Annotated in this window: 190 protein-coding genes (2 of these 190 only partly in view); 69 read left to right on the top strand and 121 right to left on the bottom strand. The window is 36.1% G+C overall.

What is annotated here, in order from left to right; translation table 11 throughout:
• A protein-coding gene (gene mfd / locus GQR59_RS07440; RefSeq protein ID WP_160061353.1) for a transcription-repair coupling factor crosses the window boundary here: on the top strand, positions 1-1,087 show its end. The gene continues 2,393 nt to the left of window position 1, outside the view; 1,087 of the gene's 3,480 nt are visible here — the last part of the coding sequence; its start codon lies off the left edge, out of view; the stop codon is at positions 1,085-1,087.
• A gap of 19 nt (positions 1,088-1,106) precedes the next feature.
• On the top strand, positions 1,107-1,985 hold the full coding sequence (locus tag GQR59_RS07435; protein WP_160061352.1) for a CsiV family protein: 879 nt from the start codon (positions 1,107-1,109) through the stop codon (positions 1,983-1,985).
• Between the two features lie 119 nt (positions 1,986-2,104).
• On the opposite strand, the gene GQR59_RS07430 is transcribed toward GQR59_RS07435, so the two are convergent.
• From GQR59_RS07430 to rluC, 4 genes are all read right to left on the bottom strand, one after another.
• Entirely contained in the window at positions 2,105-3,082 is a 978-nt protein-coding gene (locus GQR59_RS07430) for a glycosyl transferase family protein (protein ID WP_160061351.1), read from the bottom strand.
• 108 nt (positions 3,083-3,190) lie between these two features.
• Complete coding sequence (locus GQR59_RS07425) at positions 3,191-3,667, bottom strand: HAD family hydrolase (RefSeq protein WP_328600617.1); 477 nt, start codon at positions 3,665-3,667, stop codon at positions 3,191-3,193.
• Positions 3,550-3,825: an HAD hydrolase-like protein gene (locus GQR59_RS18905; RefSeq protein ID WP_328600593.1), complete on the bottom strand. Its 276-nt coding sequence runs from the start codon at positions 3,823-3,825 to the stop codon at positions 3,550-3,552. The genes GQR59_RS07425 and GQR59_RS18905 overlap by 118 nt, the downstream gene beginning before the upstream one ends.
• Before the next feature lies 1 nt (position 3,826).
• Complete coding sequence (gene rluC, locus GQR59_RS07420; RefSeq protein ID WP_160061350.1) at positions 3,827-4,765, bottom strand: 23S rRNA pseudouridine(955/2504/2580) synthase RluC; 939 nt, start codon at positions 4,763-4,765, stop codon at positions 3,827-3,829.
• A gap of 326 nt (positions 4,766-5,091) precedes the next feature.
• On the opposite strand from rluC, the gene rne reads away from it, so the two are divergent.
• Positions 5,092-8,142 carry a ribonuclease E gene (gene rne, locus GQR59_RS07415; RefSeq protein WP_160061349.1) on the top strand — a complete coding sequence of 1,017 codons (3,051 nt, stop codon included), beginning with the start codon at positions 5,092-5,094 and terminating at the stop codon, positions 8,140-8,142.
• 326 nt (positions 8,143-8,468) lie between these two features.
• Positions 8,469-9,419, top strand: coding sequence for a thioredoxin-disulfide reductase (trxB, locus tag GQR59_RS07410; protein ID WP_160061348.1), 951 nt, complete (start codon positions 8,469-8,471; stop codon positions 9,417-9,419).
• Positions 9,420-9,583: 164 nt separating this feature from the next.
• Here the strand turns inward: trxB and folD are convergent, their stop codons facing one another.
• Positions 9,584-10,438: a bifunctional methylenetetrahydrofolate dehydrogenase/methenyltetrahydrofolate cyclohydrolase FolD gene (folD, locus tag GQR59_RS07405; RefSeq protein ID WP_160061347.1), complete on the bottom strand. Its 855-nt coding sequence runs from the start codon at positions 10,436-10,438 to the stop codon at positions 9,584-9,586.
• Between the two features lie 300 nt (positions 10,439-10,738).
• Here folD and GQR59_RS07400 point away from each other — a divergent pair, with 300 nt between their 5' ends.
• The 3 genes from GQR59_RS07400 (at position 10,739) to efpL (ending at position 13,966) form a co-directional block, all read left to right on the top strand.
• Complete coding sequence (locus GQR59_RS07400) at positions 10,739-12,934, top strand: FUSC family membrane protein (RefSeq protein WP_160061346.1); 2,196 nt, start codon at positions 10,739-10,741, stop codon at positions 12,932-12,934.
• 115 nt (positions 12,935-13,049) lie between these two features.
• Entirely contained in the window at positions 13,050-13,376 is a 327-nt protein-coding gene (locus GQR59_RS07395; protein ID WP_160061345.1) for a TusE/DsrC/DsvC family sulfur relay protein, read from the top strand.
• 23 nt (positions 13,377-13,399) lie between these two features.
• Positions 13,400-13,966: an elongation factor P-like protein EfpL gene (efpL, locus tag GQR59_RS07390; RefSeq protein ID WP_160061344.1), complete on the top strand. Its 567-nt coding sequence runs from the start codon at positions 13,400-13,402 to the stop codon at positions 13,964-13,966.
• 748 nt (positions 13,967-14,714) lie between these two features.
• Here the strand turns inward: efpL and GQR59_RS07385 are convergent.
• Positions 14,715-15,170: an NfeD family protein gene (locus tag GQR59_RS07385; protein WP_160061343.1), complete on the bottom strand. Its 456-nt coding sequence runs from the start codon at positions 15,168-15,170 to the stop codon at positions 14,715-14,717.
• A gap of 9 nt (positions 15,171-15,179) precedes the next feature.
• Positions 15,180-16,115, bottom strand: a complete 936-nt coding sequence (locus GQR59_RS07380) for an SPFH domain-containing protein (protein WP_160061342.1) — start codon at positions 16,113-16,115, stop codon at positions 15,180-15,182.
• Between the two features lie 424 nt (positions 16,116-16,539).
• Between GQR59_RS07380 and GQR59_RS07375 the strand changes: the two genes are divergently transcribed.
• The 4 genes from GQR59_RS07375 to ptsG all read left to right on the top strand — a co-directional run bounded on the left by GQR59_RS07375 (position 16,540) and on the right by ptsG (position 22,158).
• The gene (locus GQR59_RS07375; RefSeq protein ID WP_160061341.1) at positions 16,540-16,887 is read left to right on the top strand and encodes a putative quinol monooxygenase; all 348 of its coding nucleotides are present in this window, start codon (positions 16,540-16,542) and stop codon (positions 16,885-16,887) included.
• A 91-nt stretch (positions 16,888-16,978) separates the two neighbouring features.
• On the top strand, positions 16,979-18,676 hold the full coding sequence (locus GQR59_RS07370) for a S1 family serine peptidase (RefSeq protein WP_160062494.1): 1,698 nt from the start codon (positions 16,979-16,981) through the stop codon (positions 18,674-18,676).
• A 141-nt stretch (positions 18,677-18,817) separates the two neighbouring features.
• On the top strand, positions 18,818-20,206 hold the full coding sequence (gene dbpA / locus GQR59_RS07365; protein ID WP_160061340.1) for an ATP-dependent RNA helicase DbpA: 1,389 nt from the start codon (positions 18,818-18,820) through the stop codon (positions 20,204-20,206).
• 545 nt (positions 20,207-20,751) lie between these two features.
• Positions 20,752-22,158, top strand: coding sequence for a PTS glucose transporter subunit IIBC (ptsG, locus tag GQR59_RS07360; RefSeq protein WP_160061339.1), 1,407 nt, complete (start codon positions 20,752-20,754; stop codon positions 22,156-22,158).
• Positions 22,159-22,277: 119 nt separating this feature from the next.
• Here the strand turns inward: ptsG and ggt are convergent, their stop codons facing one another.
• The 3 genes from ggt to GQR59_RS07345 form a co-directional block, all read right to left on the bottom strand.
• Complete coding sequence (gene ggt, locus GQR59_RS07355; RefSeq protein WP_160061338.1) at positions 22,278-24,152, bottom strand: gamma-glutamyltransferase; 1,875 nt, start codon at positions 24,150-24,152, stop codon at positions 22,278-22,280.
• 548 nt (positions 24,153-24,700) lie between these two features.
• A complete protein-coding gene (locus tag GQR59_RS07350) occupies positions 24,701-25,297 on the bottom strand; it encodes a DJ-1/PfpI family protein (protein ID WP_160061337.1) in 597 nt (198 codons plus the stop codon).
• Positions 25,298-25,387: 90 nt separating this feature from the next.
• Positions 25,388-25,810: a GNAT family N-acetyltransferase gene (locus GQR59_RS07345; RefSeq protein WP_160061336.1), complete on the bottom strand. Its 423-nt coding sequence runs from the start codon at positions 25,808-25,810 to the stop codon at positions 25,388-25,390.
• A gap of 886 nt (positions 25,811-26,696) precedes the next feature.
• Here GQR59_RS07345 and GQR59_RS07340 point away from each other — a divergent pair.
• Together GQR59_RS07340 and GQR59_RS07335 are read left to right on the top strand one after the other, a co-directional pair.
• Complete coding sequence (locus GQR59_RS07340; RefSeq protein ID WP_160061335.1) at positions 26,697-29,975, top strand: glycoside hydrolase family 3 protein; 3,279 nt, start codon at positions 26,697-26,699, stop codon at positions 29,973-29,975.
• Positions 29,976-30,496: 521 nt separating this feature from the next.
• Positions 30,497-31,018 carry an aggregation factor core gene (locus GQR59_RS07335; RefSeq protein ID WP_160061334.1) on the top strand — a complete coding sequence of 174 codons (522 nt, stop codon included), beginning with the start codon at positions 30,497-30,499 and terminating at the stop codon, positions 31,016-31,018.
• Positions 31,019-31,245: 227 nt separating this feature from the next.
• Here GQR59_RS07335 and GQR59_RS07330 read toward each other — a convergent pair whose 3' ends face one another.
• From GQR59_RS07330 to GQR59_RS07320, 3 genes are read right to left on the bottom strand one after another with little or no spacing between them, the layout of a single operon-like run.
• Entirely contained in the window at positions 31,246-32,511 is a 1,266-nt protein-coding gene (locus GQR59_RS07330; RefSeq protein ID WP_236546682.1) for an ABC transporter substrate-binding protein, read from the bottom strand.
• A 38-nt stretch (positions 32,512-32,549) separates the two neighbouring features.
• Entirely contained in the window at positions 32,550-33,980 is a 1,431-nt protein-coding gene (locus GQR59_RS07325; RefSeq protein WP_160061332.1) for an ATP-binding protein, read from the bottom strand.
• A gap of 58 nt (positions 33,981-34,038) precedes the next feature.
• Complete coding sequence (locus tag GQR59_RS07320) at positions 34,039-34,764, bottom strand: response regulator (RefSeq protein WP_160061331.1); 726 nt, start codon at positions 34,762-34,764, stop codon at positions 34,039-34,041.
• A 596-nt stretch (positions 34,765-35,360) separates the two neighbouring features.
• Here GQR59_RS07320 and GQR59_RS07315 point away from each other — a divergent pair.
• The 10 genes from GQR59_RS07315 to GQR59_RS07270 all read left to right on the top strand — a co-directional run bounded on the left by GQR59_RS07315 (position 35,361) and on the right by GQR59_RS07270 (position 47,763).
• Positions 35,361-36,773 (top strand): diaminobutyrate--2-oxoglutarate transaminase family protein, encoded by a 1,413-nt coding sequence (locus tag GQR59_RS07315; RefSeq protein WP_160061330.1) that lies wholly within the window; start codon positions 35,361-35,363, stop codon positions 36,771-36,773.
• Positions 36,773-38,251 carry a pyridoxal phosphate-dependent decarboxylase family protein gene (locus tag GQR59_RS07310; RefSeq protein ID WP_160061329.1) on the top strand — a complete coding sequence of 493 codons (1,479 nt, stop codon included), beginning with the start codon at positions 36,773-36,775 and terminating at the stop codon, positions 38,249-38,251. Before GQR59_RS07315 ends, GQR59_RS07310 begins: the two co-directional genes overlap by 1 nt.
• Positions 38,252-38,359: 108 nt before the next feature.
• Positions 38,360-39,580, top strand: coding sequence for a carboxynorspermidine synthase (locus tag GQR59_RS07305; RefSeq protein ID WP_160061328.1), 1,221 nt, complete (start codon positions 38,360-38,362; stop codon positions 39,578-39,580).
• Between the two features lie 206 nt (positions 39,581-39,786).
• A complete protein-coding gene (gene nspC, locus GQR59_RS07300; protein WP_160061327.1) occupies positions 39,787-40,914 on the top strand; it encodes a carboxynorspermidine decarboxylase in 1,128 nt (375 codons plus the stop codon).
• Positions 40,915-41,570: 656 nt separating this feature from the next.
• A complete protein-coding gene (locus tag GQR59_RS07295) occupies positions 41,571-42,944 on the top strand; it encodes a Shedu anti-phage system protein SduA domain-containing protein (RefSeq protein WP_160061326.1) in 1,374 nt (457 codons plus the stop codon).
• A gap of 110 nt (positions 42,945-43,054) precedes the next feature.
• Positions 43,055-43,477, top strand: coding sequence for a hypothetical protein (locus tag GQR59_RS07290; RefSeq protein WP_160061325.1), 423 nt, complete (start codon positions 43,055-43,057; stop codon positions 43,475-43,477).
• A gap of 455 nt (positions 43,478-43,932) precedes the next feature.
• A complete protein-coding gene (locus GQR59_RS07285; RefSeq protein WP_160061324.1) occupies positions 43,933-44,622 on the top strand; it encodes a DUF4145 domain-containing protein in 690 nt (229 codons plus the stop codon).
• A gap of 262 nt (positions 44,623-44,884) precedes the next feature.
• The gene (locus GQR59_RS07280) at positions 44,885-45,790 is read left to right on the top strand and encodes a bacteriophage abortive infection AbiH family protein (protein WP_160061323.1); all 906 of its coding nucleotides are present in this window, start codon (positions 44,885-44,887) and stop codon (positions 45,788-45,790) included.
• 413 nt (positions 45,791-46,203) lie between these two features.
• Positions 46,204-46,662, top strand: a complete 459-nt coding sequence (locus GQR59_RS07275) for a GNAT family N-acetyltransferase (protein ID WP_025564785.1) — start codon at positions 46,204-46,206, stop codon at positions 46,660-46,662.
• Positions 46,663-47,124: 462 nt separating this feature from the next.
• Entirely contained in the window at positions 47,125-47,763 is a 639-nt protein-coding gene (locus tag GQR59_RS07270) for a LysE family translocator (RefSeq protein ID WP_160061322.1), read from the top strand.
• A 222-nt stretch (positions 47,764-47,985) separates the two neighbouring features.
• Here the strand turns inward: GQR59_RS07270 and GQR59_RS07265 are convergent, their stop codons facing one another.
• The 3 genes from GQR59_RS07265 to GQR59_RS07255 all read right to left on the bottom strand — a co-directional run bounded on the left by GQR59_RS07265 (position 47,986) and on the right by GQR59_RS07255 (position 49,443).
• Positions 47,986-48,165, bottom strand: coding sequence for a hypothetical protein (locus tag GQR59_RS07265; protein ID WP_160061321.1), 180 nt, complete (start codon positions 48,163-48,165; stop codon positions 47,986-47,988).
• Positions 48,166-48,771: 606 nt separating this feature from the next.
• Positions 48,772-49,164, bottom strand: coding sequence for an ArsR/SmtB family transcription factor (locus GQR59_RS07260; RefSeq protein WP_160061320.1), 393 nt, complete (start codon positions 49,162-49,164; stop codon positions 48,772-48,774).
• Positions 49,165-49,176: 12 nt separating this feature from the next.
• Positions 49,177-49,443, bottom strand: a complete 267-nt coding sequence (locus GQR59_RS07255) for a hypothetical protein (protein WP_160061319.1) — start codon at positions 49,441-49,443, stop codon at positions 49,177-49,179.
• A gap of 139 nt (positions 49,444-49,582) precedes the next feature.
• On the opposite strand from GQR59_RS07255, the gene GQR59_RS07250 reads away from it, so the two are divergent.
• Both GQR59_RS07250 and GQR59_RS07245 read left to right on the top strand, forming a co-directional pair.
• Positions 49,583-50,578 carry a permease gene (locus tag GQR59_RS07250; RefSeq protein WP_236546681.1) on the top strand — a complete coding sequence of 332 codons (996 nt, stop codon included), beginning with the start codon at positions 49,583-49,585 and terminating at the stop codon, positions 50,576-50,578.
• A gap of 73 nt (positions 50,579-50,651) precedes the next feature.
• Positions 50,652-51,353 (top strand): type 1 glutamine amidotransferase, encoded by a 702-nt coding sequence (locus GQR59_RS07245; RefSeq protein ID WP_160061318.1) that lies wholly within the window; start codon positions 50,652-50,654, stop codon positions 51,351-51,353.
• Positions 51,354-51,438: 85 nt separating this feature from the next.
• On the opposite strand, the gene nlpI is transcribed toward GQR59_RS07245, so the two are convergent.
• The 15 genes from nlpI to GQR59_RS07170 all read right to left on the bottom strand — a co-directional run bounded on the left by nlpI (position 51,439) and on the right by GQR59_RS07170 (position 68,134).
• Complete coding sequence (gene nlpI, locus GQR59_RS07240; RefSeq protein ID WP_160061317.1) at positions 51,439-52,395, bottom strand: lipoprotein NlpI; 957 nt, start codon at positions 52,393-52,395, stop codon at positions 51,439-51,441.
• Between the two features lie 194 nt (positions 52,396-52,589).
• Positions 52,590-53,537: a protein translocase subunit SecF gene (secF, locus tag GQR59_RS07235; protein WP_160061316.1), complete on the bottom strand. Its 948-nt coding sequence runs from the start codon at positions 53,535-53,537 to the stop codon at positions 52,590-52,592.
• 12 nt (positions 53,538-53,549) lie between these two features.
• Entirely contained in the window at positions 53,550-55,412 is a 1,863-nt protein-coding gene (secD, locus tag GQR59_RS07230; protein ID WP_160061315.1) for a protein translocase subunit SecD, read from the bottom strand.
• Positions 55,413-55,525: 113 nt separating this feature from the next.
• Entirely contained in the window at positions 55,526-55,864 is a 339-nt protein-coding gene (gene yajC / locus GQR59_RS07225; protein WP_160061314.1) for a preprotein translocase subunit YajC, read from the bottom strand.
• Between the two features lie 72 nt (positions 55,865-55,936).
• Complete coding sequence (gene tgt, locus GQR59_RS07220; protein WP_160061313.1) at positions 55,937-57,061, bottom strand: tRNA guanosine(34) transglycosylase Tgt; 1,125 nt, start codon at positions 57,059-57,061, stop codon at positions 55,937-55,939.
• A 202-nt stretch (positions 57,062-57,263) separates the two neighbouring features.
• A complete protein-coding gene (queA, locus tag GQR59_RS07215) occupies positions 57,264-58,310 on the bottom strand; it encodes a tRNA preQ1(34) S-adenosylmethionine ribosyltransferase-isomerase QueA (RefSeq protein ID WP_160061312.1) in 1,047 nt (348 codons plus the stop codon).
• 135 nt (positions 58,311-58,445) lie between these two features.
• On the bottom strand, positions 58,446-59,150 hold the full coding sequence (gene phoU, locus GQR59_RS07210) for a phosphate signaling complex protein PhoU (protein ID WP_160061311.1): 705 nt from the start codon (positions 59,148-59,150) through the stop codon (positions 58,446-58,448).
• Positions 59,151-59,163: 13 nt separating this feature from the next.
• Positions 59,164-59,976: a phosphate ABC transporter ATP-binding protein PstB gene (gene pstB / locus GQR59_RS07205; RefSeq protein ID WP_160061310.1), complete on the bottom strand. Its 813-nt coding sequence runs from the start codon at positions 59,974-59,976 to the stop codon at positions 59,164-59,166.
• A 92-nt stretch (positions 59,977-60,068) separates the two neighbouring features.
• Positions 60,069-61,727, bottom strand: coding sequence for a phosphate ABC transporter permease PstA (gene pstA, locus GQR59_RS07200; protein ID WP_160061309.1), 1,659 nt, complete (start codon positions 61,725-61,727; stop codon positions 60,069-60,071).
• Between the two features lie 16 nt (positions 61,728-61,743).
• Positions 61,744-63,969: an ABC transporter permease subunit gene (locus GQR59_RS07195; protein ID WP_160061308.1), complete on the bottom strand. Its 2,226-nt coding sequence runs from the start codon at positions 63,967-63,969 to the stop codon at positions 61,744-61,746.
• Positions 63,970-64,586: 617 nt separating this feature from the next.
• Positions 64,587-64,943, bottom strand: coding sequence for a 50S ribosomal protein L20 (gene rplT / locus GQR59_RS07190; protein ID WP_025564056.1), 357 nt, complete (start codon positions 64,941-64,943; stop codon positions 64,587-64,589).
• A gap of 16 nt (positions 64,944-64,959) precedes the next feature.
• Entirely contained in the window at positions 64,960-65,157 is a 198-nt protein-coding gene (gene rpmI / locus GQR59_RS07185; RefSeq protein ID WP_025564055.1) for a 50S ribosomal protein L35, read from the bottom strand.
• A gap of 95 nt (positions 65,158-65,252) precedes the next feature.
• A complete protein-coding gene (gene infC / locus GQR59_RS07180; protein WP_160061307.1) occupies positions 65,253-65,810 on the bottom strand; it encodes a translation initiation factor IF-3 in 558 nt (185 codons plus the stop codon).
• Between the two features lie 5 nt (positions 65,811-65,815).
• A complete protein-coding gene (gene thrS / locus GQR59_RS07175) occupies positions 65,816-67,723 on the bottom strand; it encodes a threonine--tRNA ligase (RefSeq protein ID WP_160061306.1) in 1,908 nt (635 codons plus the stop codon).
• Between the two features lie 138 nt (positions 67,724-67,861).
• Complete coding sequence (locus GQR59_RS07170) at positions 67,862-68,134, bottom strand: YebG family protein (RefSeq protein ID WP_025564049.1); 273 nt, start codon at positions 68,132-68,134, stop codon at positions 67,862-67,864.
• Between the two features lie 132 nt (positions 68,135-68,266).
• On the opposite strand from GQR59_RS07170, the gene GQR59_RS07165 reads away from it, so the two are divergent.
• Genes GQR59_RS07165 through rsmF form a run of 4 tightly spaced genes read left to right on the top strand, consistent with a single transcriptional unit; the run spans position 68,267 to position 73,643 of the window.
• Positions 68,267-68,860 carry a paraquat-inducible protein A gene (locus GQR59_RS07165; RefSeq protein ID WP_160061305.1) on the top strand — a complete coding sequence of 198 codons (594 nt, stop codon included), beginning with the start codon at positions 68,267-68,269 and terminating at the stop codon, positions 68,858-68,860.
• Entirely contained in the window at positions 68,853-69,485 is a 633-nt protein-coding gene (locus GQR59_RS07160) for a paraquat-inducible protein A (RefSeq protein WP_160061304.1), read from the top strand. The genes GQR59_RS07165 and GQR59_RS07160 overlap by 8 nt, the downstream gene beginning before the upstream one ends.
• Positions 69,475-72,144, top strand: coding sequence for a PqiB family protein (locus GQR59_RS07155; protein ID WP_160061303.1), 2,670 nt, complete (start codon positions 69,475-69,477; stop codon positions 72,142-72,144). Before GQR59_RS07160 ends, GQR59_RS07155 begins: the two co-directional genes overlap by 11 nt.
• Before the next feature lie 56 nt (positions 72,145-72,200).
• Positions 72,201-73,643, top strand: a complete 1,443-nt coding sequence (rsmF, locus tag GQR59_RS07150; protein WP_160061302.1) for a 16S rRNA (cytosine(1407)-C(5))-methyltransferase RsmF — start codon at positions 72,201-72,203, stop codon at positions 73,641-73,643.
• Between the two features lie 54 nt (positions 73,644-73,697).
• On the opposite strand, the gene GQR59_RS07145 is transcribed toward rsmF, so the two are convergent.
• The 5 genes from GQR59_RS07145 to GQR59_RS07125 form a co-directional block, all read right to left on the bottom strand.
• Entirely contained in the window at positions 73,698-75,098 is a 1,401-nt protein-coding gene (locus tag GQR59_RS07145; RefSeq protein WP_025564039.1) for an undecaprenyl-phosphate glucose phosphotransferase, read from the bottom strand.
• Positions 75,099-75,164: 66 nt separating this feature from the next.
• Complete coding sequence (wecC, locus tag GQR59_RS07140; RefSeq protein WP_025564037.1) at positions 75,165-76,415, bottom strand: UDP-N-acetyl-D-mannosamine dehydrogenase; 1,251 nt, start codon at positions 76,413-76,415, stop codon at positions 75,165-75,167.
• Positions 76,416-76,417: 2 nt separating this feature from the next.
• Positions 76,418-77,539, bottom strand: coding sequence for a non-hydrolyzing UDP-N-acetylglucosamine 2-epimerase (wecB, locus tag GQR59_RS07135; protein WP_160061301.1), 1,122 nt, complete (start codon positions 77,537-77,539; stop codon positions 76,418-76,420).
• 285 nt (positions 77,540-77,824) lie between these two features.
• Entirely contained in the window at positions 77,825-78,049 is a 225-nt protein-coding gene (locus GQR59_RS07130) for a DUF2835 domain-containing protein (protein WP_160061300.1), read from the bottom strand.
• The gene (locus GQR59_RS07125) at positions 78,046-78,819 is read right to left on the bottom strand and encodes a methyltransferase domain-containing protein (RefSeq protein WP_160061299.1); all 774 of its coding nucleotides are present in this window, start codon (positions 78,817-78,819) and stop codon (positions 78,046-78,048) included. Before GQR59_RS07125 ends, GQR59_RS07130 begins: the two co-directional genes overlap by 4 nt.
• 394 nt (positions 78,820-79,213) lie before the next feature.
• On the opposite strand from GQR59_RS07125, the gene GQR59_RS07120 reads away from it, so the two are divergent.
• Complete coding sequence (locus GQR59_RS07120; protein WP_160061298.1) at positions 79,214-79,987, top strand: YdcF family protein; 774 nt, start codon at positions 79,214-79,216, stop codon at positions 79,985-79,987.
• 481 nt (positions 79,988-80,468) lie between these two features.
• On the opposite strand, the gene GQR59_RS07115 is transcribed toward GQR59_RS07120, so the two are convergent.
• The 17 genes from GQR59_RS07115 to GQR59_RS07035 form a co-directional block, all read right to left on the bottom strand.
• Positions 80,469-80,651: a DUF1737 domain-containing protein gene (locus GQR59_RS07115; RefSeq protein ID WP_201288033.1), complete on the bottom strand. Its 183-nt coding sequence runs from the start codon at positions 80,649-80,651 to the stop codon at positions 80,469-80,471.
• A gap of 221 nt (positions 80,652-80,872) precedes the next feature.
• Entirely contained in the window at positions 80,873-82,327 is a 1,455-nt protein-coding gene (gene thiI, locus GQR59_RS07110; RefSeq protein ID WP_160061297.1) for a tRNA uracil 4-sulfurtransferase ThiI, read from the bottom strand.
• A gap of 81 nt (positions 82,328-82,408) precedes the next feature.
• On the bottom strand, positions 82,409-82,948 hold the full coding sequence (locus GQR59_RS07105; RefSeq protein ID WP_160061296.1) for a YaeQ family protein: 540 nt from the start codon (positions 82,946-82,948) through the stop codon (positions 82,409-82,411).
• Positions 82,949-83,038: 90 nt separating this feature from the next.
• Complete coding sequence (locus GQR59_RS07100) at positions 83,039-83,635, bottom strand: hypothetical protein (RefSeq protein WP_160061295.1); 597 nt, start codon at positions 83,633-83,635, stop codon at positions 83,039-83,041.
• A gap of 257 nt (positions 83,636-83,892) precedes the next feature.
• Entirely contained in the window at positions 83,893-84,996 is a 1,104-nt protein-coding gene (gene leuB, locus GQR59_RS07095; protein WP_160061294.1) for a 3-isopropylmalate dehydrogenase, read from the bottom strand.
• 286 nt (positions 84,997-85,282) lie between these two features.
• The gene (gene oppF, locus GQR59_RS07090) at positions 85,283-86,269 is read right to left on the bottom strand and encodes a murein tripeptide/oligopeptide ABC transporter ATP binding protein OppF (protein ID WP_025563557.1); all 987 of its coding nucleotides are present in this window, start codon (positions 86,267-86,269) and stop codon (positions 85,283-85,285) included.
• Positions 86,269-87,234, bottom strand: a complete 966-nt coding sequence (locus GQR59_RS07085; protein WP_025563558.1) for an ABC transporter ATP-binding protein — start codon at positions 87,232-87,234, stop codon at positions 86,269-86,271. Before GQR59_RS07085 ends, oppF begins: the two co-directional genes overlap by 1 nt.
• Before the next feature lie 17 nt (positions 87,235-87,251).
• Positions 87,252-88,154 carry an oligopeptide ABC transporter permease OppC gene (gene oppC, locus GQR59_RS07080; RefSeq protein ID WP_160061293.1) on the bottom strand — a complete coding sequence of 301 codons (903 nt, stop codon included), beginning with the start codon at positions 88,152-88,154 and terminating at the stop codon, positions 87,252-87,254.
• Between the two features lie 11 nt (positions 88,155-88,165).
• Positions 88,166-89,086: an oligopeptide ABC transporter permease OppB gene (gene oppB, locus GQR59_RS07075; protein WP_160061292.1), complete on the bottom strand. Its 921-nt coding sequence runs from the start codon at positions 89,084-89,086 to the stop codon at positions 88,166-88,168.
• 107 nt (positions 89,087-89,193) lie between these two features.
• Entirely contained in the window at positions 89,194-90,825 is a 1,632-nt protein-coding gene (locus GQR59_RS07070; RefSeq protein WP_160061291.1) for an ABC transporter substrate-binding protein, read from the bottom strand.
• A 773-nt stretch (positions 90,826-91,598) separates the two neighbouring features.
• Positions 91,599-92,354, bottom strand: coding sequence for a Nif3-like dinuclear metal center hexameric protein (locus tag GQR59_RS07065; protein ID WP_160061290.1), 756 nt, complete (start codon positions 92,352-92,354; stop codon positions 91,599-91,601).
• 103 nt (positions 92,355-92,457) lie between these two features.
• On the bottom strand, positions 92,458-94,203 hold the full coding sequence (locus GQR59_RS07060) for a NosD domain-containing protein (protein WP_160061289.1): 1,746 nt from the start codon (positions 94,201-94,203) through the stop codon (positions 92,458-92,460).
• A gap of 513 nt (positions 94,204-94,716) precedes the next feature.
• On the bottom strand, positions 94,717-96,006 hold the full coding sequence (gene phoR, locus GQR59_RS07055) for a phosphate regulon sensor histidine kinase PhoR (protein WP_160061288.1): 1,290 nt from the start codon (positions 96,004-96,006) through the stop codon (positions 94,717-94,719).
• A gap of 80 nt (positions 96,007-96,086) precedes the next feature.
• The gene (gene phoB / locus GQR59_RS07050) at positions 96,087-96,770 is read right to left on the bottom strand and encodes a phosphate regulon transcriptional regulator PhoB (protein ID WP_160061287.1); all 684 of its coding nucleotides are present in this window, start codon (positions 96,768-96,770) and stop codon (positions 96,087-96,089) included.
• Between the two features lie 229 nt (positions 96,771-96,999).
• Positions 97,000-99,042, bottom strand: a complete 2,043-nt coding sequence (locus GQR59_RS07045) for an EAL domain-containing protein (RefSeq protein ID WP_160061286.1) — start codon at positions 99,040-99,042, stop codon at positions 97,000-97,002.
• The gene (locus GQR59_RS07040) at positions 99,042-99,587 is read right to left on the bottom strand and encodes a YfiR family protein (RefSeq protein ID WP_160061285.1); all 546 of its coding nucleotides are present in this window, start codon (positions 99,585-99,587) and stop codon (positions 99,042-99,044) included. The genes GQR59_RS07045 and GQR59_RS07040 overlap by 1 nt, the downstream gene beginning before the upstream one ends.
• A gap of 7 nt (positions 99,588-99,594) precedes the next feature.
• Positions 99,595-101,526, bottom strand: coding sequence for a TonB-dependent receptor plug domain-containing protein (locus GQR59_RS07035; RefSeq protein ID WP_236546680.1), 1,932 nt, complete (start codon positions 101,524-101,526; stop codon positions 99,595-99,597).
• A 338-nt stretch (positions 101,527-101,864) separates the two neighbouring features.
• Between GQR59_RS07035 and rdgC the strand changes: the two genes are divergently transcribed.
• The 4 genes from rdgC (at position 101,865) to GQR59_RS07015 (ending at position 105,758) form a co-directional block, all read left to right on the top strand.
• The gene (gene rdgC / locus GQR59_RS07030) at positions 101,865-102,773 is read left to right on the top strand and encodes a recombination-associated protein RdgC (RefSeq protein ID WP_160061284.1); all 909 of its coding nucleotides are present in this window, start codon (positions 101,865-101,867) and stop codon (positions 102,771-102,773) included.
• Positions 102,774-103,241: 468 nt separating this feature from the next.
• Positions 103,242-104,432, top strand: a complete 1,191-nt coding sequence (gene purT / locus GQR59_RS07025; protein WP_201288032.1) for a formate-dependent phosphoribosylglycinamide formyltransferase — start codon at positions 103,242-103,244, stop codon at positions 104,430-104,432.
• A gap of 299 nt (positions 104,433-104,731) precedes the next feature.
• On the top strand, positions 104,732-105,148 hold the full coding sequence (locus tag GQR59_RS07020) for a SulA-like leucine-rich domain-containing protein (RefSeq protein WP_160061283.1): 417 nt from the start codon (positions 104,732-104,734) through the stop codon (positions 105,146-105,148).
• Positions 105,149-105,554: 406 nt separating this feature from the next.
• A complete protein-coding gene (locus tag GQR59_RS07015) occupies positions 105,555-105,758 on the top strand; it encodes a YaeP family protein (RefSeq protein WP_160062484.1) in 204 nt (67 codons plus the stop codon).
• Between the two features lie 713 nt (positions 105,759-106,471).
• Here GQR59_RS07015 and serS read toward each other — a convergent pair.
• The 6 genes from serS to fadR are packed head-to-tail and all read right to left on the bottom strand — an operon-like array spanning position 106,472 to position 113,437.
• Positions 106,472-107,758 (bottom strand): serine--tRNA ligase, encoded by a 1,287-nt coding sequence (gene serS, locus GQR59_RS07010; RefSeq protein ID WP_160061282.1) that lies wholly within the window; start codon positions 107,756-107,758, stop codon positions 106,472-106,474.
• An 8-nt stretch (positions 107,759-107,766) separates the two neighbouring features.
• A complete protein-coding gene (crcB, locus tag GQR59_RS07005; protein ID WP_025563699.1) occupies positions 107,767-108,153 on the bottom strand; it encodes a fluoride efflux transporter CrcB in 387 nt (128 codons plus the stop codon).
• Positions 108,154-108,210: 57 nt separating this feature from the next.
• Positions 108,211-109,539 carry a replication-associated recombination protein A gene (locus GQR59_RS07000; RefSeq protein ID WP_160061281.1) on the bottom strand — a complete coding sequence of 443 codons (1,329 nt, stop codon included), beginning with the start codon at positions 109,537-109,539 and terminating at the stop codon, positions 108,211-108,213.
• Positions 109,539-110,153 carry an outer membrane lipoprotein chaperone LolA gene (lolA, locus tag GQR59_RS06995; RefSeq protein ID WP_160061280.1) on the bottom strand — a complete coding sequence of 205 codons (615 nt, stop codon included), beginning with the start codon at positions 110,151-110,153 and terminating at the stop codon, positions 109,539-109,541. The genes GQR59_RS07000 and lolA overlap by 1 nt, the downstream gene beginning before the upstream one ends.
• 3 nt (positions 110,154-110,156) lie before the next feature.
• A complete protein-coding gene (locus tag GQR59_RS06990) occupies positions 110,157-112,673 on the bottom strand; it encodes a DNA translocase FtsK (protein WP_160061279.1) in 2,517 nt (838 codons plus the stop codon).
• 59 nt (positions 112,674-112,732) lie between these two features.
• On the bottom strand, positions 112,733-113,437 hold the full coding sequence (gene fadR / locus GQR59_RS06985) for a fatty acid metabolism transcriptional regulator FadR (protein WP_236546679.1): 705 nt from the start codon (positions 113,435-113,437) through the stop codon (positions 112,733-112,735).
• A gap of 228 nt (positions 113,438-113,665) precedes the next feature.
• Here fadR and dsbB point away from each other — a divergent pair, with 228 nt between their 5' ends.
• Positions 113,666-114,184: a disulfide bond formation protein DsbB gene (gene dsbB / locus GQR59_RS06980; protein WP_160061278.1), complete on the top strand. Its 519-nt coding sequence runs from the start codon at positions 113,666-113,668 to the stop codon at positions 114,182-114,184.
• A gap of 76 nt (positions 114,185-114,260) precedes the next feature.
• On the opposite strand, the gene GQR59_RS06975 is transcribed toward dsbB, so the two are convergent.
• From GQR59_RS06975 to zipA, 3 genes are all read right to left on the bottom strand, one after another.
• Positions 114,261-114,521, bottom strand: coding sequence for a DUF5062 family protein (locus GQR59_RS06975; RefSeq protein WP_160061277.1), 261 nt, complete (start codon positions 114,519-114,521; stop codon positions 114,261-114,263).
• 152 nt (positions 114,522-114,673) lie between these two features.
• On the bottom strand, positions 114,674-116,689 hold the full coding sequence (ligA, locus tag GQR59_RS06970; RefSeq protein WP_160061276.1) for an NAD-dependent DNA ligase LigA: 2,016 nt from the start codon (positions 116,687-116,689) through the stop codon (positions 114,674-114,676).
• An 89-nt stretch (positions 116,690-116,778) separates the two neighbouring features.
• Entirely contained in the window at positions 116,779-117,711 is a 933-nt protein-coding gene (zipA, locus tag GQR59_RS06965) for a cell division protein ZipA (RefSeq protein ID WP_160061275.1), read from the bottom strand.
• A gap of 209 nt (positions 117,712-117,920) precedes the next feature.
• Here zipA and cysZ point away from each other — a divergent pair, with 209 nt between their 5' ends.
• Positions 117,921-118,700, top strand: coding sequence for a sulfate transporter CysZ (gene cysZ / locus GQR59_RS06960; RefSeq protein ID WP_160061274.1), 780 nt, complete (start codon positions 117,921-117,923; stop codon positions 118,698-118,700).
• Positions 118,701-119,335: 635 nt separating this feature from the next.
• Here cysZ and sodB read toward each other — a convergent pair.
• Complete coding sequence (gene sodB, locus GQR59_RS06955) at positions 119,336-119,920, bottom strand: superoxide dismutase [Fe] (RefSeq protein ID WP_160061273.1); 585 nt, start codon at positions 119,918-119,920, stop codon at positions 119,336-119,338.
• A gap of 208 nt (positions 119,921-120,128) precedes the next feature.
• Here sodB and grxD point away from each other — a divergent pair, with 208 nt between their 5' ends.
• A complete protein-coding gene (gene grxD / locus GQR59_RS06950; RefSeq protein WP_025563677.1) occupies positions 120,129-120,461 on the top strand; it encodes a Grx4 family monothiol glutaredoxin in 333 nt (110 codons plus the stop codon).
• An 81-nt stretch (positions 120,462-120,542) separates the two neighbouring features.
• Here grxD and GQR59_RS06945 read toward each other — a convergent pair whose 3' ends face one another.
• Together GQR59_RS06945 and rnt are read right to left on the bottom strand one after the other, a co-directional pair.
• Positions 120,543-120,947, bottom strand: a complete 405-nt coding sequence (locus tag GQR59_RS06945) for a fibronectin type III domain-containing protein (protein ID WP_160061272.1) — start codon at positions 120,945-120,947, stop codon at positions 120,543-120,545.
• A 260-nt stretch (positions 120,948-121,207) separates the two neighbouring features.
• Complete coding sequence (rnt, locus tag GQR59_RS06940; protein WP_160061271.1) at positions 121,208-121,816, bottom strand: ribonuclease T; 609 nt, start codon at positions 121,814-121,816, stop codon at positions 121,208-121,210.
• Between the two features lie 125 nt (positions 121,817-121,941).
• Between rnt and GQR59_RS06935 the strand changes: the two genes are divergently transcribed.
• Positions 121,942-122,811, top strand: coding sequence for a flagellar protein MotY (locus GQR59_RS06935; protein ID WP_160061270.1), 870 nt, complete (start codon positions 121,942-121,944; stop codon positions 122,809-122,811).
• A 387-nt stretch (positions 122,812-123,198) separates the two neighbouring features.
• On the opposite strand, the gene GQR59_RS06930 is transcribed toward GQR59_RS06935, so the two are convergent.
• From GQR59_RS06930 to GQR59_RS06910, 5 genes are all read right to left on the bottom strand, one after another.
• Positions 123,199-123,966, bottom strand: a complete 768-nt coding sequence (locus GQR59_RS06930; protein WP_160061269.1) for a spermidine synthase — start codon at positions 123,964-123,966, stop codon at positions 123,199-123,201.
• 3 nt (positions 123,967-123,969) lie between these two features.
• Entirely contained in the window at positions 123,970-124,215 is a 246-nt protein-coding gene (locus GQR59_RS06925; RefSeq protein ID WP_160061268.1) for a Rho-binding antiterminator, read from the bottom strand.
• Positions 124,216-124,269: 54 nt separating this feature from the next.
• The gene (locus GQR59_RS06920; protein ID WP_160061267.1) at positions 124,270-124,671 is read right to left on the bottom strand and encodes a phosphate-starvation-inducible protein PsiE; all 402 of its coding nucleotides are present in this window, start codon (positions 124,669-124,671) and stop codon (positions 124,270-124,272) included.
• A 276-nt stretch (positions 124,672-124,947) separates the two neighbouring features.
• Positions 124,948-125,574, bottom strand: a complete 627-nt coding sequence (locus GQR59_RS06915) for a MarC family protein (RefSeq protein ID WP_160061266.1) — start codon at positions 125,572-125,574, stop codon at positions 124,948-124,950.
• A gap of 135 nt (positions 125,575-125,709) precedes the next feature.
• Positions 125,710-126,138: a MarR family winged helix-turn-helix transcriptional regulator gene (locus GQR59_RS06910; RefSeq protein ID WP_160061265.1), complete on the bottom strand. Its 429-nt coding sequence runs from the start codon at positions 126,136-126,138 to the stop codon at positions 125,710-125,712.
• Positions 126,139-126,279: 141 nt separating this feature from the next.
• Here GQR59_RS06910 and GQR59_RS06905 point away from each other — a divergent pair, with 141 nt between their 5' ends.
• Positions 126,280-127,044, top strand: a complete 765-nt coding sequence (locus GQR59_RS06905) for a siderophore-interacting protein (RefSeq protein WP_160061264.1) — start codon at positions 126,280-126,282, stop codon at positions 127,042-127,044.
• A 341-nt stretch (positions 127,045-127,385) separates the two neighbouring features.
• Positions 127,386-128,390 (top strand): LLM class flavin-dependent oxidoreductase, encoded by a 1,005-nt coding sequence (locus GQR59_RS06900; protein WP_160061263.1) that lies wholly within the window; start codon positions 127,386-127,388, stop codon positions 128,388-128,390.
• A 131-nt stretch (positions 128,391-128,521) separates the two neighbouring features.
• On the opposite strand, the gene GQR59_RS06895 is transcribed toward GQR59_RS06900, so the two are convergent.
• The 3 genes from GQR59_RS06895 to GQR59_RS06885 form a co-directional block, all read right to left on the bottom strand.
• The gene (locus tag GQR59_RS06895; RefSeq protein ID WP_160061262.1) at positions 128,522-129,151 is read right to left on the bottom strand and encodes a LysE family translocator; all 630 of its coding nucleotides are present in this window, start codon (positions 129,149-129,151) and stop codon (positions 128,522-128,524) included.
• A 54-nt stretch (positions 129,152-129,205) separates the two neighbouring features.
• Entirely contained in the window at positions 129,206-129,868 is a 663-nt protein-coding gene (locus GQR59_RS06890) for a YoaK family protein (protein ID WP_160061261.1), read from the bottom strand.
• Between the two features lie 162 nt (positions 129,869-130,030).
• Positions 130,031-130,504, bottom strand: a complete 474-nt coding sequence (locus GQR59_RS06885) for a Dps family protein (protein ID WP_160061260.1) — start codon at positions 130,502-130,504, stop codon at positions 130,031-130,033.
• A 428-nt stretch (positions 130,505-130,932) separates the two neighbouring features.
• On the opposite strand from GQR59_RS06885, the gene GQR59_RS06880 reads away from it, so the two are divergent.
• Positions 130,933-131,571: a hypothetical protein gene (locus GQR59_RS06880; RefSeq protein ID WP_160061259.1), complete on the top strand. Its 639-nt coding sequence runs from the start codon at positions 130,933-130,935 to the stop codon at positions 131,569-131,571.
• Positions 131,572-131,648: 77 nt separating this feature from the next.
• On the opposite strand, the gene GQR59_RS06875 is transcribed toward GQR59_RS06880, so the two are convergent.
• The 9 genes from GQR59_RS06875 to GQR59_RS06835 form a co-directional block, all read right to left on the bottom strand.
• Positions 131,649-133,298, bottom strand: coding sequence for a putative bifunctional diguanylate cyclase/phosphodiesterase (locus tag GQR59_RS06875; RefSeq protein WP_160061258.1), 1,650 nt, complete (start codon positions 133,296-133,298; stop codon positions 131,649-131,651).
• A gap of 236 nt (positions 133,299-133,534) precedes the next feature.
• Complete coding sequence (locus tag GQR59_RS06870; RefSeq protein WP_201288031.1) at positions 133,535-134,815, bottom strand: TRAP transporter large permease; 1,281 nt, start codon at positions 134,813-134,815, stop codon at positions 133,535-133,537.
• Entirely contained in the window at positions 134,812-135,324 is a 513-nt protein-coding gene (locus tag GQR59_RS06865; RefSeq protein WP_160061257.1) for a TRAP transporter small permease, read from the bottom strand. The genes GQR59_RS06870 and GQR59_RS06865 overlap by 4 nt, the downstream gene beginning before the upstream one ends.
• A gap of 89 nt (positions 135,325-135,413) precedes the next feature.
• Positions 135,414-136,445: a TRAP transporter substrate-binding protein gene (locus tag GQR59_RS06860; RefSeq protein ID WP_160061256.1), complete on the bottom strand. Its 1,032-nt coding sequence runs from the start codon at positions 136,443-136,445 to the stop codon at positions 135,414-135,416.
• Between the two features lie 81 nt (positions 136,446-136,526).
• Complete coding sequence (eutB, locus tag GQR59_RS06855; protein WP_160061255.1) at positions 136,527-138,722, bottom strand: ethanolamine ammonia-lyase subunit EutB; 2,196 nt, start codon at positions 138,720-138,722, stop codon at positions 136,527-136,529.
• Between the two features lie 17 nt (positions 138,723-138,739).
• Complete coding sequence (locus GQR59_RS06850) at positions 138,740-140,179, bottom strand: ethanolamine ammonia-lyase reactivating factor EutA (protein WP_160061254.1); 1,440 nt, start codon at positions 140,177-140,179, stop codon at positions 138,740-138,742.
• Between the two features lie 752 nt (positions 140,180-140,931).
• Positions 140,932-142,191: an Nramp family divalent metal transporter gene (locus GQR59_RS06845; RefSeq protein WP_160061253.1), complete on the bottom strand. Its 1,260-nt coding sequence runs from the start codon at positions 142,189-142,191 to the stop codon at positions 140,932-140,934.
• A 104-nt stretch (positions 142,192-142,295) separates the two neighbouring features.
• A complete protein-coding gene (locus tag GQR59_RS06840; protein WP_160061252.1) occupies positions 142,296-142,538 on the bottom strand; it encodes a hypothetical protein in 243 nt (80 codons plus the stop codon).
• A 621-nt stretch (positions 142,539-143,159) separates the two neighbouring features.
• The gene (locus GQR59_RS06835; protein ID WP_160061251.1) at positions 143,160-144,083 is read right to left on the bottom strand and encodes a DUF6515 family protein; all 924 of its coding nucleotides are present in this window, start codon (positions 144,081-144,083) and stop codon (positions 143,160-143,162) included.
• 546 nt (positions 144,084-144,629) lie between these two features.
• Here GQR59_RS06835 and GQR59_RS06830 point away from each other — a divergent pair.
• From GQR59_RS06830 to GQR59_RS06805, 6 genes are all read left to right on the top strand, one after another.
• Complete coding sequence (locus tag GQR59_RS06830) at positions 144,630-145,457, top strand: transporter substrate-binding domain-containing protein (protein WP_160061250.1); 828 nt, start codon at positions 144,630-144,632, stop codon at positions 145,455-145,457.
• A gap of 394 nt (positions 145,458-145,851) precedes the next feature.
• Complete coding sequence (locus GQR59_RS06825) at positions 145,852-146,523, top strand: amino acid ABC transporter permease (RefSeq protein WP_160061249.1); 672 nt, start codon at positions 145,852-145,854, stop codon at positions 146,521-146,523.
• The gene (locus tag GQR59_RS06820; protein WP_236546678.1) at positions 146,523-147,173 is read left to right on the top strand and encodes an amino acid ABC transporter permease; all 651 of its coding nucleotides are present in this window, start codon (positions 146,523-146,525) and stop codon (positions 147,171-147,173) included. Before GQR59_RS06825 ends, GQR59_RS06820 begins: the two co-directional genes overlap by 1 nt.
• Positions 147,170-147,892: an amino acid ABC transporter ATP-binding protein gene (locus tag GQR59_RS06815; protein WP_160061248.1), complete on the top strand. Its 723-nt coding sequence runs from the start codon at positions 147,170-147,172 to the stop codon at positions 147,890-147,892. The genes GQR59_RS06820 and GQR59_RS06815 overlap by 4 nt, the downstream gene beginning before the upstream one ends.
• A 493-nt stretch (positions 147,893-148,385) precedes the next feature.
• Entirely contained in the window at positions 148,386-149,387 is a 1,002-nt protein-coding gene (locus GQR59_RS06810) for an XdhC family protein (protein ID WP_160061247.1), read from the top strand.
• Between the two features lie 62 nt (positions 149,388-149,449).
• A complete protein-coding gene (locus tag GQR59_RS06805) occupies positions 149,450-150,166 on the top strand; it encodes a nucleotidyltransferase family protein (protein WP_160061246.1) in 717 nt (238 codons plus the stop codon).
• A gap of 345 nt (positions 150,167-150,511) precedes the next feature.
• Here the strand turns inward: GQR59_RS06805 and GQR59_RS06800 are convergent, their stop codons facing one another.
• Genes GQR59_RS06800 through GQR59_RS06790 form a run of 3 tightly spaced genes read right to left on the bottom strand, consistent with a single transcriptional unit; the run spans position 150,512 to position 154,605 of the window.
• Positions 150,512-152,815: a xanthine dehydrogenase family protein molybdopterin-binding subunit gene (locus GQR59_RS06800; protein ID WP_160061245.1), complete on the bottom strand. Its 2,304-nt coding sequence runs from the start codon at positions 152,813-152,815 to the stop codon at positions 150,512-150,514.
• Positions 152,812-153,285 (bottom strand): (2Fe-2S)-binding protein, encoded by a 474-nt coding sequence (locus GQR59_RS06795; protein WP_160061244.1) that lies wholly within the window; start codon positions 153,283-153,285, stop codon positions 152,812-152,814. The genes GQR59_RS06800 and GQR59_RS06795 overlap by 4 nt, the downstream gene beginning before the upstream one ends.
• Positions 153,286-153,303: 18 nt before the next feature.
• Positions 153,304-154,605 carry a cytochrome c gene (locus tag GQR59_RS06790; RefSeq protein WP_160061243.1) on the bottom strand — a complete coding sequence of 434 codons (1,302 nt, stop codon included), beginning with the start codon at positions 154,603-154,605 and terminating at the stop codon, positions 153,304-153,306.
• Positions 154,606-155,202: 597 nt separating this feature from the next.
• On the opposite strand from GQR59_RS06790, the gene GQR59_RS06785 reads away from it, so the two are divergent.
• Positions 155,203-156,153 (top strand): AEC family transporter, encoded by a 951-nt coding sequence (locus GQR59_RS06785; RefSeq protein ID WP_160061242.1) that lies wholly within the window; start codon positions 155,203-155,205, stop codon positions 156,151-156,153.
• A 306-nt stretch (positions 156,154-156,459) separates the two neighbouring features.
• Here the strand turns inward: GQR59_RS06785 and GQR59_RS06780 are convergent, their stop codons facing one another.
• The 7 genes from GQR59_RS06780 to GQR59_RS06750 all read right to left on the bottom strand — a co-directional run bounded on the left by GQR59_RS06780 (position 156,460) and on the right by GQR59_RS06750 (position 163,774).
• Positions 156,460-157,491: an ABC transporter substrate-binding protein gene (locus GQR59_RS06780; protein WP_160061241.1), complete on the bottom strand. Its 1,032-nt coding sequence runs from the start codon at positions 157,489-157,491 to the stop codon at positions 156,460-156,462.
• A complete protein-coding gene (potC, locus tag GQR59_RS06775; protein WP_160061240.1) occupies positions 157,491-158,264 on the bottom strand; it encodes a spermidine/putrescine ABC transporter permease PotC in 774 nt (257 codons plus the stop codon). The genes GQR59_RS06780 and potC overlap by 1 nt, the downstream gene beginning before the upstream one ends.
• On the bottom strand, positions 158,248-159,120 hold the full coding sequence (gene potB / locus GQR59_RS06770; RefSeq protein WP_160061239.1) for a spermidine/putrescine ABC transporter permease PotB: 873 nt from the start codon (positions 159,118-159,120) through the stop codon (positions 158,248-158,250). Before potB ends, potC begins: the two co-directional genes overlap by 17 nt.
• Positions 159,104-160,210 carry a spermidine/putrescine ABC transporter ATP-binding protein PotA gene (potA, locus tag GQR59_RS06765; RefSeq protein WP_160061238.1) on the bottom strand — a complete coding sequence of 369 codons (1,107 nt, stop codon included), beginning with the start codon at positions 160,208-160,210 and terminating at the stop codon, positions 159,104-159,106. The genes potB and potA overlap by 17 nt, the downstream gene beginning before the upstream one ends.
• Before the next feature lie 449 nt (positions 160,211-160,659).
• Entirely contained in the window at positions 160,660-162,693 is a 2,034-nt protein-coding gene (locus GQR59_RS06760; RefSeq protein ID WP_160061237.1) for an FUSC family protein, read from the bottom strand.
• Between the two features lie 10 nt (positions 162,694-162,703).
• Positions 162,704-163,564: an efflux RND transporter periplasmic adaptor subunit gene (locus GQR59_RS06755; RefSeq protein WP_160061236.1), complete on the bottom strand. Its 861-nt coding sequence runs from the start codon at positions 163,562-163,564 to the stop codon at positions 162,704-162,706.
• Between the two features lie 6 nt (positions 163,565-163,570).
• Positions 163,571-163,774, bottom strand: a complete 204-nt coding sequence (locus GQR59_RS06750) for a DUF1656 domain-containing protein (protein ID WP_160061235.1) — start codon at positions 163,772-163,774, stop codon at positions 163,571-163,573.
• 455 nt (positions 163,775-164,229) lie between these two features.
• On the opposite strand from GQR59_RS06750, the gene GQR59_RS06745 reads away from it, so the two are divergent.
• From GQR59_RS06745 to GQR59_RS06735, 3 genes are all read left to right on the top strand, one after another.
• Positions 164,230-165,006 (top strand): haloacid dehalogenase type II, encoded by a 777-nt coding sequence (locus tag GQR59_RS06745; protein ID WP_160061234.1) that lies wholly within the window; start codon positions 164,230-164,232, stop codon positions 165,004-165,006.
• Between the two features lie 734 nt (positions 165,007-165,740).
• Positions 165,741-166,322: an acyl-CoA thioesterase gene (locus tag GQR59_RS06740; RefSeq protein WP_201288030.1), complete on the top strand. Its 582-nt coding sequence runs from the start codon at positions 165,741-165,743 to the stop codon at positions 166,320-166,322.
• Between the two features lie 778 nt (positions 166,323-167,100).
• Positions 167,101-168,396 carry an MFS transporter gene (locus tag GQR59_RS06735; RefSeq protein ID WP_160061233.1) on the top strand — a complete coding sequence of 432 codons (1,296 nt, stop codon included), beginning with the start codon at positions 167,101-167,103 and terminating at the stop codon, positions 168,394-168,396.
• Between the two features lie 134 nt (positions 168,397-168,530).
• Here GQR59_RS06735 and GQR59_RS06730 read toward each other — a convergent pair whose 3' ends face one another.
• Together GQR59_RS06730 and GQR59_RS06725 are read right to left on the bottom strand one after the other, a co-directional pair.
• Positions 168,531-168,941 (bottom strand): hypothetical protein, encoded by a 411-nt coding sequence (locus tag GQR59_RS06730; protein WP_160061232.1) that lies wholly within the window; start codon positions 168,939-168,941, stop codon positions 168,531-168,533.
• 221 nt (positions 168,942-169,162) lie between these two features.
• Entirely contained in the window at positions 169,163-169,402 is a 240-nt protein-coding gene (locus GQR59_RS06725) for a DUF1272 domain-containing protein (RefSeq protein ID WP_160061231.1), read from the bottom strand.
• 406 nt (positions 169,403-169,808) lie between these two features.
• Between GQR59_RS06725 and GQR59_RS06720 the strand changes: the two genes are divergently transcribed.
• The 4 genes from GQR59_RS06720 (at position 169,809) to GQR59_RS06705 (ending at position 175,769) form a co-directional block, all read left to right on the top strand.
• Positions 169,809-170,399: a TrmH family RNA methyltransferase gene (locus tag GQR59_RS06720; protein WP_160061230.1), complete on the top strand. Its 591-nt coding sequence runs from the start codon at positions 169,809-169,811 to the stop codon at positions 170,397-170,399.
• Between the two features lie 663 nt (positions 170,400-171,062).
• Positions 171,063-172,616 (top strand): alanine/glycine:cation symporter family protein, encoded by a 1,554-nt coding sequence (locus GQR59_RS06715; protein ID WP_160061229.1) that lies wholly within the window; start codon positions 171,063-171,065, stop codon positions 172,614-172,616.
• A 289-nt stretch (positions 172,617-172,905) separates the two neighbouring features.
• Positions 172,906-173,472: a hypothetical protein gene (locus GQR59_RS06710; RefSeq protein ID WP_160061228.1), complete on the top strand. Its 567-nt coding sequence runs from the start codon at positions 172,906-172,908 to the stop codon at positions 173,470-173,472.
• 323 nt (positions 173,473-173,795) lie between these two features.
• Positions 173,796-175,769, top strand: a complete 1,974-nt coding sequence (locus GQR59_RS06705; RefSeq protein WP_160061227.1) for a cation:proton antiporter domain-containing protein — start codon at positions 173,796-173,798, stop codon at positions 175,767-175,769.
• A gap of 100 nt (positions 175,770-175,869) precedes the next feature.
• Here GQR59_RS06705 and GQR59_RS06700 read toward each other — a convergent pair whose 3' ends face one another.
• Positions 175,870-177,042, bottom strand: coding sequence for an MFS transporter (locus tag GQR59_RS06700; protein WP_160061226.1), 1,173 nt, complete (start codon positions 177,040-177,042; stop codon positions 175,870-175,872).
• Positions 177,043-177,336: 294 nt separating this feature from the next.
• On the opposite strand from GQR59_RS06700, the gene GQR59_RS06695 reads away from it, so the two are divergent.
• From GQR59_RS06695 to GQR59_RS06680, 4 genes are all read left to right on the top strand, one after another.
• The gene (locus GQR59_RS06695) at positions 177,337-178,248 is read left to right on the top strand and encodes a LysR family transcriptional regulator (RefSeq protein ID WP_160061225.1); all 912 of its coding nucleotides are present in this window, start codon (positions 177,337-177,339) and stop codon (positions 178,246-178,248) included.
• 203 nt (positions 178,249-178,451) lie between these two features.
• Entirely contained in the window at positions 178,452-179,372 is a 921-nt protein-coding gene (locus GQR59_RS06690) for a LysR family transcriptional regulator (protein WP_201288029.1), read from the top strand.
• A 132-nt stretch (positions 179,373-179,504) separates the two neighbouring features.
• Positions 179,505-180,605 (top strand): adenosine deaminase family protein, encoded by a 1,101-nt coding sequence (locus GQR59_RS06685; protein WP_160062474.1) that lies wholly within the window; start codon positions 179,505-179,507, stop codon positions 180,603-180,605.
• Between the two features lie 27 nt (positions 180,606-180,632).
• Positions 180,633-181,964: an NCS2 family permease gene (locus GQR59_RS06680; protein ID WP_160061224.1), complete on the top strand. Its 1,332-nt coding sequence runs from the start codon at positions 180,633-180,635 to the stop codon at positions 181,962-181,964.
• A gap of 348 nt (positions 181,965-182,312) precedes the next feature.
• Here the strand turns inward: GQR59_RS06680 and GQR59_RS06675 are convergent, their stop codons facing one another.
• The gene (locus GQR59_RS06675) at positions 182,313-183,584 is read right to left on the bottom strand and encodes an alpha/beta hydrolase (RefSeq protein WP_160061223.1); all 1,272 of its coding nucleotides are present in this window, start codon (positions 183,582-183,584) and stop codon (positions 182,313-182,315) included.
• A 725-nt stretch (positions 183,585-184,309) separates the two neighbouring features.
• Positions 184,310-185,827 carry an acetaldehyde dehydrogenase ExaC gene (exaC, locus tag GQR59_RS06670; RefSeq protein WP_160061222.1) on the bottom strand — a complete coding sequence of 506 codons (1,518 nt, stop codon included), beginning with the start codon at positions 185,825-185,827 and terminating at the stop codon, positions 184,310-184,312.
• Between the two features lie 124 nt (positions 185,828-185,951).
• On the opposite strand from exaC, the gene GQR59_RS06665 reads away from it, so the two are divergent.
• On the top strand, positions 185,952-186,875 hold the full coding sequence (locus tag GQR59_RS06665) for an AraC family transcriptional regulator (RefSeq protein ID WP_160061221.1): 924 nt from the start codon (positions 185,952-185,954) through the stop codon (positions 186,873-186,875).
• A gap of 62 nt (positions 186,876-186,937) precedes the next feature.
• On the opposite strand, the gene GQR59_RS06660 is transcribed toward GQR59_RS06665, so the two are convergent.
• Positions 186,938-187,567, bottom strand: coding sequence for a LysE family translocator (locus GQR59_RS06660; protein ID WP_160061220.1), 630 nt, complete (start codon positions 187,565-187,567; stop codon positions 186,938-186,940).
• Between the two features lie 407 nt (positions 187,568-187,974).
• On the opposite strand from GQR59_RS06660, the gene GQR59_RS06655 reads away from it, so the two are divergent.
• Positions 187,975-188,853 (top strand): AEC family transporter, encoded by an 879-nt coding sequence (locus GQR59_RS06655; protein ID WP_160061219.1) that lies wholly within the window; start codon positions 187,975-187,977, stop codon positions 188,851-188,853.
• A 305-nt stretch (positions 188,854-189,158) separates the two neighbouring features.
• Here the strand turns inward: GQR59_RS06655 and GQR59_RS06650 are convergent, their stop codons facing one another.
• The 3 genes from GQR59_RS06650 to GQR59_RS06640 all read right to left on the bottom strand — a co-directional run bounded on the left by GQR59_RS06650 (position 189,159) and on the right by GQR59_RS06640 (position 192,319).
• A complete protein-coding gene (locus GQR59_RS06650; protein ID WP_160061218.1) occupies positions 189,159-189,731 on the bottom strand; it encodes a TRAP transporter small permease in 573 nt (190 codons plus the stop codon).
• Entirely contained in the window at positions 189,731-191,020 is a 1,290-nt protein-coding gene (locus GQR59_RS06645) for a TRAP transporter large permease (RefSeq protein WP_160061217.1), read from the bottom strand. Before GQR59_RS06645 ends, GQR59_RS06650 begins: the two co-directional genes overlap by 1 nt.
• A gap of 315 nt (positions 191,021-191,335) precedes the next feature.
• Complete coding sequence (locus GQR59_RS06640; RefSeq protein WP_160061216.1) at positions 191,336-192,319, bottom strand: TRAP transporter substrate-binding protein; 984 nt, start codon at positions 192,317-192,319, stop codon at positions 191,336-191,338.
• Between the two features lie 1,776 nt (positions 192,320-194,095).
• Here GQR59_RS06640 and ylqF point away from each other — a divergent pair.
• Positions 194,096-195,037: a ribosome biogenesis GTPase YlqF gene (gene ylqF, locus GQR59_RS06635; protein ID WP_025564144.1), complete on the top strand. Its 942-nt coding sequence runs from the start codon at positions 194,096-194,098 to the stop codon at positions 195,035-195,037.
• 110 nt (positions 195,038-195,147) lie between these two features.
• Here the strand turns inward: ylqF and GQR59_RS06630 are convergent, their stop codons facing one another.
• Both GQR59_RS06630 and GQR59_RS06625 read right to left on the bottom strand, forming a co-directional pair.
• Positions 195,148-195,960 carry a DODA-type extradiol aromatic ring-opening family dioxygenase gene (locus tag GQR59_RS06630; protein ID WP_160061215.1) on the bottom strand — a complete coding sequence of 271 codons (813 nt, stop codon included), beginning with the start codon at positions 195,958-195,960 and terminating at the stop codon, positions 195,148-195,150.
• Between the two features lie 136 nt (positions 195,961-196,096).
• On the bottom strand, positions 196,097-196,546 hold the full coding sequence (locus tag GQR59_RS06625) for a DoxX family protein (RefSeq protein ID WP_160061214.1): 450 nt from the start codon (positions 196,544-196,546) through the stop codon (positions 196,097-196,099).
• 205 nt (positions 196,547-196,751) lie between these two features.
• On the opposite strand from GQR59_RS06625, the gene GQR59_RS06620 reads away from it, so the two are divergent.
• A complete protein-coding gene (locus GQR59_RS06620) occupies positions 196,752-197,660 on the top strand; it encodes a LysR family transcriptional regulator (protein WP_160062472.1) in 909 nt (302 codons plus the stop codon).
• 501 nt (positions 197,661-198,161) lie between these two features.
• On the opposite strand, the gene GQR59_RS06615 is transcribed toward GQR59_RS06620, so the two are convergent.
• The 4 genes from GQR59_RS06615 to GQR59_RS06600 form a co-directional block, all read right to left on the bottom strand.
• Entirely contained in the window at positions 198,162-199,250 is a 1,089-nt protein-coding gene (locus GQR59_RS06615) for a rhomboid family intramembrane serine protease (RefSeq protein WP_236546676.1), read from the bottom strand.
• A 20-nt stretch (positions 199,251-199,270) separates the two neighbouring features.
• Positions 199,271-199,897 (bottom strand): hypothetical protein, encoded by a 627-nt coding sequence (locus GQR59_RS06610; protein WP_236546675.1) that lies wholly within the window; start codon positions 199,895-199,897, stop codon positions 199,271-199,273.
• A gap of 755 nt (positions 199,898-200,652) precedes the next feature.
• Positions 200,653-201,861: an acetate kinase gene (locus tag GQR59_RS06605; RefSeq protein ID WP_160061212.1), complete on the bottom strand. Its 1,209-nt coding sequence runs from the start codon at positions 201,859-201,861 to the stop codon at positions 200,653-200,655.
• A 936-nt stretch (positions 201,862-202,797) separates the two neighbouring features.
• Positions 202,798-203,700, bottom strand: a complete 903-nt coding sequence (locus tag GQR59_RS06600; RefSeq protein WP_160061211.1) for a LysR family transcriptional regulator — start codon at positions 203,698-203,700, stop codon at positions 202,798-202,800.
• Positions 203,701-203,883: 183 nt separating this feature from the next.
• Between GQR59_RS06600 and GQR59_RS06595 the strand changes: the two genes are divergently transcribed.
• A complete protein-coding gene (locus tag GQR59_RS06595) occupies positions 203,884-205,602 on the top strand; it encodes an L-lactate permease (protein WP_160061210.1) in 1,719 nt (572 codons plus the stop codon).
• 250 nt (positions 205,603-205,852) lie between these two features.
• On the top strand, positions 205,853-208,696 hold the full coding sequence (locus tag GQR59_RS06590; protein WP_160061209.1) for an FAD-binding and (Fe-S)-binding domain-containing protein: 2,844 nt from the start codon (positions 205,853-205,855) through the stop codon (positions 208,694-208,696).
• Between the two features lie 728 nt (positions 208,697-209,424).
• Here GQR59_RS06590 and GQR59_RS06585 read toward each other — a convergent pair.
• The 3 genes from GQR59_RS06585 to GQR59_RS06575 form a co-directional block, all read right to left on the bottom strand.
• On the bottom strand, positions 209,425-210,588 hold the full coding sequence (locus GQR59_RS06585; RefSeq protein WP_160061208.1) for an alpha/beta hydrolase: 1,164 nt from the start codon (positions 210,586-210,588) through the stop codon (positions 209,425-209,427).
• A gap of 369 nt (positions 210,589-210,957) precedes the next feature.
• Complete coding sequence (locus GQR59_RS06580; protein WP_160061207.1) at positions 210,958-211,542, bottom strand: uracil-DNA glycosylase family protein; 585 nt, start codon at positions 211,540-211,542, stop codon at positions 210,958-210,960.
• Positions 211,543-211,803: 261 nt separating this feature from the next.
• A complete protein-coding gene (locus GQR59_RS06575) occupies positions 211,804-212,409 on the bottom strand; it encodes an AAA family ATPase (RefSeq protein ID WP_160061206.1) in 606 nt (201 codons plus the stop codon).
• A gap of 684 nt (positions 212,410-213,093) precedes the next feature.
• On the opposite strand from GQR59_RS06575, the gene GQR59_RS06570 reads away from it, so the two are divergent.
• Complete coding sequence (locus tag GQR59_RS06570; protein WP_160061205.1) at positions 213,094-214,599, top strand: amidase; 1,506 nt, start codon at positions 213,094-213,096, stop codon at positions 214,597-214,599.
• A gap of 455 nt (positions 214,600-215,054) precedes the next feature.
• Here the strand turns inward: GQR59_RS06570 and GQR59_RS06565 are convergent, their stop codons facing one another.
• Complete coding sequence (locus GQR59_RS06565) at positions 215,055-215,456, bottom strand: GFA family protein (protein WP_025562939.1); 402 nt, start codon at positions 215,454-215,456, stop codon at positions 215,055-215,057.
• A 279-nt stretch (positions 215,457-215,735) separates the two neighbouring features.
• On the opposite strand from GQR59_RS06565, the gene GQR59_RS06560 reads away from it, so the two are divergent.
• The gene (locus tag GQR59_RS06560) at positions 215,736-216,764 is read left to right on the top strand and encodes an IS110 family transposase (RefSeq protein WP_160061204.1); all 1,029 of its coding nucleotides are present in this window, start codon (positions 215,736-215,738) and stop codon (positions 216,762-216,764) included.
• A 477-nt stretch (positions 216,765-217,241) separates the two neighbouring features.
• On the opposite strand, the gene GQR59_RS06555 is transcribed toward GQR59_RS06560, so the two are convergent.
• From GQR59_RS06555 to GQR59_RS06525, 7 genes are all read right to left on the bottom strand, one after another.
• A complete protein-coding gene (locus GQR59_RS06555) occupies positions 217,242-218,615 on the bottom strand; it encodes an L-serine ammonia-lyase (protein ID WP_160061203.1) in 1,374 nt (457 codons plus the stop codon).
• A 431-nt stretch (positions 218,616-219,046) separates the two neighbouring features.
• The gene (locus GQR59_RS06550) at positions 219,047-220,009 is read right to left on the bottom strand and encodes a LysR substrate-binding domain-containing protein (RefSeq protein WP_025563432.1); all 963 of its coding nucleotides are present in this window, start codon (positions 220,007-220,009) and stop codon (positions 219,047-219,049) included.
• A 425-nt stretch (positions 220,010-220,434) separates the two neighbouring features.
• On the bottom strand, positions 220,435-220,911 hold the full coding sequence (locus GQR59_RS06545) for a hypothetical protein (protein WP_025563433.1): 477 nt from the start codon (positions 220,909-220,911) through the stop codon (positions 220,435-220,437).
• A gap of 14 nt (positions 220,912-220,925) precedes the next feature.
• Positions 220,926-221,759, bottom strand: a complete 834-nt coding sequence (locus GQR59_RS06540; RefSeq protein ID WP_025563434.1) for a DUF3100 domain-containing protein — start codon at positions 221,757-221,759, stop codon at positions 220,926-220,928.
• Between the two features lie 557 nt (positions 221,760-222,316).
• Positions 222,317-223,468, bottom strand: a complete 1,152-nt coding sequence (locus GQR59_RS06535) for a M20 aminoacylase family protein (RefSeq protein WP_025563435.1) — start codon at positions 223,466-223,468, stop codon at positions 222,317-222,319.
• A gap of 2 nt (positions 223,469-223,470) precedes the next feature.
• Positions 223,471-224,982: an aldehyde dehydrogenase family protein gene (locus GQR59_RS06530; protein ID WP_025563436.1), complete on the bottom strand. Its 1,512-nt coding sequence runs from the start codon at positions 224,980-224,982 to the stop codon at positions 223,471-223,473.
• A 15-nt stretch (positions 224,983-224,997) separates the two neighbouring features.
• On the bottom strand, positions 224,998-225,867 hold the full coding sequence (locus GQR59_RS06525; RefSeq protein ID WP_025563437.1) for an NAD(P)-dependent oxidoreductase: 870 nt from the start codon (positions 225,865-225,867) through the stop codon (positions 224,998-225,000).
• 135 nt (positions 225,868-226,002) lie between these two features.
• On the opposite strand from GQR59_RS06525, the gene GQR59_RS06520 reads away from it, so the two are divergent.
• Entirely contained in the window at positions 226,003-226,911 is a 909-nt protein-coding gene (locus tag GQR59_RS06520) for a LysR family transcriptional regulator (RefSeq protein ID WP_025563438.1), read from the top strand.
• Between the two features lie 691 nt (positions 226,912-227,602).
• Here the strand turns inward: GQR59_RS06520 and GQR59_RS06515 are convergent.
• The 3 genes from GQR59_RS06515 to GQR59_RS06505 are packed head-to-tail and all read right to left on the bottom strand — an operon-like array spanning position 227,603 to position 230,489.
• The gene (locus tag GQR59_RS06515; protein ID WP_160061202.1) at positions 227,603-229,063 is read right to left on the bottom strand and encodes a sodium:solute symporter family protein; all 1,461 of its coding nucleotides are present in this window, start codon (positions 229,061-229,063) and stop codon (positions 227,603-227,605) included.
• Positions 229,063-229,272 carry a hypothetical protein gene (locus GQR59_RS06510; protein ID WP_201288027.1) on the bottom strand — a complete coding sequence of 70 codons (210 nt, stop codon included), beginning with the start codon at positions 229,270-229,272 and terminating at the stop codon, positions 229,063-229,065. Before GQR59_RS06510 ends, GQR59_RS06515 begins: the two co-directional genes overlap by 1 nt.
• A 38-nt stretch (positions 229,273-229,310) precedes the next feature.
• Positions 229,311-230,489 (bottom strand): amidohydrolase, encoded by a 1,179-nt coding sequence (locus GQR59_RS06505; RefSeq protein WP_160061201.1) that lies wholly within the window; start codon positions 230,487-230,489, stop codon positions 229,311-229,313.
• 154 nt (positions 230,490-230,643) lie between these two features.
• Here GQR59_RS06505 and GQR59_RS06500 point away from each other — a divergent pair, with 154 nt between their 5' ends.
• Positions 230,644-230,686, top strand: the start of a protein-coding gene (locus tag GQR59_RS06500) for a LysR family transcriptional regulator (RefSeq protein ID WP_160061200.1). It continues 848 nt past the right edge of the window; 43 of the gene's 891 nt are visible here — the first part of the coding sequence; it begins with the start codon at positions 230,644-230,646; its stop codon lies beyond the right edge, outside the window.

Genomic DNA, 230,686 nt, shown 5'->3' with positions numbered 1-230,686 from the left:
AACATTTGTTGAGCAAAGAACCGATCAAACTATTAGTGATGCTATCACGCGTGAAATTATGCGTGGTGGCCAAGTTTACTTTTTACATAATAATGTCGAAACCATTGCCAAAGCAGCTGCTGACTTACAAGTTTTATTACCGCAAGCTCGTATTTCAGTCGCTCATGGTCAAATGAATGAACAGCAACTCGAACGAGTCATGTCTGACTTCTACCATCAGCGTCAAAACGTTTTAGTATGTACCACCATTATTGAAACAGGTATTGATATTCCGACGGCTAATACCATTATTATTAATAGAGCAGATCACTTAGGTCTTGCTCAATTACATCAATTACGTGGTCGAGTTGGTCGTTCACATCATCAAGCTTATGCGTACTTATTAACCCCAACACCCAAATTAATGACCAAAGATGCTAAAAAACGATTACAAGCAATCGGCTCATTAAACACATTAGGAGCAGGATTCACTCTAGCAACGCACGATTTAGAAATTCGTGGTGCAGGTGAATTACTGGGTGATGAGCAATCAGGTCAAATAACCAGTATCGGCTTTAACCTTTACATGGACATGTTAAATCAAGCAGTTGATGCATTGCGTAATGGCCAAGAACCAAGTTTAGAGCACCTGTTAGCCACACAAGCAGAGGTTGAGTTACGCATACCGGCACTGATACCAGATGATTACATTCCAGATGTTAATATGCGCCTTTCTTTATATAAACGTATTGCGAATAGTAAAAATAATAATGAATTAAATGAGATTCAAGTTGAACTAATTGATAGATTTGGCTTATTGCCTGACGCGACTAAAAACTTAGTGGCGGTAACTGCTATTAAACAACGTTGTTCAAAATTGGGGATTGCACGAATTGAAGCACATGCACTAGGCGGTGCTGTTACCTTTACTGAACATTCAAAAGTAGATCCGATGTTTCTTGTTTCACTACTGCAAACTCAATCAAATACCTTTAAACTAGACGGCCCAAGTAAATTGAAATTCACTATGGCTCTGGAAAATAGCGCAGAACGCCTAAATTGGTTGAAACAATTACTTGATAGCTTTAAATTACACCTTATTAAATAAATCCAAGAAAGGATAAACTTTGAATTTACGTTATATTTTACCACTACTTATCGCAACAACATGCTCATTCAACGTACAAGCTGGAGACCGTTGGTTCGACGTTGAAATAATCGTGTTTAAACGCAATGTTGATGTTCAAAATAGCAGTGAACAATTAGATCAGAATAATGTGTATTTAAAACAACGTGATCGCCTTGAAGTCATAAAAGCAGCTCCAGCAACAAATTGTTTAGCAGGTGAGCCATGCTTACATAAGCAAAACCCTGTTCAAATAACTGATAACGAAATGGTAAAAGAAGGTAATAGGCTCATACTATTGAAAGGATTAAGACTTAAAGAACAACTTAGAAGACTTAATAACCATCAACTATTCACACCATTATTGCATACAGCGTGGCGTATGCCGATTCAAAATAAGCAAGATGCATTACCAATCCATCTATTTGCTGGTAAAAACTACGCATTAGACATGCCTCAATCAGCCAGACTTGAAAAGGCCACGGCAACAACATCAAATGATCTTGTCACTGATCCTGAAAAACTAGATGTATTAGCTTCTCTTCAAAAGAACCAGACACTTCAAGATCTATATGAAATAGATGGTAACTTTTTAATTTATGTACAACGTTACTTACAAATAGATGCACAGCTCATTGTTAGAACACAAACAGAAAAACCAGTTTCATCTTCTGTATCTGTGCTTGCAACGGAGACGCCAGAGGTCGATACAGAAGCAACAGTACAAGTAGTCGCTCAAGAATCTGTACCCAAACGAACGGTAAGAACTGAAAAAGTAATAACAGAAACTTTATTTGATCAAACTAGACGTCTAAAAAGTGGAGAAATTCATTATTTAGACCACCCTTTATTCGGTATTATTATTCAGATACGTAGATAATTTACTAAATATTGAGTCGTATTAAAGATTATAAAGTCACTCTAATAAGCCTAATATAATAAATAAAAAAGGAAGCTAATTAGCTTCCTTTTTATTTAAACTCTCAGTATTGAAAATACTTAAATAGTTCGACTTTCCCATAACTGCTTCGCTTTTTGTAATGCTTCATCTTGCGAGCTAGCGGGTTGCATTTGTTTTAAGACCATTGCAACGGTAGTGATAACAGCTGCATCTCCGTAAGCATCTTCAATCTCTTTATTCCAAACTTTTAACAAATATTCAGCAGAAACTTCTGTATGGGCACCTGAGAAATCTTCTAAATACGTTGGCCAATCTTGCTCAACATACTGAGCTTTCCCATTTACTTGCGTTACACCACAAGCCAAAGTAGAAACACGAGGATTAACTTCACTTTCCCCACCTTCCCCTTTGAAAGCAATAATACTGTGTTCATTATTTAATAATGCTGCTTGTGCATGAATCTTTTCATAACTTTTATGAAACACACCATGAATACTATAAGGTGCGTTACTTGGATTGATGCTTCTAGCAACCGTATTAAGTGGAGTACGTAAACCGACTTGCTCGCGTAATGCCAATAATTCAATTAACTCAGGACAATAAGCAGATAAAGGCACATACACCAATGAATCATTTTCTAATGCAATCTTGGCTTTTTCAGGAGTGTCAGCAATAACAATATTAAGTAAAGGACATGCTGACTCAACTTGATATTTTACTAAATCAACTGTCATGTGACCGTGTAAAAATATTTTGACGCCATTGGCAGCAAGCAACTTAGCCGCTAATAGTAACCAAGGCGGCTGTCTTTTTTTGCCCGCAAAACATGGCCAATCAAGATCTGGCGTTAATGTATGCCAATCATTTGAAACTTTAGTACGAAGTGCTGATATATATCCAGCTGCTTCTTCCGGTGTTTCACAGCGAACTCGTTGCAACATCAACAATACTGCTAGCTGCAGTAAACTTGCATCACCATTTAAATAATCAGTTAAAGCTTGTTTTGATTCATCCATGGTTAAAGGACGGCGACCTTTTTCACCACGACCCGTTAATTTAATATATTCACTAAACATTATCATTCCTTTTAATCGATGAATACTTCACAAAGACTAAGTTTAAAATTATTGCCATCTTGACTTACTAACTGTTCATTAAATTAACAGTTTTACTCAATATAACCATTAAATATAGTCAGGTAGTTGTGTCACTAAACAATCAACAACTGCAATTGGTTTAGACAACAATAAAACATTGCGGCCATGTACTCCGTAGCTAACCCCAAGACTATCAACACCAGCATTCACAGCCATATCTAAATCATAACTTGAATCACCCACCATTAAAGCATCTGATGACTTTATATTTAATGCTTTTAATAAGGACTGAATCATTAATGAATCGGGTTTGGAGTTAGATTCATCGGCGCATATTGTCATAGAAAACAAATGTTCAGTATTTGTTTTCTTCATCATACGGTTTAATCCGTTACGTCCTTTACCAGTAGCCACAGCAAGTGTATACCCTTGCTCTTTTAAGTTAATTAATAACTCTGCAATACCATCATAAAAAGGCGTCTCGATATCATGCATCCGATGATACTGATCGCGATAAGCCTCAACGAGTGCTTCTTGATCTTCCAATAACAATGTAGGAAACAACTGTTGCATAAACTTAAACCAATAATATTTTTAACTGCCAGCCCATCTGGTATTGTCTGCTTTTGTTGTTTTGCAGCTTGTTGCATACACAGAACAATTTTATCAATGGAATCCATTAAAGTTCCATCCCAGTCAAAAATAATTAATTGATATTTCATATTAGCTTCGTTGTAATTTTCCTAACAATTCCTCTAAACGAGGACAAAGTGGTGCACTAACCGTCATTCTTTTCTCAAGCACTGGGTGAAAGAAAGTAATGTGAGCGGCATGTAAAAAGAGTCGATTCAACCCTAATGCTTTCATTTTACTATCAAAGGTTTTATCGCCATAACGTTCATCACAAGCGATATTGTGTCCTTTACAAGCCGCATGAACACGAATTTGATGTGTTCGACCAGTTACTGGGCTTGCTTCAACCAATGTTGCACCCTCATAACGTTGAACGATTTTAAAGTGCGTTTCTGATGCTTTTCCCAGTGGGCTCACTTTAACCACTGAATCTTGAGGAATTTTTAATAGCGGCTCACGGACTAAGCGGTCTTTTATATTCCACTGCCCTTTTACTAAAGCAAAATATTGCTTTTTCATGGTTTTCTGGCGAAGCTGTTCATGTAGTGCACGTAAAACACTGCGTTTTTTAGCAATTAATAAACATCCCGACGTTGCTTTATCAAGACGATGTACCAGTTCTAAGAATCGGGCGTCAGGGCGTAATGCGCGTAACCCTTCTATGGCGCCAAAATCGACTCCACTTCCTCCATGAACGGCAAGACCAGAGGGTTTATTAAGAATGATTAAACCATCATCTTCATAAACGATTTCTGACTCTAAATTCTTAATGCTATTTAGTTTAGGTGATGGTAACGCATTTTCAGGGTCAACTTTAACAGGTGGAATCCGGACACTATCGCCAACCTGTAATTTGTAATCTGGTTTAATACGTTTTTTATTTACTCGAACTTCTCCCTTACGCACTATTCTATAGATCATGCTTTTAGGCACGCCCTTAAGATGTAAGCGAAGAAAGTTATCGATGCGTTGTTGTGCATTTTCTTGAGCGATGTCAATAATGCGTACTGAGTGATTTATCTGTTCCATTCGTTAAGTTTATCACGCCTGATCGCATAATATATAAAAACTTTGTTGCTTGTAAGTAGATATAAATGCGACAATAACAAAGTTAATGCCTCGTGATTTTATGACTATAAAATCGCTGGTAGGCATAACTATTATGAAAGCAAATCAAATGATTAGAATGTAACGCTGCAAGACTAAATTAATTTTAATTTAGTCTATTTGTATCCGCTTTTAACGCACCTCAGAATACTTCCAGTCGAGAGATTGTATAACCAGACATGAGGTCAGCATGCAAAAAACAGTTAGTACATATAAAAATAACGAAAAAATTAAACAAGAGTTCACAAATGAAAAGAATGTTAATCAACGCAACTCAAGCAGAAGAGTTACGTGTAGCCCTAGTCGATGGGCAAAAGCTGTATGATCTTGATATCGAAAGTCCTGGTCACGAACAAAAGAAAGCAAATATTTATAAAGGTAAAATTACACGTGTTGAAGCAAGCTTAGAAGCTGCATTTGTAGATTACGGCGCTGAACGCCATGGTTTTTTACCGCTTAAAGAAATTGCCCGCAACTATTTTCCAGAAGGATACTCATTTAAAGGCCGCCCTAACATCAAAGATGTTATTAAAGAAGGCCAAGAAGTTATAATTCAAATTGAAAAAGAAGAACGTGGTAATAAAGGTGCAGCTTTAACCACTTTTATTAGTTTAGCTGGTAGCTATTTAGTGTTAATGCCAAACAATCCTCGTGCTGGCGGTATATCTCGTCGCATCGAAGGTGATGAGCGTACTGAATTAAAAGCAGCATTGTCAGATCTTACATTACCACATGGTATGGGATTGATTGTACGAACAGCAGGTGTTGGTAAATCAGCTGAAGAATTAGAATGGGATTTAAACGTCTTAATTACTCATTGGCAAGCCATTGACCAAGCATCAAAAACAAAAGCAGCTCCGTTTTTAATTCACCGAGAAAGTAATGTTATTGTACGTTCAATCCGTGATTATTTACGTCGTGATATTGGTGAAATTGTTATCGATAATGCAAAGACTTTTGAAACAGCTAAAAGTCATATCGAAATGATTCGTCCAGACTATGTAAATCGCCTTAAATTATATCAAGGTGAAATTCCATTATTTACACATTACCAAGTGGAAAGCCAAATTGAATCAGCTTTCCAACGTGAAGTACGTTTACCATCAGGTGGCTCAATCGTTATTGACCCGACTGAAGCATTAACCTCTATCGATATCAACTCAGCACGTGCAACACGTGGTGGAGATATTGAAGAAACCGCATTCAACACAAACTTAGAAGCAGCAGAAGAAATTGCTCGTCAACTGCGTTTGCGTGACTTAGGTGGTTTAGTGGTTATCGATTTCATCGATATGACACCTGCACGCCATCAACGTGAAGTTGAAAACAGAATGCGTGAATCAGTACGTCAAGATAGAGCGCGTATCCAATTAGGCCGCATTTCTCGTTTTGGTTTGATGGAAATGTCTCGTCAACGTATACGCCCTTCTCTAGGTGAATCAGCTTCTCGTGTATGTCCTCGCTGTCATGGCCAAGGTACTATTCGTGATAATGACTCATTATCTTTAGCGATTCTTCGTTTAATTGAAGAAGAAGGCTTAAAAGAAAATACAGTTCAAATCCAAGCTCGTGTTCCGGTTGCCGTTGCTGCTTACTTACTTAATGAAAAACGTAAAGCAGTGGCTAAAATTGAAAACCGTCATGGATGTGAAGTTTACATCGTGCCTGATGCAAACTTATTAACGCCTCATTTCGAAGTTAAACGCACTCGTAAAGATGGTAAAGAAGACATCAATTATGATGCGTTAGAAAAACAACATACTGTATACATTCCTAACATTGCTCAAAAAGAACATGAAGAACTAGAAGAGCCGTTACTAAGTGGTTTTAGTGCTCCAACTAAAGAGGCACCAACTGTAAAAGTTGAAGCTAAAAAAACAACAGAAACAAAAGCAGCTGTTAATTCAGATTCTTTAGTGACTAAAGTTATTAATGCAATAGTTAAATTCTTCAGTGACGACTCAAAAGTTGAAACTAAAAAAGAAGTTCAACCTAAACCAGAACCAAAAGCTGAACCGAGCCACACTCCGCGTAATACACGTAACGCCAAAGGTAATCCGAACCGTAATCGTAATAACCGCAATGATAAATCAGCAGATAATTCGGCTGAACGTCGCAGTAATCGTAAGCCTTCGGATCGCAAGCCTACACAACAAACTAAAAAGTATGAGAATGAAGCAAAACCTGCTCAAGATAATACTGAGAAAACCAATACTCAAGAAGTTGTTGTAGCGCGTCGTAAACGTCGTAATATGCGTAAAAAAGTACGTGTTCAACAGCCTGAGAACGCAGTAGAAAGCGCAGTTGAAAATAAAAACACAGAAGTGACTGATGCTAACGTTGATGCAGCAACTCAACCTAAAGCAAATGTTGAAACTAAAAAGCCAAAAGCTAAAGTAAGAAAATCACCTGAAGCGGCCAAAAAAGTTGAAGCTAATCAAGCATCAGTCGTTACAGATGCGGTTGAAACTGAGTCAACAGATAACGTCCCATCAACTAATGATGAAGGCTATACTCCTGTTGAAATCCCACAACGTCGTTCACGTTATTTACGTAACAATGGACAACGTAACAAACGTGATCAACAAAACGATCCGCAAGCTGAAGCTGTTACGAGCCGTTACCCAGAAACAGATGCAAACATAGAAGCTGAAACATCAACAGTAAAAGCAACCGTTCCTGTTGCTAAAACAGTTGATGAAATAGCGAACAACAAAACACCACAACAAGAAGTTGAACAGCTGCAGAAAATAGTTGAACAATCTCCGGTGACATCTGCACAAAAAATACTGCCAGTTGAAAATGCTAAAACCACAGCAAAAGTAGAAAAAAATACTGCTCAAGTTGAAACTGAAACTCCTGCTCCTACTGTTGAAGAAGTTAAAGTTGAAGCACCTGTAGCTACTGAAGTAGTTACTGAAGCAATTGTTGAAGAATCTAAGGTTGAAGAGCCAGTAGTAACTGAAACTATTGTTGAAGAGCCTAAAATTGAAACACCTGTGGCAACTCAAGCAATTGTTGAAGCACCTAAAGTTGAAGTAACTGAAACAGCCATTGAAGAGCCTATCGCTCCATTAGCAACGACAGCTTCACCAAGTAAAAGTGGTACTGTCAGTATTGCTAAAGGTCAATCAACATCAGCAATGGTTAAAACAATCTCAGAACCTTTAGACTTATCTAAAGAAATTAAGATTGTTGCTGCAACAGAACGACAAACAATTGTTAAAGCAACACAACAAGCTGGTAGTTCATTTGCAAGCAATAAATCAAGCAGTGAAACAGTAAAAACGTCACTATAACTTGGTAGGTAATACCTATTGATAAGAACGGATATTTCTATGAAGTATCCGTTTTTTTTTACTGAAGTTTGTATACTAAAAGTTTAGTATTAACATAATTTATTAATTATTAAGGTCAGTGTTATACCAATAGAATTAAATAAGTGATCAGAGATTGCGCAGGAAAAATTAACACTAATAAGGCGTGAGTTGTAGGAGATAGTTGTTCTCACTTCAAAACTCACAACGCAGTTAGGGGTGATTTTAACCAGTAAGAATGATCACCTTATTAATTCTTTTGGTATTATAGACTAACTGATCTGTTTTTCATTATTCAAGGTAACGATATGAGCGAAACCATACATAACAAATTATTAATTTTAGGTTCAGGCCCTGCAGGTTATACAGCTGCTGTTTATGCAGCTCGTGCTAACCTTAAACCAGTATTAATTACAGGTATGCAACAAGGTGGACAATTAACAACAACAACTGAAGTTGAAAACTGGCCTGGTGGTGCAGCTGATATGACGGGTCCTGGTTTAATGGAAAGCATGAAAGAACATGCTTTACGTTTTGATACTGAGATTATCTTTGACCATATCAATGAGGTTGAATTGACCAAGCCTCCTTTTACACTTAAAGGCGATACTGGCACTTATACTTGTGATGCATTGATCATTGCAACAGGTGCTTCTGCACGTTACTTAGGTCTAGATTCAGAAGAGGCATTCAAAGGTCGTGGTGTTTCTGCATGTGCAACTTGTGATGGTTTTTTCTACCGTAATCAAAAAGTTGCTGTTGTTGGAGGAGGTAATACTGCTGTCGAAGAAGCGTTATACCTTTCTAACATTGCATCTGAGGTACATTTAATACATCGCCGTACTACATTCCGTTCAGAGAAAATTTTATTAGACCGTTTAAATGAAAAAGTTAAAAACGGTAATATCGTGTTACATACAGACCGTACTTTAGATGAAGTATTAGGTGATGATATGGGCGTAACCGGCTTACGTTTAAAAGACACGTTATCTGATAAGACTGAAGAATTAGAAGTAATGGGCGTGTTCATTGCCATTGGTCACAAACCAAATACTGATATGTTTGTTGATCAATTAGAAATGAACCATGGTTACTTGAAAGTGCAAACTGGTAGTGAAGGTAACGCAACACAAACAACAATTAAAGGCGTATTTGCTGCTGGTGACGTATCTGACCATATTTATCGTCAAGCGATTACTTCTGCTGGAACGGGTTGTATGGCAGCACTAGATGCTGAAAGATATTTAGATAACTTATAAGCTTTTCTGCTAGAAAATTTCAGTTCTCTAGCAATACCTTTTGATAGCAGATTTTAATTATTAAGTTACTATCAATAAAGCCTTGAGGTTAAAAACAAAAAAGACTGCATTTGCAGTCTTTTTTATTATGAGGCTATTAATTATATCGTTTTATAACAAATGCTTTATGAATGGTATTCATTACAAGCGAATAATGTATTTTCAATTAATGTTGCTACCGTCATTGGGCCAACACCACCTGGTACAGGAGAAATCCAAGCTGCTTTTTCTTTTGCCGCTTCAAACTCTACATCTCCAGTGATTTTACCATTGTCTAAACGGTTAATACCCACATCTAATACAATGGCGCCCTCTCTAATCCAGTCACCAGGAATAAAGTTAGCTTTACCACGCGCAACCACTAATATCTCAGCTTGGCGTACATGATACTCAAGGTCTTTAGTAAAGCGATGACAAGTTGTTGTTGTACAACCAGCTAATAGAAGCTCTAACGTCATTGGACGACCCACAATATTCGATGCGCCAACTACAACTGCATGCTTACCATGTAAATCAATATCAATTGATTCAAGCATAGTGATCATGCCGCGTGGTGTGCAAGATCTTAATAAAGGGATACGTTGTGCTAAACGACCTACATTGTAAGGGTGAAATCCATCAACGTCTTTATCTGGTTTAATGCGTTCAACCACTGATGTTTCATCTAAACCTTCAGGTAATGGGAATTGCACTAAAATACCATCGATGCTTGGATCTTCATTCAATTGATCAATAAGTGCTAATAAATCTTGTTGAGTTGTTGTTGCTGGTAAATCAAATGCTTTAGAAGTGAAACCTACTTTCTCACAGGTACGGCGTTTACTTTGTACATAAATTTGTGAAGCAGGATCCCCTCCTACTAACACTACAGCCAGACCAGGTACACGTAACCCTTTGTCTTTACGGGCTTGTACTCCAATAGCTACTTTATCAGTAACCTTAGCAGCAATCGCTTTTCCATCAATGATTTGTGCAGACATCAAACATTACTCTTTTTAGTTAAAAAATTCGACGCCATTGTCGCAAAACTCACTTAAAATGTCACATCAAAGATGCAAAAATGAGTAACTTAAACTGCAAAATTAAGGTTAAAATCAACTCTTTGATCCACAGCCCTTTTTTATGGTGGCATTCTGCTTTATAAAGCAGCTATGATTGATGGTAAGGTGAAGGATTAAAACTAATATTAATCATTAATGCTTAGCAAAACTCTTTTAATCAGCAATAATGGCCAAGCACCTAAATCAATAACTATTAACCACGCTACTGAGAAACAGTACATGCAATACTCTTTTACTTTAATGCTTAGACGGTTAATTTCTGACTCTAATGCACATTCAGGATTTCGTGTTGTTATTGCAATGACATGTACCTTTATACCTGTTTTATTTGACCTCCAATTAGGTTTGTTTGAGCAATCTAACTTAGCTATTTCTCTGTCACTTTGTTTGGGCGTAATGGCCAGTGCTATCGTTGAAGTTGATGAAAATACCAAAGAGAGAAAGAAATTCATTGCGACCGTTATCGCTTGCTTCTTTGTTGCTGCATCGAGCGTTGAACTGTTATTACCCTACCCACTCTTCTTTGCTATCGGTTTAGGGACCTCTACTTTTGCTTTTATGATGCTAGCCAGTTTAGGGACGCATTATACTAAAATTGGTTTTGGCGCGATTTTAATTGCGATCTACACCATGATTGGCCACCAAGATAATGTTGTGTGGTTCGAACAGCCTCTTTTATTAGCCATCGGCGCACTCTGGTATGGTTTATTTGCTATTTATTGGTCGCATTTAAGTCCTAACAGAACCTTGCGTGAACAACTCTCACAGCTATTTTATGCGATAAGCCGCTATCAACTACAAAAGTCAGATTTATTTGATGCGCAAAAAGGAAATTCTAAACAAGCGATCATTGATACAAGGCAGAAACTAGCGGTCTTAAATATCAGTATTATGGCACGTTTAGAGTCATCTAAAAGCATGATCAAAGGTCAATACAAAGCAAATAGACGACAACGCGAATTAAGTCTATTGAATCAATATTACTTAGTCGCAGAACAAATTCATGAACGTATTAGCGCAAGTCAATATTTGTACAGCCAGTTAGAAAATACTTTTGGGCGAAGTCAGATATTAGAAGGCTTTCACCAATTACTATTACAATTGAGCATGGATTGTCACCAAGTAGGTGCAAACATCAGTGAAAAAAAAATATATCAGCATTCACGCCGTTTAAAATGGACTATACAAGCGCTGTCTGATCAACTTTTTTTATTAAAACAAAAACTGCAATTATTCAATAATAATCAAGAAGCAATGCAAGCTTTACAAGCAATCTACGATAACCTTAATGGTATAGACTGCCTACTAAACTCATTATCTAACATAAACAAAGACAATACCGTTATTGTTGTTGATAGTGAAAACAAACAACCTCTTAGCTTTTGGAAAACAATACGTAAAGCCTATAAACAAAAGACACCGGTATTTAAACATGCGGTACGTATTAGCCTCTCTTTAGTGATCGCTTATCTGATTCAAGTACAATTTCAACTTAATAATGGTTTTTGGATACTATCCACGGTGTTATTTGTTTGCCAGCCTAGTTTCAGTGAAACACGTAAACGTCTTACTTTAAGAAGTTTTGGTACGTTATTGGGGATATTGCTCAGCTTCCCGATATTTATAATGATTGAAAACGAATTATTACAATCTATTTTAATGGTCGTTTCAGCATTCTTATTCATTAACTACGTACGAACAAATTATGGTTTAGCCGTTATATTTATTACTTTATTTGTAATGATATTAACTAATCTACTAGCCCCTTCCGGTATTGATGTTTTATACGCACGCATTTATGAAACGTTAATTGGTTGTGTATTAAGCTTTTTAGCGATTAGCTTTATTTACCCTGATTGGCAATTCAAACGCTTCCCTGCTTTAGTAAATAATCATTTGCTCAATAGCAGTCGTTACTTTAAACAAATAGCACAGCAATATCAGTTTGGACGAAGCGAAAGTATTGTATTCCGTCAGACTCGATTTGCATCCTTTAAATCAGATGCAGCATTAACTTCAGCTTGGCAAAGCATGCTCTTTGAACCCAATTCAAAGCAACATCTTAAACAAGAGGTCTATGGCTTAGTTAATCGCTGTGATGCATTAAACTGCTATATTGCTGCACTGTCTTCACATCGCCATAAAATAGAGCCTCAACAAGATTTAGAGTTATTAAAACAACTTTTTGTAGCCACTTCAGAACAAATTTTGTATACCTATCGTCCTGAATTAAAACAAGCTGCAATTGAAAAAATTGAAATTGAATCATTTCAATTATATAAAGAGACGATGTCAGATGAATCCAAATTAATCGTTGAACAATTACGATTAATTGCTTTCACAGCATTAGATATACAGGTACTTTTACAACAAATCGAAAATAGAGCACAGGGTGAAGTCGCCTCTCTGGCATAATTACTCAAACAAATTTAAACAAAGTAAAAGATTACTCTTTTTAGGATAGGCAATTTATTACTTTTAATATAGAATTTTGCTCCAATAAAGCGCTCACACGGTAAAGGAATTAGACTTGATATTTAATGGTCAAGAAATTGCTACAGATGCACAAGGCTACTTACTCGACTCAACACAGTGGGATATAGCATTAGCAGCTGAAATAGCACAATTAGAAACGATAGCAATGACAGATCAACATTGGCAAGTTATCTATTTTGTTCGTGATTTTTATGAACAATTTAATACTTCTCCAGCGATTCGCGCTCTAGTCAAAGCGATGCAAAATAAATATGGCAAAGATCAAATAAGTAGTCGTTATTTATACAAATTATTTCCAGATGGCCCAGCGAAACAAGCCACTAAAATTGCTGGTTTACCTAAACCAGCTCGATGTATATAAGCACAATATAAAGGAAAGTTAATATGCCTAAGGCAAGTGATATCAAAAAAAATACTGCAGTTGAATTTAACAACAGCGTTTACATTATTAAAGACATTGAGCGTTCAGTTCCTCAAGGTCGAGCAGGCGGCAGTTTATATCGTATGCGTATGTACGATGTTGTTTCTGGTGCAAAAACTGATGAAACATTCAAAGACAGTGACATGCTCACATTAGCGGACTTAATTCGCCGTAATGTTATGTTTTCATACCTTGATGGTGATGAGTTGGTCTTTATGGATAGCGAAGATTACACGCCATACAACTTAAATAAAGAAAGCATCGCTGATGAAGTTTTATTTATTGATGAAAATACACAAGGTTTACAAGTTGTTATTGTTGATGGTGCGCCAGTAGGGGTTGAACTACCAGCAAGTGTTGATTTAGTCATTGTAGAAACAGACCCTTCTATTAAAGGTGGTTCTGCTACTGCTCGTACAAAACCAGCTATTTTATCAACTGGCTTAACAGTACAAGTACCAGAGCATATCTCAACGGGTGACAAAATCCGTGTTAACACGACTGAAAAGAAATTTATGGGTCGTGCATAAGCGTTATACCAATTATAAAAGCCGATAATTTTATCGGCTTTTTATTACCATTTACTTATCCTTCATTTTCCTGCTTTAATACCAATGGAATTAAATAAGTGATCAGAGATTGCGCAGGAAAAATTAACACTAATAAGGCGGGAGTTGTAGGAGATAGTTGTTCTCACTTCAAAACTCACAACGCAGTTAGGGGGGATTTTAACCAGCAAGAATGATCACCTTATTAATTCTTTTGGTATAACTGCCCTTTTAAAACTAGCTGTTTAAATTCAAAATAATAAAATTTAGATAATAAAAGGCGTTCTAATGCCAATTACATTAAATAACTGATCTAAATTTTACACAGGAAAAATAACTATTTTAAGACGTAAGTTGTGGCCTTTCGAAGATTAACTTTGTTAATCGTCTGTCGGAGAATTAACTAAAGATGTTAATGCTTTAGTGGTTGTTGCCTTTACGAGATTTATAACGATAAAATAAGTCATTTTAACAAGCTAAATAGATCAGTTAATTAGCATGATTACTATAATAAACTCTCTACATTAAATAATTAAATGATGGTAATTAATTGTAAATTACAGGTTTAAGACGTTGTCATATTTCGTAATAAATCTAGAGACGGCTAATAGACTGGTTTTTATGAGACTGTAATAAAAAATAGAGAGGGAATAAAATTAAAGGTAAAAAAGTGGTACAACGCAAACCTGTTGTTTACGTCATAACACCAATATATTTCTACATTTACAGCTTAAAGCGCTTGTTCCACGGTTAATAAACCGACTTGCATTTCCGTTATCTTTACTTCGGTTCCTGCAGTTAATGATTGGTTCGCTTTAACTTGCCAATTAATGCCCGAATAGCGATGGGTGATGGTTTTTCCAACTGCTAAATCTTCAGGTAATGTAAATGTCTCACCAATCATGCCATTTTTTACTTGGTGTATTTCACCTTTGTTTTGCAATCGTTTCATAGGCTGCCAGCTTATCAAAGCCACAATTGTTGAAATAACGGCTGTTGCTAATAACGCATTAAGCATGCTCGTAGGCAAAACGCCTAACGCCATCAAAATACCAGTAATAATAGTACCTAGCCCAACAAAAAATAAAACAAATGTTGAAAAACCCAAGACTAATACTTCAATGGCTAAAAGAATAAGACCCAGTACCACTAAAGCCTGCGGTAAATGTAAAAGAATATATTCCATAATCAGCCTTTATTTTTTATTTAAGCTAGTAATGATAGTCATTGCTTGTGCAACCATAGACGCTGCATCGTTACCGCTATCAGGTAATAATACTACTGATGATTCTTTAGCAATGGCAGCTTTAGCTTGAATCGCTTTAGTCGCTAGATCTAACTGAATAGCTTTTTGGCCTGAGTCAGTATTAGCAGCTTCACCAACTCGATTTAACGCTTCTGCTTGAGCCGTTGCAACAGCAATAATGGCTTCAGCTTCACCTTGAGCTTGCAGTACTTGCTCTTCTTTTTCAGCTTCCGCTTTTAATACTACTGAACGCTTTTGACCTTCAGCAACATTGATAGCGGCTTGGCGATCACCTTCAGACTCTAAAATTTGAGCACGTTTAACACGCTCCGCTTTCATTTGCGTTTCCATCGCTTCCATAACGGTTGTCGGTGGCACAATATCTTTAATTTCATAACGTAAAACTTGAATCCCCCAAGGACCGGCGGCTTCATTGATTGATGCAACAATATTGGTATTTAGTACATCACGTTCTTCAAATGTTTTGTCTAATTCCATTTTACCTAACTCAGAACGCATCGTTGTTTGTGATAACTGCGTAACGGCAAAAACATAATCATCAATACCGTAAGTTGCTTTATGTGGGTCTAGTACTCTGAAAAATAATACGCCATCAACACTTAACGAAATATTGTCTTTAGTGATCGCACTTTGGCTTGGTACATCAACGGCTTGTTCTTTAAGAGAACGATTTGCGCCTATGTGGTCGATAAAAGGAACAAGAAAATTCAAACCAGCTTCTCGAGTCGATTGGTATTTACCAAATCGTTCAATTAAAAATGCACGATTTTGTGGCACAAAAATAATTGATTTTTTTAAGATGATAACGACCAACACTAGAATAAAAACTTGTATATTGAAAATGTACTGAAATAAGATATCCATATTAATTCCTTTATTAAAATTATATAATTAAGTGATAGTAACGTGTTGCTTCATTAAATAAAACAAATCATTAACCTCTATCGTTTACCTATAAGTTTGAGTTTAAATATTGTGATTGGTGCACTGTACAATCTTTTGCGTTGTCAATTTCACATCAAAAAATACGATGTATTTAAGGGCTAAATTGAAAATAAAAATAATCAAGTATCCCGATTAAGTACATTTTTATAACGATAAATGTCGACTGCTAATTATATACGGAGATTGTTGACATAAAGGTCACATGAGCACTTATTGTTTAGTATCTTTTATTGAGAATATTAAGTGTTAGCAGTCCTTATGGTGAGACGACTAAGTTAAAAGTTAACACCGTTACATTAAATAGATATCAAAAATTTCAATCCCATTTTATTAGGAAAATAACATGTCACAAAAAATTTATTGCATCGCTATGTTTAGAGCAAAGCCAGGCCAAGAAGATGCATTATTTAAAATACTACAATCACTTGAACCAAACTCACAACGCGAAGATGGTTGTATTCAATACTTAGCAACCCGTCATATACAAAGTGACTTTGCGGCAGGAGAAAGTTTTCCTTTAGTATTTAATGAAATTTGGGCAAATAAAGTAGCTTTTGAAGCACACTGTCAACGTAAAGAGATTGTTGATTTCTTTGAACAACAATGCGTGGCAGAGAATGGCTTAGTTGAAGCACATAATGTGTGTGTGTATAGCGATCAACCAACTAATTATGATGCCCCAAACTTATAAGTTATAGATTGAAGATTAATCATCATCTTTAAATATAAAAAATTAAAGGCACCAATAACATAGTAAACAGATTTTATTTAATAGGGATATTATGAATAACACTACATTTTTCAAACAACTTACATTTTCATGTTTATTGATGACCTCAATGAACTCATTTGCAGAAGATTCATTGCCACCATCTGCACGTATTGTCGGTGGCGATGAAGTTACTAGTAAATCAACGTACCCATGGATAGTGAGTATCAAAACGGCAAACACAGAAAGTCATTTCTGTGGTGGTTCTTTAATCGATGAACAATGGGTGTTAACAGCGGCACATTGTATGGAAGGTTTATCGGCAGATAATATTATTGCGACAGTAGGTGAATACGACTTATTTTCTTCTACTGAAACACCATCGACCAATATTGATAAAATAATTATTCATCCTAATTTTAATACAGTTACTTTTGATAACGATATTGCACTTATCAAATTATCAACTCCTGTAACTAATACTACCATAATGGCACTATCCAGCTTAGAAACGACAGAATTTACTTCAGTTAATACAATAACATCAACAGCGATAGGCTGGGGATCGACGGTAGGTTTTTCATCTGGCGAAGATGTAAACCCAATTTACCCAGATATTTTAAATGAAGTTTCACTTCCCCTTCTATCTACTACAACATGTGGAGCAGCTATTCCTAATTTCACTGATAACATGGTATGCGCAGGAGATATTAGTAATGGTGGTATTGACTCATGTCAGGGGGATAGTGGAGGCCCATTAGTTGTTGAATCGATAGAACAAAATGAAACCCAACAAATTGGGATTGTCAGTTTCGGATTTGGTTGCGCAGCGCCTAATAATCCGGGGGCTTATACTAAAGTGTCAAATTATTCAGAGTGGATTGATTTACAAATCAATGCGGTTACAAGTGTCAATAATACTGACTATTTTGTCGCAGATATTGGTGAAGTCAGAGTGTTTACTATCACGATTCAAAATAATTCTGAATCTCTTATCTCTCCGACTTTTTCTTTATCAAACGAAGCTGAATTTACGTTACAAACCATTGAGTGCGCGGGGTTAGCTGCAGACAGCACTTGTGATGTGAGTTTTGAATATAAACCGGATGCCTATCAAACAGATAAAACAACCCTCCTTGTAGAAACCAATGATGACACAGTAGCAGATTCAACGATTGAAATTGAAGCTAAAGGCATGCAAATCGTTAATCCTAATGATATTACTTTTACCGAAAATACCGATGTAACTTGGTATCAATCAAATACATTACCATGGTTACTTTCGGAAGATGCAAGCTACCTTCAATCACCGTCTATTTCTGATAATGGTGCCACACAAATAAACGCAATCGTATCTGGGGATTGGTCGTTGAAGTTTGATTGGGCGATTAGTTCCGAAGAAAATTATGACTTTTTGACACTGTTTATTAACGGTATTGCGATACAGAGTATTTCTGGCATACAAGATTTCACATCAGAAGACTACCAAATTGCTGGAACAAACACCGTTATTACTTGGCAATATACTAAAGATTCAAGTTTGGATGGAGGTTCAGATGTCGCCTTTTTGCATAATGCACGGATGATTGGGATCGATCAATCATCAACAGATACCGCTACTGATTTACCTTCTTTAGAACCTGTTGTAGTAGAAAGTAGTAATAATAGCAGCAGTGGAGGTAGTTTACATTGGTGGAGTTTATTTTTATTAATGATAATCACGACCTTTAAACAGTCATTATTCCGGTCTTCAATTGTTAGTAGTAAATAACGTAAGTTTTCTATTTTTAGGTGCAGATAAAACAGGTTTATCTGCAATTTAACGTTATACTATTAACAATTTTTTTGTGACCTACCATGCAAACTGTTATGGTAGCGTCCATTATCACCACCCTATCAGGAAGTTATTATCGTGAGCGACACCTCTTTTGCAACCTTACCTTTATCGAAAAGTCTTTTAACTAATTTAGAGTCTTTAAACTATCAAAAGATGACTGAAATACAGGCACAATCTTTACCATTAATTTTAAATGGAGAAGACGTCATTGCACAGGGTAAAACTGGCTCAGGCAAAACAGCTGCATTTACGCTTGGTATTTTACATCGCTTAAACGTTAAGCAATTTAGAATCCAATCATTAGTTGTTTGTCCTACTCGCGAATTAGCAGACCAAGTCGCCACAGATATCAGAAAGCTAGCACGCTCTATTCATAATATTAAAGTAATGACCTTATGCGGCGGCACACCGCTTAGTCCGCAAGCCGCGTCTTTAGAGCATGGAGCCCATATTATTGTTGGTACTCCGGGGCGCCTTCAAGACCATCTTAATAGAGGATCTTTAAATCTTGAACACTTAAGTGTGTTGGTTCTTGATGAAGCAGATCGCATGTTAGAAATGGGTTTCCAAGACGCTATTGACAGCATCATTGAGCACAGCCCAAAACAACGTCAAACATTGTTATTCAGTGCAACCTATCCCGAGCAAATTGAAAAAGTAGCAAAGCGTATTATGAATGCGCCTAAACAAGTTACCGTAAAAGCAACACACGATAATAATGTAATCGAACAAACATTTTATTCTGTTCAAAATAACCAAGATCGTATGATCGCGTTGCGTTTATTATTAAACCGTCATCAACCAGAATCGAGCGTGGTATTTTGTAACACCAAACGTGAAGTGCAAGAAGTTGCGGAAGAACTTGCAAACCGTGGTTACAGTGCGATTGCCCTTCATGGTGATTTAGAACAGAAAGACCGCGATCAAGCATTAATTCGCTTTTCCAATAAAAGCGCGCGTATTTTAGTTGCAACCGATGTTGCTGCTCGAGGCTTAGATATCGACAACCTAAGTGCTGTATTCAACTTCCATGTTGCCCATGATCAAGAAGTACATGTTCATCGTATCGGCCGTACAGGTCGCGCAGGTAGTAAAGGATTGGCGTTTACTTTCTACAGCAATAAAGATGACCATAGAATTAAATTATTAGAAGATATTCTTGACCGAAATATCAACCCAAGTCCATTACCTGATAATTCATTATTAGATACACCACCAGCAGCATCTGAAATGATCACAATACGTATCGAAGGCGGCAAAAAACAAAAAATTCGTCCTGGTGATATTGTTGGTGCATTAACCGGACAAGATGGTATTACAGGTCAACAAGTGGGTAAAATTGCAGTATCTGAATACTGGTCTTACGTTGCAGTACAACGAGAGCATCTTAAAATTGCCTTTAAAAAACTAAGTGAAGGAAAGCTAAAAGGTAGAAGCTTCCGAGTAATGGTTGTAAGAGGCTAACCATTATATCAATTACCAGTTTAATTTGATCAAATTAAACTGGTAATATTTCTTCTCTACGCAATCCCCTCTGTAACCAAAAACCTATAGATGAAAATCAAAAAACACCTTCTTTCAATACAAAAAACGAATAAATGAGATTGATTTAAAAGCACATAACAAAAACCACATTTGAGCCATAATCTCTTCTTATACAATGGCCTATCGCTTTAAAACAATCAAAAACATCTTCAGTAATTTCACCTTTTTATTACCCAAATTTTAATTTCGAACAAAGCGCCAGTCACACATTAATTAGAACTCAAAGAATCGACTTATATACAGTGTCACGTCACTGAACCTGAAAAAGAAACCTCCCTTAGATCATATTGAAATACGCTTCCAACAATAATTTGTAATATTTTGTAAAAATGCATCTTCAATTGTAAGTAAATGTAACTTCTTTTTTTATGTGAGCATTTTATCATTTTTTAAATAGCACTATCGCTACACTCCCGTCATCGAATCAATCGAGCTAACATTAAAAAACCACAACGGAGTGATTTATGAATATATTTGGGAATTTACAAAAAGTTGGGAAGTCATTAATGCTTCCTGTATCCGTATTACCTATTGCTGGGATATTACTCGGTGTCGGTGCAGCTAAATTTAGTATTTTACCTGATGTAGTTTCACAACTAATGGAACAAGCAGGAGGTGCTGTATTTGGTAATATGGCACTCTTGTTTGCAATTGGTGTTGCACTTGGTTTTACTAAGAACGATGGTGTATCAGCACTTGCTGCCGCTGTTGGTTATTACATCATGATGCAAACAATCGAAACATTAGCCCCTGGTGCAAATACTGGTGTATTAGGCGGTATTATTGCAGGTGGTATTGCTGCTGCCATGTTTAACCGTTTCTACAATATTTCATTACCTGATTACTTAGGTTTCTTTGCAGGTAAGCGTGCAGTACCAATCATGACAGGTTTTGCTGCAATTATCGCAGGCGCAATATTATCGGTTATTTGGCCTCCAATTGGTGCTGGTATTTCAGCATTCTCAGAATGGGCTGCTCACCAAAATCCAACCGTTGCATTTGGTATATACGGTGTGGTGGAACGTGCATTAATTCCATTCGGTTTACACCATATTTGGAATGTACCATTCTTCTTTGAAGCGGGTGATTGTGTTAATGCTAACGGTAAAGAACTACACGGTATCTTAACTTGTTACTTATCTGCTGATGATGCAAGTCGTGCAGCTGGTAATGGTTTTGGTCAACTAGCTGGCGGTTACATGTTCAAAATGTTTGGTTTACCTGCTGCTGCAATTGCAATTGCACACTCAGCTAAACCAGAAAACAGAGCAAAAGTAATGGGTATCATGGCGTCTGCTGCGTTAACTTCATTCTTAACTGGTATTACCGAACCAATTGAATTCTCATTCATGTTTGTTGCACCTGTTTTATATGCAATTCACGCATTATTAGCAGGTTCTGCATTTGTTGTAACTAATATGTTGGGTATGGTTCACGGTACGTCATTCTCACATGGTTTGATTGACTTCTTAGTACTATCAGCTAACGCTCAAAAAATAGTTTACTTTATTGTTATCGGTTTAATTTACGCAGTCGTTTATTACACATTATTCCGCGTAGTGATTAAAGCACTAAACCTTAAAACGCCAGGTCGTGAAGATGAAGAGCAAGTTGAGTCTGTTGTATTAAATAACGAAGAGATGTCTTCTGCATTAGTGGCTGCATTCGGTGGTAAAGAAAATATTGATAACTTAGACGCTTGTATTACTCGTTTACGTATCAGTGTTAATGATATTGCACTTGTTGACCAACCAGGACTTAAAAAATTAGGTGCAGCAGGTGTTGTTGTGTCAGGTAATGGCGTCCAAGCAATTTTTGGTACTAAATCAGACAACCTAAAAACAGATATGGAAGCTTTTTTAGCGAAGTAAACACGTTTAATTAAAAGCTATTTATTATCTGAAATAACTAAATAAAAAAGGTAATCATTAATTCATGTAACGCATTGAATGAAATGATTACCTTTTATCGGTTTTACACTAACAAATTATTACTCGCCTTTTGCAACACCTTCACGTCGTGGATCAGCACCTCCAACAAATACATCATTATCACTAACAATAGTGGCAATACCACTCACTCTAGAAGTGACATCAACGGTATGGTTCATTGCTTCCAGTTCACTTACAATCGTTGCTTCATCAGTAAGTCGTTCTTCTTCAATAAACGTTGAACCGTTCGTTGAACCGAAATTCACTAATGATGTTGCTTGTTGTGCATCAAGCCCCCAATCTAATACACCTACTAATGTTTTCGCTACGTAAGTGATAATAGTTGATCCACCGGGAGAACCTGTTGCCATAAAGAACTGACCATCCGCATCTAATACGATAGTTGGCGCCATAGAGCTTCGCGGTCTCTTTCCACCTTCGACTCGGTTGGCAATAAGTGTTCCATCTGCACTTTGATATTCCGTAGAAAAATCGGTAAGTTGATTATTCAATAAATACCCATCAACCATTTGATGTGAACCAAACCCAGTTTCAATCGAGCTCGTCATAGACACAACATTACCTTCTTTATCAACAATCGACATGTGCGTTGTTGAAGGTAAATTTGGAGATTGATCTGGAGACCAGTTTTCAGCACCAGCAGGTTTCCCTGCTTCAGCAGGGCCCATGCTACTTTGCGCGTCGATTAAGCTAAATCGCTCAGTTAAATAAGTTGGGTCAATCATGCTTTCCCAAGAACCACCAGGTAGAGCAACAAAGTCGGTATCGGCGATATAAAGGCCTCGATCAGCATAAGCAAGTCTAGCGGCTTCTGAGAACCAATGAATACCGTTCGCCGTAGGTTGTCCACCATTAAGGTCAATATCCGTTGGTAACCATTGGCTCATATCATGATTCTCTAAAATACCTAAAATTTGTGCAACTGTTATCCCTCCTGACGATGGAGGAGGTGTTCCGCATACCGTATAGCCTCTATAAACACTACAAACAGGTTCATTTTTAACGGCTTCATAGTTTGCAATATCGTCTGTTGTTAAAATGCCAGGAATAGGATTCTGAGACAGTTTAGTCACAATATTTGTAGCATAAGTTCCGGTATAAAATAGCTCAACGTCATTAGCTACATCTTTAAATGTATCGGCTAATGGTTGATTCTTAAGAAGGTAGCCCGCCGGTAAAGGAATGGTATATTCACCGCTTTCATCTGTTAAACAGAAATAACTATTCGCATCAGGGTCAACATAAAAATCAGAGGTATTATCTGAATCTTTACAGAAAACAGCATCACCTTCTATCGAAGCTTCTAACCTTTCTGAGACTTCAAAACCCTCTTCTGCAAGTGATATAGCGGGTGTAAATAAATCACTCCAGACTTTAGTGCCGTACTCATCATGTGCTTTCTTTAACATTTTTAAGGTACCTGGAACGCCCGTTGACTTTCCACCGAGCACTCTTTGAAAGAAACCGTTGTAACCTGATGGCGCAACACCATCAACATAAAACATATCACCCGTTGCTGCTGAGGGTGCCGTTTCTCGACCATCAAAATGAACAATATTCTTAGTGTCAGCATCATAATAAAGCATGAATCCTCCACCACCGATCCCCGATGACTGAGGTTCTACCAATGTTAAGACCATTTGCGCGGCAATCGCAGCATCAATAGCATTTCCCCCGTCTTTAAGTACATCGTAAGCAGCGTCTGTTGCTAAGGGATTATTAGTGACAGCCATATAATCATTAGCAATAACCGCCGATCTTTCTTCAAAACCAGAGGCACACTCAGGATTAGCTTGATCGATTTCACAGTTTACTGAGGCTTCAACACTCGTCTCGTCAGAGTCATTACACGAAGCTAACATCATTACCGCTGAAGTTGCTAAAAATATCCTTGATAGTTTTCTTTTCATCATGTTCTTCCTGTTACAGATAAATTAAATACCGTTATGGTTACGTTAAACGGACATAAAGACTCAATCAAATTTTTAGAAAATAAGATCAAATGACAACTTATATCATTAAATTATAATTTACAAATCATTTTAAAAATAAGCATATAACCTATCTTATTGTTATAGATAGAAAAAATAATTTAAAAAATTTAAGAATGGGTAAATAAGAAAGGCAAGAGAGGTTAATCCGATATAAAACGTAGAGGTGAAAGCGTTAGCTAAAAGGCTCGAGCAATTGTACTTAATACCGACTACATTAAATAAGTGATCTAAATTTTGCGCAGGAAAAATGACTTAGTTTAAGGCGTAAATTGCTCCTTTCGAAGATTAACTTCGTTAATCGTCTATCGGTGAATTAACCAAAGGATGTTAATTCTTTAATGGTTATTCCCTTTACGAAATTTACAACGAAGAAATAAGTTATTTTAACAAGTAAACTAGATCAGTTAATTAGTGTGATTGGTATAAGTAAATAAAACTTAAATGCAACGTTAAGCTAAGCCACAATACTAAAGATATTTAGAAACAACTGATAGGCAATGCTTAACGGTTTCGTCTTTTTCGCCGACTGGTGCAACGTAATGTATTGCAGATTCAGCGGCGCTTTTATCTGCTAACTTACTAATCACCCATGTAGCCAAATATTGCGAGGCTAAACATCCACCAGCAGTCGCTATATTTCCTTTTGCAAAAAAAGATTGATTTAACACATCAACTCCAGACTCAATCACCCAAGGTTTTGTGGTTAAATCAGTACATGCAGGGACATCATTTAACAAACCTAAGACTGATAGTAAAAGTGTTCCTGAACATTGACCACCGATTAGTTGTTTGTCAGGGTTTAAAGATAAGCGATTTAAAATGCTAAGGTCTTGAGAAATATCACGTGTTTGTAGACCACTACCAAACAAAACAGCATCGGCACTGTTAGCGAACTCAAGTGGCTGTTGAGCAAGAATGGTAACGCCATTCATCGAAGTAACAGATTCTGATGGGCAGGTTATTTGCACATTCCAACCGAACTCTTTCATACGATTCATTATGCTTGCTGCAATAAATGAATCTAATTCATTGAAACCTTCGAAGGTTAAAATAGCAATATTCATAGATAACTCCATTTATCTTAGTATGAGGAAAATCTTACAAAGAGTAACAAAGAGGATAGATTAAATCCCCTTCTAATGACTTTTAATCGGCTAAATATCTGTTATTGAAAAATGATGGCTTCCAATATCAAAACGCTCTCTTAAGTAAAACCGATGCGCTGAAAAACGTTGAACACCTGAATCTAGATGTAATTGTTGGCAACCAATATTTTTAGCATATTGTTTAAACCAACTAATCAGAACTGAACCCGCACCCGTTGAGCGGTATGCTTCATTAGTCACAAGATCATCGATATAAATATGCTTACCCCACGCTAATTTTTCACCGACAATAAAACCGGCAACACACAATATTTCTTCACCTTGTTTTACATAAGCGAGTTGATAGCCAGCTGCTTGTTGTTTTTCAATTTGCGCTTTTAAACCTAGAAGATCATATTGAGGTCGAAGTTGCAAAAGAACTTCCGCTACTTTTCCTAGCTCTGAATTAGATTGTAATAAATGTACTTGCATGGCGCCCCTTATCGTTCACAACATCATAGAATAATGCTCATAGGCAATATTTTATTGGATCTTTTAAATTGATTTTTACCATCAGCTCAATGTTATAAACGATACGTTCATAAACATCAGCATAATGAATGTTGTTATACCAACCACACTAATTAACTGATCTATTTTACTGGTGACATCAACTTACTTCTTCGTTATAAATTTCGCAAATAGAGCAGACTAGATTCATAAAATAAGTGCAATTACTCCCTTATATTCAAAATAGGTTTATTGTTAATTCAAAAGAAAAGTAAATTATAGATAGTCTTATGCAATTATTTTTCTCTTTAATTTGAATTCACATTCTTATTAACAATGAAAAATCGATAAAAAGTAGATTGACCTTAAAAATCAACTTTCATTTTTGCTTAAGTGTTTTTTGCTTTGTAACTGAATAATTAGTTTTGTTACAAAGCAAAAAACGAATTAAAGCTCAATTCATCTTTATTTATACAATACAAATGAAGCCTTTAAAATTAAGCCTATAGATTAATTAATAAATACTAACTACCACTAAAGAACGACCATAAATTCACATTAAAAATCTCTTTAAAGACTTAATTAAACCTTTAATTCATGGCTACCCACGTTACAAACTCGTTACTTTTTGTTACACAAAGTCAGTAACATAAGAGACCTTGATCGCTTTTTATTCAAATGTTTTTTTTATAATGCAGGCCGAAGTAAAAATGCTTTATTTAAACTTTTTAAAATAACAATTAAGTATGTTTTTTATTTTTAAAGTTTCATTTTTCTTCTTATTAAAATGACTCTATTTATCTATCTCACCACATACAACAATAAATAGAGGTATTTTCTTTTATCTTAAATATTACAAGGAAAAAGTATGCATTATAAAAGATCAATATTATCGTGTTTTGTCTCCATGGCGCTTATCACAGGTTGTAACAATGCCGAACAAGAAACAGGAAACATTAACATTGTTGAATCTAAAGTACCTTACTTCCAAGACTGGCCACAAATTAATAGTGTTGTTGCAGTTGACCCTATCATTGAAGCAGCCATTGTAACTATTCTTGATCAAATGACATTAGAAGAAAAAGTAGGTCAAATGATACAACCAGATCTTCGAGAAGTGACTGTCGAAGAAGCAAAGCAATATAAATTAGGTTCTTTATTAAATGGTGGTGGTTCTTGGCCGAATGATGACAAATATGCGACGGCAGCAGACTGGGCTTCCAAAGCCGATGAATATTACGATGCTTTAGAAGAAGCCTATGCTGAACGCCCTTTCAGAATTCCTTTTATGTGGGCAACCGATGCAGTCCATGGCCATAACAATGTTTATCGAGCAACGGTTTTTCCGCATAATATCGGTTTAGGCGCAGCAAATAACCCTGATTTAATTTATAAAATTGGTGTCGCTACAGCACAAGAAATTGTTGCAACAGGCTTAGATTGGACCTTTGCACCAACGGTTGCTGCGCCACGCGATTATCGTTGGGGCCGAGTTTATGAAGGCTATTCAGAAGACCCTGAAATTATTTATCAATTTGCAGGACAAATGGTAGAAGGTCTACAAGGTGGCACTGAAGGACTTAAGGGTCAAACTAATGTTATCTCAAATGTTAAACATTGGGTTGGTGACGGTGGTACTTACGATGGTGAAGACCGCGGCGAAAACCATTATAGCGAAGAATATTTACGTAATATCCATGCGACAGGCTATTTTGCAGGTCTTGATGCGGGTGCACAAGTGGTAATGAGTTCATTTAATTCATGGCACAACGAAGCCAACTACGACCAAACAGAAACAGGCGAATACAATTATAAATTGCATGGTAGTAAATATTTACTTAACGATATTTTAAAAGAAAAAATGGGATTTGATGGCATCATAGTAACCGACTGGAATGGTCAGCAAGAGATTACAGGTTGCACTGCATCTAATTGCCCAGAAGCTGTTAATGCTGGTAATGATGTTTTTATGGTGACATCACGAAGTGATTGGCAATCTTTTTATAGCAATGTTATTGACCAAGTGAATGACGGCACAATTGCTATTGAACGTATTAATGATGCAGTGACTCGTATTTTGCGTGTAAAAATGCGAGCGAATCTTTGGGATAAACCCAAACCATCAGAGCGAGAGCTAGCCGGAGATGCTGATATTCTAGGATCTGATGCTCATAGAGCACTAGCAAGGCAAGCCGTAAGTGAATCACTAGTATTACTTAAAAATAAAGGAAGCATTCTGCCATTAAGTAAAGATGCTTCTTATATTGTCACAGGTAGTGCGGCCAATGATATTCAAAAACAAACAGGTGGGTGGAGTTTAACCTGGCAAGGCACAGAAAATACTATCGAAGATGATTTCCCAGGTGCGACGACACTACTAATGGCATTGCAAAATGTAGTCGGTACAGAAAATATTTTCACTAATGCAACCGAAGCACCAGAAGATGCCATTGCCATTGTGGTCATTGGTGAAGACCCTTACGCAGAAATGTTTGGCGATATTAAATCCTCACAAACCTTAGAATTTTCATCATTAGATTCGACTTATGCAGCAGATCTTGTCGCCATTCAAGAGATGAAAGAAGCAGGCCATCAAGTTGTTACTATTTTCTACTCAGGTCGCCCACTGTATGTTAATGAAGAGATCAATACATCAGATGCCTTTATTGCAGCTTGGTTACCAGGCACTGAAGCTGGCGGTATCACTGATGTGTTATTTGCAGAAGATGGAATGGATTTTTCTGGTCGACTCTCTTATTCGTGGCCAATGAAAGTATGCTCAACCACTATTAATCGTCATGCCCCTAATATTGATAATTATACAACACCTATTGATGGCAGCACTGGCGAATTGATTGAGCAAGATATCGAAGGAGAGAATAAACCACTATTCCCTTACGGGTATGGTTTAGGTTATTCCTCAAGTGAGACTCAATCGGTAACGACAGATCTTGATAATATTGAGCTTGATGTTCGAGACTACGGCTGTGGACAGTCAGAACCTGATACTGATACAGCAACCGTTAATTTAGAACTTTATGGTCGTGAATCTTCAGGTGAATTTACGATTCGAGTTAGTGGTGAAGCGAATGGATGGGCAGGTGTTGATGTATCTAATGGTTCAGAAACAACGATTGGTTCTATCACAACAACACCCATTAACTACTTACACCAACAAGATGCAGTTAATGTAAGCTTTAGTGGTGAGTCAGCTGCACAGGTTTATTTACAAACCAGTGATACCAACGGCATCGATAAATACAGTTATGTAAATGCCGATGCTACCGTCCAATTTGATATTGATATGAAATCAACAGCACCTGAAAGCTTAACACTATCAATGCATTGTGAATGGCCATGCCTTGGTGAAGTCGCAATTAATAAAGTCTTACCAGCGGTAACAGAAGCGAATGATAGCGCTTGGACAACAATCAAAGTGCCTTTAAGCTGTTTTGTTGAAGAGGGAATGGACTTTTCAATTGTTAATACAGCTTTCTTACTGTATTCAACAGAAGCTGTTGAGTTCAATTTAGGAGAAATACGCTTTGTACCAAACAGCGTTGATGCGGCGGAAGATGCAGTTTCCTGTAGTACGTTACAAGAAGATGCCATTGTAGCACTTGATGTAGACTCAGTTAATGTACGTGATACTTGGACAAGTTTAAGTACTTATCAAACCACCACAGATGATTGGTCAAGTATTGAGAATCACTTAACCTATAGTGAAGAAAGTATTGACGGTGAAACTATATTGTCAGTGGCCTATGATTCATCTAGTCCTGAAAGCTATAAAGGCATTATGAATATCATTGGAGAGCCTCAAAACCTAACAAATTATATCGATGGTACGTTAACATTTGATTTATATATTGATAGCTATGGTGTTCCTGCTAATGATGGAGAAACCGCCACCGAAGGTTTAGCCTTTAAAATAGAATCTGAAGCAGGCACTGGCAATGATTATTTGTTGCCTAAAGCGGACTATCCGACTGAAGTTTGGCATACTATTACAGTAAACATCGCTGATTTAAATACAGGAGAATTAGATATTACGACGGTAAATAAACCATTAGCATTGTTAGCTTCATGGGGATCTTCACAGGCTGGATTTTCATTTAAAGTCAAAAATATTACCTTAGAAAAGTAGCCCCTATAAATAATACAGCCATATCAGGGCTAATTATTAAATGACCGATAGTCACATCAGTAATAATTAAAAAAAGCGACATAGTCACCTATAGCTATGTCGCCTTTATAAATATCAACCTATCATAAGCACCACAACTATCTTTCTGATTATAAAAGTATGAATCCCTTATCCTACATAATGATCTATTCAGCGTTTATAAACGTAATTAATAGATATATAACCGTTATATCGATTACATTAAATATGCTATCTAAATTTCGCACTGGAAAAACAATTCAATTCAAGGCGTAAGTTGAGGTCTTGCAAAGATTAACGTGGTAAATCTTCGGTCGAGGAATTAAGCAAAAGAGGTTAATGCTTTAATGGTTGCCCCCTTTACGAAAGAAATTGATAACAAAGCACTAAGTTATGTACTTATGATCTAAATCCAAGAAGTAAAATAGATCAGTTAATTAGCATGATTGGTATTATGTGTGTAATACATGTAACTGAAGGAAAAAGTCACTTAAAGGAATAAAATGATGTTTAAAATTAAATTAGTAATACTTTTTATCTCTATGCTATCAGCAACTGTCTATGCCGATATTCAAGTCAGCTTTAAAGACGGCGCACCTAAAGATAAGTTTGTAATAGAAAATACCAGTACATGTGCTGTAAAAGATATATCCATGACAATCGATTTATTGCAAAGCACAGGACGTTTAATTTTTGATACATCGGAATCGGGAAAAGGTGTTGAAGTATTTCAACTTTTTGAAGTAACCAGAGGACAAATAGCACTTAAAACAGACACACAAGTGAATGATGGCGCGACACAATTATCATTGGATATCACAACAATAGCAGCTAATGATTTTGCCAGTTTCACTATTGATGTTGACGATACATTAACCACAAGTGAATTGGGTAATATACGTGTCACAGGCAATGAAATAGCAAATGCTTCTGTCTTAATCAAGATCAATGGAGATGAAATAGTAAAAGCAGCATTCGACCTAGATGGAAAAGCACTAGTAATCATGCCTATATGCAGTGCTTGATCATTATTTAAAACGACATAATTTTAAAAATAAACGGCTATAAAAGTATAAGAGTACTAAACAGAATTAAGGGCAAACTACACCGCTATTAATACCAATCTCATTAACCAATCGTTAGTTATAATGATTGTGCATTAATTTAATAATAAAAATACACAATCAATATATCTTAGCCATTTCCTTATCAAGGTACTTTCTTATCTAGGTATTTCCTTATCAAAGTGTTTTTATTTTGAAGTTAAGGCTTTAACCATCACGCCTAACTGTTTTACGGCCTCTTCTGCACTTAATGAATCACTATTAAAATAATCACTGATCAATTGAATAATTTGTGCTTTTTGATGACTACTTGTAGCCATGTTTTGTGTAAAAGAAGGGACTTTGATATCTTCTTTAAAATCAGTAGAAGATAATTGTGAGCATTCATCAAAGGCTGATAAATCAAGGTCCGTACGCGCAGGAATAGACCCTTTTAATTGACTAAAATCTTGTTGAAACTCCGGTGAAATAAGTGTCTCTACGAATATACTTTGACTATGCTGATCGATTGATGAATGTGCTTTCTTAAATAATACGAAGCTATCGATATTGTAACTGAAAACCCCTTTTGTACCTGGTACTGGAACACACTGATAATCTTGCATCGCTTTTTTACCAATAGCAGTCCAACTCCCTTTGACCCAATCTCCCATAAACAACATCGCTGCTTTATTATTAATAAAAGCCTTTGAAGACCAAGTCCAATCTTGCCCTTGTTGCTCAGGAGTTGCATAACGATGAAGTTGTTTGAATAGCTTAAAAGTATTAACCATTTCAATAGAAGAGATCACATCATGATTAAATGCTACAAAAGCTTGTTTATACTTTTCTGCTCCAAGCTCTGATATCGCAACCGACTCAAACAATAATGCATCTTGCCAAGGTGTCCCACCAAACACCACCGGCTTTACTCCTTTAGAAGCTAAGAAATTCGCAACAGAAAAAAACTGCTTCCACGTGGTCGGCGCCGCTAAGCCATATTGATTAAATATTTTAGTGTTCAACCATAACCAATTAACTCTATGTATATTGATGGGTACCGCCATATATTGTTTTTCAACAGTAATATCGTCAATCACCACTTTCGGTAAAAAATGTTCCCAAGCACTAGTGTCGGTCAATTCATTGATACCAATTAACATACTTAGGTTGTTCCATTCAGCGATATCTGGCCCTTTAATTTGAGCCGCTTCTGGTGGATTTCCTGATAAGGCTCGCATTTGTAAAACGTGTATCGCTCCACCGCCGCCACTGCCTACAATGGCAAAGTCTTCAAATTCAATATCATTCACTTTTAAGTGTTTAACGAGGACTTGTTTGGATTCTAATTCACCTTGCTCTGTCCACCAATGCAGCACTTCAAAAGGTGACGCGATAGCATTGCTACAAAAAACTAACCATAAACAAGAGACAGAAAAAGTTAACCTTGATAGAGTGTTCTTTTTTAGAGACACGAAAAATTTACTTACAAGCTTGCAAAATAGACTATTTCTCATCGGTATGCCCTTGGTAGAATCACGCACACTTCTAAGCCACCTTTTGGATGATTAAATAGATGAATATCGCCACCATGTGCCTGAATGATGTTACGCGCAATACCCAACCCTAAACCGTGTCCTTCTTGATCATCATGTAACCTAACATAAGGTGTAAAGATCGATGATAGAGCAGACTCTGCAATCCCTGGACCTTGATCTTTAATAACAATCACTAGTGATTGTGCTGAATCTTTAACATAGATATCCACTTTCTCACCATACTTAACCGCATTATCAATTAGGTTCGATAAACTACGTTTAAGTGCATGCGGTTTTCCTCTGAAATTATTATGCGTATTAATATGCAACGTCACAACATCTTGCTGAGTACCGACTATTTGTAACAATAATTTTTGAATATCAATATCAGCAATGTTCTCATGAATATCCGTATCTTTCACTGTTTGTAATGCCGCTTTAACTAACATCTCTAAATCTTCTAAATCGACATTGAATGCAGCGGTTTGCTTTTCATCATCTAACAGTTCAGAACGAAGTCGAAGGCGAGTGATCGGTGTTTTTAAATCGTGAGAAACTGAACGAAACAGTACTTCTCTATCTTTAATATAACTTTGTAGCTTTTGTTGCATGTGGTTAAAAGCACGCGTGGCGGCCACAATTTCCGTTGCTCCTTTCTCTTGTAAAGGGGGCTTAGTGAAATCGATACTAAACTCCCCTACCGCGGATGCTAAATTCTTTAATGGTTTGGTTTGCCAATGAAATGCGATATAAATCAATACCAATAAAATCAATGTAGTAAAAATGATAGATACAAACTGTTGTGTCGAAATAACAGGTAAGTCATCGAGTAAATAGGGTGGCGGTAATACGGCTGCCAAGTACAACCATTCATCTTGGGCGAGTTCCATTTGTAATACTAAAATAGGTGAACTCACAGAGGGGATAATTAAGTTATAAGCTCCCCATGATGGCGGTAAATCTTTAAGCAAAATATTGTTGTTAATAACATGCAAATCATCAGGGCTTGAAAACTCTAATAAGAGTGTTCTATGATCACCTAGTTTTTTATAGACGATACTTTTTATATCAGTCAGTACTTGTTGTTTTAATTCACTATCGTTAATCGGATTAATATCAACCATTTGTTTATTAAGCGATACAAAAAATCGTGAACCGCCTAAATCTCGTAGCTGCTCTAACACAAGATGTCGATAAGTATTAGGTAGTTTTTGAAAAAATGAAATCGTACTCACCGCACTATTTGCTAAATTTTCAGCATTAGTTAATACGACATTTTTCTCACTATCTGCAATCTGCGTTACCCAAAAAATGCTGGTGATACTCTGTGCTAATACAACGGACACAATAGTCAGTAATAGCATTCGCGAGATTAATGAACCAAACAGCTTTCTAATATATGCCATATTTTACAATACCTACTTTATAATCATCGGTCACCTAATTAACAAGTAACTCATTATTTTATTGAGTAAGATGCTGTACTTCAGCAATGAATATATACCCAGCACCACGCACCGTTTTAATAATTTGAGGTAATTTCGCGTTATCCCCTAAGCTCTGACGTAAACGACTTAAGTGAACATCTATTCCACGCTCGTTAGCAAAAGCATCCCGACCATGTAACGCTTGGCATATTTCATCTCTGGAAATAGCTTGATAAGGACTATTTAAAAATAGCATTAATAATTGATAGTCGGCGCCCGTCAAGGTTAACGTCTCTCCCATCTCGCTCACTAATTTATGTTGAAGTGTATCTAACTTCCATTGCGCAAACTTAATATAACGAGGATTAGTCGATTTAGATTCATCTTTAATGAAACTACTTCTGCGTAATAAAGCTTTAATACGAGCCAGTAATTCACGTGGGCTAAAAGGTTTAGCAATGTAATCGTCTGCACCAATCTCAAGGCCTAATACTCGGTCTACTTCATCTGAGTTTGCAGTTAACATAATAATAGGCACATTAGAGGTTTGGCGAATGCGTTGGCATAAGGTAAAGCCATCGTCACCAGGCATCATCACATCTAAAATAATCAAATCTGGTTGGTTGTCTTTTAATTTGAGAGTCATCTCAATACCGTCTTCGGCAGAAATAATAGAAAAGCCTGCTTTAGCTAAATATTCAGATAATAATTCACGTATCGATTTATCATCATCAACCACTAATATTTGCTTTGTATTGTCCACATTTACTCGCTTATTACTTGAAAGTTAACCATTTAAAAATATTTGCTTTAGTCTGCTTATTTTAAAGCAAATAAGTTATAGCGAACATTATTGATTGTAATTTTGTGCTCAAGTATCGAGTCAGCACTCAAAACCATCATAAAATAGTGTCATTAAAACAATAAGCACTCAGATTAATATTCAAACAATTAAATCAATAACAACTTACCTATCATATAGTTAACTATTCCTGTTGGTTTAATTTAAATAAAGCTGCTTTTTAAGCTTGCACTCACTATAAACGATGATAAAATGCGCGCGTTTTCCAATTCAACCTATTTTATTATAACGACTTATTATTACGGAGGCTTATTACAATGCAACACACTTACATTGATTCATCTAAACCTCTAAAGCGTTATTTTACTCCCCAAGATCAGTATTTAATACAGTGTCGAGAACGTGCGGTAGAACCTTGAATTAACCAATTCATCTAGCCCTAGTTCACTAACGATTACTTGTAATTACAATTATTGCTAACCCTTATTTATCGATTCTATTTATATTTTATAAATAGGATGATGTACTTTATTTATTCCAATTTAGCGGAGCGTAAAATGCCAAACGTCCTAAATTTAGCACCAGAATGTCACGCAGAAAACTATTCAGAAGTACCTGTTATTACTTCACCTTATGACTTAACACCTGATGAAGTGTTACTCAGTCAAGAGCATTATGAATCTGAAGTGCGTTCGTACCCTCGTCGCTTACCGATTGCTATCAAAAGTGGTCGTGGTGCTATCATTGAAGATACAAAAGGACAAGTTTACCTTGATTGTCTAGCTTGTGCTGGCGCTTTACCGTTGGGTTATAACCACAGTGAGATTAACCAAGTGTTAATTAACCAAATTAATACTGGTGTCCCTTACCAAACATTAGATCTAACAACGCCAAGTAAAGACGCATTCATCAAAGCAGTGATGCAGTTTTTACCAGCTAACTTTGCAAAAACAGCTCGAATCCAATTTTGTGGCCCATCGGGCGCAGATGCAGTTGAAGCATCAATTAAATTAGCTAAGTTATACACTAAACGTAATACCATGATGTCTTTCCACGGTGCTTATCACGGTATGACCAATGGTGCGTTAGCGCTTACTGGTAACCTTGGCTCTAAAAGCCGTCGCACAGGCTTGATGTCTGATGTGCACTTTATGCCATTCCCATACGATTTCCGTTGTAAATTTGGTTTAGGTGGCGAAGAAGGCGCTAAGCAAAGCATTCGTTATATTGAATCTGTGTTATGTGATGACGAGTCAGGCATTACTAAACCTGCTGCTATTATTGTTGAACCAATCCAAGGTGAAGGCGGTGTGATTCCAGCACCGAAAAAATGGCTACAAGAGTTACGTCGTATCACCACTGAACACGGTATTTTGTTGATTTTTGATGAAGTACAATGTGGTATTGCACGTAGTGGCGATCACTTTGCTTTTGAAGAATCAGGCATTGAACCAGATATTCTTATCTTGTCTAAAGCAATTGGTGGCGGTATGCCGATGTCAGTTATTTTATACAATGAAAAATTTGATTGCTGGAATGCAGGTGAGCACACGGGTACGTTCCGTGGTAACCAATTAGCAATGGCAAGTGGCGCAAAAACATTAGAAATTATTCAACGTGATAACTTAGCGCAAAATGCAGCTGAACGCGGTGAACAGTTACGAGAAGCATTACGTCAAATTCAAACTAATTTCCCACAAATTGGTGATGTTCGTGGTCGCGGTTTAATGAACGGAATTGAAATTGTAAAACCAGGTGAGTTTAATGCACTAGGTCAAGCAGAAGCCGATCCTCAATTAGCGATTAGAATTCAACGTGCTGCTTTAGAGTTAGGTTTGATTATTGAGAAAGGTGGACGTCAAGGTGCCGTATTGCGTTTCTTACCCCCTTTAATCATCAGTGAAGTACAAATTAATTTTGTTGCTGAAACAATGGCGAAAGCAATTGCTATTGCGGTGGATGCAAAATAATGACTCAAGGTAATAACTGGTCGCATTACTTTGCTCAGCTTGGTGAAAACCAAGCTTTTGAGCAAGCGACAGAACAAACACAACAAGCCATTAACAGTTTATTTAAAAATGCGGACAAGCCCTACTCTGGGCTTGAACCTGCTTTATTAAAACAACAAATTAATGCGGTGGATTTTTCTCAGCCCGCTTCTTTACAAGACGTCATTGAAAGCACTAATGAGCTTATCGCTAAAAATTCATTGTTAGTACAACATCCGCATACCATTGCGCATTTACATACACCGCCACTCATTGCATCGATTGTTGCGGAGCATTTTATTGCTGCGTTAAACCAGTCAATGGACTCATGGGACCAAGCTCCAGCTGCGACCTACATAGAGCAGCAAATGGTCGACTGGTTATGTAAAACCTATCAACTAGGTGAACGCTCTGACGGAGTGTTTACAAGCGGTGGTACGCAAAGTAATTTAATGGGTTTATTGTTAGCGCGTGATTGGTTTGCGGCGAATCGTTCTCAACATGATGTGCAACAAGATGGTTTACCTGAGTATGCACAAAAAATGCGTATCATTTGTTCTGATAAAAGCCATTTTACCGTACAAAAATCAGCCTCTTTAATGGGGTTAGGTGAACGCAGTGTTGTCTTAGTTAAAACTAATGTTCAAGGGCAAATTGATGTCCAAGAACTACAGTTAACTATCGATGCCTTAAAAGCACAGGATTTATTACCTTTTGCCGTTGTTGCAATGGCAGGTACCACTGATCACGGTGCGATTGATGATTTAGCTGCTGTCGTTAATATTGCTAAAGCAGCAGGTTGTTGGTCTCATGTTGATGGTGCTTACGGCGCCGCATTACAGTTAAGCCAACAACATAAATCACGCCTTAAAGGGATTGAATTAGCAGACTCCGTCAGTGTTGACTTCCATAAGCTTTTCTACCAAACAATCAGCTGTGGCGCCCTACTGATCAAAAATAAAGCTAACTTTAATACATTACTACATCATGCCGATTACTTGAATCGTGAAGGTGATGAATTACCTAACTTAGTCGATAAAAGTATTGCAACAACCAAACGATTTGATGCACTAAAAATGTTTATGACACTCAAAGCAGTCGGTGAAAAGCAATTAGGTGAGTTTTACGATTACCTGTTATTACTCACGCAAGAAGTGGCGAGCAAGTTTGAGCAGAACAAACACTTTGAATTATGCTGCACCCCCTTGTTATCAACAGTATTATTCCGTTTATCACCATTATTACAAGGTGATTTAAGCGAAACTGAGTTTAATCAGTTACATCAACAATTACGCTTAACGATGTTAACCAGTGGTGAAGCCGTTATTGCAGAAACAAAAGTGGATGGTCAATTAGTACTAAAATTTACCTTATTAAACCCTTGTTTACGCATCAGTGATTTTGATTCACTCATCGCTAAAATTGAAGAGTCAGCACTAAGATTAATTAAAAGTCGTTAAACTATTAATTAAATTAACGACTAATGAGATTACTAACACTGACTTAAGGTTACTAAGTAGTAGTTAGCTAAAAAATACGAATTTAGAATTAAAGAATAGGAATTGATAATGTCTGTACTACAAATTGGCGCCGGCGGCGTAGGATGGGTGATCGCACATAAATGCGCTCAAAATAATGATGTGTTTGGTGATATTACTATTGCTTCTCGCACTGTTTCTAAATGTGAAAAAATCATTACGTCAATTAAAGGTCGTAACAACCTTAAAGACAGTAGCAAAACGATTACCGCACAAACAATCAATGCCGACGATATCGACGCGCTAGTCGCACTCATTAAACAAGTACAACCTGACTTGGTGATTAATGCAGGCCCTCCATGGGTGAACGTTGCCATTATGGAAGCTTGCGTGCAAACGAAAACAGCTTACCTAGATACATCAGTTGCTACTGACCTTTGTAGTCCAGGACAACAAGTACCTGAAGCATACGATCCACAATGGGCTTTTGCAGACCGCTTTAAAGAAGCCGGTATCACGGGTATTTTAGGCGCAGGTTTTGATCCAGGTGTCGTCAGCGTATTTGCTACTTATGCTCATAAACATCTATTCGATGAGATCGATAGTATCGATGTAATGGATGTGAATGCCGGCGATCACGGTCAAAAGTTTGCCACTAATTTTGACCCTGAAACCAATATGTTAGAAATTCAAGGTGACTCTTTCTATTATGAAAACGGTGAATGGAATCAAGTTCCTTGTCATAGCCGTATGATGGAGTTTGATTTCCCTGTCGTCGGTAAGCAAAAAGTATATTCGATGGCACATGATGAAGTACGTTCAATGGCTGAGTTTATTCCTGCTAAACGTATTGAGTTTTGGATGGGCTTTTCAGACAGTTACTTAAACTTCTTCAACGTAATGCGTACTATCGGCTTGTTAGATACCAAACCTGTAACAACCTGCGATGGTATTACCGTTGAACCGCTTAAAGTATTGAAAGCTATTTTGCCAGACCCAACTTCTTTAGCACCTGGCTACACGGGCAAAACGTGTATCGGTACTTGGTTACGCGGTAAAAAAGACGGTGTCGCTAAAAGTATCTTTATCTACAACATTTGTGACCATAAAGAGTCATACAATGAAGTAGAGCATCAAGCAATTTCGTACACAACCGGTGTACCTGCGATCACTGCTGCATTACTTTACTTTCAAGGTAAATGGAGTGACAAAGGCTTATACAACGTTGAACAACTAAACCCAGACCACTTCTTAGCATTAATGCCTAAAATAGGACTTAGTTGGGAAGTCATGGAACTTGATGTTGAATAGTTTTTAGCAATAACATCATTTTGAGGCGAAGCTAATGGCTTCGCCTTTTTTGTTTATAGTCTTTATGTCTTAGCGTTTATAACGCAAAATCTATACATAAGGTCCTATATCTCAGAACCTATTTATAGAAACCTATACATATAAAACTATATATAAAACATATAGATATAAAATCTATATATAAAAATTAGAACCGAGTAACTAACATGTCATTACAAAAAGAAAATCTTAATACGCCCTACTTTATGATCAACGAAAAAGCTTTGATTAATAATCTAGAAAAAGCGAAACAGTTGAAAGAGATTTCAGGCGCTAAATTAGTGCTCGCTTTAAAGTGTTTTTCAACTTGGGGAACATTCAATACCATCAAACCTTATTTAGACGGTACAACAAGCTCAGGGCCTTATGAAGTACGATTAGGGCATGAAAAGTTTGGTGGTGAAACGCATGCCTACAGCGTGGGTTATTCCAATGCAGATATTGAAGCAGTTAAGCCCCTTTCAGATAAAATCATCTTTAACTCTCTTTCACAGCTTGAAGCACATTACGATAACTGTAAAGACAGTGCTTCATTAGGTTTACGCATCAACCCTGAGATGAGCGTTGCAGGGCAAGACTTAGCCAATCCAGCTCGTGCTTATTCTCGTTTAGGTGTTAAACAAGATCTTTTAAGCTTAGAAGTTCTTAATAAAGTCGATGGTTTTATGTTTCACATGAACTGTGAAAACAAAGATGTCGATGCGTTTATTCGAGTACTGGACCATATATCAACGACCTTCACTGAATACCTTGATCAATTAACTTGGCTTAGTTTAGGCGGTGGTATCTTTTTTACTTATCCAAACTACCCTATTGAAAAGCTAGGGTTAGCCTTAAAAGCGTTCGCTGAAAAACATAACCTGCAAGTTTATTTAGAACCCGGTGAAGCAATCATTACACGCACTGCAGATTTAGTGGTTAGCGTAATTGATATCGTTGAAAATGATAAACAAACGGCAATCGTTGATAGTGCCACTGAAGCCCATCGTTTAGATACGCTTATCTATGATGAACCAGCCTCTATTAAAGAAGCCACTGAAGGCGCTGAACATAACTATGTGATTGGTTCATGTTCATGTTTAGCGGGGGATCAGTTCTGTGAAACACAATTTGAAAAGCCGTTACAAATAGGTCAAAAGCTACACCTTTTAGACAGTGCTGGTTATACCATGGTGAAACTGAATTGGTTTAATGGTTTGAAAATGCCGAGTATTTATTTTGAAAGAGTAAATGGTGATATTGAGGTATTAAATGAGTTTGGGTATGAGGATTTTAAAAACACATTAGGGAGATAATGAGATAGAAATTCAGCGCAGGAATGGTGCTGCTTTTTAGTTCCTGTACTCCAGCGTTTCTAGTCCCCATGGTCTGAGTGGGGATCTCCTAGTTCCCATGCTCCGCGTGGGAATTCATATTTCTACGATATTATTTACTGATTTGATTGCCCTTTAACTCGTCTTCGCTCGTTGTGGCATTTAGATTATTAATTGCAGTATTTTCGCCCTGTCGGCGACTCTACTTTCTTTTATCAGAAAAGAAAGTAGGCAAAGAAACTGACACCGAATCGCTTTCTAATCCAATCAATAAATACCTTTCTTAACGCACCAGTTCATACGGCACTTCCCTGTGCCGGATGAACTTACAGCAAACGTCCTGTTTGCTGTTGCAGAAAGGTATTCATTGCTTGGGAAAGCTCAACGGTGGAGAGTTATAGCCGCGTTGAGTAATATTTTATTATCTACAGAAAACTCAATTCCGTGTTTCTGCGGTAAATACAGAATTTTTCCGCCTTTCCACATGAGAAAGGTTTTATGTTTTTATTTAAATTATTGATTTAATGTTTTATTGCACTAAAGTAACCTCTAATTTATCAAATTAAACTATTCCGTATTTCCACCGTAAATACGGAATAATTCGGCTTAGTTACACTGTTAGATGCCAAAGGGAAGTTATGAGCATTGAAATCGATAAACTCCGGGATTTTATTTTCGAGTATATTTCAAAATATAGAGAAACATACGATAATTTCACTTCTTTACCTCCTAAAGGCGCTGGTTATCCCAGGCATTCAATTTCCCCATTTTTGAATTCAGAAGCATTTGAAGTGATCCTTGCAGAAGATGGTGTTGTGATTAATGAGGTTGCGAATGAGCCTGAACATCAATGGTATATTGCAGGTGGACCAGCTTTTAAAGTTGATCTGGAACCCACAAAAACGCCAAAGGAAGTTACAAAGTTTATCGACGATAATGGTTTGACAGGAAAACCTATTGGTATATACAGAATTGTACCCAAAGAACATATACCTTCTTCAGTTTGGAAAGGTAAAATTAAAAATGTTTCTTATCAAAAAACTGCAGTAAACGATGATTTAAATGTTTCTTTACACTTAAAACAAGTAAAAACAAATTTAAAAAACCTTATCTGTCATATGACTTTTGGTGCGTATGGTATCGTTTTAGATCCACATTTACCTGATACAACGACTGCCTTTGGCGAGCCTTACATAATTGAAAAAATGGGTTTCTTTCCTGCAGATTTAAACAATCGATGTTTTTTCAATTATATCGAGATTTATGGTCAGTCATCCTTTGAAGCTTGGGACAAAAGAATAATAAATTTACGCGTAAAAAATGACTTAAGGCGTGATTTCGCTAAGACTCTATCTAACCCCGATGGTGATAAAGGTGGCTCAATAAGTATGGGGGCAACAAACCAATGGGTAGAAAACTATACAAATCGTTTGGGGAAATTAAAACAAGCGATTGACGACTTTAAAAATGTATTATTATTTCAATCTCATGAAACTGAAGATGTATTCCATAAGTTAATTGAAAAGCATCCGATTCTTTTAGATGTGTATGGCAGTTGTGAAAGTAAACCACAGTTACATTACCCCGCAGATGAGTTATCACCAATCGGAAAAACTTATGTAGAACCTGACTTTATTGTTATATATGCAGACCAATCTTATAAATTAGTTGAATTAGAAAGAGCTTCTAAAAAGGTAGCGACAAAACAAGGACAGCCTAGAGCAGAAGTTGGTCAAGCTGCTTTTCAAACAGCTGAGTGGGTTCATTATATTAGAGAACATTATAATCAAATAAAAACACGCTACCCCGGTATACATACTAAGTGCCAAACAAGTCTGATCATGAGTCGTTCGACTCAATCCAGTTTCAATAATGTCGCAGATATTAATCGGTATAAAGAGATGATAATTCAACAGTATACTATCGATGAATTTTTAACATATGATGACTTATTTGATAGAGCATGCACTGCATATACGGTGCTGACAGGTTTGTCGCCTCATGGCATCTAACAAGTTGCTTAAACGGACAAAAAACAGTTGGCTTTTTGCTCGTTCCTCGCTAATTTTAGCCAACAATTTTTTGCGCGCTTAGCAAAGCGTTATATCAAAATAGGAAATTCATGAAACACTTTATTCAGTACCATAAAAGTTGGGAAGAGGGAAACCCACTTTCTAATCCTCAGCCATATGTATTTACGAAGCTTAATAGCATGAAAGAGTCAATCGTAGTTGATGCTTGGGAAAATGGTGGAAGAGTCTGGTTAATTCACCGTACCGATCCAAATTCAAGCGATTACTATATCGCATATACTTTCGAAGTTGCTGACGTTGATGTTTCTGATAAACACCTAGAAATGTTTGGTGAGGAAGGATCTATTAAAGTGTTTAACCCTCCAATCGTGTTATCAAAAACTAAGCAAAAATGGTTTTCAGACTTTTTGAAAAAAAATGGTAATTTTGCTTTTGGCTTTAAGTCATTACAAAGTGAATTTGAGAAAGAGTTTGATGATTTTCTAGCAAAATCGCCTGCCGTAACGGTCTGATATAATCGGGTAGCCGGAGGTATCTAACCTCCAGCCCCCACACCACCCTGCATGCGGCTCCGCACAGGGCGGTTCATCTTATGATGAGTAGTAAATATGAATCCACAAATCCTTTAATGATATCAAACCTTGTCTGGCTAAAAATGCATTACTGATCGCTATATTGATCCCTTTATTTTTCGAACTAACTTCAATGAATGTCTGTCCAAAGCTTTTGTGATATGCCTATCACCTGCAGGATATGTCTCTCATCTGCAGTGTTTCCACCGTAAATATTGCAACGTCCCACGCTTTTAGATGATTAGAAATTCACAAGTGAACTATATCTCTTTGTTTTATAGATGAATCAACGTAAAGTAATAATAATATTTTTAATCATTAACTCTTGTCGCTTTTTCAACGTTAAAATGACATTTTGTGAGTTAATAAAGCTGTTATGCATCAAAGGAACTATCGTGCAAAAATTATCATTAAGCTCAGTTAAAAGGTGGCATTGGTATGGAAATCAATATTATTTGCCGTTTTCAATCAAAACACATTGTCCTGAATGCTCAGAACAAGTAATTTTTAAATTGGAAAACCCTGTTAATGACATGCAATTTCGTAAGGCTTTCAATTTTTCTTCGCCTTGTCCTTCTTGTGACCATGATGCAAATTTTTACTGTATGGGGCCTAAATCAAAAGCCGATGAGGTTACAGATTTAGATAACCTTTATATGTACCCAGAAATGAGCTCAATACGTGCAAAAAAAGACTATACAAAATATATTCCTGAGCAATTACAAATTGCATATGAGTCTTCACTAGTTTCCTATAATTCAAAAAACTATATAGCTACAGCCGTAGGCTGTAGGAGAACACTAGAGGGGATATTTTATTATTTACTTCCTGAAGGCGAACGAAAAAAGAATTTAGCAAGTGCAATTGAAGCCGCTAAAGGCTCTGTAGATTGGGTCGAGCCCCTAAACAATTTGGCACACCTTATCAGAAAAGGTGGAAATTTAGGTGCACATTTTGATGAGAGTAAAGAGCCAAATGAAGAAGTAGCAAAAGCCATGATAGATCTATTGGAATACCTTTTCGAATATATTTATGAATTACCTACCAATATTAAAGATCTTGAATCACATATCGCAGGTGTTTAATTTTAATATACCGAGTTGTTGCTGCATAATCGGGAGCCGGAGGTATCTTGTAGAAAAGTATTGGACATCCAATAGTTCATCGCAACAAAATCAAAGCCTTAGGATTAAAAATAGATGGGTATCCAGCACTTTTGCATTGTAAGTAAAGTTAACAAGGCATTTAAAACGGAACTAAAACAGCGTTAGAGGGCAATATATTGAGTGATTCCCCACATACCTAAATTTTTTTGATTTACTTTGTTTAATATATAGAGAGCTTAGATTGACAACTTTAGTTATCGTCGGTAATGGATTTGATATACAAAACAGTTTACCTACAAGTTATTGGTATTTTCACAAGCAATATAATGATCAACTCGATGATTACTTTGTACATTTTTCAGACTTTTTTGATGATCAAGAATGGTCAAATTTCGAAGAAAATTTAGGACTATTTGAGGAGGATAACTTCAGAGAGAGTTCTGCATGTGAACCAAGCATGGATGACATGATAGAGTCATCTAAATACGTGAACGGCTATAATGACGAAATATCCCAAAAAACAGATGAGTTAGTAGACGATATACAAAGTGCATTTAGAACTTGGATTAGAGGAATAGATGTAAAGCAAGCTATTAAGTTTATGGACTTCCCTACAGGGTTTAAATTTATAAACTTTAATTATACATCTACTCTTCAAGATGTGTATTCAGTACCAGATGAAGATGTCCTGCATATTCATGGTAAAGCTAGATTTAACGTGATATTTGGACATGGTATAGGGAATGGTAATAAATCCTCATCTATGGAATCAAATACTAATCAGCCTTGGTTTGAGGAGTCATATCAAACCCTCGCATCTGTAACCGATAGATTTCATAAGCCTGTTAATGAAATACTCGAAAAGCATAGGGAACACCTTGAGAAATATGGTGATGTTAAAAAGATTATTGTGCTTGGTCACTCTATTAATGAGATCGATGTTCCATATTTCAAGTGTATTTTAAATGCATATCCAGATGCATTGTGGAGGAATTGGAACCATAGAGGAGAAGAAAATAATGGTGTTTCAGATACACATTATAAATTACTGAGTATTGGTGTTCCTAACAATAAATTATGCTCACTTTCATCTAAAAAGCTAGGTAGAGCATATCCCATTATCCGAGATTTTCCTCCTGCCCTCTAATCGGGTAGCCGGTGGTATCTAACCTCCAGCCACCACCCTGCATGCGGCTCCGCACAGGGTGGTTAATCTTATGATGAATAGTGAATATTAATCCACAAATCCTTTAATGACATCAAACCTTGTCTGGCTAAAAACGCATTACTGATCGCTATATTGATCCCTTTATTTTTCGAACTAACTTCAATGAATGGCTGTCCAAAATTTTTGTGATATGTCTCTCACCTGCAGTATTTCCACCGTAAATATTGCAACGTCCCACGCTTTTAGATGATTAAAAATTCACAAGCAAACTATATCTCTTTGTTTTATCGATAAACCAACGTAAAGTAATAATAATATTTTAATCATTAACTCTTGTCGTTTTTCCACCGTTAAAATGACATTTTGTGAGTTAATAAAGCTGTTAGGTGAATATGCGTTTAAATCAACCTTCTGATGCAAATTTTATTGAAATCATGTCTTGGTTTTCGACCGAGGAAGAATTAAGTATTTGGTCTGGACCTGGTTTTAGATATCCATTTGATTTAAGTTCTTTTAAGAGTGACTTAAAACTTGATTCACTAAAGTCATTCTCTCTGGTTTCGGTTGAAGGAAATTTATTGGCATTTGGGCAATATTATCTAAGACTTGATAAGTGTCATCTTGGTCGATTAATTGTTAACCCTAATTTTCGCGGGCAAGGTATCGCTTCCCACTTAATACAAAAGTTGGGTGTTCTGGGTAAAACAGAGTTAAAAACTGATTCATGCTCACTATTTGTATTAGGGCACAATAAAAGTGCAATTCAAGCTTATACAAAACTTGGCTTTTTTATGGCTGATTATCCGGAAGAAATTCCACTGGAAAACTGTTTCTATATGGTACAAGTATAAATTCACCTAATCGGATAGCCGGAGGTATCTAACCTCCAGCCCCCACACCAACCTGCATGCGGCTCCGCACAGGAAGGTTCATCTTATGATTAATAGTGAATATTAATCCACAAATCCTTTAATGATATCAAACCTTGTCTGGCTAAAAACGCATTACTGATCGCTATATTGATCCCTTTGGTTTTCGAACTAACTTCAATGAATGGCAGTCCAAAACTTTTGTGATATCTCTCTCACCTGCAGTATTTCCACCGTAAATATTGCAACATCCCACGTTTTTAGATGATTAGAAATTCACAAGTGAACTATATCTCTTTGTTTTATAGATAAATGAACGTAAAGTAATAATAATATTTTAATCATTAACTCTTGTCGTTTTTTCACCGTTAAAATGACATTTTGTGAGTTAATAAAGCTGTTAGCCGTCTTTATAGGTTCATCATTTTAAAATAGGAGATGTATATGGATATAAATAATATTTTAACTTTTATAGCAGTAGCCACATTACTTGTTGTTTCACCTGGACCTAACGGGTTCCTTATAGCAAAAACTGTTCCTGTTTCAGGTAGGAAAGCAGGTTTTGCTAATATATGGGGATTCGTAGCAGCATTTTATGTGCATGGCACTCTATCAATTTTTGGTATTTCTGTGCTATTAGTTCAATCTGCTCAAGCATTTTTTATCTTTAAAATGTTAGGTGCGGCTTACTTAATTTGGATTGGTATTAAAGCGATTATTGGTGCTTTCAAGCAAACTGAAAGCTCTACTGAAAATACTCATCAAAGCTTCAGCAAAAACACTTCAATGCGCATAGCCTTTTTTGAAGGTTTTCTAACCAATGTATTAAACCCCAAAGTATCAATGTTTTATTTAGCTGCATTTCCACAATTTATGCCTGCAAGTGAAGCAGCGCTCAGTGCATATACTCTAGTTACTACTCATGCAATTGTTAATTTTTTATGGTTTTCAATGATGATTATAATGCTTTCAAAAGTTAAAGGCATTACAAGTGGAGCAAAGTTTAAAGTGTGGTTAAACTCAATTACAGGAGTCGTTTTTATTGCTTTTGGTTCAAAACTAGCTTTCATGAAAAACGGTTAATCGGGTAGCCGGAGGTATCTAACCTCCAGCCCCCACACCACCCTTCCGGACACCAAAGTGCTGGACACTCATCGATTTAACATCCTAAAGCTTTGATTTTATTGCGATGAACTAGTGGGTGTCCGATACTTTTTATAAAAATGACCTCTTGGCATGCGAAAAAGATAGAGCTGAAAATATCAGTCGTCAAATTTTATGGGTCTAGTACTTTTATTTACTTTGTTACAACTGACAGACAGCTGCCCCTAGTTCAGGTTTAATCACTTTTTTACTAGAGAGTTCTTTACCTGTTTCTAAGCTTAAAGTCATAACTTCCCAATTTTGTTTTTTATCTACACCTACTAATACTTTTAAATTTCCATCACAGACGTCAGGCATAATGTCCATACGAGTCCAATACACATCGGTATCCCAAGCTCTATCAATTTGATAACAACTTGCTATTTTTGATGAGCTTAATTTAGTTCTACCTGATTAAGTGTTGGACAGCCACTTTATAAGCCCACCCTTATCAATTAGTTAACAATACAACGCGAAACTCAACGTGGCTGCGACAACTCTCCCGTTGAGTTTTTTCTGAATCAATTACTGACTTCAGCAAGCTTAAGGCATGGAGCGAATTATGCGACAGCATAGTGCAATGAGCGGGTTAAGCTCTGCGTACCCTTTGCCGTTGCTAGCTCATTTCGAGACATGGATGTCGAGTATGAACGGTGCGTTTAGAAGCTAGTTATTACTTTATTTTAAAAAGAGTAGATTAAAAAACGAATTGGAAGCGAGTTATGCGTCAGCATAGTTTTACGAGCGGATTAAGCTCTGCGTATCCTTTTCAGTCTTTTTGCTTACTTTATTCTTCTGGTAAGAAAAAGTATGTCGCTGACAGGGCGAAACCAATGCGAACAAAAATCTAAATGCTCCGACGAGCGCAGACGAGCTAATATAGCTATAACTTTTAATTAAAAAATAATTTGATACCAGTCTTTTTTTAAAAATGGTTGGACAGCTACGTTATAAATTTATCAGCTTTATCCAATCGTCGCTATTTGGCCCAACAACACATTCACCCTCCACTCGCATTCCTAAACGTAACTTGCAGCGCCCTGCAACACTTTCAAACTGACTTGCAGGCAATTGACGAACAGAATCAACTAATAGCAACCAGTGTTTTTCTGTTTGCTTTGCTAAGGTGTAATAAACCCATTTCCCGTTCTTTTCTTGATCAAGCAATCCTGCTTTAAATAGCATTTTTAAGTTTCGAGATACGTTGTATTGCGTTTCCCCTATTACATCCATTGCTTCTGCCACGGTGACTTTTTGATCAACGTGAATTAGCAGCCAACATAACCTTAAGCGATGCGGTTCAGCGAGGGCTTTTAATGCATCTAAATATTGTAATTCCATTTGTTACTCTTTTTATTTTCTTATACTTACAAATATTATCACTATTCCAATCAATAACACGATACTTGAATGAATCGCATGCATGATCACCACTTCTCTGCTTGCTCCTGTCAATAATGCATACCAAAAAAAAGGGCAAAAGAAGCCGAGCAAAGCAATGTTTCGCCCTGCCTTTGTTTGCTCTGATAGCCCTTCATTGTTTAACAAATCTGAAATAACTTTCCATATATGAGTGTAAGCACAGAGCTGACTCAACTTGCCGATTATCATTTTTAACATTATATCCCCTCCACTTGAAGATTTTCAGTATACATAAAAAACAACACAAAATCACACTTGCGCATTTATGCATATGTAATTATGATAGCTCCGTTCCACTAATGAAGCATTTGCTAATAAACAACATAAAGGTAATGTTATGAACATAGATAAACTAACACTCGCATTGAATGAATTTTTTCATGTAGGTGGCGCTTTAGTCATTGTTATTGCTGTGGTCTCAGTATTAACAGGTTTTATGCGTGAATATATTCCTCAAGATAAACTTCAAAAGAAATTAACAAAACATGAAAAATGGGGGCCGCTGTTAGGATCTCTATTTGGCATGTTGACGCCATTTTGTAGCGCGTCAGTGGTGCCTGTCACAATGGGGATGGCAACCATGGGCGTATCACTTGGCACCGTTTTAAGCTTTTTGATTTCAGCTCCGTTGTGTAACTTTGTTGTACTCGCAATGATTTACGCAACCTTCGGATTTAAAGTCACTATCGTTTATTTGGCGCTAACCTTTACCTCAGCAGTATTGGGTGGATGGTTAATCACCAAAACACCATGGAGAAATGAAATCAAACGCGCAGATGACATTGAGGGTAACAATGCACCAACTTGCTCCGCAACTCCTGTCACCTCTTCATGTTCAGCACCGGAAACAGAAATAAAGCCAGTAGCAACTACAAGTAGCTGTTCAACTATATCGTCTTGTTCGGCAACGCCATCTGCTGAATCAAGTAAAGCTGAGAATGCATTACGCTTTGCGCTGATTTTGTTTAAGAAAATTATTCCTTACGTATTACTCGGTGCGATTATTAGTGGTTTATCCGCAGCTTATTTACCAGCAGATATGGTTGAAAAGTATGTAGGAGACGACAGTATCCTCGCTATTTTTATTGCTGCAGTGATTGGCGTTCCACTTTATTTACGAATTGAAATGGCGATTCCACTATTGAGTGTTTTGATTGCGAAAGGGATGGGATTAGGCCCAGCGATGGCATTAATTGTCGGTGGTACGGGGGCAAGTTTACCTGAGATTGCACTGGTTTCTTCAGTGCTAAAACCAAAGGCAGTCATCGCATTTGTGGGTATTATTTTAACGACCGCAGTGATTGCAGGTTTGTTATTCCAGTACGTTGTCTAAATCCTTCTATAGGGTCTGAGCTAATTGAGTCAGCCCATCGTCATTTAAAAAGTATAAAGAAGAGATAGTAAATATGAACATTGGAATTTTATTGTGTGGTGACGTTCCTGCAAAGCTTATCAAAGAGTTCGGTAGTTACAGCGACTGTTTAAAAATGCATTATCGCTTAGATAGCTATGGTTCAGTTAAAACTTGGAATGTTTATCAAAATAATGCATTTCCTAAGTTTATTAATGAATGTGATGTTTATATTATTGGAGGAAGCCCATCTGGCGTGAATGATAATTTAAATTGGGTGAAAGATTTAACCGCTTTTATTCAATCTGCTTTTCGCGCTAAAAGGAAACTGTTTGGTATTTGCTTTGGTCATCAAGTGATTAATTATGCGCTTGGCGGAAAGGTAGAGGAAACAAAGAGAGGCTGGGGATTAGGGGCTTATGATGTGTTATTAAAGCAGAGCATAGATGAGTTAACATCGGGCCAAAAAATGAAGTTAATTGCTATTCATCGAGATCAAGTCATTAGCACCGGAGCAGGCTTCGAAGTGTTAGCGGGAAGCGAATTTTGTCCTCATTATATGACAAAATATCAAGATCGAGTATTAACAGTACAAGGCCATCCAGAATTTACGTCGGCTTTTTTTAATGCCCTACTTTCGCAACGTATAGATATATTTCAACAAGATGAAATTGAAGCCGCGACAATAACAGAAGCAATTAAGATAGATAGTTTAGCCTTTAACCGCTTTGTTACTGACTTCTTATTTGCCAAATAATCACTATCATTTTAGGCATAAAATAGGACAATAAAACTAAAATTAAAACTAAAAAAGCTCACCGTAGTGAGCTTTTTAATTCAGCTTAGCTGCTTGGATTATTGGCTTGCTGAGCTTGTTGTAGTTTTAAAGCCTGTTGTTGTAACTTATTTTGAATATTATTTAGGTCAATCAACGCATATTTATATTCAATAAAGTCTTTCACATTCGTTGCTGCACTCAGTTTTAAGTAATAAATGCCTTTAGTTAAGTTATCATTATTCATATACCAATGTGCTAAATAATAATAGGCTTCACATAAACGCTGAGCGAGTTCTTCATTGGTTTCAACACCGTTGCCAATATTGTCGAAAAAATCCCTTTCAGATATTTCGCCATTTATTACACCAACAATAGCCCAAGCAAAACGGTTATCTTCTTCTGTTGCTTGAGCTGTTTTTAATTGCTGCTCTGCCGCTTTTAAATCAACATGAGCGTTAATAATATAACGCCATAAAGAACGATATGGGTCAGTTTTATCTAATTCATAAAAATGATCGATATCTGCTTGTGCCACGTCATAACGATTGACTAACGATAATCCAATAGCGCGATGTAAATAACTGTAATCCATTTGGTCTGACAGTTCTATTGCAGAATCAAAGGCATCAAAAGCTTCATCGTAAGCTTCACCCATTAATAAATAAACACCTAATGAGTTATAAGATGCCGCTAGTGTTGGGTCCAGGCTAATTGATTGAGTAAAGTCGTAACGACTATTAGCATTAAGCCCCATCCGGTCGTAAATCAGACCTCGTTCATATAACAATATTGCACGTTGTTTATCATCAACTTTAGTTTTATCTGCAATCAGTTGATTGATACGCAATAATTTAACTTCATCTTGGTAGGAAACTTGAATTGGCGTCGCCAGTGGGAAAACTGAACTTCCATAGCCAGTGGCACTTAGTGTGTAGCTTTCATTTTTATTTTGATTATTTGAACACGCAGTAAGAGTGACAAAAGAGAGGACTATAAGTAACTTATTATATGATAATCGCATGATTTAACCCTTCTAAACAAGAGCTTCAAGAGTGTACTATATCTACGATAATGTAAAGTTTTAGCAATTCGTTTAACTAATTAATCGGCGGTTGGGGTAAAAAAAGAACTTAAATTGACTTTGCAGACAACAATCAAAAAAAAAGCACTGCAATGCAGTGCTTTTTAATTTTAGTTGGTGCTGACTCTCGATATTTACATCAATGGGTCTTGATCTGCACCCTCTTTTTCGATGACTTCAGGGATCATATGATCACGTTGAACACCTAAGCGAATCGCTAATGCACTTGCAACATAGATAGATGAATAAGTACCAACGAAGATACCAATCAACAATGCGGTAGCAAAACCGTGAATCAACTCACCACCAACAACAAACAATGAAACTAATACAAAAATAGTCGTTCCCGACGTAATAATTGTTCTGCTTAAGGTTTGTGTTAACGATTTATCTACAATCTCTTCAGGCGTTAAAGCCGGCATTGAACGAAAGTTTTCACGAATACGGTCAAATACAACAATGGTATCGTTTAACGAGTAACCGACTACAGCAAGTAGTGCAGCTAAAACCGTTAAATCGAATTCGATTTGAAATAACGAAAACACACCTAGCGTAATGATAATATCGTGTGCCAAAGCTAACACAGAGCCCGTAGCTAAACGCCATTCAAAACGCATGCTCACATAAAGCATGATACAAATCAGCGCAATGATAATAGCAATACCACCATTTTCCGCTAATTCAGCACCTACATTAGGACCAACAAACTCAATTCGGCGCATATCAACATTGCCAAAATCAGCGGCTGTTAAAGCATCTAGTATTTGATTACCAATGACTTGTCCTTTAACGCCTTCACGAGGTGCTAAACGTACCATCACTTCATGGCTTGTACCAAAATGCTGTACTACTGCATCAGAGAAGTTAGCTGCAGTTAATGTTTCACGTACTTCTGTTAGGTTTGCAGGTTGTTCAAATCCAACTTCGATTAACGTACCACCGGTGAAATCTAACCCCCAGTTTAGCCAATTAATACTCAAAGACCCTAAAGAGATAACCAATAACAACATTGATAACCAGGTTGCAGGTTTTGAATATTTCATGAAGCTAATAGTATGCTTCGACTTAATTAATTCCAACATAGTTAACCCTGCTTAGATTGAAAGTTTTTTAATGTCATTACGTCCACCCCACAGTGCATTAACAATCGCACGTGTGCCGAAGATAGAAGTAAACATTGAAGTTAAAATACCAAGTGCAAGCGTTACTGCAAAACCCTTAATTGGGCCAGTACCTACTGCGAACAAGATAACCGCGGTAATAAAGGTAGTAATATTCGCATCAGCAATCGTTGATAATGCATTTGAGTAACCTTCATTAATTGAACGCTGAATTGATTTACCAGCATTTAACTCTTCTCGGATACGTTCAAATATCAATACGTTGGCATCAACAGCCATACCAATCGTTAATACAATCCCAGCAATACCCGGTAACGTTAAAGTTGCTCCAGGAATTAATGACATTAAACCAACAATCATTACGATGTTGAATAGTAATGCGGTATTCGCCACTACACCAAACTTACGGTAATAAACAAACATAAACAGAACAACCGCTAATAAACCATAAACCATGGCTTTAATACCGTTGTCGATGTTTTGTTGACCTAAGCTTGGGCCAATAGTGCGTTCTTCTACAATTTGAATCGGTGCTGTTAGTGCACCTGCACGTAATAATAGCGCTAAGTTATGTGCTTCAGCAGTGTTATCTAAACCAGTGATACGGAAGCTACGTCCTAACTGTGCTTGAATCGTTGCAACGTTAGCAACCTCAATACGTTTCTCAGTTTCAGACTTACCGTTTGCTTTCTTTTTACCCGTTGGTAAATATTCAATAAACAATGTTGCCATTGGTTTACCGATATTATTTTTAGTGAAGCGCGACATTTTACTGCCACCTTGCGAGTCTAAAGAAATATTTACCTGTGCACGACCATATTCATCAGCACTCGATTGTGCATCAACAATATGATTACCCGTTAAGATGATTTTTTTCTTAACAACAACTGGCTGACCATCACGCTCTTTATAAAGTGCAGAAGAAGCGGGAACACGACCTGCTAATGCATCAGACACATCCGTATCAGAGTCAACAGCATGGAATTCTAACGTTGCCGTTGCGCCAAGGATCTCTTTAGCACGAGCAGTATCTTGAATACCCGGTAGTTCAACGACGATACGGTCAGTGCCTTGACGCTGTACTAACGGTTCAGCAACACCAAGTTCATTAACACGATTACGTAAGATGCTTAAGTTTTGTTGTAATGCATCTTCTTTTGCAGTCTTTAACTTTTCAGCAGTCATGCTGATAGTTAAGTAGAAAGTGCCACTTGTTTCTTTTTCGTCAAATGTAAAACCAGGATTAATCGGTTTCAAATAATCAACAGCACTGTCTAGAATTTCTTGCGACGTAAAACGTAGTATTACACCCGTTTCTGTAGACGCTTTTTCGATACCACGGTAACGAATTTTCTGTTCTCTTAAATCAGCACGTAAGTCTTGAACCATTTGTTCTTGTTCTTTGCTTATTGCTTCGTCCATATCCACTTCCATTAAGAAGTGAACACCACCACGAAGGTCAAGACCTAGCTTTAATGGGCTACCGCCAATTGCTTCTAACCAAGCTGGGGTTGCGGCTGCTAAGTTTAATGCCGTAACAAAACCATCGCCTATTTGTGCGCTGATTGTTTCACGTGCAATTAATTGTTCTTCACTTGAAGACAGTCTTACTAAAATTTGACCGTTTTCTAGCACGGTTGATTTTGGTGAGATATTCGCTTGCTTAAGGATGTCTTGTACTTTATCTAAAGTAGATAATTCAACAGTAGCACCACGAGTAGCAGAAACTTGCACAGCAGGATCTTCACCATACAGATTTGGAGCGGCATAAACTAAAGTAAATAAAACTATGAACCCTAGTAATAGATACTTCCAAAGAGGATATTTATTTAACACGATAATGTCCTTTATTTGACGCTAAAGGTAATAAAAATACCTTCATTACTTAATTAGACGTTTATTAAGCGATGAAGGTATATCAAAAAGGCAGGAGACCCTGCCTTTTTTATTTAGATTGACTTAAGCGTACCTTTTGGAAGTACTGCTGTAATAAAGTCTTTTTTGATTAGAATAATGTTATTTTCGTTTAACTCTACTTGAACATATTCGCTATCAGCACTAATTTTAGCAACACGACCAATCAAACCGCCTGTTGTTAATACTTCATCATTTTTACCAATGTTATCCATTAGGTTTTTATGTTCTTTTGTACGACGCGCCTGAGGGCGGTAAATCATAAAGTAGAAAATAGCTGCAAAAACAACTAACATAAAAATCATTTGCATGCCGCCGCCGTCAGCTGGAGCGCCTTCTGCTGCTGCGTGTGCTTGAGAGATAAATAAACTCATGTTATATCCTTTATTGTATAAAAATTAAACTATCTATAAATTATCTAATAGTATGGTAATAGTATTGTGTTATCAATTATTTAGAACTGGTTTTTCTTTTCCAATTCGTTTGTAAAACAAATCAACAAACTCGTCTAATGTACCTGCTGAAATCGCATCACGCAAACCTTTCATCAAACGTTGGTAATAACGTAAGTTATGGATCGTGTTTAAGCGAGCTCCAAGGATTTCTCCACATTTGTCAAGGTGATATAAGTATGCACGTGTATAATTTTTACAAGTGTAACAATCACATTCTGCATCTAACGGGCTGGTATCTTCACGATGTCTTGCATTACGAATTTTAACAACGCCATCGGTCGTAAATAAGTGTCCATTTCGCGCATTACGCGTTGGCATAACACAGTCAAACATATCAACACCACGACGAACGCCTTCCACCAAATCTTCTGGTTTACCAACACCCATTAAGTAACGCGGTTTGTCTGCTGGAATTTTAGTGGTTACATGATCTAATATGCGATGCATATCTTCTTTAGGCTCACCAACAGCAAGACCACCAATCGCATAACCATCAAAGCCGATTTTCTCTAACCCTGCTAATGACACATCACGAAGATGTTCATAACAACCACCTTGAATAATACCAAATAAAGCATTTGGGTTTTCTTGTTCGTTAAATCGATTACGGCTACGTTCAGCCCAGCGTAAAGAAAGCTTCATCGAAATATCTGCTTCTTCTTCTGTCGCTGGGTAAGGCGTACATTCATCAAAAATCATCACGATATCAGATCCGAGATCGTATTGAATTTCCATTGAAATTTCCGGCGATAAAAATACTTCGTCACCATTAACAGGGCTTCTGAAATACACGCCCTCTTCTTTGATCTTACGCATTTTACCTAAACTGAAAACTTGGAAACCACCAGAATCAGTTAAAATTGGACCTTTCCAGTTCATAAAGTCATGTAAATCGCCATGTTGTTTAATAACCTTTTGTCCTGGGCGTAACCAAAGATGGAAGGTATTGCCTAATAAAATTTCAGCACCGGTTGCATCAACTTCTTCAGGTGTCATGCCTTTTACCGTGCCGTAAGTGCCTACTGGCATAAACGCAGGCGTTTCAACCGTTCCACGGTCAAAGGTTAAACGGCCACGACGAGCGCGACCATCAGTTGTAATTAATTCGTATTTCATGGTTTTCCTTATCAGAGAAACAGTCTGATTTCTTTATTGAACAATTATTAAAGCTAATTGAGTGATGCTGATTGATCTTTATCAACTCTTTACGCTTTATATTCTACTTTTACTTAAATTAACTATTTAAATTATTAATTTTAAACAGCTTTTAAATTTATTTTTAGACTTAATACTTTTCAAGTATTACTTATATCGCAGTCTAATTAGTTTTTTTAGTTAAAAACATCGCGTCGCCATAACTAAAGAAACGGTATTTTTTCTCGATTGCAGTTTGGTAAGCATGGTCAATATTTGCTTTGCCTGAGAAAGCACTTACCAGCATCAATAATGTTGATTCTGATAAATGGAAATTAGTGATCATTGCATCAACCAGTTGGAACTCATACCCAGGGTAAATAAAGATACTGGTTTCCGAAAAGAAAGGGGCTAATTCAAGTCCTTTCGCTAAGCTAACGCTAGCCGCACTTTCAATAGATCTTACCGAAGTAGTGCCTACTGCAATAACACGTCCGCCTGCCGCTTTGGTTGCTGTGATTTTATCAACCACTTCTTGAGAGACTTCTGCGTATTCACTATGCATTTGATGATCGAGTATATTATCTACTTTAACAGGCTGAAAAGTGCCCGCTCCAACATGCAAAGTAACAAAAGCAAAATCGGTTCCTTTAGCCGTTAATTTATCTAAGATAATTTGATCAAAATGTAAACCAGCCGTTGGTGCAGCGACTGCGCCAGGGTTTTTATTATAAACCGTTTGGTAACGCTCTTTATCGGCATCTTCGTCAGGTCTATCAATATATGGTGGTAAAGGCATGTGGCCAATACGTTCTAAAATTTGTAAAACGGTTTCTTCGCTATCGACTTTAATTTCAAATAACGGACCTTGACGTTGAACCATTTCCGCTTTTACATCATTTTCAAGCAGTAGTTTACAACCTGGTTTAGGCGATTTAGAGCTACGAACATGTGCAAGAAAGCTTTTTTCATCTAAAACACGTTCAACCAGTACTTCAATTTTGCCACCGGTTTCTTTGCTGCCAAATAAACGGGCAGGAATAACACGTGTATCATTGAATACAAGTAGATCATTTGGATTTACTAAATCAATTATATCGGTGAAGTTTAAATGACTTAATTCACCAGAATTAGCCTCTAATGAAAGTAAGCGACTATTCGTACGTTCTGGCATTGGGTAACGCGCAATCAATTCTTCAGGAAGGTGAAAAGAAAAATCAGCAACTTTCATGTAACAGTCTAAATAAAATGCGGAGTATACCTGATGCTATATAGGCTGCAAAGGTTTGTCGTTAAAATGAAAAAAGCGCAGATAAATAAATTCATCTACGCTTTTTATAAGGTACGTTAAATGTGCTATTAACCGCTATTCAATTAAAGAATTAATCTCTTCTTCAGTAGCATGACGGACATCAATACCTTTCACTAAATATACAATTTGTTCACAGATATTTTGACATCTGTCACCAATACGTTCAATTGCTCGTGCTGAGGCTAAAACGTTAAGTACAAATGGTACAGAACGAGGGTCTTCCATCATAAACGTCATTAATTCACGTAAAATACTTTCGTATTGACGATTTACTTTCTTATCTTCGTTATGTACTGCAATGGCAGCATGAAGATCTAAGCGAGTAAAGGCATCTAGCGCATTATGCAACATTTTCATCGTAATCTGGCCCATATTCTCTAGGCCGATTAACGACGGTACTTTTTTACCGTGATTTTCGATAACTGTTTTAGCAATAGCAGTAATACTATCACCTACTCGTTCAAGTTCAGTCACTGTTTTCATGATCGTTAAAATCAAGCGTAAATCAGATGCTGCAGGTTGACGTTTAGCGATAATACGAGAACAATCTTGGTCAACCTTTGTTTCGAATTCATTGACTTCATTATCTTTAACAATAACTTTACGTGCTAACTCTAGATCATTTTCAGCCATTGCAGACAATGCATCAGCTAATTGTTGTTCAATAAGCCCGCCCATTTGCATAACTTGGTTACGCACACTTTCAATCTCATTATTAAATTGTCCTGAAATATGACGGTTTAAATTTAAGTTTTCCATTTTATTTCCTCATTTAACCGTAACGGCCAGTAATGTAATCTTCTGTCTGTTTTTGTGTTGGCGAAGTGAATAAGGTATTGGTATCCGAATATTCAATTAATTTACCCATGTACATAAAGGCCGTTTGATCTGACACACGTGCTGCTTGTTGCATATTATGCGTAACGATCACAACCGTGAACTTTTTCTTTAATTCAGTAATCAATTCTTCAATCGTTAATGTAGAGATTGGATCCAGTGCTGAAGTTGGTTCATCTAACAATAGCACTTCAGGGCCAATAGCAATGGCACGTGCAATGACTAAACGTTGTTGCTGACCACCAGAAAGACCAAATGCGTTATCATGTAATCTGTCTTTTACTTCATTCCATAAAGCAGCACCACGCAGTGATGTCTCGCATGCTTCATCTAATGTACGTCGGTCATTAATACCTTGTAGGCGCAATCCGTACACGACATTTTCATAGATAGATTTAGGGAAAGGGTTTGGACGTTGGAATACCATACCGATACGACGACGTAACGAAGCAACATCAACTGATTTATCATAGATATTAATGCCTTGTAACTCGATATTGCCATCAACACGACAAATTTCAACTAAGTCATTCATGCGATTGATACAACGTAATAATGTTGATTTACCACAACCAGATGGACCGATAAACGCAGTCACTTTACCTTTAGGTATCTTCATCGATACATTATGTAACGCCTGTTTATCACCGTAGAATAAATCTAAATTTTTAATCTCTAACGCTGTGTTTTCAGCAGTTAGCGCGTTTAAGTCAGCCCCTTTCGGGTTTAAATTTGAAAAATCAATCATTTGTCTTTCCTAATCTTTATTCGCGCACACTGAGGTGCGTGGATTTATAATATTCAATTCGTAATATGTCACTTTTAACATATAGCGTTATATTAGTGCTCTAATGCTCGGTACTTTTCACGTAAGTTATTACGGATAGCAATAGCTGCTAAATTCAAACCAATAATAACGGTGACTAATAAAAACGAGGTTGCATAAACCAATGGACGTGCTGCTTCAACATTTGGACTTTGGAAACCAACATCGTAGATATGGAAACCTAAATGCATAAACTTACGGTCTAAATGTAAGAACGGGAAGTTTCCATCAACGGGCAATGTTGGTGCAATTTTCACCACTCCGACCAGCATTAACGGGGCCACTTCACCAGCTGCACGCGCAACGGCTAAAATCAAACCGGTCATAATAGCAGGACTTGCCATTGGAATAACAATCCTCCATAACGTTTCTGACTTTGTTGCACCTAATGCTAAAGAACCTTCACGTAAGGTACTTGGTATACGGCTTAACCCTTCTTCCGTTGATACAATAACCACTGGTAACGTTAAAATAGCTAATGTTAACGCTGACCACAGGACACCTGGTGAACCAAATGTCGGTGATGGTAATGCTTCAGGGTAAAGTAATTGGTCGATACTGCCACCCAGAATATAAACAAAGAAACCTAAACCAAATACACCATAAACAATAGACGGTACACCAGATAGATTGATTACAGCGATACGAATAAATTTAGTAATGTTATTTTTACCTGCATATTCATGCAAATAAATAGCCGCAACCACACCAAATGGCGTCACAATCACAGCCATTAACATCACCATGAAAACAGTACCAAAGATAGCAGGGAACACACCACCTTCTGTATTGGCTTCACGCGGGTCGCTACTCACAAATTTATAAACCTGATGGAACCAATGCCCTACTTTCTGCATAAAGCTCATATCATTGGGTTGATAGAAGTCTAATATATAAGATAGTGGCATCGTCACTAAACGCCCAGTCATATCTTTTACTACCACACTGTCGCGCTTTGCTTGATCACGATAACTAAATAACTCGCTTTCTAATCCTAAGTATTCAGCTCGTAACGCATCACTGCTAGCCGCAAATTCAGCAATTTTTTGCTCTGTTAATTCACCGTCTAACTCTAGCTTACGTTGCTTTAGACGAATGCGGTCTAGATCGTTATTAATACGACCGATATCACCCGTTAATAGCCCATGCTCTTTATCACGAAACTCAAGCGCACGTTCAAGACGCAAATTAAGTTCATCGTCTAAACGACCCTGCTCAATATTAAGCTTTTGTTCACCTTCATTAATAGAATCTAAATAACCATAAAAATTACCATTTTTAGTTCTTTCAAAAACAACAACGTCATGTGCAACTTTCTTATCTTGAATAATTGTTTCTAAAATCCATTGGAAGTCTAAATCAACATATTCACGGTTACCTGTTTTAATTAAAAAACGTTCTAATGATTCTGGATAGTCTTCTAACCCAGTAACACCACCATCAATTAACTGTTGTTTTAATACATGTTCTTGGTCATAAATTTCACCAATTAAAACTGACTGTTCACCTTGCTCATTTTGCATTGAGAATTCATACACTGTCGCAGGCCAAAAGAAGCTTAACCCTCTCCAACCAATCAGTAGAAATAACCCAATAACTGCAATCAAACTCAAACTTACAGCACCACCTGTCATCCAAATCCACGGTGTGCCTGATTTAAACCATTTACCCATAATAACTAACTCCTATTTATAGGCTTGAATATTTTTCACGCAAACGCTGACGTATAAACTCAGCAATGGTGTTGAAGAAGAAGGTAAAGAGAAACAACACAAATGCAGCGAGGAATAAAACTCGGTAATGTGAACTGCCTACTTCCGATTCCGGCATTTCCACTGCTATATTTGCTGATAAAGTACGCATCCCTTCGAAGATGTTCCAATCCATGATTGGTGTATTACCTGTCGCCATTAATACAATCATCGTTTCACCTACGGCACGTCCCATTCCCATCATCACAGCAGAGAAAATACCTGGACTAGCAGTTAAAATAACTACTTTAGCCAGTGTTTGCCAGCGTGTCGCACCTAATGCTAATGACCCCATGGTTAAACTCTTAGGCACACTAAAGATGGCATCTTCAGCAATTGAGAAGATAGTTGGAATAACCGCGAACCCCATTGCGATACCAACAATTAACGAGTTACGTTGGTCAAAGTTAATACCCAATTCATTGGTTAAATACATACGGGTATCACCATTGAATAACCAGATTTCAAGCGTGTCACTAAACGCCATTGAGAAATAACCAGTCGCAACAAGAATAGGCAATAACACTAATGGCAACACACCTTCGCTTACTTTGTCACTTAATGATTTTGGTAAATTAGTCCAGATAATCGCAGCAACGAGTACACTAGCCGGCAGACTTATCATCAATAAAATAATACCTGGCAATTGATTTTCAACAATCGGCGCTAGCCATAAACCAGCCAAGAACCCTAAAATAACAGTAGGTAATGCTTCCATTATTTCAACCGTTGGTTTGATATAAGTTCTGATACTAGGGGCCATAAAATACGCAGTGTAAATAGCAGCTGATATCGAAATTGGCACAGCAAATAACATCGCGTAAAAAGCGGCTTTGATAGTACCGAATGAAATGGGTACAAGACTCATTTTAGCTTCAAAATCATCACTAGCAGAGGTTGATTGCCAAACATATTGTGGTTCAGGGTAACCTTCATACCAAACTTCTTGCCATAACGCAGACCAAGTGATCTCTGGATGCTCATTATCTACATGATAAAGCTTAATAACATCTTTATCTGCGACAAGAATTGCATTCGCACGTGGAGAAATCGCAACAACTAAAGAACCTACTTTAGAAATAGACTCAGTTAATAGTTCAGTTTCACCTGTTGAATGGAAAATAGATAAATCGCCAGCTTCCGTAGTGGTTAAAAACCCTTTACGAAAGAATTCAGGAACAATACTTGTTACTTCTGCAGGGGCTTTAAAATCACGAATATAAGTAAATTCGCGTTTATTTTCACTTAACACTTCAAACCACTGGCTAATAACACCATTCTCATTGGCAACTAATAATGAACTAGCGCCCGTCAGTAACTGCACATCATTTACATTACTGCCTTTAGCATTAATTTGAAAAGCTGATGAAATATGAATATCATTGCTGTCAGAAATATCGTAAACGAGTAAATCATTACCACTTCGAACAAACAACTTTCTAAGATTTGGTGTTAATAGTAACTGGTCTACTTTATTAGGAAATGATGGTAATTTAAATAACGCTTGCTCCCAAACCACTTCATCAGTCATGAAATTTTCTTCGGCTGTTAATAGAAGAAATACACCTTCACCGTTACTTTGAACAGCAGCGATACCCGCATAATCTGAATTCATTTCAAATGAAAGATGTGTTAACGCTTGTTTATCTTCAGAAACGATAAAGCTATTTTCACCTAATGGGAAATCAATTTCAGGCGTGATTAATCGTTTATCTTTTGGATAAGAAGTTACAAAATCCGGTTTAACAATTTTCACTTCACCACTATTATTGGCTAAAGCAAACATACCATTAACCGGCATGGTTTTAGTTATATTATTAGTATCTGCAAATGCTTGGTATTTTAGAAGTGATTTACCTAAATCACGTTCTCTTAATGAATAAAAGCTCAACAAACCTTGATTATCCATCTGGTAAGCAACTTCGTTTTGCTCGTCTATGCCCAATGCATAAATAGGTGTTAAATTTTGACGTTGAAAGGATTGTTTTTGTTCAATGCTAACAGGTGCAAAAATGGGTAATACAACATATAAAAGATACCCAAAAATTAATAACAAAGTGACTAGCACTGATGTGCCACCGATTGTTACGCCATATTTAACTAACTTATCCTTAACCACTCGCTTTTTATTAGCTTGTAGCGTGGTCGCTAAATCACGTTCCATTTACTATCTCCAACATAATTGATAGCAAAGATTATAGGTCTATTTTATGACAGTTATATTACAACTGTCATAATACTGATATTTACGTTAATTCAGGGGAGCAAATTGAATAATTGATAACATAAATGGAATTCATGATTATGTACTGGCTAAAAAACACACTGCTTCGTTATAAATTTCGTAAAAGGAAAAACGAAGAAATAAGTTATTTTAACAAGTAAAATAGATCCGTTAATTAGTGTGATTGCTCTTATACCGATTACATTAAATAAGTGATCTAAATTTTGCGCAGGAAAAATGACTTAGTTCAAGGCGAAAATTGAGCTAAATGGTTGTTCCCTTTACGAAATTTACAACGAAGAAATAAGTTATTTTAACAAGTAAAATAGATAACTTAATTAGTGTGATTGGTCTTATATACTTTATGTCATTGCTTTAATGGTTCAACAAGCAAATAAAGTAAATTCAAAGATCAGAAAAGTCAGATTTAATGGGTAAGATTTTTAAATAAAAATAAAGAAGAGTCTAAAAATATTTAATAGGTTACGACAACAAAATTTAGATAAAAAAAAGGAGACTAAATGTCTCCTTCTTCAATACTGTTAATCAATAAATGATTAAGCTAGCGCTTTTTTTGCAACTTCTACTAAATGAGCAAATGTTGCTTTATCAAATACAGCTATGTCAGCTAAGATCTTACGATCGATTTCAACAGAAGCCTTTTTAAGACCATTGATGAAACGGCTGTAAGATAATCCGCTAATACGAGATGCAGCATTAATACGTGCAATCCATAGTTGACGGAACTGACGTTTACGTTGACGACGGTCACGGTAAGCGTATTGACCAGCTTTAGTTACTGCTTGAACCGCTACGCGATAAACACGTGAACGAGCTCCGTAATAACCTTTAGCTTGTTTTAAGACTTTTTTATGGCGTGCACGAGCTTGTACACCGCGTTTTACTCTTGGCATTTTATATATTCCTTACTTAAGCGAATGGTAACATTCTGTTAATACTAGGTACGTCTACTTTAGCTACCATGCTTTGAGCACGTAGATGGCGTTTACGTTTAGTAGATTTCTTAGTAAGGATATGACGTAAGTGAGATTGCTTACGTTTAAAACCACCAGAAGCAGTCTTTTTAAAGCGCTTTGCAGCACCTTTGTTAGATTTCATTTTAGGCATTGCGAACTCCGCATTGTTAAAATTTAAATTAAACCAGTAAGGCGAGTAAATAGTGCGAATATTCTCATATTCGCACATCAATACTACTTTATGCCTTAGCTAGCACGTTTAGGGCCAAGTACCATCACCATTTGACGACCTTCCAGTTTAGGGAAAGATTCGACAGTAGAGATTTCAACTAAATCGTTTTTAACGCGATTTAATAATTCCATCCCAAGTGATTGATGCGCCATTTCACGACCACGAAAACGTAGCGTTACTTTGGCTTTGTTACCCTCTTCAAGAAAGCGAGTCAGGCTGCGTAGTTTTACCTGATAATCGCCATCATCAGTCCCAGGACGGAATTTTATTTCCTTCAACTGAACCTGTTTCTGATTCTTCCGTTGTTCTTTAACGGATTTACTCTTTTCAAAGAGAAATTTGCCATAGTTCATGATGCGACAAACTGGCGGCTCGGCATTCGGACTGATCTCAACTAGATCCAAGTCTGTGTCAAATGCCATATTTTTTGCTTCTTCTAAAGAAACAATACCAACTGGCTTGCCTTCTGAATCAGAAAGACGTACTTCAGTACCAGTTATTTCATCGTTTAAACGATGTTTATTGCCCGTTTGCGGGGCTTTTTTTGCACCTTTTATAACAAATTCCTCCAAGTTATTTATGAACGTGTGATGATTTCTTGTTTTACATGGTCAATGAAATTATCAACCTGCATCTTACCAAGGTCATCACCCTTGCGTGTTCTTACTGCTACTTCATTTGCTTCGACCTCTTGGTCTCCGATAACGAGTAAGTAAGGAACGCGCTTTAATGTATGCTCGCGGATTTTAAAGCCTATCTTCTCATTTCTCAAGTCCGAAATGGCTCTAACACCCGATTTTTTCAATTTATTTACTACTTCAGTGACAAAATCTGACTGTTTGTCAGTAATATTCATCACAACCACCTGTTGAGGTGATAACCAAGTTGGGTAAATACCTGCATACTCTTCAGTTAAGATACCAATGAAACGCTCTAACGAACCAAGAATAGCTCGGTGAATCATTACTGGAGTATGTCGTTCGTTATCTTCACCAACATAAGTGGCATCTAAACGACCCGGCATTGAAAAATCTAATTGTATTGTACCACATTGCCATGCACGACCTAAACAATCATACAAAGTAAATTCTATTTTTGGACCATAGAAAGCACCTTCGCCTGGTAAGTATTCAAATTTAACACCATTTTCATCTAATGCATGTGCTAAAGCAGCTTCAGATTTATCCCATGTTGCATCATCACCGACACGTTTTTCAGGACGAGTCGACAATTTAACTACGATATCTTCGAAACCAAATGTTTTATAACATTCGAAGACCATGTTAATGCATGCTGATACTTCTTCAAGAATTTGCGCTTCTGTACAGAAGATATGCGCATCATCTTGTGTAAAACCACGTACACGCATTAAACCATGTAAAGAACCCGATGGCTCATTACGGTGACATGAACCAAATTCAGATAATCGTAATGGTAAGTCACGGTACGATTTTAAACCTTGGTTAAAGATTTGTACGTGACCAGGACAGTTCATTGGTTTAATTGCATAATCACGGTTTTCACTACAAGTACAGAACATACCGTCTTTGTATTTATCCCAGTGACCCGACTTTTCCCATAAAGAACGATCTAGTATTTGTGGCGCTTTTACTTCTTGGTAACCAAAGGCAACCGTTTGTTCACGAATATAACTTTCAAGCTCACGGAAAATAGTCCAACCATTTGGATGCCAGAACACCATACCCGGTGCTTCATCTTGCATATGGTAAAGATCTAACTGTTTACCAATTTTACGGTGATCACGTTTAGCCGCTTCTTCAAGGCGCTTTAAGTAAGCATTTAGCTGTTTTTTGTCAGCCCAAGCTGTACCGTATATACGTTGTAACATTTTGTTATCAGAATCAGCACGCCAATATGCGCCTGATACTTTCATTAATTTAAACCATTGGCTAAATTTCATCATCGGTACGTGTGGACCACGACACATATCGACATATTCTTCATGATGGTATAGACCAGGACGGTCTTCTTTATCAATACCTTCAAGAATTTCTAATTTATAAGGTTCATTGCGTTCTTTAAATACTGCAATCGCTTCATCAACGCTGACTTTCTTTTTAACAACTTGATAGTTAGTTTTAACTAGCTGTTGCATGCGTTTTTCAATTTTAGCTAACTCTTCATCATTAATGGTTACATCAAGATCAATATCATAGTAAAAACCATTATCAATGGTTGGTCCTATTGCCATTTTTGCTTCTGGGTACAATTGTTTAATTGCATGACCTAACAAATGCGCACAAGAGTGACGTAATATTTCTAGACCTTCATCATCTTTATTGGTGATAATTGATACGTCTGCATCAGTTTCAATAGGATCACAAGCATCTACAAGTTGTCCGTTAACGCGACCTGCAATACAAGCTTTCGCTAAACCAGGACCGATATCTGCTGCGATATCCATAATTGAAGTAGTAGTGTCAAATTGACGTTGATTTCCATCGGGAAGAGTAATAATTGGCATGCGAATTCCTCACAGTGATGCTTCCAACCAAAAAGCATTTGTATTAATTAAAAAGAGGAGCGCATTTTACTGCATTAAGGAGCACAATAAAAGACACTAAAGGTTAATTTATTGTTACTCCTATTTATTTAATGAGGTTTAACTATCTGATGGCTCTACTTTATCGATACTTTCTGAGTTAAACACTTGCCCTTTAAATAGGTTTTGCAACACATCTTTATTGCTTGCGACATACAGCCCTAATTCTTCAAGCTGTTGATCATCTAGAGAAACAGGACTTTCACTTAAGAATAATGCGATTTGATCGGCGCTATCTAGCATCTTATCGTATGCATCGGCTTCTTTCTTACTGGTAAAGGTCATTTTCTCAACACCCTTTCTTTCTACAATGTATTTAATGATGACTGCCACGGTGGCCTCTTTTTAATTTCAAATTAAACATGGTTTTACATACAGTACTACTGCTTTTGTGATAATGCAACTTTTGTCATACTATAATTAATTTGCTATCTTATAACATTGTCAAATTACTGATAAGTATGAATGAAAACGATAATTTGTAGCCATTGTGACATGGTTTCACAACAACCTATTATACAACCAGGCTACATTGCAAAATGTGCTCGTTGTAATCATGTATTTTGTAAAGCGACAACAAGTAAACCCAATAAGGTATTTGCTCTAGCAGTCGCTGCATTATTAGTTTGTATTCCTGCTTTTTCATTCCCACTTGTTTCAGTGCATTTGTTAGGCATTACAGAACAAACCAACCTGTTACAAGGTGCTATAATGATGATTAATATAGCGCCTGTTGTGTCTTTTGTGGTGTTGTTTTGTGCGGTAGTTGCCCCTACGTTATTAACTCTTTGTATCGCATTTAGTAGCGGATGCATGATGTTCAATAAACGCCCCGAATTGCTTAACTATGTGCTTAAATTAACGAGCATTATCATTCATTGGTCTATGTTAGAAGTTTATTTAGTGAGCTTTATGGTAGCCGTTTTTAAATTAACGAGTTATGCAGAACTTTATTTCAATAGTGGCCTGTACTTTCTAGTTGGTTTTTTAATATTAAATATGAGTATGATCAGCGAATATGATAATGCTCAACATTGGAAATATTTACTCAATGAATAAACCGCTAATAACAGGGATAAGTGCAAGACAACAAGACAGGCAACTATGCCGAGTTTGTGAAAAACATTCTTCTATTAGTGAGAATCAAGAATGTTGCCCTTATTGTGGTAGTCCGATTTCACCTCGCATTGAAAATAGCCAACAAAAAACATGGGCATTATTGTTTACAGCTTTTATTTTTATCTTTCCAGCTAACCTTTACCCTATTACTTACTTATTAAAAAACGGGACACGTTATCCTGATACTATTTTTTCAGGTATTGTAAGCTTATTATCAAGCGGCATGTCTGGTATAGCGTTTATTGTTTTTATAGCGTCTATAGTAGTACCTATATTAAAAATTGTAGTATTAGCTTTTATTTCACTCGCCATTCACTTTAAATGGCAATTTAACCCTAAAAAACAACTTATTGCTTTTACGTTAGTCGACTGGATTGGTCGTTGGTCAGTATTAGACTTATTTGTTATATCAATAATGGTTGCGGTGTTTGATAAAGGAAATTTCCTATCCGTTTACCCAGGGATCGCAGCAACTTCTTTCACCGTGGTTGTCATTACAACATTATTCGCAGCACAGAGTTTCGATACTCGTCTAATATGGGACGCAAATACCGATGCAAGATAACCCTTCGACAACACCTGTTGTTAGTAAATCAAAATATATTTCACCAGTGTGGTTTCTACCTTTTATCGCTACATTATTGGCTCTTTGGATACTATTCCAAAATATCACTCATAAAAATATGCGTGTTAATATTCATTTCACCAATGCTGGCAGTATTATCATTGACAAAACCAAAGTACGTTACAAAGGGGTTATTGTTGGTACCGTCAAGAAGATTGAACTTGATGAGGTTGATGGTGTTAATGTCATTGCTGAAATCGAGTCTCATGCAACCTTTTTACTAAAAGAGAAAAGTAAATTTTGGTTAGTTTCACCCAAAGCATCTTTAACTTCAATTACTGGATTAGATACTTTGTTCTCTGGGAGTTATATTAATTTATTACCTGGCGAAGGTGAGGAAGCAACTGACTTTGTTGCAACAAGAGAACAACCAATCACCATTCCGGATAATGCATTATTGATTAACTTAAAAAGTGATAATGCCGCATCGATTAACATTGGAACGCCTATCTTTTATAAAAAAATACAAGTGGGAGAAATTGCTCGAGTACGTCTTGATAAAACGGGGCAATTTGTCAACATTCAGGCTTTTATTGAAAGTAAATACAGCCACTTAGTAAAACAAAAAAGTAAATTTTGGAATATTAGTGGTTTAAATGCAAACATTTCAAGAGCAGGTATAGATTTCAAACTTGATAGCCTAACCACTTTAATTGCGGGAGGAGTTACCTTCAGCAGTCCTGAATCATCTACTGAGCCTTTAGAAAACCAGAAATATCAGCTATTTAATGATATTGATGCTAGTCAGGAAGGCCTACATATTATCCTTAAGTTATCTAACACCAATAATTTACCAGAGCGTGCAGGTATCTTATTTAAAGGGCATGGTATTGGTAGGATTGATACCATCAACTACGATTCAGAAAGTCAGTTGTTCATTGCAAAAGCAACTATCAACCCAGCATTTAGTGATTTAATCACTGAAAGTGCACGTTTTTGGGTTGAGAAAACATCCGTTTCTTTTTCTAAAATTGAAAACTTAAGTAATCTTATTACTGGTGATTATATTAACTTTTCACACGGAGAGAGCTATCAAGATGAACCATTACGTACTGAGTTTGTAATAAAGACAGAACAATCTATTTTAGAAAGTAATGCTTTATCAATAACTTTAATTGCAGATAATGCAAATGGCTTAACAGACGGTGCACCTGTTAGCTATAAAGGGCTTAATATTGGTAAAGTGAGTACAATAAAATTAACTGAAGATAATAATAAAATTAAAGCGACGTTAAACATCGATGAAGAATTTAGTTATCTAATTAATAAGAACAGTAAATTCCACCTATTAAGCGGAGTAAACTTTAAGGCTTCTCTAAAAGGGGTTGAGGTTAATAGCAAACCATTAGAAAATATTATACAAGGTGGTATTGCACTCTATAATGAATCACCAATCACTAAAAAACATATTCAAACTCCATTTGAAAATAAACAACCTTTCTATTTATATGAATCTAAAGAGATGGCAAAACTAGGTAAAGATGCTTTTACTGATCCACTTAAAGTAATCCTTCTAAGTAAAGAATTACCTTCTGTGAGTATTGGTTCTCCTGTCTATTATCACAAACTACAAGTAGGTGAAGTAAGTGATCTACGCTTACATGATTCAAGCTTAATGCAAACCAGTATTAACATTAACGCAAAATTTAAACACTTGATTACCAAACAAACTATTTTTTGGAATATTAGTGGTTTTGAAATTGACGCAGGTCTTTCTGGTATTAAGGTCAATGCAGCATCATTACTAGCAGTAGCCACTGGCGGTATAGCTTTAGAATTTTCACCATCAGTAACCTCTAATATAACCAGTGAGGGACAATACCGCTTATTTGATAACTACCAGCAAGCAACACAACCACCAAAGCAAATTACACTTATCTATGACGATGCATCTGAATTAAAAGTAGGTAACAAGGTAAAACTAAAAGGGTTAGATGTTGGAAAAATAAGTCAATTAACACTTAATAAAAATAATAAAATAATGGTCACATTAGATATTACCCCAAAATATTTTGATAAAGTAGCAAAACAAGGTAGTCGCTTTTGGGTCGTAAGAAGTGATATTTCATTATCTGGCGCAAAGAATTTATCAACGCTGATTAGCGGCGTATTTATTAATGTTGAGCCAGGCAACGGCAATAAAACGATTGAGTTTAAAGGTGAGCATAATGCCCCTTTATTAGCAGAACATAAAACCGGTTTATCTATAATATTAACGGCTAGTAATGCAGGTTCTACTGATATCAGTAGCCCTATTTATCACCGCCAAATACAAATTGGTGAAGTCACTGAAAAACGCTTAAATGATGATGCATCAGGCGTTGAGATAGTGATTAACATTTACCCTGAATATGCTCATTTGATTCGTACTAATAGTATCTTTTGGCCAGCTTCTGGCTTTAACTTAGATATAGGAATAACAGGCGCTTCGCTAAAATCGACTTCTCTTACTTCTTTAATCAAAGGTGGTATTAATATGAGCACCTCAGACAATCGAGAACTACAACCTGCTAGCCAAGCCTTTTCAACTTTTAAGTTACAGTCAGAATTTGATGAAGATTGGTTGCAATGGAAACTTAAAATCCCTAAAAGTAATTAATTTCACTTTATGTTATCTTGCGCGCACTTTCTGTGCGCGTTTTTGTAAGGATCCAAATGGATAGCAACACTTTTATACCTCAAGCATTTATAGATAAAATGTCGAGCATTTTACCTGAAAACTTAAATATCGATGAACTAGTTGCCGCCTGTCGTCGCCCTTTACGTCGAGCTATTCGAGTTAATACACTTAAAATCGACATTAAAGATTTCCTTGATATCGCCAATAAAAAAAGCTGGGCATTAACACCTGTACCCTGGTGTAAAGAAGGCTTTTGGATTGAAATTGACAATGATCATATCCCTCTAGGCAACAGCGCAGAACATTTAGCCGGGTTGTTTTACATTCAAGAAGCTAGCTCTATGATGCCAGTGTCAGCACTGCTGTATCACTTTCAAGATACAGAGAATGCAACACTGTTAGATGCAGCGGCCGCGCCAGGATCAAAAACAACGCAATTAGCGGCAGCCATTAACAATCAAGGTTTAATCATTGCGAATGAGTATTCGTCTAGCAGAATTAAGATGTTGCATTCAAATATTCAACGCTGTGGCATTAAAAATGTTGCACTCACTCATTTTGATGCGGCCGTATTTGGACAATGGTTACCTAATACCTTTGATGCTATTTTATTGGATGCCCCCTGCTCTGGTGAAGGTACTGTACGTAAAGATAAACAGGCGATGAAGAACTGGGATCAAACAGCAATAGAGTCAATATCAACGGTACAAAAAACATTAATAGAAAGTGCATTTAAAGCACTAAAAACCGGTGGAGTAATGGTTTATTCAACTTGTACTCTTAGCTTAGAAGAGAACCAAGAAGTATGTTTACACCTTAAACAAGTCTACCCTGATAGTGTTGAATTCCTTTCTTTAGATAACTTATTTAAAAATGCAGATAAAACTTTAACAGCAGAAGGTTTTTTACATATTTGGCCACAGGTTTACGACACTGAAGGTTTTTTTGTTGCGGCTATTAAAAAAACGGGTGATGTTGAAGTTGAAGCCGCACAAAAGCGACTCAGAAAATTCCCTTTTCAACCAACAACAGAAACAGTAAAAAGTAGTTTATATGACTACTTTAAAAATCAATTCTCCATAACGCAATTAACCGGTGTGCTATATCAAAGAGATGATGAGTTTTGGTTATTCCCAGAAAATATTGTCCCATTAATTAATGAACTACGATTTTCTAGATTGGGTATTAAGATAGCAGAAAAGTTTGGTAAAGGACGTAAGTCAGGCTTTAAGTGTACTCATGAATTTGCCACTTGTTTTGGTCAACAAAGCCCTCTAGCAATAGCGTTATTAGCACACCAAGCAAGAGAGTATTACCAAGGGCGAGATATTCATGACATTGATACTAACAACTCAAAAGGTGAAGTTATATTACGTTATCAAGGCCATGTAATTGGTTTAGGGAAATCGTTAGATAATAGAATTAAAAATAGTTTGCCAAGAGATTTAATTATCGATAAAAACCTATTTGATAAATAGGAATTACATTCATGAGTCTTGTTTAGTAAACAAGACTCATGAGGTTAGCTGTCATTAATAGGCATTCTTATGAATAAACCCTTTAAATACCGTTAAGACTAGTATTTTAAGATCAAAACTAATTGACCAGTTTCTAATATATTCCAAATCAAACTCAACGCGTTTTTCCATTTTTTCTAATGTATCTGTTTCACCACGCCAACCATTAATTTGAGCCCATCCAGTGATACCTGGCTTAACTTTATGGCGTAACATGTAAAAATCCACCAGCTTTCTATATTGTTCGTTATGCGCCACCGCATGAGGCCGAGGCCCTACTAATGACATACTGCCAGACAATACATTAATTAACTGTGGCAATTCATCCAATGATGTTTTTCTTAAAAAAGCACCAAGTTTAGTGATACGACTATCACCTTGCACTGCTTGTTGAATAACATCGCCATTATCCATTGAACTCATAGAACGGAATTTCCAAACTTTAATGGCTCTGCCATCTAATCCATAACGTAACTGTTTAAATAAAACAGGTCCCGTTGAATCCAACTTAATCAGTAACGCAATAATCAGCATAGGCAAAGCAATAATAGATAATATTAATGAGGCCCCTACTACATCTTCAATACGTTTAAGTAATCTTGATGGTCCAGTCATAGGAGATTCATAAACACTAATCGTTTGTATCGAACCGACATGAGATAAACGCGCGTTGAGTAAGTTAAACGTAAAGAAATCAGGAACAAGAAACACATCAATCGTTGTATCTCCTAACGCTCTTAATACACTTTCTATACGTTTTTGAGCAGCCAATGGTAATGCGATATAAATAACATCAATATCACCTGCTTTAGCGAATTCAATCCCTTTATTGATACCACCTAATACCTGCTCTGTATATTTACTTTCTGTCCGAGTATCAGCTCGATCATCATAGAAACCAGACAGCGTATAACCTGTTTCGGGTTTATTAACGAACTGATCTGCTAACAACTCCCCCGATGACGTTAAACCGAATATAGCCACTTTTTTAGTATAATACCCTGCTCGACGACGTTTAAATAAAAACACATAAAACAACAAACGCCAGCCAGCTAATGCAATGCAATTAAACAACATCCAAACACCAATCACTAAGCGAGAGATATCAAGACTAGTTTTACTAAAAAATAAAAAAATGACAACACTGAATATGCCAGCAACCCAGCATAAAAAAGTATAGCTTGCGACACGAGAAAACTCACCAAGACGCCATGAACGATAAAGGTTATGGCTGTCGGCAGCAAAAACAAATCCTATCGAGGCAATCAAGCCAACCACAAGGTAAAGATTGGTTAACTCTTCATGTTGAAAATAAAGTATAAAAAATAAACTTACTTGTATAACAAAAAAATCAATACAGCGGCACAATGCCGAATACGCATTTTCACTATCTTTAACATAGTGTTGATCAGACATTTAAATCCCTTTAAAAATTCAACATTAAGGTAAGCCAAGCAATATCTATTGATTGGCTTACTTCAATTAAATTATTCCGCGAGTATCAATAACAACTTTAGTCGCAAATTGTGTACGATCTGTTGCTTTAAATTGCTTATGGTCAACTAACACTACGACTACATTCGCTTTATCTAACGCATCTTCAAGTGACGTTAATGTAATACCTGAGTCAGACAACGCACTAGGCAGTTGCTTAATATTAGGCTCTACTGCAATTATTTCACCGACTTCTTTCGCAACTAGGTCTTTTACTATTTCTAGCGCAGGACTTTCACGTAGATCATCAATATCTGCTTTAAAAGCAAGTCCAAGACAAGCAATGACAGGTCGTTTAAACTCATCTGCCGCTTTACAAATTTGTTCAACAACGTAATGAGGCTTGGCATCATTGGTTAATCTAGCTTGTCTGATAATATTGGCTTCTTCAGGGCAGCTATCAACAATAAACCATGGGTCAACAGCGATACAATGACCACCCACACCAGGACCTGGATTAAGAATATTAACGCGGGGATGACGGTTCGCTAATTTAACTAGCTCCCACACATTAATTTTTAACTTGTCACAAATAACCGACAGTTCATTAGCAAATGCAATATTAACGTCACGGAATGAATTCTCTGTTAATTTAGCCATTTCCGCGGTGCGAGCATTAGTAACAATACATTCACCACGCACAAATTTTTCATATAGCTGAGTAGCAAGTTGGCTACAAGCACTTGACATACCACCAATAACTCTGTCATTTGAAACGAGTTCTTGTAATACATAACCAGGTAACACGCGTTCAGGACAATGGGCGACTTTAATATCAGCCGCATCCCCTTTATCCTGTGGAAATGACAAATCAGGGCGCGCTGACTTTAGCCATCCAGCTAATTTCTCAGTCGTTCCGACAGGAGATGTTGACTCTAAGATAACTAAATTACCTTTTACTAATACCGGTGCAATCATATTGGCAGCAGATTCAATATAAGATAAATCAGGAGAATGAGATGAACTCGCATCTTGTTTAAAAGGTGTCGGTACAGCCACCATGAATACATCAGCAGGCTCTGCAGTGGTTGTTGCTCGTAATTTCCCAGTAGTTACAACACTTCGTACTACGATATCTAGATCAGGCTCTACAATATGAATTTGCCCAGCGTTAATCGTATTCACGGCATTTTCATTAACATCGACACCAATAACGTCGATACCACGAGATGCAATCACAGCAGCAGTAGGTAATCCGATATAGCCTAAGCCGATAACAGAAACAGTTTGAAATGGCATAATTAATCCTTTAATAATTCTTTAACAATTCGTGTGCATGCTAAACCATCGCCATAAGGGTTATGAGCTTTGGCCATGGTTTGATAACGAGTAGAGTCAGTTAATAATAAAATAGTTTCCGAGGTAATACGTTCCACATCGGTACCCACTAGTTTCACGGTTCCCGCTTCGATCGCCTCTGGTCTTTCTGTCGTATCGCGCATGACTAATACTGGTTTACCCAATGAAGGCGCTTCTTCTTGAACGCCGCCTGAATCGGTAATAATCAAGTAACAACGATTCATTAAATAAACAAACGGCAAATAATCCTGAGGTTCAATCAAGAACACGTTATCCAACTTACTTAATAAGCGATTAACAGGCTCTCTTACATTTGGATTCATGTGCATTGGATAAACAATTTGAACATCCGGTTGTTCTTTTGCGATATTCGCTAGCGCTTCACATATTCGTTCAAAACCGCCGCCAAAACTTTCTCTTCGATGGCCAGTAACAAGTACCATTTTTTTATTTTCATCTAAAAATGGAAACTGTTTATCTAATGAAAGTTGTAAATCTTTATTAGACTCTAACTTTTGTTTTACCCACAACAATGCATCAATAACTGTATTGCCTGTAACAAATATTCGTTCTTGCGGCACTTGCTCTTTAAGTAAGTTGGACTTAGATAAGTCAGTCGGTGCAAAATGGAAACGGGTCAATACCCCAGTTAATTTTCGATTAGCTTCTTCAGGCCAAGGCGAATATAAGTTACCAGTACGTAATCCAGCTTCGACATGACCAATATTAATTTGCTTATAAAAAGCAGCTAAAGATGCTGAAAAGGTCGTTGTAGTATCACCATGAACTAATACAACATCAGGTTTAAAATCATCGAGCACGCCTTTCAGGCCACTTAAAATATTTTCGGTTACATCAAATAAATCTTGTCCTGGCTTCATGATATTTAAATCATAATCAGGCGTGATATCAAAGAGCTGTAAAACTTGATCTAGCATTTCTCGATGTTGAGCCGTCACACAAACTTTACTTTCTATCCCTGCTTCAGCAGCAAGTTTATGTACTAATGGAGCCATTTTAATAGCTTCAGGTCGTGTACCGAACACGGTTAACACTTTCTTCATTGAATAGCCTTACAAGTTATTACGATATTTAATAGGTTTAAGTAACGAGAGATTCATATGGCATTTAACTACTCATAAATAGATAAACTTAAGTTTGTCAACTCGATCACGTACTAGAATGACTCCGGATTATACGTTGAAACCCTTGTATTTTATATAAAAAACATAAAATACAAAATTTAAATCATTTACACAATATTATTTATTATAGGTTAATCACTTACTTAAAATATCGACACAGTAAGTACATTGAATTATATATAAAAAGTGAGATACAAAAATATTTTAAGCATGCAAACAAACTAAATGCTGAAACTTGTTTTGATCACTTAATTGCAGTTCAAAATAACCTCGTACGCCTAATTGCGTAAAAAAAGGAACAAAACGCATTGCGGGTAACTGAATCATAGCACCTTGATCACTGCGTACTTTCACTGTGACATTAGGCGTTCTGTATAATTTTTCAAATTCTTGATAACTAATATTTATTCTAAAATGATAGGATTTCATAATACCTTCTTAGCAACTGTCAAATGGGTATAACGCCCTAATGATGCATAGGGTTCATATTGACAATACTCTTTCTCCATCGCTAACAGTTGTTCAAAATTATCATCTGCGAAATCAGCTGATTTCATATAGTCATGTAATACACGCACACCTGTTTTTTTCAAAACTTGCATATCAGCTTCTTTCAACCAAGTTAAAACATCTATTTCAAATAGAGGATTAGTCGGTGATAAGCGGACTACTTTTTTACGTGGCATGCCTAATTCAACAAAATTCAAGTTGCCAGAAACTAAGTTAAAGAAACGTTGGGCTTCTTTGTTATAAAACATTAAAGAAACTAAACCATCGGCATGTAACCAATCCAATAAGGAATGTAATGTTTGCTTAGGCTCTGCTAACCACTCCAATACGGCATGATTCAAAATAAGATCAAACTGTCCATCAATATGATCATGTAACGTTTGGATAGAGCAATGTATTATTTGTATATTGTCTTTATAAGGTTTATTAGCTAATTGTTCTTTAGCAATTGATAATAATTCACCAGAAATATCGCACAACACAATTTGATGCCCTAATGCAGCTAACTTTTGACTAAAATAACCAAAACCACCACCTGCATCTAATACTCTTAAACTTGGTTTATTTAAACGTTCGATACAATTGAGTATTTCACGCCACACAATCTCTTTTCGAATTTTCCCTTTATGACTACCGTAAATATTATTTACAAACTTTTGGGCAATGGAGTCAAAATTATGGTCAGCCACTTAAATTTCTCATTTACTTTAATACGGTGATAAGTATTAATTATACGCGACTTATTATTGAATATTAACCTACATTGAATAAGTTCTAAGACGTTTTTTAAAGTAACTATGTCAACTGGCTATATAAAATAGCTATATGGGATTACGGTAATAAGTAATTGTATGGCATCATAAAATGAAGTGTTCAATCTCTATTAAACAGAGGTTACTTTATCAAATTGGTAACTGACAGACTGAATTTAACAAAAAAAGCAAAATTAACGTTAAGCGTCATTAAATATTTTCATAAAAGCCTTACATTCTCTTATTTGTTAATAAGACAACTTACTGTATAGGTAGTGAAGGCACGTTATTTTACAAACAGAATTAATAGCAAACAACGAAAGGCAAAAGAATGGTATTTTTAATTAAAAAATGGCTAGGAGGTTTATTAATGCCCTTACCCCTCTCCTTGGCTCTGTTATTTGTTAGTCTATTATTGCTATTTTTTAGCCAACATCAAACGCTAGCGAAATCATTAACACTATTCAGTTTTTTAATTTTATTCGCTTTTAGTCTATTACCGACGGCTTACCACCTAGCCAAACCCCTTGAAAGGCAATATCCACCTTTATTAGAGGCCGAACAATCTTTCGATTATATTTTAGTACTTGGTTCATCAGGGATTAATGATCAGAAATTACCGATTACAGGACAGCTTTCAGCCACGGCATTAAGTCGATTTAGTGAAGCATTACGCCTTTATTATGCCAATCCAAATGCCTCTATCGTTGTATCAGGATCCGCTTTTGGAGACAGTAAAAGCCATGCACAGCTTTTACAGCAACTAGCCTTAGCATTCAATATCTCAGAACAAAAAATTATTCGTTTAGATAATGCTCAAGATACCAATCAAGAAGCCCTTCAGATGTCAGCAATTATTGAAGGAAAAAAAGCGGCATTGGTAACATCAGCAACACATATGCCTCGAGCAATGGCTCTATTTAAAAAATATAAACAATCTCCTACTCCAGCACCAGCAATGTACTTAGCAAAAGAGAACTCAAAGGAATTACCTTCCTACAGTTACATCCCTTCAGCTTATCAATTGTATAAATCGCAAATAGCATTGCATGAATATTTAGGGCTGCTTCAACAATGGTTTGTCTCTAATACGACTTCTAAGTAACCTCAGCTCTGGATAAGCAAAGCGATACAACGCCGCTATTTCCGCTTTCATTAACCAGAGTTGAGGTTAAGTAAATAGTTTGTTTATTAGAGAAGTGAAATACAAATTTGCCGCTGTAAACGTTTGATCAAGGCTAATATCTATATAATACCAAAAGAATTAATAAGGTGATCATTCTTGCTGGTTAAAATCACCCCTAACTGCGTTGTGAGTTTTGAAGTGAGAACAACTATCTCTTACAACTCACGCCTTATTAGTGTTAATTTTTCCTGCGCAATCTCTGATCACTTATTTAATTACATTGGTATAAGCAATTGAAATTTAGATATAAAAAAGCCTGTTACTGACGTTACTCTGAATATGAGTAAATCAATGACAGGCGTTTAATATAATAGTATTTACTTTAATAGTTTAGTATTAATGTGGGTACAGTTATTAGTATTGATATAACGATGACCATTAAATACCTTAATCTAAATCCTTAAACCAATTGTGATGGCCTTTTAATAACAGCTTGCCCAACAATAACACTCTCACCATTAAAGGTCATAGTAGGTGAACCATAAAGCTCATACCCCTCTTTTAATACTTTAGTGACTTTGCTACAAAACTCAGCATCATCCTTACCTGTAATTAATTTATAACGTTCAATTGAATTTGGCATAGTAAACCCTTTTATGAAGCCTCTTGAGTAAAATTAGCATACGACGATTAAGTTCAAAGGCATATTATTACTCAACAAATTTGTGAATCAACAACTTAGATGTACAAAAAAACGGCATATAGCCGTTTCTTTTTTATTTAACTTAATTTACTTTCGACGTACACAAGCTACATTCTTATGAACCGCGTCCTGATATACTAAATTACGCAATTAACATAATCCTAAGGACGATATACCTTAACATTATCAAATCCAGCTTCTTTTAAATAAAGCGCTTGTAATTGACTCATCACACCACGATCACAGTAAAGTAAATAGGTTTTTTCTTGTGCAAGTGTTTCGAATTGATTACTTAATTTAAAGAAAGGCAAATGTTGTACTTCAACCCCTTCAATTTCTAATGGTTTTTCATCTCTTTCGTCAGTAGAGCGAATATCTAACACTACTTCATTAGCTTCAAATGCAGAAACAGATTCAACTTCTACCAACTGCTCTTTTGCATCCGTCGCAATATCTTTAATATCTAAGACTTTTGCATCAAAAACAACTTTATCAATGAGAGACATGTCGAAGTTAGCTTCTTCCTTCTGAATTTTAGTCATCACTGCTTTAACAGTCGGACGCTGTGAGATAACACCACAATATTCAGGAATTGTTTCAGATATTTCAGCGGTACCAATTTCACGCGCACAATCAATAATATCTTGTTTATCAGTAGCCACTAATGGGCGTAAAATAAGCGTGTCAGTTACTTGGTCAATCACTGATAAGTTACGTAAGGTTTGGCTTGAAACCTGACCTAATGCTTCTCCTGTTACTAACCCTTCTATTTCTAAATTCGCAGCTACTTTTGCGGCCGCACGCATCATCATACGTTTTAATACAACGCCCATTTGACCGTTGTCGACTTTTTCTAATATTTCAGCAACAACGGGTTCAAATGGAACAGAAATAAATTTAACACGATGTGATGCACCAAAACGCTCCCACAAATGATAAGCGACTTGTTTCACACCAATTTCATGTGCGGCGCCGCCTAAATTAAAGAAACAATAGTGAACACGTGAGCCTCGTTTCAATAATTGGTAACTAGAGACACCTGAATCAAAACCGCCCGAAATTAATGATAAAACAGATTCTTGTGTTCCTAATGGGAAACCACCTAATCCTTTATGACGTTGATCAACCATAAATAATTTATCTTGGTTGATTTCAATATTAACTGTTATATCTGGATTTTTTAATTTAACAGCAAGTGCATCAGTGTGTTGATTTAAGCCACCACCGACATAACGTTCAACTTCATTTGATCCAAAGTCATGGGTACCAATACGTTTTGCACGAACACAAAATGTTTTGCCTGCAAGACTATCCCCAAAACATGCTTTTGTTTGCTCGTATATGTCATGAATATCAGTAAAAGTAGATTCAGTCACTTCCAAGAAAAACGCAATACCAGGCGTACTTTGTAAATAATGGATCACTTTTGCTTTATTATCAGGATCATCATTTTCACTACGAACAATAATTTTATCCCATTCGAGTATCACTTTAATATCTTCATCATGACGAGTCAGTACGTTACGGATATTGCCCTGTAACATTTTGCTGAAGCGCTTACGCACAGGTTTACTTTTCATCATAATTTCAGGAAAAAGTTTAACGATAAATTTCATGGGTACCACTCTTGGATTCAGGACTGTATAAATTTTGAAGTGCGAATTATACGCACTACTTGGTCGTGCGCAATGATTATACTAATCAGGCTGCTGTAAAACGGTAAAGTTAACTTCACAACTACCTTTATTAGCGGCTATATAAAAAACATTATCTGTAATAGTAATACTAAAATCCATTGTTCGCTCAACCAAAGCCGCGAGTGCTTGAATTTGCTCAAATTCAAATTGATAGACTTCCGCTTTAATGGTTGAGAAATCTTTTTGCGACTGCTTCCACCACACACTAGATTTAGTATTAAACGTATACACTTTAGCTACTTTAGCTTGACGACATGCTTTTTTGATACGATCAAAAGCAGGTTCACCCACATCAACCCACAGTAAAAATTCATCGCTGTAATTTTTTGCCCAAATATCAGGATCATCCGCTTCACTCAACCCTGTGGTAAAACTTAAGAACTCTTGATTGTTTAATACAAAAGCTAAGATACGCGTCACCATACGTTCTGTGGTTTCAGAAGGATGTTGTGCGACGGTCATGGCAATCGTTTCATAAACATCATTATCTAAATTCGATACATTAATGTTCATTTTAAAAATAGTAGGCTTTAACGCCATTTTGTTTCTCCAAAAAAAAACCACGCTCTAAACGTGGTTTTAAAATATATCAACTAAAATATTGCTTATTAATTAGTCTAACATTACTAATTAAACGGCAGATTTATATCTAGCTGTAATAATAAGCGCTAAGAATATAGCAAATAGAATTGAAGTACTAGGAGCAGGTACTCGTACTAATACTATTCCACCTTGATTTGGGTTAAATGATTCTGAACCACCAAAGATCCATTCTTCCTCATAAATTCCATATGCACCATCATTAATATAGCCATATGAGCGAAACCTTCCAGAATAAGGATCGGGTGAATTTGATGTTCCAAATAAATCTAAAAAATCAATTGTAAACTCAGCACCATAAACATCTTGGTGTAAAACTATATTATCCCCGTTCCAAGGAATACCTTCTCGACCATCGATATCTTTATAGGTATTGATAAAAACAGTTTCTAACATTGCGATGGCTTCTTCGTGTGTTGCTAAACGAAAAGCATTACCATAACCTGGTTTATCAAATGTTTCGATTGCTTCTTGTTGTGTTAACTCTGATGTAAATGACCAATCTAACCAATCTAACCCATTTATTGTTGTATAAGTACCGTTATCTATCACTTTAGCATATGAAAAATTGTATAAGCTACTAAGCGAAAGAATCAATACCAATATGATTTTGTTAAATATTTTCATGTTTATCCTTAACAGAATTAAAATTAAAGATTATAAAAGCAAATATAAACAACAATATCAATAAAAATAAAAAAATAGTCATTTACAATGTCAAAAAATAAATTTATCTTAAATGTATTGATAACTTTTAAAATATCGCTATCTCGATTTAGAAGTCTAAAACATCTATTTGGGAGGATAACTGAACTCAATTATTTTCAAGACACAAAAAAGCCACGTTAAACGTGGCTCTAGGTTTTTTATTTTTTTAGTTAAAATTAAACAGGCATTTTCGCTAATTTAGCACACACTAAATCACCAAATTCAGCAGTACTTACTAAGTTAGCTTCACCTTCTTTAGACAGGTCAGATGTTGAGTAACCATCTTCAAATACACCTTGCATAGCAGCCCATAGGTTTTTAGCTTCTTTTTCCATCCCAAAGCTCATTTCAAGCATTAATGCTACTGAACCTATCATTGAGTATGGGTTAGCAATACCTTTACCTGCAATATCTGGCGCACTACCGTGAGATGGTTCGTAGTAAGATTTTTCAGGGCCTTTACAAGCAGAAGGCATTAGGCCTAAAGAACCTAAAATACCGCCGCCTTGGTCACTTAAGATATCGCCAAACATGTTTTCCATTACCATTACGTCAAACATGGTTGGTTTCAGACATAGGTAAGTAGCAGCAGCATCAACTAAAATATTGATCACTTCAACTTCAGGGAAGTTTTTGCTTTCTTCTTCTACAATCTCGTTCCATAACACGCTTGATTTTAATACATTTGATTTATGGATGTTGTGCATTACTTTTTTACGTTTCATTGAAACTTCAAAACCAACGCGTACAATTTGACGAATTTGATCTTCATCGTATTCTAATACTTCACGAACGTAACGACGACCTTCAGCGTCAACGCCTGTTTCTTTCTCGCCGAAATATAAACCACCGACTAACTCACGAATTAACATGATATCGATGCCTTCGCCAACCACTGACTCTTTAAGCGGAGAAAAGTGAGCCAAACCTTTTGGTAAATAAACTGGGCGGAAATTAGCGTAAGTATTGTAACGACGACGTAGAGGCAATAACGCACCACGCTCAGGTTGTTCGTCAACTGGAATTTTTTTAGAGTCTTCGTGGTTTAAACCAATAGTACCTTTTAAGATAGCATCTGCTTTATCACAAGCGGCTTTAGTTTCTTCAGGGAAAGCTTTGCCTGTTGCAAAGTAAGCAGCAGCACCAAATAATACGTCATTTAATTCAAAATTAACGTCAGCGTTACGCTCTTCAACTAATTTTAAAACTTTTACAGCTTCTTTCATTACTTCAGGACCGATACCGTCGCCTGCTAGTAAAGCAATGTTATATGTTGTCATTCTGATTCCCTAAATGATTTTCGGATGATATTTGTTGGCACATCATAAAGTAAAAGTGCACTAAATTTCAATTTATGAACGTGTTTTTTCGCATATTTACGCAAAATAAGTGAATATAAAAAAAGATAGATGGTCTCGAAGGCAGGCGTAATATTGTTAAATAAAACAAAGTATCATTTTAGATATGTTAAATAGTACATGGTTATAGTGCCATAAAAGAAGGTTAATACATGCCATACTCACATATTAACCTTTTCATGGCTTATTTAAGAATTTATGACAGCTGTTATTGCAAAATACACGCAGCAGAGTGTATCTCGCTACCTTTTAATTTTACGTTACTCGTCGCACATGCATCAATGGCAACGGGGCAACGCGTTCTAAACACACAGCCTGATGGTGGATTAATAGGTGATGGTAAATCCCCTTCCAGCATTTGTATTTTTTTAGCACGTTCCAATCTAGGGTCAGGAATGGGTACAGCAGACATTAATGCTTTAGTGTAAGGATGTTTAGGCTCGTTAAATAAAGAGTCACATTCAGCCAATTCGACTGGATTACCTAAATACATGACCAAAACACGATCAGAAATATGTTTAACAACCGATAAATCATGGGCAATAAACACTAAACTTAACCCTAATTCGTTTTGTAATTCTTTTAACAAATTAACCACTTGAGCTTGAATCGACACGTCTAACGCAGATACCGGTTCATCACAAATGATCATTTTGGGTTTGAGAATTAAAGCCCGCGCAATACCAATACGTTGGCATTGACCACCTGAAAATTCATGAGGATAGCGATTAACAACATTCGGTAACAACCCTACTTTACTCATCATATCTTTAACTTGATTTTTAACTTCAGCTTTAGACAAATGAGGGTAAAAAGTCTGTAATGGCTCAGCAATAATATCACCCACATTCATTCGCGGGTTGAGAGAAGCGAGAGGATCTTGAAAAATCATCTGAATCTCTTTACGCTTAAGCCGTAGGTTTTTCTTGTCCAGTTTAGTTAAATCCTCACCTAACCAAACGACGCTACCAGCACTAGCGGGTACTAAACCAATAATGGCACGTGCTAACGTTGATTTACCACAACCAGACTCACCAACCACACCTAATGTTTCACCTTCGTAAAGCTTAAGACTAACGCCATCAACTGCTTTTAAAGTATCGGGCTTAGCCCAAGGTAAAAGTGATTTAGAAGCGATACTAAATTGCACTTTAAGATCGTTAATATCTAAAATTAATTTTTTTTCATTGTTCATTACCAAGACTCCCACTCAGAAAAACAAGCTCGAGAACGGTTATCCGCAAAAGCAGTTAACATCGGTGCTTCTTTTTTACATCGGTCCATCACTCGATCACAGCGTTCTTGATAAGGACAGCCAACAGGTAAGTTAAGTAAATTGGGAGGATTCCCTGGAATTGTTGCTAACACATCGTCATTCCCATCAAGTCTTGGAATCGATTTTAATAATCCTTCCGTATAAGGATGGCTTGGTTTGTAGAATATTTCATCCACAGTTCCGTATTCCATGGTACGTCCAGCGTACATCACTAATACTTTATCGCAACTACCAGCAACAACCCCTAAGTCATGTGTGATCATAATAATGGCTGTATTAAACTCTTTTTTTAAGTCATTAAGTAATGCCATTATTTGTGCTTGAATGGTTACATCAAGAGCAGTTGTAGGTTCATCTGCTATCAGCAATTTTGGACGACATAACAGTGCCATCGCAATCATCACTCGCTGACGCATACCACCAGAAAACTCATGAGGGTACATATTCATACGTGATCGCGCTTCAGGTATTTTTACAGCTTCCAGCATTTTTAGAGATTCTTCAAACGCTTCTTTTTTACTCATTCCTTTATGTAAAATAAGGACTTCCATCATCTGCTTACTCACTTTCATGTAAGGATTGAGAGATGTCATTGGGTCTTGAAATATCATTGCTATTTGGTCAGCTCGTACTTTATTCAATTCTTTTTCAGGCAAATTAAGAATCTCTTTGCCCTCAAAATTTGCACTACCTGAAATTAGACCATTTTTGGCTAATAATCCCATTAAAGCGAATACGGTTTGAGACTTACCTGAACCCGACTCCCCTACTATGCCCAAGGTTTCACCTCGTTGTAATGAAAAGTTAAGGTCGTTTACTGCCGTTACGTTACCATCTTGAGTGGTAAACTCTACGTGCAGATCTTTTACATCTAATAAACTCATGTTGTTTCCTTAATGCATTATCTATCTTTTGGATCTAATGCGTCACGTAGACCGTCACCGATATAGTTAAAACAAAATAGCGTCACCACCATAAACGCAGCTGGGAAACTTAATTGCCAAATTGCGACCTCCATGCTTTGCGCACCTTCTTGTAACAATGCCCCCCAACTAGTCATTGGCTCCTGTACGCCTAGGCCTAAAAAGCTTAAAAATGATTCAGTTAAAATCATACTTGGCACTAATAACGTTGAATAAACGGCAACAATACCTAACACATTAGGAATGATATGACGGCGAATAATGTTCCAGTTGCTTACACCACAAACATGTGCAGCCTCAATAAACTCTTTGTTACGTAAGCTCAAGGTTTGACCGCGAACAATACGTGCCATATCAAGCCAAGCAATAGCGCCTATAGCAACAAATATCAATACAATATTACGACCAAAAAAGGTAACCAACACAATCACTAAAAACATAAAGGGAATTGAATAAAGGATTTCCAGAATACGCATCATCATACGGTCAACTTTACCGCCAATAAAACCAGATGTAGCACCATAAACGGTGCCTATCACCACAGCAACAAGCGCACCTAACACCCCTACCATCATGGAAATACGTCCCCCAATAAAAGTACGTACAAACAAATCACGTCCAAGGCTATCCGTTCCGAATAAATGTTCCATTGTAGGCGGCTGATGTAACGCGTACCAATCAGTATCATCATAGGCAAACTCTGCAAACATCGGCACGAAAATAACTGATAGCGTAATGACAAGAAGCAAAATCAAACTCACCATTGCCGCTTTATTACGCATAAAACGAATGCGTGCATCTTTCCACAAACTTCGCCCTTCAATTTCTAAACTATCAGCAAAGTTTTCAATCGCTTCACTGTTTTGTTTTTTAGCTAACATAAACTTGTCCTTTAAAAGCGAATTTTTGGATCGACATAAGCCAATAAAATATCAACAATGGCATTGAACACGATAAACAATAATCCAATTAAAATCGTTATCCCCATCACTAATGAATAATCTCGATTGAAAGCAGCATTAACGAATAATTTACCAATACCAGGCAAACCAAAAATGGTTTCAATAACGACTGAACCAGTGATAATACCGACAAAAGCAGGCCCCATATAGGAAACGACGGGTAGCATTGCTGGTTTTAGTGCATGGTGTAAAACGATATAAGAAAAGCTCAATCCTTTAGCGCGGGCTGTGCGAATAAAATTACTATTCAGTGTTTCAATCATACTACCACGCGTAATACGGGCAAAAGTGGCCACATACATCATGGCCATACCTACTACAGGTAGCACCATGTATTTAGCCGTTCCATCAAACCAACCACCAGCTGGGAACCACCCTAAACCGATCGAGAAGATGTAAATCAGTACAGGAGCTAAGACAAAGGAAGGCATGACGATCCCAAGCATTGATGTAGACATTAAGCTGTAATCTAACCAAGTATTCTGGCGCAGTGCTGCCAGAGTGCCAATAGCAACACCACACACCAAAGCAAAGATAAATGCAAAAGCCCCTATTTTTGCAGAAACAGGTAAAGCAGCAATGACAAGTTCATTTACAGTAAAGTCCATATACTTGAATGAAGGACCTAAATCTCCCTGTAACACATTGGTTAAATAGGTCGTGTATTGTTCTAAGACGGGTTTATCTAAGCCGTACTTAGCATTAATATTTTGCATTACCTGCGGGGGTAATTCCCGTTCACTTGAAAATGGGCTACCAGGGGCAAAACGCATTAAGAAAAAAGAAACAGTTATCAAGACCAATAGGGTAGGTATTGCCTCTATTATTCTTTTTAAGATAAATTTCAACATATACTTCTCAGTTTAATGAAATATATCCCGTCAGTTTAAATACTTGGGGGATTTAGGAATGAAAAAGAGGGCAATAGCCCTCTATTGGATAGTAGTAAAATTTTATTTTATTCTGCGATGATATATAAATCTTTTGAGTAGATTTTATCTTCAGCATTGTTTTTTGCATAACCTCCCACATGAGGGTTAAGAAGACGCGCTTTAACATACTGATAAACAGGAATGATTGGCATATCTTCAGCTAAAAGTTTTTCCTGACCATAATAGAGTTGTTGGCGTTCAGTTTCAGAGGTGCTTTCAATCGCTTGTTTAGTTAATTTATCATAAGCATCACTTTTATAATGAACTCCGCCTGTTGTGTTCTGGCCTTCCATTAATGAAGTAAAGGTAGAAGCCTCGTTGTAATCACCACACCATGACGCACGAGCAACTTGAAAGTTTCCTTGATTTTTAGTTTCTAGGTAGGTTTTCCACTCTTGGTTTTCTAAAGTAACTTCAATGCCTAATGTTTTTTTCCACATTGAACCAATCGCGACTGCTAATTTTTTATGATTTTCACTTGTGTTGTACAGTAATGAAAACTTAAGTGGATTAGATTTATTGTAACCAGCCTCTTCTAGTAACGCCTTTGCCTTCGTATCACGCTCTTTTTGAGTCAGTTTTGCATATTCTGGTAGTTCAGGATTAAAATTAGCGACAATTTCAGGTGTTAAACCATAAGCAGGTTTTTCGCCTTTTCCTAATAAAAATTTAGTGATCACATTACGATCAATTGCATAAGAAACCGCTTTACGCACTCGTACATCATCAAATGGCGGTTTAAGCGTATTTAAACTGTAATAGTAAGTACAAAGGTCACCTTTGATTGCTAACGAATCTGCATGTTCTTTTTGTAAACGTTTGAAATGCTCATTGGGTAATTCATATGTCATATCGATTTCACCAGCAAGAAAACGATTCATTTCAGCAACATAGTTTTCCAGTGGTAAATAAGTGACTTTGGTTAATACTGTTTTTTCGTTATCCCAATAATATTTATTCGGTGTCATTTCAATACGTTCATTGATTACCCATTTACTCATGACAAATGCACCATTACCCACAAAATTTTCGGGTTTAGTCCATTGGTCACCAAACTCTTCTACCGTTGCTTTATGAACAGGTTTCATTGTAGTGTGGCCCATCATCATTACAAAATAAGGGACTGAACTCGCTAATTTAATCTCTAAAGTGTTCTCATCAATAGCTTTAACACCTAACGTACTTTTATCTTTTTTTCCGGCAATAATATCAGAGGCATTCACCATGGTTGTCATATCTAGGTACCATGAATACGGTGATGCAGTCGCAGGGTCAACTGCTCGTTGGAAACTGTAAACAAAATCTTCCGCGGTAACAGGATCTCCATTTGACCATTTAGCATCTTTACGTAAATGGAAAATAAATGTTTTGTTATCTGTTGTTTCCCAACGTTCAGCAACACCAGGAATAGTATTACCATCAGAATCTTGGTTCACCAGACCTTCCAATAAATCACGAATAACATTAGATTCAGGCACACCTTGTGTTTTGTGTGGATCGATAGAAGCCACTTCAGAACCGTTCCCTTTTACGAACTCTTGTTTCGCAGCGAGTTTGGTACCTTCAGGTACATTAGCAGCAAATGCTGTAAAAGAGGTAGTAGCAAAAGAAAGACCAAGTCCTAGTATTAATGCTTTTGTTATTTTATTTTTATTCACAATTAATTCCCTTACATGGTGATAAAATCATCTAATTTTTAAGATTCGCTAAGGATGCAAAATAATAAAAATAATGATTACTTAATGGTTAAGCAGAAATCCACTTAACGCGAATGCACACTGGTTATAGCAAGTTGAAAGCCAATAAATAAAATACATAAATATCAAGAAGTTAAATTTAACTCGTATAATAAATAAATATTTATCACCAATTTAGTGCAACAATAAACGTATATGGTGCGATATGATTGAAGTGAGTTGAGTATATTTCATACTCTCGACTCACAAGTTGACCGACTGGTTAACACTAATCCATAGACTATTAATATAAAAGAGAAAATTAGAATAAATATGACACTTATGATTGAAGTCATATTCTAAAAAATAGTTTTGATTGTTAAATAACATCACTTTCCGTTAATAATACTTACTATAAAAGTGAGATTTTTGACTCTTTCCAGGTACTTTTATGAAGGGATTTAAAGAATATTTAAGAGGATAATGTACTCAATATATTTTTTAGTTTTAATTAATAATTAATTCAGTTAAAAAACATGGAGTAAAGGCTTTAAAATAATCACTCTAAAGTGGTTTTATAGAGAAGGTGGGTGAATGGATAATTACACTGCCCATGACTCAACAAAGAGTCTATTAGACAGTGCATATTCAACAATACATTAATAAATCATATCGTTTTTTATCACGTGGTTTATAGCTTGGATTAAACAGTCTGGTTTATGTGGCCTAGTTTATAACCCTGTCGATAATCTGATTTAAACCGGATTATCGATATCGATAAAGGTCACGTCAAAGCCCATTTCAGCTTCCAACCATTCACCTAATGCTTTTGCGCCATAGCGTTCCGTTGCATGATGCCCCGCTGAAAAATAATGAATCCCCATCTCTTTAGCAATATGAGTTGTTCGTTCAGAAATTTCACCACTAATAAACGCATCAATACCTTGCTCGGCTGCAATGGTAATATAATCTTGTCCACCGCCAGTACACCAAGCAATGGTTTTAATTTCAGGCTTTCCACCATCAATCCATAATGGCTCTCGATTAAGTTGTTTGGTAATAGTGTTAATTAGCTCACCTGGTGTCACTGCTTGTTCAAACTTACCGACACGCCCTACGCTACGTTTATCCCATGGTTCTAACGGGCGGCGATCAGTGATTCCTAATAAATCGGCTAATTGTTTGTTATTACCTAATTCAGGATGGACATCGAGCGGTAAGTGATACGCATATAAATTAATGCCATTCTCAATTAGTGATTTAATACGCTTGTACTTCATTCCTACAATCTGCTGCGCTTCACCTTTCCAGAAAAAACCATGGTGTACAAGAATAGCATCGGCATTGTGTTCTATTGCAGCATCGATGAGCGCTTGATTAGCAGTCACGCCAGTAATGATTTTTTTAACTTGTTCACGCCCTTCAATTTGTAACCCGTTAGGACAATAGTCTTTAAATTGATGAATTTCTAAAAATTGATCAAGTTTGTTTGCAAGTTTACGATTATTCATATGCTTCACTTTTAAATAGAGATCTTTATAGCCTAATAGACTTAGTGATTAAAGCTAAGCTATCAAAGCGAGGTAATAAGTCATGATAAAGAAGTTATTAACGCTATTGAAGCTTTTTAACAAATTCAAATGCACCAAGATCAGGTTGAGTACCTTGATAAGGCAAAGAGATCATATCGCCCTTTTGCCAAGAGACCATTTTATCTAAGGTTAAAAGATTCAATTTTCGATCAATATGAACAATGGTCGCGCTTTGTAAGCTTTTATTCTCTGCAGATAGAATCATGATTTGATCTCCAGGCTCACCTTCAATACCTGCACCGTCGTAGAAAAATTGACTGTCTTGCACTTCAACTTGCAATCCTTTCCCGCTGTCACTGATAATGTTGCTTAACATAACCCCAGAATCAATCATCGGACTATTCGTAGATAGACGGTAATCGTGCTTAGCTGAATTTGCGAATAAAGGATCTTTAGCTAAAGTATCTTTAAATTGCACAGAGATGAAACTACCTTCAAAATCATAAACACTCATTTTATTTGCAACGCCCCATAACCCAATAACTTGATCGCTTTTATCACTGGCAATACTGTTACGCACAAACCACTGATCTCCCTCTTTTCTACTAAATAAAATCTGGGTCGCATTTTGGGTATTGCACTGACTTGCTCCCACACCTTGGTTGTTCCATAAAATATTGTTTACAAACTGATTATCTTCAAATTTTTCTATCCAACGACCAACCGCGATACCAACACACCAATTATCATGAAACGTATTATTATAAATACGGTTACTGTAAGTGTAAGCAGCTTCTGTGCGATAACTGGCAAGACTAAACCCTACATTGGTATGATAAAAAGTATTAAAACGAATAATGCCATATTGTCCAGCATATTGAATACCATTGCCACCACTCGTTGAATAGTAGCGGACAGCATCTTTAAAAACATTGTGCTCGATGAGATTATATTGACTGGCATCTAATACTGGCGTTGATTGCTTGAAACGTCCATTCCCATGCCAATCCATCGTTCCTTCTTCACAATCAAATACCGCACCTAGCTTTTGCTTTTTGTTACTAAATACGTTATTTCTAACGACATTAAAGCTACCACATTTGATATTCCAAAGATCATGACCTGCTAGGTTCATTATATTGCCTTCAACTCGGTTATAATTTGAATGCACTAATGATAGTAAGTCAGTTCCTTTTTGAAAACGGTTATTGACTATCTGATTATGATGGCTAAAAGCGATATACAATCCACCACGTTTACTGGCATTTTTACCATCATTATAAAGTGTAGAACCAGTAAAATTATTGTTAGAAAATATATTATGGTGTGCATTTAAAAATCGCCCAAAACCAACACTATCGGTAACGGTAATACCATTGATTAATATATAAGAGGCTTCATCTAACCAAATTGCTCCGTATGCTTGCCTTTGATCAATGGAGTCCACGCCTATAATTCTCACTTTTTCATTCTGATAAGCACTAAATCCAATATAGGCTTTTTTGTCGCCAGACCTGCTCACATGTAATGCTTGTTGATAATCACCTTGGCGTATTAAGAAAAGAGTTCCAGGCTTAGCTATTTTAGTGGCATCAGATAGTTGAGAGACAGACAACTGTTCTCCTTTGCCACATAAACGAGTGTCAGGATCATACTGCAGACAATTTGTATTTAATGTTGAATCAACAAAAATAGTTTGTGTAAAAGCAGGTAACTTAAATGTATTTATTAGTTGTTCTATGGACAAGTCTACAACTGGTTTCGCTTGCAAGGCAGTACTCACTAAACAAGCAGTAAATAAAATAGAACAATGAAAAAACCGAAGCATTAGAGACCCTTTGCCTTTAGCAAAACAGCTAATTAATAATAGATAGAAAGTATATATAATTATACCAATGGAATTAAATAAGTGATCAGAGATTGCGCAGGAAAAATTAACACTAATAAGGCGTGAGTTGTAGGAGATAGTTGTTCTCACTTCAAAACTCACAACGCAGTTAGGGGTGATTTTAACCAGCAAGAATGATCACCTTATTAATTCTTTTGGTATTAGGATAGCTAGGATAGCGGTATCTAACTAATAATCAAGGTAGGTAAACCGCATCGTTTTATGTATAAACTATTATAGTTAAAATTAGATAGTTAAACTTATATATTTAAAATTATATAGTTAAACTGCAGAGCAGTATTCAATCGTTTAAAAATTAAAAGTGAATATCGTAATAAACAAGCTTTAATAAGATTAAACAATGTGGATAAAAGTAAGAATGGAAGGTGTTAATTCTATATTCCTGATTAACACCTTAAATTGTGAATTGTTATTTCTATTGTTATAGATAACTTAACAAATATAAGTATTTGGAATAATAAAAGAAAATTGACTCCCCTCTCCAACATTGCTTTCAATCTGTAACTTAGTGTCATAATGAGTTAATGCATGTTTTACAATCGACAGCCCTAAACCAGAACCACCTGTATCACGCGAGCGAGAAGCATCAACACGATAAAAACGTTCTGTTAAATGTAAGATATGCTCAGGCGCAATGCCATCACCTGTATCCATCACACAAAAATAAGCACCTTCAGGTAGTTTTTTCCATAATACTTTTATACACCCACCTTCTGGGGTGTAATTGATTGCATTATAAACCAAATTAGACATCGCACTACGCAGTTGCATTTCATCACCCACAACAGACAGTTTAGGATCCATTTTAAACTGTATTGATTGTGATTTTTTACGGCCCAATGTAATAGCTTCACTTTCAATTTGTGTTAATAATGCAGGAATATTAATGCTTTCATGAAAATCTAAGGTCGGTGCCCCTTCAATTTTTGACAATGTCATCAACTGTTCAACTAATGCACACATTCTTGCCGTTTGTTGATCTAGGACTTGAATCGTCTTTAATTGCATTTTATCGTCTTGTGCACTCATTTCTAATATTTCTATATAACCTTGCAATACGGTTAATGGCGTACGTAACTCATGAGATACATTAGCAACAAAATGTCGCCTATTTTCGTCCATTTGACGATAACTGCTGACATCACGAACGATCAATAATCGTTGATTTTTCGCATAGGGCATCACCCTAAATTCAAGTAATTTATCGCTATTGATCGGAGAAACAAGATCCAATGGTTCGTTATAAACATCACTACGTAAATAATCAACAAAATCAGGGTGACGAATTAAATTGGTAATATTTTCTCCAGCATCGTCAGGCCATTTAAAACCTAATTGGAATTGAGCTAAGCGATTACACCAAAGTATTTCACCGTCTTTTTTAAATACAACCACGGCATCGGGTAATGCTTCCGAACCTTCACGAAAACGACTAATCACGCTAGCTAAATTATTACGTCGTTTACGATGTCTTTGCTGCATATTGTGAATACCAATATAGGCATGTTCCCATACTGATTTACCGGGTGGTAATACAGTACTTTTGCTGACCCATAACCAATCATTTAACTTTTTTAGAAAATAATAATGCCAAGCATTATGCAGCACCGTAGTAACGAGTAACAACTCCAGTAACAATCCGGTGAATAAACCCAAAATAATAACTGGAAAATACACTAAAAAAATTGCCCAGAATAACTGCTTCCATGTATATACTTTCAAATGGGACACTCTTTATTGAAATTAATCTAACTAATCATCTCGATTTTATAACACTTAATGATGATATAACTCATTTACTATTATGAACGAGTTGAAAAGCGATAACCCGCGCCACGTACTGTTTGCACCAAATGGTCATGATCAACTAACGCCTTACGTAAACGACGAATATGTACATCTACTGTACGATCTTCAACATAAACATTAGTCCCCCACACGTTATTCAATAGTTGTTCACGGCTATAAACACGCTCTGGATGCGTCATAAAAAAGTGTAACAATTTAAATTCTGTTGGGCCCATGTCTAAGGGCGTATTATTGAGTGTCGCACGATGAGAAATTGGGTCTAGTTTTAACTTACCTACTTTCAGAGTGTCATCTAATGAAGTTGGATTAACGCGACGCATCACTGTTTTAAGGCGAGCCATTAATTCTTTAGGAGAAAAAGGTTTGGTTACGTAATCGTCTGCACCATTTTCTAAACCACGCACTTTATCTTCTTCTTCACCACGAGCAGTTAACATCACAACAGGAATTTGACGCAAGATTTCATCTTGTTTTAAAAACTTCAATAATTGAATACCGCTGCCGCCAGGGAACATCCAATCTAATAAAATAAGATCGGGATAAGGTTCATGTAGATAACTTAAAGCGGCTTGATAATTATCAGCTTCTAATGTCTCATAACCATGCTGCTCTAATACAAAACTCAGCATATCTCGGATTGCCACTTCATCTTCAACTACTAAAATTCGACTTGCCATTAAGTTTACCTACTTATTGTGTATTCTAAATATGAGTATTATCACCAGTAACTATGACAGTTATATGACAAGTGTATGCAAACTGTAATATAATCAACACTTTATTTAAAAAACAACTGCTTGCAACTCATATTCCTGTATAAAATAGGTAATAGGACCTTACAAATCTATATTTTTACGAAAATTACTGTTTATTTCTTAAGTTAAAATTAATAGATGATGGCATGACTCAATCACTAAGCAAATGATCATCAAAATATTTTTGCTTAAACAATGTTAAAGGTAAAGGTTTAGAAAATAGATACCCCTGCCCAAACTGACAACCTAAATTAGCTAATATCATTCTTTGTTCTTCATTTTCTATTCCTTCTGCAATCACTTGAATAGATAAGTGTTGTGCTAACATAATCATTATTTGGCATAAATCACGACTATTACTCTTTGTTTCCAAATCATCTACAAAGGATTTATCAATCTTTAAAATATCAACATCCATTTTTTGTAAATAAGATAAAGATGAGTAACCGACACCAAAGTCATCAATAGCAATAGGAACACCTTGTTTCTTTAGTTTAGTTAACTGAGAGCGAACACTTTCCTCACTTTCCATCAATAAATTTTCAGTTATTTCTACAATAATCGCATCATGACTCAAACCCAATCCTGCCACATATTCAAACCAGTGGCTCATCCATTGTCCGCCATCTTTAAATTGTATAGGCGAAACATTAACACTTATCTGAAAATGCTCATCAGCACCTAATTTTTTCAAATCTGCTAAATCTTGAGCGGCAGTACGTGCTACCCATTCTCCAATTTCCACGATCAACCCAACTTCTTCAGCAACTGAAATAAATTCTAATGGTGGAACCATGCCTCTTACCGGATGGTGCCAACGAATCAGCGCCTCTGCTTTTCGAATTTTATTAGTTGATAAATCAATAATAGGTTGATAATAAAGTTCAAATTCATTGTTGACGATACTGCTACGTAAATCATCAATTAATTCACGCTTTTTCAGCACATCGTCTAACATAATTGCATTAAAGAAATGATGGCAATTTCTGCCTGTTTCTTTAGATTTATACATCGCTAAATCTGCATATTTAACGATATTTTCCACTGTATTTCCATCTTCTGGATAGGTTGCAATACCGATACTGACAGTGACATAAACATGTTTATTTTTAATACTAAAGCCACCTGACAAACGATGATGTATATCAATAGCTATTTGATTAAGGGTGGCTTTACTTGAAAAATTTTCTACTAATATAATGAATTCATCACCACCCAATCGCGCTAAAGTAGCTGATGTTGGTAATGTATCTGAAATGCATCGACTCACATCGATTAAAAGAAGATCACCATAATCATGGCCCATCGTATCGTTGATCTCTTTGAAACCATCAAGATCTAACCCTAAAATGGCAAAATTAGTGTCACTGGTGTGTGTAATTAGGTCTGATAGTCTATCTAAGATATAACGACGATTTGGTAGACCAGAGAGAGGATCACTGAAAGCTTGTGTCGTCAATTGGCTATTAGCAATTTTTAAAGCATTAGTTCTTTGTAGTACTTTTTCTTCTAGAGAGTGGTCCCGTTGTTCAATTGTTTCAAGCATTAAGTTGAAACAAGAAGCGAGATTACCTACTTCATCGGTTGATAATACTTTTGAACGTAGATTGTAATTATTGGTTTTTGTAACATGTTCAGCAACAGTTGCGAGGTGAGTTAATGGGTAAATAAGATTTTTACGTAAGAATAAAGATAGGATAAAACTGAGTATTAGAATCAACGCTAATATACCCAGTAAAAAAATACTAAAAAACATTAAACTTTGCTCAATTAAAGAATAATCTGCTTTAATGGTTAACGTTCCGTAATCTACGCCTTTCATTGTTAATGGAATTTTAACTATCATTAACTTGGTGAATATTTTCACATCATTATTTTTTTTCGAAAAAATCCCTACAAATACTTTCCCAGATGTATCCTCTACTCTTGTACTAACAATATTACTTTGCTCTAACAAAGGTTTTATCTGTTCTTTTGCACTGACTTCATCCTGAAAAATAAGCGCGGCGGTTAAATTAGGAGCGAGAATATTTGCAATAGAATTAAGCCTAGATTGCTCTGCTTTAGTCACTGTGTTGAGCTCATAAATAGTAAACATAACAGCAATGGTAATACTGCTAAACAAAGCAACCATCATCAATATAGCTAGCAACTTAGCATTTAATGAGCCAAACAATATTTGCCGTAAGTTCATTAAAATATCCTTTCATGAATTCGGCCTAAACGAAGTACTTTAGAGCTCATATTGATACCTGAATTTTTCAATTTTATTGGATCGATTTCGAAACGCACCTTCCCGCCGACAATAAAGAAATTAATATGCCCTCCAGAGGCAAGAAAGCCATCAAATTCACCGACAAGCATTAAGTTTGAAAAGGCTTTATTTTGAGAGGTTAAAGCCCATTTTTCACTGTCTCCTTTCGATAAAAATAAGGTATTACAGTCAACTATATTTTCTTGGAATGAAGTTAAAAGGTGGACATTAATAGGACGTTTTTTGATAGTGAGGTCTTTAAGCGTATTTTTAGCCGCTGCGATAAACTCAGGATTAAAGCTACAAATATTATAAGTAGATTTAACATCAGGATTAAACCAATCACCGTCAGAGTATCGAGCAAAGTTATAAAGGAAGCCTGATTTAATAGCATCTTCTCTTGGGGTAGCGGCAGCCTCTTGTGAGATAAAAAATATCACAAGTAATAGTTTAACAATAAATAACTTACGCAAAATCATTATCATAATCGACCTAAAATTTCGCCGTTATTTTAGCGTAATAACTTGCTTCAATGTAAGTAGGCACTGTATAGGTTTCATTAGTGTTATTATATTCTAAATGTTTACCATAGAGTAAGTTATTACCCGTTAATGATAATGCTACAACAGGCGTTATTTGCCAATTCCAAGTTAAATCTAAAACGCTAAAATCAGCAGTATCATAGGCTTCACCTGACTCAATACGGTAAATAGCAGCAATAGAATGTTCAGGATTCAATTTGTATTGTGATTTAACAATAACCTGTCGTAGATAACTGTCAAAACCAATTGCTTCAGTTGTTCCGCGAGGAAGGTCATACTCGTAAGCTGTAATACTATAGCCCAGTTCGGTTGTTATCTTATCGAAAGGTTTCCATTTGATAACCGCTTCACCACCATAAGTGGTTAGATCCGCATCAGAAACAAAATTAAGATCAATAAGAGGATTGAAGCTTTCATCAACATAAACGATTGGCTCTACAACAAGTACATTACGCGCTTTGGTGTGGAAAAGTGAAACATCTATTCCCCAAGAGTTTTCAGTATAACGATAGCCTAACTCCTTTGATATTGACTTTTCAGATTTCAAATCTGCATTCCCAACTATTTCTGTCTTGATACCACTGGAAGAAGCAAGCGCTCGATTATTATATTCAAGTAATGATGGAATACGTACTCCCTGTGAAATAGCAGCCCAGAAAGTATGTTTTGAATGTGGTGTCCAAAGTAAACGAGCCATAGGTTGATGTTCCCAACCCGTAAAACTGTTTTTTTCACTTCGGTTACCAATGATAAGTTTAAGCTCGTCTGGTAAAAGTGTAAATTGAGCTTGTAAGAAACCACCAAAATGGTTATACGAGTCAATATCTTGAATATTAGTAAAATAATCTGTTTCATCTATTGAAATGGAAGTGTAGCGATAATTGAGCCCCCAATCTATTTGAACGCCTTTAACCAAAGTATTCATTTGGTAATCAATATCGGTAATAACAAAGTCATCTTTATAGTATAGTTGCTCACCTTGTTGAGAGCTCACTGAAGCTTGAATCATTTGATTAGAAGTTGAAGAAAGTGTCTGTTCTAATTTTGCCATGATTTGAAAATGCTCTCGCGTATATTGATCCTGTAAATAAACGCTTTCATAGGTATCTAATTTAGCTAACTTTAGATTTTGCCCCATATCTATACTAGTATATTGTGCCTGAGTGATAAAAGAAAACTCATCATTCAAGCTTAAATCTATTCGCCCGCCAACGCTTTTCTTTCTACCATCGTCATTGGCAATAGTACTTTTAGTACTTTTTGTTGAAGCATCCGTCTCTTCTGTACTAGCAAAAACTCTAAATGAACTATAATTACCCAACCCACCGCCTATTCGAAAATCCGCTTTATGATCAATCTGATTTCCGGTTACAACTTGAGCAAATGCACCTCGTGTATCAGAAGTATGTTTACTGATAATATTAACAACGCCGTTGGTTGCATTGCTCCCCCACAACAAACCACCTTGTCCACGTATCACTTCGATTCTTTCAATGTCATAGAGAGGAATGTTTAATGCTTCCCAATACACACCTGCAAAACCAGGGTTATAGATACTCTGTCCATCGACCATCACTAATAATTTACTAGAGTGTTTGCCCGCAGTACTACGTGTGGTAATTGCCCATTGATTATTATCTAATTGGCGTACTTGCATACCTGGCACTAATTTTAATGCTTGAGGTACACTAGTCACTCCAGACTCTCTGATTTCTTTATTAGTGAGTACATAAATAGAAGCGGCCGTTTCAGACATATTCTGTAAACGTTTCATTGCCGATGTAACTTGAACATCTGCAGCCATTAGGTCGTCGAAATCGAGACTTGGAAGTTCCTCTAAAGCATAAACAGACTTATCTTCTGCCATAACATTATTAGGCATTAACATTTGATTAGATAATAATATAACAGTGGCGATATAGCGCCTGTGGCTAAATAAGTTCTGCATAATATAAGCTCGAGTGTATTGGATATAAAAACATCCGTATTTTTATAAAGGGCGATAACGTGTAACGCTTTAAATAAGTCTAACTATCGTTTTTTTACATTTTAATTATGTTGCGACGACTAAATTAATAATTAAAAAGCAATTTAATACCAATTTAAAGGTAAAACATTACAAGAATAAAGGGATTAACCTAAACAAGCAAATTTTGCTGGTTGATATAAAATCATTTACACTCAGGCTCTATTTTATTTCTCATCATTAAGGTGTATTTCATGTTTTTCAAAAATCTCCAAGTTTATCGTTTTACTCGTCCGATGGAACAAGATGACAACGCCCTAGAAAGAAACCTAGAAGAGTTTAAATTTAAAGCTTGTGGTAGCCAAGATATTTCAAAGTTAGGTTGGGTATTTCCAATGGGCAAAAGTGGCAGTATGTACACCCATGTAAATCAAAAGCAAATTTTAATTTGTCTTAAAAAAGAAGAAAAAATGCTACCTGCAGGTGTGATTAAAGATCAACTTAATGAACGTGTTGAAGCAATTGAATTAGAGCAAGGCAGAGCATTAAAGAAAAAAGAGAAAGATAGTTTAAAAGAAGATATCGTCATGCAGTTACTTCCACGCGCATTTAGTCGTACATCACAAACTTTTGCATGGATAGATAACGAAACTAATATGCTTTACGTAGATTGCTCTAGTTCGCGTAAAGCAGAAGAATTAATTTCGTTATTACGTAAAACATTAGGTAGTTTACCAGTTGTGCCAGTACAGCTTCAAAACCAAACGGATGTAGTGATGACTGATTGGTTGATGGAAGGTAATATTCCAGCCAATTTCCAACTAGAAGATGAAGCAGAGCTTTGTTCAGCCTTGGAAGGCGGCGGTATTATTCGCTGTAAACAACAAGACTTATTGTCAGAAGAAATCAAAAACCATTTAAACTCAGATAAATTTGTGACTAAATTAGCACTTAACTGGGCTGATAGTATTTCTTTTGTAATAGGCGAAGAATTTGCGTTAAAACGCCTTAAGTTCTCTGACGTTTTACAAGAACAAAATGAAGATATTGAAGCAGATGATTTTGCAGCACGCTTTGATGCTGATTTTGTATTGATGGTTGGTGAAATAAAACAATTGATCCCATCATTACTTGAAATATTTGGTGGCGAACAAACGCTTTAGGATCCACTAAATCGTTATGTATGAACGCTTTAGCCCAGTTTAATCACTGGGCTTTTTTATATCTTATCCTTCTATTGGTTTCCTTATAATACTAATTATATTAAATAAGTGATCTAAATTTTGAACAGGAAAAATAACTTAGTTTAAGGCATAAGTTTAGACCTTTCGAAGATTAACTTCGTTAATCGCCTGTCGGATAATTAACCAAAAGATCTTAATCTTTTAATGGCTGTTCCTTTTAAGAAGTTTACAACGAAGAAATAAATTATTTAAACCTGTAAAATAGATTAGTTAATGAGTGTGATTGCTATAAACACTACTTTCACTGCGCCTGCTTATACTTTTCTAAAAACTAATCAGCCCTTATTATTTTTATACACTTATTATTTTTTCATAAACACACATTTTAATAAATGTTATTATTGTTATCAGTTATCTTTTTAATTAATCAAACTGAGAGTGAATAACATGACAAGTTCAATTTTAGGCAGTGCAACAGCAAACAGTGCGACTAAAGCATTATTATTAGGATCTGGCGAGCTTGGTAAAGAAGTGGCTATTGAGTTACAACGCTTTGGTATAGAAGTGATTGCCGCAGATAGTTATGAAAATGCTCCAGCCATGCAAGTAGCTCATCGCTCACATGTAGTAAGTATGTTAGATGGAGAGCGTTTAGAAGAGATCATTCGCCTTGAACAACCTGATTATATTATTCCAGAAGTTGAAGCCATTGCTACAGATACCTTATTAGCCCTAGAACAAAAAGGTTTTAATGTTGTACCCACTGCACGTGCTGCAAAATTAACAATGGATAGAGAAGGTATTCGTCGTTTAGCCGCAGAAACACTATCTGTAAAAACCTCCCCTTATATTTTTGCAGATACTAAAGAAGAATATTTACAAGCAGTAAAAGACATCGGCCAGCCTTGTGTTATTAAACCCGTAATGAGTAGTTCAGGTAAAGGCCAAAGTGTTGTAAAAAGTGATACTGATTTAGACGACTCTTGGACTTATTCGCAGGAAGGAGGACGCACAGGCGAAGGCCGTATCATTATTGAAGGTTTTGTACCCTTTGATTATGAAATAACGTTATTAACGGTTAGTGCTGTTGACGGTATTCACTTCTGTGCTCCTATTGGCCATCGTCAAGAAGATGGTGACTATCGTGAATCATGGCAGCCACAGATCATGTCAGAGAAGGCACAACAACAAGCACAAGAAATAGCGCGAAAGGTAGTGACTGATTTAGGTGGGTACGGCCTATTTGGTATGGAGTTCTTTGTAAAAGGAGATGAAGTTTATTTCAGTGAAGTCTCACCTCGCCCACACGATACAGGATTGGTCACACTTATATCTCAAGACCTTTCTGAATTTGCTTTGCATGTACGTGCTATTTTAGGTTTTCCTATCGGAGAAATTACACAATACGGCCCTTCCGCTTCCAGCGTAATTTTAGGAAATGGGATTTCAAAAGATATTAAATTCGACAATATCGCCAGCGCTTTAGGTAAAGTACCTGGCTCGCAAATTCGCTTATTTGCTAAACCCAATATTAATGGCGGACGACGATTAGGTGTCGCAATAGCACGAGGTAAAAATATTGAAGAAGCGATTGGAAATGCTAAACGAGTGAGTAATACAGTTAAAATAGTTTATTAAATAATGTAAAAATATTTGAAGTAGAAAGTTAATTTACTGTAAAGCAATAGTTGAAAGGCATAAATTCTACTAAATTAAACATCTTAATAACCAATAATAACTAATATGTACTTTTTATAAGGCAATACAGCAAACCTGTATTGCCTTTTTTTTTGCTAAAAATACTTAAAAAACCAAAAAAGCCTATTAATTGAACATAAAACACAAAAAATGAACAAATAATCTAATTTAAGCTTGATCAATAAGCAAAATAACTTTACTGTTGTTTTATACAGTGTTTATTTATACAGGTGATTGATATGCTATCTACATTATTAACAGCAACACAAACTAACCCATATTTATTAAGTAATCATAAAAATGATTCTAAGAAATCGAGTGCATTAGTTAATGTGCATTATCAAGAAAATAATTACCAAGCTTTGTTGGAACACATACAAACAGGACAAGATCATGGCTGGATTTTATTCCTAGCCCCTCCTGGTAAACCTAATACGCAGTTTTTCCAAAATGCAGGGATCGATAAAAGTCGTGTACTGATGATCGATTCAAATAAAGTGAGGGATAACCTTTCATTATTATCAACACTGTTAAAAAGTAACAATTATTGTACTGTCGTTACTTGGGTGAACGAGCTAACGGAAACAACACGCTTAACAATTGAAGCTGATGCGAAATCAACCAATACAAGTTGCTTTATCTATTGTAAACAATAAAAACACGCCTTTACTGTATAAAAAGTACTGCGGTAACAAACGATAATGAATACAGAATGATGAGGCTTTAATAAAGTAAAAGGACTTTGTGAATTATTTAATAAAGATTAATACTACAAATAACAAAAAATTTTAAAGTTAAATATAGATAACCTGTGGCAAAATTGATTAAAGTCAGTGATCACTTAATCGAGTTAACTATACTAATATCATTCATTAAAAGTGATGTAGTAGCGTGAGGTTAATATTTTATAGTTTAAATAATAATCAAAATTTTACGATTATTGAATTAATAGAAATAACGCTTAGGCTTTAAGAATAACTCCTCATGATAAGTAAAATAACTTATTGTGAATAATCACAACTCTTTATGACCAGTATTAACTATGCCAACACAGGAAACACTATGTACCCATACAGTGATAAAACAAAAAACTTAATAAACTTGATTGGTAGCGGTGATGCCGCTTATGTCCCTAAAGCAATCACCTGTGCAATTAAAACATTGGATGAGATAGCAAACGATACAAGCCTACCTGAAACAACGAGAGAGTCAGCAGCCTTTGCCGCCGCTAATTTAGTGTTAAGTGATTACGATGATAATGATTAAAAATATTAATAATCAGTAAACACAAAAAAACTGCATTATGTTTTATTTAAAGTGGTCCGCAATTCAACTAAAGATCATTTAATAAACTATTGGATAAGGTATTAGGTTGGAATGAACTAATAGATATAGATTAATAGATTAATAGATTCAACATATTTAACAGGTTTAACAGGTTTAACAGGTTTAACAGCCGTAGTTTAATGGATATATACTAGTAAACATGTACTAAGAAATGTCGTAGCAAGAACCTGTAAATCATCGCAAACATAACTACAAAACCAGATAATACCAATCACACTAATAACGACTCTATTTTACTTATTATACCAATCACAATAAATAGCTTATCTATTTTACTGGTTAAAATAGCCCACTTCCTCGTTGTAAATTTCGTAAAGGGAACAGCCATTAAAAAATTAACCTCTTTTGGTTAATTCTCCGATAGACGATTAACGAAGTTAATCTTCGAAAGGCTCAATTTACGCCTTGAATTGAACCGGTTTTCCAGCGCAAAATTTAGATAAGCTATGTAATGTAATCAGTATTAAAATATTTTTTAATTTAATCGATACTTGAATTCAAGAAGTGATAAGTCGCATGTTAGAAAACAAAAAAGGAGCTAAAGCTCCTTTTTATGTATTTGGATATTACCAGTTAACTATTAGTGATCGTCTATCAACAATAGGTTAACAGACATCACTATATTGCCGGTATTAACCAATATGTGTCAAACCACCCATATAAGGTTGTAATACTTCCGGTACTTCAATACGACCATCAGCACATTGGTAGTTTTCTAAAACAGCGACTAAAGTACGACCTACTGCTAATCCAGAACCATTCAACGTATGTAATAACTCAGGCTTTTTAGCACCAATACGACGGAATCGAGCTTGTAAACGACGCGCTTGGAAATCACCTACATTTGAACATGATGAAATTTCACGGTAAGTATCTTGTGCTGGTAACCATACTTCTAAATCATAAGTTTTAGTTGCGCTAAATCCCATATCACCAGTACATAAAACAACTTTACGATAAGGTAAACCTAAGTTTTTCAACACTTGTTCAGCATGGCCTGTTAACTCTTCTAGCGCTTCAAAACTTTTTTCAGGGTGGACCAATTGCACCATTTCAACTTTATCAAATTGATGTTGACGAATTAAACCACGTGTATCACGACCGTAAGAGCCAGCTTCACTTCGGAAACATGGTGTATGTGCTGTCATTTTGATTGGTAAATCAGTTTCATCATAAATAACATCACGGCTCATATTAGTTAATGGCACTTCCGCTGTTGGAATTAATGACATACCAATACCTTCTTCAGTAGCAGGGTTAGTATTAAAGAGGTCATCACCAAACTTTGGTAATTGACCTGTTCCATACAAACTATCCGCATTCACTAAATAAGGAACATACATTTCTGTATAACCATGTTCATTCGTATGTAAGTTAAGCATGTACTGCGCTAACGAACGGTGTAATTTAGCAATTTGACCTTGCATTACTATAAAACGAGAACCTGATATTTTAACCGCTGATTTAAAATCTAAACCACCTAGCGCTTCACCTAATTCAACATGGTCTTTAACTTCAAAGTCGTATTGTTTAGGCGTGCCCCATGTCAATACTTCTACGTTTTCATTTTCATCTTTACCAATTGGAGCTGACTCGTGTGGTAAATTAGGCACCATGTCAGAAATCGTTTTAATCTGATCAGTTACTAAAGCAAATTCTTCTTTTGCTTTATCTAATGCTTCACCAAGTTCATTCATTGCTTCACGCAGTGGTTTAATATCCTCACCACGTTTTGCTGCTTGGCCAATATCTTTTGAACGAGTATTACGCTCTGATTGTAAGTTCTCAGTAGAGACCTGTAACGATTTTCTCTTTTCTTCTAATTCACTGAGTAAACTAACATCTAAATCAAATCCACGTTTTTTTAATAACTCAGCAGTTTGTTCAATATCATTACGTAAAAACTTTGCGTCTAACATCTTATTCCCTAACTTTTCAAAACTAATAAAGTACCTAAATATGCAGCAAGCAAACATACCACTACATTCAATACTACATTTAACATTGCTTTAAACAACTCACCTTGTTGGATCAATAATAAACTATCCATTGAAAATGATGAAAATGTGGTTAATGCACCTAAAAACCCCACGCCAATTAATGGCCACCAAGGTGAACTCGACATTGTTCCTTGTTGAACTAATTGATAAATACAACCCATTATCAACGAGCCAATCACATTGACGGTAAGTGTAGCAAAAGGAAAACCTTTTCCAAAGAGGCTAACTATGCCAAAGCCAATTAAATAACGGAAAGTTGCACCAAATGCACCGCCACAAGCCACTAAAGTAATATTCATCATTAAACTATTCATATCGATTCTCATTTCTTCTACATTAAATGTGCAATAACACATTTAATCTGATCATTGCTAATAACGATTTTTATCACTTTGTAAGTCACAACTCTTTAAATAACGTAACTTTTCTGCAATTTTTGTTTCCAAACCGCGCTCAACAGGCTGATAAAATTCAACTCCCTGCAAAGCTTCAGGTAGATAAACTTCACCTGCAGCATAGGCACCGACTTCATCGTGAGCATAGCGATAACCTTCACCATAATGTAATGACTTCATTAATTCTGTCGGTGCATTACGTAAATGATGTGGAACTTCGAGGTCTGGGTAAGCCTCAACAGCTTGTTTAGCTTGTGCAAATGCTTTATAAACAGCATTACTCTTGGCTGCACAGGCACAATATACTGCGGCTTGAGCAATCGCCCTTTCACCTTCTTTAGGCCCAATTCGGGTAAAGCAATCCCATGCGGACATCGCTACTTGCATTGCTCTCGGATCGGCATTACCGATATCTTCAGAAGCAATGGCTAATAAGCGTCGTGCTACATAAAGAGGATCGCAGCCTCCAGCTAACATCCGAGCATACCAATATAAGGCGGCATCGGGGTCTGAACCTCGTACTGATTTATGAAAGGCTGAAATTAAGTCATAAAAAAGATCGCCTTGTTTATCAAAGCTAACACCTTCTCGACCAGCTATTTCCATTAATAACGAAATATCGATTATTAATTTGCCCTGCTGTTGTTCACCCATATCACTGAGTAACTCTAAATAATTAAGTGCTTTTCGTGCATCGCCTTGCACTAATTGAGCAAGTTTATCTAATACACCTTCAGTAAATTCAATATTGTGTGTTGCCAAGCCTTGTTCAGATTCACAGGCTTGCTTAATAACATCAACAATTTCATTCTCAGTTAGTTTTTTTAATAAATAAACACGCGCACGTGATAACAAGGCGTTGTTTAGTTCGAAAGAAGGGTTTTCAGTAGTGGCGCCAATAAATAAAAAAGTACCATCTTCAATATAAGGAAGAAATGCATCTTGTTGGCTTTTATTAAAACGATGGACTTCATCAACAAATAATAAGGTACGACGTCCTGCTGCTTGATTTTGTTTGGCAATTTCAATAGCAGAGCGAATCTCTTTAATACCAGAAGTTACCGCAGATAAACGTTCGACATGTGCATCACAATATTCAGCAATTAATTCAGCTAATGTTGTTTTACCCGTACCTGGCGGTCCCCAGAGGATCATTGAATGTGCAAAACCGGCTTCTAATGCTTTGCGTAAAGGCTTATCTTTTGCTACTAGGTGAGACTGACCAATATATTGCTCGAAATTCTTTGGCCGCATCCTAGCAGCCAAAGGTTGAAACTGATTATCGATAGAAAATAAGTCCTGCATTAGCGTTGATCATCTATCTCAATACCTTGTGGTATTTGAAATTCAAAGAAATCATTAGCTAATTTTACTGTTTGGTCATTATTAGTCAGTTTAAAAATACTCTTTTGACCTTGGGCTTCTTGTACAACAAACTCACTAACATTATCTTTATTGTCAAAAATAAAGGTAAATGTATTCGCGTTTAATTCATTTTTATTGTTTTTTACAGTAAATTGATTAGCTTGTTTTTTCACATCAAAGTTCATCCACTCTGATGCATCAGCACCTGATAGTAAAGCAAAAGGTGTGCCAGCGATGGCATCAGAGAAATTCATAATAGTCACTTGTTCAATAAAAGGACTATACAGCCACATATCAACCCCGTTTGAGACGATTAGCTCTTCATCAGGTTTAGTCACTTGCCAATGAAAGTTACCAGGACGAGAGATGGTTAACGTGCCCCAACTTTCTTGAATAACTTGTCCTTCAGGGCTCATTACTTGTTGTGCAAAGTCCGCACTAATCGTGGTGAATTTAGATAACTTTTGTTGTAATAACTCGCTATCCGTTTGCGCTTGAGCGATTTGAAACATTGATATAAAAACACAGAACGTAGCAATAATAATTTTTTTCATTTTTTAATCCTTAATAGGCGGTGGTGCAAGTACATCACGGTTACTGTTTGCACCTGAAGGTGCGCTAATCACACCTTGCGCTTGTAATTGGTCAACTAAACGAGCAGAACGGTTATAACCGATACGGAATCGTCTTTGGATACTTGAAATAGATACTTTACGGGTTTCTGTAATAAAACTCACTACTTCATCAAACAATGGATCAATGTCCTCATCTCCTTCTGCTTGTTCGCCTGGTAATAACATATCTAGATCAGCATCACCGGCAAGAATCTCTTGAACATAATTTGGTTGGCCTCGTTTCTTCCAGTCAGCCACTACTTTATGTACTTCATGATCATCAACAAAAGCCCCATGAACACGAGTCGGAACACCTACACCAGGTGGCATGTATAACATATCACCATGACCTAACAATGTTTCAGCCCCTTGTTGTCCAAGAATAGTACGAGAGTCGATCTTACTTGATACTTGAAAGGCAATACGTGTTGGTATATTTGCTTTGATCAAACCAGTAATAACATCAACCGATGGACGCTGTGTCGCCAGAATCAAATGGATTCCAGCTGCACGAGCTTTCTGTGCAATTCGAGTAATTAACTCTTCACATTTTTTACCAACAATCATCATCATGTCTGCGAATTCATCAACTACAACGACTATCGTTGGCAGTTTATCTAATTCTGGCGCAGTTTCTGCCATGCTATCGCCTGGTTTCCATAACGGATCGACTATTGGCTCTCCAGCCGCTTTTGCTTTTTTAATCGCCGTATTGTATCCCGCTAAGTTACGGACACCAATTTCAGCTAATAGTTTATAACGACGCTCCATTTCACCAACACACCATCTTAATGCATTAGCCGCATCTTTCATGTCTGTTACCACTTCAGTTAATAAGTGTGGAATACCTTCATACACATTTAACTCAAGCATTTTAGGGTCAATGAGGATCATGCGTAAATCTTCAGGTGATGATTTATACAATAAGCTGACTAGCATACAGTTAACACCAACGGATTTACCTGAGCCCGTGGTACCTGCCACTAAAAGATGTGGCATTTTAGCTAAATCTACAACAACGGGTTGGCCAGAAATATCTGCACCTAATACCATTGTTAATGGTGATTTACTTTCATGGAATCTTTTGCAATCTAGTACTTCTGAAATATATACAATTTCACGATGGCGATTAGGTAACTCTAACGCAATGACTGATTTACCAGGGATTTGATCTACGACTCGTACACTCATTGCAGATAACGCACGCGCTAAATCTTTTTCCAAGCTGCTAACGGTACTCACTTTCATCCCAGGCGCTAAATCTAATTCAAAACGTGTGATCACAGGGCCAGGTAATACATTAACGACGTCTGCTTTTATTTTAAATTCAAGCAATTTAGATTCGACTAAACGAGCCGCTGTATCTAACTCTTGCTGTGAGATAGGATTTTCTTTTTTATCTGGTCTATCTAATAAGTCAATATGGGGTAAAGGTGCAATATTTTGATCAGCTACAAATCGTTCCACTGGACGAGCATGTTCAGGTAGATGAGAAAAATCCACTTTAGCTAATTTTTTTTCCACTTTAGGTTCATTTTTAACAACCTCAACCTCTTCGTCTAACGGTTCATCTGATTGCCAATCAATATCATCAATGTCGAGTTCTGAGCGTTCTTCATCTTGCTCATCAATAAAATTAGAGCCTAGGAAAATATCATCATTTGAATCATCAACTTGTTCGGATAAGAAATCACCATCTATTTCACCTGTGGTTTTATTAACCAAATCATCAAGTTTCTTCTTCTCTTTAACCGCTTGCTTTTGTTGTTTTTTCTCTAATTTCTCTTGCAAAATTTGCTGTTTATCCAACAAACGCTGTTGATCACCTTCAGATCGTTCCTCTTTCATTTCTCTGATGTTATTAGGAAGATTAGCTAACCATGAAATACCATTAAGAGTATATTCACCGATCCCATCGATTAAACGGATCCATGAAAAGCCAAATAACAAAGTGGTACCAGAAATTAAGAAAGTGAGTAATATAAGATTAACCGCAACTAAACTAAAAAAACCTAACATACTTTGCGCTAAAATATCACCAATCAACCCACCTGAGGGGTAATACAGATAATCACTAACATTCAATGCGATCAATGCACTCAAGCTAAAGAAAGTAAAAATAAAACCAACAATACGCAAACTCAAATTTAAAAAATCAACGTCTAAATTAAAAGTTGGTTTCCATAGAATAGCCCAAGTAAATGAAACAATAATAACTGGAATGAGATAAGCGAGAAAACCAAATCCAAAAAACAATATATCGGCAATCCAAGCGCCTACTCGCCCACCAGAATTTTGTATTTCAGCAACCCATTGTTGTTGCGACCAACTTGGATCGATAGGTGAAAAAGTAAATAAGGATAAGGTAATAAAGATGGCAACAAAAGCGCTGACAATAATCCCAACTTCTAATAACTTTTGCACACCAGATAGGTGATTTAATAATTTGCTATTTGACAAGAAAATAACCCTAAAAATAAAAAAATGCCCAATGGCATAAAAAAATAAATAAAACGATTTTAATCTAAAAAATTATCCGGTAATTGATCACGCAAACGTAGCCAGATTTTGCCACTTGCAAAGGCAGAGTCACGTACTATTTGCATAATTTGTTGTCCATCACCTTCTTCAAATACTGTTTTAATATCAGCATAGAACGATAATGCGATTAATTTTGCTTCAGTGTTAGAAAAATAAAACATCCCAACTTTACGATACAAGTCTTGTAAGCCATTTAAGATCAATACATAAATCATATTATTCGATGAAACGGCAACATGATGATAAAAACGGTAATCAAATTCAGTAAACACTTCACTGCTCGCATCAACGGCAGGAATGTCTTTTAAGAACTCAATGACACTTTTACTGTTATGTTTTGCGGCCATCCTTAAAATGATCGTACTGATATTTGTTCTTACAGACATTAGTTGGTCAATAAAATCACCACGACGTTCCTTATCTAAACGCGTTAATGTACTTAAAACATTTAATCCTGATGTTTCCCAGAAATCATTAACCTTCGTTGCTTTACCGTGACGGATGGTTATCCACCCTTCTTTCGATAATCGTTGTAATACTTCACGTAAGGTTGTGCGAGTTACACCTATTTTATCAGCTAACAACCGTTCAGCAGGTAACTCAGAATGGATCGGTATTGTGCCGTTCCAAATAGATTCAATTAGGTATTGTTCTGCTACATCAGCAGGGCCTTTAACTTTCATTATCATGGTTATTTTGATTTTCCAATATCATATCGCGACATCTTAACATATTCATTCAACTCAACGATGACTGTTTAGAAAAACAGTACCATTAAATACTTAAATCTGACGTAATTTCCCATATGAGTTAAGTTATTTGAATTTAACTCAGTAATCCTCTGTTTATATTGAACTTTTAAAAGGTACAATAGTACTTATTAAGTTGAAATATTCTATTAGGAGAATCCATTGATTTCAAATTTAAAACAGCTTTCTTTACATCGTTGGCCTTGGTTATTACTGGCAGCAAGTGCATTAACAATGGAATTATGTGCACTTTACTTTCAACATGTAATGAAACTTGAACCTTGCGTTATGTGTGTTTATGAACGTCTTACTATGTTTGCCATTGTTGCTGCTGGTTTAATTGGAGCGAGTGCTCCTAACAATATACTAGTCCGTCTCTTGGCTTTTACAACGTGGGCTGTAGGTTCAATTTGGGGATTATTATTAGCCATTGAGCATACTGACTATCAAATGAATCCATCACCTTTCGCCACTTGCGATTTTTATCCCAATTTTCCAAGTTGGTTACCATTGCATGAACTATTACCTTGGTTATTTAATCCAACGGGCTACTGTTCTGACATCGTTTGGACTTTTTTAGATTACTCAATGCCGCAATGGTTAATTGTTAGTTTTTCTATTTATGTTGTTATCTTTTTAGTGATTGCAATCACCGCATTATTACCCGCTAAAACTAAATAAATCGATTAGCTAATGTAAAAGACTGTACTGAATTGAAAAATTAATTTAGTGCAGTCTTCAATATCAACTTATAACGTTATTTTAAAAGTGAGTGATCTGCAGGTAAATTTTTCATTATCCACACCACGAGTTTGTGGCGTATATTTGCTGTATTTTCATCAGCTTCATTTAACGGATTAATCAATTTATCTTGCACCAGCAAACGATAAATACACTCTTGTTTATCCTTTGCTGACGTCGTGCTATCGATACCAACATAGCCTCTTTTAACTGCGTAAGCGGCTCCCAATTTTGTTGCATGTTGTAATAACTGAGATTCATTTTTAATCTTTTTCATATCTATCCCTTAAACGTTCTAATATTGCTCTTTATTGAAATTCATCATACACAAAATAAATGTTAGTTATGTGAATGACTTACAACATTTTTACTTCAAACAAGTAATTCAATACGAGTCGATTATATTACTTGTTTAATACTCGTTAACACCTATTTCCCTAATAGCGTTAATATTGCATTTTCATCTAATATTTCAATACCGAGTTCAGTCGCTTTTGCTAACTTTGAACCTGCAGCCGCACCAGCCACTAACGTATTGGTTTTTTTAGACACACTTCCAGCAACCTTTGCACCTAAAGCTTGTAATGCTGCTTTGATATCATTACGGGATATAGCGTCAAAGCTTCCTGTGATCACAAACGTTTTATCAAGCAGTGGTAATTCACTAACATCGACTTCTTTGATTTCAGGCCAATGGACACCTGCCGTTAATAATTGATCAATGACTTCTAGGTTATGGTCTTGACGAAGAAAGTAATAAAGGTGTTTAGCAACAATTTCACCCACATCGCTTACACTTTTTAATGACTCAATACCCGCTTCTTTAAGCGCATTCAATGTTTTATAGTGAAGCGCTAAATTAGCTGCCGTTGCTTCACCGACTTCGCGAATGCCCAATGAATATAAGAAGCGCGCTAAGGTCGTTTTTTTACTTAATTGAAGACTATTAACGAGTTTTTTAGCAGAGGTTTCTCCCATACGAGGCAAACTAGAGAGTTGCTGCACCGTTAATGAAAATAGCTGAGAAGGATCTTTGATCAGATTATGATCAACTAGCATGTCGACTAACTTATCACCTAAACCATCAATATCGAGCGCTTTGCGAGATGCAAAATGTTTAATAGCTTGCTTACGTTGGGCCTCGCAATATAAGCCTCCAGTACAACGAGTGACAGCTTCTCCTTCGATACGTTCAACATCACTGTCACATACAGGACATGTTTCAGGGAAAAGAATTTTAGTTGTTTTCGCGATATCTCGTTGCTCAATAACAACCCTTGCGACTTGAGGAATAACATCACCAGCGCGGCGAACCACAACAACATCACCAATTAATATCCCTAAGCGTTCTATTTCATCTTTATTATGTAACGTCGCATTAGAGACAGTCACTCCACCAACGAAAACAGGTTTTAATTTAGCAACTGGCGTAATCGCACCTGTTCTTCCAACTTGAAATTCAACATTCTCAACAGTTGTTACAGCTTCTTCAGCAGGAAACTTATAAGCCATTGCCCAGCGAGGTGCACGAGCAACAAAGCCCATTTTTTGTTGCAGTGCGATATCATCTACTTTATAAACAACACCATCGATTTCATAGGTAAGTGAAGGTCTTTTTTCTGCGATATTAGTATAAAAATCATGACAGGCATCTCCTCCAATAACCCGTTTCACTTCACTTGATACAGGTAATCCCCAATTTTTTAGCTGTTCAATCCTCGCATATTGGCTATCAGCAAGATCCCCTTCAAACACTCCTACAGAATAACAATAAAAGGCTAATGGTCTGGCAGCTGCTACTTTAGAGTCTAATTGACGTAAACTCCCGGCAGCGGCATTACGAGGATTAACAAATGGTTTTTCACCTGCTTTTACTAATCCTTCATTTAATTTGTTAAATCCTGCTTTTAACATAAAAACTTCGCCACGAACTTCCAACAGTGAAGGGATATTTTCACCGCGTAATCTAAGAGGCAAGTTAGAGATAGTTTTAACATTTTCAGTGACATTTTCGCCCGTTAAACCATCGCCTCGAGTTGCCGCTTGAATTAGTAAACCATTTTCATAAATAATGCTCGCCGCTAAACCATCTAATTTAGGTTCAATACAAAAAGCGGTTTCTGCAAGTGTCGATTTATCCATTACTCGCTGCATAAAATCATTCAATGATTCTGAATCAAATACGTTGTCTAAACTAAGCATAGGTAACTGATGAGTCACTTGATCAAATTTAGATAATGCCGCCCCACCTACTTTTTGCGTAGGTGAATTCGTAGACAACAGTTCAGGGTGTTCTGTTTCAAGCTTTTGTAATGCTTTAAAAATACGATCGTATTCTGCATCTGGAACGGAGGGAGCGTCCTGAACATAATATTGGTAATTATATTCTTCCAATAATTCACTAAACTGTTGTATTTGCTGTTCGACTTGGTTGTTATTATTCATGGATCTTTGCTCTTATTGTTTTTTTCTAATAAAAAAACCTCGTAAACGAGGCTCTCTTAGGAAGTAAGTCCTGATATTAATACCGGACCTTATTTATATTTTTCTAAACGTTTACGATATTCAATAAATTGCTCTTGAGTAAACAGCTCACGTTTTTCGTTTAATACTTCACAATCAAACTCTTCAGCAACCTGCTCAACGGCTCTTAACATCATATCAAACGATTTATTCACGCTAATTTTATGATTAGGGGCGGTAAAGAAAAATGAAATCCCAGGTGAATTAAATTGTTCCATATAGTCGACATCGAATGTTCCTGGCGCCATCATATTAGCAATACTAAATAACACTTCACCAGTACCATTTGAATGCTCATGTCGATGGAATATATTCATATCACCATAGCGAAACCCTGACGTTAGAAAGAATTGCAATAATTCATGTCCACCTAAACGTTTACCTTCTCTCGCTGCGACATTAAATATAAATAATTCAACAGGGTCATCGTTATTATTTATTTCTTTATGTGCTTTATCTTGTTGCTCTGACTTAGTTGTACACGAGCTTTTTTCAGAATCTTTTAAAGCTTTTTCTGTATTTGTTAATTGTTTTTCACTACTTAATGCGTCATCTTCTGATGATAATGCAGCGGCTTGAGCAAGAGAGGTTATGACTTCATTTTCTTGGGCATGATTTAAATTCACAAAATCAGTTTGATTATCGTGTATCTTCGAACCAAGATTAAATTCGAAGGGTTCAAGCTCTTCTTTTTCATCTCCTATATGTGAGGTAAATGAAACACTATCAAAATCTCGCTCAGATGATCGTTCACTATCAAGTTCTTCAGAATCGTCGATTTCTTCTGCTTCTTCACGTTCTTGTTCTTCAAGCTCGTCTAATTGAGCTTGTTTCTCAGCTTTTAATGCTAATTTATTTTTTCTGTTTAATAAAAAACCGTGAATTGATACTCCGGCGATAGCCAAAATACCAATGACAATAAGAATAGATTGAAAATGCTGCATTATTGATTCTCTTGATTCGTGTTAATTAACTTGATTCATTTTAGATAATTTAATGACCCTTAAATTACCCTGTATCGCCCTATACGTCTATCGTTTGCATCTAATTTTTTATAAAACGGCGAATGTATTTATAAAAGAATGTATTTATTAGCTGATATTTACTGTCTACAAGGTAATATTATCAGATATATCAATAAGAAGGCTTAATAATGAACAGTAAAAACATAATCGATCAACCTTTAAGTGGTTTAGGCTATTTACTAAAAGGCATTCAACTACTTCGTCATCCACAACTTAGAGTATTTGTGTTAATTCCATTACTGATTAATGTATTGATTTTTGCCAGTGCATTTTGGTTTTTATTTTCCAGTATCACAACATGGATAGAAAGCTACATGCAAGATCTTCCTACTTTTTTAAGTTGGTTATCTTATATTTTATGGCCAATCATTATTTTTACGATCTTATTTTCATTTTCTTTTATATTTTCTACCATAGCAAATCTCATTGCAGCGCCATTTAATGGTTTATTAGCAGAAAAAACTGAAATTCTACTAACAAACTCAACGATAAATGATGATGGTTGGAAAGATATCTTTAAAGATCTTCCTCGTATATTAAAAAGAGAATGTCAAAAATGGCTTTATTTCTTACCGCGTATGCTGGGCTGCCTGATTTTATTTTTTGTCCCTGTTATTGGACAAACTCTTGCACCAATAGTTTGGTTTATTTTTGCAGGTTGGATGATGGCTATTCAATATGCTGATTACCCATTTGATAATCATAAAGTCTCTTTTTTGACTATGAGAAAGACCCTCGCAACTCGTTTTGGTAAAAATATCACGTTCGGTATGATTATTAGCTTTTGCACGACCATTCCATTAGTGAATTTTATTATCATGCCAATTGCCGTCTGTGGTGCTACAGCAGCTTGGGTAGATATTTATAAGAAACAAGTATTAGATAATCCACTCAACCTCATTGAATAATACTAGTATAGATTCAATGCCTAATTTTCATTAAAACTAAAAGTACTCTCTCTTAAATGTTTAACTATGAGAGTACTTTTAGTCACATAGTATTCCACTTACATTCTGATTTAAAATATGATCAATACAACCTCCTCCGTTTCCTAAATTAAACTTCTATTATATCAATTACAATAAATAGCTTATCTATTTTATTTGTTAAAACAGCCTACTTCCTCTTTGTAAATTTCGTAAAGGAAACAACCATTAAAGAATTTATAATGAATAAATAAGTTACTTTAATCAGAGTTAAATAGTGTGATTGATATTAAACATTAATGCTTATTCATGTTTTAAATAATGAAAGTGATTACTGCATACATTTAACTGAATTAGGTAATTTTTAAAATAGATTTAACTTTAAGAAAATAAATTGTTTTGGGTCAAAAACACGCTTTTCCTTACTGCGGTGGCCCTATAATTAGTTTTGGTGGTAATGGAGAATATCAAGTCCGCTTCCCATTTGGTAAAAACGGGCAATAAAAAAGCCTATCAGATAATAATATCTAGATAGGCTTTTAATATAACAAGCGAATTAACGAATGTTAATAACAGTAATTTTTAGTTAAACACTAATTATTCTGTTCTTAATAAAATTATGCAGCAAAGTTCTTAGCTACAAATTCCCAGTTAACTAATGCCCAAAAACCATTTAGGTAGTTAGGGCGAACGTTACGGTAATCGATGTAGTAAGCATGTTCCCATAAATCAACAGTAAGAAGTGGAGTAGTGCCTTCTTCAGTTAGTGGAGTTCCTGCATTTGATGTATTAACTAATTCTAGTGAACCGTCAGCTTTTTTAACTAACCAAGTCCATGAAGAACCGAAGTTATTCACAGCTTTGTCATTTAATTGAGCTTGAAATTCAGCAAATGAACCAAATTTAGCATCAATAGCAGCAGCAAGTTCACCAGAAGGTTCGCCACCAGCGTTTGGTGCTAAACAGTTCCAGTAAAATGTGTGGTTCCAGATTTGTGCAGCATTGTTAAAAACACCACCTTCAGAAGTTTTGATGATTTCTTCTAAAGATTTTTCAGCAAGATCAGTACCTTCAACTAAACCGTTTAGCTTAGCAACGTATGTCGCATGATGTTTGCCGTGGTGAAATTCTAATGTTTCAGCTGAGATATGTGGTTCTAATGCGTCTTTTGCATAAGGTAATGCTGGTAATTCAAAAGCCATTTTAAATTCTCCTAATAAAGGCTGGGGGGGGATCTAAATTTATAGTGGTTATTTATACTTACTTTAAGAATAAAAAGCCACCATAAAGATTGATCTAGATCATTTTGTGTCTATGATAGAATAATCGCAAATTCATAGATAGATTGCACGTATACAAATGTTATAATGTGCAATTAATTAATAACATTCTATCGTTAGAGGAAATATAATGGAAACATTAGATAAAATTAAAGAACAATTAAGCGAAAATACTATCTTGTTATACATGAAAGGTTCGCCAAAATTACCAAGTTGTGGTTTTTCATCACAAGCATCGCAAGCTTTAATGCAATGCGGACAACCATTTGCTTATGTTGATATTCTACAAAACCCAGATATCCGTGCAGAATTACCAAAATATGCAAACTGGCCTACTTTCCCACAACTATGGGTAGACGGTGAGTTAGTCGGTGGATGTGACATTATTTTAGAAATGTCTCAACAAGGTGAATTACAACAATTAATTACCGCTGCGGCAGAAAAAGCAGAAGCAGCTAAATAAAGTGGTCTTCTTGCAAAAAAGCCCGCATTAATAATCTTAATGCGGGCTTTTTTTTGAATATGTATTAATGATAAGACTTAATCAGTTATTGTTATTACAACTGATGTCTGAGTAAGCGATTCCACTTTCATTGTATGCACCAATTCTATAACAATATGTATTATTTGATAATACATTACTATCTACATAGCTTATTTGATTAGCATCTACAGAAGTTAATATAATAAAGTCATCATCCCCACCAACACTTCGTTCAATAAGAAAGCCCTCTTCATTATCAGCTAAATCATCCCAACTAATTTCAAGAGATTCATATTCCTTTAGAACATCTATTATAGAAGTACTTTCATTTGCAGAGGTACTTTCAGTTGTAGAATCATTGTAAACTTCACTACTTTGCAGTGAATCTGTGCTTCCGCTATTACATCCAATTAAAGGAATAAACGCTAACAGCATAATCAATTTATAACACTTACTTTTTATCATTTTCTACTAGGTCCTTTTTAACCGATTTCATCTATTTTCAACAAACAACAAAAATAGTCAGTTAAAAAATTCAACGTTATAGACTACCTTAGTAGCAAAAGATTCACTTTAAAATTCATCTATAAAATATTTGAGGAATGGAAATTAACGGAGGAAAAATATATCACTAAAACATAAATTATTATAATAAAAAAAAAGCCACGAATATATGAAAATACTGCGACTTTAGGTATTGTTTTTACTGTATTTTTTTGACTTTTCTACCACCCACCAAATGCTTTATAACGATTTACCATGTAATAAAACAATTCAGCGGTTACTTCTGTATCGTATAAAGCAGAATGAGCTTCTTTATTATCATACGCTACCCCGGCTTTTTCACAGGCTTTAGCCAAAACTGTTTGACCTAATGTTAAAGCGGCCATACTTGCTGTATCAAAAGATGCAAAAGGATGAAATGGCACTCGCTTTAAATTACAACGCTCAGTTGCCTTATTAATAAAACCTTGATCAAACGATGCATTATGAGCAACTAATATTGCACGATTACAATCATTGTGCTTTTGGTATTTACGTACTTTCTTAAAGATTTCTGTTAATGCTTCACGTTCATCAATTGCATTACGTAGAGGGTTAAAGGGATCAATACCAGTAAAACTAAGTGCTTTAGGATCTAATTCTGCCCCTTCAAAAGGCATCACATGAAAATGTATCTTATCTACGCTTCTTAAGTATCCTTGCTCATCCATTTCAGGAAAGATAGCCGCGATTTCTAAAATAGCATGGACTTGAGGATCCAAGCCTGAAGTTTCAATATCAATGATAACCGGGTAAAAACCTCGAAAACGATCTACTAATTTGTTATCCATTTCATCTCACTGTTAAAATAAAGTTCGAATATTATGCCAGAAGCACGAAAAACCTCATAATTTTACTAAAGATATTTACTTACTTGTCGATATAAACAACAGTGATTAAAAAATATCGAGCCATTATGAAAAAAATACTACCTTTAATATTCATAGTAACCACAATGCCAGCGACTTCTGCCAATAAGCAGTATCATGCAGGAATGGACAACTCTAATTGGTATTTAAGTAGTTCTTCTCCAATACAATGCACGCTCGAGCACCCTATTCCTCGATATGGCCAAGCAAATTTTATAGCTAAAGCGAGTAAAAAAATTAATCTAGATTTTAGGTTAGAAAGCAAACGAGCGATGCCAACAACGGAAGTAGTTCAATTAAAATCAGTTCCTCCTGCATGGCATCCAGGTTCAGCTCCTGAATTAATAGATACTGTCACTTTTCACCAGCAATTTGATGGATATGTCACTAAGCAAAGTGCTTGGAGAATGCTCAATGAACTAGAAAGTGGTCAAGTACCTACCTTTTATTTCCATGATTGGTACAACAATAAACAAATGGTCACTGTCGGTTTATCATCAATTAACTTTAATAAAAGCTACGATGATTTTAATAACTGTATTTCACAGTTATTGCCTTATAATTTCGATGATATCTCATATAGTATTTTACGTTATAAAAAAGATGGATCTTTATTAACTCAATTTTCCAAAAAACGTTTAAAAATGATCGGTGATTACATAAAACATGATAAATCTATCAATGTAATTTTAGTATCAGGTTATTCAGATGGTTACGGAGGGGTTAATACAAACCAAGTATTATCTGAAGAAAGAGCCAACTCAGTTAAAGCGTACTTATCTGAGTTGGGGTTCAGCAATGACAACATTAAAGTATCTGGTTTTGGTGAAAAACATCATGTTGCAGATAATAGAAATATTCTAGGTAGGCAAGAAAATAGACGTGTAATTATTTCAATTGAAAAAGAAGATATCTAAGTTAATTAAGGTTGTACACTAATGACAACATTAAAGTGTCTGGTTTTGTGAAAAACATCATGTTGCAGATAATAGAAATATTCTAGGTAGGCAAGAAAATAGACGTGTAATTATTTCAATTGAAAAAGAAGATATCTAAGTTAATTAAGGTTGTACACTAATGACAACATTAAAGTGTCTGGTTTTGGTGAAAAACATCATGTTGCAGATAATAGAAATATTCTAGGTAGGCAAGAAAATAGACGTGTAATTATTTCAATTGAAAAAGAAGATATCTAAGTTAATTAAAGCCGTACAATGTGTTTGCCATAATCGATGAGAGTAAATAACTTAGCAATAGTGTTAATAGGATCTACTCTTTTCTTGATGATTTGGTCGTGTATAACCTTACTGATTGATTGGAATATAAGTCATTTTATCGATTGTTTTTTCCAAGCCTGATAACCCTATCTGAGTGAAATTGGCTAAGCGTTGTTGTAACACGGATTGCTTAGGTATCATTTCATGGCTACATAGAATCACAATATTACTATAATTATCAAACTCAATAATGGCGATGTTGATAAAGTGCTTTTTAATGATAAGTAACATTTTCAATAATTGTTGGTTATTTTGCGCTTTTATATTTAGAGATAACACTGCTTTTTCAGTTGTTATTTCACATAACTGTTTATAAAAGTACTCAGTAAATAAAAAATCAGGACTTTTTTCACCTATAAATAAATCACACAAAACAACATCATATTTAGCTTTAATACTTTCAACAAACTGTTCAGCCTGTTGGCAAATCACATCAACCTTGCCAGGCAAGTAAAAATAACGTTTAGCCATGTCAATAATAGGCTGAGAGGCTTCGATAGAAGTGATATGTAAATTAGGTATAGAAACTAAAGCACGCTCTAACGATGCTCCCCCCAACCCTAAATTAAGTATTTTTTTGTGTTGATTATCCAATAACAAAAAAAGTAATAATGATTGAGAAACAGGCATTATTACTTGCTTTGGATTAACTTTTGACATTAAAGATTGGATTGAATGTCCATTATATTCAAACCACCTATAGTGCTCTGTTTCTTTCACCTCTAATAGACAACCACCAATTTCTTGTTGAAATAATAAAGTGTTGTTATTAGTAAATAATTGTTCGACATTCATAAATTAAGTAAAAGAAACTTGCGTGATATGTGGATTTTCGACATCAACACTTAGCAACGCGATCTCAATTAATACAATATCAACATTTATTCCTTTTACATCTAATTTTATACACTCTTGCCGAGAATCGTTACGCGCCGTATCTAAAGCAATTCCTTTGACGATCTGCCCCGATTTTAAGGTTAATATCACTGGATAATGGTACAAACATACAATTTCAATATAATCATATTGATGGCAACTTATCATTACATTTTCCTTTAATTGGCATGATCTATTTCATTAAATAATGATAAAGATTATTCAGATCTCTTTATCCGAATTACCATAAGGATATTTAATATGGCCATAACGAATAACTAAAATAGCTATAACAATAATCAAAATTGAAGCAGATAACCCTAACATTCTCCAAGTATCTAGATTTTTCATATCTAAAATCATATAACGAGCTAATGCAACAACTGCAATATAGAGTGGCATCCTAACGGGTAAGCGCCCTGATTTTAAGTACAACCCGACCATTGCAAAAACTTCTAAATAGATAAAGAGCAATAATAAGTCAGCTAAAGTAACTTCCCAGTTTTTAAACACTATCCAGACTTCATTTGCCATGGCGATAACAGTGAGTAAAGCAATAGTAAATAACGCAGTATGCTCAACCAAAGACAATGCCTTATAGCCCGCTTTTTTTATTTTCAACATTGTATTTCCTTTATACAAATATAACTTCTATATAAAAAACTGATTGATCGCCAGCTTTTTATTCTTATTCTTATTCTTATTCTTAAGTAAAAATCACATTGTTCAACAATATAGTTTTTCGATGTAGTTTTGTTATTTAATTTCATAGCTTGGTTACACAACCTAATTTAAACCTTGCGAGCAAAACTAAAATAATTAAAAGCTAAGATCACAATATCAAATTTAAACGCATAATCAATAAGTTAATAATTAAAGTAATCGTTAAAGTAACGAATATTACGAAGCCAAGCCTGAAATATTGAACGCACCAATAATCCCTTCAATTATCATTTGAACGCCTATGACAGTTAAAATTAATCCCATTAAACGAGTAATAATACTGAGTGTTCCTTCTCCTATTATGCCTAAAATTTTTGAACTAAAAATAAAACATAAAAAGGTAATTAAGCACAAAAAAGCAAATACTGAAATGGTAATAATTAACCCAGTTGTTCCACCTGAAGCAGAGTAATTCATCGCTGTTGCAATGGTGCCAGGCCCTGCTAAAAGAGGTACAGCCAAGGGGGAAACTGCAATATCAGAGTCATCGTTATTTTCAGGAGAGTGTAATTTAGAACCAGACCCGTTAAGCATTTGATAACCAATTAAAAAGACTAAAATACCACCAGCGATCCTCAATGCTGGCAGCGTGATTCCAAATAAATGGAAAATCACTTTTCCGAGAATAGAGAAGAGTAAAATAATACCAAAGGTAATAATCAACGCTCTTGCAGCGATGCGTATTTTCTCTGTGTGACACTTATGCCCTACCAATCCAACAAATGCCGCCGTATTAGCAATGGGATTCATTATAGCGAAAAAACCCATAAAAACAGTTATCAACTGCGTATACAAATCATTCATATAACCTCTTTAAAAAGTAAAAAATCAATTTTCGATTAAACGCTATCACAAGAGAAAAGATGGTTAATAAGAAATTGAATATCCTGTAATGCAGTAAAGATAACTGCATAAAATTTTATAAAAAACGATAAAAACCTAGGTTTGCATATTTTCACTCATGATTGAAGCTACATTTGAAAACGCTTGAATCTGTTGAGGGGTTAAATTTTGGCACATTAACTCATTAACTTGCTGCTCAGCGCTTAATAATTTATTGAAAAGTTCATCCCCTTGCACGGTAAATGACAAAATATAGCTGCGCTTATCCTCTTCGCAACCACGTTTATTAATTAACTCCAGGCTAATAAGTTCTTTAACTAGGCGAGCAATTTGCGCTTTATCTCGTTGAGTTTGATTAACAATGTCATTTGCAGTACAGCTTTTATTATCTGCAATAATATGCAAGCAACGCACATGCATAGCATTTAATCCTAGCTCATTAGCATTAATCGCTTTACGGATAGTGACACGATAGTTTTGCATTAATGTAAAAAGTGTATTGGCGATAGGTTTAACTGTATTCATGACGAGCCTTAAAGTAGTTGACAATATCAATCAAATTGATATAGTTGATTTTATCAACCAAATGGTATTAGTGCAAACATTAATAGTGTGATGGTCTAACAACTTTTAATAGTTGTTTACATTAATCGCAGTGAGATAAAGATGAGTAGACAAATTCGACAAGCCAAAGTATTGAGCACACAACAAATAACACCTCATTTACAGCGTATTATCATTGGTTCAGATGAGTTTAAAGAATTTTCTGATATATCCATGCCTAATTACATAGGCAACTATGTCAAAGTATTGTTACCCAAAAAAGGACAATCGAGCCTTAATCTAGATCCTAAAACGGCAGTCATGCGTTCTTACACAATTAGAGACGTTGATAGCGAAACAGGCGCTCTTACATTAGACTTTGTGATTAATATGCACCAAGGACCAGCGACTGATTGGGCACAAGAAACCCAGAAAGGAGATAGTTTAGCTATCGCAGGACCAGGCCCTAAGAAAATGGATGATTTTAGTCAATCACATTACCTATTACTAGGTGACTTAACCTCAGTTAATGCGATTAAAAGTTACTTACAACAACTTCCTAGTGCAGCTAAAATTGATGCTTTTATCCATGTCCCTTCTAAACAAGATATTATTGATTTAGAGACAACACGACCAGTGAACTGGGTTATCACTAATACGCCAAATCAAGCAATGGAGATGGCATTAAGCAACCTAAGCATAACAACATCATTGCCGACTATTTTTATGGCATTAGAAGCAGGATTAGTCAGCCAACTTAAAAAAATGTTTGACCAAAAATACGCGATACCCCGTTATAATATTGTGGCCTCAGGTTATTGGAAAAAAGGTGTTAATTCGGAACGCTATAAAGAACAACGTCAGCAACAGAAGAATCAAAACTCATAGATTTAATCTAATACCGATTACATTAATTAAATGATCTAAGTTTTGCGCAGGAAAAATGACTTAGTTTAAGGCGTAAATTGCGGCCTTTCGAAGATTAACTTCGTTAATCGTCTATCGGAGAATTAACTAAAAGAGGTTAATTCTTTAATAGGCTGTTCCCTTTACGAAATTTACAACGAAGAAATAAGTTATTTTAACAACTAAAATAGATCAATTAATTAGTGTGATTGGTATAACAGAGTCTCTTCACCTTGAATTAACGTCAGCCTCACCCCATCTCTGATCATATACAGTATGTTTAGGTACATTAAACCTACTGACATTTTCTGAGAGGTACTATTTTGTTATCAAACATTCCTTTTTCATTATTAGATCTTGCGCCTATGGTAAAAGGGGCAAGCGTATCAGAAACACTTAATAAAACGGTTCAATATGCGCAAAAAGCAGATCAACTTGGCTTTAACCGTTTTTGGCTAGCAGAGCATCACAACATGCCAGGCATTATATGTTCAGCGACATCGATATTAGTAGGTCATATTGCAGGAAAGACTGAGCGTATTCGAGTAGGTTCAGGCGGTATCATGCTACCAAACCATTCTACATTAGTGGTAGCAGAGCAATTTGGAACACTTGAAAGTTTATATCCAGGCAGAATCGATTTAGGACTTGGAAGAGCGCCAGGTAGTGACTCAATAACAAGCCAAGCTTTAAACAGTGACATGCGACGAGCAGACAACTTTCCAAATGAAGTCAGTGAATTGCAAAAATTATTAGGTCCATATAACAGTAACAGCCGAATTCGAGCCATTCCAGGTGAAGATACCAATGTACCTATTTGGTTATTAGGATCAAGTTTATTTAGTGCACAATTAGCAGCAGAAAAAGGCTTACCTTATGTTTTTGCTGGACATTTTGCACCGCGCCTTTTACATGATGCCGTTGCGCTTTATAAGCAAAACTTCAAACCATCAAGTGTGCTTAGTCAACCTTACTTCATGCTCGCGTTACCACTCGTTGCAGCAGAAACTGATCAAGAAGCACAATATCTATCAACAACATCAAAACAACGTGTATTAGCACTCATACGTGGCAAAGAGTTATGGTTAACACCTCCCGTTGATACAATGGATGGATTATGGACTGCGCAAGAGAAACAACAAGTCGATAGCTTTTTAAGTTTAAGTGTCACTGGAGGGCCTGCCAGTATAAAACATAAATTAGAGGTGATAGCGGAACAGCTAGACGTTGATGAATTTATATTTACTAATGATTTATACGAACCAGAAAAACGTAATAAAGCACTTGAAATTCTAATGGAAGCAAAACAATTAAGTAGTGATAGTTAACTTTTGATAGTTAACTTTTGATAGTTAAATAGTAATGTTTATGAGTGTGTAAATATTAAAGTATTACGTGGTGATCATTGACCAGAAAAAGCCACTTACTATCGTGACTTTATGCTGCGATTTTTATTTAATTAGCGGTTGCTTGTTAAAGCAATTTTAGCACTCAACCCGACTAAAATAGTACCAGAAACTCCCTCTAGTATTCTTGAGTATTTTCGTGCTTTAGGGCTACGAAACAACATACTGCCTAAACTGGCATAGAATAAATTACAACATGTCGCTAAGACGCTAAACAACAAACCTAAAGTAAGTAGCTCAGTCGTCGCGTTAGTCGCTGAAGGGTCAATAAATTGAGGAAGAAACGCTAAAAAGAACATCGCCACTTTAGGATTTAATACGCTAATAATAACGCCCTGTTTAAAAATATTTTTAGGTGGCTCATTAGATGTTTCTGCCGTTAATTTAGAATCGTTACTGTAACAACTTAATAATGAACTGATCCCTAAGTACAATAGATAAAGTGCACCTAAATACTTAATAACAGTAAACAAAAATGCAGAACTTAAAATTAATGCAGAAAGGCCTAACACAGCGGCAATAGTGTGAATTAAATAACCCACGCCCAACCCTAATGAAGCCTCAATACCCGACTTCATTTTATTTTTCATTGTCGTTGTTACGATGTAAATAACATCTGGACCAGGGATTAAATTGATAGAAAGCGCTGAAATAACAAAAAGTATTAAGGTGTTCAGTTCCATGATAATCAAACTCCATATATAAATTAAAACTTATCATTACCAATCAGAAACAGATTACTGATTGGCCTTTATATTGTAAATTGAATAGGATAAAGCTAATAATAAACAAATACTTGCAGGTATATATAATGCTTGAAATTTTAACAAATTAAAGAAATAGGCACCGAATAGTCCGCCAGAAATAAATCCACAAATAATCAGTAAAAATAAGGTTAACTTCCTTCTATCAAAAGTTTCTCCTCTTAATTTAGAGCCTAACATGATACCAATATCAGTAAATATGCCTGTTACATGTGTTGTTCTTACCACTGCTCCACTATAAGTAGTTGCTAGCGCATTTTGTAACCCGCAAGCAGCAGAGGCTAAGTAATGCCCATTAACAGAATCATTTGATAGAAAATAAATGGCACCAAACAAAAAAATGGCTTCTAAAGAAAGAAGTCCACTATAGTTACGTCCTAATTTTAATGATCCGCCATTTAAAAAATATCCAGAAATAACAGAACCAGCTAAGAAACTAAGTAGGATAAACACTAAATGTAAGGTATCTGAAAGGTTTGTATTGATAAGACCGGTGCCTAGTAAGGTTGCGGTACCAGACAAGTGTGAAACAGATTGATGTTGAAAACCTAATAAACCTACGGAATTCACTAGACCGGCAACTAGAGCAAGCACAAACGAACCGTATTCAACCCAACGAGGTAATTTTGAAATCACGTGAGTCCCTTTGGCTGATTGTGCTTAAATAGACAAAAAATAATAAGGTCTATAAACACCCAATACTATTTTCCATTTTCGTCTACTACATTGTCGTCTATTACATTAGACGTCTACTAAATTATAGTTTACTAATTGTAATAGATTATGTGTAACAACTAATTATGCTGTTTTAGTCGCTCTTAACATCCAAGCAGTTTTTTCATGTATACGCATACGGTCAGACACTAAAGAAGCTGTAGACTCATCGTCTGCCTCTTGTGCAACTTTCAATACTTGACGAGAAGTTTTAATGACCTGTTCGTGCCCTTTAGTCAACAACTCGACCATTTCTGCTGAACTTGGCACACCATCGACTTCTTTGATTGAACTTAATTTTGCAAATTCTTTGTACGTTCCTGGAGCTGGAACATCAAGTGTTCTAATACGTTCAGCAATATCATCAACTGCAGTAGCTAGTTCCGTGTAATGCTCTTCGAACATTAAATGTAACTCACGAAATTGCATACCTGTTACATTCCAGTGAAAATTATGAGTTTGTAAATACAACGTGTAAGAATCAGCTAATAGTCGTTTTAAACCATCTGATATTTCCGCTCTATTCTCTTTACTTATACCAATATCTATATCAGCCATTTCATTTCCTCATGTTTATAATTGTAATCAAAAATAACAATTTATTAGGCAATTAAAAATACCACATTAATTGTGTAAGAATACATGTGCCTAAAGACGAATTAACATTATTAGAGTACTTGATTCACACATATTCATCAACCACTGCGACACCAAAATAATGTCTATTTTCCTGATAATTAAAATGAAAACCCAAACTATAACCAGGAAAACATTACCAATATAATGTCAATATAAATGAATGGTTAATCACTAGATTTAAAGTGAAAATTGGGCCACAAAAACCACATAAAAAATAAATACCTAATAAATTGATAACGACTATAAACTTTTATTATTTCTATACTCTTTATATTTTGTACAGCTATTTTGAGTTAACTGTTAGAATCCTGCTTCTTCCAATAGAGATAGACAAAAAGGCCATAAGAATGGATGCTTTAATTTCCAAGCAGATTGATCAAACAACACTAAGGTCACACCCTTGGACAAGCATGGTATCAAATGATGGTAACGCCTATATCGATTTTAAGAAACAACCTAAATTAATTCGTAGTGCATTAGAGGATCTTACACCATTTAAAAAATGGGATTTTGTAGAAGCATTTTATTCCTTAATTGAATGGATAAATAGTTCTCAATCATTATTAGAAAGCAATGATTGTGTATTTAATCCTATCGAAAAAAACACAGAAAAACAGTACCCTTACCCCAAAAAATGCAGTGCTCGTTTAATGATTTTATTTCGAGAGATTCCAGAAAATTGCCAAGAAAAAAGTATTGATTGGCTGAGTAATAAAATATTAACGTTAGTATCAACGATGAAACCTAATTTTAAAGCCGGAGCGATTGCTTTATCCCATTCTCCAACCTGTTATTTAGCTTTAGGCGACCAACCGAATACTGGGGGAATGGGCTACCAAGTAACATTAACCTTTCTAGCTTATGGTAAAAGTGAGAGTAAATGTTATGAGAATATGAACGAAGTACTGAAAGTGGCACACAGTTGCCTACAAGGCGTCAATAAAAGCATTCAACATGGTGAATTAGATTTATTATATAAAGCATAACTAACAATAGAAAATCGGTATATTGTTAGTCTATTATTAGTTTTCAGCTTCAATTTTTTTAAAATGGTAAAGTCTTACTAAGACGTGTGATTATTCTCGATTAACCGTGCAATATCATCACTTGGCAATGCTTTAGAAAAATAATACCCTTGTGCATAATCACAGCCAAGTTCCATTAACAAATCTAACTGCTCTTGTGTTTCTACTCCTTCAGCTAATACGCTAAGGTTTAAAATTTTACCTAGCTCAATGATATGCTTAATAAAGTTTCTATCTAATTCAGTATGGCAAACTTTATCAACTAAACTACGGTCTAATTTTAATTTGTCTAATGATAAATGAAAAGTTCGCACTAAGCTTAACGAGGAATAGCCCGTCCCAAAATCATCCACCGCAATATGCATTCCCAATTCTTTAACCTTCAACATATTATCAACTAGCATTTTAGTGTTATTTATTGAGCTTGTTTCAGTCACTTCTAACTCAATAAAATGAGTGGGACATCCCGTCTTGTTTAGAATATATTTTATACGTTCAATAAAGGTCGTCATTTCCATTGTTTTGAATGAAATGTTGATAGCAACACGTGGTACTTGAATCTCTTGATATTGCCAGTCCATCAATTGTGTACATACTTTTTCAAAAACCCACAGGTCAAATTCAAAATGCAATCCTATATCTTCAGTAATTGCTACAAATATATTGGGGGGAATAAAACCTAAGTTTTCATCATTCCAGCGCGATAAAGCTTCCAGTCCAGTTAGCTCTCTGCTTTTCATATCGTATTGAGGTTGATAATGGACTTCAATTTGGTGTTTTATAATCGCTTCAGGTAACGCTTCAATAATTAATTTTCTCGTTAATAACTCTTCTGCAGGTTCAGCAGAGGCAATAAAATATTTATTAATGCTGTATTTCTTCGCCTTTTCTTTTTCCGTTTCAGCAGCAATATCCATTGAATGATAACAATTATAATCGTAACCAGGAGAGCTAACCCCAATGCTAAATGACTTCGTTATTGGCAGTTGATCAGAGATCCAAATAGGTTCAGCTAAGGTTGAGCATAAGTTTTGACAAATGAGTTCAATACGTTTGTATAAAATATCTTCAGGAAGCTGCTCATAATCTTCAATTAAAATAGCGAACTTTGCATTTGAAAAACGTATTACAAAACCAAACCCTTTCATTATATTCTGTAAACGCTCCCCTAATAAAATTAGATATTGATCACCAATAGCATAATCATAGCGATAGTTAATTGTTGAAAAATTATCCGCTTCTAAAATAATAAGGATGACATTTTTTAAGGACATTTTTTGCTGATTAATTAAATAATTAACCCGAGAAGTTAATGCCCAGCCATTAGGTAATGTTGAGATAGGATCGACAGATTTGTTTTCTGACACTGACAAATATAACGTAAAAAGATCATTTTCTTCGTGTACGCAATGTAACTTAACACTTACCGCATAATGAAAACTATTAAACATCTTAGCTGAAGTAAAAACACCGCCACTGGTGGTCATTGCACTTCGAAATAAATCATCTAAATGTAAGAAAGATGATTCCTCACATAAGACTAACTTATCAGCTAACGGGACATGTTTTATTTGAGACTCAGAAAACCCTAGCATTTCAGTAAAGTTATCATTACAGGCTTTGACTGTTGGAATACTGCCGTTATATATAGTCAAAAAAGCAAGTAATGTGTTTGTCTTATCTGTCATAGCACCTCTAATAACCTATAAATTAATTATATATTATTAGTATAACAGAAAATCAATTACACACTCATTAAGGCCTACCAAAAGCGAGGTAGAATAAAAATCACAAAACCTTTTAGATTACTTTTACTACTTGAATTCAAATAATAAGTGCATAACTTAAATAGGTAGGAAAAATGATTGGCTAAAGTCAATATAGCCAATCATTTAATAGAATTTTTTCATAAATGACGATTAAATTAATCAAACAATGAAGGCAAAAACAGTGTGATCCAAGGGATGTAAGTAATCAATAAAACGATAATCACGTTAGCTAGAATAAACGGCAATATTGCTCGGCTAATTTTTTCCATCGACTCACCTGATATAATTGATGACGCAAACAAACAGCAACCTACGGGGGGTGTTGCCAGACCTGTAATTAAATTAACACACATGAAAATACCCGCATGTAATGGGTCAATACCTAACATGTCAAACACCGGTAGTAATACAGGTGTCACTATCATCAAGGCAGGAATCGAATCCATAAACATGCCCAGAAAAAATAATAAAACGTTGATAAGTAATAAAATTAACCAAGTTGATTCAATATTCTCTACTAAGTATTCTGCAAAGATCATTGGCAACTGTTCATTTGATAATGCCCATCCAAAAATACCCGCTGCAGCAATGATAATCGACACACTACCGGTTTCAACGGTTGATTCTCGAATTGCCCCCATTAACCTTTTCCAAGTTAAAGAACGATATACAAAAATAGCAATAAAAATAGAATAAAACACTGCAATAACAGCCGCTTCAGTGGGACTTACCACGCCCATTAAAATGCCACCGAGAATGATCACCGGCAGTAACATTGCATAAAAAGCGCCACCAACAATATCAAAACCTTGCTTGCGTGTTATTTTTTCTTCTCTTCTCGGTAAGTCATTTTTACGACCGTATAACCAAACAACGGCAATTTGAGCAAGTCCAACCATGACTCCAGGAATAGCACCCGCTAAAAACATATCTTTAATAGATACCTGAGCAATTGAACCATAGAGAATAAACATTAAACTAGGAGGAATAATCGGTCCCATGGTTGATGATGCAGCGGTGACAGCCGCACTAAAACTTTTTTTATAACCCGCTTTAGTCATCGCCGGGATCATCACAGAGCCAACCGCCGTTGTATCAGAAATAGCCGTACCAGTAATACCGCCAAAAAACATACTGACGACAATATTCACATAAGCAAGATTGCCCTTAACACGCCCTACTATTAAATCAGCTAAACGAATAATTCGATCACTGATACCCGATTCTGCCATCACTTTTCCCGCTAAAATAAAGAATGGGATAGCTAACAATACAAATGAATCAAAAGAACGGAATAATCGAACCACCATAATACTGAGAGGAATATCCGCTCCAATGAAGTAAACAAGTGTTGACGCAAGCAATGCAAAAGGAATAGGTATTCTAATTGCCATCAGCAAAATAAAACAAAGGATCATTAAAAAAATAAAAGTCATGAAGCACTCCGTTTATTAAAAATAGATATCATTTTTGTTAATAGATAAAGAAAAATCAAAAAAGAAAAAATAGGAATAGCAAGGTAAATACTACCAATAGGCAACCAAGGAATAATGGGAGGGTGCACAGGCCACATCGTTACGGCATGTTGACTACCAACTACCATAAAAATAACGCAAAGTGTCATCATAATAATGCAATGAAAAAAGTCGAAAACCTTTTTAGTCTTAGGCCCTACTCGATTATAAAGAATATCAATTCGAGCATGACTCTGTTGTGTATAAGCAATAGCACTGCCTATTAATGCAATAACGATATAAATATATCTTGAAATAGTATTGGACCAAGCAATCGGTGAGTCGAAGCAATATCGTAAAAAAATATTCACTCCAAGTAACAAAATCAAACTACACATTAACACCAGCAAAGTAACTCCACATACACTACTTACTTTATGCATGACGCCTTCAATTTTATTACCTAGCACACTTTTTTCTGTATCAGGCATATTGCTCACCTTATTATTTTTTGTTTGCTATTAATTAATAGGTCAGTCTCTTTTGTAAACAAGACTGACCTTATTCAAGCAATTAACTATTATTTAAATGCTTTAGGTAGACGTGCATTCGGATCTAGGTATTGGATTTGTTCGTACCACGTTTTCCATTTAGGTTCTTTAGCAAACCATTTTGTATACACAGATTTAGAGGCTTCTTTAAATTCGTCAGTATTCGGGTAAGTAATCGTTTGATCTTTATCTTCTTTTACTTTTTCGATGAATTTAGCTTCACGAGCATACTGCCAAGCATCTGTTAACTCTATTGCTTCATCGGCAATATCAGTCACAATCACTTTTTGTTCTGCAGTTAATTTGTCCCAGACTTTTGGAGACATAAATAATATTTTTTGCGTCCACATTTGATTCAATATTGCATAACTATCAACAACTTCACTCATTTTGAAAATATCGTTGCAATACACACCTAAATCATCAGCTTCTACCATGCCTGTTTGTAATGAAGTATAAAGCTCACCCCAGTCTGTCGGTGTCACCGTAAAGCCAAATGCTTCGTAGATATCAATAAACAAAGGATTTTGCATCGCTCGTAACTTCACGCCTTTAGCATCCGCTATACTATTAATAGGTTTTTTACTGGCAATCGCAAAACCATTACAATCAGAATAGACGCCCAATGCTTTCATACCTGTTGCTTTACTGGCACCAGCAAGGATCTCTTTAACCACACTAGAGCTTCTTGCTACTTTATAATGCTCCAAACTTTTAAATAAATAAGGAAGTTGAAGAAATTGAATGTCCTCGTAATAACCTGCTATATGACCCGCACTCGTCGCCGCTAGGGAAACCGTCCCTGCTTTAGCAAATTCTAACGCTTCTTCTTCTGATCCAGTTAAGGTACCAGGGTAAATTGAAACCTTTAGGTCACCGTTCGTCTTTTCTTCTAATAATGTTTTAAACGTTTCAGCCAATAGCTGATCTGCATCATAAACGTTATTTTGATGAGCAAACTTAAGTCTCATTGAATCAGCTTGCACGACAGGCGCTAACAGCAACATCACACAAGTGGTCGCAAGTGTGACTTGTTTAATTACTTTCTTTCTCAATATCATTATTTATATCCTTATTTAATGTATGTAGCTGTGTGTTGAATATTGATTAAAATATTTTTAGCATTACTTTGTTAAATTGGGTTATACGTTTTTTTGAGCTTTCAACAGATCTTCTAATCGATTACCTGCGGCTTGATTTTCAAGAATTTCCATTACTTTTTCTGCGACAACACTGCCTCCTTCGATAGGCGGTAAACCTCCTTGGTAAATGTTTGTAATTAAAGTGTATTCATAACGAATTTTTTCATGTTCACTGTAAATTGCAGCGGCTTTTCTCGCCTTCTCATCCTTCAGCTTTAGCACCAAATAAGCAGACATACTTTTTGAAGAAAGTGCATCTCCCCCTGGTCGCTCTCCTGCCAATAAAATAGCAACATTACAATCTAATACATCGGAGATACATTCAGCTAATTTAACGCGACCAAAGTGTGTAACGATAGGCTCGCCTAATGAGTAATGACGGCTTTTTAATCCATCCATTAATACTGGAATCATATCCGGAACGTTATGATGAACAGCTTCAGCCGATAAACCATCGGTGATAATAATTTGCACATCATTACCTTCAGCAGAAAGGCTATCTAGATCAGTTTTAGACAGTTTTGAGCCAACTTCAGGATTTTTTAAATGTTCAGCATGATCAATAGCCGTAGAGACGAACTCTCTAAAGGTGAAACCAGTAAACAACTCTGGTTTAAGATGTGAATGAACCGCTTCTCGTCCTACTGATTGATTAATACGAATCACTTCTTGTACTTTATGCGCAGGACGTGGACCTGCATTTTCAAATCCAGGGGCATTTGGTGTTGCTTCATGCAGACGCTGAAACTCTAAATCACTCTTGATAAATAACCTTGGGTTTCCCCAATTTGGACCACGCTCAACGTTACCATCGGTATGTTGAATATAAATACCTTTTTGAACTGCCCATTGTAAAAACTCAGGCGCAGGATTACGGTGATATATTTCCCTTAAGGTTTGATCGTCGTGTCCTGAATTCACAAAGTGAGCAAGCATACGATCGGTACCTAAATAGATATCCATAAAGAAGTTAGCCCCCGCCGCTGTAGCCAATTGCACAGCCATTTGCTGACCTTCTAAATGGGAGTTAGAATGCAAGGTATAACTTGGGCTGATGCCCATCGGTAAGCCTAACAGTTTCCCCATGAAGTGGTCTTGAAGTGTCGAGACCATTAATTCAAAGTCATTAAGATGTGTTTCTGGACCAATGAAACCTGTTGCATTATTCACCATAAAAGGATCATAACGTCGACATAGTCCGTAACATAATGCTTCGCAAGTCGCCATATCCATACCGTTATGTTTACGGTAAGTCATTTCACTGCCTTGACCTGTTTCAAAGTACATAAATTGTTCCGCTATCTCTTTTAGCGGCCCTTCATTTTTCATGGTTTCCACGGCTTGATCTAAAAACTCTACCGTTACGTCGAACTCTCCAGTTAATGTTTCATCTGTACCTGCAAAGCTTTGGAATAAGATTTCAACTGGTGCGCCCTGCTTTAAAGCGGTAAGTTGACTTTTAATATGCCCAAGTACACAAATTTGAGTGGGCGCACCTGTTTCGCGACGAAGCTTATCTATGTGCCACAGCATTGCGGCTATATTATCTACCGAGCCGTCAGAGGGATTAACACCAATTAAACAATCGCCCATTCCCATTGCTAAATCGTTATAAACCATCATAGAAATAGCATCTAAATTATCTTTAGGATGATTAGGTTGAAGACGAAATGACAGTGTTTTAGGCGTACCAATCAAGGTTCTTGCTTTAGTCGGTCGAAATATTTTACCGGGTAAATAAACTAATTCATGTACATCCATTAACTTGGTTAAAGCGGATGCCATGACAGGTGTTAATGCTAAACCAATCGCAGCCACTCGCGTTCCATTACTGGCCAGCAAATGATCTTTAAGATCGCCCATAGTCATATGGGCAATGCTTTGAAACAGTTCAAGATCTATCTCATAACCAGCACGCATGACAGAGTCAACACTGCCATCATCAGCAGTTAACGGATTATCATAAAGGTACTGCAATGTTAAAGAAGCCAGAATTGCTCTTGCCGCTTCTCTATCCATTGCATTCTTGGGAGCCAGCTCCGTTGTTCTATCACCAGCTTTGCTGATATCAGCGGCTCCTAATAACTTTTTAAGCCCTTCAAAGTAAAAAATTTCATTCAATATTTTGAAAGAATAAACTTCCTCTGGCCCTGGAACGGGAACATGAATATCTTTAAGTGGGATAATCTTTTTCATTAAATAAACCTTAAATTCTAATAAATGCCATAAAAAGAAACGGGTACAACGCCGCGATACGGACTTCCAATGTTTACAAACTGTGCATTACGATCTGGAATTTCATCTATGATCATTAATTTAGCGGATGATTTTCCCCAGTCCGTTGCATAGTTACCTAATGCTTTCCCAAAATTTCCGGGTACCAATATCACTAACGGTAAATCAATAGTGAGTGTTGCTAATGCTTGATTTATTCGAACACCAAGCGTTTTAATTTGTTGCAGAGAAGCAGGTAAAGCCCCCCCTTCTGAATCAGTTACTGGTAGCATTTGAATACAAGCTTTGCCGCTACGTTGTGCAACAACAGAAATAGAATTAAGAAGATCATCTAAATCACAAGACATACTGAGTCGAGCAACAATAGGGACATCATTTAAAGGTAGTGCCGAAGTGTCTGGTAAAAATAAAGTTGCACCTGAAATTTCAGTATTGTGAAGCGTCAACCCGTACACAGTTGCTCTACCCATATTTTCTGGGCGAATGGTTGTTATTTGTTTAGAAAAGAAAGAATCGGAGATAATTTTTTTAGCTAGGTCGATACCTAAATCACCATAAAAGGTGGTGCTAGGTATCGGTTCGTTTTCAGTAATTTTATAAATAAGTTCGCCTACACCACCGGAAAAAGTAATCATAGGTGAAGAAACGTTTGGAGGCAGTATAAAAGAAGTTTGGCAAAGACGCTGGCCAATGTCGCTTTCAAAAAACACGAGGTTTCCTCGAGCGATGGCTTTTAGTGCTTCAATGTAAAGATCGAGGATTTTATTGAGAATATCGGCACCAAGAGTATCGCCAATCTCATTGTTTGCACCGATGTGGTTTAACATTGAATAACCGTATTCAGAGATATTAATTAAACGGTAAGTCCCTGGTTCAAACTGAAAATGCCTGGCGCCAATATAAAAACATCCCGTTGTTTTGACTTGTCCATTTTGACCTGCTGCGGGATTAGTTGTACCGCCACCAATATCGAGATTAACGAGCGTTTCATTCTTAAAATGCCGAGATAATAATGCTGCACACCCCATGAAAGCTAACCATGATTCAAGATTTGGATCATCAACCGTCGCAATAACAGCTTGTCCAATACGCTCTTTAATTAAAGCAGCAATATGCACTGAGTTTTGTTGTAAAGCAGCTAAACCAGTAATGATCACCCCGCCCGAAAAAATGTTATCACCTTTTTCTAACCAAGTATCTAATAGTTCAGCGATAGCGGATGCATCAATTTCAGCACCTCTAAAAGGTGTAAATTCAACATTAGATCGATAGACAATTTCTGGTGCAGAGAATGCCATTCGCCCCGTCACCGAATTCATTCCAACGCCAGCCACCGCGATCATCGCACTGCTAGTGGTTGAACCGAAATCCATCCCTATCATTTTTACTTGTTCTTTTATGTTTTGACTATTTTCCATATGTCTATACATCACCTTGAACAATTTGAGTGCAACTGCAATCAAAAGATATGTCCAAAGCAACAGCATTAATTATACCAAGTGTATTATTAATGCTAAATTTTTGATCTCTATTCAACTTAAAGAGAGTGTATTAAATCACTGATAACAAGGAATCTATTCAAAAAAACAACAAATGTAAAAAGCGTCTAATATCATTTATTTTTTCACGCAATAAAAAGCCAAACCACCTATAAACACTCGCTTTCTATTAATTTAAATGAATGATTAACCGTCATCATAAAGTTAATAATGGTTAGCAAATATCAATTTTTTTTAATTAATTAGCGATGAAAAATTTAAATTAAATCAATTTGAGATGTAATCATATTAATGGTGTTTTTTGACTAAAATTGAAATTATTATCGATTTAAATTGATCATTTATTGGATGGTATCGAAAGAAGGCTCCATGTCAGCGCACTATCAATGTTCGCTTTCGCACTATTTCGGAGCGCACCGCTACATTAATAATGCAACTTGGTTTATTGCATAACCTCCGTTCTGGATAATGGAAGTGTAATACTATTAAATATCAACATGTTAAAATTTCATATTATGAAAGTATCGTAATGTTTGTGTAGTTCAAGGCAAATCATCGAAGCTATAACGAGTTATTCTAAGGTGATTTAACACAGAAATACGGAAAAAAAGTACCTATAAATAAGGGTTATGTATCGATTTATTTAACCAGAATTGAGGTAATATATGTCATTACAAAAAACTGACAAATAACATTATATTCAAAAGAGTTAAAATTAACCAAATAGATAACAACAAAAAATTCATCAATTTGGAGTTCCTATGTTTTCCCATTACCCTCTTCGATGAGGTTAAATAAATTTGTAGAAAAACGGTAATAGGTAATTGAATGCTGAGTACCATTTGAGAAATAATCAAACCTTTAAAGGGGTCTGAAATCAAAAAAACAATCAATGTTGAAATAATTAATATACCCGCCACACCCACTTTAGTGTGGGTCGCTTTGATATTGTAAGGTTCTTTAAATAAACCGGCATAAACAGAGCCACCCGCCATACCAGCAGTAATGGTTGAAGAAATTCCCGCAAATAATAATGCAATACCAAATACAATAGCGGCTTTTGAACCCAACATAGGAGAAAGAAGGTGCTGCGCTTGTTCTAGTTCTGTCACCACTATATTGTTATCAAAAAAGGTAGCTGCAGCCAATATAATCATTGCACTATTAATAGCCCAGCCAATAATCATTGATACAAAAGTATCAGTAAACTCATATCTTAATTGTTTTTTAATAACGGCTTCATTGTCATTACTCCATTGCCGACTTTGAATAATTTCTGAATGTAAAAATAGGTTATGAGGCATAACAACAGCGCCTAATACCGCCATAACGATAATCATTGAACCATCAGGAATACTAACGGTTACCCAACTTCTAGCAGCCTCCGGCCAGTCAATATTAACAATGCTCATTTCATACAAAAATGAAAATCCAATAATTGACACAAAACCAATAATCAGTTTTTCAAGCTTGGTATAAGTATTGGTAAACAGTAAGAAAATGACGATAACAAGAATAATGACAGAACCAATCACTATCGGTATATCAAACAGTAATTGTAGTGCAATTGCTCCACCCAATATCTCAGCCAAAGCAGTCGATATAACCGCTATAATACTGGTAAAAAGTACAAATTGAGCCACATGCACATTGAGATTTTTCATTGCGGATTCAGCTAAACAATCCCCAGTAACAATGCCTAGGTGAGCAACATTATGCTGCAATAAAATCAACATTAGCGTAGACAGCGTTACCATCCATAGAAGTGTATATCCAAACATTGAGCCCGCCGCAATATTGGAAGCCCAATTCCCCGGATCTATAAAACCAACAGTGACCAGTAAACCCGGTCCCATATATTTAAGGATTTCACTCAACCCATGTTTATTTTTATGCGAGGAATTTAATGTAAACAATGACCTTATTTTCATAGAGACTCTGAATGATGATCCATCAATGAACATATGAGAGTCATAAAGACTACACTCTTAAAAACAGAGTAGAAAGGAAATAAACCGCTGGATAAGAAACTAATTTACGATGACGTTGGAAACTTACTTATTTTACAATATGCCTTTTTTTTCTGTAGCGCTTTTAACTTAGCCCTTAACTTCTGACCTTTCTTATCTGTATACATAACACGCATATTCTTTTTAGCAGTCACAATTTTTGCATCAATTTTTAAACATATACTTTTAGATACTTTAGTGTTTTGTTTGGCCATGACTCCACTAGAGATAATAAGCACACTGGTAAATAAAAGTATTTTATTGATCATAACATTTCCTTTTCTTCATAAAAAAGTGTACTAGACTAATTTTTAAGCGTAAGTAACAATTTTAAAATACGCAAATTTATAATGAGAAAGTGAATTGATATAGCCAGTAAAATAGATCCGCTACTTACTATGATTGGTATAAAGAAGCTCACTCTAAATCGAACTCCTAAAGTCGTTAATTAATAGAATATTTTATATATTAATCTAACTGATAACTAATGATTAAATTTTCATGATACAAAAGGTTACATTCAAATAACAGTTTCTACATTAACTTCAAAAATAAATACTTAACCTTAATTTCATTTAAAATTTGAATTAAATACCGGCCTAGTAATCAGCTCTTTTAATTAAAAAATATTTAAACATAATAGTGGGTAGATGAAATTCAAACCTGTTTACAATGCCACCACATTACCAAAAAGAGACATTATAGAAACGGTCAATAAAAACACACTTAAAATAGAGCATAGCCGATACCATAATGAAACAGGATCTATGTTAAGGCTACTTTAGAGGTGTTGATTTATTGTTTGAAAAAACACGTACTAGAGTATCTAGAAATCATTAGAGGTGATAATAACCTAATAGGTGATACTGCTTATCCAAGTTTCAAGTTCCTTAGTTCAGTTTCACGGCTAAATAATGCACACCATTATCAAATGACTGAGGTAAAAAATAAATATCTTGGAACTTAAAGTATTGTTCGCCATTAATAACAACTAATTGAGCTCCTTTAGGTAATAGAGAATAATGTTGCCCGAGCTCAAAATCATCATGTAATCCATTAATATATGCAGCTTCATCACTTATTGATAATGAAGTTGTATCGCTGGATGGTTCTTCCACTACTTCGTAATATCCACCATTAGCAATATAATAAATACCTTGGAAAAAGTAATAATGGATCCCATGAATAAAAATGTCTTCAAAACCCTGTGGTAAATAACGAATTTTCAGCCCCACTGGAGGATGCACGACGGTATATCCATTATTTAGATGGCGATAATATAATCCGCTACTAAAAATAAAAGAAAGTCCTGCAAAACGAAGCCTACGACCATTTCTTGGTAATTTATGACTCCTGAGACCTGCTTTATAAATAGCACGTTTACGAAAACTTTTACTTCGTTTACTTTTTAACTTTTTAGCGGCTATTAATCTTTTAGCTTTCTGTTTATTTCGAACAGCTGCATTGGGAGGTAATACTGACGTTTTTATTTGTGAACGGTTTTGTGAAATATTGCGTTTATGAACATTACGATGATGAATGTTTCTATTAATGTTAATTTTTGAATTTTTATGAGCAATTGCTTTTTTATTGCTCTGCCTGTCTTCTTTATTACGAACGGCACGATTTTTTGGTAGCACAGAACCCTTTTCATAGATGATAGGTTTACGTACAACTCTATTTTTTTTAGACTCCAAATGCTTATGTACACTTTGTCTATTGTGATGTTTTTTATTATCTCTATTTTCAGCTGAGCTTATACTTGGAGAAACAAAGAAGCTCATGATAATTGCTAATAAGAATGTTAATTTCATTAGATTTCCTTTTAAAACTAACTAGATTTAAATCGGTAATACTTCTACCGTCATAAATTATTGTTTGATTCAAGAGCGACTCATTGCTCTCTCACTTACAATTAAGACCGTGTTTGGTCTGGTTTTTAATTCAAAATTTTATAAAACCACAAATAAGTGACTAGTATGGATATGCTATTACGACAACGGTAAATGAAATTTAGTTGCAAGCATTATCAGATAACTTACTAAGTATCCATTCACAGAAGCATTAAATATAAAGCTAATAACTCTTCCTTGTTACCTATCTATACCAAATACCTAGATATTTTTTAACCTCGAATAAATCATAAAAAGCTCAACAAGTTATTCTAAAGTTTGATAGAGTCATTAAAGTGTTAAAAGGATTAACATCTGCTTATAACAATTAATAAAAAAACTTATAAGAATTAACATCGACTTGTAAATAGGGATATCTAATTTAAATACAAGATACAAAAGTGCGGCGCATTATGTTCTAGCCACCCTATGCACAAGTAAATTGTAAATAAAAATCAAGGAGAAAGTATGAAGTTCGTAAAGAAAATCTCATTAGTTGTTGCTTCCATTTCAGCGCTCGGTGCCTTTTCAAGCGCAAGTGCAGATCAACTAGATGATGTAATCAGCCGTGGCACATTAAATTGTGGCGTAGTGCTTGATTTCCCACCAATGGGTTACACAGATAAAGATAACAAACCTGCCGGTTTTGATGTTGATTACTGTAACGATTTAGCTGCAGTTTTAGGCGTAAAATCAAATGTTATCAATCTAACTTGGGGTGATCGTATCCCTTCTTTAATTTCAGCTAAAACCGATGTAGTTATAGGGTCGACTTCAGACTCATTAGCACGTGCTAAATCTGTTGGCTTTACTTATCCATACTTTGTTTTTAAGTTCCAAGTAATTTCTAAGAAAGGTGTGGAAATGACATCTTTTGATGATCTTAAGGATGTAAAAGTAGGTGCGGCACTAGGTACGACCTATGAAACTGAATACTTCAATTATGCAGATGCACAAGGCTGGGGAAGAGATAATTATACTGCATTTAAATCAGAAAATGATGCATTCCTAGGACTATATCAAGGCAAAGTTGATGCGCTTATTTCAACTAATACCAATATCGCAACTAAACTAACTTCTGGTCAATTTGATAATTTTGTTGCTGGTCCTTATGTACCAAACTACGATGACGTAGTCGGTATTATTGCTAAAAGAAGTGAACAGGCTTGGATTAAATACCTAAACCTTTTCTTAGTTCACCAAGTTCGTGATGGTCGTTTAAATGAATTACATGTTAAGCATTTTGGTACACCTGTATCTGCTGATATGGTTAAAGCGTTAAGAGAAAATAAGTAATTATTTTTTGCTTGTGCTAACTAAAAGTAAGTCATCCTCCAGTGCTGCTGGAGGATATCAATTTAAAAACCCTAGGGTTAAACATCACCCCTCTCCGTTATGAGCCATCAAAAAATTAAAATAGAAAACATCAATATAAGTTTAAATTTTATCGTTTTTATTGAGTTATCAATTTCAATTAATCTGGGCTAATAGTTTAGTTAAATTAACAAGGTCAATTAATAAGATCGTTTAATAAAGGAAATAATTTATATCGCATTGTATTAGCAATTAAAAATACGTCATATAAAACTAACGATGCCCGAGGATCATAATTGTCAAAACAATTATAAAACAGCATCAAATTTAATAAATATGACTCAAAGCCAAATAGAAATGCTTATAAAGAGGATATATGGATAATTATGAATTTCACTGGAATGTAGTATTTGATGCATTTCCACAACTATTATCAGGCGCATTTACTACCGTTCATGTCTCTGTTTTATCAATGCTAGTAGGGATAATAATTGCCGTATTATTAGCATTAGGAAAAATGTCAGAAACCAAAGTTTTTTATCATGTTGCAAATATTTGGATAGAAATCGCAAGGAATACCCCCGCCCTTTTTCTTATCTATATGGCCTATTTTGGTTTAGGAGCTTATGGCATACATCTTAGCCCATACGTCTCGGTTTTTTCTGCCTTAGTATTTATTAATGCAGGTTACTTAGCAGAAACATTCAGGGGTGGTTTTCAATCCATTCCAAAAACACAATATAGCGCAGCAAAATCTCTAGGTATGAATAGCTTTAAGGTCTACCGCTACATCATTTTACCGCAAATGTTCCGTAGAATTTATCACCCAATGACTAACCAATTTGTTTGGTCAATACTAATGAGCTCACTTGGGATACTGGTTGGCATGAATGAATTATCCGGTGAAACACAACGATTGCAATCAACCTCGTTCAGAACATTAGAATTTTTTATGGTAGCAGCGGTTATGTATTATGTGATCACAAAGTTAGTGTTATTAGCTTCTGATTTAATTGCCAAAAAAGTATTTAAAGGAGAAATCTCATAATGAACTTATTTACTCCTTTATCGTGGAATGATACTGGATTTATTTTAACGGGAATTTTAAATACCGTTTATATCTCTGTTATTGCCATTGTCATTGGTAGCTTATTAGGGTTACTGATAGGCTTTATTAGAGCAGAATCAAATAAATCAGTTAATGTTTGTATAGGCGCAGTTTTAGATATTCTACGTTCTGTTCCGTTGATTATTCAGCTTATACTATTTAGCACTTTTATCGGTGTAATGGGTTTCCCATTACCTCCTTTTGTTGCCGGCTCAATTATATTATCGCTTTATACAATGGCGTTTATGAGTGAAGTATTCAGAAGTGGATTTAATAGTGTTCCTGTGTCTATGGTAAAAGCAGCCAGATCATTAGGGTTGAATTACTTTCAAACAGTCAGGTATATAAGAATACCCATTGGTATGAGAGCCGTCTTCCCATCTTGGATTGGCGTGGCTCTCAGTGTCATTAAAGACTCTGCACTTGTCTCTGTGATTGGTTATATGGAATTGCTAAGAACGGCTGAACAATTAATATCAAGAACGCAACAACCGCTTATGATACTTATAGGCGTTGGGTTGTTTTACTTTATGATTTCTTACCCGTTGTCGCGTTACGGTAAATATGTAGAAAGGAAAATGGAAATATGATTGAAATAAAAGGTGTTCATAAATCTTTTGGTGACTTAGAAGTACTAAAGGGTATTGATTTAACCGTTAACAACGGTGAGGTTATTAGTATCATTGGTGCAAGTGGCAGTGGTAAATCGACTCTTTTGTATTGTATTAATGCGATTGAAAGCATCAATAGCGGTAATATTCTAGTTGATGGAGTAGATGTGCATGATAAGAAAACAGATATTAACGCATTAAGACAAAATCTAGGGATGGTATTTCAGCAGTGGAACTCTTTTCCGCATTTAACTGTATTAGAAAATGCAGCACTTGCACCACAAGTAGTGAAAGGCTTTAGCAAAGAAAAAGCAGAAGAAATTGCAACAAAAGAGCTCACTCACGTTGGTCTAGGCGATAAGTTACACGAATACCCGACGAAGATGTCTGGCGGGCAACAACAACGTCTAGCAATTGCAAGAGCATTAGCAATGGAACCGCCATACATGTTATTTGATGAGGTAACATCTGCGCTCGATCCTGAGCTTGTTGGTGAAGTGTTAGACACCTTAAGGTTACTACGTGATGATGGTATGACCATGATTTGTGTCACTCATGAAATAGCCTTTGCTAAGGAAGTTTCAGATAAAGTGGCCTTTTTTCATGAAGGCTTAATTGAAGAAATAGGTACACCTCAAGAAGTATTGGATAATCCTCAAAAAGAGAGAACACAACAGTTTTTGAGTAAAGTACTTTAAGTTACTAACAATTAATCAATGTGAGTAAAATACAAAGAAGAGCGTGAAAGCGTTCTTCTTTGTAAAAGGTAATATATGGAAGGTAAAAAAATATGAGCCTTTAATATAAAACAATCACTATATGACAAAAACCATCTATATTCGCACAAAATATCATTTACTAATTGTTAATAAATCAAATCTAAACTGACAAAACAGAATTATTTACCGGGCCTATAAGTATAAATATTAACCTCCTTGAACCTGATCAATGACACAAATAAATAATTTTCTAAATCCCCTGTTTTAAAAGCAATTAACCTTGAAATAAAGGCTTTAAAGCCTCAAACTTACTTTCTTTATTTTTTATATCTAATTGCTGAATCATTATTGAAGAATGCCTAATTACAGCATTAGAAAGATTAAAAATGAACACTAAAATGAACACAGTACTCATCAATTAATAAGCCTAGCATATCATTTTAACTGCCTTGCTTATTAAAATAGGAAATGAATGTCACATCATATTGAAGATTTACTTTCACAGTGGAGCAAGTTCCCAAATGATAAATGGGTGCTAGCCGTTATCACTAACATTCAAGGCTCTTCATACCGAAAAACTGGCGCAATGATGCTGTTTCATTCATTAGGAAATAGCATAGGACTTGTTAGTGGCGGTTGTTTAGAAGGTGACTTATTACGTCATGCACAACGCGCAATTCAACAGGATCAAGCCATTAATATCACTTACGATGCCAGTGATGAGTCAGATGCAAGTTACCAATTGGGTTGTGGCGGCATTGTCGATCTATTGTTAATTCCCGTGACTACTGAAAATAACTACCTGAATTTACAAACATTAATGGAGCAATTAAAATCGAGCAATTGTGAATATCATTTACCCTTAGTAAAGACAGGTACTCAAGCCGCCTCTATCTCAGTTAATGTCGTACCAATTACAGATAAAAATGACTATGATTTTGCTAAAAGTACTTACGGTAAATCTAACAATGCTCCAAATGTCACCATACTTCAAATCCCTTGTCGAACACGGTTCCACCTTGCTATTTTTGGTGGCGGTTTAGATGCCCAACCTTTAGCAAAGATGGCGATACAATTAGGCTGGAAAGTCACGGTATTTGATGAACGGTCTAGCTATGCGCATCAACATCATTTCCCTAATACCCATATAATTAAACAGCCTATTTCCACATTAGAAACAAAACACTTGTTAAATATTGATGGCGTCGTGGTAATGCAACATAATTTAAGCTTAGATGCATTAGCAGTAAAACTCATTAGTCAAAGCAACCAAACTTATATCGCATTGCTTGGGCCTCACCATCGTCGTGACCAGGTTTTTAGTAAAGCCAATATTACCTTAGATGATTTTAAAGGTTTCTTTTCAGCCCCTGCAGGGTTCAATATAGGCGGTGAGCTACCTGAGTCTATTGCACTGAGTATATTAGCTGAGTGCCATGCACTTTTTCATAACCGAACTGATTTAATAAACTAACAAGATAGGTATTCTTCACTTTTTAAGCGACGAGTATCTATAAAAAAGTAACATGGAGCCTTGTGAATATAACCTCTATCAAGACAAACACCATCGAAACAGTAAAAGAAGAAGCTAAGTCTCATGGTATCGAACAGAAAACATTAACGTTAGTATTATTAGCCGCAGGTAAAAGTAGTCGATTTAACGGCATTAAATTAGCACAGCCAATAACAGACTTAAATGCCAATAATGTATTAGTTGAGCAACCTTTATTACTACATAGTTTAGATAAATTAAACTATTTGGCAGACTACTTAACGTCACAAAATATAGCAAACAATATTGTTGTCATACTAGGAAATCACCACGATACATTAAGTAAATTATTACCAAGTTCTACTGCTTATATGATCAACGAAAAAAGTGACTTTGGTTTATCGACATCAGTTAAAGTAGGTGTTGAAGCCGCTCTTTCTGCTAATGCTAATGGCTTGTTATTAGCACTTGGTGACCATATTGGCGTCACTTACCAACACTATATAAAGCTGGCTGATCTTTGGTTGACCCAACAAAACAGTGTTTGTGCTTCGTACCAAGCTCAGTTAGGTGTTCCTGCTATCTTCGACAGTGAACAATTTGAGGCTTTAACGTACCTCAAAGGTGATCAAGGAGCTAAACCTGTTCTCCAACAATTAGCACAAAATCATAGGTTAACTTGCTTGGATTTACCTAATGCAATAAACGATATAGACACACTAGATGACTTTCTAAAATGGCAACAACAGTTAGAAAATTAATGGTAGTCAATAATAATACCAATCACAATAAATAGCTTATCTATTTTACTTGTTAAAACAGCCCACTTCCTCGTTATAAATTTCGTAAAGGGAACAGCCATTAAAGAATTAACATGTTTTAGTTAATTCACCGACAGACGATTAACGAAGTTAATCTTCGAAAGGCATCAATTTACGCCTTGAATTGAACTGTTTTTCCAGCGCAAAATTTAAATAACATATTTAATGTAATCGGTATAAAGATAAAACTTAGAACGAGTCAAAAATTGCACTTATTATGCGAATTTAGGAGACAAAAAAGCCCGAATAAATCGGGCTTTTTTATGTGGAAACCAATCAGATTAACTAGGCTTTATCTAAAGCACTTTTTAATTCACTTGGTTTCATTGGGATTTTACGTAAACGCACTCCCACCGCTTGGTAAATTGCATTAGCAATAGCAGGTGCAACCGCTGTCACAGCAGGCTCACCTAATCCAGATGGTGGCATTTTACTGGCAATAAACTCAACGTGTACTTCAGGTGTTTGACCTAAACGTAAAGGCGTATAAGTATCAAAGTTAGTATCTTTATACTGTCCATCACGTAGCTCTGTACCTTCATACAATGCCATTGATAATCCCCATAATGCAGCACCCTGACATTGTGCTTCAGCACCATTTGGATCCACGATAATACCTGCATCAATCGCAACAACCAATTTCTTCACGTCCACAAGTCCGTTACTTTTATTGACTTGAACTTGCACTGCACAAGAGACCCAAGTTGGCATATCACGCTCTTGACCAAAAGTAGAGGCGATACCAAGCCCAGTGTTTTCAGGTTGCTCAGAGCCCCAACCAATCATTTCCGCAGCTTTTTTCAATACCACAGCTTGACGTGCAGCACCACCTTCTGCCACTGGTGTTGTACCTGCATTACGACCTTCTGCAATTAACATATCAAGACGGAATTGTACTGGATCTTTACCGGCATGATGCGCGGCTTCATCCATAAAGCTTTCAACAGCCCACCCTGTCCAACCTGGTCCTACTGAACGTAACCAACCCGGTCTAAAAGTCGCCATAGCAAGATCGTTAGAAACGGCACGAACTTTTTGTGCACCAACGCTATACCAATGATCCGCACCTGCGATAGCAAATGGGTCATAAGGTTCATCATTAACACCTTTAGGCATAAAACCAGGTGCTAATACTTGTGTTGGCCAACCTGCCGTCGCATGATGTTCCATCGCTGTGACTGCTTTCTTATCATCAAAAGCCATTTTAAGCTGTTGAACTGAAGCTGAACGCGCACTATCGAATAACATATCTTGTGGACGCATTAACACCATTTTAACCGGCTTGCCACCTAATGCTTTAGACGTTAACGCAGCAGGAATAGTATAATCACCATTTAATCGACGACCAAAACCGCCACCTAGCATATAAGTACGAATAACAATATTAGCCGCATCTTCACCCAATGCCGTAGCAAGTACAGGTAACGTAAGTGATTGCCACTGACAACCAGAATGCACTTCCCACACGCCATCTGGATTTTTAAATACCAAGGCATTCAAAGGTTCCATCTGAGCATGTAATACCGTACTAGTAATATATTCATGAGAAATCGTGCTACTAGCCCCCTCAAATACAGGCTCAGTTTTAGTATTACCCGTATCTAAAATACTACCTTTGCTTGAGTCGCCTAATAGTTTTTTACCATGATCTATAATATTAGCTTCAGATACATTAGCGGTTTCACCCGCATCCCAAGTTACTTTAACTAATTTAGATGCTTTTTGTGCAGCAATAAAGCTACTCGCAATGACCATCAACCAACCAGGTACACTGCCACTTGCATCATCTAGTACGATGGTTTTTTGATAACCTTTGACTGCTTTTGCCGCTGAATCATCAAATGTTACCACTTTAGAACCATAGCGAGTGGGTGGTAAAATAGGGTTTGCGTACACCATACCATCAACTTTAGCGTCGATACCGTATATGGTTTTACCATTGGTTTTATTAGCAACATCAAGCGACGTCACTTGTTGCCCAACCAATTTAAGATCTTCATTTGGTTTAAGTGGCAGCGTTTTTAATTCTTCTTCTGTAAATTGGCGTGTTAACCCTAAGCTTACTAATTCGCCGTAAGATAACTCACCTTTACTTGAGATGATTTTACCGTTTTTCGCTTCACACTCTTTAGCTGTAATGCCCCATTTTTTAGCCGCAGCTTCAATGAGTGCAGTACGACCCGCAGCACCCGCTTGACGATAAACAGGCCAACTTTGTGAAATAGACCAACTACCACCAGTAACCATGTAACCCCAACGAGGATCACTATCAACATGGATAATTTCAACATCATCCCAATCCGCTTCTAACTCATCAGCAAGAATACGCGCGATCGCGGTACCCACATGCTGCCCCATTTCTGAGCGCATAATATTGACTTTAATCTTGCCGGCAGTATCGATTGAATACCACAATGATGGTTCATAAATGTCACCTTCGCTCGGTAACACTTTGCCGTCTGGACTTGCAGGATCCATTGCTGCCATTAAATGACGAGGGAAACCAAAGCTAATACCAACTGCAGTCATACCAATTAAAAAACCACGACGGGTTATGCCCGGTGAATTACGTTTAGGTAATCTGCTCATGATTGCTCTCCTTTGATTTCAATTGCATTTGCTGCTTCATGAATCGCACTGCGGATACGTACGTAAGTCATACAACGGCATAAGTTACCGCCCATCACTGCATCAATATCTTTATCCGTTGGTTTAGGAATGTCTTTCAACAATGCAGCCGCCTGCATAATTTGTCCTGACTGACAGTAACCACATTGTGGCACCTGTAAGTTTTTCCAGGAAATTTGCAAAGGATGATCGTCTTTTTCTGACAACCCTTCAATCGTCGTAATTTCCGCACCTTCAACTGACGATACCGGCGTAATACATGAACGTGTAGCACGCCCACCTACATGCACAGTACAAGCACCGCAAGTACCAATACCACAACCAAATTTAGTCCCTGTCATATCTAATTCATCACGAATAACCCACAGTAAAGGAGTATCACTTTCTACATCGGCAGTCATTGACTCGCCGTTTAAAATAAATTTTGCCATTGTCACTTCTCCTGTGAATTATTGCTCGAATCGAGGTTGGTTACGGATTTCAATTACTTTTTGTTGTAATTCCGGCCAAGCACTTTTACCTGTCGCTTGTCGTAAATACGCGGCGATAGCAGATATATCTTGATCACTAAGTGCATCACGGAATCCAGGCATAACCACACCGCTTATACCTTGATCGTTACGCACACCGTCCAGTATAACGTTAACCAAGTTAGTTGGTTGATCAAGGTGAGTTGCAGAACCCAACGTCAGTAATGGACGTCCTTTCACTAATTCATCACTACTGTAATGACATGCTTGGCAAGCCGTTGCATATAAGCGAGCACCTTCATCAATACGAAGATCGGTTTGTATATGTTGCGCAGCAATTGCCGTTTGCAAATGACTATTTTCAGCAGGATCATCACTTTCTTTTGCGTCTGAATGATCTGCAAAATAGTAACTAATGGCTTCAATATCGCTCTTAGGTAAGGCAGATAAACCTTTATGCATAACAGGCGCCATAGGGCCGGCTGCACTGCCATGGTATGGAGAGTTACCTGTTGTTAAATATTCATAAAAGTCTTGTGCTCGCCAAGGAATTGGTGAGGTACTCGTAGACGTTAATGATGGTGCAATCCAACCATCAATTGCAGCTCCTTGATACATTTGGTCGTATTTTTCACCGCCTAATGCATTACGTGGGGTATGACAAGCACCACAATGGGCAACGCCTTCAGCTAAATAAGCACCACGATTCCACTGCTCAGATTTATTATCATTAATTTCGAAGCTCTGTGTATCCGCGAATAATAATTTCCAGCCAGCTTGCAACCAACGAATATTAAGCGGGAATGGAATACCATTTTCTTTTTTAACTTGGTTAACAGCAGGAATTGACGTCATGATATAAGCGTAAATAGCAGCAATATCATCGTCACTCATTTTGTTAAAATGTTCATAAGGAAATGCAGGTAATAAATGATGTCCATCACGACTTACACCAGTGCGCATAGCACGATTAAAGGCAGCTTCAGACCAACTACCAATACCTGTTTCAACATCTGGCGTAATGTTACTTGAGTAAATAGTGCCAAATTCAGTGTGCATTTCATAGTTACCTGCATAAGCCTCTCCATCAGGAGTGGTATGACAAGTACTGCAATAACCTGCAGCAGCAAGTATTTTACCTTGTTCGATAACTTGTGGGGGGTAGTCTGCGTTAACTGGAGGTGCAATGGGATCAATTGAGGAATTCCAAGCATAAAAACTGAATAAACCAAGTCCAACAATAACTGCGCCAGATACGCCATAAACAATACGTTTTAGCATATTAAATAGCCTTATTTTAAAAATTTCGGGGGGTAGGGAATTGCTGTCCAACATTCCCTGTTTGGCTTTGCAGTATAGGTAATATTAATGATGAATCATAAGATGAAAAAATAAAGCCTATAAGCCTACCCAATTTTAATGTTAATAAAATGTGAAAGCAACCTTAGTCAATCATCTGTGACCGAACAAGTAACATAATTTTTTATAACGTACTTAAAATAAACAATTTTAGTTAATCATTTAAGCAATGCACAAACAGAGGAAACCCGTTGTTCACTAAAGTGTTACCAGTGCTATAAAAAAGCTAAGTCAGCAAGGTCAATCTACAGAGTTAATCATTCAATTTTATGGCAACAATAACCTTGTTCGTTTTTAAAAGATTCAACATGCGCTCCTTCCTAAAGTACACAACTCTATCGCCATTATCCCTCTAAAAACCTTTTAGCTTAAAATTGATTCACTTTTTTATATAAAGAACTGAGTAATTCATGCAAAATGAAAAACTTAACCGTATTGTTCTAATCGTGCTTAACATTATATATAACCTAGCAACAGCAACTTACGCCCTTTTATAATCATTAATAAATGAGATATTTCATGTTTTTTGAATCATTACAGTTTTCGTTTTCCATTGTAGGACCGATTTGCCTATTACTTTTTTTAGGGTGGTTTTTAAGAAAAACGAATACGATTAATGATGCTTTTATTGAAGTAGGTTCGAAGTTGGTATTTAAGGTGACCCTGCCAGCTTTACTTTTTCTAGGCATTGTTAAAATGGATCATGAAGCAGTCATAGACTTTGACCTGATCGCTTATGGCTTAATCGCCAACTTCCTATTCTTTATGTTATGTATCTTAGTCACTCAATATTGGATAAAAGACAAACACCATCATGGTGTCGTTATTCAAGGTGCATTTCGAAGTAATACCGCCATTATTGGCTTGGCCTATATGGCCAATGTTTATGGTGAAGCGAGTCTAGGACTAGCAGCCGTTTATGTTGCTGCGCATACCGTACTTTATAATATTTTATCAGTGATTATATTATCGCCTAAGGAAGAAGGCTTTAATCCAAAAATGCTGATCGGCTTAATGAAATCTATTCTTAAAAACCCACTGATTATCAGTATTATTTTAGGATTAATCTTCTTTGTATTAACTATTCCAGTACCTGATATCGTCATTAATACAGGCCAATACTTTTCTGATATGACATTGCCTGTAGCCCTGTTATGCACTGGCGGAAGTTTGAGTATTAAATCTTTGAAAGATAATAGCCTTAATTGCCGTTTTTCTACTATATTAAAAATTGTTATCGGGCCAATATTCATCACTGGTGGCGCATACTTTTTAGGTTATACCGGTGAAACACTTGGGTTAGTTTTCTTCATGTCTGCCGCGCCAACAGCAGCAGCAAGTTATGTGATGGCGAGAGCAATGGGTCACAGTGCAGCACTAGCAGCAAATATTATTGCTATGACAACGATTGGTTCATTAGTGACTTGTAGCCTTGGAGTGTCATTATTATATTGGTTGCAGTTGATGTAATAAATCTTATAAAAACAGGTTATTTCACCATCATTAAGGAATGTTGATCATGGGTATTGGGTAGGAGGTGACCCCCTAAATTTAGATAAATTAGTTAAATAAATTGGGTAGATAATATCTGCCCTTTTATTTACAGAACAACTTCCTAATACCCTGTTACTTAACTCATTTAAAACGCTAATAAAGACTAAAAATAAGTATCAATCCATCAATAAAACGCAATAAAAAACCGCTCTGGTATGAGCGGTTTTAAATAGAGTTTAAAGCTATCTATCAGGATAGCAAAGCACTTAACTTAAACCATCATTATGATTTAGCTTGCTTTAGCATTTGCCAATACTTTTCATAAATAGCATTCACTTCACCTAAATCCCTATGAAAAGAACCTTTTTCAATCACTTCTGCAGGTGGAACAACCATTGGATTGTTACGCATCTCTTCACTTAATAATGAAATAGTTGCTCTGTTAGGTGTTGAATTCCCTACCCCCTCTAAAATAATTTTCCCAATATCTGCACGTAAAACATAATCGATAAACTTATGAGCATTTTCAACGTTCTCCGCACCTTTTGGAATCACAAAGCTATCCACCCAAAGCGTAACACCTTCACTTGGGTACACATACTCAACGGTACCTAACTCAAGTTGTGCCATATACGTTTCGCCATTCCACATAACGCCCATTGGGACATTACCTTGAATAAGTGGCCCCTTTGGCGAGTCAGACAAGAACAATTTCACATTAGGTAATAGTTCAACTAATGCTTCATAAGCTTGACGAATTTCGTCTTCGTTAGTTGTGTTATTTTCAAAGCCTTTTGCTTTTAATGCCATTAAAAAGATATCTCGAACATCATCTAATAACAGAATTTGATCTTTAAATTCTGGTTTCCAAAGATCTTTCCACGACGTAATAGATGACGCATCCATCTCATCCGTATTAACGGCAATCGCAGTACTCCCCCAAAGATACGGAATACTATATTTATTGTTAGGATCGTAAGCCTGATTCAGTAATGACGGTTCTAGGTTTTTAAAGTTCTTTAACTTAGATTTATCAATAGGCTGTATCAGATCCGCACGTTTCATACGTTCAATAAAAAACGTAGTCGGTATCGCTAAATCATAGCCTTTACCATTAACTAATTGTAACTTAGCAAACATCGTTTCATTACTATCGAACGTAGCAACTTCAACTTTAATACCTGTTTCCTTAGTAAATGAGCGTAATACAGAGTCTGGAATGTAATCTGCCCAGTTGTATAATACGACCTTTTCTTGTGCAACTGATGAAAAACTGATCAGCATCATTGCTGTTAGGGTTAACCATTTCTTCATTACAAACTTCCTTTTTTACGTAGTAGTAGTTGTGATATTACAATTAATAATACCGAGCCCAAAAAGAGCAAGGTAGAGATAGCATTTACCTCTGGTGACACACCAACACGCACCATGGAATATACTTTTAGCGGTAATATTTCATAGCCAGGCCCCGTCACAAAGGAACTTACAATTACATCATCTATTGATAAGGTAAAACTTAACAACCAGCCAGAAGCAATAGCCGGCAAGATCATCGGAAAAATAATTTTACTAAACACGTTCCACTCATTAGCGCCCAAATCACGTGCAGCTTCAGTCACCGACATATCCATTCCTTTTAAGCGTGAAAACACACTGATAATCACAAAAGGCAAACAAAAAGTAATATGCGCAATTAATAACGACATATAACCAAGCTCAATACCCAAAGTGATAAATAAAATGAGCAACGCAATAGCCATCACAATATCAGGCGTTAACATACTCACGAACACCAGTGATGAGACTGCACCTTTACCATAAAAACGGTAACGCTGTAGTGCCACTGCTGCTAATGTACCAATTACCGTAGCCGCTGTTGCGCTAGTAAGACCGACTTGTAATGTATGCCACCCTGCTTCCATTAAAGAGTCATTCTCAAATAATTTTTCATACCATTTAAAGGTAAAACCATCCCATTTATAACCATAACGAGAAGCATTAAAAGAGTTCGTCACTAAGATTAAAATCGGTGTATATACATATAAAAGCACTAAACCGATAAAACCTAATTTAAAAATTCGAGTCATTAATGCCTCCAGCGCGATTCGACATTTTAGTCGCACGGTAATAAAGCCAAAGCATAAATGACAACAATGCGATCATTAATATGCTCAGTGCAGCGCCGAATGGCCAGTCACGAGTTTGAATAAACTGATTCTTAATAACATTCCCCAACAATGCATGCTTAGAGCCGCCTAATAAATCAGCCACAAAAAACATCCCCATCGCAGGTAAAATAACCATCAAACAACCGGCAATAATACCAGGCAGTGTTAACGGTAAAGTAATGCGTAATAAGCGCTCAGTGGCATTCGCCCCCAAATCTTTTGCAGCATCTAATAATTTAAAATCCAACTTTTCCATAGAGGAATAGATAGGCAAAATCATAAATGGCAGCAAGATATAACTCAGTCCAAAAATCACAGCAAACTGGCTGTATAATAAATCTAACGGTTTATCAATTAAGCCAACAAACTCTAGCCCTTGGTTAATTAACCCTTTTTTACCCAACATAAATTGAATCGCATAAATACGTACCAGTGAATTGGTCCAAAAAGGCACAATTAACAGGAATAAAATAATACTACGCCAGCGTTGTGGTAAGCCCATTAGGCAGATTGAAAAAGGGTAAGCAATACTCAAACAAATAGCAGCCGTCATCATTGCCATGAAAACAGAGTCCCATAACAATGAAATAAAGCTCGGATCAAGCACACTTTTCCAGCCCTCTAAACTAAATTGATACTGTATTAAAAAATCAGCATCACGCGTTAAAAAGCTTGTGACTAAAACCATTAAGCTCGGCACTAAAACGAACAGCGCTAGCCAGCTTGTTGCTAGACCAATAGCCCAAAAACGAAACTGATTAAATTGTTTGTTCATATGGCAATACCACTTCCCAACCGGTTATCCATTGTAATGCGACTTTTTGACCTAAACGGTAATCAAAATCAGGGTCGTCTTCGTCAAAAAACTCACTCGCAATCACGTTTGTCCCCGTTGATAAACGAATATAAGAATCTAACGTTTTGCCTTTATAATTACACTCGTGAATATGCCCTTCTATATGCACTGTATTTTCAGCTAATTCAGGCTTTGTTAAGCGAACATCTTCAGGACGCAGTAATACATGTACTTTGTCATTAACGGCAAAAGGATAATCAGTTTGTACTATCCAGTCAGCGCCTTCTGCAGTCACTTCAACATGCTTATCATCAATTCGACGCACAACATGACCATCAAATTGGTTTATTTCACCAATAAAACGTGCCACAAAAAGATTCACTGGCGTTTCATAAATCTCTCGAGGTGTTCCAATTTGCTGCACTTTACCTTTATTAAGTACCACGATACGATCTGACATCGACAACGCTTCTTCTTGGTCATGCGTTACATACACAAACGTAATGTTAAGTTGGCGCTGTAATCTTTTTAACTCAATTTGCATCTCTTGGCGCAATTTATAATCAAGCGCACTTAAAGATTCATCCAACAATAATAAACGAGGGCGATTAACCACTGCACGCGCAATAGCAACACGTTGTTGCTGTCCGCCAGACAATTGATGTGGTTTACGTTGTGCAAAGCTATCTAAACGCACCATTCGAAGTGCTTCAAGTACACGTTCATTGATCTCTTCTTTTGCTACTTTATGCATTTTCAAGCCAAAAGCGATATTGTCATAAACACTCATATGAGGAAATAACGCATAACTTTGGAATACCGTATTCACTGGGCGATGTTCGGCCTTAAGGATAGATATATCTTTATCATCCAACAGCACTTGTCCTTGGTCTTGTTGTTCAAAACCGGCAATAATACGTAATACAGTGGTTTTACCGCAGCCTGAAGGGCCTAACAAAGTAAGAAATTCACCGTCGTAAATAGTAAGGTCTAAAGCGTCCAATACCGTGTTATCGGTAAACGTTTTACTGACCCCATACAGTTGTAAAAGAGGTTGGCACTCAGTCACATTCAATATTCCAAAAGTCGAGCCATAATGGCAGTTAAAATAAGCTTAAACTTGCTAGGGTTTAAGAAAGGTTAAAACAATAGATAGGATAAAGTGAAAACTCTGTAGAGCCACTAGACTTAGGTATTAAGTGAAATATATTGTGGTTTTATGAATTAAAAAACGGCCAAAATATTTCAAAAAATTAACCCCTTCTATTTTTTGCCGATTGTACATAGAAATTCTCCAAGCACAACGAAATAATTCAACCAATTAACAAGTTATTTATTGGTATTTATTTATCACTAAAAATGGAAGAAATTAAGGCGTAATACAAGAACTGTATTTGCAATTAAAATGAATTATGAAATGAAAAAATTATAGTTAAATTAACTGGTTAACTTATATTTAATGATCGAAGCTCATGTGTAATTACTCGCTTATTTCTAACCTTTATAAAACTCATTGAACTAATTTATCTTACTTGCACTTCTTTTTAAGGTCAGGTTAATACGAATAAACATCCCTTGAATCGCTTCTACTTGAGCAGAATCGCCTACTTCAGAAATTAACTCTTGATATAATAAATCAGAAGCTTGTTTAAATTCTTCATCGCACTTGCCTTTACTCGCTAATAAAAATGCATCAGCCAATTTATATTGCCATTTCTTTAAATGCTTTAAGTTTTTACCCGCTAAATTTTCACATATTGATTGTACTCGAACCGTTGCATGACCTAAATTAAGTCCGGTTAATGCGAGATCGGTAATAGCACGAGAATGGGAACCCTGATCGTAATTAATTAACCTTAGTAATCTATCCGACATTCGACGGTTATACCAAATTGCAGGCATTTTCTGATTATCAATCTCTAATAAGTCTTTATGAGTCGCTTTAAAAACACGACTCACTAATAACTGAACACTAGGCCCGGTAAACAAGTGAAAAATCCAAAATAAAATACTGACACCTGCAAAAATAGCCATAGCAGCACTTAATGTATAATCGATTGAAAATGCTAAGCTCATATCGCTACTGGGTCTCACTAAAATTGAAAATGGCACACAAAACCCTAAGCCATAAGGCAATGTTTCACGATCAGCAAGTAACAACAACCCTAAAAAGTAAGGTCCCGCTAATATCAGTAATAATATTTCAAGCTGTCCGCCACTTTGCGACAGTAAATTTAGGGCGAAGAAAATAGTGACAAAAGAGGCCACCACGACGCCCATTAATAAACGCTTAATAACTACTCGTAAAATAGCTAAAGGTATACGCGCTAGCATAATAGAAAATATGACGGGTAAAATCATGACCATCAACGCTGCAGATGAGCCTGTACTTATCCAAATACATGCTCCAATAACAAATACTAATAACGTTCTAAAACCAACAATAACACCCGCTAAAGGGTCTCGATAAGTCAGCATACTCGGCGCATTCAACAAGGTTTTATCTCGTTCTTCTAATGCTTTATAGGCACGTAATAAAATAGTTATGTCTACCGCAATATCTAAACCAACATTAAACATATGGGATTCAAATGGCGCTTCAAATGTATTATTTACTCGCCATTCCGTTAGCTCTTTACGAAAGACTTTAATCTTTTCAGCACAAAACTCATAGTTATCAGAAGCAGCAATGCTGGCCAGCACTTCTTTAAGTCTATTAAATAGTTGCTCTAAATCAGAGGTAATTAGTTCTGAATGATTACGTTGTAAACGACCAAAAATTTGAATTAAGGCTAATAAAGATAATACTTTTTGTGCTAATTGGTTTGCCGCTCGTGAACGCCCAGGCCCTTTTGGTCCTTCGTAGCGTACCGCGCTAGAGTCATCATTTATAACACCTAACGTCGCCATTACATTATCAATTTGTGTATGACGCTTTTCATGTGTGCCTTTGGCGTCTAACTCTGCCACTAGATAATCTAAGGTTTGATTTATGACCGCTCTTGATTGGATTTGTAGTGAATGCTTTACTTTTACAGGCCAAAATAAATGACTAACAAGGCCAGCACAAATAGATCCGATAATGATCTCACTCATACGAGCTTGAGCTACATCAAATATGCTTTGGCTACTAACAGAAGTGGGATCGACCATGACTAAAAGCACAACAATTGCGGCCGTCACAGCTGCCATTGCAAAGGCATAAACGAAATTGGCTTGTCTCACCATGGCTGATAATGCTGAATTTAACCCTAACCAAATGGCTAATGTTCCTAATGCTAAATAAGGGTATGGCATCAACAGGCTTAATAATAAGATGCCAAATAGGCCTCCAACAATGGTTCCTATTATTTGGCAAATCGCTTTTTCAATCACCAACCCACTCTCAGGACGTAATTGTAAAAAAATAGCAGAGACTAAAGCCCAGTATGGCCGTTCTAGATTAAGCGCCATTGCAATAGTCAACGCCATGGCCATAGCAAGCACGCCTTTTATCGCAAAAATAACGGCCTGTTTTTTAGGAGAAAATAAATTACGTAAAACGACCCCCAAAATATTCTCCTTATTTTGTAGAGAGGTGTATTGTGGCTGTCATACCTGCGCTGAGCTGACTATCTTTCGGTAATGCATCTAATTGAATATCAACGGGAATACGCTGAGATAGACGTACCCAGTTAAACGTTTGTTGAACCTGTGGTAACAATTGACTATTACTTTGTGTATTAGTATTTGCAATGGCTTTACCGACACTAACTACATGTCCGGTGAGTTGCTTGCCTCCACTCAGCAATGCAATTTTGGCTTGTTGATTTTCATAAATCAGTGGAATTTTAGTCTCTTCAAAATAACCGGTTACATAAAAAGAATTAGATTTTACAATGGCAAAAACTGAGACTCCTTGTCCTATATAATTACCTTGACGTAAATTCAAATTAATTATTTGACCCGACACAGGCGCAACAACCTCAGTTCTATCAACATTTAACTGCGCTAAATCCTGCTCTGTTTTAGCAAGGTCATAATTTGCATTTGCAATATTTCTATTGATACGGGTTAACTCTAAATCTTCTTCACTGATTGCTTTTTGACTCTTTAATTCAACACGGCGATTGTATTTATGTTTAGCTAATTCCCAGGTTAATAACGCACTTTCCGTATTCGCTTTGGCTTTTCCTAAAGCAGCTTGATAACGTTTATTATCCACACTAAAAAGTAATTGTCCTTTCTTAACGTCTTGACCATCTTTCACATTTAAAGTGGTCACCCAGCCTGAAACGTCTGCCGAAACGGTCACAATTTCAGCTCTAATCCGTCCATCACGAGTCCAAGGCGTATGCATGTAATCAGTCCAAACCCAACGCCCGGCAAAGACCGCAGCAAACACGACAGCAATGGTAAAAGTAATACGTAAATATTTTTTCATAAGCATTTATCTTCCACTTAATAAATAGACAATTAAGGCGAAATAACAGACAAAAAGTGATACTTCAAACCATGCAACTTTCCAAATTCGATCATGCCAATCTAGACGGTGTAAAATAAAACGAGTTAATGCAGATAAGATAAAAGTGATCGGAATATAAATAACCAAAGGACTAAACGTCATCCCACCTAAAACCACAGCTTGAAGCATAAATATCCTATTATTTAATTTGTTAACAAAAGCTTATCGTAAAATAAATACACAAATATTTTTTCATTAGATAATCGAGATAGTTAATCATTTAGTAGTGGAAAAGAACAATAGTAGAGTTTCATTTAGATGACATTGTTTTCTCTCAACAACTGTAAACAAGCTTACTAATAAATAGCTTCTTTTTAAAGCCCCTGACCGTTTGTTTAATAATACGAACTCACAACAACCTCAACACTAGCAGTCTTTTTATTAGCAACAACCATGCTCAAGTAATTTATTTTTATAAAAATAAAAATAAATTGAAATTAAAAGTGATATTCAAAGGTCTATAACAGAACGGCCTATTTCTCTTTTCAAGTTTCAGGCCGTTTTTCGTTTATTTAAGCGCTATAACGTCGTTTATAGGCTTTATTTATAATCTTTACAATTTAACTTTACAGGTATTATTTATAATGATTCGTTTTAAAACTCTTATGATTGGTTTATTAGTGTCAATGAGCTTAATGACCACTACTGCACATTCTCAAGATTCAGACTCAAATGAACAACTAAAACCAAAGGTCATTTTCTTTGATGTTAATGAAACACTCCTAGACTTAGGCAATGTAGGTAAATCAGTGTCTAAAGCATTAGGTGGTCGAGATGACTTAGTCCCTTATTGGTTTACTACTATGCTACATTACTCATTAGTAGGTAATGTAACAGGCGAATATAATAGTTTTGCTGAAATCGGTATCGCATCATTAGAAATGATTGCAAACCAAAAAAATATAAAACTAACACCAGAAGAAGCACGCACAGCAGTACTAACTCCATTTAGAGATTTAGCACCACATAAAGATGTTGTTGAAGGTTTGAAAAAGCTACGTGCAATGGGATATACCATGATTACGCTAACTAATTCATCTGATGCAGGTATTGCAGCTCAACTTAAAAACTCAAACCTAGCACAATATTTTGATGGTTCATTAACGGTTCAAAACTTAAAAACATTTAAACCTGATTTGAAAGTGTATGAATGGGCACAAAAAGAAATGAATGTCGCACCTGAAGATGCAATGTTAATCGCTGCACATCCATGGGATTTAGCTGGTGCAGATAAAGCAGGCTGGAAAACAGCATTTATCATGCGTCCTGGTAAAGCACTTTACCCGCTTGTAGCAAAACCAGACCTGATTGGAAGTGACCTTATTGAGATAGCAAACCAGTTAGAGACTAATGCTAAATAAGTATTAAGCTAATTAACCTTTATTCTAATGCTCAAAAGTCAAAATTGATTTAGCATTATGTGAACACCTTAACCTGTTATTAGGGTTTCGGTGTTCTTTTCTTATATAAACCACCCCTTCTATTATTAACCTCACCACTCTATAAAACGCTCTTAATTACTGATACAAATATCCATGATTAAGCTTCACTCGATCAAAATAAACACCTGCCTATTCTCACTACTATCTATACCCGTCACTAAACAAGATGCAAAAATCAGCAAATCGTGAAGTAAACAAATTCTAGGCATAAAGGTAAAGATCTAAGGGGTTAAATCGAGACTTTATTTCCTTGCTATGACAAGAACAAAAGTGGTTGCCTCATGACTTGCCCTGCGGTTCGCCAACTCGAGAATCAATACCGCGTTGTAACATTCGATAAGAACTAGCCATTGTCATCAACGCCTTGTCTGGCGTCCGAGTTAGCGACTGAATAATGCCTCTTGATTAGCAACGGGTATATAGCCTCTTTTCGCTACCTGTAACCTCAATTTTATCTAATAAATTATTCAATATTCACATTCATTAACATTTCTTTTCAAAATATAAAGAAAATTAATAACAAATAATTAACAATTATACTGAAAAATATTTATACTAGTCTGAAAATCAAAAAATGTGACGCAGATCCTAAATGGTGACATTTTTTGTCGTGTCAGACAAATTCTCAATACCGACCTTAATCTGGAGAAACAATGAAAGCTGTAAAAATCATCGATAGAAAACAAGTTAGACCTACTGACGCTTATATCGAAGACAATATGGAACCAAAAACAATTGCATTCAGTACCATCACGGTTGTTCAACAAATGATGGATGTCGACGCTAACATCGCCGGCAATGTTCATGGTGGTTCAATAATGAAATTAGTCGACAATACTGCGTGTATGGTTGGTATGCGTCATACTGGTGGGAATGCGGTTACAGTATCTCTTGACCGTTTAGATTTCCACTCTCCTGTTTATGTTGGTGATATTCTAAGAATAAAAACCAGTGTCAATTATGTTGGTTCAACATCAATGGAAATTGGTGCTCGAATTGAAGCTGAAGCAGTATTAACAGGTGAAGTTCGACATACTGCATCTGCATACCTCACCTTTGTATCTCTTGATCCAGAAGGGAAACCTCGTCATATTCCACAAATCATTTGCGAAACAGATAGAGAAAGAGAGCGTTTTGCAGCCGCCTTAAAACGTAAAGAAAAACGTTCAGAAGAAAGAAAAGAGGCGAAGAACAGAGCGCAAAGTAAACAACCACAAACAGTACAAAGTGCTTAGGCAAAATAAAGCATCGTACAATGATTTAAAAAACTGATAAAAGAAATTAAAAAGGTTAAAGCGGCGGTTGAGCATTCACTCAAGTTCACATCAGCTAAAGATTTAACCTTTTGATATATAACCGTTACCATTCAAAGTGAAACATTCAGAAAACAATGAAGTCAACAGGCACTAAGCAGAAAGAGAAAGATCTAACGGGTGAAATCAATACTTTCTAAGAACAAAGATATTTGCTCCACAGCTCTGGGTCGTTAACTGAAAATCAACTCTGCTGTAATCTTCTAAAAGGACTAGCTATTGTTATCATGTTACGCGTTGATTTGGAGTACAAGCTGACGACTGAACAAAGCACTTGAACGGTGATGGGTCTAGCAACTTTAGCTCGCATTCAAAGCGAAAAAATAAAGTTATTTTGGTTACTTTTAAATCCATTTCTAATCAGTATTGTTAATCGTTTTATTACTTTACCGCTTTGTACAAAAAAGTGCGTATTGAGAAAGTACAAACCAACTTGGTGCTAAAAAATTAACATCATTACACCCAATTAAAATAAGCTTATGATTTAAAAGAATAAAAAACTTTAATTATGTTGGCATAGTTCTTTCATTAAAGAATATATTCTGTGCTTTTCTACAAAAACCTTTATTAAATTTAATAATAAATTGCTCATTCTGACTAAGAACAAGAAAAATACAATCACATACAAATAATCTTGGTATCGCCATAATGTAAGTGAAAAATAAAAACACTGCATTATAGCCAATCCTATTGGAGTTATATGTTACGTGCACTAATCCCTATCTCATCATTACTCATGTCTAATGCGTTTTTATTACTTGGACACGGCTTGTTATTAACATTACTTCCTATTGCAGCGAGTGAAGTTGGCTTTTCCGATACTCAAGTTGCATTAACGGGCTCAGCCTATTTCCTAGGATTTGTATCAGGGTGTTTAGCGACACCTTATATGCTAAAAAGGGTTGGACACATCCGTAGTTTTGCGGTGTTAGCGACATCCTACTCTGTCGTGATCTTAATTTTCCCTTTATTACCTGAATTTTATAGTTGGATGTTACTTCGATTCATTATAGGCATCGTTATTTCAGGTCTGTATATGATCATTGAAAGTTGGTTAAATGGTAATGCCAACGCACAAAACCGAGGTTCAATACTTTCTATTTATACAACCCTCAATTTAATCATGGTGATGTGTGGACAACAATTATTTAACTTAGGGGGAACGGTAGAAGATGTCATGTTATTTAGCCTAGCTGCCATTTTAATATCGATTGCTATCATCCCCGTTTCTCTTACACGTTCTGCAGCCCCTGCCGTAGTGCACCGAGTAAAATTGAATATGTTCAAGGTTTGGCAACATTCACATATAGCACTTATTGGTGCAGTCGTCGCAGGTTTAGTGACAGGTGCTTTTTGGTCTCTAGCCCCAATCTACGCAAAGGATAATAACTTTGATAGTAGCCAGTTGGGCTTGTTTTTATCTGCGACTGTACTTGGAGGTGCCTGCTTTCAGCTACCATTAGGAAAACTATCCGATAGGTTTGATAGAAGAACAGTACTTATGTATGCAGCTTTAGTAGGCTCTGCGGTTTCATTATCATTTGTTTATTTACCTCATTTTATAACTGTTTTTGCAGGTTGGCCGGCTTTCATTTCTGCTTTTTTCTGGGGAGGAAGCTGCATGACGTTGTACGCGATATGTTTAGCTCACGCAAACGATAACGCGACATCCGATGATTTTGTAGAAATAAGCAGTGCTATGCTAATCACACTAGGATTATCATCAGCAATTGGAGCACCACTCGCATCACTCGCAATGAAGTTTATGGGGCCAGACGGCCTTTATGCATTTACTAGCGGATCGCTAATTATCTTTTTTATCATCGTTTTATTTAGACGACGCAGTCACATTCCACCATCAACATTAGAGGAAAAAGAAGAGTTTCGTACCGTCACTGATATGGCAGGCCCTGCCGCTTATGAAATGGATCCTCGAACAGAAGTTGATGCTATCGATGAAAATGAAAATGAAAATGAAAATGAAAATGAAAAATAAAGATTAAATGGTTATCACATTTAGTGATAGCCATTTAATTTGAAGAGAAAGTTCAAAATGAAGTGATAATAATCGTATTAATCACAGCTTTAAAATCTATCTGACATAACCATTATGTGACGGTAGATAAGACGTTATAAAAACCTAACTTCATTTTTAAAATCACTTCCCATATTGTCACTTGATTGAACATTACTATCGTTCAAACTAACAACATCACCTGTTTGTTCTAAAATAGCCGTCTCTATTTTTTCATTCGTTACTTCACCATCGATGTACACAATATTTACATCACTCTCATTAATAGAAGCTGAGCCACCAGGTAAATAGATAGTGCCATTATTAAAATCAACTGCAAAGGCAATCACTCCAGGCACAAGAAAGAACAATAAACCGATAGCATTTAATGCCACAATCCCTACATCAAGCTGGCCTGAGCTTTGGCCTTTTCTTTCTGGTTTCAAAATAGTACCACAGCCTGAAAGCTGAATAGTCAGGGCGAGAGCCAATGGTATAGCAATAGATTTTTTAACTTTAATGTTCATTATATTTCCCTTAGATTATAAAATATTATCGTGCGGCAAGTTAACGTAATTAAGCTGAACGACTTCCTCAAGTAATATGGATAAAAGTTTCATCTTTAAAAAGTATGTGGCTCAAAGCTACGTAGACACAAGTCATAGCTGGATAGTATTTTCTATGTTTATCTCTATTTTATTATGTTCCCAAGCCTCATAAAATCTAGAAAACTCACACCACATAGCCTTTACGCACAACTATGGGCCTTTAATACACGCTTAGCTGATGCTGGGTTATTTTTTAAAGCCGCTACAGGACGAATTGGGCGTTGAACCAAATTTCCTGAACAATTAGGACAAATAAAGTCTAATATTGTTTCCGCACAATTAAAACAGAATGTACATTCAAAAGTACAAATGAAAGCTTCAACAGATTCTGGAGGTAAATTTTTATCACAGCATTCACAATTAGGTCTTAGTATTAACATTTAAAGCTCCATTCTAAATAAACATATAAAAAGTGCTAAAGTAGATAACATTAATGTTATAGCAAACAAATAACGATTCTGTGTTTATTACAAGATAACTTATACATCAAAGACCTATCATAAGATCACTTTAACTTAAAAGTTCAGCAAAATAACTTATTATAAAATTTCATATTTGATTCAAGAGCAACATATCATTATCTTACCTCCTTCCTCCCCAACAAATACTTTATCTACTCATTTCATTTTTTTGTAATAATTTACCTACCAACATCGACACGTACTGCTACATAAGTGATAATAACGCCACATTAATCATTGCAAATAGCTTACTGCTATATTTACAGTATTGTTTAATTCACTTAAAAATAAAGACTAAATGCTGCTAAAACCACAAGAGTTAAAAATGACAGAAAAAACAATAATAAATAAAAGTAGCAAAAACGAAATAAACAATTCAAAAATACAAATGAGTAAAGAAGACCTTAGACAAAGTAAGCCAACAAGAAACGAATACCTAGACAAACCCAAAACACCCTTAATAGTTGTATTAGATAATGTCACTAACAGCTATAACATTGGTGCTTTTATTCGCTTAGCTGATGCCTTTGCTATCGAAAAAGTGATTATATGTGGTGCAGGTGCTTTGAGTATTTCAGATAAAAAAATGAAAAAAGCATCTCGAAATGAAGCAAAATGGGTAACAGTTGAATACAGAGATACTACAACAGCAACCTTAAAAACATTATTAGATGAAAGCTATACTATTTATAGTGTTGAACTATGCCATGGTTCCGTTGATTACAGCGAAGTTAAGTATCCACTCAATACAGTTTTAGTATTAGGTAATGAACGTAAAGGTGTAAGTGAAGCAGCATTAAAATTAAGCCACCAACATATCCATATTCCTATGTTTGGCATGGGCAACTCACTTAATGTATCAACCGCAGGTGCTATTGTATTAGCTGAATGTGCCAATCAAATCAGAAAGCAGTAAACCAAAGATAGTAATCTGATTAAGGGTCAGTTTTAACATATCCTATTAAAGAACAGTTACCTATAAAGTAGTTCAATGTTAATAATAGCTACATCAATAATACAGCCGCAATGGCCATGTTTAACAAACACATACACTGGCTATAAATTACAAAACTTCCCTATTTCACTTGGAAACGGATACAAAATTAGTCAAAACCTAGCGACATTAATGAAACTGCAATGTAATTATTTTAAGTTTGTTTATGGCTCCTTACTACTAAACTTTACTGCGTCCTAACCTGACCTCTGGATAATGGATCGATAATGTCATTTAGTATCAACAGGTTAAAATAAAAATATTATAAGATAATGTTAATTTTTCTTATCCGAAATTGAGATTGCTTATATAATTAAAACCATTTTAAAACTAAATTAGGTGGAACTCATTTACATCTGCTTGTTTCAGCTAAAACCTCTTAATATCAACACAATATAGGTTAGTTAAACCTCTCAATACAAAAGAAACAGTGCTTTACTCTACTCATAGAATATATTTAGCATAATAAACTCCCATCGCAGAAAAAAACCTCTAAATTCAGTTAATGAAACCAAAGAAAAATACCTATACTATTTATGCAAGAAACAACTTGTTTAAAATCAAATAACCTACAAGGAAGTAAATATGAGAAATATACGAGAAATTTTGTCTGTCTTTTTATTAGCCTTTAGTACCAGCGCTTTTGCGGAAGAAGCGAGTTCTTTTGGCCAGTCTATTGGAGCATTTAGTGAATCTGTCGATGGTTTTTTTAATGACTATACGGGATGGTTTGTTGCTTTAATTTTTAAAAGTGTACCGATTGGTGAAGCTAACTTTCCCCTTATCGTAGGTTGGTTATTATTAGCAGCACTTATCTTTACTATTTACTTTGGCTTTATTCAGTTCAGGCGCGCAGGCATGGCGATTGATATTGTTAAAGGTAAATACACTGATCCCAACTCTAAACATGAAGGTGAAGTCTCTCATTTCCAAGCATTAACAACGGCGCTTTCAGGAACGGTTGGACTAGGTAATATTGCTGGTGTGGGTGCAGCTCTTGCGATTGGTGGTCCAGGTGCAACATTCTGGATGATTTTATGTGGTTTATTAGGTATGGCATCTAAATTTTGTGAATGTACTTTAGGTGTTAAATACAGAACAATTTTACCATCAGGCGTTGTTTCTGGTGGTCCAATGTATTATTTAAGCCAAGGTTTAAGCGAAAAAGGTTTAGGTGGTCTAGGTAAAGCATTAGCAATCGGTTTTGCATTAATGTGTATTTTAGGTGCATTAGGTGGCGGTAACATGTTCCAAGCCAACCAAGCACACGCAATGTTAACTTACGCTTTTGATGTACCAAGTGAATACGGCATCATCACTGGTGTAGTTTTAGCAGCATTAGTATTCTCTGTGATTGTGGGTGGTATGCCTTCAATTGCTTCAGTAACAGAAAAAGTGGTTCCTTGGATGGCTGCTTTGTATGTTGGTATGGCCGTCATCGTTATTGTGGCTAATATCAGCCAAGTTGGTCCTGCATTTGCTGCTATCTTCGAAGGTGCATTCACAGGTGCTGGTGTTGTTGGTGGCTTTGTTGGTGCGTTAATTCAAGGTTTAAAACGTGCAACTTTCTCCAATGAAGCAGGTGTTGGTTCGGCAGCCATTGCTCACTCAGCAGTAAAAACGAAAGAGCCAATCACTGAAGGTTTAGTATCACTACTAGAACCATTTATTGATACGGTTGTCATTTGTACAATGACGGCATTAGTTATTACTATTGCTGGTTTAAACGTTGCACCATACGATGGTAGCGGTTTAACAGGTGTAACACTAACTGCAGCTTCATTTACAGAAACAGCTGGCGTGTTTAAATACTTACTAGCATTAGCAGTCGTTATGTTTGCATTTTCAACGATGATCTCTTGGTCTTACTACGGTCTAAAAGCATGGACTTACCTATTCGGTGAAGGTAAAGGTAAAGAATTAGTATTTAAATTAATATTCTGTGTATTTGTTGTTATCGGTGCCACTATTCAATTTGGTGCTGTTATCGACTTCTCTGATGCAGCTATCTTTGCAATGTCTATTTTCAATATCATTGGTTTATATTTCTTAATGCCAGTAGTGAAGAAAGAGCTACAGTCTTTCATCGCACGTGTTAAATCAGGCGAAATAAAAACCTACGAAAAGCATTCTAAATAAAAATCTAAATAGGGTTATGATTGTTAATATTCAACATTAACAATAGGTTCATTAAACATGCGAATACCAACATGTTTTAAAATGAATATTTAACTACCTCTAAGGCTATCGCAGTAAAATGCGATAGCCTTTTTTTATACATTATTTTCTACTTTGTATGTGTTATTTGTACACATAACATCCTATACTCATGTTTTTTAAAATATGACGTCAGCCTAAAAAACAAACCATACGGAACATGGTTAATAAAGCGCTCTGTAATGAGAGAAATAGGCAGAAAAGGATTAATATGCAAAATACAGCCAAACTAACGATTGATTTAAACCGCCCTTTACTCAAGGATGGTCCTAATTTTTTATCCCATACAGTGATTGTTGCTGAAGATTTAGCCCACTTAAAACCAACAATTACCGCGATGTTATTCTGCATGGTATATATTGTAGTCGGTAGCTTTTTATTGTTCCTCGCCACTTACCTATTAATCATCACAACCAAGTATGATCTTGTTATTTTTGTAGGTGGTTTTGGTATTGCCATTGCAACTTTTGGTTTATCCTTAATCCAACCTTTTTTAAAACGAGCTAGCTTCAATAAAACATCGGGTCTTTTTGATAACCATAGAGATAGAGACGTAAAATTAAAACACATTACTTCTTTGCAAATTAACAATAAGATTATTCAATCTAAACATGCCCCAAACTATTATTGTTATGAGCTTAATTTATTAACTGAGCATGGACGAAGAATCAATATTTTGAATCATAATAATCAACAACAAATTTTTCAAGATGCACATTTATTAGGAGATTTCTTAGAGGTTGAAGTGAATGATTGTTGTAGAGAAATTATTCTCTAGGCTCAATAAGATAAACTAAAAGGTAATTTAAATTTAAATATTTAAGTAATAATGAGACATTTTTTGTACTGTAGTTAGCACAGTAATAAAAACTAATTTTATTCCCCAAAACGTAGAGAATTAAATTAATAAAATTTCTAATTAATTCTATCAATTATCACTTTTATATTAAGCTCTTATTGTTATATTATTGATTGCATTCTTTCAATCGTTGCTCACAACTAATCTCTCCATAAACGATTTAAATAATGACAAAAGTACAGTTAGTAAAGTCCATTAACACTCTATTTTATTCATACACCACAATATAAAGAATTTACAATATGACCACTTATTTTATTCAAGCAGCTCTTTACCTTTTAGTCGCGGTAATATGCGTTCTTTTAGCTAAAAGGTTTGGGTTAGGCTCTGTCCTTGGTTATCTCAGTGCAGGCGTGATCATAGGTCCTATTACCGGATTAGCAGGCGAAGAAACAAACACGATTCAGCATTTTGCAGAATTTGGTGTTGTCATGATGCTCTTTATTGTTGGTTTAGAGTTATCGCCTAAAGCTTTATGGAATATGAAAAATAGGTTGATTGGCTTAGGTGGTTTACAGATTGGATTAACAACATTAATTATCACTTCCCTTGGTGTCGCATTTGATTTTCCATGGCAGCCGTCATTGGTGGTCGCCCTAATTTTTTCTCTGTCATCGACAGCGATTGTAATGCAAAGTTTTGCAGAAAAATCCCTTAATAAAACAGATGGAGGTCAAGCTGCATTTTCAATCTTATTATCGCAAGATATTGCGGTAATCCCAATGCTTGCAGTGATTCCGTTATTAGCTATTCCGGCGTATTTTGGCATGCCTGAAGCCAGTTCATTAATCACAGAACATCATAATGTTTCATTGGTTGAGAACTTATCTGGTTGGCAATATGCAGGCGCAATTGTAATCGTTATTGGTTTGATCATCGCTGCAGGAAATTATATTTCTAAACCCTTATTTACACTGGTTGCAAAATCTGGCCTACGAGAACTTTATACAGCTACCGCATTATTATTAGTTATTTCTATTTCAGCATTAATGAGCGTCGTTGGTTTATCGCCAGCATTAGGGACATTTTTAGCAGGTGTTGTACTAGCAAACAGTGAGTTTCGCCATGAATTAGAAAGTAATATTCAACCTTTTAAAGGATTATTGTTAGGTTTATTTTTTATCACTGTGGGCGCAGGTATTAGCTTTGCTGTAATTAGTGATAACTTTTTCTTAATCAGTGGGTTAACTATTGCAGTAATCGTTATAAAAGCAGCCGTATTGTTAAGTTTGGCTGTTATTTTTAAGATTAAAAAATCAGATGGTTGGTTACTAACATTAAGCTTGGCACAAGCAGGTGAATTTGGCTTTGTAGTATTGAGCTTTTCATCACAAAGTCAGGCATTGCCTCCAGAATGGGTTGCGATCCTCTCTCCCGTTATCACACTTTCTATGTTTTTGACTCCCCTCCTGTTCATTTTTTATGACAAGGTGATCACTAAACAATATTTAGAGATTCAACCGAAAAAAGCAGCAGATAACATTGATAAAAAAAGCCAAGTTGTTATTGCAGGGATTGGTCGTTTTGGACAAGTAATCAATCGTTTATTAATGGCAAATGGTTTTGAAACAACCGTGATTGATCGCTCAACCGATATGATTGACCGCGTTAGAAAAGTTGATATTCATGCTTATTACGGTGATGCAACAGACTCTAGTTTGCTCTATACCGCGGGTCTTGAAGAAGCGTCATTACTCGTCATTTCAATTGATGGTCCAGAAAACATATTACATTTGGTCAAACACGTAAAACAGTTTCATCCGCACTTACCTATTGTGGCCAGAGCGTATGACCGTGGTCATGCCTATCTTCTTGAAGAAGCGGGTGCAGAGCACGTGTTTATTGAATCTTACTTTACAGCATTAGAAATGAGTAAAAGTGCGTTAAAAGTATTAGGATTTGATGAGAAAAAAGCTGAGAAGGCCAAAGCACTTTATTACCAAACTGAACTAGATCACCATGAAGAATTACATAAAGCTTGGAATGATGCGAATAAAGAAAGCTACCTATTTAACGATTTTATTGAACTGTTTGTATCCTTAGAAAAAGAGATGAGAGCAGCAATGAAGGAGCAGGTAAATAACGATAACCTTAACATAACCAATGACAATAATAGTGACGATGACATAACCGATGCTAATACCCGACTCAATAACGATACAAGTACAGTTCCAGAAGTAGAAGCAGATGTAGATAAAGCTAAAGCTAAAGAATAAATAGTATTAGCCATATACAATTTTTCCTTACTTTCAAATACTTTACGGTAATGAGAGTAAGGGAATTTTTTCTAAACGTTAACAAAGCTTAGCGAATAAATTATTTTTTAGCGAAAGCGTTAAAAACGACGCTAATCAAAATAAAGATAATGCTCACGACAACGACGCCCGGCCATTGGTACATTGCTAATGCTTTAACTCCTGCCATTGAACCAAACGCTCCTCCTAAATAGTAGCCGAGCATATAAATACCATTAATACGACTTTGTGCGCTTGGATCAATACTAAATACACGAACTTGGTTTGCTACCTGAGCGCTAAAGATAGCAAAGTCGATTAAAATAATACCGATAATTAACGCAATAAGATTCCCAGCAAATACACCAGTAATCGCAAAACCAATCGCAGCTAACGTTAATACCATCAGAACTAACTTTTTAGAGCCTAATGTATTAACCCATTGTCCAGACGATTTAGCACCAATAACCCCTGCTAATGCAATCACGCCAAATAGACCTGCTTGTTGTGCATTGTAATTAAAAGGTACATCACTGACATAAATAGCTAATGTAGCCCAAAGCACGTTAAAAGAAGCAAACCAAAAAGCACCTGCTAATGTATAAGTTTGTAATGATTTATGCTTTACAAATAAAGACACTGTACTTTTAATCAGAGGGAAATAACCTAAATTAGTATGCGGTTTATTGGTTGGCAAAAATACACGTAAAAGCACACCAAAAGTGGCAGCTAGTAGCGCTGACATAATAAATACACTTCGCCAACCAAAGTGCTCTCCAATAAATCCACTGAGCGTTCTTGATAATAAAATACCAATGGTCAACCCCATCATTAACGTACCTAATGTTGCGCCTTTGTTTTTAGCCGATACCATTGAAGCGGCAAAAGGAATTAATTGCTGCGTGATATTCGCGCTGACTCCAATTAGAAATACTGCGATAAGTAAAATAGTTAAACTAGGCGCGACTACCGCAGCACTACAAGCCACCACCAATAAACACGATAAAATACCAATCAGTTTTCGACGAGCAACAGAATCACCTAAGGGTGAAATAAAGAGTAACGCAAAAGCATAACCAAATTGTGTTAACGCCGGAATACCACCAAGCTGTGAATGCGTTAACTTAAACTCATCAGCAATCAAAGGTAAGATAGGTTGGCTGTAATAAAGGTTTGCTGCTGTTGCTGCAATTGCGGTTGTCATTAATAATAATATGAATCGACTTAACGATTGATTTTGTTCTGTGTTGATCATTTTACCCTCAGTGAATAATGCTCAGTAACTAATTATGTGAGGATAATAGAGGTTCTTCTTGAATAACAAAAATGATAATATTTTATTGAATCTATACAATAAACGTATAGATAGTATTTTAATGATTTAGACGATTAATAGTCATTGAGCGCAGTATGATGGGCCATGTAGATAACCCTCTTTAAATACCCATTTTTAAATAACAATGTTTAGATAAAAAATTTAGATAAAAATGTAGAGAAAAGAGTATAAACAAGCGTGCTTAGATAATAAGGGAACGATGAGAAAAGTAAGATGGATATAAAAATATTAAACAGCTTTGTCGTGGTTGCTAGGCATAAAAGCTTTTCTGCAGCAGCTCGTGAGTTAAATACCGTTCAACCTGCTATTAGTCGTCACATTGCAGCATTAGAAGCTGAACTCGGCGTCACACTATTTAACCGTAACTCTAGAGATGTTGCTATTACTGAAGCTGGTGAGCAATTATTAAAAGATGCGAGCGTTATTTTAGCGCTGACCAAACAAGCTAAAACTCAGGTTAAACGAGCTCATAATGGACAAACAGGAACCCTTAATATCGCCCATCTCAGTTCAGCATGTTTAACGTTTATGGCTGAACTAGTTCGCACTTATAAAGCACTGTTTCCAGAAGTACATGTGACCTTATTTGAAATGACGGCAACACAGCAAATTGAAGCCTTTAAAAACGATCGAATTGATATTGCATTCTCACGCCCTTTACCCAGTACTATTAATGATGAATTTATCCACCATGATATATATATCGATAAGCTGGTCGCGATTGTTAATCAACACCATGACCTAGCTGGACAAAAGAGCATCAATTTAGCAGATCTGAAAAATCAATCGTTTATTATTTTTAATCGAGATGAAGCACTGGGGTTATTTGATGAAACCATCATACTTTGCAAACAAGCAGGATTTTCACCTAATATCACTAGCCACCCAAGACACATGCAAACCTTAGTCACTGAAGTGGCAGCAGGGTTAGGTGTCGCGATTGCCCCTTATTGTATTCGTAAACTATATAGTGAAGGTTGCCAATTCATTACGATAGATAAAATAACTACAAACATACCCGTACAAGTTCAATATAAGAAAAATAATACGAGTGCGACAGTTAATGCGTTTGTTGACATTGCTTTAAACGCTAAGAATGAAATACAACGTAGCATGATGCATTAAGTATAATGAATTAATATCTAATTAACTCTGTGGCGATTCCACATCGATATTAAATAAGCCTTGTTAAATAGGTATTGTTAAGTAAGCATTGCTCTGTAAAAAGGTTTTGTTAAAGGCACTTTAAATAGTGATGCGCTACAAGAAATTAAAAATCAGTTACCATTTTAAAGCTATTAGCATGATTAGGAAAAGGATATGAAGAGTTGAATATTGATACTAAATGGCTACAAGACTTTTTAGCACTAGCAGAGTTGCAACATTTTACACGAGCAGCAGAGTCGCGTCATATTACACAACCCGCCTTTGGCCGTCATATTCGCTCCCTAGAGAAAGCCGTCGGTAAAACATTAATTGATCGCGCAACCACACCAATCACCTTAACGCCAGCAGGACGTCAATTTAAAAATATAGCCTATAACATGATTTCACAAATGGAAGATGGCTTAAACCTACTTAATAACCTTGAAAAGCCGCTGTCTAACCCGATACGAATTGCCAGTCCACATTCACTATCATCGCCTATTTTACTTGATCTGATTGAACATAATAGTCTTGAACAACAACGTTTTTCTATTGATATTCTACGCGTCGATTTTGCAATACAATCGCTGATGGATGGTAATTGTGATTTTTTTCTTGGTTTTGAGATTTTGTCCTTATTACAACCGCCCTTTCAGAATATTAAAATTGGCCATGGGAACTTCTTATTAACCTCTTTAGCCGATAACGAAGGCAAGCCATTATTTAACCCACATATCAGCAACACCCCCATTATTGGTTATAGTACAGAATCTTATAGCGCTCGCTTGATTGAGCAATATCAACCAGAAGTAACAAAACTTAATACCTATCAAGTCTTTGAATCATCAATGTGTCATCTACATAAAGAAATGGCTTTACGTGGAAAAGGCATTGCTTGGCTACCCGATGCGCTAATTCAAGAAGAGTTAAAAGCAGGTAAATTAGTGGCAATTGAACCGCTTTTATATCGACTACCTTACCAAATTCGCCTTTATCGTAACCCCGCCCCTTTAAGAAAAGAAGCAGAAGACTTTTGGCAAAATATTAGCCTTCAAGTGCAATCTGATTGGCAAATAAACTATCCATGGGAAGTCCATAATTAGCCTTTTACGGCACTATAAATAAAACACAATGCCGAAACAGCACTAACGTATCGTTATTTGCATTTAACATTAAAGCGTAACAAGCAGATACTAGCTTAATCTATGCATTTTTATTAAATGATTAAGGCAGCTATGTATTCACCTTCTATTACGTTAGATCAGTTTTATCATCAATTTCCTAAAGCCGATCTTCATTATCACCTGCTTGGTGGCGTAAGACTTGAAACCATGCTCGCTTTCGCTGATAAATATAAGGTTGAGTTATCAAAATTTGATGCAAAATGTTATTACCGTGCTTATCAAGCCCAAACAGGCATCGCTAAAGGTGGTATTGAAGCACTGACTTTGTTATACCAATTAATGCGTGAACCAGAAGATTATATTCGCGTATTAATTGAAGTCGCAGAAGACGCACATGCCTGTGGCGTTCGCTATATCGAAACATTCTGGAACCCAAGTGATACTGAATTAACCTACCAACATGTCACAGAAGCGTTAGCACAAGCGATTGACTATGTAGAACAAGAAATGGGGTTGATCATTCGTTTAATTCCCTCTATCAATCGTGAAAAATCTCCAGAAGTTGCCGTTCAATTAGTTGAGCAAATGATTGCTTTTAAGCACCCTTATGTTTTAGGACTTGGCATCGACTATAAAGAACATCAAGCGCCCGTTGAGCATTTTTGGAAAGCCTATTCTCTTGCAAAACAACATGACTTAAAACTGACAGCACATTGTTCAGAGTTTGGTTTACATTGGCGAAATGTTGAGACAGGCATTGAACTGATTAACGTTGACCGCATCGACCATGGTTATACGATCATTGATAACCCAGCACTCACTGAAAAATACGCACAGCAAGGTATCCCATTTACTGTTATTCCATCAAACACCTTCTATTACAAAAAATGGCCAGATCATAACGATTGGGCAGAAAAACATCCAATACGAGCAATGGCAAAAGCAAACCTGAATATTATTCCTTGTACCGATGATTGGCATATTCACAATACCACCAGCGCTAATTGCTATCGTGTTATGGTCGAAGATTTTGGTTTCGACTTAACCAGCTTGCGACACATGATAATCAGCAGCATTGAAGCAAGTTGGGCACCACAACACTTCAAAACACAATGGCTAGCTGAATGGCCTTTGGCATTTGACTCACTCAGATTATGTTTATCAGAACAACCTGTCATAACAGAAACACAATTAATTAAATACCGACGCTAAATTAACCCCAAACTGAAAGGAAGCAACATGGAAACAGTGACTAATAAATCTGGATTTAGCATCGCTAAATGGTTTGATTTTAAAGGTAATAAAACAAACTTAAAAACCGAAATTATTGCGGGATTTACCACCTTTGCCACCATGGCTTATATGGTTGCCGTTGTACCTGGCATGTTAAGTAAAGGCGGGATCCCTTTCGATAGCGCCTTTACTGTGACTATTTTTATGACCGTCATAACCACCATTGCCATGGCACTCTACACCAACCGCCCTTTTGTATTAGGGCCAGGTCTTGGTAGTGTCGCTATCTTCTCATATACACTATTAGGTAATGATGTCCCTTTAAGTATTGCCGCAGGAATCGTGTTCATAAGTGGCGCTTTATTTATGCTAGTGTCATTCTTAGGTGTGCGAGATTTTGTTGTACGTATCATTCCACAAAGTGTCAAAGTATCAGTAGGTGTTGGCATTGGCCTTTTCATTGCCTTGCTTGGCTTTAAACAAGCAGGAATTGTTGTCGCAAATGCACGTAAAAATGTACTGGTTTTTGGTGACTTAGCAACAATGGAAGTCTTATTAGCGATCGTTGGTTTCTTTTTAGTGCTGTTTTTTACATCGCGAAATATTAAAGGCGGTATCATCATCTCGGTGCTTATTATTACCTTAGTGAGCATCCCATTAGGTATTACCACTATCCCCGATCATCTATTCCAAATGCCAGGTAGCATGGAAGGAATGATGTTTGAACTAGATGTTATCGGAGCTCTTAGTCCGGTCTATTTACCTTTTTTATTAGCCTTTTTTATCCCTGATTTTTTCTCCACTTTAGGCGCACTTTTAGGATTAGGCTCTCAAGCGGGTTATCTAGATAAAGACGGTAATTTACCCGGCATAGAGAAAAACTTTCATGTAGATTCAACAGCAACAACCGTCGGTGCATTATTTGCCTGCCCAGTATTAACAACTTATTTAGAAAGTGCAGCAGGTGTAGAGTCAGGTGGTCGAACAGGTTTTACCGCATTAGTCACAGCAGCTTGTTTTACGCTAATTTTATTCTTGGCGCCACTGGCAGCAATGATTCCAACAGCAGCAACAGCCCCAGTTTTAATGTACATTGGCATCATTATGATGGGCTCAATGAAGAAAGTAAATTACGATGATGTCTGTGAATATGTACCTGCGTTTGTATGTGTTGCCGTGAGTATCTTCAGTTTTAACGCCGGTAACGGTATTGCAGCCGCAATGTTAGTTTATGCTTTCTTGAAATTGGCGACAGGACGATACAAAGAAGATCATTGGTCAGTTTACTTAATTGCGTCATCTATGATTTACTATTTTTATATTGTTTCGGCTCACTAAAAGTTGCTTGATTAATCGACTTTGTTATTGCTTAGATTCAAATAGTAAGTACATAGCTTGAACAGGTAGAAAAGGTGGTCAGCTGAATAGTTGCTAATCACTTTTTCTCCGGTAAGAGATGCAACAATCAAAACATATAAACAACTGAGCTATCAGCAACGAGGCTAAATTTACGCCCTAAAGGCAGGTACGGGTCAAAATAAATCATCAACGAACAACTTGCAAAGCACTCAACATGACAAGTAATCTCATTGCATTCATTGTCTCAAAAATGAAAGAAATTAGAATCCTGAACAAACAGCAGAATAACTGAAAGGTGCCATATAAAATATTGATTTATTCAGTGATCTAATGCTCAATTAAATAATCAGAATCAAGAGACCAAAAGTTATTTTCGAGCTTTTTCAACGGGCGTTCTTTTGAACCTGGCGCTGCATTATGCAAAATCAAATTGATAAGATCTGAACTCACTGCAGGATTACTATGAAAGTAATCATGCCCGATAAAGTTAACTGATGCAGGCACTTTAATTAAACTAACATTTCCTACTGAATTAAATATATTCTGCTCATTTTCATCAACATCTTTTATATTTAATCGGCCAAAACTCAAGCTATTTGTTAACCATTGAGAAATACCAAGCGCACTATCTTCTTGAGAAGTATAAATAGTAATTCGTCCAAATGCAGGACCAAATTGTTCAGCCATTAACCTTTGTTTGATAATGCCAAAATCGAGATCAGGAGCAGCTAAAATTAAATTCTCAATACGTAAATCTTTTCTTGGGTTGCCGCCACTAGCTCTATTTTCAATAATAAGTTCACGTAGCGTTGTAGTTGCCACATCAGTACCACGGCTATGGGCGATAATATGAATATTTTCTATTTCAGGGTTTTTAAAAAGTAACCGTAAAGTTTCTTTTAAATGGAAAATAGTAAATTGACCTGACTCTTTATCTGCAAAATATGCAGTCAACCCTTCTGCAGCGGCTGGCCAAGAGTACACAATAGGTACACCTTGTCGTTTAAGGAAATGCCAAAGACTACCTAGTGTGAAGACTGCTTCATCAAACGTATTATTAAAGCCATGAATAAATAGAACAACATCTTTTGTTTCACTATTTGCTAAGCGTTGATTAATAATATTATTCAATTGAGTTTCATGGTAAGACTTTTGTTCTAAAATACCTTTATCAATTTGAAGTTTATCGTCTATTCGTTTAAAACTATAAGGAGATAAAGGAAAACGCCCCAATTCATTAACTTCCTCTAACTCATAAATGAGATCAGTTGAACGTTTTTTTTGATTACTTTGTTTTAATAACTCATTCCATTGTAACGATTTATTCTCAAAATCTACTTTAGCAATCCCATATGCAATTGATGCTGAGCGACTGGCATCATATTTAACATCTTTTTTGCGAGAAGTACCTCTATCTGTAACGTATATAAGTTCCATACTAGTTTCACGTAGCGTTTCAGGAATTTCACTTTCTGAATATGGTGTATTTATATAGACATTAGGTGTCGGCATTAATTCTGGACGGGAAGAACATGCAGATAAGAAAAAAACTGAAAAACAAATAAAAACAGAAAATTTACCGCGAAGGTGGAAATGCATATTTATTCCTTATTTTATGGCTCATAAATTAACCATCCTGGTTATAGTAGCCTTCCTATAATATACAATAATCACAATAAAAGAACATCACAAGTCTATACTTCTTAGGTATTTTTCTAACACTACCTTTTAAAAAAGTTAAAAATAAAGTACTAGCCGTATTGATTTTTAATGGTTAATTTTAAGAAATATTGTACCGTCTTCACCTTAGTATTCCATAGGATGAATTACCGGTTGAATTTGGCAATTGAAGTCTCGTTTATCAGCGGTTCAGCCTGTGCTCCAAAAAAGATGTTTTGGAGCAATTATCAAATAATACTGGCTTTGAAAGCGGCTTTTATAAGGTCCAATAATTCGAACTCATTAACACAATACAGATACTACTACGGAAGATAGCGAATATTTTCATTACAAATAAAAGTGATAACATGACTTCGTTAAGAGAACATGTTGCGTCTAAAGGGACTTATGTTGTCATTGTTAAAAAAATTATGTCCAGGATTTAAATAGAGACTATATTGATTAATATTTAGGTACATATCACCAGTTAATAAAAAATGTGTTTATCAAGATTAAATACTATTACTCAATCTCAGTAGGTACAGTAAATTAGTTAAAAATTATGCCAGCATACTATCACTGGCACTGGTATTTTTAATAATGTGGTTACCTATGTGTACTGAAACAAATGACTTATAACAAAGATCAACACGCCTTGTTCAGAATTAAAAGAATCCCATTGGGTTAATATCATAACTAACCAACATATTTTTAGTTTGTTGATAATGCTCTAGCATCATTTTATGATTTTCACGTCCAATCCCCGACTGCTTATACCCACCAAATGCAGCATGGGCAGGATATAAATGATAACAGTTAGTCCATACACGACCCGCTTTAATTCCTCGCCCAACACGGTATGCTAGATTACTATCTCGCGTCCATAAGCCAGCCCCTAAACCAAACTCAGTATCATTGGCAATGGCTAACGCATCCGCTTCATCTTTAAAGGTGGTAATGCTGATCACTGGTCCAAAAATCTCTTCTTGGAAGACACGCATATTATTAGTGCCTTTTAATAAAGTTGGTTGAATATAATAACCTTCGTGTGCACCATCAAACTCCTCATAAGCTCCACCAGCGAGCACTTCAGCCCCTTCTTCACGCCCAATATTAATGTACGACAATATTTTCTCGTATTGTGCTTTAGACACCTGTGCTCCAACTTGGCTATTCATATCCAATGGATTGCCTTGAATGATACCTTTAGTGCGTTCAATTAAACGTTCAATAAATTTATCTGCTATCGACTCTTGTACTAACAAACGAGATGGGCAAGTGCACACTTCACCTTGATTAAAGAAAGCTAAAGTTGCACCTTCTATGCATTTATCAATGTATTCATCTTCATATTCCATCACATCTTCAAAGAAGATATTTGGTGATTTACCACCTAACTCAACCGTTGATGGGATTAAGTTTTCTGCTGCACATTGCAAAATATGCTTACCCACTGGGCTTGAACCAGTAAAAGCAATTTTCGCAATACGTGTTGACGTTGCTAAAGCTTGGCCTGCTTCAGCACCAAAACCATTAACAATATTCAAAACACCAGGTGGTAATAAATCACTAATTAATTCCATCAAAAATAAAATAGATAAAGGTGTTTGTTCTGCAGGTTTTAAAATGACGCAATTACCCGTTGCTAATGCAGGAGGTAACTTCCAAGCCGCCATTAACAATGGGAAATTCCATGGAATAATTTGCCCAACCACACCTAATGGCTCATGAAAATGATAAGCAACGGTATGTTGATCTATTTCACCGAGAGATCCCTCTTGAGCACGAATACAACCTGCAAAGTATCTAAAATGGTCAACGGCTAGTGGTACATCTGCCCCCATCGTTTCACGAATACACTTGCCGTTATCCCATGTTTCAACCAATGCTAATAACTCCAAATTTTGTTCAATTCTGTCTGCAATTTTTAATAGAATATTAGAACGTTCAGTCACTGAGGTGTTGCCCCATGATTCTTTTGCATGATGCGCAGCGTCTAAAGCTAACTCAATATCATGTTCGTCAGAGCGTGCTACTTCACAAATATCACCTCCAGTAACAGGTGTTTTATTAACAAAGTATTGTCCCTTAACAGGCGCTATCCACTGGCCTCCGATATAATTATCATAACGCTTTTTAAACACGATCTTTGACTCAGCTGAACCTGGATTTGGATAAATCATAAACACCTCTCAGTTATTTTTGTTCCATTGTGGAATAGTTATCATATTCATTAATTTACAACCTGCGTGACTGTAAATTCACAATTGTTGACTGTCAGTTCCAAATCCAAAGGGAATAATATTTATGATAAGTGAAAGCATTAATAAACAGCGTAAAGCACATCAAGTGCTTATAGAAAGTAAGTTATCTTTTGCTGGAGAACAGTCTGAATTAAGTATTTATGATACGTTCGAGCAGGCAGATAATATTGAACTCGTCTCTGATCAACTAATGTTTTGTGGCATGCTCAGCGGTAAAAAGATAATGCACAATAACCAACGCGATTTTGAAACGCATTTTCTACCACACGAATCATTCATTATTGCTCCTAACCGTATCGTTGAAATAGACTTTCCCACGGCAACTATTGATACCCCGACCACTTGCATCGCTATTGAGATCAGCCAAAAGCGCATAAAAAAGATCTGTAACCAATTAAACAGCAGTGCACCACTGTCTATATACGAGCAGGAGTGGCGATACGACGATAAATTAATGCATACCCACCATAATACTCAGACTCAAGCATTACTTGACCGTATGATTCGGATTTTTAGTGAGAATCATCAAGATAGAAGCTTTATGATTGATTTAGCGGTAAGTGAATTAATTACCCGTTTACTCAGGCATCAAACACGAGACTTTATTATTGGTCATAGCTTGGTACAGCCAGATCACAACGGTATTAATAATGTAATAGATCATTTACATAAGAACTTAAGAGAAGAGATTGATATAGATAGTTTAAGTAAAATATCTTGCATGAGTCGCACTAAATTCTTTAATGAATTTAAACAACGAATAGGCACTACGCCTCGTGAATTCTTATTTCAATTACGCCTTAAAAAAGCGGCTGATTTACTAAAGAAAAATAACACAGTAACGCAAGTTTGCTTTGCAACAGGCTACCTCAATACCAGCCACTTTAGTCGAAGCTTTAAAAAGTTCTTTGGTATGAACCCAACTGAATACAAACTACGACACTGCTCGCCTTTATTAAGCTCATAAATACAGCAATACATTAATAAAACAACTGTAAATTAAGGCATTAATGAATAAGCAGAAATGCGCTAACTTGAACGAGTAGCAATTACTTTTATCCCTAAGACCACCATTGCCCCACCTAACACTCGATCTATCCAATGTCCATACTGTTTAAAACGTAGATTAATTGAAGGCCTTGATAAAATACCAACGAGTAAAGAAAACCAAGCAAATTGAATCATCATAATCCATGCTCCGTAAATCGCTATTTGATAAGTAGGCATATCTGGCGATAAGACCACTGTAAATAAAGAAACAAAGTATATGGGTGCTTTTGGGTTTAAAGCATTACATAAAAAACCAACACCGATACTTTTCTTTGCCGAATATTTGGTGGGTGCAGTCAAGCTTGCCTCATTCGCATTAGTAGGTTTCGCTTTTAAGCCCTTAATACCAAGATAAATAAGGTATCCACCCCCTAAGATTTTAATGGCCCAAAGCGCATTTGATGAATTAGCAATCACAGTCGCTAAACCAAAAGCTGAATAGGTAATGTGAATAGATAACCCTAACGCGATTCCGATACTACACATCAAGCCTGCTCTCTTTCCATTAGATAAGGTTTGTTGCGACACGAGTACAAAATCAGGCCCAGGCGATGCAGCAGCTAACAAATGAATCGATGATATTAATAATAAACCTTGTATAAGTTCCATTTGATCCTCTCAACTAATCTTCTCAATAAAAATGACAATAATGGTAATGTCCAATTTAACGGACTGTGCTGTTAATGATAATAATCGCCCGATGTGAAACTAATCAGCATTTATATCAATATAAACTCAGAGAGTCTGTTAAGTAAAACTTACGTCCATCAAAGGAACTGACGAACCGTTCTCATTTATGTAAATTTGATATTACATTGAAAAATTTTAATAATGAATCAATATGTTAACAATTAAGCTAAAACCTTAATCATCTAAATAGGTAAAAATTCCTATAAAAGACAACAAACATCGCATCTTTAAAATAATCATAACTCTTAGGTATTTTTAGACTATCAATTCCCCCTAGGAGTTGGATAATTGAACAATTAATAAGTCAGTCATCATTAAGGAAGACCATGCTTAATCAGGTTGTTAGTATACTGTTCCCTATATTAGGGTTAGCTTTTGTTGGGTTATGCATTGGATATTGGATAAAACCTGATTTTCGTCCGATTAACCGGCTTAATATTGATGCGTTTGTGCCTGCCTTAGTATTTTCATCTTTAGTGGTTATGCCACTGGATATTGAGCAAATTCCTTTATTAAGTGCTTCATTGTTTGCAGTGCTTATTCCCGCTTTGTTGATGCTGCCTATTTGTTACTTTTTTAAGCTTAATTATAAAGTCTGGACGCCACCACAGATGTTTCGAAACAGTGGCAACCTTGCTATTCCATTGTTCACTTATGCCTTTGGCGAAACAGCGATAGCGCCTGCGGTATTGTTGTTTGTCATGTCTTCTTGTCTACATTTCAGTCTTGGTTTAGCACTTATCAGCAAGGGTAATCCTTTATTACAAGTCGCACGTATGCCGATATTTTTATCCGCAGCGCTGGCATTAACCTTAAACTTAGTGGGCATTGGCGTTTGGGAACCTTTATATAATGCAACGTCTTTACTTGGACAAGCTGCGATCCCTATTATGCTTGTCTCATTAGGCGCTCAGATGTGTAATATTAAAATGAGTGGTTTAAAAACAGGTTTATGGTGCACTGGATTATCAATTCTGACAGGTGGGATCGCTTTTCTATTAATTTACCTATTGATACCTTTATCAACACTACACCTACAAATGATGTTGCTATTCGCCATGTTTCCACCCGCAGTCATGAATTATATGTTTGCAGAACGTTTCGACTTAGAGCCTGATAAAGTCGCTTCAATGGTATTGTTTAGCAATTTCTTATGCATTATCACCTTACCGATGATGTTGACTGTCGCACTCTCATTTAATTAACGTCTGTATTCAAGCGTTCTGTTTAACTACTGTGTTTAACTAGCGTATTTAGCTAATACATTTAACGACACAAGTAAATTAAGCATGAATAAATACAACAACATGAACAAAAAAAGAGTGGATATACGTTTATCTAATTGAATAACGATTAGAAAAAGATACCCCCCCTTTTTATTACAAGCTTTATTTGTTAAAAAGTAATGCTATTAAAGCGATATTAATTAAACATCATAAGCTAAAGCTTCCAACTTAAGCATAGAGCATAGAGCATAGAGCACAAAGCATAGAGAACAGAGCAGAGACCACTACACTTCATCAACCGTCCCTAGTACAAAATGCTTTGCTTCAATAATGACGTCAATCACAGAGTAAATAAGCATAATCATCGATGAAGCGGGAATACACGAATACAGTATCCACTGTTTAATTTGAAATGCCGTGGTCACCTGATTCGTTCTTAAGGTCAATTTTAACGAATACCAAAATAAAATCGCCATGAAGGTCGCAGAAATAATTAAAATTAACAGTCTATAAAAGTGTTTCAAGCGTACATTTTTAATACGAGGACTTATCCAATCCCCTACTGAAAAGTGTAACTTTGCGCACCACAGGGCCGCTGCACCATAAAAAACCAACGCAGCGAAACTCAGCTCAATGATCTCATCGAACCAATAAAAAGAGTTAATAGTAACCACACTTTGAATTAAATTTGCGACACCTTCTAAACCACTCTCCAATAAGAATTGAATGAAATCATTAATTAAACGCAACGATATATTAGCAATCAGTAAAAGGGCTAAAACAGCAAACATAGCCATTGCGATATATTGAAGGATTCTTTGAACCCAAATATCAATGGTTTTTAATAGTGAAATCATTACATTTCTCCCATGATAAGGTTAGGTAAAAAGAGTGAGATACTAGGTACAAAGGCAATCAATACAGTGATTAAAAAGATCATTAATAAATATGGCCATACCCTTTTAGCTAGCGCAGGCATCCCCACTTTTGCATAACTATCAACCGCAAATAAACACATGCCAACGGGTGGTGTTAAGTTACCAATCATAATTAATAACACCATTACCACGCCAAAATTCACTAAGTCGATATCAAACATCGTCGCGATAGGCATAAATAAAGGTAATGTAATTAAGAAGATTGCATTGCCCTCTAAAAACAACCCCATGGTTAACACGATGCCAATAACAATCCACATTACAATAGATTGCGTCGCACCATAACCGACTAACGTCTCGATAATGCTATCTGGCAATTTTTGATGGATGATTAACCACCCGAAAAAATTTGCAGAAGAAATAATAAAGAGCAGGCTGACCGATTGTGTAATTGATTTGTAAACAATCGACGGAATCTCTTTTAATTTTAAATCTTTATAGAAAAAGCCCAGCATTGCCGCGTACACACATACCACCACAGATGCTTCAGTAGGCGTGAAAAAGCCGCTCATAATGCCACCGACAATAATGACAGGAGCCATCAAAGGCCAAAATGCGCCATTAAAGGCAGATAATCGAGCTTTAAAAGATTCTTTATGTTCAGCACGAGGATAATTTTTACGTTTCGCTAAAATACCCAACGCAATCATCATTCCCAATGCCATCATCACACCGGGAATAAAACCTGCTAAGAATAAACGCGCAACAGAAACACTGGTAATTGAACCGTAAAGTACAAAGGGAATACTAGGCGGAATGACTGGCCCAATAACTGAAGAAGCCGCCACTAATGTAGCAGAATCTGCGGGATCATAACCTTGATCGACCATTGCTTTGTGCTCTATCTGCCCTAACCCTGCAGCATCCGCTACTGCAGAACCTGACATACCAGAGAAAATAACACTCGCAACAATGTTCACTTGACCGATACCCCCCGCAATATGCCCAACCATAGATTGTGCAAAGCGGAAAATACGATCGGTAATGCCCCCCGTATTCATTAGGTTGCCGGCCAAGATAAAAAATGGAATAGCCAACAGTGTGAATCCTGTTGTACCGTAATACATACGATGAGGAAGCATGGCTAACAGACGTGCATCACCTAGGCCAATAAAAAAAACGACTGATGTCAGGCCAATTGCGACAACCACTGGAACATTAATCAATAGTAGGAATATAAGAGTGCCAAATATAGCTAAGGTCAACATACTGAGGGTCACCTATCAATAGTGCCAAAACGACTAAAAAGGTGATCATTGTTACTGCTTAAAATTATCTCTTACTGTGTTGTGAGGTAAAAATAACGTTGCAAAACAACGTATTTTTCTTTACTTAACATTGCCAGTAGAGAGTTTACTCAGTAAATATCTCGGCAGGTTATAACTCACGTTTTGTTAGTAATGATTTTTCTGGGTAACGTTTGATCACATCATTAATTGAATGGGTATAGTAACGAAAGATTTCGCCTCCAAGAGACGAAATCAAAGGTCATACAGAGTATAAACATCTGAAATTTAAATGACTTATTTAACTGACTTAGTCATTTCTATCCATTTATCAAAGTTAGCAGCACCCACTTTTTTCTTTATTTGCTCGTAAGCAGGGCCCATCATTGCTTGGAATGGTGCAAGATCAGGCTCATCAATCACAATACCTTTTGAACGCATATCTGCAATCTGCTTCAATTCTTCAGCACGTGTTAGCTTACGCATTAATAGACGAGCTGAATCAGATTCTTCACGAACAATAACTTGTTGTTCAGGCGTTAAACGAGCCCAAGCATCTTTAGAAACCACATGCACCATTGAACTGTATAAATAGTTGATGATGGAAATGTATTTTTGAGACTCATAAAGTTTCAAGTTATAAATCACACCAATTGGATTTTCCTGTCCATCAACTACACCTTGACGCATTGCCATCACTAACTCACTAAACGAGATAGTCTGTACATTTGCACCTATCGCTTGCATTGCAGCTTGATAAGTCATTGCAGGCGGTGTTCGAATTTTTAAGCCTTTAATATCATCAGGCGTTAAAATTGGACGAACAGAGTTAGTCAACTGACGAAATCCCCAATCCCAACTTGATAGATAAACAAGTCCTACTTTATCAAGTTCAGGAGCTGCCCACTCTTTAAACGGCCCATCTAAAACACGGTCGGCATGTTCTGCGTTACTCAATGAGAAAGGAATACTCACGGTATCAAATAAAGGAACATGTTTCGCAAGTTGATCTTGTCCTGAAAGACTCATATCAACCACCCCCATAATCACTTGTTCAAGTACTTCTGGTGGGCTACCTAACGCATTGTTAGGGTAAAGTTCAACTGTCACCTCCCCTTTAGTACGTGCTTCAACTTGTTTAGCAAACTGCATAGCAGCAATGTGAGAAGGATGATTTTCAGAACCAAAATGTCCAAGCTTAAACTCAACAGCAGAAAATGCTGAAGATGCCCAAGCAATGCATAAAGCCGACACTAATCCTTTTTTAAAACTCGAACGCATAGTTAACTCCTAATATATAATAAGTTTTCTTGCCTTGTTTTGAATGCTCATAAAATCACAAGCATTCACTATTAACATTTATTTCAACTGAAAAAATGTTGTTTTTTGCAGTGACTTCTCTAACCAACTAATTGGTTAAGATCCTATCTTCTCTTTCTATAAATCTAGCTAAAGCACTCAACATTATAAGCACTAAAAAACCAAATTTATGGACTAAGGTTTTTTTGAAATTGCTCGATAAATGAAACTTAAACGAAACAACAACACTTCAAATATACTTCCATGTATCAATAATCTGCCAAGCAATAAACACTTAAAAGGTAATATATTAATGAAGCTAACAAGCCGCTATAAAAGTTAATAAAAAATAATTTAAATAACTTTATTATTAAGATAAATATTAGATAATTGTCAATATTTACAGACACTAACAACTCAATTTAACCTTAATAAATTATCTAATTAAACCAGAGCTCTCTTCTTGTATTACAACAACATAACAATAAAGCAACCCTTAAAGCTCGGGGTCATGTCTCATTTTGGGTTTAAGTTATATTGCACAGTTATCAAAAAATCACATTACGCGGTAAAAACAGTGGAAAGTAGATATAAAAAGAAGAAACTAAAAATTCATACAATCAATTGAATAAGAGGAAAATAAAAATGGAGTAAGCATTTTCTTTGAATAAAAAAATAAGATTTTTTAACCAGATATCTACTATTTAACCGTACCTCTACTATTTAGTTACCATTCAAGTTTCTTCACACATTCTTTGCTATCAACTTGGTTATCATTCAGTTCTATCACACGACTTTTACCCAATACAAAGTGTGATTTAAATCACATTTATTGTTGTTTTGCCATTTGATAAGCAATATAATGTAGATCCAAGTCACATTAAATAGAGGTTCTTATGAAACAGAAAATCATTCAAACTAGTCTTGAAGTAACAGGATTACTTATGATGTTTGCTGCAGGTGCTACTTTTGTTTTACTACAAATGACAGCATGGATATAACCGAGTCATTGCTCGGTTATTTTTTCTACCTATAAAAGTTAATATGATTAATTACTTTACGTCGTTATCTGATATAGATATTCGAGATCGCAATGTAAATTAAACAAATAACACAGGCACTTACACTTTTATAAAAGTAAAAATATAAAAGAAAAAAAACACATAAAATCAAACCCTTGCAAATAGCTTTTAAATGCATCTTTTCTAGTCAAACATAAACTTCATACTGAAAAATTTATATTGTTATAATTTTTTATGGCATGCTTTCTTCTCCTTTACTCTTACTAGGAGATTACAATGATGAATAAATTATAGATAAAGCAATTAACCGCCTAATGCTCAGAACCACTTTTTATATAGATGAAATATAACGTTAATTATTATTAAAAACGGATGTTCGATAATATCTAACTTTATATACTCGTTACCCTTCATCCGTTTATAAACACGTTATAGTAATTATAATAATCGGATTTGATAAGCAATGAGAATCGAATCAAATGTAATACGACTCTCGGTCATCAATATCACTAATAAGCCCCTATCAAGAGCAATGCGATAAATAATATTAAACCTCCTTTCTTATTAGTACTTAATTAAATGTCTATCTACCTCATCATCAGTTAAAATAACCAATTATTAAAATAGAATGTAAAAGCTACTCCATGATCAACTAGTCAATGTTTAATCAATAATTTGGAGTATGTTATTAGTACATATCAGTCATGATATAAAATACCAAAGGCAGTAAAATCAAATGAGTAAAGCTAATATCCAGTGGTTTCCTGGGCACATGCACAAAGCACACAAACAAATTCAAGAAGTACTTCCACAAGTTGATATTATTATTGAAGTTGTTGATGCTCGTATCCCTTACAGCAGTGAAAATCCACTGATTGCAGCTATTCGTCAAAAAACGCCTTGTATTAAAGTATTAAACAAAGCTGACCTTGCTGACCCAGAAATCACCGCTAGATGGATTGAATATTTAGAGCAAGATCAAGATATAAAAGCAATTGCTATCACCACCAGCAAGCCGGAACAAGTACATCAAATCACTAAACTTTGTGAACAGTTGTTGCCGCATCGCTTAGGTCAAGATAAACAGATTCGCGCAATGATCATGGGTATTCCAAATGTTGGAAAATCAACCATCATTAATATTTTAGCAGATCGCATTATTGCTAAAACGGGTAATGAACCCGCAGTGACCAAAAACCAACAACGTATTCGCCTTCCAAGTGGCATTATGCTGTCTGATACACCTGGATTTTTATGGCCTAAAATTGAAAATGCTAACTCGGGTTATCGTTTAGCAGTAACAGGTGCGATTAAAGATACGGCTATTGAATATGAAGATATCGCTTATTACGCCGCTGAATATTTAATTAAACATTATTTACCACGCTTACAAGAACGATATGATTTCGAAGAAACACCACAATCAGACCATGAATTAATGGAATTGATTGCTAAACGTCGCGGTGCATTACGTGCTGGTGGTCATTTTGATATTTATAAAGTATCAACTATTCTGCTCAATGAATTACGTTCAGGCGCATTAGGTCCATTAAGTATTGAAATACCAGAAATGGTTGCCGTTGAAAAACTTGAAGTGGCTGAGATCATGAAAAATAAATTAGCTAAAAAGATTGAAGTGAAAGCAGCAAGAAGGAAAAGATACAAGAAGAATAGATAATAAAATTCTGTTTATGGGAAAAGGGAGTAATTCATTCATTTGAATTACTCCCTTTTTTATTTCTACTTATTTCTATTAAAAACAGCCCTGTTTAAACTTAACAAGGTATATCATCTGTAATCGCTTCGCCATACAAATGAACTTGATTGCTTTCCCATAATGGTGATATTTTTATGTTCATCACAAGCGCGTCCAGCAAGGCCATAACAAACATGCAATGGCAAAAAATGCTCTTCTCGTGGATGACAATAGCGGGCATATGGCGCTTTTTTCCACTGAGTTAGTCGTTGATGACGTTCACTTTCTAATAAGCCTTTATCACTTAAACTCGCCTTTAACCAATCATCAAATTGTTGATTTTTAAGTTGACCATCTTTAGCGTTTTGTTCACCTTTAAAAGCTTTCATATTGTGGAAAGAGAAACCTGAACCAATCACTAGTAAATTGTCATAATCAAGCGATTGTAAGGCTTTACCAATCGCTAAGTGCTGCTTGGCATCAAGATGATTCACTAATGAAAGTTGGATGGTTGGAATATCTGCTTCTGGATACATTAATGTTAAAGGCACATACAAACCATGATCATAACCTCGGTGATGATCCATTATTACTGGTATAGCGGCTTCTTTTAAGGCCTGTTGAATCTTTTCAGCTAGCACGGGTTCACCAGCACTTGGATATTGAACTTGATAAGCCGTCTCTGGAAAACCATAATAATCGTAAATCATCTTTGGTTTTACATTAGCTGTAACACGTACTTCTTTCTCTTCCCAATGAGCACTTATCACCAGAATCGCACTGGGTTTTGGCAATATAGACGCTAATGATTTTAAATAACGATTCATATCTCGATGTGCAGCATCATTAAACAAGGGCATTGGTCCGCCACCATGTGAAATAAATGCAATATTGAGATTATTCATATTCACTCCAAACCCAGTTTATAATATCAAATCATTTATATGAAATGAAAAAGACGACTAAACGACTAAACAGTTTAAAAAGATCATTATCGCTAGAGCCTAGCGATAATAATCAAGAACGATAAGATGAACTAAACTATTTACTCAATTTTTTGCTTAATACGTTATCTAAACTAAAACTACCACCACCTTGCACCGCTAACGCAACTAATGCCACTAACAATGTTAATGCGTACTCGTAACCGTTGTTATCCATAAATAAACCATTACTTATATGTACCGAGAATATCGCCACTACCATAGTAAACGCAGCAACTACTGCCGCTGGGCGTGTTAATAACCCTAACAATAATGCTAAACCGCCAAAAAATTCTGCACTTCCCGCTAATAAAGCCATTAAATATCCCGGAGTCATACCAATGCTAGCCATCCACTGCCCAGTACCTTCTAAACCGTAACCGCCAAACCAAGCAAATAATTTTTGTGATCCATGTGCAGCTAAAATTAAACCAATCGGCGCACGAAGTATTAATGCACCGATACCCGCTTTCGATGATAGTAGTTTGTTCAATAATGGTGAATTCATAAGTTATTCCTTTATAAAATAGTAATTAATAGTGTTGCCCCTGCTTATTGGGATGCAGGCACTTTACTATCAACAATACAAAAGAGTAATATGCAAAATATAGAATGATTAACAACAATATGTTGATAATATTCTTTTAAATAAAAGTATTTCAATCAAAGCATTAGTCAATAACCAAAACAGTTAATAAAGAATAGAGGTAATGATGGATAGAATTGATGCAATGCGAGCCTTTGTTGCCATCGTCACTGAAGGTAGTTTTAGTAACGCAGCTTCTACCCTGCAATTGTCCCCTCAGTTGGTGAGTAAATATGTGTCTAAATTAGAAGAGCAACTTGATGTACGATTATTACACCGTACAACACGTAAAGTCAGCTTGACTGAAGCGGGAACACATTATTATCAGCATGCGCAACAAATATTATTAAGCATTGACGAAATGGATTCACAACTTGGTGGTTTGCAACAAAATCCCAAGGGAACATTACGTATTAGCGCCCCTGTTTCATTTGCATTAAAACACATGGCCAAATTAGTGGCAGAATTCCAGTTACGTTATCCGTTAGTCAATGTAGATTTACAGCTCAATGACCGAAAAGTTGATATTGTGGATGAAGGGTTTGATGTAGCGATTCGTATTGGACAACTTAAAAGTTCATCATTAATCGCTAAAAATATTGCGCCAATTCGCGTTATTTTATGTGCTTCTCCAGATTACCTTAAGCAATACGGCACGCCTATTAAACCTGAAGATCTTAAAAGACATCGTTACTTACACTATAGCTACATGGAAATAGATGGTAAGGATGAAGTATTTCGATGGTTAAGAACACAGAACACGGGCAGTGCATTGCGTAGTAATAATGGAGATGTCTTAGTTGAAGCGGCTATTGCTGGCGCAGGTATCGTATTACAACCCACCTTTATTGCCAGTAAAGCACTACAAAGCGGAGCACTAGTTCAGGTATTACCTGACTTTGAACTTGATCCAATTGGTTTGTATGCGATGTATGCCAACAGAAAATTGTTACCTAATAAAGTCAGATGTTTTATTGATTTTATGGAAGGTTATTACGGCTCACCACCCTATTGGGACAATTTGATAGCAACATAAAATGTAATTTATAACGCTCTCACTACGCAGATCAATACAAGGAGACTATTAATCTTTAAATCGTAGCCTAGCAGTCAAAACACTTGTGACTGACAAAATGATTAACAATATATTTAACCTTAATTCTGGTTAATGAAAACGGAATTATATTTAAAATCAGAAAGTTGTATTTTTTACTAGTCAGTGCCGTTAGTTTTGCATAGTTCAAGGCGAATGATTTAAGCAATAACGGGTTACTGAGTGATAATTTAACGCAGAACCCCGTGGAAATAGTGTTGTTGTATCGCTTTGCTTATCCAGAACTGAGGTTATTTAGAAAGTGATTTAAAGCGCTAATGAGAACGGTAATTGACAAGATTAAATCATCATAAAACTATTTACTAGAGACAGAAAAGCCGTTTTAAAAAGAGAGTTAAACTCTCCATTTACTGAACTTCTATACTTAAAAGCCATCGACAATACATTTGAAATTTGCCGATAGCTTGCAGGTATACTATCAATTTAACGTTTTATTTTTACTTCGTTACTATTGAGTATTGCTAATAGAGGATTTGTGGAAAAAACTTGTTTTTTAATTAATAAGCCAATGACAAGACCAGCAATAAAGCCACCAATATGAGCCCAGTAAGCAACACCACCGCCACTTTCATCAGCAAAGTAAAGACCAATGACATTAATACCTAACCAAATAGCAAAGAAAACTAACGGACTCACTTTCTTTTGGTAGACAACAATCATTAATGTCAGGCTAGCATGTCTAAACCATAACAAGTACATTCCAAACAAACCGGCAATAGCACCACTTGCACCCACCATTGGAACAAATGAGTCAGGTTCTGCAAGAATCTGCGCAGCCGCTGCAGCAAGACCACAAAGCGTGTAATATAAAATAAATTTACCACGACCTAATGCATCTTCAAGATTGTCACCAATAATATACAAGAAGTACATATTACCAATCAGGTGCATTACCCCGCCATGCATATACATATGTGTAAGTAGAGTCCATAACTGATGGCCATGACTTACTTGATCAGAATGCAATGCAAAATTATTATAAGCAAAAGACTCTCCGACTAAACCTGTCGAATAACTAATAAAAATCAATAAGTTTAATAACAATAGAGAATATGTAACCCACGGAGTCGTTTTAGGCTTTAAATTATATTCTATTGGCATTTGAGATAAGAATTGAAACAACCATGTACGTTTTTGAATAGGTTTATCTAACTCTAATAATGCTTGAGCAATAGCTGGAGATTGAGTCACTTTTTCGATCTCTTCATTGTCTAACCACACACCAGAGCAGCTAGAACAAGTATCAACCTCAACCTCGAAACCTGACATTAAATGATAACGTGTTAATCCTTGGTCACATACATGACAATGACGTTTTGATGCACCAAGTTTATCTCCTAAGGTTTCCTCAAGGTACACTTGATCATTATCGTTATCAGCAATCGATAATGCGCTATCTAATTCACCCAGTTCAAGCCATATGCCATGACACTCTTGGCATTTATCAACTTCTTGTTGGTGAAACTCATATTTTCCCATGGAAACGCTAGCGCAGTTTGGGCAATTTTTCATTGTCATTTTCCTTAATGATTCTATAACGGACTAACATCAATACCGGCTTCAGTGAGTTCATGATGAAGTTTGGTATAATTATTAATAAGTTCTTTTAAAGCGCCATCTTTGGTTTTTTGATTAAGTACTGCAAGTAAATCGGCACCATATTTGGCACCAAATTGACGATTCTCTATTTTTTTAATGATTAATGCTGTTTCAGAGTTATAACGACGTATCGCAGAGAGAATTTGACTTGGAGTTTCCAATGCATTGGAAGAGTATTTCATGTTATCCCATACAAAAGAATCAATCATAGGATGGTATGCTTTTATATCGTAGGGCGATTTATCTTTAAGTAATTTAGCATAACCATCAAGTGTTATAACATTATCACCAAGTTCATCGGCTAACGCATGTTGCAGATAGAAGTTCTTTTCTTTACTGTTTAAATTTTCAAATAGCAGCGCTTGAGACAACCCTTCTTGTGCAGCTAAATAGACCCCCGCTACCGTCGCAATAACTAAAAATATTTGCCCAACCCAAAAACCACTTTTAATTAAATCAGAATTATCAAATCGGATGGCTTGACGCGGTTTCTTGTTGTTTTGTTGAAGAGGCTCAGTTTGGTTTGACGTTTCATCTTGGTCAGGGAGCTCAGAGTGCATAATGTCTATCTTCCATGGTTAATTTTTGAAAGATAATATCATACGTTTACTTTTACTTTATAACTTAAAGAAAAGATAATTACTTTTATTTGCTATAAATATCCATGGTAAAGAGAGCTAATTCATTAAGTTAAACAATCATACCAACCACTTTAAAAATCAACTGTTGCATTAATTGAACAAGATCATCAATATTTTCTTGTTTAAATTTCCTTGGTATAAACATTGTGCTCCCTTACTATGTTAATAACTTATATACCCATTACCATTGAAGGTGAAAAATTCAGCAAGTGGTGAAGTGAACAGATGCTAGGCAGAAAGAAAAATGTCTAATGGGTTATTCTAACAACGTAGATGATTGCTTCAAAGTTTGCCCTCTGGGTCGTTCGCTTGAACGGTCACGCGTATAAGCACGAAATAGCGTATTTACCAAATATAAAAAAGAATTGTCTAACAACTATGGTATTTTTATCAAATGTTATAATCAGTCTGATACCCTCTTAAATCATATACTAATCATTTATTAGTTGTTCTATAAAAACCATCATATCAAATCAAAATCGGCAGTTATATTACTTCTTCTGTTAATGCTTATCAGATTACCCTAAACAGCCATTTATCTGACTCGATCGCTGAGAATTAAAAATTAAGAATTAAGAATTGAAAGATTAAAGCAAATTACAAGAAAAAATATCAACCAAAAAAAAGGCCAATCATTTCTGATTGGCCTTTTCATTTTTAAAGCAATGTGAGGATTAAACGTTCGTTAGCGCTAATGTATCTTGTGCGATAACCCACTCTTCGTTGGTTTGAATTACCATTGAAATGGTGCTGCCTTGTTCAGTGATAATGCCTTGGTTAGAAGACTTACCGAAGCGATTTGCTAGGTTTTCTTGTTCGTTAACTTTAAAGCCTAATAAACCTAAGCGCTCTAATGTTAGTTGACGAATTGGCGCTGAGTTTTCACCGATACCACCAGTAAAGATAACCGCGTCTAAACGTCCATCTAGGGCTGCAGTGTAGCTTGCGATATATTTAGCAAGACGGTAGCAGTATAAATCCATTGCGCGTTTCGCGGCAGCATCTGTTTCGTAGTTATCTTCAACAAAACGACAATCTGAAGTTTGTTCTGTTAATCCTAATAGACCAGACTCTTTTGTTAGCATGTCATTGATTTCTGCCATGCTATAACCTAGCTCATCGTGTAAATGGAAGATGATTGCAGGGTCAACATCACCACAACGTGTCCCCATTACCAGGCCTTCTAATGGTGTCATTCCCATTGAAGTATCTACAGATACGCCATTTTTAATCGCACAAACAGAACCACCGTTACCTAAGTGACAGTTGATGATGTTTAACTCAGTCACAGGTTTTTGTAACACATCAGCGACTTGCAGGCTGATGTAGTAATGGCTTGTACCGTGCATACCGTAACGACGAATACCATTATCACGGTAAAGTTTATATGGTAGTGCGTATAAGTACGCTTCTTCTGGCATTGTTTGGTGGAACGCAGTATCGAATACCGCTACATTTGATAATGCAGGTAAAGCTTTTTGAGCCGCACGAATACCGATAAGGTGTGCAGGGTTATGTAATGGTGCTAATGAAATACAGTCTTCAATGCCTTTCATTACTTCGTCAGAGATAACCGCTGATTTAGTGAATTGCTCACCACCGTGAACAACACGATGTCCGATAGCAAATAGGTTTGCTTTTAATACTGGATTTAAAGAAAGAATTTCATCAACGATGTACGTTAATGCTTCTTCATGTGCAGCACCTGCACCTAAATCAGCTTTACCTTTAACGCCTTCTAAGTTCCATTTAATACTTGCATTATCTAACTGCAAACATTCAGAAAGACCTGAAAGTTTTTCATCGCCATTAGCAGCATCAATGATCGCAAACTTCAAAGAAGAGCTACCACAGTTAAGTACAAGAATCAGTTTGCTATCCATTTTTTAAATCCTATTTATCACAAAAACAAAGAGTTAGATCAATAAACAAGCCCAACTCTATAAAAGTTATATTCTTTGGCATTGTAAAGAAACAATAATCGATATAGCCCCTATGAATACTATCGCCAAATTAGAAGTGCGCAAGCATACACGTGAACGACAGAGATCACAAAACAGTTTTAAAAAGCTTATCTACCTTTGTTGATAAAAGATTATAGAGGGTATGTTAAAAAAAAGTGACGAAACGCACATTTATAACATTTTAACTAGTTGTTGATTATTATTTCACCAACAAAATAGCAACATTTAATTCACATTTGATACTTGTCATCGCCTAGAAAAAACACTCAAAAAATGACTTTTTAAACTACATAAACTCATTAATAGAAGTGGTTAACATAATGTGATTAAACTAGAAGTATTGGCAAAGTCCATTACGATGGCATAGCAGTTTTAGTCTCAATCAATGCATTAATACCAATCACACTAATTAACTGATCTATTTTACTTGTTAAAATAACTTATTTATTCGTTGTAAATTTCGTAAAGGGAACAGCCCTTTAGCTCAATTTCCGCCTTAAACTAAGTCATTTTTCCAGCGCAAAATTTAGATCACTTATTTAATGTAATCGGTATAACTTGATGACTCAAGAATTTGAACATTTGAAGATTTAGCCGTTTGAAAAAATACAGCTCTAACTACTTAGAAATTTAGTGACTTAAAGGTTTAAATACTTGGAGGTTTAGTTGCTTAAGGTGTTAGTTACTTTAGGTTTGAGTTACATAGAGGTTTAGTTAATTTGTAGTGGTACAGTGATTTTGTACCACTACAAATTAGATCTTTAATTACTCAATAGTTTAATGATTTAGCGGCTCAGCAATTTAATAAGCTAGCCACTAGATTGATGGTGTCACTTGTCCAATTCACTTCAATGACTAAAAAGACTCCCCTATTGCTAAATAACTTTCTCGAATATGATCGATTAACAAACGAATCTTAAGGGGAGCCTGACGTGTAAATGGATACACGGCATAAATGCCTAGTTTCTTACCCACCTGCTCTGGAAAAATATCAATTAAGTCGCCTTTCAAAATATCTTGATACACTAAGCAACGTGGTACATAAGCAATACCATTACCACCTAATGCTATTTTTCGTAATGATCCGGCATTATTAGTGGTGAAGTTGCCCGCCACTTTAATAATATAATTACCGTCCTTTCCTTTGAATTCCCACTCAGAAGCACCTGTTGTTTGATAAGCATATTGTAGGCAATTATGATTCACTAACTCTTCAGGGGTTGTTGGCCTTCCAAAGCGTTGGATATAAGCAGGCGCAACACAAATAACCCATTGTGAATCAATTAGGTGACGAGCGATTAAATTTGAGTCCCCCATGTCGCCGGTTCTGATCACTAAATCGTAACCACCTCCTACCAAATCAACAAAGGAATTCCTCATAGACATATCGACTGTGAGTCCAGGATGCATATTGCAAAACTCAGCAACGGTGTTCGCTAATAAAAGGTCACCAGAAATGGTAGGCACTGACATTTTAATATTTCCAACCATACTTTCGGCATATCCATATACCGCGTCAATCGCTTCCACTGCGGCCTCCTTCACATTTTTAGCACCTTGATAAAGTACTTTACCGGCTTCGCTAAGGGTTAATTTTCGCGTTGTTCGATATAAAAGTTGTACTCCAAGGTCTTCTTCTAATCTGGCTATATGTTTGCTAACCACTGAATTTGTAAGGGAATTAATCTCTGCTACTTTACTAAATGAACCGTGTTCTACCACTTGAACAAATAGAATCAAATCATCTATCTTTGTCATAATTATGCCAATTTTGGAAACAATGTTTATCATTATCTCTATATATAGAAAAAAAGCAAAGGAGTATCGTCACAATCCATTAACAAATGAATAACAACAAAAACAAAGAAAGACCGGTCAATGTCACTCTGTTTTTAATCATAGTTATGGGGACATAACAGTCGTATAGAAAAGGAAGAAGAGATGAATAGTACGTTACTTGCATTAATTGCATTTTTACCCATCGTGATGGCAGCTATCTTGTTGGTTGGGCTAAATTGGCCTGCTAAAAAAGCCATGCCCGTGGGCTTTGCATTAACAGCAATTATCGCTTTTTTTGTATGGGATATGTCAGCAACACGTATTCTCGCATCGTCTTTGCAGGGATTAACAATAACCGTCGCTGTATTATGGATCGTTTTTGGAGCTATTTTTTTATTGAATACATTGAAACATACTGGAGCAATTAATGTTATTCGTAACGGTTTCATTAATATTTCACCCGACCGCCGAATTCAAGCGATCATTATAGCTTGGTGTTTTGGGTCATTTATTGAAGGTGCTTCTGGATTTGGTACACCTGCTGCTATCGCAGCGCCACTTCTCGTTGCCATTGGTTTTCCCGCATTAGCAGCAGTGGTAATAGGTATGATGATTCAATCTACTCCGGTTTCATTTGGCGCGGTTGGAACCCCTATTATTGTTGGTGTGAATAAAGGACTTGATACTCACAATATATCTGAAATATTGGTTTCAGGAGGATCAACGTGGGACATTTATTTACAAGAAATAACCAATAACGTCGCTATCATTCATGCGGTTGTAGGTACGTTTATTCCAGTCTTAATGGCAATGATGCTAACCCGTTTTTTTGGTAAAAATAAAAGTTGGGCAGAGGCCTTAAACATATTACCTTTTGCCATTTTTGCAGGCTTAGCATTCACCGTACCTTATGCATTAACAGGTGTTTTCCTTGGCCCTGAATTCCCATCATTAATGGGAGGATTATTAAGCCTTACCATCGTCGTTGCAGCCGCTAAAAAAGGATTTCTTGTTCCTAAAAAAAGTTGGGATTTTGAAGATGAAGCAAAATGGCCTAAAGAATGGTTAGGCTCTCTAAAAATGGATTTAAAGGAAGGTATTAGTAACGTTGGTGGTAAGAAAGAGATGAGTCTTGCATTAGCTTGGCTACCTTATTTACTCCTCGCGATTATTTTAGTAATTAGCCGAGTTAGCACTGAATTTAAAGGTTTATTAAAAAGCTTAAGCCTATCATTTAATAATATTTTAGGTGAATCAGGTGTCAGTGCAGGTATTGAACCCTTGTATCTGCCAGGCGGTATTCTGGTTTTTGTCGCTTTACTTGCTGTTTTACTACAAGGGAGAAGCCTCAAGCCGCTAGGCAGCGCATTTAAAGAATCGAGCAAAACATTATTAGGAGCAGGTTTTGTATTAATATTTGCAATTCCTATGGTGCGTATCTTTATCAACTCCGGTATTAATGGCGCAGATTTAGCAAGTATGCCTGTTACTACAGCGAACTTTGCAGCCAATATTGTCGGTGACTTATTTCCAGCACTCAGTGCTTCTATCGGTGCATTAGGCGCATTTATTGCTGGTTCAAACACCATTTCAAATATGATGTTTAGTCAATTTCAATTTGAAGTTGCACAAACGTTAGCCGTCTCAAGTACAGCGATGGTTTCTCTGCAAGCGGTTGGTGCGGCTGCAGGTAACATGATTGCTATTCATAATGTGGTTGCAGCCTCTGCAACAGTTGGCTTATTAGGTAGAGAGGGCATCATTCTACGCAAAACTATTATCCCAACATTCTATTATGTTGCAGCTACCGGCATGATTGGTTTAATTATCATTTATGGTTTTAACATTAGTGATAGCTTGATGTCTGCTCAAGGTAAATAGTTAGTCGAACGGGTTTAGACACAAAACTAAACCCGTACAGTTTAACAATTCACAGATAATTATTTAATAATTTGCAATAGACCATTCAATTTTAATGATTGAATCTAAGTAAACAAGAAAATATACAATAACATACAACGAATATTGTCTTAATTTTACGTCTGTCTAATACCATCGACATTCAATAATCAATTATTTATGGCACACACCTTATTAGTCAATTCGTTGCAATTCACATTGAGGATCTATAATGAAAAACAGTCAACAACCCTACCAACAATTAGAAGAAATGTTGTTGCAGCATATCGACCAAGATAGAATTTTTACCGATCAAGCATTACGACTTGCCTACGGGACTGATGCCAGCTTTTACCGTTTAATTCCTAAGATGGTATTACGCTTAAAAAACATTGATGAAGTCATTTTTACCATTAAAGCCTGCGGCCAACTAAACATCGCCTGTACATTTCGTGCGGCGGGCACCAGCCTCTCAGGTCAAGCAGTATCAGACTCCGTATTAATTACCTTAACTGATGATTGGCGTGGACATGAAATACACGATGATGGACAAAAAATCACATTGCAACCCGGCGTAATTGGCGCTGATGCAAACAAATACCTTGCTTCATTTGGACGCAAAATAGGGCCAGATCCTGCTTCTATCAATGCTTGTAAAATCGGAGGTATTGCGGCTAATAATGCAAGTGGCATGTGTTGTGGTACCGCGCAAAACTCTTACCGTACGATTGATAGCATGCAGTTAGTTTTTTCAGATGGCACATTACTCGATACCGCTGATACAAACAGTGTTGACGCTTTCAAATTAAAACAACCCGCGTTAATCTCTGGTATTGAAGCGTTATGCGCAGATGTTGCCAATAATGCTGAATTAACACAACGTATTAATCATAAATATCGCCTCAAAAACACCACCGGATATTCACTCAACTCATTAGTCGACTACTCCGACCCTATCGAAGTGATCAAACATTTAATGATCGGCTCTGAAGGCACACTCGGTTTTATTGCTGAAATTACTTATAACACCGTGATTGAACATCCTCACAAAGCGTCAGCATTAATCGTATTTAATAATATTGAAGAAGCGAGTAAAGCGGTAACCGCGTTAACCAAAGAGCCCGTTTCAGCAGTAGAAATGATGGATGGCCGAGCAATGCGTTCAGTTGCAGATAAACCAGGTATGCCTAGTTTTCTTGAAACGTTAGATTTACAAGCTGGCACCCTATTAATAGAATCTCGAGCAAGTAATACAACGCAATTAGATCAACAATGTCTGGCCATAATGCAAACGGTCGCTCAATTTAACGTTATAGAGTCAGTCTCTTTTACCACCGATGCCAATATGGTGGCTACATTATGGGGAATTCGCAAAGGCATGTTCCCTGCCGTTGGCGCAGTAAGAGAAGTCGGCACCACCGTTATTATTGAAGATGTCGCTTTTCCCGTTGAACATTTAGCCGCAGGTGTACTTGATTTACAAACGCTATTTGAGCAGTTCAATTACAACGAAGCCATTATTTTTGGCCATGCGCTTGAAGGTAATTTACATTTTGTATTCACTCAAAGTTTCGACACGCCAGAAGAAATAAAACGTTATGGCAATTTCATGGATGCTGTGGCGCAATTAGTTGCTGTTAAATATCAAGGTTCATTAAAAGCAGAGCATGGTACAGGCCGTAATATGACGCCCTATGTTGAACTCGAGTGGGGTAAAGATGGCTATGCTTTAATGCAAAAAATAAAAGCATTGTTTGATCCTCATGGCATATTAAATCCAGGCGTAATTATCAATGATGACCCTATCGGACACCTTAAAAACCTAAAACCAATGCCTAAAGCAGATGACTTGATTGACCGTTGTATTGAATGTGGTTTTTGTGAACCTGTCTGTCCTTCCAGAACACTCAGCTTATCACCACGTCAACGTATTGTGTTATACCGAGAACTACAACGTAGAGAAAATAACAACGAGACTGAAGATGCTAAAGCGTTACGAGATGTTTTTGAATATCAAGGCATAGACACCTGCGCAGCAACGGGTTTATGTTCAGAACGTTGCCCAGTTGGCATTAACACGGGTGATTTAGTTAAAAAATTACGCACCAGTAAATATAAAAAATTCACGCCTATTGCCCGTTGGACGGCAGATCATTTCACCGTCACCACCAAAATGGCATCAATGGGACTTAAAGTCAGTAGTGTTGCTCAAAAAACCTTAGGCAATAAAACCGTCTCAAAAGTCACCAATAAAATGCGTAGTTTAAGCGCGGGGAAAACACCAATGTGGATCCCTGAAATGCCGACTGCTAACAACCATAAAGTGAGCAGTACTTTTAACCAAAATAAAGAAAATAAAAACAGCAAAAAAGTCGTTTATTTCCCATCATGTGCAGCTCGTACCATGGGGCAACAAGCTAATAATAACGATAGTCGTCCATTAACTGAAGTAACCGAGTCATTAATTAAAAAAGCGGGCTTTGATATTATCATTCCAGATTCTTTAACAGACCAATGTTGCGGAATGCCATACGACAGCAAAGGAATGAATGAACTTGCATTGCACAAGTCTCAGCAATTAGAAGCCGCACTATGGGAAGCCAGCGAGCAAGGTAAATGGCCAATTTTAATGGACACCAGCCCCTGTGCAAAACAAAGTATCGATAAGTTTACACATTCGATGGAAGTATTAGAACCGACTGGATTTGTGCTTAAATACTTATTGTCACACTTACAATTTGCACCTATCAAAGAAACGGTGATGTTGCATATTACTTGTAGTGCACAACGAATGGGATTAGAAAATAGCATGCTCACATTAGCTAAATCCTGTGCAAGTGATGTGGTTGTCCCAGAGCATATCCAATGCTGTGGATGGGCGGGAGACAAAGGATTCACCACGCCAGAGCTAAACGCAGCCGCAGTACACACACTCAAAGATCAAGTGCCAGAACATTGTAAACGAGGGTTTAGTAATAGCCGTACCTGTGAAATAGGCCTTTCACACCATAGCGGTATTCCTTATCAATCCATTTTATACCTAGTTGATGAGGCAACTCATTCGTCAGCGGTATAAGATAGTTGATTTACTTTATAGATAAAACAACTCACTGAGTGTTGATGGTTGATGGTTGATGGTTGATGGTTGATACCAGATAGCTAAAGAATGTGAAGTGAAAATTGAGCAAAAAGGTTAACTATTTAGCTCAGTTTTCATACCAATGGAATTAAATAAGTGATCAGAGATTGCGCAGGAAAAATTAACACTAATAAGGCGTGAGTTGTAGGAGATAGTTGTTCTCACTTCAAAACTCACAACGCAGTTAGGGGTGATTTTAACCAGCAAGAATGATCACCTTATTAATTCTTTTGGTATCACCATACAGTGAGTTGTTATTTCTATACAGAGTTAATATAAAAACCAATGAGGTAACTATAAAATTGGAAGTATTTTTTCTGTCGTAATTATCATGACGTAGCTACCTTAAGTAATTATTTATACAAACGGGTGACATAGACAAACTTTAATAGTCTTAGCTAATAAGTCCGATTTATCCAAAGAACTTAGTGTGTTTATAAAATGTATTTATATAATATTTTCAAATAGTGCATTGAAATAGTGCATTCAAAGAATTTACTCATCGATAGTTTTAACCTCATTAAAACTATTGATGATCCATAACAACAATGTCCTCACATACAACATGACGTAACTAAAGTGCATAAGAAATGCATAATAAATGTATAGTTGTCGCAAGTAGGCCTCAAAAACAGAAATCAGATTTCGATCAGTTTTATTAAAAACTAGCGTTCGCTACTCATCACTCTATCTAGTTTTTCCATACTTTGTTGAAAATAAGGATTGTAAGTTAAGCGAGCAAGCGTTTTACCTTCTTTGATCCAACCGTAAGAAGAAAACCAAACATCCTCGCCTTGTTCACAAGCCTGTTCTTGTTCTTTATTCTGTCCGTTATTACATATGATGATGGCGCCCTCTGCACCATATTCAACATTATCAGGAGAAAACAATAATCCCATGTGAGAGCCATTAATAATGTGTAAATCAGGACGTTCCATGCTGAACCGAGTAGTGTTAGGGATTGACAAATCATCCTCACCTAACCATATCAGCTGATTGTTTTCATTGGTAAATTGTTTTTGAAATACGTTGATGGGAAATACAGTGTCAATAACACTGTCACCTTCACTCATCATCATAAAAACTGGCTTGTTATAAGTAACGTCTTGCAAATCAGCTTGTACCGTTTTTACGGTATCGTAATAAACAGCAGCGCCATGCATTGGCAAAGAATTATAACGCGTATAATTGGTTTCAGGATCTTGATCTGCCCATGTCACCACATGACTGGCGAGATTAGCCCATTTTACAACTGATGATTCCGGTTTAAAGGCGGGAGAAAAGAGCAACAACCCTTCTATACTGTCATCATTTAATGCTTCAGATGTCACCAAGTTTGCGCCTGTGGAGTAACCACCTAACCAAAGCTTATTTGAGTTTGGTTTTAGTAGCGCAATATGATGATTAACTACCATTTGCCAATCTTCCTCTGTGGGCAACATTAAATCCCCTGCTTTACTACCGTGTCCGGGTAGTAACACCGTTCTAACAAGATAACCTTGTGAAGCTAAATGCTTCGCAACATCCGTAAACGAATAGGGAGAATCACCCAAACCATGCACTAACAGTACTGCATCTCCATTTGGGTTTTCAGGTATTAATTCAAAAGGAAGGTTCGCTTGTAATTCTTTTTCAATATCATCGCTTTTAAAGACTCGATTATCCAATAACCACTGTTTTGTTTCTTCAATGTATTGTTGAAAATTTTGTTGAGAATAACTGGGTAATGATGCTGACACTTGATAGTTAGGGTCAATATTTGATTGGCTACAAGCAGTTAAAAGTACAATAGAACTAATAAAAACATGACGAAAAAAAGGTAAAATCAACTTAAGATCCTATTAAAAATAAATGAATTTAGAAGAATAAAAATCGAGTTGTGTTCGGTAACTCTAATGTAATGACGCTCAGCAATAACAGGGAAATAAGTACATGTTCTGCATGGTTATCGAAGTTTGAGTTAAAAGCTAAACGTTAAGCACCTTAACTATATCGATAAAAGCACTTATTCATCTTGTAATATTCTCCAAGTTTAAATACGTATTCAAAACTTGAACGGATCAAAACACACATTAAACGATGCCAAGCTAGTCAGCGAAGAAATAGACAAATAGTTAAATAGTTAAAAGCTATCGTTTATTTAATGACATAGTGTGGGTATAAGTCTATGCCTAGAGTCGATTTTTAACACTAAAAAGCTATTTTAGAATGTTATGAACTCTATTTTGTAACACTGTTAAAACATCCGCTTCAAACCATGGATTCTTTTTTAACCAGATATTATTACGCGGACTTGGATGTGGAAGAGGCATAACTTGCTCTCCATAAGCAGCCCAGTTCCTGACTGTTTCGGTAAGATTTTTTTCTCGGTTTTTTAAATGCCATGCCAAAGCATATTGCCCGATGACAAGTGTGAGCTGAATATCTGGCATCGCTTCAAGTAGCTTGTTACGCCAAGTCTCTGCACATATTGGTGGCGGCGGTAAATCACCTGATTTACCCTTTCCTGGATAGCAAAAAGCCATGGGTAATATTGCGATTTTTTGTGAATTATAGAAAGTTTCTTTATCAATCCCCATCCATTCTCTTAATCGATCCCCACTCGGATCATCGAACGGAATGCCTGTCGCATGGACTTTTGAGCCAGGCGCTTGCCCAGCAATAAGAATTTTAGCATGCTGATTAACTTGCAAAACAGGACGAACACCCTCTTTCAAGTTAGGTTCGCAAATGGTGCAAGCACGCACCTCTGTTAATAATTGATTGAAATCGTTTGTTTTCATGGTTTTCCAGATTTACATAACTATATGATTTACATAACTATATGATTTGCATAACTACATTCAGTTTCTATGTAGTACCGATGCAGTACCAATGTAGTGCCTATGCAATTTCTTACATTAATCACAGTGCTAGGCAATGTAAGCGTAATGCAATTAAACAGATTAGGGATAGTTAATATTGGACCTAATCTATGATTGAATACAAACTATATTGTTAACACTGTATTGATTAAATTTCTCTCAAATAAACAAGAATAAGATTTATTCTCTATTTAATGACTGTTCCTTTTCTAAAATAGAAACAAGCTCTTTTAATGAGGTTTCATATTCATCTTGATTTGAATTCTTAAAGAGTAATAAATCATCAACGATATCTGGATTATCGATACTCAACGGGATAGAAAAATCAACGCCTTCAATATACTCGTCCCAGTTTTCCAACTTCCAAACATCTCTTGAAGAATTTCTTTCAGTCATACGACTTTTAACCACATCAACATCAGTCATTACCCAAACCACAGTCAAGCGCGCATTTTTTTCAATGAGTTGATTTTTTAGATTATCAATAAAAGCAGTATCTCTAATTTCACGGGTAAATGGCGCGTTAATCAATACAATATCGTCGTATTCAAGGGCTTCCATCGCGAGTGCTAGCACAGCGTCATACTCGTAATTACGAATATATTCTTCAAAAAAATCAGAGCTTCGATTCACTTCTTCATTCATCACTTTAAAAATCTGATGTGATAAAACAATCAAGGTATCTTTATCTAAATACACAACATGCTTGAGTGCTTTTGCTAACTTTTTAGAAATATAAGTTTTGCCACTTGCTGGCGGTGAGGTAACTAAAATAAGTCTTTTCATTATGAATCCTTAATAAACATGAGCTATTTGAGATGAAAAACATTTAAAAGGTCACCCATTATTTTTTCATAGTAACTTTCCCATTTTTTTGTATTTAATAACAATTACTTAATTAACGTGACTGCTATTATTAACGCATACTACGATACAAATTAACAATTTCTTTTAGCACTATGAGTTTAAAACTGATGTTATCCCTAACATTTTACTCCTAAAAAACTCAAATTTATCTTAAATTAAATTCATTACAGCATTTAAAAACATCAAAAACTTGACTCTTGACACGATGTAAATGAGGAGATAATCGTAACTAAAAATAATAAAAGCTAATGATATTAAAGATAAATGAACAAGCAAATATCCGTGACTCAAGAGTATTAGGTAATAGTTTTTACGAATACAGAACCTTTCATCCCAACGGCTTTTAATAGGTAAAAGCAACGTAATTAAAAATTTAAATTAGAAAATATAAGATGTCCAAATGCCTGTTAGCTGCATATTTTTAATAAAAAGAGAGCAAGTTTCAAAACAGCAATCAACAATATGTCAACAACATTAATTCAATAAAAAAACATCGATCACATTTATTGACTTATTTCCTGTTTTTAGTGAGTATGAAAGCGCCTTAAATTATGCAATTTGATCATTAATCATATTTGATAACTCTTAGCAAAGGAAAGCATTATGTCAATTACACGACCTACAGTTGAAGAAGTGAAAACAACGGCTTTAGAAATAGGCATTCATTTTACAGAGTCAGAAGCCACTACTTATCATAAATTAATGCAGGGACAACTTGATGCATTTGATCTTGTAGATAGCATGGATATTCAATTACCTGAAGTAAAATATCCTCGCCATTCAGGCATAAAACCTTCCTCAGAAAATAACCCTTATAATGCATGGGCAGTTAAAACAACAATTCAAGGAGCAAGTAACGGTAAACTTTCTGGTAAAACAATCGCAATAAAAGATAACGTATGTGTGGCAGGCGTACCAATGTCGAATGGTACTTCAATTTTAGAAGGTTATATACCTGATGTCGACGCTACTATTGTTCAACGGTTTCTAGATGAAGGAGGAACAATCCAAGGTAAATCTAATTGTGAATATTATTGTGCATCAGGAGGAAGCCACACTTCACATAATGGATATGTTGAAAATCCTACCGTGCCAGGGTTTAATGCTGGAGGCTCCTCGTCTGGTTCAAGCGCTTTGGTTGCAGCCGGCATAGTTGATATGGCAACGGGTGGAGATCAGGGTGGCTCAATTCGTATTCCCGCTTCTTACTGTGGCATTGTCGGCTTAAAACCTACACATGGCTTGGTGCCTTATACTGGGATTTTTGCCGTGGAGCTAACATTAGATCATGCAGGTCCAATAACACGTACCGTTGCAGATAATGCTTTAATGTTAGAAGTAATGGCTGGGGCTGACGGACTAGATCCTCGCCAAAAAGGGGCTGTATCTCAACCTTATAGCGAAGCCGTTAATAAAGGAGTTAAAGGCTTACGTGTAGGAATTGTACCTGAAGGCTTTGGTACACCCGGTGCTGAAATAGAAGTTGATGAGCGAGTAATGGAAGCCGCTAAAAAACTAGAAGCAGAAGGCGCTATTATCCACACTGTTTCTATACCATTACATGCTGTTGGTGCTGCGATATGGACACCTATTTTTCTTGAGGGAACTTATGATTTAATGATGCGAAATAATTCATACGGAACCAATATGAAAGGCCTTTTTGTAGAAGGTCTAATGGATGCGCAATCAAATTGGAAAGAAAAGGCTGATGAGTTATCGGAAACAATGAAACTAGGCATGCTAACCGGACATTTTACATCATCAAGAACGAAAGGACGCTATTACGGCAAAGCCCAAAACCTTAACCGTTTAATGACCGCCGATTATGATCGAGCCTTATCAGAAGTAGATGTATTATTAATGCCAACAACGCCAATGGCCGCAACACGTTTGCCGGAAAAAGATGCAGGAGTAGAGGAAATTATTGCACGAGCATTTGAAATGGTAGGGAATACAGCTCCAACTTGCGCAACAGGCCACCCCTCTATATCCGTTCCTGTAGGGAAAACCTCAGATGACCGCCCAATCGGCGCAATGCTAACTGCAAAATATCATGATGAAATGACACTATTCAGTGCCGCCCAAGTGCTTGAAGAATCATACAGTTAAAAATATATTGCTAAAAAACCAAGAATTAATACGATATTTTTATCGTATTAATTCTTAACTCTCAAGTAAGTAATACAATTTTACGCTATTTATAGATAGTCTAATTTCTTGATACCGCTTCATAAAAGCTAATATAGCTATATATTCTGATATTGAGCATATACCTCCAATCAATTAACTCAGAATTAATTAATGCAAAATGAAAGATCAAACTCTGTATTTCCTTCAATTAATAATTAATTTTTTACTAACGGTCTATCTCAGGACGTATTGCTAAACAACTTTATAACAATGGAATTAAATAAGTGATCAGAGATTGCGTAGGAAAAATTAACATTAATAAGGCGTGAGTTCTAGGAGATAGTTGTTCTCACTTCAAAACTCACAACGCAGTTAGGGATGATTTTAACCAGCAAGAATGATCACCTTATTAATTATTTTGGTATTATAAGGCATTAGCGCCCTTCCTGGTGTTTAGGTAATTCATCTTCTAATTTACACCAATTTGCTTTGTAGTCGGTATAAATATGAGCATCAATTACAACAGGAATGTCACTATCAAAAGTTGCAACTGCCAATTCTATTTCATTTAAAGAAGCACCATTTACACGGAACCCTAAACTAGAACCGCACTTAGAGCAAAATGTACGAACAGAACCATTTGGCGCGGTAAATTCTTTTAAATAATCTCTACCTGAAATCCAGTTCAAACCCGACACTCCGACTAATGTTCCATATGCAGCACCATGAAACTTACGGCACATTGTACAATGACAATTCGCAGCTTGATCATTAAAGCTATTAACAACAAAAATAACAGCGCCACACAAACAACTACCTTTATAAACATCACTCATATGAAATCACCACTAGTGCATAACGAGACGATAGAATAACTTATTTTCAATTCGTTTATTTAAATAAAAATGACAGAAGATTGCATTTACTTGAGATTAAATAGATTATTTTAACCTTATTAGCTAACTGATTAAATTGAATCATAAGTGGGATTAAAGGGCTAAAAATAAGGGATTTATTGAATTAAAATTTATAGGTGATGAGATGGACGCTCCCCAATACGGCGTCAATGCGCCAAACTAATGTAATATCAATAGTTAACTTAAGGAGCGTCCATCATGAAACTTAACACAATATCAATCGACCTAGCAAAGCATGTTTTTCAGGTAATGGGATTCACTAACACAGGTAAAACGTTATTCAATAAGCGTCTAAACAGACAACAATTGACAGAGTTTATACAGATGCAAAACAAGTGTCGTGTGGTGATGGAGGCTTGTTATTCATCTCATTATTGGGGGCGTACGTTTGAGTCTATGGAGCATAATGTTGGTTTAATACCGGCTCAACATGTCACTCCTTTTGTGCGCGGTAATAAGAATGACAGTAACGATACACTCGCTATTTTTGAAGCCTCTTGCCGTCCATTTATTCGTTTTGTTCCTATTAAAACCATGGCACAACAAGAAGTATTAATACTGCATCGTTTACGTGAAAGATTATTGGGCACTCGAATAGCAACAAGTAATCAGTTACGCGGCGTACTCACTGATTTTGGTATTATCTTCCCAGTAGGCCATAAGGGATTTAATGAAAAACTCATTGATTTATGCTCAGATGAATCATTATCAGCGACATTGAGATGGTTAGTTAACGATGTTTATAGCGAATACGCACTGTTAAATAATCGTATTAAAACAATTGAAAAGAAATTAAAGTCAGAAATAGAGCGACATCCTTTAGGTAAGATTGTACTAAGCATACCTGGTATCGGTTATCTCAATGCCTCTGCTTTTATTGCCTCAATCGGTAACGTGCAAGCCTTTGCTAGTGCGAAAGATTTTGCCGTGTGGTTAGGTCTTACACCGAAACAATTTGCCTCTGGTAATAAAAGCATCATGACTGGCATCAGTAAACGAGGTGACCAGTATTTACGAACATTATTAATTCATGGTGCGCGTGCGATGATTAACCATGCAGGTAAAAAGCAAGATGCATTAAACCAATGGGTTTGCCAATTAAGAGAGCGAAAAAGCTTCAATTGCACAGTGGTTGCCACAGCACATAAGCTAGCACGCATTATGTGGACGTTGCTTCAAAAAAACAGTTATTACACGCCACAAATAGCAAAAGAAATAACACAATGATTCACCCGTTTTACTCTCTAGCGAAACCTGTTGTGGACAAAGGCCATGAGCCTGAATGGGTGTTTAGGTCGCTAGAGAGTGCTTAATTAAAAAAGTATTAACTTCTCTCTAACCGTAGTTTAAAGATGAAAAGAAAAGGCTCACGCCAACCAGAATGAAACTAGCAAAGGACACGAACTTATAGTTCGCTTGGTTGTATTTTTTATCATTGGTATTCTGGTTCGCAACTCATCAGGAGCATGGTTTTAATCCATAGCTCGAATATATGTCAGAACGGTTTATTCAATAAACCCATTGAGTCAGTCATCGCAAGCGAGTTAATGATAAGTATTTAAGGTTATAAAGTCTGACGAATATGAAACTATTTTCGTGTTCTGTATTAACTCGTCTTGACTACGAGAGAGCGTCCATATATGTCCATAATCTTTTTCTTATGAGCACCTTTAAAATACAAACCTCAAATAATTGATTGTAATATCAACATTCAATCGTATTAATAGCCAATCCACCTTTAGATGTCTCTTTATATTTTGAAGACATATCTCGCCCAGTTATTTTCATTGTATTTATTACTTTATCTAAAGAGATAATATGATTTCCATCACCGCGCATTGCCATTTGCACTGCATTAATTGCTTTAATCGCACCAATAGCATTACGCTCGATACAAGGGACTTGTACTAAACCGCCAACGGGGTCACAGGTTAAACCTAGGTTATGCTCAAGTCCGATTTCAGCAGCATTTTCTAATTGCTCTGGCGTTGCACCTAGAATTTCAGCTAACCCAGCACTCGCCATCGCACATGCAGAGCCAACCTCACCTTGACATCCGACTTCAGCACCAGAAATTGACGCATTTTTTTTACAAAGGAGCCCTACTGCAGTGGCGCTTAAAAAGAAACGAACAATATCATCGTCATTTTTATCTTCTGAAGTGATCATATAATAATTAAGCACAGCAGGAATAATGCCAGAGGCACCATTTGTAGGGGCGGTTACCACTCGGCCACCAGCAGCATTTTCTTCATTTACAGCAAGCGCATATAGGTTCACCCACTCCATTGCGCTCAATGTTGAATTAATACTATTAGGTTTCTCTACAGATAATAATTTTTGATGTAACTCCCAAGCACGGCGACGTACATTTAATCCACCCGGCAAGATACCTCTATTATTCATCCCATTTGCAATACATTGTTGCATCACGGACCAAATGTGTAGAATGCCTTTTTTTATCTCTTCTTCCGTACGCCATGTTTTTTCATTCTCCATCATCAATTGACTGACTGATAAATTATCAGTTTTACATAACATGAGAAGCTGTGCTGCACTGTTAAAAGAGTAAGGAAGGATACTTTTATCTTCTGTTGTTCCCTTGGTCATTTCTGCTTCATTAAGCACAAATCCACCGCCTACCGAATAGAATGTATCAGACCACAATATTTCATCGCCTTTAGAAGCGCTAAGTGACATGGCATTCGCATGTAATGGTAGGATTTCGTCTGAAAAAATAATATCCCGTGCATAAACAAATCCGATCTGGTGGGTTCCAGATAATCGTATTGTTTCATCTTTTTGTATATTTTCAATAATACTCTTCGTGAGTTGAGTATCGACGGTTTCAGGATCATAACCCATCAACCCTAATTGGATCGCACTATCCGTATTATGCCCAATACCCGTAGCAGAAAGAGAACCATATAAAGTAATTGTTAATTGCTGAACGTCGTTTAACAATGACAGTTCAATTAATTTGTTTATAAATACGCTGGCAGCCCGCATTGGTCCAACTGTATGAGAACTAGAAGGGCCTATACCTACTTTAAATAAATCAAATACACTTAATTCCATTTTTTAACCACTCTATTATTTATAATACGGCTTTAAGACTTTTTTATTATTTGAATCTACATTTTAATCATATGCCTTAAATAATAGGTCAATATAGCCTGACAACTAAAATCTAAACAAGACAACAAAAATTATAAATTGTTGCCAAAAACAGAACATTAAAAGTGCCAAATTTACAATCTTAAATAAATGGAAAAGGTGAATGGAAATATATGATATTAAAATGAACTTTAGTTTGAAGAATATTCTATTTATAGAACAACAACACTGCAGGAATATCATATTTATGATAATTAGTTCAAATATCTATTAAGCTTATGTCTCTTCATGAAGACGGGAAAACAAAACCTTTATTTAAGATACGTTTAGGATAAAAACCGCTTCTATCATATTATACGTCGATAAAATGAGTAAAAGCGGCATGTAACATATTAACGATATGTTTTAAATTGTACATTTTCAAACCATTTATTTCTCTCTAATACAGTTAAAGGGGCAACACTTTCTATTACAGTACGGGTTAAATGAGGACAGATTTTTTCAATAAAATCATACATATATTTTTGTAAATAAATTTCTTTACTATAACAAATCCAAGCATCACATTCAGGAATCAACTCTTGTAATGAACGCACGACTATCGAATCATCAACTAAATTGGTTGAAACTGATGCCAGAATACCAATACCCACTCCCAGCTTGACGTATTCTTTGATAGTGCCGGCATCCATGGTAGTAATAATATAATTTGGCGTTAGGCCTTGCTGATTAAACGCCTCATCAATTGCTTCTCTGCCTGTAGATTTAGACTCATAACTAATTAACTTCTCATTAGCCAATTGCTCTAATGTTATTTTTTCTACTTTGGCTAAATAATGATCAGAAGGAACAATAAGGCTTAAAGACCATTTATATGCAGGTAATACAACAAATCCCGGTGAGTCGCTAATATCTTGTGCAACAATACAAAAATAATTACTTCCCTTGGGCAACGGGGTATTAGGCTCAACACCTATCATATTAAGAGAGACCTTAGGATACTTGTTAATAAAATATTGAATCGCTTCTGGTAATAAAAAATTAGCAATGGCATTCGTTGTATGAATGTTCATTGAACCTTGATCTGGTGAGGTTTCAGCATCGCACATATCTTTGATTCTATTTTTAATTTCGAGAAGCAAGTTTGCCTCTTGTATCACTTTAGCGCCAATCTCAGTTGCACCAAACAAATGCTTACCTTTCCTTTCAAAAATTTTAACGCCTAACTCATTCTCCAACAAACTAAGTTGTTTGCTTATACCAGGTTGAGATGTAAACAATTTATCTGAAGTTGCAGATATATTGTATCCACTGCGCTCAATTTCACAAATATATTCAAGTTGTTGCAATTTCATTTTTTTTCCTTAGTTTTACCAGTAATAAAAGAGATAAGTACTAGCATAGATGACCCGAGAAAGACATTTAATGTATTTATTAAATTAAATAATATAGTCAAAAACTGACGCGATTAGTACTTTATCTATCATACTTTTTAGATAACTTATTATATATTGAATTTCTAATTTCGATACTTTTTTAAAAACACTTAAATTTTCACATAATGAGATACGAAAAAGTCATTAGCACAGTCAAATATCAAAGATACAGAAGGATAAGGGAGGGTAATAAAGGCTTCTAAGTTTTCAGTACGTAGACAATAAATTATCAGTACTACCAGAGTAATTCAGTATTTTAAAAAGATAAAAGGCAAAAAGAAAAGTATGCTTAATATGGTATGGGTAAAAGGAGAATATAATTACTCTCCCTTTAATATTAGCTTTTAAAGAAAAGCTTCTGCAACTAACGCGGAACCAACATAGGTACCGGTAAAGACAAGAATTGAGATTAAAACAATCTTGAAACCTGATTTTTTAAAAAGTTTAATTTCTAAGTCTGCAACAGCCATAGCAGCATAAGCGAGTACAGGTGTTGTTAACGATAGAAAGTTGATGCTTTTTAGGTAACCTAACATGACATCAGAGTAAGGAACAAATGGAAGTGTTAACCCAACACTGACAAGTGATACCCATGCCACTGCCGGTAAAGGTCCCCCAATAAGAGCTTTAAGACCTAGACCAATAAGGATCATTGCAAAAATAATGACCATTCCAGGCAACGCAATAAGGAAATTATTACCCGTGCCAGCCCAGTTACTTATTAACGCAATACCACAAAAAAGAATAATTAAAATTATATTTTGTTTAAAGGATAATTTAGTTTCATCTTCTGCTGTTAAATTCATTTCATTAGTACTCATAAGTTATCCCTTTCTTAGTTTGTTTTAGAAGTGTTGTTAAAAGTGCCACGGATTTGATTTAGCTTTTTGTAATACCACTCAGCAAAAGGTAAAGCGATAAATATCGCAACATATAACCCCGTTGCATTGGTCAATAAATTACTTGCTCCTGCAAAAGCTAATATATCTTCCTTCATTGTGGGATGCACTTCAGCTAAGGTACCAGAACAAGCGGCAGTCATACTACCACTACCAACACCACACGCCATCGCTAAAGCTCGAATATCAATCCAGTCTGTCGATGCCAAAAACCCAGCCAGTAAAGAAAAGTAAAGAGTACCGAACATTGTCCCCATTACATAAACGCCCATAACACCGATACCTTCGCTACTTTTTAAACCATATTTATCAGAAATAACTGCGATATTAGGCTCTCGAGCAATAGAATACGTTGCACCAATGGCTTCTCGATTCATTTTTAAAAGTAAAACAGCAACAGGCATTGCAATTAACATCGTAGCTAAATTACCAAACTCTTGAAGTATCATTGCAGTACCAGAATCAAGGATATTTGGTATTGCAGGTCCAATAAGTGTTCCAAACTTAGCTATGAATGGCAGAATCCCAATAACAATAATATGAGATGCAACTTTAGCTTGTTTTTTAGAAATTAGTTTGTTGGATATTTTTGTAATATTGGGGTTAAAAAATAGACATAAAACAAAAACATAAAAGAGGGGAAGAAAAAGTACTTTTGCACTACCGATTGGGAGTGTTTGCACACCTATTAATTCAGCAATAATCGTCATGATGATGACAATACCGTGAAGTCTCCAGTTTAATAATTTTTTTAAAGAAGTATTTTCCATTACTGTTTCCTTGAGTTATTAGCATCCATTGCATACTTTGCAACATCTTTAAATGAATTTTAATTAAAGCACATCTAGTGTTCTCTTAATATCACTTTATCGTTACTTAAAAAGCAACGATGATTTTATTAGAAAAGTAAGTTAAAAAAATACAAATAAGATGCAAGATCTCAGGAAATAAGGGAGTTACATAAAGACAGTAGAATTAACAACATGCAATATTCAAAACTTTACTGCAAGCTTATAATTTTTTATTTATAGTAAAAAAGCATTATTAGAAATATGATAATAAAGGTGTATTTATAGCGAAAAGTATTGATAGAAAGGTACTCAAAAGACTTATTTATGATCAAGAGGCAACAATAAAAATATAACATAAAAGGGATTTTTATCCACTCACACTAAATTTATTTTTAGAGGAGGAACCACTAGATGTCATCGCTTTACCTTAACATGTGTTAACGGTGAAGCGATGAGTTACTAAGTTACTTTAAAAATAAACATCATTTAAAAATCACTTAAAATTAAAAGATAATAACTTATTTATAAAACAACAGTTACTTCAATAATTTTTCAACCAAACCACACCACATTTCAATCCCAACTTCGATAATATTATCATTGAAATCATAATAAGCATTATGCAGTGGTTTTGATGGGAACTCACTATCAGCGCCTAACCAAAAATATGCACCAGGGCATTTCTCTAACATGAAACAAAAGTCTTCCGAGGCCATTGATGATGGAAGATTCCAATGCACTCTACTTTCACCAAAACTATTTACAGCCACATCAAGAACGTGCTTTGCTTGCTCTTCATTATTTGTTGTTGCAATATAACCATCGAAGAACTCCATATTAAGCTCAACGCCATGCGTAGCACAAACACCACTGGAAATTTCGCCAATTAACATCTTAACTTTCTCTTGAACCTTTGTATCAAGACAACGATACGTACCTTCTAATACAACCGTTTCAGGCACGATATTAATTGCTTCACCTCCGTTAATTTGAGTTACGCTCACCACGGCTGAATCTAATGGAGATAGTCGTCTAGAAACAATCGATTGCAATGCAAGCACTAACTCTGAGCTACACACAATCGGATCGATTCCTCTTTCCGGCATAGCCGCGTGACAACTTTTGCCCGTTAAGGTTATTTTAAAAGTATCAAGTGATGCCATCATTGCACCATCGGAAACAGCGACATGCCCTTCAGGTAACCCCGGCCAATTATGAAGACCAAAAACACTAGACATTGGGTATTTCTCAAAAAGTCCTTCTTCTACCATCACTCTAGCCCCACCTAGATTCTCTTCAGCAGGCTGAAAGATAAAGTAGACAGTCCCTTTAAAATGTCTGTTTTCACTTAAGTATTTAGCCGTTGCGAGTAAAATGGCAGTATGACCATCATGTCCACAAGCATGCATTGCACCATGGTTACATGATTTATGACAAACATCACCTAGCTCATTCATTGGCAACGCATCCATGTCAGCTCGTAACCCTATCGAAGGCCCTTCTCCATTTTTTAACGTACCAATAACACCAGTACCTGCCATGCCAACATCAACACTTATACCAAAACTTTCAAGTAACTCTGCGACTCGACGAGAAGTTTTAACTTCTTGAAAACCTAATTCTGGATAGCGATGTAACTCTTTACGCCACTCGACTGCATTTTCTAATAATAATTTAGAAACCGACATACTTACCTCTCTACTGTTCCATAATTGAAATTAAAGCTAGGCGAATCTGATGTTTCAACCCAAACACTTTTAACTTCACTGTATTCTCTTAATGCATCTAGCCCTGATGAGCGACCATATCCACTTAACTTATAACCACCAAATGGTGAACTAACATGAATTGTTTTATAACTATTTATCCAAAATGTGCCTGCTTTTACCTGATCTGCAACACGATGAGCACGACCTACATTATTTGTCCAAACAGCACCAGCTAAACCAAAGCTACTTTCATTTGCAATACGGATAGCATCAGCCTCGTCTTTAAAAGGGATAGCAATAACCACTGGACCAAAAACTTCTTGTTGAGCAACTTGCATATCGTTATGCCCTTTTAAAACAGTAGGATTAATATAAAAACCTTGCTGCTCTGGGTTAGGTATTACATCACCAACAACGGATGCACCTTCTTTAATTGCAATATCTAACATATTAACAACGTGTTGGTATTGTTTAGCATTATTAATCGGTCCAATTTCATTCAATATATCTGTCGGATCGCCTACTGTTATTTTGTTAGCCGCTGTTGCAACAGTATTAACAAAATCATCAAAAATGCTTTCTTGCACTAAAAGACGAGAGCCAGAAACACAACTCTGCCCTGAACCTCCAAAAATAGCCGATAAAGCACCATTCACTGCGTTATTTAAATCCGCATCATCAAAAATAATATTGGCAGATTTTCCACCTAGTTCAAGCACACAAGGAATAATACGTTTCGCCGCAGCAACAGCAATATGAGATCCCGTCATTGGTGAACCGACAAAACAAATTTTATCTAATTCAGCTTGTTCAATAAACCTTTGCCCAATGGTATGCCCGTACCCAGAAATGATACTAACCAGCCCTTTAGGTAAACCCGCTCGTTCAATCAAAACACCGAGGATCAAAGAGCTAACAGGTGTTAACTCTGACGGTTTCAACACAACAGCATTACCTGCCGCAATCGCAGGTGCAATTTGCCAACCGGCAGTAAACAAAGGTGCATTCCAAGGCGTAATTTGTAACACAGTGCCTATCGCTTCATATTTTACATAGTTTAAGTGCGAACTCGGAACAGGAATGACCTCTCCATGTAATTTATCAGCCCAACCTGAATAATATTCAAACATTTCAGCAACCGCAATAATTTCACCTTTTGCATTACCTACAGGCTTATTCGCAGTAACACATTCAATCCATGCAAGCTCGTCGACTTCTTTACGTATTTCAGCTCCGATAGCATACATTAGTCTACCACGCTCTTTTGCGCTCAACTTCCACCAGTATTTTTGCGCAGACTTAGCTGCTTTATCGACTATATTAACAAGGTTACTACCGGCATCCTGATACGATAATAAAATCTTTTCATTATGGGCTTCAATGAGTTCAACTTGATCTCCTGTCCCGGGTACGATACTGCCATTTACCCAACTGCCCAGCTTTTCAGTGCCTAAATACTTAATGAGTGAGTTTTTTAATCTTTGATTAGTCATAATATCATTCCTTGATTAAAATAAAGTAGGGTCAGATGCCTTTACTATTGCATTAAAATCTTCTTGGTCAGTGATATCTTGGCTTTGTTGCCACATTTGAATAATTTGACGAGACAATGGAAGTGATAAATTTAGGTCATCTGCTAATTTTTTTGCCAACCCTACGTCTTTACGCATAAGACCCATACTAAATCCAGAATCGTAACCATTATTAAGGATCCATTTAGGAAAATTAACTTGGCTAACACCACTTCGGCCAGATCCTGCGTTAATGCCCTCTAATACTTTTTCAGGATCAACACCTGCTTTAACCGCTAAACTAACAACTTCAGCATTCGTAATAAGATGAGCAGCACAAAGTAAATTATTCGCAATCTTTGCAATATTACCAGCACCAACATCACCAATATGCACTTGAGTAACACTCATATCTTGTAATAAAGATAAAACAGACTCTACAACATCTTTTTCGCCACCGATGACCATACTCATAGTGCCAGAAGCAGCCCCTAAAGGACCACCAGATACAGGCGCATCAATGAATTTAATACCAGACGTTCGAAGACTACTAGCAACTTTACGACTAACATCTGCTTCAGAAGTTGTTGTATCAATAACAATCAAACCTGGCGAGGCTAATTTACCGATACCATTTTCACCAAGACACACAGCTTCTACATGCTCAGCTTTGGGAAGAGAGAGTACAATGATGTCACAAATGCTAGTGAGTTCTTTCAGAGTAGAAACAGGTTTCACTCCTTTATGTGATATTGCTTCTCGGGCAGATTTAGACGAGTCAAAGCCATAAACATCCCGCTTTTTCTTTGCTAATGTACTTGCCATACCAGCGCCCATATTACCTAAACCAACAATGCCTACTTTCATATTTCATCCTTAAATTATAGTTTATACAATAGTTATTGTGACTTTTTTATAGTATAAACAGAGCATGTGTTTCGAACAATGAAACGTTTTTTGTAATTTGTAACCTTTTAGGCAACACAGAGAGAAGTCAATAATATGAGCTTTTTACAAGAAAATAGACTCAAGTTTTTATATGAGGCTATCCAACATAGCAGTGTAAGAGCAGCTGCAGACTTTTTAAATATAGCCCCTTCAGCCGTCAGCAGACAGATCAGTCAATTAGAGCAAGAACTTGATACCGTACTTATTGAACGTCATCGAAGAGGGATCATTGCAACGGAAGCTGGTAATAAATTAATCATCTATTATAAACAATATTTGATTCAGCAAGAGATGGTATTAGATAGTCTGAAATCCTTACGTAAGCTCGAATCAGGTACCATTGAACTAGCCATTGGTGAGGGCTTTATTAATAAAGTGACAAAAGCGATGTGCTTATTTAATGAGGAATATCCTAAGATAAAAATTATTCTATCAACGAATAACAGTAACGATATTGTCAGAAAAGTGATTGATGATGACGTTCATATTGGAGTCATTTTCAACCCTCCACATCACCCTAAGATTCGAAGTCATTATGTTGCGCTCAGCCCAATGGTTGTCGCAGCGAATAAAAATCACCCTATCAATAATGAACCAGCGCCAATCAAAATGAGCACTCTTAGAAAGTATAATATTGCATTGCCTGAAATAGCACATGGTGTAAGACAACTAATAGAGAACGTTGAGAAAAACACTGGTATTACACTTACGCCTAATGTGATCAGTAATAGTCTTACGGCTTTATATTATTATGCTTCAAACGGAGGGGTAACAATGATTCCAGAGTTTATGCTGAAAAGCACTCCCAATTGGTCCGAGACCCTGAACAGTATTTTTTTAAGTAATAATAATTTAAATAGCATGGATACCGTTATATTTACTCGTTTAGGAAGACAATTAGCACCAGCACCGGCAGAATTTTTAAAATACTTAATATCTTCTTTTAAAAATGATATTGATTAAGAGAGGCATTTATAGAGGAAATCTGACTTTTAGCGTAAGAATCTTATAGGTATAATTTCAACGTATTATAAACAAAGGCACATTGATATATATATCGGGATAGAAATGCAAAAGTGCCTTATTTATAACAAGACGCTTATATTTCAATATTCAGCTATTTAAAAAATATTTTTACGTGTTTAAGTAATATGAGTTGAGCTTGAATAGAGATTTAAACACCGCATAAGACTATCTTTTACACGTACGTTAAAGCGGTTTTAGCTTACTTACGTTTATCAATGATCTGTTGAGTATGTTTATAGAGTTTTAAAAGTATTATATACTAAAAGTTAGCCTCTTCTACTCAAGTTAAATAGTTGTAATAAATGGATAGACTTCTCAATATTTTTATAATAAATAAATTATATTTAATGCCTGTATTGGAATGACTACAAAACAGTGACCAGATTTACTTGACCACTTGTATTTTAAATACGGAGCAAAATGCCAATAACCCATAATTAAGAATAATACCTAATATACATAAATACTTATGGTATAGATAACTTCGGTAGTTCTTAGCCTTTATCCTTCTCCTATTTTCTAAAAATATAAATATGAAAATTGACATGGCAATAAATGATATATAATTAAAATTTATATATCATTTATTGCCATACTCCTTATTCTTATCTTTTTTAATTTTAACTTATTAAGATAAAGATTTAGATCTTAGTTGAGGAGCTGGGCTTAATTTACTAATCACAAAGAAAAAAATCGAATTAATAATCAAACTAAAGAAACCTCCATTCCACCCCCAAGGGACACTTAAATCACTAAGCTGAAAAGCTAAAGTTAAAGCAGAACCTACAGCTAACCCAACAACAGCACCTTTAGTAGAAGCTTGATTCCACCAAAGAGCACCGATTAACATAGGCAAGAGTTGTACAATAACACCATAAGCACCCAATAATAGAGCAACTAAAGAATCAGGTTTAGATAAGGCTAATCCATACGCAGCTAATGAAACAATAACAACCCCAATCTTGGTCATTAGCAATAATTGTTTATCATTCATTTTTGAACCGACGGGTAAATGATAAAAAATATCACGAGTTAATATTGATGCACTAGAATGAGCTAAGTTCGCAGCTGTTGACATCGCAGCAGCTAATGCGCCAGATAAAACAACCCCGATCACCCAAGGAGAAAAGATATCTTGTTCCACTACAATTTTTAATAATACTTCATCTGCTTTTTCTAAAGGTTGGTCTTGAAATATTAATATTCCAGCAAAACCTATAAACAAAACAGGCACTAAAATATAGGCATATAATGGATAAAATACAAATACTCGCTTCAGCGTTTTAGAACTATCAGCACTATAGAACTTCATGAAAATATGAGGCCACATAACAATACCCAATGTACTAACCAAGATGGCCGTAGAAAAACTCCCCCATCCCATTCCTTGTGCGCCAGGCATAGTTAAATATTCAGGTGCATTGTCTTTAATCTGTAAAAACATTTCACCAACACCCCCGAAAAACTCATGAGTAATCGTTAAACCAAGGTACCATGCAATACAGATCATCATCAGCCCTTGCATTAAGTTAGTCCAACCAATACCACTCAAGCCACTAACATACACATAAATAGTAACAACTGCTGTTGCAGCTAGAGCTCCAAGCCAAAAAGGAACCTCACCACCTGTCGCACTATGAAAAAGAAGTCCAGCACCAGAAATCTGAATGGTAAGATATGGAACCATCGCCCCTAAGCTCACAATACCAATAATTATTGTTAAAACTTTGCTAGGGTAACGGTCATGGAGATATTCAGCTTGTGTTAAAAACCCTTTTCTACGTCCTGCATCTGCGATGCTAGGAGCCATTAACCACCAGACAACAACACCTAATGTTAAATAACTAAGTATGTATAGTGCAGGTACCCCTTTACTGTAAGACCAACCAGGTGCACCTAAAAAGGCAAAGGCTGAAAATATTTCGGCGCCAAAGATAAAAAACAACACTAAAAATCCCATATGACGTCCACCCGTCACATAATTTTCTAATGTAGATTTTTGACCTTTTTTAGCACAAATCCCAACAAATAAAACCAATAGCAAATAGCCCACAGTAATCGCTGTGATCAACATAGAGGATGAACTCATTACTTATCTCCTTCTTCAGTCTTATAACAAATAACGAGTCCAATGAAACAAACAAAGAACCACGCTAAATACCAAAAAATCATAAAGGGTAAACCTAAGATCATCGGTTCGATACGATTTGCAATAACAGCCCCTGGCCAAATTAAAGCTAAAGTGCAAACTACAAAATAAACCATCATTATTGGGTGCATCGGTATATTTTTTTTCATAATCTTCCCTAATTAAAATATGTATAAAATGGTTATTACTAATCTTGACTGAGTGACTTCAATCCGATAGATGCGAGCAGCTTGGCACCAATAGGAATAACATCATCATTAAAATCGAAATATGGACTATGCAAGGGTTCAGGGTTATCTCCTTTCCCACTACCAAGAAAAACATATGCACCAGGGCAAGCATTTAACATAAATGAGAAATCTTCACCTCCCATTGAAGGTTTAACTGTTTCATCGAGTGTGCCCTGAGGGAAAACGTCTTTGATCACATTTCGAACAAATACCGCTTTTTCTATGTTATTAACTGTCGCAGGAAAAATGCTTTGATAATCAACTATAATTTCAGTTCCAAAGCTATCTGCGACTCCAGCACAAATACGTTTGACAGCAAGTTGAATTTTATCGCGAACATCCTTAGAGAAAGTTCGAACAGTACCACTTAATTGAGCGGTATCAGGAATAACATTAAATGCCGATAACTGCCCTGCTTGAATGGAGCATAAACTCAAGACTGCGGGTTCTTGTGGATCGATTTCTCGACTAATAATCGAATGTAATGCAGGAATGAGAGTACCTGCAATACGTATCGGATCAGTAGTAAAATGAGGTGTAGCGCCACCGTGTCCGCCAACACCTTTAATTTCCAACCCAAGAATATCGACGGATGACATTGCAGGGCCATCTAATATAGCTATTTTTCCGGCATCAATATAAGGCCAATTATGCAAACCAAAAATGGCATCCATAGGAAACTGTTCAAAAAGCCCATTTTTAACCATTTCATTTCCGCCGCCACCACCTTCTTCAGCAGGCTGAAAAACTAAGTAGATAATGCCTGCGAAATCACGATGTGCAGCAAGATACTTCGCAACAGCAAGTAACATCGTAGTATGACCATCATGCCCACAAGCATGCATACACCCTTCAGTTTCTGAGCAATGATCATGACTTGATTTTTCATGCATTGGTAAAGCATCCATATCAGCCCTTAACCCAACTCGTCTGCCATTATCAGACAACCTACCTTCAACTGTAGCAACAATACCAGTGATGCCTAATCCAGTGACAAAAGGTAGATCTAACGAAGACAAAAATGCTTTAACTTTAGATGCTGTTCGATCTTCTTTAAACCCCAATTCGGGATTTTTATGAAAATCATGGCGTAATTTTTTAAACTCGTTTAAATGCTCAGAGAAAAACTCTTCCATAAAAACTCTCCTTGTATAATTTTTTAACCAAAAGACAAATAAAACAAATAAAACAAATATTACAATTTTAATTTAGCATTACTTAAGTTATGTTAGAAATATCAATTTGGAGTAGTATCCATACTTAAAAGGCATCGGAAAGTAGGAGGGTTAGATGGATTTAAAACAACTACGTTACTTTATTTCAGTCGTTAATG

The sequence above is a fragment of the Psychromonas sp. L1A2 genome (genome assembly GCF_009828855.1).
In the GTDB taxonomy this organism is placed as follows: domain Bacteria; phylum Pseudomonadota; class Gammaproteobacteria; order Enterobacterales; family Psychromonadaceae; genus Psychromonas.
This window is presented reverse-complemented; position numbering and strand designations above follow the sequence as displayed.

Coding starts and splice junctions, on each gene's coding strand:
- GQR59_RS06835 (WP_160061251.1), bottom strand. CDS start 144,083: ATGAAATTAACATTCTTATTAGCAATTATCATGAGCTTCTTTGTTTCT.
- phoB (WP_160061287.1), bottom strand. CDS start 96,770: ATGGCAAGTCGAATTTTAGTAGTTGAAGATGAAGTGGCAATCCGAGAT.
- crcB (WP_025563699.1), bottom strand. CDS start 108,153: ATGAATAGTTTAATGATGAATATTACTTTAGTGGCTTGTGGCGGTGCA.
- GQR59_RS06865 (WP_160061257.1), bottom strand. CDS start 135,324: ATGCCTGATACAGAAAAAAGTGTGCTAGGTAATAAAATTGAAGGCGTC.
- GQR59_RS07155 (WP_160061303.1), top strand. CDS start 69,475: ATGCAAGATAACCCTTCGACAACACCTGTTGTTAGTAAATCAAAATAT.
- GQR59_RS06825 (WP_160061249.1), top strand. CDS start 145,852: ATGGATAATTATGAATTTCACTGGAATGTAGTATTTGATGCATTTCCA.
- GQR59_RS06755 (WP_160061236.1), bottom strand. CDS start 163,564: ATGAAAAAATATTTACGTATTACTTTTACCATTGCTGTCGTGTTTGCT.
- ylqF (WP_025564144.1), top strand. CDS start 194,096: ATGAGTAAAGCTAATATCCAGTGGTTTCCTGGGCACATGCACAAAGCA.
- GQR59_RS06820 (WP_236546678.1), top strand. CDS start 146,523: ATGAACTTATTTACTCCTTTATCGTGGAATGATACTGGATTTATTTTA.
- GQR59_RS06645 (WP_160061217.1), bottom strand. CDS start 191,020: ATGTTGACCTTAGCTATATTTGGCACTCTTATATTCCTACTATTGATT.
- GQR59_RS06915 (WP_160061266.1), bottom strand. CDS start 125,574: ATGAATGATTTGTATACGCAGTTGATAACTGTTTTTATGGGTTTTTTC.
- GQR59_RS06975 (WP_160061277.1), bottom strand. CDS start 114,521: ATGAAAAAGATTAAAAATGAATCTCAGTTATTACAACATGCAACAAAA.
- GQR59_RS06935 (WP_160061270.1), top strand. CDS start 121,942: ATGAAAAAAATACTACCTTTAATATTCATAGTAACCACAATGCCAGCG.
- GQR59_RS06695 (WP_160061225.1), top strand. CDS start 177,337: ATGGATATAAAAATATTAAACAGCTTTGTCGTGGTTGCTAGGCATAAA.
- rluC (WP_160061350.1), bottom strand. CDS start 4,765: ATGGAACAGATAAATCACTCAGTACGCATTATTGACATCGCTCAAGAA.
- GQR59_RS06615 (WP_236546676.1), bottom strand. CDS start 199,250: ATGAAAAATTGCCCAAACTGCGCTAGCGTTTCCATGGGAAAATATGAG.
- GQR59_RS06735 (WP_160061233.1), top strand. CDS start 167,101: ATGTTACGTGCACTAATCCCTATCTCATCATTACTCATGTCTAATGCG.
- GQR59_RS07250 (WP_236546681.1), top strand. CDS start 49,583: ATGAACATAGATAAACTAACACTCGCATTGAATGAATTTTTTCATGTA.
- GQR59_RS07060 (WP_160061289.1), bottom strand. CDS start 94,203: ATGCTTCGGTTTTTTCATTGTTCTATTTTATTTACTGCTTGTTTAGTG.
- GQR59_RS07325 (WP_160061332.1), bottom strand. CDS start 33,980: ATGGCATATATTAGAAAGCTGTTTGGTTCATTAATCTCGCGAATGCTA.
- GQR59_RS06905 (WP_160061264.1), top strand. CDS start 126,280: ATGAGTAGACAAATTCGACAAGCCAAAGTATTGAGCACACAACAAATA.
- GQR59_RS06815 (WP_160061248.1), top strand. CDS start 147,170: ATGATTGAAATAAAAGGTGTTCATAAATCTTTTGGTGACTTAGAAGTA.
- GQR59_RS06655 (WP_160061219.1), top strand. CDS start 187,975: ATGCTTAATCAGGTTGTTAGTATACTGTTCCCTATATTAGGGTTAGCT.
- GQR59_RS06605 (WP_160061212.1), bottom strand. CDS start 201,861: ATGGATAGCAAACTGATTCTTGTACTTAACTGTGGTAGCTCTTCTTTG.
- GQR59_RS06920 (WP_160061267.1), bottom strand. CDS start 124,671: ATGTTGAAAATAAAAAAAGCGGGCTATAAGGCATTGTCTTTGGTTGAG.
- GQR59_RS06650 (WP_160061218.1), bottom strand. CDS start 189,731: ATGATTTCACTATTAAAAACCATTGATATTTGGGTTCAAAGAATCCTT.
- GQR59_RS06910 (WP_160061265.1), bottom strand. CDS start 126,138: ATGAATACAGTTAAACCTATCGCCAATACACTTTTTACATTAATGCAA.
- GQR59_RS07085 (WP_025563558.1), bottom strand. CDS start 87,234: ATGAGTTTATTAGATGTAAAAGATCTGCACGTAGAGTTTACCACTCAA.
- GQR59_RS06730 (WP_160061232.1), bottom strand. CDS start 168,941: ATGAACATTAAAGTTAAAAAATCTATTGCTATACCATTGGCTCTCGCC.
- oppB (WP_160061292.1), bottom strand. CDS start 89,086: ATGTTGAAATTTATCTTAAAAAGAATAATAGAGGCAATACCTACCCTA.
- GQR59_RS06660 (WP_160061220.1), bottom strand. CDS start 187,567: ATGGAACTTATACAAGGTTTATTATTAATATCATCGATTCATTTGTTA.
- GQR59_RS06675 (WP_160061223.1), bottom strand. CDS start 183,584: ATGCATTTCCACCTTCGCGGTAAATTTTCTGTTTTTATTTGTTTTTCA.
- GQR59_RS07040 (WP_160061285.1), bottom strand. CDS start 99,587: ATGATAATGATTTTGCGTAAGTTATTTATTGTTAAACTATTACTTGTG.
- rsmF (WP_160061302.1), top strand. CDS start 72,201: ATGGATAGCAACACTTTTATACCTCAAGCATTTATAGATAAAATGTCG.
- GQR59_RS06640 (WP_160061216.1), bottom strand. CDS start 192,319: ATGCGTTCGAGTTTTAAAAAAGGATTAGTGTCGGCTTTATGCATTGCT.
- GQR59_RS06665 (WP_160061221.1), top strand. CDS start 185,952: ATGATAAGTGAAAGCATTAATAAACAGCGTAAAGCACATCAAGTGCTT.
- rplT (WP_025564056.1), bottom strand. CDS start 64,943: ATGCCAAGAGTAAAACGCGGTGTACAAGCTCGTGCACGCCATAAAAAA.
- thiI (WP_160061297.1), bottom strand. CDS start 82,327: ATGAAATTTATCGTTAAACTTTTTCCTGAAATTATGATGAAAAGTAAA.
- GQR59_RS07385 (WP_160061343.1), bottom strand. CDS start 15,170: ATGGAATATATTCTTTTACATTTACCGCAGGCTTTAGTGGTACTGGGT.
- tgt (WP_160061313.1), bottom strand. CDS start 57,061: ATGAAATACGAATTAATTACAACTGATGGTCGCGCTCGTCGTGGCCGT.
- GQR59_RS06535 (WP_025563435.1), bottom strand. CDS start 223,468: ATGTCGGTTTCTAAATTATTATTAGAAAATGCAGTCGAGTGGCGTAAA.
- sodB (WP_160061273.1), bottom strand. CDS start 119,920: ATGGCTTTTGAATTACCAGCATTACCTTATGCAAAAGACGCATTAGAA.
- GQR59_RS06680 (WP_160061224.1), top strand. CDS start 180,633: ATGGAAACAGTGACTAATAAATCTGGATTTAGCATCGCTAAATGGTTT.
- potC (WP_160061240.1), bottom strand. CDS start 158,264: ATGACTCGAATTTTTAAATTAGGTTTTATCGGTTTAGTGCTTTTATAT.
- GQR59_RS07295 (WP_160061326.1), top strand. CDS start 41,571: ATGAGCATTGAAATCGATAAACTCCGGGATTTTATTTTCGAGTATATT.
- GQR59_RS06555 (WP_160061203.1), bottom strand. CDS start 218,615: ATGGAATTAAGTGTATTTGATTTATTTAAAGTAGGTATAGGCCCTTCT.
- GQR59_RS06530 (WP_025563436.1), bottom strand. CDS start 224,982: ATGACTAATCAAAGATTAAAAAACTCACTCATTAAGTATTTAGGCACT.
- rnt (WP_160061271.1), bottom strand. CDS start 121,816: ATGGATAACAAATTAGTAGATCGTTTTCGAGGTTTTTACCCGGTTATC.
- GQR59_RS06715 (WP_160061229.1), top strand. CDS start 171,063: ATGAGAAATATACGAGAAATTTTGTCTGTCTTTTTATTAGCCTTTAGT.
- GQR59_RS06625 (WP_160061214.1), bottom strand. CDS start 196,546: ATGAATTCACCATTATTGAACAAACTACTATCATCGAAAGCGGGTATC.
- GQR59_RS06725 (WP_160061231.1), bottom strand. CDS start 169,402: ATGTTAATACTAAGACCTAATTGTGAATGCTGTGATAAAAATTTACCT.
- GQR59_RS06810 (WP_160061247.1), top strand. CDS start 148,386: ATGTCACATCATATTGAAGATTTACTTTCACAGTGGAGCAAGTTCCCA.
- GQR59_RS06590 (WP_160061209.1), top strand. CDS start 205,853: ATGAAAAACAGTCAACAACCCTACCAACAATTAGAAGAAATGTTGTTG.
- GQR59_RS06545 (WP_025563433.1), bottom strand. CDS start 220,911: ATGAGTACTAATGAAATGAATTTAACAGCAGAAGATGAAACTAAATTA.
- GQR59_RS07165 (WP_160061305.1), top strand. CDS start 68,267: ATGAAAACGATAATTTGTAGCCATTGTGACATGGTTTCACAACAACCT.
- GQR59_RS06560 (WP_160061204.1), top strand. CDS start 215,736: ATGAAACTTAACACAATATCAATCGACCTAGCAAAGCATGTTTTTCAG.
- secF (WP_160061316.1), bottom strand. CDS start 53,537: ATGTTGGAATTAATTAAGTCGAAGCATACTATTAGCTTCATGAAATAT.
- rpmI (WP_025564055.1), bottom strand. CDS start 65,157: ATGCCTAAAATGAAATCTAACAAAGGTGCTGCAAAGCGCTTTAAAAAG.
- GQR59_RS06795 (WP_160061244.1), bottom strand. CDS start 153,285: ATGGCAAAATTTATTTTAAACGGCGAGTCAATGACTGCCGATGTAGAA.
- GQR59_RS06925 (WP_160061268.1), bottom strand. CDS start 124,215: ATGATAAGTTGCCATCAATATGATTATATTGAAATTGTATGTTTGTAC.
- ggt (WP_160061338.1), bottom strand. CDS start 24,152: ATGATGAAAAGAAAACTATCAAGGATATTTTTAGCAACTTCAGCGGTA.
- pstA (WP_160061309.1), bottom strand. CDS start 61,727: ATGGGTAAATGGTTTAAATCAGGCACACCGTGGATTTGGATGACAGGT.
- GQR59_RS06580 (WP_160061207.1), bottom strand. CDS start 211,542: ATGAAAACAAACGATTTCAATCAATTATTAACAGAGGTGCGTGCTTGC.
- rdgC (WP_160061284.1), top strand. CDS start 101,865: ATGTTTTTCAAAAATCTCCAAGTTTATCGTTTTACTCGTCCGATGGAA.
- GQR59_RS06885 (WP_160061260.1), bottom strand. CDS start 130,504: ATGGCTGATATAGATATTGGTATAAGTAAAGAGAATAGAGCGGAAATA.
- yajC (WP_160061314.1), bottom strand. CDS start 55,864: ATGAGTTTATTTATCTCTCAAGCACACGCAGCAGCAGAAGGCGCTCCA.
- GQR59_RS06620 (WP_160062472.1), top strand. CDS start 196,752: ATGGATAGAATTGATGCAATGCGAGCCTTTGTTGCCATCGTCACTGAA.
- GQR59_RS07375 (WP_160061341.1), top strand. CDS start 16,540: ATGTCACAAAAAATTTATTGCATCGCTATGTTTAGAGCAAAGCCAGGC.
- GQR59_RS07310 (WP_160061329.1), top strand. CDS start 36,773: ATGACTCAAGGTAATAACTGGTCGCATTACTTTGCTCAGCTTGGTGAA.
- cysZ (WP_160061274.1), top strand. CDS start 117,921: ATGAACAGTAAAAACATAATCGATCAACCTTTAAGTGGTTTAGGCTAT.
- GQR59_RS06550 (WP_025563432.1), bottom strand. CDS start 220,009: ATGAAATTGCAACAACTTGAATATATTTGTGAAATTGAGCGCAGTGGA.
- GQR59_RS07130 (WP_160061300.1), bottom strand. CDS start 78,049: ATGAAATCCTATCATTTTAGAATAAATATTAGTTATCAAGAATTTGAA.
- GQR59_RS07345 (WP_160061336.1), bottom strand. CDS start 25,810: ATGCAAGTACATTTATTACAATCTAATTCAGAGCTAGGAAAAGTAGCG.
- wecB (WP_160061301.1), bottom strand. CDS start 77,539: ATGAAGAAAGTGTTAACCGTGTTCGGTACACGACCTGAAGCTATTAAA.
- queA (WP_160061312.1), bottom strand. CDS start 58,310: ATGAAAGTTGCTGATTTTTCTTTTCACCTTCCTGAAGAATTGATTGCG.
- lolA (WP_160061280.1), bottom strand. CDS start 110,153: ATGAAAAAAATTATTATTGCTACGTTCTGTGTTTTTATATCAATGTTT.
- rne (WP_160061349.1), top strand. CDS start 5,092: ATGAAAAGAATGTTAATCAACGCAACTCAAGCAGAAGAGTTACGTGTA.
- GQR59_RS06515 (WP_160061202.1), bottom strand. CDS start 229,063: ATGAGTTCATCCTCTATGTTGATCACAGCGATTACTGTGGGCTATTTG.
- GQR59_RS07260 (WP_160061320.1), bottom strand. CDS start 49,164: ATGGAATTACAATATTTAGATGCATTAAAAGCCCTCGCTGAACCGCAT.
- GQR59_RS07245 (WP_160061318.1), top strand. CDS start 50,652: ATGAACATTGGAATTTTATTGTGTGGTGACGTTCCTGCAAAGCTTATC.
- GQR59_RS06710 (WP_160061228.1), top strand. CDS start 172,906: ATGCAAAATACAGCCAAACTAACGATTGATTTAAACCGCCCTTTACTC.
- GQR59_RS06505 (WP_160061201.1), bottom strand. CDS start 230,489: ATGGAAGAGTTTTTCTCTGAGCATTTAAACGAGTTTAAAAAATTACGC.
- ptsG (WP_160061339.1), top strand. CDS start 20,752: ATGAATATATTTGGGAATTTACAAAAAGTTGGGAAGTCATTAATGCTT.
- grxD (WP_025563677.1), top strand. CDS start 120,129: ATGGAAACATTAGATAAAATTAAAGAACAATTAAGCGAAAATACTATC.
- GQR59_RS06540 (WP_025563434.1), bottom strand. CDS start 221,759: ATGGAAAATACTTCTTTAAAAAAATTATTAAACTGGAGACTTCACGGT.
- GQR59_RS07045 (WP_160061286.1), bottom strand. CDS start 99,042: ATGAACTTACGGCAAATATTGTTTGGCTCATTAAATGCTAAGTTGCTA.
- pstB (WP_160061310.1), bottom strand. CDS start 59,976: ATGATTGATTTTTCAAATTTAAACCCGAAAGGGGCTGACTTAAACGCG.
- GQR59_RS06565 (WP_025562939.1), bottom strand. CDS start 215,456: ATGAGTGATGTTTATAAAGGTAGTTGTTTGTGTGGCGCTGTTATTTTT.
- potB (WP_160061239.1), bottom strand. CDS start 159,120: ATGAACAAACAATTTAATCAGTTTCGTTTTTGGGCTATTGGTCTAGCA.
- GQR59_RS07100 (WP_160061295.1), bottom strand. CDS start 83,635: ATGAAAATATTTAACAAAATCATATTGGTATTGATTCTTTCGCTTAGT.
- GQR59_RS06520 (WP_025563438.1), top strand. CDS start 226,003: ATGAGCTTTTTACAAGAAAATAGACTCAAGTTTTTATATGAGGCTATC.
- wecC (WP_025564037.1), bottom strand. CDS start 76,415: ATGCCATTTCAAACTGTTTCTGTTATCGGCTTAGGCTATATCGGATTA.
- GQR59_RS07065 (WP_160061290.1), bottom strand. CDS start 92,354: ATGAATAATCGTAAACTTGCAAACAAACTTGATCAATTTTTAGAAATT.
- GQR59_RS07160 (WP_160061304.1), top strand. CDS start 68,853: ATGAATAAACCGCTAATAACAGGGATAAGTGCAAGACAACAAGACAGG.
- GQR59_RS06630 (WP_160061215.1), bottom strand. CDS start 195,960: ATGAATAATCTCAATATTGCATTTATTTCACATGGTGGCGGACCAATG.
- GQR59_RS18905 (WP_328600593.1), bottom strand. CDS start 3,825: ATGAAATATCAATTAATTATTTTTGACTGGGATGGAACTTTAATGGAT.
- GQR59_RS07400 (WP_160061346.1), top strand. CDS start 10,739: ATGCAATACTCTTTTACTTTAATGCTTAGACGGTTAATTTCTGACTCT.
- efpL (WP_160061344.1), top strand. CDS start 13,400: ATGCCTAAGGCAAGTGATATCAAAAAAAATACTGCAGTTGAATTTAAC.
- GQR59_RS07350 (WP_160061337.1), bottom strand. CDS start 25,297: ATGAATATTGCTATTTTAACCTTCGAAGGTTTCAATGAATTAGATTCA.
- GQR59_RS06570 (WP_160061205.1), top strand. CDS start 213,094: ATGTCAATTACACGACCTACAGTTGAAGAAGTGAAAACAACGGCTTTA.
- GQR59_RS06850 (WP_160061254.1), bottom strand. CDS start 140,179: ATGGAAAATAGTCAAAACATAAAAGAACAAGTAAAAATGATAGGGATG.
- GQR59_RS06880 (WP_160061259.1), top strand. CDS start 130,933: ATGGATGCTTTAATTTCCAAGCAGATTGATCAAACAACACTAAGGTCA.
- GQR59_RS06720 (WP_160061230.1), top strand. CDS start 169,809: ATGACAGAAAAAACAATAATAAATAAAAGTAGCAAAAACGAAATAAAC.
- GQR59_RS07035 (WP_236546680.1), bottom strand. CDS start 101,526: ATGCCTAATAATGTTATGGCAGAAGATAAGTCTGTTTATGCTTTAGAG.
- GQR59_RS07335 (WP_160061334.1), top strand. CDS start 30,497: ATGATGTTTAAAATTAAATTAGTAATACTTTTTATCTCTATGCTATCA.
- GQR59_RS06750 (WP_160061235.1), bottom strand. CDS start 163,774: ATGCTTCAAGCTGTGGTTTTAGGTGGGATGACGTTTAGTCCTTTGGTT.
- leuB (WP_160061294.1), bottom strand. CDS start 84,996: ATGACAACATATAACATTGCTTTACTAGCAGGCGACGGTATCGGTCCT.
- exaC (WP_160061222.1), bottom strand. CDS start 185,827: ATGATTTATCCAAATCCAGGTTCAGCTGAGTCAAAGATCGTGTTTAAA.
- GQR59_RS06945 (WP_160061272.1), bottom strand. CDS start 120,947: ATGATAAAAAGTAAGTGTTATAAATTGATTATGCTGTTAGCGTTTATT.
- GQR59_RS06610 (WP_236546675.1), bottom strand. CDS start 199,897: ATGCACTCTGAGCTCCCTGACCAAGATGAAACGTCAAACCAAACTGAG.
- eutB (WP_160061255.1), bottom strand. CDS start 138,722: ATGAAAAAGATTATCCCACTTAAAGATATTCATGTTCCCGTTCCAGGG.
- GQR59_RS07120 (WP_160061298.1), top strand. CDS start 79,214: ATGGTATTTTTAATTAAAAAATGGCTAGGAGGTTTATTAATGCCCTTA.
- fadR (WP_236546679.1), bottom strand. CDS start 113,437: ATGAAAGTTAAAGGCCCTGCTGATGTAGCAGAACAATACCTAATTGAA.
- trxB (WP_160061348.1), top strand. CDS start 8,469: ATGAGCGAAACCATACATAACAAATTATTAATTTTAGGTTCAGGCCCT.
- GQR59_RS06600 (WP_160061211.1), bottom strand. CDS start 203,700: ATGACAAAGATAGATGATTTGATTCTATTTGTTCAAGTGGTAGAACAC.
- GQR59_RS07255 (WP_160061319.1), bottom strand. CDS start 49,443: ATGTTAAAAATGATAATCGGCAAGTTGAGTCAGCTCTGTGCTTACACT.
- GQR59_RS06790 (WP_160061243.1), bottom strand. CDS start 154,605: ATGCTAAAACGTATTGTTTATGGCGTATCTGGCGCAGTTATTGTTGGA.
- GQR59_RS07370 (WP_160062494.1), top strand. CDS start 16,979: ATGAATAACACTACATTTTTCAAACAACTTACATTTTCATGTTTATTG.
- GQR59_RS07145 (WP_025564039.1), bottom strand. CDS start 75,098: ATGTCTGATCAACACTATGTTAAAGATAGTGAAAATGCGTATTCGGCA.
- zipA (WP_160061275.1), bottom strand. CDS start 117,711: ATGCAGCATTTTCAATCTATTCTTATTGTCATTGGTATTTTGGCTATC.
- GQR59_RS06785 (WP_160061242.1), top strand. CDS start 155,203: ATGTTTTTTGAATCATTACAGTTTTCGTTTTCCATTGTAGGACCGATT.
- phoU (WP_160061311.1), bottom strand. CDS start 59,150: ATGGAAAACTTAAATTTAAACCGTCATATTTCAGGACAATTTAATAAT.
- GQR59_RS06685 (WP_160062474.1), top strand. CDS start 179,505: ATGTATTCACCTTCTATTACGTTAGATCAGTTTTATCATCAATTTCCT.
- GQR59_RS06830 (WP_160061250.1), top strand. CDS start 144,630: ATGAAGTTCGTAAAGAAAATCTCATTAGTTGTTGCTTCCATTTCAGCG.
- GQR59_RS06870 (WP_201288031.1), bottom strand. CDS start 134,815: ATGACTTTTATTTTTTTAATGATCCTTTGTTTTATTTTGCTGATGGCA.
- GQR59_RS07000 (WP_160061281.1), bottom strand. CDS start 109,539: ATGCAGGACTTATTTTCTATCGATAATCAGTTTCAACCTTTGGCTGCT.
- GQR59_RS07115 (WP_201288033.1), bottom strand. CDS start 80,651: ATGCCAAATTCAATTGAACGTTATAAATTAATTACAGGTAAGGATGAT.
- GQR59_RS07015 (WP_160062484.1), top strand. CDS start 105,555: ATGTACCCATACAGTGATAAAACAAAAAACTTAATAAACTTGATTGGT.
- GQR59_RS07315 (WP_160061330.1), top strand. CDS start 35,361: ATGCCAAACGTCCTAAATTTAGCACCAGAATGTCACGCAGAAAACTAT.
- GQR59_RS06510 (WP_201288027.1), bottom strand. CDS start 229,272: ATGAAAAAAAATATACCGATGCACCCAATAATGATGGTTTATTTTGTA.
- folD (WP_160061347.1), bottom strand. CDS start 10,438: ATGTCTGCACAAATCATTGATGGAAAAGCGATTGCTGCTAAGGTTACT.
- GQR59_RS07270 (WP_160061322.1), top strand. CDS start 47,125: ATGGATATAAATAATATTTTAACTTTTATAGCAGTAGCCACATTACTT.
- GQR59_RS06575 (WP_160061206.1), bottom strand. CDS start 212,409: ATGAAAAGACTTATTTTAGTTACCTCACCGCCAGCAAGTGGCAAAACT.
- GQR59_RS06740 (WP_201288030.1), top strand. CDS start 165,741: ATGAAAGCTGTAAAAATCATCGATAGAAAACAAGTTAGACCTACTGAC.
- GQR59_RS07195 (WP_160061308.1), bottom strand. CDS start 63,969: ATGGAACGTGATTTAGCGACCACGCTACAAGCTAATAAAAAGCGAGTG.
- GQR59_RS06525 (WP_025563437.1), bottom strand. CDS start 225,867: ATGAAAGTAGGCATTGTTGGTTTAGGTAATATGGGCGCTGGTATGGCA.
- GQR59_RS06780 (WP_160061241.1), bottom strand. CDS start 157,491: ATGAAGAAATGGTTAACCCTAACAGCAATGATGCTGATCAGTTTTTCA.
- GQR59_RS07380 (WP_160061342.1), bottom strand. CDS start 16,115: ATGGATATCTTATTTCAGTACATTTTCAATATACAAGTTTTTATTCTA.
- purT (WP_201288032.1), top strand. CDS start 103,242: ATGACAAGTTCAATTTTAGGCAGTGCAACAGCAAACAGTGCGACTAAA.
- nspC (WP_160061327.1), top strand. CDS start 39,787: ATGTCATTACAAAAAGAAAATCTTAATACGCCCTACTTTATGATCAAC.
- thrS (WP_160061306.1), bottom strand. CDS start 67,723: ATGCCAATTATTACTCTTCCCGATGGAAATCAACGTCAATTTGACACT.
- GQR59_RS06895 (WP_160061262.1), bottom strand. CDS start 129,151: ATGGAACTGAACACCTTAATACTTTTTGTTATTTCAGCGCTTTCTATC.
- GQR59_RS07340 (WP_160061335.1), top strand. CDS start 26,697: ATGCATTATAAAAGATCAATATTATCGTGTTTTGTCTCCATGGCGCTT.
- oppF (WP_025563557.1), bottom strand. CDS start 86,269: ATGAACAATGAAAAAAAATTAATTTTAGATATTAACGATCTTAAAGTG.
- GQR59_RS06860 (WP_160061256.1), bottom strand. CDS start 136,445: ATGATATTGAGAAAGAAAGTAATTAAACAAGTCACACTTGCGACCACT.
- GQR59_RS07430 (WP_160061351.1), bottom strand. CDS start 3,082: ATGTTTAGTGAATATATTAAATTAACGGGTCGTGGTGAAAAAGGTCGC.
- GQR59_RS07020 (WP_160061283.1), top strand. CDS start 104,732: ATGCTATCTACATTATTAACAGCAACACAAACTAACCCATATTTATTA.
- serS (WP_160061282.1), bottom strand. CDS start 107,758: ATGTTAGACGCAAAGTTTTTACGTAATGATATTGAACAAACTGCTGAG.
- GQR59_RS06800 (WP_160061245.1), bottom strand. CDS start 152,815: ATGAGCAGATTACCTAAACGTAATTCACCGGGCATAACCCGTCGTGGT.
- GQR59_RS07275 (WP_025564785.1), top strand. CDS start 46,204: ATGCGTTTAAATCAACCTTCTGATGCAAATTTTATTGAAATCATGTCT.
- GQR59_RS06745 (WP_160061234.1), top strand. CDS start 164,230: ATGATTCGTTTTAAAACTCTTATGATTGGTTTATTAGTGTCAATGAGC.
- GQR59_RS06840 (WP_160061252.1), bottom strand. CDS start 142,538: ATGATCAATAAAATACTTTTATTTACCAGTGTGCTTATTATCTCTAGT.
- ligA (WP_160061276.1), bottom strand. CDS start 116,689: ATGAATAATAACAACCAAGTCGAACAGCAAATACAACAGTTTAGTGAA.
- GQR59_RS07105 (WP_160061296.1), bottom strand. CDS start 82,948: ATGGCGTTAAAGCCTACTATTTTTAAAATGAACATTAATGTATCGAAT.
- GQR59_RS06845 (WP_160061253.1), bottom strand. CDS start 142,191: ATGAAAATAAGGTCATTGTTTACATTAAATTCCTCGCATAAAAATAAA.
- GQR59_RS06595 (WP_160061210.1), top strand. CDS start 203,884: ATGAATAGTACGTTACTTGCATTAATTGCATTTTTACCCATCGTGATG.
- oppC (WP_160061293.1), bottom strand. CDS start 88,154: ATGTTAGCTAAAAAACAAAACAGTGAAGCGATTGAAAACTTTGCTGAT.
- GQR59_RS06930 (WP_160061269.1), bottom strand. CDS start 123,966: ATGAATGTCGAACAATTATTTACTAATAACAACACTTTATTATTTCAA.
- nlpI (WP_160061317.1), bottom strand. CDS start 52,395: ATGCGATTATCATATAATAAGTTACTTATAGTCCTCTCTTTTGTCACT.
- GQR59_RS06705 (WP_160061227.1), top strand. CDS start 173,796: ATGACCACTTATTTTATTCAAGCAGCTCTTTACCTTTTAGTCGCGGTA.
- GQR59_RS06700 (WP_160061226.1), bottom strand. CDS start 177,042: ATGATCAACACAGAACAAAATCAATCGTTAAGTCGATTCATATTATTA.
- GQR59_RS07305 (WP_160061328.1), top strand. CDS start 38,360: ATGTCTGTACTACAAATTGGCGCCGGCGGCGTAGGATGGGTGATCGCA.
- GQR59_RS06875 (WP_160061258.1), bottom strand. CDS start 133,298: ATGACAGATAAGACAAACACATTACTTGCTTTTTTGACTATATATAAC.
- GQR59_RS07290 (WP_160061325.1), top strand. CDS start 43,055: ATGAAACACTTTATTCAGTACCATAAAAGTTGGGAAGAGGGAAACCCA.